Consider the following 224557-nt stretch of genomic DNA (forward strand, 5'->3'; position numbering starts at 1 on the left):
GAAAAGGAATTCGCCAAACTTGACGGATTGATGAAAACCGTTTCGCCAGATGTTGCGCGGAGGCCATTTGAAGACGGCTGGTCGATCCGCGATGTTGTAGTGCATCGGGCACATTGGATTGATTTGTTCCTTGATTGGTATCGCGACGGACAAGCGGGCGAGACCGTTTATTTCCCGGCCAAAGGATACAAATGGAACGATTTGAAGACCTATAATGCGCACGTTCTGGCGGAACGCGCGGGCGTCGATTGGGCGGCGGCCCAAGTCGAGATGAAGGCCGCACACGCGCGGTGGACGGGTTTGGTGTCGTCACTGGATGAGGTGCAGCTTTATGGCGGCCCGATGAAAGGCGCCAACAACACGTGGACCACCGGGCGCTGGGCCGAGGCGGCGGCACCGTCGCATTACCGGTCTGCGGCAAAGTTTATTCGGGCGTGTCTGCGGGCGGCTTAGAATTAGGGTCGGTGAGTTCGGTTTCCAGAAACCGCTCAAAGGCGTCCAGATTGACGGGCTCAAACTGACCAAAGCCCTGCATCCAGACCGATGCGGCGCGCAGCGCGTCTGGTTCGAGCTTGCACCATTTCACCCGCCCGCGTTTTTCCTGAGAGATCAGACCGGCATTTGCCAGTATCAGCAGATGTTTGGAAATCGCGGCGAGAGACATTTCAAACGGCTCTGCCACGTCTGTCACGGCCATATCATCCTCAAGCAGCATCGAAAGGATCGCGCGACGGGTTGGATCGGCGAGGGCGGAGAAGACTGTATCAAGAGCGTCAGTGTGGGTCACGTCCTTGGGGTAGCGGTGTGGCGTGGGGTGGTCAAGCCAATGGCGTCGTTGAAGCGAGTGCGCTAGAGATCGCGCAGGGGAGGCGCATGTATGGCGAAGGTACTGTTTATATGTGGAAAGGCGAGGATGCGCAGTCCGACGGCGGCGCAGGTCGCGGCGGAAGTGTTTGGCGTTAAGGCGGACTATGCTGGCCTGAGCAAAGACGCGGACGAGCCGATGACGCCGGAGCATCTGGAGTGGGCGGATTTGATCGTCGTGATGGAGCGGCGGCAGGTTTCACGGCTAAAAGGGCTCTTTGGGGCGGTGCCTGCGGGCAAGAAGGTGGTCAGCCTCGGGATTGCGGACAAGTACGCGTTCATGCAGCCGGAGTTGGTCGAACTGCTAGAGGCGAAATTGCCAGCGGTTCTGACCCGAGTGGGCGGCTAGTTCTTGGAACCTCGGGCGCAAGTGTGCGCAATCGAAACGAAATGCAGCGCGTCGTGATACAGCAAAAAGCGCCGTACATTGAGGTGTCGGTAGGAGGAGAGCGCGATGGCCCAAAGATCCGCAAACGCGAAACTCAACCAAATCGTTGAATATACAAAAGGGGGCGAACTTTGCCCTGACGAGGCCTATCGATGTATGCGGCGGCGAATTTACATCTGAAATTAGTGTTTTAAAACATGGAACTAACCTGCGTCGTCCTGTCCGATCAATGTCATTGACTCATACCCTTTGCCGCAATAGCACTACGCCAACGTCAGCGGAGGGATTTTGCGCGTGACCGAGCCGGGCCAAAAAGACCAAATGCAGCGTCTTGAGGAGCGGATCGAGGCGGCCAAAAAGGCCCAGGACCCCAAACCCCGCGCTGATGAGCACTATTCGGGCGCCAATCAGGCGTGGCGCATGGTGGTAGAAATGGTAGCCGGTCTTGGGATCGGTTTTGGCATCGGATATGCGCTGGATAGCGTGTTCGGGACACTCCCGATCTTCATGGTGCTGTTCACATTGTTTGGTCTTGCCGCGGGTATCAACGTGATGATGCGCACCGCGAAAGAGATCGAAGAGAAACAAGCGGCCGAGGTCGCTGAAAGAGACGAGAGGAACTGAACGTGGCAAGCGAAGCACACGGCGCGGAGAGTGGCGGTCTGGAATTCCACCCGATGGATCAGTTCATCATCAAACCTTTGTTTGGTGGCGACACAATCAATTGGTACACCCCTACAAACGTGACCCTTTGGATGGCCTTGGCCGTTGTGGCCGTCATTGCATTGATGGTTGTTGGCACGCGCCGCCGCGCAGTTGTGCCATCGCGCAGCCAGTCGATCGGCGAGCTGGCGTACGGTTTTGTCTATAAGATGGTCGAAGATGTGGCCGGCAAGGACGCGATCAAGTTCTTCCCCTACATCATGACGCTTTTCATGTTCATTGTGTTTGCCAACTTCCTTGGCCTGATCCCAATGTCCTTTACTACCACAAGCCACTTTGGTGTGACTGTGGTGCTGGCCTTGCTGGTGTTCCTGACCGTGACCGTCGTTGGTTTCGTTAAGAACGGCATGGGCTTCCTTGGTCTCTTCTGGGTCTCAAGCGCGCCACTGGCGCTGCGTCCGATCCTGGCGATCATCGAACTGATTTCCTACTTCGTTCGTCCTGTCAGCCACAGCATCCGTCTTGCGGGTAACGTGATGGCCGGTCACGCGGTGATCAAAGTGTTCGCAGGCTTCGCCGCGATCGCCGTGGTCAGCCCTGTGTCCGTGGTGGCGATCACCGCGATGTACGGTCTGGAGGTCCTTGTGGCCTTTATCCAAGCCTACGTCTTTACCATTCTGACCTGTGTGTATCTGAAAGATGCGCTGCATCCTTCGCACTAACGGTCCCAGAACTACGAACTCTATCTATTAACTTCCAATCGTAAGGAGATACACTCATGGAAGGTCAACTCGCACACATCGGCGCAGGTCTCGCAGCAATCGGTTCCGGCGCAGCCGCTATCGGTGTTGGTAACGTGGCAGGCAACTTCTTGGCTGGCGCACTGCGCAACCCATCTGCAGCTGCTGGTCAGACTGCTACTCTCTTCATCGGCATCGCGTTTGCGGAAGCACTGGGCATCTTCTCGTTCCTGGTTGCGCTTCTGCTGATGTTCGCCGTCTAAGCCTACGGAACCATCCTTACGTGCGGGTGCGGGCACCTTAGTGCCCCACCCGTAATCACACGGAAGTTCCCAGGAGGACGTCATGGCGACCACTACAACTGACGCCGCAAGCCACGCCGCAGAGGCTGCCTCTGCACCGGGCATGCCACAGCTCGACTTTTCGAACTGGGGCAACCAGATTTTCTGGCTTTTGATCACGCTGGTCGTGATCTACTTCGTCCTGTCGCGCATCGCGCTGCCGCGCATTGCCGCGGTTCTGGCTGAACGCCAGGGGACCATTACGAATGACATCGCCGCAGCTGAAGAGCTGAAGGCGAAAGCTGTAGAAGCGGAAGAGGCCTACAATCAGGCTTTGGCAGATGCGCGCGTTGAAGCGCAGAAAATTGCTGCTGAAGCGAAGGCCGAGATCCAGGCAGACCTGGACGTCGCAATACAGAAGGCTGATGCGGAAATCTCCGCCAAGGCCGCTGAATCGGAAAAGGCAATTGCCGAAATCCGTGCCGGTGCGCTGGAAAGCATCAAGGATGTTGCCGATGCAACTGCGAACGAAGTTGTCGCAGCGCTGGGTGGCAAAGCAGATGCTGCTGCCGTGACCAAAGCGGTCGCTGACCGGATGAAAGGGTAAGACCATGCGCACAACACTCGCAACCGTCACTGCCCTGATGATGGCAAGCCCTGCGTTTGCTGCCAGTGGCCCGTTCTTCTCGCTGAAGAACACCGACTTTGTCGTGACGCTGGGGTTCATCCTGTTCATCGCGGTGCTGTTTTACTTCAAAGTGCCCTCGCTTTTGGGTGGCATGCTGGACAAGCGCGCGGACGACATCAAATCCGAACTGGACGAAGCCCGCGCCTTGCGCGAAGAGGCCCAGACGGTTTTGGCGTCCTACGAGCGCAAGCAGCAGGAAGTCAAAGAGCAGGCAGCGCGCATCGTGGCGCACGCCAAGGAAGAAGCTCAGAACGCGGCTGTTCAGGCCAAGGCGGATCTTGAAGTCTCGATTGAACGTCGTTTGGCTGCAGCACAAGATCAGATCGCATCTGCGGAGGCTTCGGCCGTCAAAGAAGTGCGCGATCAGGCTGTTTCAGTGGCCATCGCGGCTGCTCGCAACGTGATTGCCGATCAGATGTCAGCGGCTGACGCCAACAAGCTGATCGAGAGCGGCATTTCCGAGGTCGACGCCAAGCTGCACTAAGCAACTGGCACATGAGACACGCAAAAGCCCGGACGGCAACGTCCGGGCTTTTTGCATTTTTGCCGTGATGTGGTCTCAAACCTGTGATTATGCTGTTGGTAACAAGACAATGAGGAGAAGCAGCAATGAAACATTCGATTGCAGCGTTGGTTTGCCTGCCGCTATTGGGCGCGTGTTCGCTGGACATGATGCGCGTCGGTACCACGCCAACGACACCCACATCGCAGGAGGTGTTTTGGGCCAAGAACCGATTGGCGGAGCAGACAAGCAACCCCGGATTGGCGCAGTTCCCTGAATTTAGAACCTATGCTCTGAGCAACGGGCATCAGCTGTATTGCGGCACGATGGTACGCGGCAACAACAGCGGTGGCCGAACCGAACCGATCCCGTTTTACCTTCGGGCGGATGGAGATAGCGTGATGGCCTTGAACTGGGTCAGCACCAGCGCCGACTTCTCCAGTAGCAAATGCAAAGAGGCCGCAAGCGGCAAGTTGAAGATCAACAAGCTGTCTGACGACTGAGACGGATCAGCGCAGCGGGTCAAACCGCGCGCTGTCCAATTTGCAATCCCGACTGACATCGCGACCGCATGGCACCGGATTGAGATCACGTGACAAACACACCCGCGCTTCCTGGATAAATCCATCCCGGCAGGTGATCGTCAACGTGTCCGGTTTCAGGTGCGGGTTGGCCTTCAGAAACGCCTGTTCCACCACCGACGCGGGCAGGCGTACGGATTGATCCAGTTTGCGAAACACCGGCGGGCGGGTCACGCGGCCGTAAGCTTCGCGTGACAAAGCGTAGTAATCCTTGGCGGACAGTCCTGAGCAGGTTCCGTGCTTTTTCCATTGGTGCCATGCCAGACCCGAGGTGCCCATGATGTCGGCCATGTCGTTAGTGAGGCTGCGCGGCGGATTGCGGTGGATGGTGCGGCAATAATCAGGCCAGCCCTGATGGTATTGCGGCCAGAGCCCATGCAGCACCCAGCCGTGGTCTTCTCCTGTGTCACATTGCGGCGAGCGCTTGGCGTCACCTTCGATGGCGCACCAGTTTGGTGACCAGCTGAGCGCCATGACATAGTAGTCAAATTCACCGGCAATATCTTCGTCGGCAAGGGCGTGCCCCGCCAGCAGGGCAGCGGTGAGGAGGCTTATCAAATGGCGCATTGGCTCTTTCCTTTTTGTCTTGAGCGCACTATATCGGCCTCAAGTTCCCCGACAACGGTAACCCGCACCAGACCAACGGTGCCGTCTGACAAAAGTCAGGCGACGGGAAACCTATATGCGGCGGATAGAGATTCGTAAGGAGTAGAAACATGGCAAAGCTGTTGCACCCCAAGGCCACCGCCGTCTGGCTGGTGGACAACACCACGATCAGCTTCAAGCAGATCGCGGATTTTGTTGGCATGCACGAATTGGAAATTCAGGGCATCGCGGATGGCGATGTGGCCACTGGCGTGAAGGGTTTTGACCCGGTTGCCAACAACCAATTGGTTCAGGAAGAGCTGACAAACGCGGAAACAAACCCGCTTTATAAGATGAAGCTGAAATTCAATGCGGCTGCCACTGGCGAAGAAAAGCGCCGCGGCCCGCGTTATACACCTTTGTCCAAACGTCAGGACCGTCCGGCGTCGATCTATTGGCTGGTGAAATTTCACCCCGAACTGAGCGACGGCCAAATTGGCAAGTTGGTTGGCACCACCAAGCCAACCATTCAGGCGATCCGCGAGCGGACCCACTGGAACATTGCCAACATTCAGCCGATTGATCCGGTGGCGTTGGGTCTGTGCAAACAGTCCGAACTGGATGCTGTTGTGCAAAAAGCCGCTGCGAAGAAGGCAGCCGATGGCGAAGTGATGACCGACGATGAGCGTCGCAAGCTGGTGAGCACGCAGACCTCTCTGGGTATGGAAGCCGAGCCGAAAATTCCAACGGCGATCGAAGGTCTGGAAACCTTCTCGCTGTCTGATGATGACAGCGAAGAGGAAGCGCCGGATGCGGATTTCTCGGATGCCGACAGCTTTTTCAACCTGCCGGAAAACGGCGAGGAAGACGAGCAGCCGCGCTAAGCCTGTCCGTCACAGCATACAAAAAAGGCCGTCCAACTGGACGGCCTTTTTTCTTGCCACAAAGCCTTTCAGATCGGCAGGTTCAGCTGGCGGTTTGTTTTGAGATGGGACAAGCGTTCCCCGGTTGTTTCTTCTGCCCTGAGGATCACGCAGGCCGCCGCGCGCGCGTCTTCGCCCGCATCATGGTGATGAAAGCTGAGGCCGAGGTGTTTTTTGAGATTGGCCAGCCCGTGCCCGCCTGCGCCTTTCAGGGCGGGCCAGGCTTGGCGGGCCACCTTAACGCTGTTTGTCCAATGTGAGGTGAGCATGGGCAGATCATAGCGTGCACAGGCGTCGGTCATGACCTTTTCGTCAAAAGTGCTGTGTTGTACGAGGCTGTGGGTGTTGAGCAGATCGAACAAGGTGGCGTAGACCGTCGGGAAGGTCGCGGCGTCGCGTACCGTATCGGCGGAAATGCCATGAAGTTCCGAGTTGAAGGCCTCAAAGGGATCTTCGGGATCGACCAGGACCGAATAGGTCTGCATGGCCCCGGTGTCGCTGACAAAACAGAGCCCGATCTGGCAAATGCTGCCAGGGGACCTGCTGGCGGTTTCGACATCCAGCGCGATGAACCGAAAAGGCCCGTCGGGGAGCGTTTGAAGATGTCCAAATCTGTTCAACGTGTTCGCCTCTGGAGCGCCTTACTTCGGTTTGGTTCGACGCCGTGGGGCAAGAGCACGCTTTAGAGCGTTTTGCGGGCGTTCAGGGCGGCGCTGATGGTGCCTTCGTCGAGATAGTCCAACTCACCGCCCACAGGCACGCCTTGGGCCAGAGAGGTTAGGCGCACGCGATCTTCGAGTTGGTCGGCGATGTAATGCGCTGTGGTTTGACCATCCACGGTGGCGTTGAGCGCCAGAATGACTTCGGTGATCTGTTCTGACGCCACGCGGTCGACCAGTTTGGGAATGGAGATGTCTTCGGGTCCGACACCTTCGAGCGCGGACAGAGTGCCGCCAAGCACGTGATAGCGGCCTTGAAAGACACCCGCACGTTCCATGGCCCACAGATCCGAGACATCTTCGACCACGCACAGCTCGCCCGTGGCGCGTTTTTCGGAGGCGCAAATGTCACAAATGTCGGTGGTGCCAACGTTGCCGCAGTTCAGGCATTCACGGGCGGAAACGGCCACGGCCTGCATGGCGTCTGCCAGCGGTGCAAGCAGAAAGCCACGTTTGCGAATAAGGTGCAGCACCGCACGTCGTGCAGAGCGGGGGCCAAGCCCGGGCAGCTTGGCCATCATCTCGATCAGCGTGTCTATGTCGGAACTGCTCATGTCTTGCGCCCTTTGCTGGGTCATCTCTGCCTAACTATAGCGAGAAGTGGCGGGGGGCGTGCAAGTTCTTTAGAACGGCAGTTTCATGTCAGCGGGCAGACCCAGCTCTGACGTGATCTTGCCCAGTTCTTCCTGAGCACGGTCCGCCGCCTTGGTCTGAGCATCTTTGATGGCAGCAAGGATCAGGTCTTCGACGACTTCCTTGTCGTCGCCGTTAAAGATCGACGGATCGATGTCGAGCGCCTTGAGCTCACCTTTGGCCGAAGCAGTTGCTTTGACCAGACCGGCGCCGCTTTCGCCAACAACCATCATGTTATGCAGCTCTTCCTGCATGTCGGTCATTTTGGCTTGCATGTCTTGGGCTTTTTTCATCATCCCGGCCATGTCGCCGAGGTTGCCGAGGCCTTTGAGCATCTGGGTCTCTCCTGAATTGTTGTTGTTGCCTAGATACGGGTCACAGGCCTTGTTTACAAGGTCGTGCCGTCATGTCGCGATCAGTCTTCCTCAAACGGATCCCATTCGTCCTCGACCTCGGGCAGAGCTTCTGCTTGCGCCTCGTTGGTGATCTCTTGGCGCGATTTGATGTCAGTGATCTTGGCCTTGGGGAAGGCGTCCAGCACGGCCTGCACCAGCGGGTGGTCCATGGCCTCGGACCGCATGGCGTTTTCGGCGGCATTGCGGATCTCGTCGACGGTGGCGGCGCCACCTTCGGAGACGATGATCACCGCCCAGCGGTTTCCGGTCCAGCGTTGCAACTGGGTGCCCAGGCGCTGCGCAAGATCCTTGGGCGCGTTTGGGGCGGGTTCAAATTCGATTCGGCCGGGCTGATAAGCTGCGAGGCGCAGGTATTTTTCGACCTGAACCCGCAGAACGCCGTCGCGGCGTGTGCGGATCAATTCGAGCACGTGTTCAAAGGTTGCGTAACGCGCCAGCGCTTGGTTGTCGGCCACCGCCAGCGCGGTCACGTTGCCGCCTTGGCCGCCGCCGCCGTTGGGCACAGCGCCGCCTTGGTAGGCGCCTTGCGTTGTCGCGCCTTCATGGCCCATCGCCGCGCCGCCGCCAGGGCCGCCGCCAGACGGTGGCATCGGCGGGCGCGGGGTGTCTTGCAGTTTGCGCACCAGCTCTTCGGGGCTGGGTAGGTCGGCCACATGGGTCAGGCGGATGATGGCCATTTCGGCGGCCATCATGGCGTTGGGAGCGGACGCAACCTCGTCCAAGGCTTTGAGCAGCATTTGCCACATGCGGGTCAGCACGCGCATGGGCAGGGTCTCAGCCATGGTCTGGCCGCGCGCCCGTTCATCAGGCGTGACCGTTGGGTCCTCAGATGCTTCGGGTGTGACTTTGACCACGGAAATCCAGTGGGTGATTTCCGCCAAATCGCGCAGCACGGCCATTGGGTCGGCGCCGTCAGCGTATTGGCTGGAGAGTTCGTTCAATGCGGCACCCGCATCGCCGCGCAGGATCATGTCAAAGAGATCAAGCACGCGGCCACGGTCAGCAAGACCCAGCATGGCGCGGACCTGATCGGCGGTGGTTTCGCCAGCACCGTGAGAAATGGCTTGGTCCAGCAGCGATGTGGCGTCGCGCGCGGAGCCTTCGGCGGCGCGGGTGATCAGCGCAAGTGCGTCATCGGCGATCTCGGCGTTTTCCGCGGTGGCAATTTTGCGCAGCAGGCCAATTTGGTCTTCGGGCTCGATGCGCCGCAAATCAAAGCGTTGGCAACGCGACAGGACCGTCACAGGCACTTTGCGGATTTCGGTGGTGGCGAAGATGAATTTCACATGCGCGGGCGGCTCTTCGAGCGTTTTGAGCAGCGCGTTGAACGCGCTGGTCGACAGCATGTGCACCTCATCGATGATGTAGATCTTGTAGCGGGCCGACGCGGCGCGGTAATGCACCGAATCGATGATCTCGCGGATGTCGTTCACACCGGTTCGAGAGGCGGCGTCCATTTCCATCACATCGACATGCCGGCCTTCCATGATTGCGACGCAATGCTCGCATTGGCCGCAAGGATCGGTGGTCGGACCGCCACCGCCATCCGGACCGATGCAATTCATGCCCTTGGCGATGATACGTGCCGTGGTGGTTTTGCCCGTGCCGCGAATGCCGGTCATGACAAAGGCCTGCGCGATGCGGTCGGCCTCAAACGCGTTCTTGAGCGTGCGCACCATGGCGGACTGCCCAACCAGATCAGCAAAGGTTTCGGGGCGGTATTTGCGCGCGAGAACCTGATAGCCTGTGTCGGGGGTGTCGGTCATAGTGAGGGCCTGTTTGGTCGGACGTGTTCGGGTCCGCCGGATTCGGAGGATCAGGCGTCAGGTTATGCGGGGCAGGGCGGCGCGTCCACCGGCAAAGCAGTTTGAGAGGCCGCATGCGCGCCGCGCGGATGGCGGTGCGCGTGTGGGGACGAGAGAAGGGGCCAAGGCATGGCGTTTGAGATTGTGGACTGGTCGCTTGGTGCCGGGACTGTTGCGTTAAGCCCGTTGCCAAACTCAGAAGCGGAGTTGGATGTTTTGCGGGCCTGGGCGCCTGAGGTGGTTGTCAGCCTGACATCTGCGGCGGAGATGGGCGTGGCTCTGGCGGGATTGCAGGGTGGCGACTGGGATTGGCGGCATTGTGAAATTGTTGATTTTGGCACGCCTGATGCTGAATTTGAGGCGGGCTGGCCGGAGATGTCGGCGCGACTCTTGCGCCGATTGCAAGCCGGAGGTCGGGTGCTGGTGCATTGTCGCGGCGGTTGTGGGCGGTCTGGTATGGTGGTTCTGGCGCTGATGGTGGCTTCGGGGGAGGCGCCGGAGGCTGCGCTTCAACGTCTGCGCGCGCGTCGACCCTGTGCGGTGGAAACCGATGCGCAGTTGGCGTGGGCCATAAGGGAAGAATTTGGGGAAAAGCATTAAGGAGCGGATTGGCAGAAACTCTCAATCTCTTGTCCGAAAAGCACAATGTAACTTTTCGGGCAACGCCCATATCCACTGTATCAGAACGACAGAGACCTTTGGAAACGGGTCGCATCCTTCTGATACGACGCCCTGATACGCGTCATAGCTATGCGTTGGCCTTGCCGACATTCCCTCCCTCCCTCCCCCAAGGCTGAGGCCGACGCATCAGCTTTTTCTTAGAAAACTCCGGATGGCCTCTGCTTGGTCAGGTTTGGCAAATTGGCGGGCGGCAACAAAAAAAGGCCGCTGCAGAGCAACGGCCTTTGTAATCATGTGGCGGGGTAACTTAGCCGCCGATTGTCTGGAGATAGGCAATCAAGTTGGCGCGGTCTGTGGCCTTGCGAAGACCCGAAAAGGACATCTTGGTGCCTGGTGCATAGCTTCTGGGGTTTGCGAAGAAACCGTCCAGTGCTTCTGCGGACCAGCTGTCAGTCACAGCAACCAAAGCGCCGGAGTAGTTAAAGCCGGCAACCGAACCGGTTGCACGGTCCACAACACCATAAAGGTGCGGGCCGGTGGCGTTGGCGCCATCTTCGAGTTTGTGACAGGCGCGGCACTTGCCAAACACTTTGGCGCCTTTGTCTACGTCCGCAGAGGCCAGAAGTTCTTCGAGGGTTGGGCCCTCTTCAACTGCGGCGTCGGTGCTTTCGCCGCCTTCTACTTCGATCACATAGGCCTGCTCTGCATGGCCATCGCCGTGGCCTTTGGGGCCGGTGTGATAAATGCTTTCAGCGGCCCAGGAGCCCAGCAGGAAGATCAGCAGAGCGCCGCAAAGCGCGCCCACTACTTTGGTCATTGTCATCGTGTCGAACATGCTACGTTTCCGTCTCGTGGCGTTTGACGCGTATCTATCCGCTTCCCCTTGAAGAACGCAAGGTATAGTTACCGCGACGAAACGCCCCTTGGGGTGGGAAATGGGAAGGAAATGTCGATGGGGACCAACAGGATCGCGTTTCAGGGAGATCTGGGCGCCTATTCGCATGAGGCCTGTCAGCAGGCGCGTCCTGATATGGAGGCCATGTCGTGTGGCACCTTTGAAGAGGTGATCGACGCTGTCAAAAGCGGTGCTGCCGACCTCGCGATGCTGCCGATTGAGAACACGACCTATGGCCGCGTGGCCGACATTCACCGCCTTTTGCCCGAGAGCGGTTTGCACATTATTGACGAAGCGTTTGTGCGTGTCCGGATCTGCCTGATGGCGGTTCCGGGTGTGGCTCTGGATGACGTGAAGTCGGTTCGGGCGCATCTTGTGTTACTGCCGCAATCGGCTGCGTTCCTGAAGGCCCACGGAATCGCGGGCATTTCGGCTGCTGACAGCGCCGGCGCGGCGCGGGAATTGGCCGAGGCCGGATTGACCGATCAAGGTGTGTTGGCGTCCGATCTTGCGGCGGAGACCTATGGGCTCAACGTTTTGGCCACCGACATCGAAGACCACGGGCACAACACGACGCGGTTTGTGATCATGTCGCGTGAGCCTGATTTGAGCCGCCGGTCTCACGGCAAGATGATGACCACGTTTGTGTTTGAAGTGCGCAACATTCCTGCCGCGCTTTATAAAGCGATGGGTGGGTTTGCGACCAATGGTGTGAACATGACCAAGCTGGAAAGCTATATGGTTGATGGATCCTTCACGGCGACCCGGTTTTATGCGGACATCGACGGCCATCCGGACGATCGCAACGTAGCACTGGCGCTGGATGAACTCAGCTACTTCACCAATCACGTAAAAATTGTGGGTGTTTACCCGTCAGCGCAGGACCGCTGAGGGCGCAACGCGGGTCGCTATGCCATGCGTGTGTAGCGGTCTTCCATGTCGCGACGCAGATTTGCCATCCGCTTGCCCAAACGGGTGTTGAGCGTGCCGCGCGCCAGTTTGAGCGATTGCAGCAGAAGTCGGGCAGAGAGCGTGTTGGCTTTGAAGCCGCTCCAGAATTGCAGGCGCGTGCGAGTGCGCGACAGGGCGACAAGTTCGACTTTGATATTAGATTCGATGCCCTGGGCCTTGCCATGCAGAGAGATTTCGTTTGGACGGTCAAACCCTGTGACCTCGAGGTCGACTTCGCGGGCCTTGCCGCGGAATTCAAAGGCGATGCGCCATTTGGCGCCAACACCGGCCCGAGACAAGGAATCCAAGCGTGACACATCGGCGCCGCGACGCAGGGCGGACCGCTCAAAAACCTCAAAATCAGTTACCATTTCAAAGACTTGTTCGATTGGTACGTCAATGTCTTCGCGTGCAGTGAATTCCATTTTGGTTGTGTCCCGACCCCAAGTGTTCGCGCCGTTACTGTCGCCTTAATCGAGCCGGTCCGCAAGCCAGTTGCGTAAAATGAAATGCGCAATTGCACCCTTTCGTGCAGGTTTAAGCACGGGATGTGCACCTGCAAAAGCTTGCAACATCTCTTCGCGGCTGACCCAAATTGCATCTTCGATTTCATTTTTGTCGATCGTGATGTCATCATTTAACGCAACACCGGCGCAGCCAAACATCAGCGAGGACGGATAAGGCCAGGGTTGGCTGGCGAGATAGGAGACGGGGCCGACGCGGATGCCGGCCTCTTCGAAGACTTCGCGGCGTACGGCGGCTTCGAGTGTTTCGCCGGGTTCAACAAAACCTGCGAGCAGAGAATACATGCCTTCGGGCCAGCCGGGGGAGCGGCCCATCAACACTCGGTTGCCGTGTGTTATCAGCATAATCACAACAGGGTCGGTGCGGGGAAAATGCGAGGTGTTGCAGGCGGGGCAGTCACGTTGCCACCCGCTTTGGACCATGCGACTTTCCTGACCGCAAGCGGCGCAGAACCGGTGGGACCGGTGCCAGCCATAGATCGCCTTGGCGGTTGCGGCGAGTTCCGCGTCGCGCGCAGTCAGGCGGGCCATCACGCCGCGCAATTCGCAAAATGCGTGGTCGCCGGGCAGGCTGGGGTGGGTTTGCACGCTGGCGTCAAAGAATTGACCCAAGCTGGCCGCGTCCACGTTGTCGGGCTTAAACGCCGAGACATCGCGGGCAAAAAGGGCGTGTCCCGCCTCGTTCAGGCCAAGCAGCACAGGGGGCACTTGAATGCCATCAAAAAGCGTGTGGTCCATTGGCAAGTGCACAAGATGTTCCTTGGCTTCCCCTCTACACAGGGGTTTGCCTCGCCAAAGGGCAATCGTTCTGCTCTCCGGGGCGGCCAGGAGAATGGCAATCGCGGCTTCGTCGCCGCGCAGCTCCGCTGCTCTGTTGAGGTCAGAGCCTCCGAATGTAACTGTTTCCGCGTGTTGCATAAATTCCTCCGCACCTGAGGCTTGCCATGTATGAAGGAAGCGGGCAATCAAAAGCGAACAGGACGCTCGGCGCCGTGCGACCTTTTGGTCATGTTGTCAGCTAAAACCCCATAAGTTGTGGATTTGAAATATAGATCGACCTATACTTGCGATAGTGCTGAGGGGCGCGCTGATAGTTGGAGCCGACAACAGGCTTTTGTTAAAAAGAGAGGATCAGTTTGCCTCGTACTTATGAAGTTGGGTCAGCACCCAAGTGCCTTAATGTGCGCTTGCTTGCCACCAGTGATGTCCACGCGCAGCTGTTGGCGTATGACTATTTCCGAGAAACGCGCACCGACGGGTCGTCATTGGCACGACTGGGGTCGCTGATTCGCGAGCTGCGCGACGGTGCTGATGCCTCGGTTCTGCTGGACAATGGCGACTTTTTGCAGGGCGGACAGATCGCCGAAGTCGACCTCGCGGACGTTTCTCAAATAGGTAACCCGGTCATCAGTGCTATGAACGCGCTAGGGTATGATGCCGTGGGCCTTGGTAACCACGAGTTTGATGTCGACGAACCGCTGTTGCGCAAGTCTCTGGCGCTGGCTGATTTTCCCGTTTTATGCGCCAACCTGATCCCCAAAGATGGCGAAGGCAGGTACGAGGGTATCTGGCAGAAACGGGTGATTGTACCCGTCCAAGCCCGTACTGAAGACGGATGTCTCGAGACAGTGAAGTTCGGCATATTCAGTGTTTTGCCGCCGCAAGTGGTAGACTGGGGCGCGGTACGACTTGCCAAAGGCGTGCGCGCTCGTGACATCGTTGCGACGGCGCGGGAGCAGGGGGCGGCCTTGCGCGCTGAAGGAGCGGACATCGTTGTCGCTTTGGCACATTCCGGGATCACCGCTGTTTCAGCCGCATATATGGCGGAGAACGCCGCGCCGGAAGTTGCTGCGCTTGACGAGGTAGATGTGATCATCGCGGGTCACATTCACGAACGATTTCCGCGTGACGGCTATCTCGACACAGCCGTAATCGACGGCAAGCGCGGAAGCTTGCATGGCAAGCCAGCTGTGATGCCCGGAGCGATGGCTGCGTTTCTAGGGAAAATTGATCTGCACCTCGTTCAGGTGGACGACAAGGCCGCAAGGGGCAGAATCTGGCGTGTCGATGGGTTTGAATGTGAAAACATCGCCGGCTGGACCCATATCGAAGATGCTGGAATCGTTGAGGTTTTACAGCCAGCGCAGCGCGCGGCCGTTAAGCGACTTGCCAAGGTCGTGGGGCATTTAGAACGGCCGGTCAGCACCTATTTTTCTATGGTGAAGGACGGTTGTGCGACGCGAATTCTGGCAGAGGCCAAGCTTGCTGCTCTGCGCGAGGAATTGTTCGGCACGCCGTATGAACATTTGCCGCTTTTGGCCTCTGTTGCGCCCACCCGATGCGGCGGGCGTGCTGGTCCGCTAAATTATGTGGACATCGCGCCGGGGCCGCTTCTGGAGCGCAGCATCGGACAGATGCAACCGTTCGCGAATTTCATCAGCCTGTTGCGTCTGAACGGCGCTGAATTGCTGGAATGGCTGGACATGGCGGCGAGTCTGTATGCCCAGATGGTGCCAAATCAACCGGACCAATGGCTTTTTGAGCGCGACACGCCTGCCTATAAACGGGAAACGGTCTATGGGGTGTCCTACGAAATCGACCTGTCAGGACCGGCTCGATATTCCCATGCCGGAGAGGTCTTGCGTCCGGGAAAGACCCGAATCCGCAACCTGACGTGGCAGGGTGAACCGGTGCGACCCACGCAAGAATTTCTGCTGGCGACAAATGATTTTAGAGCGGGCGGCGGCGGCAATTTTCCCGGTGTGAGCCCAAGCAAGGTCGTGCCGCTGCGGCCGATCCACATGCGCGATGCCTTGGTGAAATATTTGGCCGCCGGCGCTGTTTGTGCAGATCAAGCGGTCCCGTCATGGAGGTTCGCCAGACTGAGTAATGTCTCAGCCGTGTTTGAGACGGGGGCGGCCGCGATGCAATATTTTGACCTTCAGAACCTGCCGCTTACTCCCTTGGGGGCATCAGAGGACGGATTCCTGCGGTTCCGCATGGATTTGGATGATCCATATTGGCCAAGCTGAGCGCATAACTACACGGTCCTGATGGCTTGCATCCTGTTGATGAGCGCACTATATCGACGCTTGAGAGGTTGGCGCGGGCGAGCGCCTCGCCAACCCGGTCAGATCCGGAAGGAAGCAGCCGTAACGAGCCCCGCTTGGGTCGTTGTCCAGCCTCTCACCCACTTCCCCGCATATTTGCACGGCAATTGGCCCCATCCTGGGCCGCCGGTTGGGTCATCAGATTCCGATTGTTTGCCAACGCACGGCGTTTTCACGCTGAGTTGACGCAATAGGAACTTGAATGTTGCGCACCCACGCCTTTAGCTTGATGACAAAACAAATAGTGTGGATGACCGTGTCCGCTGGGGAGGCTTGAATGTCAGAAAAGACGATCAAAATTGCAGGTCCAATGTTTGACCGACGCGGCGCGATGCGCGTGATGGGTGGCGGGGCGGCTGCGATCGCGGCCGGATTGAAGGCACCAATGGCATTCGCCAGCGAGGAAGAGATCATCCGTTCGCACGGGTATTCGTTTTATGGCGATCTGAAATACCCTGCTGATTATCCACATTTCGACTACGTAAACCCCGACGCGCCCAAGGGTGGGCAAATCACCCTGAGTGCGCGCGGAACGTTTGACGGGTTCAACCGGTTTGCATGGCGCGGTAATGCGGAATCTGATTCTGGGGTTGTTGCAGAAGCGATGTTTGCGGAAATGCCCTGGGGCGGAGGCGCGCCGGCGGATTCGATCACCGACAGCTATTGTTTGATTGCGCGCGAGGTTGAGTATCCGAAAGACAAGACGTGGTGCGTGTTTCACATGCGCGATGATGTGGTGTTTCGCGATGGATCGCCTTTGAGGGCGCAAGATGCAGCCTTTACCCACAACCTATTCCTTGAGCAGGGCATTCGGTCCTACTCCCGCTCGGTAAAAGAGCGGATCTCTGGTGTGGAAGTGATCGATGATCACACGTTGCGATACACGTTTGCCGACGGGATCTCGCGCCGGTCTCTGATCGGACAGGTTGGTGGTACGCCGATTTTTTCGGAAGAGTGGTACAAACAAACAGGGGAGCGGCTTGATGAGCCGTCTATTCTTTCGCCTATGGCGTCCGGGCCGTACCAAGTGGGCGATTATGAGTTCAATCGCTTTGTGGTCTATGAACGCAACCCGAATTATTGGGGCTGGGACCATCCCGCCAACGTCGGGCGGCACAATTTTGATCGCATTCGGGTGGAGTATTTTTCGGATGCCACCGCAGAATTCGAAGCCTTCAAGGCCGGTGTGTACACATTCCGGACCGAAGGCTCGACCAAACAGTGGGCGACGGGGTACAACTTCCCGGCAATTGACCGCGGTGACGTCAAAAAAGAAGCGATCCCGCGCGGAACAGCGCCAAGCAACAGCGGTATCATTTTCAACACAATGCGTGCGCCGTTGAACAACCGGACCGTGCGCCATGCTTTGTCGTTGGCGTTCAATTTTGAATGGACCAAGGAATCGCTGCAGTTCGATTTGACCACACAACGCGACTCGTTTGTGCAAGGGCAGGACTGGGAAGCCAAAGGCGCGCCAGAGGGCGACGAATTGGCCTTCCTGCAATCGCTGGGTGACGTTGTGCCCGCCGATATGCTGACCGACGATGTGGTCATGCCGCATACGTCCAAAGCGTCGACGCCAATTGACCGGCGCAACAAGCGTGCTGCGCTGAAGCTGTTTGAAGAGGCCGGTTGGACGGTGAACGACGCGGGCCAAATGGTGGATTCAAGCGGCGCACAGATGTCGCTTGATTTTCTGGTGTTGTCCTCTTGGGACGAAACCCGACTGGCGAGCATCGACGCATTTGTCAAAACGCTGGCCAATTGGGGCGTCAAAGTCAAAGCCGACAAAGTCGACAGTGCGCAGGGTCAGCAACGCTTTTTGGATAAGGACTACGATCTGATCCACACCCGCATCCTGTCCTTCTCGACGGCGAGCACCTCGTTGCGCCAGCTGTTTGGGTCCAAAACTGCGGAAGTGTCGTCCTACAATCCTTCGGCGCTGCGCAATGACATGGTGGATGCCATCATCGACAAGGCACTTGCCGCAAAAACGCGGGCCGAAGAAATCACAGCGATGACTGCCTTGGATCGCGCTTTGCGTTATGAGCGGATCATCGTGAACGCAGGTTACGTTCCCGAAGCGTGGGTCGCGTATTACGACATGTTTGAGCGGCCGGAAAAGCTGCCGCCTTATGCGGTTGGATTGCTGGATTTCTGGTGGCTCAACCCGGAAAAAGAAGCGGCCCTGAAGGCCTCGGGCGCGTTGAGGTAACTGACTTTTGGGCGCATATATACTTCGAAGACTGTTGCTTGTGATCCCGACGTTGCTTGGGATCATGATACTCAATTTCACGTTGGTGCAATTTGTGCCGGGCGGACCTGTGGAACAGGTGATTGCCCGCGTTCAAGGCGAAGGGGATGTGTTTTCGGGCTTTGCCGGAGGCAATGAGGATGTGGGCGAGGAGACCTTTGGGTCTGACAGCGACTACTTGGGCGCCCGTGGATTGCCCAAGGAATTCATTGAGGAACTTGAGAAAGAGTTTGGTTTTGATAAGCCGCCGCTGGAGCGGTTTCTGTCCATGATGGGCAATTATATGCGGCTTGATTTTGGCGAGAGCTATTTTCGCAAAATCAGTGTGATTGATCTTGTTCTGGAAAAGATGCCCGTGTCCATAACACTGGGGCTTTGGTCGACCTTGCTGGCGTATTTGGTATCAATTCCGCTTGGCATCAAAAAGGCGGTCAAAGACGGCACGCCGTTTGACACATGGACCAGTGGCGCAATCATCGTGGGCTATGCCATTCCGGGTTTCCTGTTTGCCATCATGCTTGTCGTACTATTTGCGGGGGGCAGCTATTGGCAGATATTCCCGCTGCGAGGGCTGACCTCTGACAACTTTGAACAATTGACGCCATTGGGCAAAGCGCTGGATTACCTCTGGCACATTACGCTGCCAATTATTGCATCAACCATCGCGGCCTTTGCGACGCTGACGCTTTTGACCAAGAACAGCTTTTTGGACGAGATCAAGAAGCACTATGTGATGACCGCTCGGGCCAAGGGTTTGAGCGAAAAGCGTGTGCTTTACGGACATGTGTTCCGCAATGCGATGTTGATCGTAATCGCGGGTTTTCCTGCGGTTTTTATCGGTGTGTTCTTTGGCGGATCGGTTTTGATCGAGACGATCTTTTCGCTCGACGGCTTGGGCCGTCTTGCGTTTGAGGCCGCTGTGGCGCGGGATTATCCGGTGATCTTTGGCACGCTCTTTGTGTTTGGCTTGATTGGCCTTGTGGTCGGTATCCTGTCTGACTTGATGTACGTGCTGGTTGATCCGCGCATTGATTTTGAGAAGAGGGCAGGCTGATGGCACTTTCTCCTCTCAATCAACGGCGCTGGAGCAATTTTAAACGCAACCGCCGTGCGCTTTGGTCGTTGGTCGTTTTTTGCTTTCTGTTTGGCCTGTCTCTGTTTGCCGAGTTCCTCGCGAACGACAAACCGATTGTCGTCAGCTACCGCGGAGAAATTTTTACGCCGATCTTTAAGTTTTATCCCGAGACCACCTTTGGTGGGGATTTTAAAACTGAGGCGGTTTACAACGATCCGGTCGTGCAATGTTTGATCGCCACGGGTGGTGTTGAGGATTGCTTCGACATCCCCGAAGACATTCTGGAAGGTCTGGATGCTGGCAAATCGCCGGAAGAGTTGGAACTTGTTGAATATCAAAAAGGCTGGGCGCTTTGGCCGATCATTCCATACAGCTATGACACGCCGGTGGACCGTGCGGGCGCGGCACCTTTGCCGCCGGATAGTCAAAATTGGCTTGGAACGGACGACCGTAAGCGCGATGTGGTTGCGCGGGTGATCTACGGCTTCAGGCTGTCGATATTCTTTACGCTGATTGTGACCGTGTCCGCCAGCTTGATTGGTATTATGGCGGGTGCAGTGCAGGGTTACTTTGGTGGCTGGCTGGATCTGATCTTTCAGCGGGTGATCGAGATTTGGGGGGCCACTCCGAGCCTTTACATCATTATCATTATGTTCGCCATTTTGGGGCGAAGTTTCTGGCTGTTGGTCTTTCTCACGGTGCTGTTTGGCTGGACATCTTTGGTGGGTGTTGTGCGGGCCGAATTTTTGCGGGCACGCAATCTGGAATATGTACGCGCGGCAAAAGCTCTGGGCGTGTCCAACAGTGTGATCATGTTCCGCCACATGCTGCCTAACGCGATGGTGGCGACCGTGACAATGCTTCCGTTCATCGTCACTGGGACGATTAGCACCTTGGCAGGGCTTGACTTCCTTGGCTTTGGCCTGCCGTCCTCGGCACCAAGTCTTGGAGAGTTGACCTTGCAGGCGAAACAGAACTTGCAGGCGCCTTGGTTGGGGTTCACCGCCTTCTTCACCTTTGCGATCATGTTGTCGCTTTTGGTGTTCATATTTGAGGGCGTTCGGGATGCCTTTGACCCAAGAAAGACGTTTTCATGAGCATTCTTGAAGTCAAAGACCTGCGTGTGGCGTTTCAGCAAGATGGCGAACTGATCGAAGCTGTCAAAGGCGTTTCGTTTGCTGTGGACCGTGGTGAAACCGTGGCATTGGTGGGGGAATCCGGATCAGGCAAGTCGGTGTCGGCCTTGTCGACGGTTTCCTTGTTGCCGGGAAGTGCACGGGTTTCGGGATCCGTAACCTATGACGGTCAGGAAATGGTCGGCGCGAAAGAGAACACCTTGCGCAAGGTGCGCGGTAACGACATCAGCTTTATCTTCCAAGAGCCGATGACGTCTTTGAACCCGCTGCACACGATTGAAAAGCAACTGGGCGAGAGCCTCGCGCTGCACCAAGGGGTTGTCGGCAGCGATGCGCGCGGCCGCATTCTAGACTTGATGGAGAAGGTTGGCATTCGCGATGCGGAAAGCCGATTGAGTGCCTATCCGCATCAATTGTCTGGCGGTCAGCGACAGCGGGTTATGATCGCGATGGCGCTGGCCAACAAGCCGGATGTTTTGATCGCTGATGAGCCGACAACGGCGCTGGATGTGACCATTCAGGCGCAAATTCTTGAACTGCTGGCGGAGTTGAAGAAATCTGAAGGCATGGCGCTGTTGTTTATCACCCATGATTTGGGAATCGTGCGACGGATCGCGGACAAAGTTTGTGTGATGAAAGACGGTGAGATTGTCGAAGCGGGCCCCGTGGCCGAGATTTTCTCCAACCCAAAGCATGAATATACCCGTGCTTTGCTGAGCGCGCGGGCATCTGGCGCGCCGGAGCCGGTGGACGAGGCTGCGCCAGCAATGGCAGAGACTGATCAGTTGCGGGTCTGGTTCCCGATCCAGCAGGGTTTTTTGCGCCGCACGGTGGGGCATGTCAAAGCCGTGAACGCCGCGACGATTTCGGTTCGGGCGGGCGAAACACTTGGTATCGTTGGCGAGAGTGGGTCAGGCAAGACCACGCTGGCGTTGGCGATCATGCAGCTGATCGACAGTGAAGGTGACATCACCTTTGACGGAGATGATGTTCGGGCCTGGTCGACCAAACAATTGCGCGCACTGCGAAAAGATATGCAGATCGTGTTTCAGGATCCCTATGGCAGTTTGAGTCCGCGCATGACCTGCGAGCAGGTGATCGCCGAAGGTTTGGGCGTGCATGGCAGTCCGGACGGGCGCGCCACCCGCGCGGTGGTGGCTGATGTAATGGAAGAAGTCGGGCTCGATCCGGCGACGATGGACCGGTACCCGCACGAGTTTTCAGGGGGGCAGCGGCAGCGTATCGCCATCGCCCGCGCGATGGTCTTGCGGCCCAAACTGGTCGTATTGGATGAACCGACCTCGGCGCTGGATATGACAGTGCAGGTGCAGATTGTTGAATTGTTGCGGCGTCTGCAGCGCAAGTATGGACTTGCGTATTTGTTCATCAGTCACGACCTGCATGTAGTGCGCGCGATGAGCCACAAAATTATGGTGATGAAAGCCGGAGATGTTGTTGAAAGCGGCGAAGCAGCCGCGCTGTTTGACAACCCTCAGGCTGAATACACGCGCGAATTGCTGGCGGCAGCGCCGGTTGTTGAGGCCCCACCGGTCTGACCCAAAAAGAAAGACCGCAGCTGTGTGCCGCGGCCTGTGATGTGCGTGTGTTTCCAAAGATTAGATTGCAGCGCTGTGCTGTGCTTTGCTGTTGTCGTAGGCGTCAAACGCCCGCGCGATCATGCGGGTCAATGGGCGGGCATGATCCGGAATTGACAGGCCACTGGCGTCGATCGCCACCATATCCGGGAAGCGGGTCGCCACAGCTGAGAACAGCTGACTCAACCACGCGTAGGAGACATCGAAACGGTCGTGTATTTCCGCCCGATCAACGCGGAAGTCGCACATAAGAGCTTCAATTATGCGACCACGCACCAGGTCTTCTCCGGCAAACACATGCCCGCGTGATGTCGAGAAACTGCCGTCGCGGATTGCGCCTGTGTGAGCAGACGTGGCGGGGGCGTTTTGCGCATATCCTTGCGGAAAGCGCGCAATTGACGAGGCGCCAACAGCAAGCAGCACGTCGGCGGTGTCATCTGTGTAGCCTTGGAAATTCCGGCGCAGAGTGCCGTTGCGCTGCGCGACGGACAGACCGTCGGTCTTGGTGGCAAAGTGGTCGATGCCGATTTCGTCATAGCCGTCCCACAAGAAGAGTTTGCGCGACGTTTCATAGAGCGCGAGACGTTCTTGAGGCGTTGGCAAGGCGTCGGTCGGGATCATTTGTTGACGCTTGGCCATCCACGGTACGTGCGCGTAGCCATAGAGCGCCACGCGATCTGGTGCGAGCGACAACAGCTTTTGGACACTTTCGGTCATGCGCGCCTGCGTTTGGTGCGGCAGGCCAAACAGGATGTCGGCGTTCACGGACGCGATGTTGTGGGCGCGGATCATATCGACCGCGTCGCGGGTCACGTCATAGCTTTGGATGCGGCCAATTGTTTTCTGGATGTCGTCGTCAAAATCCTGAACACCAATCGAGGCGCGGTTCATTCCGGCGGCGGCCAGGGCAGCCATGCGCGGGGCGTCGATTTCATTTGGGTCGATCTCAACCGAGAACTCGCCGTTCGGCGCCATCGGGGCCACATCAAAGATGGCGCCTGCGAGGTCCTGCATCATGGCCGGATCCAATAGCGTCGGTGTGCCGCCGCCCCAGTGCAGGCGGGAGAAGGACACACCGTCAGGCAGGTGGGATTTCAAAAGTTTGAGTTCGGCTTTGAGCGTTTCGACATAGGCCGCGACCGGCGATAAGGTCGAGGTGCCTTGTGTGCGGCAAGCGCAGAACCAGCATAGTCGGCGGCAAAACGGCACATGCACATAAAGCGAGACTTGAGATCCGGCGGGGATTGCCTCAATCCAACTTACGTAAGTGTCTGGCGTTACGTCATTTTTAAAGTGAGGGGCTGTCGGGTAGCTTGTGTAGCGGGGCACTTTCGCGTCAAAGAGACCCAGCTTTGCCAATTGTTTTTCCTGTTCCATAAAAATAGGTATACTCAGCGCAAGGGCTAGGAAACTTTGACCCAGATCAAGAGCGAACATGAACCAGATTAATCTAACATCCGCCCAAATCCCGAGTGGGTGCCAAAACTGTGCCATCCGGCATCAGGCAGTCTGTTCGCGTTGCGAGCCAGATGAGTTGGATCGTTTGGAAGAGATCAAATATTACCGCACAGTCGAGGCTGGCCAAACCGTGGTTTGGACCGGCGATCGCATGGAATTTGTGGCCTCTGTGGTGACAGGCATCGCGTCGCTCACACAGACCATGGAAGACGGACGTACCCAAATGGTAGGTTTGCTTTTGCCCGGCGATTTCATCGGGCGGCCGGGACGCGAGTCTGCGGCCTACGACGTGGTTGCGACCACCAATCTGGTACTGTGCTGTTTCCGCAGAAAACCTTTTGAAAACATGATCGTGCAGACACCGCACATCGCCCAGAGACTGCTTGAGATGACGTTGGATGAGCTGGATGCAGCGCGCGAATGGATGCTTGTGCTGGGGCGGAAAACCGCGCGCGAAAAGATCGCGAGCCTGCTGGCGATTGTGGCACGGCGCAACGCCGCGCTGACGCTTCAGGGCACTGACGGGGAACTGCAATTTGATCTGCCGCTGACCCGTGAAGCGATGGCGGATTACCTTGGGTTGACGCTGGAGACGGTGAGTCGCCAGATATCGGCGCTGAAACGCGATGAGGTGATCTCGTTGGAGGGCAAACGGCATGTGATTGTGCCGGATTACCGACGCTTGCTGAACGAAGCGGGCGACGACTCGGACGGTGGAATGGTGATCTAGGCCACACACGCAGGTCGATTCGAAAAACGCCCGAACGCTGATGCGCCGGGCGTTTTTTGTGTCTGCATCCCGACGGTATCGCGTCGGTAAGCCGTCGGTGCGATTTTAATGTGCCATAAATACAGGCATTGTGGCTTGCTCCAGCATGTTTCGGGTCGCGCCGCCCAAAATGGCCTCGCGGAAACGGGAGTGACCATAGGCGCCCATCACGATCATATCGGCGCTTTTGTCGTTGGCGTGGCGCAACAGCACATCCGACACGCGGGGCTGTGTCTTGGACAGCACGTCGACTTCGACGTGCACGCCGTGGCGTGACAGGAACTGCGACAGCAACCCGCCCGGATCAGAGCGGTTGGGGCCGTGAACTGGTGGGTCAATGACCACCACATGCACCGCGTCAGCGGCTTTCAGGAACGGCAGCGCCGCGCGAGTGGCGACCAGCGCCTCGGCGCTTTCGTTCCAGCCGATGCACACTGTTTTGGGTGTTGTCACAGGCGCTGGCGCGTCTGGCACCATCAGCACGGGTGCCTGACCTTCAAAAAGCGCGGCCTCGATTGTGGGCTCAAGTTCGGTGCCGTGTTTGGGGCCATATGGTTTGGGCAGAATCACGAGATCTGCGAAACGGGCACGCTGTGCCACGTGGCGTCCAAGGTCGGCGATCTGGGCCACGCCCGAATCGCACGCCCATCGCAATTCGGATGCGCCGAGCACCTTTTTGCATTTCTCTTCGATGGATTCGGCCTCGGAGCGGGCGCGGTTGAGCATTTCCTGCATCATCATCGCATCCGCGCCAGCATAAAAGTATCCGTTTTGGCTGCGGTCTACCCCAAGGGCAAGGACATCCAAATGGGCGTCCTGCGACTCGGCGAGCGCCATGCCTTGGGCAAGCGGAGAGTCGGAGAAATCTGTGTCTGTCAGGACGCAGAGCAAAGATTTATAGGCCATCTTTTCGTTCCCGTGTTATTAAAAGGTGCACGTCAGAGTTAGCTTTTAAGCCGTGGACAGTTTCCCACCGCGAGCTGGCTTGTCAAATAAGGAATAGATTGTGGGCGCTTCGCCTTGACCCAGATCAAGGTAGGGTATCCGGCAGTCGGCGATTAACAGCTTAGTCTAAATCCGTTCGGACGCACAAAAAAATGAGCCGGACAAGACAAAGGGACGAAAAATGGTGAATTACTTCAAGCTAATCGTGCTTGGCCTCATCACGCTATTTGCGATGATGGCGGCCAATTTCGCACGAGATTTGGCTTATATGGTGCACGCCTGGATTATCATGGCGGTGTCATTTGGCCTGTTTATCTGGACGTTGCGTGGCATGGGACAAACGACCGTGCATCCGCAAGACGAATATATGGATGGCGTGGTCCGATATGGCGTCGTCGCTACCGCATTTTGGGGTGTTGTCGGCTTTCTTGTCGGGGTCGTCATCGCCTTTCAGCTCGCCTTTCCAGTGCTGAACTTTGAATGGGCGCAGGGGTTTGCGAACTTCGGGCGTCTAAGACCGCTGCACACGTCAGCGGTGATTTTTGCGTTTGGCGGCAATGCCTTGCTGGCCACCTCGTTTTACGTTGTGCAGCGCACCAGTGCGGCCCGGCTTTGGGGCGGCAATCTGGCGTGGTTCGTATTCTGGGGCTATCAGCTTTTCATTGTTCTGGCGGCAACCGGCTATTTGCTGGGCGGCACACAGTCCAAGGAATATGCGGAACCTGAGTGGTATGTGGACCTGTGGCTGACCGTTGTTTGGGTGGCGTATCTGGCTGTGTTCCTCGGCACGATCATCAAACGCAAAGAGCCGCACATCTATGTGGCAAACTGGTTCTATCTGTCCTTCATCGTAACCGTTGCGATGCTGCACGTGGTCAACAACCTGACCATTCCGGTGTCGATCTGGGGTTCCAAGTCGGTGATCGTCTGGGCCGGTGTGCAAGATGCGATGGTGCAGTGGTGGTATGGCCACAACGCCGTTGGCTTCTTCCTGACCGCTGGCTTCCTCGGCATGATGTATTACTTCATCCCGAAACAGGCCGAGCGTCCGGTGTTCTCATATAAACTGTCGATCATCCACTTTTGGGCTTTGATCTTCTTGTATATCTGGGCTGGACCGCACCACCTGCATTACACCGCGTTGCCAGATTGGGCGTCGACCCTTGGCATGGTGTTCTCGATCATTTTGTGGATGCCCAGCTGGGGCGGCATGATCAACGGCCTGATGACGCTTTCGGGCGCATGGGACAAGTTGCGCACCGATCCGGTCATCCGGATGATGGTGATCTCGGTTGGTTTCTACGGCATGTCGACCTTTGAGGGTCCGATGATGTCGATCCGCGCTGTGAACTCGCTGTCTCACTACACTGACTGGACAATTGGACACGTGCACTCCGGTGCGCTTGGTTGGAACGGCATGATCACCTTTGGTGCTCTGTACTTCCTGACCCCGGTTCTGTGGAAACGTGAGCGTCTTTACTCGCTGCAACTCGTGAGCTGGCACTTCTGGCTCGCCACCATCGGTATCGTGCTTTACGCAGCGTCGATGTGGGTGACCGGTATCATGGAAGGCCTGATGTGGCGTGAAGTGGATGCCAACGGCTTCCTGGTGAACTCGTTTGCTGACACCGTTGCTGCGAAGTTCCCGATGTACGTTGTGCGTGGTCTGGGTGGGGTCATGTTCCTCGCTGGGGCACTCATCATGTGCTACAACCTGTGGATGACTGTACGGAAGTCGCCGGCCAAAGAGGCCAGCCTGTCCGTCGCAGTCCCGGCTGAATAAGGAGGGCCGGAGCAATGGCAATTCTCGACAAACACAAGATCCTCGAGACCAACGCGACCCTCCTGCTGGTGTTCAGCTTTTTGGTTGTAACCATCGGTGGCATCGTGCAAATCGCGCCGCTTTTCTGGCTGGAAAACACCATCGAAGAGGTGGAGGGCATGCGTCCTTACACTCCCCTCGAGATAACCGGTCGTGAAATCTACATTCGTGAAGGGTGCTACGTCTGTCACAGTCAGATGATCCGTCCGATGCGCGACGAAGTGGAGCGCTACGGTCACTACTCACTGGCTGCGGAATCCAAGTGGGACCACCCGTTCCAGTGGGGATCCAAACGGACCGGTCCTGATCTGGCTCGTGTGGGTGGTCGTTACTCGGATGAGTGGCACGTAGATCACATGCGTAATCCGCAGAGTGTGGTGCCGGAATCGGTGATGCCCAAGTATGGCTTTCTTGAGAAAAAGAAAATCGATGGGAAATACATCGGTGATCTTTTGAACGCCAATGCGATTGTCGGTGTGCCTTACACCGAGGACATGATCGCAAGCGCGCAGGCCGACTTTGCTGCGCAGGCTGATCCGGACAGCGATTACGACGGGCTGCTTGAGCGTTACGGCGACAACGTCAATGTGCGCAACTTTGATGGCAATCCGGGTGTGAGTGAACTGGATGCGTTGATCGCATACATGCAGATGTTGGGCACGTTGGTTGATTTCTCGACCTTCACGCCGGACGCATCGCGCTAGGAGGGGAGACCATGGAAACATATTCTTTCCTCAGAGAGTTCGCTGACAGTTGGATGTTGCTGTTCTTGTTCGTGTTCTTCCTTGGAATCGTTGCTTGGGTATTCCGCCCGGGCTCGACCAAGGAATATCACGACACCGCCGACATCCCTTTCCGGCACGACGACAAACCCGCCACGGATAAGGAGGCGAGGCCATGAGCAAACCGTCAAAGAAATTCGACAATGATCCGTCCACAACAGGTCACAGCTGGGACGGCATCGAAGAATTCAACAACCCGCTGCCACGGTGGTGGCTGTGGACCTTCTATGTCTGCATCATCTGGGGCATCGGCTACACCATTGCCTACCCCGCATGGCCAGGCATCAAAGGGGCCACGGCAGGTATGTTGGGCTGGTCGACGCGCGCCAATGTGGCGGCTGACATCCAGAGCGCCGAAGACAAATTGGCGCCGATCAACGCCAAGCTGGAAGCGGCGGAATTGACCCAGATTTCGACGGATCCCGAGCTTGGGCCGTACGCGGCGTCGGCCGGGTCGGCTGTGTTCAAGACCTGGTGTGCCCAGTGTCACGGCTCTGGCGCCGCGGGTGCCAAGGGCTATCCCAACCTGTTGGACAACGACTGGCTGTGGGGCGGTGACATTGAGAACATCTATCTCACTGTGAAGCACGGCATTCGCAATGAAGAAGACGGCGATGCGCGGTATTCCCAGATGCCTGCCTTTGGTGATGACTACCTGGAAGATTCTGCCATCGACGCTGTCTCGAACTACGTGATGTCGCTGTCGGGTGAGCCGAAAGATGCGTCTGTTGTTGCAGCGGGTGCTGAGGTCTTTGCCGAAGATTGTGCGTCTTGTCACATGGAAGACGGCACAGGCGATCGGGACCAAGGGGCACCAAACCTCGCGGACGCGATCTGGCTCTATGGTGGCGACTACGACACCATCGTGGAGACAGTCACCTACAGCCGGTATGGCGTGATGCCGTCGTGGGGCAATCGCCTGAGCGAAGCGCAAGTGCGGGCCGTGTCTGCTTATGTGCACCAACTTGGTGGCGGCGAGTAACACCGCGCCTCAGGGCAAATGATTTGGGCCATCCTTCGGGGTGGCCCTTTTTGTTGGGACGGGTGCGGGGCCTGTCAAAAACTTTCGCTGCGGCCGGCAAGATTGACCGAGATCAAAGTCGCGCGCGGGAATCAGGCTTAAGCTATTGTTAAGAGGTCGCTGCGCCTAGGTCCGGCGGCTCTTGGATGCCCTGTCACAGGGCAATGGTATCGGTCTTTCCGTCCTGTTCGCGCGTTTCCTGGAAAGGCCGATACCCTATTCCTCCCACTTTTTCGGAAAAACGTCTTGCGGATTGCGCCAATTCATTCGCGCATTGTGCCAATCCGGTGGGACTTGTGCCATAGTGTGGCGTCGTATTGTCGGTCAGGGGACCATTGATGCAAAAGCAGCCACGTTATCCAATTCAGAAGATGTCGATGCAGATGTTTGATTTGTTGGGTCTGCCCACCGAGAGAATCCTCCGACGGGCGGGTATGCCGTCCGATTTCGTGCAACAGGATCCCCGCGGCATCACTGCGGCGCAGTTTTATGCGGTTTGGGACGCCATAGAAGAAGAAGCGTACGGCCGCGACATTCCGATGCGCATGGCGCGCGCGCTTGCCAAGGGACCGTTTGCGCCGGCGCTATTTGCGTTTTCCTGTAGCCCCAACATCGCTGTCGGCCTAGAGCGGTTGGCGGTGTTCAAGCCATTGGTCGCGCCGATCCGGTTGGGGATTACCCAAACCAAAACTGAGGTGAAACTGGACTTTGCCACCTCCGATCCGGCATTTGTCATGCCGGACATCATGATTGCCTTTGAGTTGGTCTACTTCCTTGAAATCTGTCGCAATTTCACGGGTGTGGACATTGTGCCTGTAGGCGTTGAGATGCCGCATTTGCGGGTGGATCAGGGCGATTATGATCGGTTTTTTGGGCGGCGTGCGGCTGATGGCGGCGGCCCCAGCCTAACCCTTTCGCGAGAAGACGCGTATCGACCGCTTATCTCGGAAAACGCCGAGCTTTGGGCCGGGTTTGAACGGGAATTGACCAAGCAGTTGGCCGAGCAAAAGCGCAACACGCCGATGGCGCTGCGGGTGCGCAACGCGCTTTTGGAGCTTTTGCCAGCGGGGCAGGCATCGGTGGACGCAGTCTGTGCGCGATTGCTGACAAGTCGTCGCAGCCTACAGCGCCATTTGAGCGCCGAAGGCGAAACGTTTCAGAACGTTTTGGATGCGACGCGGTCGGATTTGTCGATGGTCTATTTGCGGCGCGGCGACATGAGTGTCGAGGAGATCTCTTATTTGTTGGCCTATCGCGACCCGAACAGTTTTTACCGTGCGTTCCACAGTTGGACCGGATTAACACCCAGTCAGGCGCGGCTGGAGGAGGCCTGAAAAACCAAGGCCTTGCTAAAAGTTGACTCAGAGATGTGTGATTTGACACAGGTCAAAGCTACAAAGTGCTAAGATGGGCGAAATACCGCTTAGATTTCATTGCCATGAGTGAGTGATTCCGTGACCACGCCCCCCGAGCCTTCGCTGTATGCGGCCCGCGAGCCGATTTTCCCCAAACGTGTGAAAGGCAGCTTTCGGAGCCTGAAGTGGTACATCATGGCGTTCGCCTTGGGGGTCTATTACCTGATGCCGTTGTTGCGTTGGGACAGAGGCCCCAGCCTGCCGGATCAGGCGGTTTTGATCGACCTTGGAAGCCGGCGGTTTTTCTTTTTCATGATCGAGATTTGGCCGCACGAATTTTACTTCGTAGCGGGTTTGTTGATCATGGCGGGGCTTGGGTTGTTCCTGTTTACCTCGGCAGCGGGGCGGGTGTGGTGCGGCTATGCCTGCCCTCAGACGGTCTGGACCGACTTGTTTATTCTGGTGGAGCGCTGGATCGAGGGTGACCGCAACGCGCGCCTGCGTCTGCATCGCCAGAAAAAGCTCGATTTCCGCAAAGTGCGCCTGCGGGTGACCAAGTGGATTTCGTGGCTTTTGATCGGGCTCGCGACCGGCGGGGCTTGGGTGTTTTATTTTGCGGATGCGCCTACGTTGGCCGTGGATCTGGTGACCGGTCAAGCGCATCCGGCGGCCTATACCACTATGGCGATCTTGACGCTTACGACCTTTTTCTTTGGTGGTTTTGCGCGCGAACAGATTTGTATCTATGCCTGCCCGTGGCCGCGCATTCAGGCCGCGATGATGGACGAGGATACGCTGACCATCGGGTATCGCGAGTGGCGCGGGGAGCCACGCAAAGCGCGCGGCGTTGACGAGGACACTCAAGGCGATTGTATCAACTGCATGGCGTGCGTGAACGTGTGCCCTGTGGGCATCGATATTCGCGATGGACAGCAGATGGAGTGCATCACCTGCGGATTGTGCATTGATGCGTGTGACGACATCATGGACAAGATCGGCAAGCCGCGCGGGTTGGTTGATTATCTGGCTCTGTCAGATGAACCTCGGGAGCGCGATGGCGGCGCCCCGCGTCCGGCCTGGCAGCACATTCTGCGGCCCCGGACGATCCTTTACACAACGCTTTGGTCCGTGGTGGGCATCGCGCTTGTGGTGGCTTTGTTCATGCGGTCAGACATTGAGTTGACGGTGGCGCCGGTGCGTAACCCGACCTTTGTGACTCTGTCGGATGGGTCAATCCGCAATACATATGAGGTGCGCTTGCGCAACAAACATGGCGAGGACCGCCCGTTCCGGATTACAGTAAAAGGCGATTTGACCTTGCGGATTGATCTGGAAGGCACGGCATATGAGACAGTCACGGTGCCAGCGGACCAGATGCTGAACCAGCGGGTCTACGTGATCGCGCCCAAAGGCTCGGAACCGGCAGCCGGCGATTTGACGCCGTTCCGGTTCTGGATTGAGGACATCAGCAACGGAGATCGTGTACACAAGGATACGGTCTTTAACGGAAGGGGCACAAGATGAGCGAACGTAAGTTCACCGGCCGCCATGCCTTGATGATTTTTGTCGGGGCGTTTGGCATCATTATCGCGGTTAATTTGGCGCTGGCCTACAACGCGGTGGCAACGTTTCCGGGGCTGGAAGTGAAAAACTCCTATGTGGCGAGCCAAGAGTTCAACACAAAGAAAGCCGCGCAGGAGACATTGGGATGGACCGTCGACGCGCGCGCCAAAGGCGGGCTTTTGATCCTGTCGATCACCGATGCGGACGGCAAGCCGGTGCAAGTCAGCGCGCTGGATGCGGTGCTTGGTCGGGCGACCCATGTCCAAGACGATACACGTCCGGATTTTCAGTTTGATGGCACTGCTTATGTGGCGCGTGAAGAGCTGGAGCCCGGCAACTGGAACATCCGTATGAAAGCGACGGCGCTGGATGGTACGGCGTTTGAACAACGTGTGGTGCTGCGGGTTCAGAAAGGCTGAGTATGACAGCAGCGCTGCGTCCCTCGATTTCTGCCTGTCCGGCCTGTGATGCAGCCCCTGCGGCGGCGGCTTTGGCTGAGGCTGCGCCGCTGCCGGACGCACGGATTGCTTTATCGGTGCCCTCGGTGCACTGCGCGGCGTGCATTTCCACAGTAGAGACCGCGTTGGCGAAACATCCGGGCGTGAAATCGGCGCGGGTGAACCTGACGTTGAAGCGGGCTTCGGTCGAGGCGGACGCGGAAATCACCGCAGCCGATTTGACCAAAGTTCTGGAAAGCGTCGGCTATGAAGCGCATGAACTGGACGCTGGCACGCTAAGCGCAACGGAAAATGACAAAGCGGGGCGCGATTTGTTGATGCGGCTGGCGGTGGCCGGATTTGCGTCGATGAACGTGATGTTGTTGTCGATTTCGGTCTGGTCCGGGGCCGAGGCAGCGACGCGTGATTTGTTCCATTGGATTTCTGCAGCGATTGCTCTGCCCACGATCCTGTTCTCCGGCAAGCCGTTTTATGTCCATGCGTGGGCTGCGCTGAAACACAAACGTCTGAATATGGACGTGCCAATCGTGTTGGCGATTGTGTTGGCGGTGGTGACCTCGCTTTGGGAGACGTCGCTGTCGGGCGAGCACGCCTATTTTGACGCGGCTTTGGCGTTGGTATTTTTCCTTTTGGCGGGGCGGTATCTGGATCACCGTACGCGCGCGGTGGCGCGATCTGCGGCTGAAGAGTTGGCCGCGCTTGAAGTGCCGCGCGCCACACGGATTGCCGGCGGCGCCGAAGAGACCGTTCAGGTGAGCGCACTGGCCGTGGGGGATCTGGTGCTGGTGCGCCCAGGTGGGCGGATGCCCGTGGATGGAGAGATCATCGAAGGGCGCAGCGAGCTGGATCGGTCGCTGCTAACGGGCGAAACCCTGCCTGTGTTTGCGGAACCCGGCCTTGGCGTCAGCGCGGGTGAGGTCAATCTGACAGGACCGTTGGTGGTGCGCGCAACCGCCGTGGGCGAAAAGACAAGTTTGCACCGCATGGCCGATCTGGTGGCCGTAGCCGAAAGTGGGCGGTCCAACTACACCACGCTCGCCGATAAGGCGGCGAAGCTTTATGCGCCGGGGGTTCACATTCTGTCGGCGTTGAGCTTTCTGGGCTGGTATCTTTTCACCTTCGATTTGCGCACGGCGCTGAATATTGCGGCCGCGGTTTTGATCATCACGTGTCCCTGCGCACTGGGGCTTGCTGTGCCTGCCGTGACTACAGCGGCTTCGGGGCGCCTGTTTCGTAAGGGCATGTTGATCAAACATGCCACCGCGCTTGAGCGCTTGGCGCAAGTTGACACGGTGGTTTTTGACAAGACCGGAACCTTGACGGCCGGGACGCCGGAGCTGACAAATGCGGATGCGTTTTCGAAAGAGGAAATGAGCGTTGCACTGGCGTTGGCGATGGGATCCTCCCACCCGCTGAGCCAAGCGATTGCAAAGGCCGGGCAAGCGGCGGACATTCGGCCCGCGCGGCTGAGCGAAATCGAAGAGGTTCCGGGGTACGGCACACAAGGGCGGCTGGATGGCACGCTTGCGCGGCTGGGTCGGGCCAATTGGGTTGGTGCAGAGGCACGCGAGCAAACTTCGGCACATCTGCTGATCGGGGATAGCCCTGCCAAGGCGTTCCTGTTTGCGGATGCGTTGCGGGCTGGGGCCGAAGAGGCCGTGAGCGCGCTGAAGGAAAGCGGGCGCGAGGTCGTGCTGATCTCCGGTGACACGACTGGCGCTGTTGAAACGTTGGCGAACCGGTTGGGTATTGCCCGTTGGGTGGCGGAAGCCTTGCCAGAAGACAAAGCCCGTCGGGTGCAAGTGATGACAGACAATGGCCAACACGTTTTGATGGTGGGCGATGGCCTGAATGATACGGCGGCACTGGCGGCAGCGCATGTGTCGATCTCGCCTGCGTCGGCGCTGGATGCTGCTCGGGTGGCGTCCGATATCGTCTTGCTGGGAGGGGATCTGTCACCCATTCCCGATGCCCTGAGTACATCTAAATCTGCGATCAAACGTATCCGCGAAAATTTCCGTATCGCGACGGTTTATAACATCGTTGCGGTGCCGCTGGCGGTGGCCGGATTGGCGACACCGTTGATTGCTGCCTTGGCGATGTCGCTGTCGTCAATTACAGTCTCGCTGAACGCGCTGCGCTTGAGGTGATCCCATGCAGATCCTTGCTTATCTGATTCCGATATCGCTCTTTTTAGGGGGCGTGGGCCTTGTGGCCTTTGTCTATACCGTGCGTTCGGACCAATACAGCGACCCCGACGGCGACGCGCAGCGTATCCTGTCAGGGCAGTACGACGACAAACCTAAGACGTGAAATGACCGCACCGACATCCATGCGACGGCGGAGACAGTCAGAGGTGATCGCAGCTGTGGCTAATTAAGATGGACCGAGCGTGTAGCAGGTGATCTGGCGCGCTTGCAGACGTCGACAGGCGAGGTCTGCGGTTTCTTGGGTCATGCCCATAAAGTTGGCCTCAAACCCACGTGAGTTTTTGACAACTTTTCGCAGAGATCCATCCAGCGTCGACATTTCTGCCAGCGCGGTTTTCAGCAACATCTTTTCGGCGGCATAGCGGCTGCCGTAGCGGCCAACGTTAATGCCCCAATGCCGTCCGCCCGAGGTCGAGATACGGGTCACAACCTTGGGTTCAGGGGGGGCTTGTGGCGCAGGCTCAGCCTTGGCCAAAACCACGCCGGAGTCGGTTTGGGCTGCCAGCAACGCGGACTGGATATCATGCTCGATGACTTTGGCTTCGGCCACGATGGTGCCTTGATTGTCGACGGTCACAGGCGCTGTTTTCGGGGCACCAATGCTTCCGGGACGCAGCTTGGGGCGCAAGGATTTTTTGACGGCGGTGGTCACGCGAATGGTTTTCCCAACGCTTTTTGCCGACCCCGTGTAGTTGGGCATACTAGGCTTACGGAGGGCCACTGCGGTACCGGTGCGGGAGAACCCGAGATCCAAAAGCTCTTTGACGCGGGCGTTGCGGGTGGCTGTTGAACGGCCACCAAACACAGTTGCGATCACACGCTTGTTGCCTTTTTTCGCAGAGGCAACAAGGTTGAACCCGGCGGCGTTGGTGTAGCCGGTCTTGATTCCGTCAGCACCAGCATAAGCGTTCAGCAAACGGCGGTTGGTGTTATTCACGGTCGCAATGCCTGCATTAATGGAGCGGCGATTGAACAGATGGTAGTACTCTGGATAGTCGTAAAGCATGTGCCGCCCAAGCGTGGTCATGTCCCGCGCCGTGGATAGGTGTCCGGATTCGGTCAGTCCATGTGCGTTTTTAAACGTCGTGTTGGACATGCCCATTGCTTTGGCTGTGCGATTCATTCGGCGGGCAAACGCGGCCTCGGATCCCTCGATGGCCACACCAATGGCGGTGGCGGCATCATTTGCGGATTTTACCGCTGCTGCACGGATGAGATACCGTAGCGCGATCCGTTGACCAGCTTGCAGCCCAAGCTTGGAGGGCGGCTCGGCTGCGGCGTGTTTGGTGATTTTCACTTTTTTGTCGAGCGAGATCTCACCGTTCTCCACCGCCTCAAAGGCGATGTAGAGCGTCATCATTTTGGTCAAAGAAGCAGGGTGCAGACGGCTGTCGGCGTTGCGTGAGTGCAGCACCTTGCCCGAGCGGGCGTCTACGACCATCGCCGCATAAGGCGCAGCAAAAGACACCATGGGCGTCATGCACATGGTCACCACAAGTAGAAAAACACCTAGCCCTGCACGGGCCGGCCATATACGCCGAACCTTCAAGAGAACTGCCCTTTTTATCTGCCTCAAGCCGCCGGTTTTCCGGTCTGGCCAATTATTATTGACGCGACATTAACACAGGCCACGCTTTGAATAAAGTCCATGTTTCCGAAGATTTGCACGACTGACTTAAGGTATCTAAGGGGTTTTTGACGTCGCTTGGGGCGAGATTTGGGGGCTGCGTGAGGGCAGGCTACTACATATGCGATAACGGGTGGCAAATGGGCTGGTTCAACCAATTTCAGATATTAACGCAGGCAAATCACCTAGTCGTGTGAGCGCGTGAAACCGTGCGCTGTGCGTTGGCGCGTCGTCGGTCTCCAATGCCCAAGCTACGCCATGCGGAACATGCACTGCCCAGCTGCCCACGCTGATGGCTGGCACAATGTCTGAGCGCATGCTGTCACCCACCATCATCGCCCGTGCCGGCCCGTCTCCATGTCTGCAAAAGGCCTTTTGGTAGACGTCCGGCGTCTTGTGGGAGACGATTTCGACCCAGTCGAACAAGTCACCAAGGCCGGATTGTGCCAGCTTGCGTTCCTGATCGAGCAGGTCGCCTTTGGTGATCAGCAGAATTTTATGACTGGATGCCGTGGCCTCGACCACCTCGGCGGCGTCGGGGAGCAGGTCAATCGGATGGCGCAGCATGTCGCGACCGGCGGCCATGAGTTCGCTGATCACGGCGGCGGGGACTTTCTCGTCGGTGACCTCGATGGCGGTTTCGATCATCGAGAGCACAAACCCCTTCACGCCAAAACCGTAGTGGCCGACGTTGCGACGTTCTGCCTCCAGGAGGCGGCGCTCCAGATGTTCGGGGTCTGTAAAATCCCGCAAAAGATCGGCAAAATGCGCCTGCGTCAGGCGAAAGAGTCGCTCTGTGTGCCAGAGCGTATCGTCGGCATCAAATGCGATTGTACTGAGATTTTGGGCCATTGTGAGGGTCCGATGGTGCGTCGCCCCTTTTCTAGCGCGTGGATCAGTCTATATAAACACGAAACGGGAACCGCGAAACTTGCCACAGGTACAAATGTCTAAGTTCAACTTGGTGATGTCCAACGACAAGGACGATGACGGCGACGTAGGTGTCGCCGTTAAAACGCGTGCGAAAACCAAACGCCCGCCGATGTACAAAGTCCTGCTATTGAATGACGATTACACGCCAATGGAATTTGTCGTGCATATACTTGAGCGGTTCTTTGGAATGACACACGCGCAGGCGTTCGAAATAATGCTGACTGTGCACAAAAAAGGTGTGGCAGTTGTTGGCGTCTTTAGTCACGAGGTGGCTGAGACCAAAGTCACGCAGGTGATGGACTTCGCCCAGCGTCATCAGCACCCGCTGCAATGCACCATGGAAAAGGAGTGATCCGCAGGTCGGGTCACAGAAAATCATGTCCACATCCAGATTGACACTTGCTGTGCGAGAGCATGGCCTGACATTGCCGTCCGAAGGGCGGATTGCGGTTTTTGCCCCGCGCCTTGATACGGACCTCAGTGCGATGGATCGCGCCCGGGTAGAAGTCATTCAACCGCTCAAGCCGGACCATGACGGATTTGCGCAAGCGGGATTTGAGACGGTGATCGCAGAAACGGACCGTTATGGCGTTGCAGTGGTGATTTTGCCCCGCGCCAAAGCGCAGGGACGCGATCTGTTGGCCCGCGCTGCGGCCTGCGCTGATTTTGTGATTGTTGACGGACAAAAGACCGACGGGATCGAGAGTTTTCTGAAAGAATGCCGCAAGCGGGCGGATCTCAGCGGGTCGGTGTCCAAGTCGCACGGACGGATTTTCTGGTTCGAGGGCGGCGATTTTGACGATTGGCGCGCGCCAGAAACGCAGGACGCCGGCGAAGGGTTTGTGACCCGCGCCGGAGTGTTTTCCGCAGACGGCGTTGATCCGGCCTCACGGGCTCTGGCAGCGGCGTTGCCGCCAAAGTTGGGCCGGGTGGTGGCGGATCTGGGCGCGGGCTGGGGGTATCTGTCGGCGCAAATCCTGAAGCGGGACGGCGTCGAAGTGCTGCATTTGGTTGAGGCTGACCATGTTGCTTTGGACTGCGCAAGGTTGAACGTGACGGACACACGCGCGCAGTTTCATTGGGATGATGTGCGTGATTTCAAGCCGGGCAGTCGCGTCGACACGGTCGTGATGAACCCGCCGTTTCACACAAGCCGCAGGGCAGAACCCGATCTGGGTGTGCAATTCATTCGCACGGCGGCCAAGGTGTTGGCCCCGTCAGGGCATCTCTGGATGGTGGCCAACCGGCACTTGCCGTACGAGGCGGCGTTGCGGGAAAGCTTTGTTAAAGTGGATGAGGTTGCGGGCGACCGGAGCTTTAAAATCCTGCATGCGCAGAGACCATCTCGCGCTAAACGGTAATTCGGCGTAAGTTCGTGCGGAATCGCGACGGAGCTATGGGGATCGTTCATGTCATTTTCTATTGCTGGTAAGACGGCCATCATCACTGGATCGGCCAACGGCATTGGCCTTGCCATCGGCCGGCACTTTGTCGACCACGGCGCCAATGTGATGTTCGCGGATATGGATGAGAAACGCTTGATTGCGGAACTGGGTGAGCACAGTGACGAAGGCAGTGTGCGGTATTTTGCCGGCGATCTGCGCGAAAAGCTCACGATCAACAACCTGATCTCGGCCACAATAGATGCCTTTGACCAGGTGGACATTTTGATCAATGGCAGCCGGCAAGTGATTGCGTCTGAACCGCTTAATCCGGACGACACCACAGTTGATGCGATGTTGCAGCAGAACCTGATGACCTCGTTGAAGTTGTCGCAGATGGTGGCGCGGCGGATGATTAAGCAGGCTGAAGGGCGCGATGAGGGGCAGGTCGGCTCGATCGTCAACCTCAGTTCCATTGCGGCGCAACGGGCGCATCCCGATCTGTTGGGTTATTCCATTGCGACAGCTGCATTGGATCAGTTGACACGGTCGCTGGCCGTGGCGCTTGCACCGGAGCGCATTCGTGTGAATTCTGTGGCGTTTGGGTCGGTTATGTCGGCCAGCCTGAAGAACACGCTTAAGGAAAACAGTCAGTGTCGGGAAGAGATCGAGGATTGCACGCCTTTGGGCCGCATTGCGGCGCCCACCGAATTGGCGGACGCGGTCCAGTTTTTGGCCTCTGAAGGGTCGGGGTTTATGACAGGTCAGATCGTGACGCTGGATGGAGGCCGGTCGCTGGTTGATCCGGTGTCGACACCGGCGCATTGACGCGGGTGTCTCTCTGATACTGGTCTGACACGGCGGCGCCTGCTAAGCCTTTGGCAAGACCGGAGTGAGGGGCAAAATGACCGACCAAATGGAAGATGAACGCGCACAGGCGAGTGCCTGGTTTCGCAGCTTGCGTGACGAAATTGTTGCGGCTTTCGAAGGGCTTGAAAATAGCCATGCCAAAGGCCCTTTTTCGGAAACACCTGCAGGCCGGTTTGAAGTGACCGAAACAAAGCGCGCGTCCGACGATGGATCAGATGCCGGTGGCGGCCTGATGTCGGTGATGCGCGGCGGGCGTGTTTTCGAAAAAGTCGGCGTGAATGTCTCCACTGTATATGGCGAATTGGGAGAGCGGGCGCAGGCGGCGATGGCCGCGCGCAAAGGCATTCCCGGTATGAAAAATGATCCACGTTTTTGGGCGTCGGGTATCAGCCTCGTGGCGCATATGCAGAACCCGCATTGTCCGGCCGTGCACATGAACACGCGCATGTTCTGGACCCCGCATGCGTGGTGGTTCGGCGGAGGATCGGATTTGAACCCCTGTCTGGAATATGATGCCGATACCGCGCATTTCCATGGCGTCCAGCAGGCGCATTGTGACCGCCACGGTGCGGCGCATTATCCGCGCCTGAAGGCTTGGGCGGATGAGTATTTCTATATCCCGCACCGCAAACGCGCGCGCGGCGTTGGCGGAATCTTCTTGGATGATCATAATAGCGGCGACTGGGAGGCTGATTTCGCCTTCATTCAGGACATTGGCCGCGCCTTTTTGCCCGCCTTTGTCCCTCTGGTGGAAAAACGCCGTGATGCAGATTTTGGCGAGGCTGAGAAGGATGCGCAACTGGTGCATCGCGGGCTCTATGCTGAATACAACCTAGTGTATGACCGGGGCACCAAATTTGGTCTTGAGACCGGACATGATGCCAATGCTGTCCTGATGAGCCTGCCACCATTGGCGAAGTGGGTTTGAAACAAAAAAGGCGGGCTAGGGCCCGCCTTCAATGATTTTAGTTTCTGATTTAGCGCCGTTTTTTGGCCATGCGAATGTCACGGCACAATAGGCCATGCGCCAATTCAATCTCGTCATGGTCGCCGCGGATGGCGGTGATTTCAGCCGCGCTGCCGTTTAAGCGGATACGCAACGCTGCCTGACCCGCGGGCATGTCACTGCGGCGGACATAAATGCTTTTGACCTTGCTTAGATGGATGCGACGCACGGCCTTTTGGCGGTCCTGCCGGTTAAGCGCAGACACCACGACCTCGCCTTTGGTCGGGTCGAAACGGATTTCGCTGCGGTGGCCGCGTACCCCGAAATGGTAGATGGCCATGCCAACCAGTGAAAAGGCGATCGACAACAACGCTTTGGTTGAATCCGCACCACCAGCGAAGCTGATATTGGGTAGAGCCCATTGCACCAGCGCGCCCATCACGAAGGTCAGCCCAACAAAACGCAGAATTGTCTCGCTTCTGCCGGAGTGCTGGAAGCGCCCGTTGGTTTCGCTAAAGCTGTAGCCCGAGTCGACCGGGGCAGCGTTCAATGTGTTCCAGCTGTCGGCACCCAATGTGCCAAGCCGTGTCATTGCGTTCATCAGTCCATCCTCTGTTCACGCGTCGCAGTCAGAATTGCTGCGAAACATGGCCAAATCGTGATGGGATTGGTGCGGAATGAAGGTAATTAACGCCGCGGAAAGGTTAAGAGCGCCAGGCGAAGAACCCTTCACCGGCTTGGGCGAGAAGGTCGCGCGCCATCGCTTCGCCCAATTCGGCGCCGTCCTCTATGGGGGCGGTACGGTCATCGGCGATGCTTTCTGAGCCGTCTGGGCGCAGGACTTCTCCCCGCAAACGCAGGGTCGATCCATCCAACTCGGCAAGGCCCGCGATAGGCGTATCGCAAGACCCGTCCAGCGCGGCAAGGAAGGCGCGTTCTGCAGCGAGGCGCTGACCTGTCGGTGTGTCGTGCAGCGCTTCGAGAAGCGCTGCGGTGGCGCTGTCGTCGGCGCGTCGTTCGATGCCAATCGCACCCTGCGCGACAGCGGGTAGCATATCCTCGGGCTCGATTGCGGAGGCTGCGACGTGCGACATGCCAAGACGGTTCAAACCTGCCATTGCTAGGAACGTACAATCCGCGACGCCGGCAGAAAGTTTTTTCAATCTTGTCTGCACGTTACCACGAAATTCCACTGCGTTCAGGTCGGGGCGGAAATGCAATAATTGCGCACGACGGCGAAGAGACGAGGTGCCCACGGTTGCGCCTTGGGGAAGGTCGGCAAGCTTGGTTACATCAGGTGACACAAACGCATCGCGGGTGTCCTCGCGGGGCAAATAGGTGTCGAGCGAAAGTCCGTCGGGCTGCGCAACGGGCATATCCTTCATCGAGTGTACGGCAATATCAATACCGCCAACCAAAAGCGCTTCTTCGATCTCTTTGGTGAAGAGCCCCTTGCCGCCCAATTCCTTGAGCGGTTTGTCCTTGGCAATCAGCTGCGCATTGTCGCCTGAGGTAGTGATGACCACGATCTCAAACGCGTCGTCAGGCAGATCAAATGCGCCCATCAGACGGCGTCGGGTTTCATAGGCCTGAGCAAGGGCCAGCGGAGAACCTCGGGTGCCGATTTTAAGAGGCGAAGCGGGGGAAGGCTTGGGTAAAGTCATGGGAATTGATCTAATCCTGAGCGGGCGGTCTGGCAAGCGCGGATGGGGTTGAGCAGGGTTTTCCACGTGAGAGCGGACAAAAATGTGGGGTGGCGGGGACAGAGTGTCGCTGTGAAGATGTTTTGATGTGATAGGACATGCAAAAGCCTGCGATTCCTTGATACATGTCAACGAGATGCATTTTTGGCGCACATATGAGGGTGAGCATGACACAAGAAAAAACAATCCTGCGGGCGTTGGCCGGTGAAACCCTTGAAACGCCGCCGATCTGGATGATGCGCCAAGCGGGGCGGTATCTGCCGGAGTATCGGGCGACGCGGGCGCAGGCGGGCGACTTCTTGTCGTTGTGTTATAACCCGCAATTGGCGGCAGAGGTCACATTGCAGCCAATCCGGCGTTATGGCTTTGACGCGTCGATCTTGTTCGCTGATATTTTGCTTTTGCCTCAGGCGCTTGGCGCGGATCTGTGGTTTGTGACGGGCGAAGGTCCGCGGTTGTCTACGATTGAATCTCAGGCTGATTTTGACAAGCTGAATGGTGTCGGTTCCATTCATGAAACGCTCAATCCGATCTATGAAACCGTGCGAATTTTGCGCCGTGAATTGCCCAAAGAAACCACGCTGATTGGCTTTGCCGGTGCGCCTTGGACAGTGGCGACGTATATGGTGGCGGGGCGTGGCACACCGGATCAGGGGCCGGCCCACAAGCTCAAGGACGAGAACCCCGAAGTGTTCGACCAGATTATCGACCGGATCAGCGAAGGCACGGTGGATTATCTGTCTAAACAGATCGAGGCAGGCGCCGAGGTCGTGAAGCTGTTTGACAGCTGGGCGGGCTCGCTCAAGGGGGCTGATTTTGACCGCTATGCGCTTGAACCAACAAAGAAAATCATTGCCGAGCTGAAGGCACGTCATCCGGATGTTCCGGTGATTGCCTTCCCGCGTGGTGCGGGTGAGCGCTATGTCGGGTTTGGCAAGGCGACGGGTGCGGATTGTGTGGCGCTGGACGACGGTGTGACGCCTCAGTGGGCGGCCGCCAACGTGCAGGTTGATGGCTGTGTTCAGGGGAACCTGAAATCCAGCCACATGGTGACTGGTGGACAGGATCTGGTGGATGAGACCCGCAAGATTGTCGAGGCCTTTGGCAAGGGGCCGCATATCTTCAATCTGGGGCATGGCATCACGCCGGATGCCGATCCTGAGAATGTGCAATTGATGATTGATGCGGTGCGTAAGCGTTAACCACGTTTTGCGGCGTCTGTATCGCGTCGGTATTGCGACTGTTTAGCGGAGGTGCGCCCTTGGGCGCGCCTCCGTTGCGTTAAGGCAGCGCACGTTGCAGCTTATGGCATTGAGGGGGCCAGCCCCAGTCCCGCCGCTGGCGGGACACCCCCGGGATATTTGAGGCAAAAGGAAGCGTTGGGTCGGCGCTAGATCGCGTTCAGATCGCGGAGGATCTCGTCCGTATGTTCGCCGCGTTCTGGGGCGGGGGGGATGGCTGCTGTTTGCCCGTCAAAGCGCGGGGCGGGGGCGGCTTGTAGGTGTCCGTTGGGGGTTTGCCATATGTTACGGGCTGCGGTGTGCGGTGCTTCGGCAGCTTCCTTTGGGGAAAGCACGGTGGCGACGCAGGCGTCGGAGCCGTCAAAGAGCGCTTCCCAGTGGCTGCGCGGTTGGCTGAGGAAGAGGTCGGTGAGGCGGGTGGTGAGCTTGGGCCAGAGCGCCTTGTCGTGCTGGCGGGTAAACTCGGGGTCGTCTGTCAGGTCGAGTTTGGCGAGGAACGCGGCGTAGAACTGTGGCTCCAGACATTGCACGGAGAGGTAGCCGCCGTCGGCGCAGGCATAACTGCGGGACCAGTGGGGACCGTCGAGCAGAGATGCGCCGCGTTCCGTGGCGAGGCCGCCGGCCTGTTTCAGGGCCATCAGCAGGGTCATCATATGTGCGGAGCCGTCGACGATGGCGGCGTCAACAACGGTGCCTTGGCCGGTGCGTTGCGCGTTAAGGATGCCGGAGAGGATGCCGATGACGAGGTAGAGCGCGCCGCCGCCGATGTCGCCAACCAGCGTGGCGGGGGTGATCGGTGGCGAACCGGGTTCCGAGGCGTAGTGCAATGCGCCGGATTGGGCGATGTAGTTGAGGTCGTGGCCTGCGGTTTGCGCACGCGGTCCGGTTTGGCCCCAACCTGTCATGCGGCCATATACGAGGTGCGGGTTGTCTGACCGCAGGTCTTCGGGGCCGAGGCCAAGGCGTTCCATCACACCGGGGCGGAAGCCCTCGATCAGCCCATCAGCGGTGGCGATGAGCTTTTTGGCGGTCGCAAGGTCGTCGGGATCTTTGAGGTCGAGCGCAATCGAACGTTTGCCCCGGTCCAGCACGGATCGATCCGCGGTGATCGCAGCACCGCCTTTGCGGTGGATGGTGATGACGTCTGCGCCAAGGTCCGCGAGGTGCATGGCGGCGAAAGGGCCGGGGCCAAGGCCCTCGATTTCGATGATGCGTATGCCTTGGAGCATGGGAGGTGTCCTCAGTGGGGAGTGTCCCTTTCGGGATCTTGCTGCGCAAGACCCTGTCGGGCAATGGAGCGTGGCCCGGCCTGTCGGCCGAGCCAGTCAATTACAAACCGTTCAGCCCGCCGCCGACGGTGAGCACTTGGGCGGAGACATAGTTCGACTCCGGACAGCACATCAAATAGACGCCATCGGCGGCTTCTTCGGGTGTGCCGGGGCGGCCGAGAGGGATCACCGCAGCCGCGCCGGCGGCCATTTTTTTGGGGATGCCGATGCCGACTGTGTTGCCGTCGATCTCGATAGTTTTCTTTTCGTCGGTGCCTTCGGTCAGGCGGGTTTCGATGAAGCCGAAGGCCACGGCGTTCACGTTGACTTTGAGGCGGCCCCATTCTTTGGCCATGGTTTTGGTCAGACCCAGAACCGCGGATTTGGCGGAGGAATAGTTGGCCTGGCCAAAGTTGCCGCCGGTGCCTGCGATGGAGGAGATGTTGACAACCTTGCGGAAGACTTCTTGGCCTTGCTCCGCCTCTTGTTTGGCGGCGCCTTTGATAAAGCCGGAGGCCGCGCGCAGGATTCGGAAAGGCGCCTTGACGTGCACGTCCATCATGGCGTCAAACATGTCGTCGGTCATGTGGCCGATTTGAGCGTCCCACGTGTAGCCCGCGTTGTTGACGATGATGTCGATGGCGTTCCATTTTTCCACGCCTGCGCCGATGAACCGTTCGGCAAAACCGTCTTCGGTCACAGAGCCGACCACGGCGATGGCGTTGCCACCGGCGGCGGTGATTTCATCGACCACGGCTTGGGCGGGACCTTTGCTCAGATCATTGAGGACAACGTTGGCGCCTTCGGCGGCGAGTTTCAGAGCAACAGCGCGGCCGATGCCGTTGCCTGCGCCGGTGACATAGGCGGTTTTGCCGGTGAGTTTCATCAGGGTGTCCTCAGTCCAAGTCGAGCGATCGGGCGATCACTTCTTTCATGATTTCATTGGTGCCGCCGTAAATTTTCTGTACGCGGGCGTCGGTATAAAGTTCGCTGATTGGATATTCGGACATGTAGCCATAACCGCCGTGCAGTTGCAGGCATTCGTCAACGATTTCGCATTGGGTTTGCGTGCCCCACCACTTGGCCATCGCGGCCTTTTCCGGTGTCAGTTTGCCGTCGTCCAATTCCGCGAGGCATTGGTCACAAAACGCGGCCAGCAGTTCGATTTTGGTGGCGGCTTCGGCGAGTTTGAAGCGAGTGTTCTGAAAATCCATCACGCGCTGACCAAACGCTTTGCGTTCCTTCACATAGGCCAGCGTGTGCTCGAGCGCGCATTGCGACGATCCGAGCGCCATATAGCCAAGGATCAAACGTTCCCACGGAAGTTGCTTCATCAGCTGGATAAAGCCCTGGCCTTCTTCGGTGCCGATCAGATTGGTGAGCGGTACGCGTACGTCCTGGAAAGACAGCTCGGCGGTGTCGTTGCGCTTCATGCCCATTTTCTTGAGGCAGCGGCCGACCTCAAAGCCTTCGAGTCCTTCGGTTTCGACCACCACAAGCGACACGCCACGTCCCTTGGCCGAGGGGTCGGTCTTGGCAACCAGAACAATCAGATCGGCGGACCCGCCGTTGGTGATAAAGGTTTTAGAGCCGTTGATCAGGTATTCGTTGCCGTCGCGGATGGCGGTGGTTTTGACCGCTTGCAGGTCTGAGCCGGTGCCGGGTTCGGTCATGGCGATGGCGGCGACTTTGTGACCGGATGCCAGATCGGGCAGCCAGCGGGCCTTTTGTTCCTCGGTGCCAAAGGAGGTGATGTAATGCGCGGCGATGTTGTGAACGGACACGCCCCAACCGCTGTCGCCGGCTTTGGTTTGTTCAAGGAAGGTCACGGCATCGAAATGGCGCGACAGGCCGAGGCCGCCGTGTTCTTCGGGGAAGGTGGCGCCGAGAATACCAAGCTCACCGGCCTTCTTCCAAAGTGATTTCGGGATCACGCCGGCTTTGGTCCAGGCGTCTTTGTTGGGGGTGATTTCTTCGTCAAAGAAGCGTTTGACGGTGCTGGCGAAGGCTTGGTGGTCTTCTTGCATCCACATGTGGTTGGGCATGTTGGGCGTCCTTTGAATGGCGGTTAGACAGCGATGATCGCTTCGCCTTTGAGGGTTTGGGTGCCGTCGTCGATATGGGCCGCGAGTTTCAAGGTCAGCAGCGTTTCGCCGTCTTCTTCGCGGCGGTCTGTGACCTCGCCTGTGCAGTCGACAATCGCGCCCACCGGTGTGAGCGCGGTGAACCGCGTGTCGAGGTGGCGGACGTTGGCTTGGCCAGCAAAGTTGGTCACGAGGCGGCCGAGTTGCGCCATCGACAACATGCCGTGGGCAAAGACGTCGTCCATGCCAGCGTTTTTTGCGAAGTCCAGATCGATGTGGATCGGATTATGATCGCCGGACGCGCCAGCATAAAGCGCAAGCGTTTTGCGGGTGACAGGGCCGAATTTGTGATCGGGGATCATGTCGCCGATTTGGGCGTTTTGAGGTGTAATTGTCATGGTCTGTCTCCCTTAGCCCAGCCGGTGAATGATGCCGCGGGTGGCGGTTACAATCGGGCCGCGCTCGGCGTGGGTGATACGGGTGGTGACATGGGCGATCTCAAGCTTGCCGCCCTTGGGGTCGGAAAAGCCCGTGACCTCGTTTTGCACCGACACAGTGTCGCCTGCATACATCGGGCCGTGATAGTCGTAGGCCTCGGTGCCGTGTAGCAGCACGCGCAGGTCGCCGTTGATCAGCGTGAGCAGATCGGGCTGGCCTTGGCGGGCAGCTTTTTGGCCTGCGAAAGTACCCACGACCACGGCATAGGTCGCTGGAGCCAGAATATCAGGGTGGCCTGCAGCCCGAGCGGCGTCGGCGTCCAGATGTACGGGGTCTGCCTCGCCAATGGTTTCGGCAAAGAAGGCAATGGCGCCGCGTTCGAGCGTGACCTCGACGGGCGGCGTGACGTGGCCTTCAGTGGATCGGTCAAAAATTCCCATAACGTTTAAGCTGCCTGATAGAGGGTCACGACGCAGGCGCCGCCTAGACCAAGATTGTGTTGCAGGGCGGTGCGCGCGCCGTCGACTTGACGGGCGTCGGCGGTGCCGCGCAGTTGATGGGTGAGCTCATAACATTGTGCAAGACCGGTCGCGCCAAGCGGATGGCCTTTGGACAGCAGACCGCCTGAGGGGTTTGTCACATATTTGCCGCCATAGGTGTTGTCGCCATCCGCGATAAACTTCTGCGCGGTGCCTTCGGGCGTCAGGCCCAAGCCTTCGTAAGTGATGAGCTCGTTGTGCGCGAAACAGTCGTGCAATTCGACCACATCCACGTCGGCGATGTCGATGCCGGATTGGTCCTGCACCTGTTTGGCAGCCTCGGCGGTCATGTCGTAGCCGACGACCTGCATCATGTCGCGCGCCTCAAAGGTCGACGCATAGTCAGTGGTCATGGCTTGTGCTTTGATGCGCACGGTTTGGTCGATGCCGTGCTTGGCGGCGAAGCTTTCAGAGCAGAGGATCGCGGCCGCGCCACCACAGGTGGGCGGGCACGCCATGAGACGGGTCATGACGCCATCCCACATGACAGGGGCTGCCATGACCTGATCGGCGGTGATTTCCTGATTAAACAGCGCCAGCGGATTGTTGGATGCATGGCGGGAGGCCTTGGCGCGGATCTTGGCAAAATCGGTCAGCTCGGTGCCGTGCTTTTCCATATGTGACTTTCCGGCGCCGCCGAAGTAGCGCAAAGCCAAGGGAACTTGTGAATTGCCAACAAGATCGTCGCAGGCCGCATCAAAATCATCAAACGGTGTCGGGCGGTCGGTCCAGTGGCTGCCAAGCGCGCCGGGCTGCATTTGCTCAAATCCCACGGCCAGAACGCAATCTGCGATGCCGTGTTCGATCGCTTGGCGTGCCAGAAACAGCGCGGTGGAGCCGGTGGAGCAGTTGTTGTTCACATTCACAATCGGAATGCCGGTCATGCCCACGTGATAGAGCGCTTTTTGACCGCAAGTGCTGTCGCCGTAAACATAGCCTGCGTAGGCTTGCTGCACGTCGGCATAGTTCAGCCCGGCGTCTTTAAGAGCAGCGCCAATCGCGGCGGCGCCCATAGCGTCATAACTGTCGGATGCGCCAGGTTTGGCGAATTTGATCATGCCGACACCGGCAACGATGGCCTCAGTGGTCATGTAATGTCCTCCCAGATGTTGCGCGGAGTATCGGCTTGACGGGGGTATCTGGCAAATTCAATGTGGGCGCGAGGTATTCCATTTGGGAATGTATTGGAGGTGAGATGAACCTAACGAAGTTGCGCTATGTCGTGGCCGTGGACCGCCATTCTGCGATCACAGCGGCGGCGCGGGCGCTGAACGTGACGCAATCCGCCGTGACCAAGGCGGTGGCGGATGTGGAGCAGGAGGTCGGAGCGGCGTTGTTTGACCGGCACGCGCGCGGCGTGGCGGCGACGGCTGCGGGTCGGGCGTTCATTGATCGGGCGGCGCGCATTCTGGCGGACATGGATCAGCTCGTGGCGGATGTTGGCGCAGGGCGGGAGAGCCGTGAACAGGTGCTGCGCATCGGGGTGAGTTCCAGCTCGCTTGAAGGGTTGATGAGCCGCGCGATTTGGGCGCTTGTTGGCGCGCATCCCGAGGTGCGGGTGCAGATGCGTGGGGCGCCATTTGAAGCGGCGGTGCAGTTGTTTCGACAGGGGGATCTGGATGCCATTGTCGGACCAGCACGCCCTTTGATGGCGGAGGCTGGGGTGCGCTGTGATCCGCTTCCGCCCCTTGTGGCACAGTTTTATGTGCGTCGCGGGCATCCATTGGCGGGACGCTTGGTGAGTGCGCAAGAGGTGGCGGCCTACCCGTTGATTGTGCCGGAATTGCGCGGGCCTTATGCGGATCCGATCCAGCATTTGATGCAGCAAATTGATGGTGATCCGGCGCGCAGTCTACATATCATGGAGGACTTCACCATGGCAGCGGGCCTGATCGAGCGCAGCGAGGCCATTGGTGTGGTGGTGGACAGCTATGCTCGATCGCGGCAATTTCGCTCGCGGTTTGATGTGCTGGATTATGGGCTGCAAGAGCCGTTGCCGATGGCCGTTGCCTATCGCAGCAGCGGGCGACAGGATCGCGCTTTGGGTTGGTTTCGCAAGGCGGTGCAGGATTATCCGCCCACGTCCGACGCGCAGATGCCCTAGCTTTCAAGCGGCAGGGGCGAGAGGGGTCAGTGCGGATTTGGTGTCGTCCCATATCGCCGCCAGTTGATTCAAATAGTGGCGGGTGTCCGCGCAATTTTGGGCGTTGGCGCTGGCCTCGGCTTGCAGCAGCGTTTGGCGCAGTTGTGCGGCGCCGAAAACGGCCGCGCTTCCGGCGATGGTGTGCAAACGGGTGGCGATTGCGTTTAGCGCGTCGTCTTGCAACGGCGCAGTTTCGGCGATCAGGTCATCGACCTCGGAAAAGAACCGGATCAGCAGGCGGCCAAAGGTGGCGTCGCCCATACCGTCGCGGTTGGCCGCCAGTTGGGTCGTGTCGATCAGGGGCGCGCCGTTGGCATCATGCGGCGTTTGCATATCGGCCAATGCGCGCCGCATTTCTGCAAGATCGAGCGGTTTGGGCAGAAACGCATTCATGCCGGCACCAAGGAAGCGGTCACGGTCCTGCGGTTGAATGTTGGCCGAGACGGCGATGATCGGGACATTGCGGCTGGCTCCTTTGCCGCGGCGGATGGCCTGTGTGGCCTGCAGCCCATCCATGCCGGGCATGGTGATGTCCATGAGGATCAGGTCAAACTGCGATTTTGCCGCATGGTCGACACCGGTCTGCCCATCGGCAGCGGTGACCACGCTGTGGCCGTCTTTCTCCAGCAATTCGGTGGCCACTTCGCGGTTGATCGCGTTGTCTTCGACCAGCAGCACTGACATCTGCGCTGCGATGGCGTCTTCTTGTGAGGTCGCTTGCGCACTGCCCGGGGCGCGGTCCTGTTCCATCGGCAGGCGTACCCAGAATGTTGCACCTTCGCCCGGTGTTGTTTCCACCCCGATGGCGCCGCCCAGTCCCTGAACGATCCGGCGGGTGATGCCGAGACCAAGACCGGTGCCACCCGTCGCGCGGCCAAAAGAGGTGTCGGAGGTGACAAAATCGTCAAACACCGTGGCCACGTCGTCAGGCGGAAAGCCAATGCCGGTGTCGATCACGCGGAATTCTATCACAGGCGTGTCGCCCGCTTGGTCCGGTAGTTTTTCGATTTCGATTAATACGCTGCCGCCTGGGGTGAACTTGATGGCGTTGCCCAGAAGGTTAAGCAGCACTTGTTCCAGCGCAGCGCGGTCCGTGCGCCCCCACGGCATTGGCGCGCCAACCCAGCGCCAGGCCAATACGGTGCCCTGATTGCCCGCTTGCCCCGACTGGCTGTCGATCAGCTCTGACAACAGCGCGCTGAGATCCGTGCAGGCGATGTTGAATTCAAGCTTGCCCGCCTGAAAGCGGGCGACGTCGAGCACGCTGTCGACATGACGCATCAGCAGGCGGCCGGAAATGTCCATATTGCGCAAATATCGCGTTTGGTCGGTTGTCAGGTCGGTGTCGGCCAGCAGGGTCAGATTGCCGAGCACGCCGTTAAGAGGTGTGCGGATCTCATGACTCATCATCGTGAGAAACTCGGCTTTGGCCCGTTCGCTTGCAAGCGCGCGGTCGCGGGTTTCCTGCAACTCTTTTTCAGCGGCAACCCGTTTGGAGATGTCGTGCAGAAAGGCGATGAACAGCTCTTGTTGGCCGTCGTCCGCGCGGTTGATCGACAACTCGATGGGGAATATTTCGCCGTTGGCGCGTTTGGCGGTGAGGGTTACGCGGCCTTTGCCTTCGATGGTGTCGGCGTCCCGATTGCGGATGCGTTCGGCGGCGGACATGTGGGTTTGCAGCATGTGGTCAGGTGAGACCATTTCGATGATCTGACGTCCACGCACTTCTTCAAAGCTGTAGCCCAAAATGCGTTCCGCTGCTGCGTTGAATTCCAACACGCGACCCGTCAAATCTGTTACCAGAACCGCATCCAGCGACGTTGTCAGGATGGTTTGCATGCGCTGGTTTGCCTGTGCCAGCGCGATGCCGCGGGCGCGGGATTTCCGATAGATAGACAGCACGTAAATCGTCAGCGCCGCAAGCGTTGCGAACAGCAACACGGCCAGTCCTGCGAGTTGCTGTAGCATAGTCGAAATCGCCGCCCGGTTAGCATCTCCGGCAAGGGCAAAAAAGGTCAGGCCGGAGATGGACAGCGTGCGTGTCGTCTCGCGCAATTCAGCAGCGCGTTGGTCAAGCAGAGGCAGGGCCGCCACGAGATTGGCGTCTGATCCGTCGATCAGCGGCACCGTGGCTTGCAGAATGCTCCAGGTTTGGGCCAACGCGCCGGAGAATTCGGAAATCTCATCCACTTGCCGGTAAAAAGGCGACGTGCGTAGCGTGTTCACCCGGCTGTAGAGGATGTCGAAACGCAAGCGGAGACGGCTGAGGTTTTTATCTGTTTCAAACAGGGCAACCTTGATCGCGTTGTGAAAATCACTGGCCTCAACTTCGACCTGCGATAGCGACCAGCCGACGTTGTCGGAAGCTTCGGGTTTGACACCGCTGAAGTTGGAAATGACACGATATGACAGCGCCGCGGTCAAGACGATCAGAACCGTGGCAAAGATCACGAGCGGGAAGCCAACCCTGCGGGAGAAATGGTTGGGGGCGGAATTGGACAAGGGGGAGCGCAGCGACGAGATCGGAGTCGTATCAGGGGCCGAGGACGTCATGTCATCAGATCCGGAAAAGCCAAGGGCGCGCGTAAAACCATGGGCGGAAGGTTAATCGACGAGTTCAAGCCTGTCGAGTTGCCAGACGCTGCGGGAATAGACCAGAGATGTCTGGTATTCGGCAGAAGAATCGTAGGGGTAGATGATCCAAAGCGGGCCTTTGTCGCGGCGGTGCATAGGCTCGCCATTCATTTCATAGGCGAGGATCGGGGCTTTGTCCTGCAACTCTGAGACCGGCAATTCGATCGCATAGTCGTTGATGGCCAAAGCCCGCAGCGTGCTGCTCGAACTCCCCAGTTCATCGAGCAGCAACGCTAGCGGTACACCCGTGAACACATGAACCCCTTCCGTCCATATGGTCGATGTCGACACCGTTTCCGCTGGCAGTGCGCGCAGCATGTCGATGTCGAACTGAACCGTACCCTCAGCGTTCTTGGCGCCGATTTTGCCTGATACAGTCAGTATGACGCTTCCGGTAGGTGCCGCCGGAACGTCATCAGCCGCGAAGGCCGTCGTGAGTGGTAGCAGCAGGCAAAAAACGAAAGACACGGCTGTGCGAAATACAAAAGTCATGTCTTGGTGTCCTGTATGCTTACCCTGTTATTGCAGAAGTTCTGACACAACTGCACCGATCAAAGGGATAGTTACCTATCCATAAGGATAGGTTTTTCATTTTGACGTGGGGGAAACCAAGTGGGTCGCGCAACAATAAAAGGACGCCACGGGGATTTTGCTGAGTCTTTTGGCAATTGACCCAAATACCTTAGACTAGAGATTGCCTCCTGTGTCAGGTTAGGGAAACCGTGCCTTGCACACCGGCGCCTGACGTGGGCAGTTGGAAGGGGTAGATCAAAGGAAGTTCGTCGTGTTGATCCTCATCGCAGATGATCATGATTTGTTGCGAGACACGCTTGTTGCCTATGTGCAGACGGCGGGTGGCATCGACGTTCTGACTGCGCCGACTTTGGATCAGGCCATGACCCTTATTCACAACGATGGACCGTTTGATCTTGTGCTGCTGGATTACAACATGCCCGGCATGAACCGGCTGGAAGGATTGCGGCGGGTGCTGGACCTGCCGGATGGACCCCGCGTGGCATTGATTTCCGGCGAGGCGCCGCGGGCGGTGGTGCAGGAAGCCATTGACGCCGGAGCCGCCGGGTTTGTGCCGAAAACGCTACCGGCCAAGTCGTTGGTCAACGCCATCCGGTTTATGGCGGCGGGGGAGCAGTTCGTCCCGCTTGACCTTTTGGTGCCGACCGAGCATTCGGCCCACCCGATGGCGAAGCGCCTGACAAAACGTGAGTTGCAGGTTCTGGAAGGGCTAACCAATGGCAAATCCAACAAGGAAATCGCCCGAGATCTGGAGCTTTCCGAGCCGACCGTGAAGCTGCACGTGAAAAATCTGTATCGAAAAATTGGTGCCTCAAACCGGACGCAGGCCGCTCTTTTGGCGCGCGAAGCAAAGTTGTTCTGATTTTTCCCCCTATCAAAGGTTTGGGAATGGGCGGGCATACGAGTAGGGTTGGGGAAGAGAAAACCGTCGCCGGATCGAGTCGCCTGACAGCACCGGCAGCGGATCCAGTTTTTTGAACAGGAGATTTCATGCGCCGGTTTAATGCTAAATGGTTGATCGCTTTTGTTTTGGCGTTGAGCGCGGGGGCGGGCCTTGCGCAAGAAACCCAGGAAGAAAACGATACGCCCGCTGATCCTGCAATGATGCGGCTTGATCCGCGCGCGATCGAAATCGTCGAGAGCGTTGCCACGGTCCTTACGACGCAGGAGACCGTCGCGGTCAATTGGTTGGTGTCATTTGATCAGGTGATTGATGGTCGCGAAAAGCTGACCCACGTTCGCAGTGGTCGTGCAATGGTGGCGCGGCCGGACAATTATTACGCCTATGTCGAGCAAGAAGAGGGTTCGCGGGAGTTCTTTTTTGATGGCTACGGGCTGACGGTTCATTTGCCAGAGAAAAACGCCTACACGCATATGCCGTTTTTCGGCACGTTTGACGAGCTTACAGAGGCTGTGCGCGAGGAGCATTCTGAGAGCCTGCCGATCTGGAAGGTTCTGGTGCCAGATTTTGCAGATGAGTTTTTGGGAGACATTACCGCGGCAGCGTATTTGGGGGTCAAGCGGGTCGCGGGCATAGAGGTGCACCACGTGGCCATGTCCAGTTATCAAGAAGACTTGCAAATGTGGATCACCACCGATCCGGTGAACCCCGTTTTGGCAATGATTGTTGGCACAAACCCCTATGAGCAGGGGTGGCCGCAATATCGGGCCTATTTCAGCAATTGGGAATTTGCGCCGGACATCACGGAAGACAGTTTCACCTTTTATCCGGAGGACGAGGACGACCGTTTGGTGTGGCCTAAGCGCAATAACGATGTGACTGAGGGGGGGAACTGAGATGCGACGTCTGTTTGGATTTTTCTTGAGCTTTGTCATTGCTCTTACGCAAACGCCAGTGCCGTTCCTGTCAGGGTTTTCGGGGCCGGACGCAGCCTATGCACAGGCGCGCCGCGCCGGAGCGGGTGGTGGATTCAGTCGGCAGCCGACAGCACGACCAGGTGCAGCGCGGACGCGACCGGCAATACAGGCGCCAAAGGCGCGACCAGCGCCATCTATTAAACCGCGACCTTCTGCGCCAAGCACACGGCCATCGCGCCCGGCGACGCAACCATCGACACGGCCAAGCCAGCCGTCGACACGGCCAAGCCAGCCGTCGACACGGCCGAGCCAACCTTCGACACGGCCGAGCCAGCCGTCGACACGACCGAGCCAGCCGTCGACACGGCCAAGCCAGCCGTCGACACGGCCAAGTCAGCCGTCGACTCGGCCGAGCCAGCCGGGAACGCGACCGGATCGTCCGGCGACGTTGCCAAGCTTGCCGGGCAGCGGGACCAGGCCGCCAAGCACCCGGCCGCCGGGCGTTAGACCGCCGGGTGAGCGGCCTCCGGGCTCCCGTCCGCCGGGCAACCGCCCACCGGGTTCTCGGCCTCCACCCACGCAATTGCCTGAATTTGGTAAGCCGGTGCGGCCACCCAAGCCTCCCGGATGGCGCCCGCCGGGCCATCGTCCGCCCGGCTGGAGGCCGCCACATTATAACCCGCCCTACTATCGTCCGCCGCATTGGCATTGGGGCAGCTATTATTGGTACCCGAGTTGGGGGTGGTATTTCACCGCTATCGTGGCCGGTTCGACGCTTGTCTACGTGACCTCTCTTCCAGACGACAAAGAGTGCGAGAAGGTCAAAGACGGGTCCGAGACGCTCTATCTATGTGATGGTGTCCTGTATCGTCCGACGTATCATGACGACACACAGGTCTATGAGGTTGTCACACCAACCGATGAGGACGGTGCTGCTGAAGCCGAAACCATGCTTGGATTGTCGTTGACTTCGCCGATGACGCGCGGACCTGCAGTGCGGGAATTGCAGACGCTGTTGGGCGGTTATGACTATGACGTCGGCGCCGTTGATGGTGTTTTCGGACGGTCGACCGAAGCCGCGCTTTTGTGGCTGCAGTATGACTATGAACTGGAGCAGACTGGTGCAGTAGACGAGCCCACGGCGCAGTTGCTTGGCATTTTGCCGCCAGATGAAACGGAGACGCCAGCCGCTGAGGCGGCTGAAGCTGATGAAGCTGAAGGTGCGGACGCGGCAGATGCTGCGGAGGAAGATCCGGACTCCGAAGCAGAACCTGCTGATCCGGCACCTGAGGATGATGAGGGCAAAAACGTCGAAGAGTGACGGCGTTTGCCTTTGAAAACACTACGGAAGGGCGGCGGCAGAAATGCGGGCCGCCCTTTTCATTTTGATGGCGGGTGTGGCGCAGTTGCACTAGCGGTAGACACGTCCAGCGGGTAGGGTCCGCGAGCTTGGTGGGGGCCAGAGCAGGGACGATTTGAGTTTATGGGCCGATTTGCCTCCACCGTTTTGGGCGCGCTTTGCATGTGCGCCTCCTATTTTCCAGCCTCTTTGCCTGCAGTGGCCGAAGACAGTGCGACCGTGCCTGTTTCAGAGGCGCGGGAGCGACTCGGATTCGGCAATCTTTTGGTCAATGACGCGCTTGGCGACGGATACGACCGTTGGCGCAGCGGATCTTATAGCACGTCGCGCGTTTGGGGACGCGGCTGGGATGGGGCCTTGCCAGAAGAATTTGGCGATATTCTCGAGCTGCGGATCGGCGGCGAGATCATTTCACCTGCAAACCTTGTGACGCCAGCGCCGGGTGATCGCCGGTGGGCGGGGTCGCTGTTTGTCGGGTTGCACACACATTTCCAGCGCGGCGGCACAGAATTTGCCTTGGGCGGTGATCTTGTTGCGATCGGCCCGATGACGCGACTGGATCAATTGCAAGGTGCGCTGCATGACTTGGTCGGCATTGATGGGCCGTCGGATGCCGTCCGTGCGGCGCAGATCGGGGATCAGATTATCCCGCGGTTTGTGGGCGAGATCGGACGCGATTTGAAAGTGGGCGAGCGGGGCACACTGCGTCCGTTTATGGAGCTGCGCGCGGGCGACGAAACCCTGGCGCGGGCCGGATTTGATGTGACAATTGGCCAGTTCGGTCAGGGTGAACTTTTGGTGCGCGATTGGGTCACAGGGCACCGGTATCGGACCATTCGAAATCACCAAAAAAGCGTGTCTTTTGTTGCGGGTGCAGACATCGCCAAGGTCTTTGACAGCGTCTACTTGCCGAGCAGCGACGGCTATCAGCTGAGTGACGAGCGCAGCCGCGTGCGCGCGGGCATTCATGTGCGCGGTGAGGCGTATCACGTGTTCTATGGGGTAAGCTGGTTGAGCAAAGAATTTAAAGGTCAGAGCGACGATCAGTTGGTCGGTGCAATCAAGCTGGACTTTAACTTCTGAGGCTAAACGGTATCAGCCAATCACTTTTTTAAAATTCGGGCTAGGCACACCGAATCGGCTTTGTTAACTTGTCGTTAATAAAAAAACTAAATGGCAGGTTATCGGGCAATGAAAACGGGCTTTCGTGGCACGTTCGTCATCTCCTGGTCGCAAACAGAAGTAGATGGTCTTAGGGCCGCACCGGTACAAACGCTGGAAACAGGCGTGGTGTGGTCGTGGACTGGGGACGCCGTCCAAGTGGACGGCTCCGGCACGCTTTTGCGTCTCGACCATGGGGAAGAAGGGACAAATATACGAAAACGGGCGGCGCGCATGGTGCGCCGTTTGGTAGGTGCAGCTGTGACCGGGGATGGGACATCAGTTGACCTTGGACATCTTGAAGGGGACGATCCGCTCATGGAGGGCGGTTTTGTCGTCACCGACGGAACGCAAAGCTATACAGCGACAGTGATCGAGGTGCCGGGCAGTGCACCTTTGCTGATGTTTCTGGATGAACTTCCACCAAAAAGGCGTGAGCTTTGGGTGGTGCATCATTCTATGGAAGCGCTAGAGGCGCGGGCGCCGGGAACGGTGGGCGCCGGGGTGATTTGTTTCACGCCGGGCACCATGATTGCTACACCCGAGGGGCCTCGTCGCATCGAGGATCTGCGGGAAGGCGATCGCGTGCAAACCCGCGACAACGGTGCGCAGGACGTGCAGTGGATTGGCAGCCGGCGGATGACCGGTGCGCGCTTGTTTGCGATGCCCAAGCTGCGGCCTATTCGCATACGGGCGGGCGCGCTGGGCATTGATCGACCCGACGAAGAACTGCTGGTTTCACCCGATCACCGCATGTTGGTGCGCGGCGCGGCTGCACGGGCGTTGTTCAATACAAACGAGGTTTTGGTGGCGGCGCGTGATCTGGTGAACGGGTCAAGCGTGGCGGTGGATCATGCGCTGCGTGAGGTGACATATGTGCACCTCTTGTTGCCAGGACACGAGATCCTTTGGGCCAATGGCGTGGAGAGCGAGAGTTTTCATCCGGCAAACGCGGCGATGGACTCGTTGGCGGACACTGATCGTATGCGGCTTTTGGATAAGCTGCCTGAGCTGGAGATCAATCCACATAACTATGGGCCATATGCGCGGCGCAATCTCACAGCGAGCGAAGCGGCGATCTTGATGCACGACGCAGCCTAAGCAATCCGCCGAGTTAAAATTTAGAACGCCCTGATCCTTGAGATCGGGGCGTTTTCCGTTGATGGCCCGCGCACTAGGTCGGGTCGAATTTGTCGCACCGGTTACGCGGGCATACGTGCCGGAAAGAACCGAATGTCTCGCCGAGGCACTTGATCACCTTACGGCGCCGTGCGATTCTTGTCGGAAGAGGTTATTTAAACACTCATCAATTTGAGGGTCGGCTCATGAGAATTGCCATACTTTTGATTTTTGTCCTTTGCGGGATTTATGTGCAGACGCGCGGCACGCAAAGGCACGCAAAATGGCGCCGCGCCATCACGGACCACGCGAACATCTTTGGCCCGATCAACTGTTTGTTTTACGCCACCTCCAACGTGCCGACGACACCCTATGTCGATCCGGCGCTGTTTCCGGAGCTGGACGTTTTGCAAGAGCGTTGGCAAGAGATCCGCGAAGAGGCGCGGTTTCTCAACGATCAGGGCGCGATCAAGGCCTCGGACAAGCACGATGACATCGGGTTCAATTCGTTTTTCAAAACCGGCTGGACGCGGTTTTATCTGAAGTGGTACGGCAGCTCGCTGGACTCGGCCAGCAACCTGTGTCCAAAGACCACGGCGTTGGTGGAAAGCCTGCCCAGCGTTAAAGGTGCGATGTTTGCGATGCTGCCACCGGGCGCGCGGCTGGTGACGCACCGCGACCCGTTTGCCGGCTCGCTGCGCTATCACATGGGGCTGGACACGCCCAACGATGACAACTGTTTCATCGAGGTCGACGGGGAGCGCTATGCCTGGCAGGACGGCGAGGTGGTGATGTTTGATGAGACCTATCTGCACTTTGCCGAGAACCAGACCGACAAGAACCGGATTGTGCTGTTTCTGGATATCCGCCGGCCGGTAAAGTTCGGGTTTGTGAACTGGATCAACACGCTGTTTTCCAACGTTGTGATGTCGGCCTCGGCGACGGCCAATATGCCCGGCGACAAGATCGGCGGCGTGAACCGGGCCTTTGGCGGCATTCAGAAGGTGCGGATGTTTGGCAAGAAGATCAAAGCGTTCAACAAACCGCTCTATTACTTTCTGCAATACGGGCTCTATGCGCTGATCATCTGGCTGATCTTCTTTTGATGAGTGAATGACGTATGGATTTGAAAAGGGCGCGGGGGACCGCGCCTTTTTGTTGTTCGGGGTAGCTGGTTTGATGCTGCGGAGTGAAGCTTTTACGCGGCCCCGCCGGTCAAATCCTCAGCAAGCATTAGCGCGTTGCCATCGAGGTCGTAAAATGTCGCGGTTTTGACCATGCCTTCGACGACATCCGTGTCGCCATCGAATTTGACGTTGGCCTGTTCCAGCTTTTGCCGCGCGGCATCCAGATCGGCGATCCCGAAGACCGGCACGCAGTTGCCCGGCACTGGTTTTGTATGTTCGCCCAGACCGATTGTGACGCCGGGAGTGTTGGTCTGTATTTCAGACCACCCAGCCTCATCCGCATGGTAGAGCAGCTTAAATCCCAACATGTCCTCGAGCCACTTGGCGCTGGCGTGGCGGTCCTTCACAGACATGGCAATGGTAATCGTTTTATCTACTGAAATAAGTGACATGGGCTTCCCTTATGATTCAAATTATATTAACTATACTTTATGGACATTAGCCTGTTTGTCAATATCACTTCCAAAGCCTGGGCGTTGCCGATCCTTGCGCATATGCATGCGGGCATCCCCGGGCGGCAGGCGCCTCTTTTGGGGGCAACCGGCGCGGGCAGGACCGCCTTTGCGCAAAGCATGCAACATCTGATCAACATAGGCCTGGTCGAGCGAAACCCCGGCCATGGTCATCCGTTGCGTCCGGAGTTTCGCCTCACCCAATTGGGGGGGGCTGCCGCCGAACTTGCCAGTCAGATAGCCGGCGTCGCAAAAGAAGCAGATCAGGATTTGCTGCGCCGGTCGTGGACGCTTCCGGTTTTGGCGACCCTGCACAGTTCGCGTCATTTTATCGAAATCAAACGAGATCTTTCGCCGATAACGGATCGCGCCTTGTCACAGTCGTTGAAAACCATGGAGGCGCGGCAATGGGTGTGCCGTCAGGTGGACGAGTTTACGCGACCGCCGCGGTCCCGATATCTTGCGGTCAGTACCGGTGGCGCCATCAGCGAGGTCGCCGCATCGGCCGTGACGTTTGGAGCGTGAGAGGGGTTTGCCAATGGTGGCAGCGGCCGCCTTCGCAAATGCCGTTGGGCTTGCGTGCTGGATCGATCATTGGCGGCGTGGCCCGTTTCAGGGCTGATTTCGCGACTGCAGCAAACCCCGCTTGACTCCCCCGCCAACGCGCGTATAAGCGCGGCTCCATTGGTGTTGGTGGCCCTCGCAAGAGGATGCCTGTCATGTCGGCAAAATCCGGCAAGAGGACAACGCCCTTCGAAACCTAAACGAAGGAGAACAGCCGTGACTAAACGTACGTCTGCCAAGTATAAAATTGATCGCCGCATGGGCGAAAACATTTGGGGTCGCCCCAAATCCCCAGTAAACCGTCGCGAATATGGCCCCGGCCAGCACGGACAGCGCCGCAAAGGCAAACTGTCTGACTTCGGCACACAGCTGCGTGCCAAGCAGAAGCTGAAAGGCTACTACGGCGATCTGACCGAGAAACAGTTCCGTCGCATCTACGGCGAAGCCGAGCGTGTTAAAGGCGATACCGGTGAAAACCTGATCGGCCTGCTGGAGCGTCGTCTGGACGCGGTTGTGTACCGTGCCAAGTTCGTTCCAACCGTTTTCGCGGCACGTCAGTTTGTGAACCACGGCCACGTTCTGGTGAACGGTCAGCGCGTGAACATCGCATCTTACCGCGTCAAAGAAGGCGACGTGATCGAAGTTCGCGAGAAGTCCAAACAGCTGGCAGTTCTGCTGGAAGCCGTTGCTCTGCCCGAGCGCGATGTGCCTGACTACATCGATGCGGACCACTCCAAAATGAAAGCGACATTCGTGCGCGCGCCTGGCCTGTCTGATGTACCGTATCCGGTTCAGATGGAGCCAAACCTGGTGGTTGAATTCTACGCGAAGAACTAATCTTCGCCGACATACCAAAGAGTTTTGCAAAACCCGCTGCCGCCGCGCAGCGGGTTTTCTTTTTGCCGTGGGGCTTGGTCGCGTGCTTGGTGAGGAATTATCAACAATTCTATGGGTTGGGAGGCGAATTAACGAATTCTAAACCATGCAAAGTGTCAAATACGCTTGGGGATTGGGCAAGAACTGCCTGCGTTCATTTCTGACTGGAAAGGAAAGCTCGGATGGCAGTTACATTGCAACCAAACATGGTGTCGACCACCCAACAGCCGCGCGTGGTCGTTCTTACGCCCGTGCAAAGTGCTATGGTGACGGCAGCTTTGACCAAATATGGCAGCCGGGATACCGGCAAGGTCGAACAACCAGCCGCCAAAAAAGCCATGCATGAGGTGGATGCTCGAGAGGAGCAAGCGCTTAGCAACGAAGTGTCTGGTCAAGCCTATGGCGGGGCGCAGCGCGCGCTTGGATCGCAGACGCTGGATGCGTCGGTGATGACGATGATCACCTCGGCCATCGCGCGGTTTGAAAGCAGCGGCGGGAGCGATTTTGCGCAGGTGATGATGGCAGAACTTGAGGCCAACGGCGTGGACAGCACGAAGTCGTTCATCGATTTTTACGCCTGAGCGCGCTTAGGCTTGGAAACAGCCGACATGGGCCTGTCCGAATGTGGGTGCCGTCAGGTGGGGTGTGCAGCGGCAGGACCGCTGTTTTTTCCGTTTCGACAGGCAAGCGAGGCGCGATGTGAGACCAAACGTTGCCTCAAGGGCGCATATTGGCGCAATGGGGCGCTGGTGGCTTTCCAATGTGGCACCGCGCAGCTAAACACCTCTGCGTAAGTGGAGGATGTTATGTCAGTGATTTCGCCGCAGCCGGGCATTATGGATATCGACCTTTATGTTGGCGGCTCTTCGACGGTGGAAGGCGTGACCGATGTGGTCAAGCTGTCGTCCAACGAAAACCCCCTTGGATCGTCGGATGTGGTCAAAGTGGCCCACGCCAAGACCAGCCATAATTTGCATCGGTATCCGTCGACGGATCATGCCGGCCTGCGGGCCGCGATTGCGGATGTGCATGGGCTGGATGTGGAGCGTATCATTTGCGGCGTCGGCAGCGACGAGGTGTTGCAGTTTGTGACGCAAGCGTTTGCCGGCGAAGGCGATGAGATCGTGTATCCCGAGCACGGCTTTTCAATGTATCCCATTCTGGCCAAGATGGTTGGTGCCAAACCGGTTGCCGTGCCTGAGCGCGAACGCACCGTGGATGTGGATGCGATGTTGGCGGCCTGCACCAAAAAGACCAAAATCATGTTCATTGCCAATCCCGGCAACCCGACCGGTACGATGATTGGCGGCAACGAAGTGGCGCGGCTGGCGGACGGCCTGCCCAAAGGCTGCATTCTGGTGCATGACGGTGCCTATACCGAGTACGTCGAAGGCTTTGACGGCGGCGCATCACTGGTCGAATCCCGCAATAATGTGGTGATGACGCGCACTTTCTCCAAGATCTACGGGCTTGGCGGATTGCGGGTTGGGTGGGGCTATGCCCCGAAAGAGATTATCGACGTGCTCAATCGGGTGCGCCAGCCGTTCAACCTGTCCAATATCCAGATGGATGTGGCCGAGGCGGCGGTGCGCGATCAGGAATGGGTTGCGAAGTGCCGGACCGAAAATGCGCGTATGCGGGCGTGGCTTGCCGAGGCGCTTGCGGAAAACGGTGTGCCATCCGACACCTCGACCAGCAATTTTATTCTCGCACGGTTTGCGGATCAGGCCGAGGCGGAGGCTTGCGACAGTTACCTCAAAGGTGAGGGGCTGATTGTGCGGCGCGTGGCGGGCTATGGTCTGCCCAATTGCCTGCGGATCACGGTGGGTGATGAACCGGCCTGTCGTCGGGTGGCGCATGCCGTTGGGAAGTTCAAGGCCGAGTATCACGGCGGGTCCAAGTGAGCGCGCCGGTTTACGAACGGGTCGCCCTGATCGGGCTGGGGCTTATTGCATCGTCGATGTTCTGGGCCATAAAGCGCGGCGGGCTGGCTGGCGAAGTCACGGGCTTTGCGAAATCTGCGGAAAGCCGAGACACCGCGCGCCGGATCGGGCTGTGTGACACTGTTTGTGACAGTGTGGCGGAGGCCGTTGAAGGCGCTGATCTGATTGTGTTATGTGTGCCGGTGGGCGCAATGGACGCGGTTGCGGCCGAGATTGCGCCTTCGCTGAAGCCAGGCGCGACTGTTACGGATGTAGGCTCGGTCAAGCGCAGCGTGATTGACGCTGTGGCACCGCATTTGCCAGACGGTGTGCATTTTGTGCCAGCGCACCCGCTGGCCGGCACCGAACACTCCGGCCCGGAAAGCGGGTTTGCCGAGTTGTTTGACAACCGGTGGTGCCTTTTGGTGCCTGTAGAAGGCAGTGATCCGGCAGCGGTCGCGCAGTTGCGTCTGTTCTGGGAAGGCATCGGTGCCAACGTGGATGAGATGGAAGCGGACCATCATGATTTGGTGTTGGCCGTCACCAGCCATGCGCCGCACCTAATTGCCTATACGATGGTGGGCGTGGCGGATGATTTGCGCCGTGTGACCGACAGCGAAGTCATCAAATATTCCGCCGCCGGTTTCCGCGATTTTACACGGATCGCGGCGTCGGATCCGACGATGTGGCGGGACGTGTTTCTGAACAACAAAGACGCCACGCTTGAAATTCTTGGGCGCTTTACCGAAGAGCTGTTTGCGTTGCAACGTGCGATCAGAACCGGCGATGGCGACCATTTGCACGACTATTTCAGCCGCACGCGCGCCATTCGGCGGGGCATCATCGAAGCGGGGCAGGATACGGCTGCGCCGAACTTTGGCCGCGAAGGTGGCAGCCGGTGACCCTGCGCGGTGTCATAGGGCTGACCCTGGCCACGGCTTTGACTGCTTTGGGTGGCATCGCAGTCGCGAAGGCACCGAAAACCAGCCTTCGCCCCGTAACCCGCGAACATGTGTACCCAGTGGCGTTGACCGCATTGGCGCCCGAGCAGTCATTGCGACCCAAGCTACGCCCGGCGCGGATTGAACGCGTTGGCGAAAAAAGTTCCCAAGCTGCGCCGACTGCGGCGGCGGTTCCCGCGGCAAAGCCCACGTCGAAACGCGCGACGTCGAACGTGACGCAAACGGCGATGGCGTCGGGTCGTGATGCCGCGGAGAATGGAACGACGACGCAGCGCAAGCGGAACAAGCGGTTGCCCGAGGGCATGAGTTACCTGTGCAAGAGCCGCAATATCATCGGTACAGCCCATGCGCCGGTGCCGGGAAAGCTGGCTGGATGTGGTATCAAATCCGGCGCGATCAAGGTCTATCAAGTCAGTGATGTGAGCCTGAGCACGCCAGCTGTGATGACCTGTGACACGGCGTTTGCCTTGCAGCGTTGGGTGGACGAGGGCGTGGCGGATGCGGTCAAGCATTTTGGCGGCGGTGTTGCCAAGCTGAAGGTGGCGGCGGGCTACTCCTGTCGCACTCGCAACAACCGCAAAGGCGGCAAGATCAGTGAGCACGGCAAGGGCAAAGCCATTGATATTTCAGCGCTTTACACCAAGAGCGGCGAAGAAATATCGGTTCTGAACGATTGGGGCAAAGGCAGCAAGGGGCGTATGCTCAGAGAGATGCACCGGAGCGCGTGTGGGCCGTTTGGCACGGTTCTTGGCCCCAATGCGGACCGTCACCACCGTGACCATTTTCATTTCGACGTGGCGCGCCATCGCGGCGGGCCGTATTGCCGTTAACGCAGCACGAGGCGTGGGGCTGGGCCGATTGGGATCGGACCAAAGCGGGTCGCGCCGCCTTTGAAGCTCAGCGGAATGTCGATTTGCGCGCTGTTGCCTGACAGGCCAGCGACAAAAGTGAGCGCCTGTTCCAGCGTGTCCAGAACGGCGGGGGCGAAGTTGTCGCTGGCGCGGGCCACGGCGATCATGTCACGCCAGTTCACCAGACGAATTGTGATCTTGCCGGTTGGATACCCTAGATTGTCGATGCGAACCGCGCCGGCGGCGTTGAATTTCAGATCCCCCCAGACAATGTCGGCGCGTTTCAGGTCGAGCGCCGTGGGCTGCGGACGGGAGTCTTCGATCGCGGTCAGATCCCACGGGCGGGAGAAGGTCGCCTCCAGATCGGCTTGAAACACTTCAAAACTGCGCGGCAGGTCGATGTCGGAGGGCACGCGGAAGGCAGCAGGCGGCGCGAGGTCTTGGGCACGTAGGGCGAGCCGGTAAGTCGCGCTGGGCGTGTCGCTGGAATCGGCAGCGGGTTGACGGAGCAAGGCAAGGTCGATGCCTGTTGCGGTCAACTGCCAGCCCAGAGAAGAGTTCAGCGCCAGCGTGTCAACGTCGAGGTTGAAGCGTTCGACCGTCAGGTCGGCGCCGGGTTCCAGCACCAGCGACGCCTGCATTTCTTCGGTTTTAACGGCGAGCTTTTCGGTGGGCACCGCCAAGGTTTGGTCATTGGGCCAAGTCGCAATCAGGTGGTGCGGCTTGTAGGTCAGAGCAAAGACTTGAAAGAACGGAGCTTGCCAGGCCACGCCGGTGTCGGGGTCCGCCAGCGTGATGTTGGTGAAAGTTGTGTCGACGCGATAGGGGAAGCCCTTGACCGTCAGGTCGTCGTAATCCGCGGCCCAGCCGTCTGCGCGACGGTCTTCGAACCATGTGGCAAAGGCGGTGCTTGCGCCCTGAGAGCCGACAAACCACAGGCCAGTCACAGCCAGTGCGATAAGCACCAGAAGTCTTGCCATCCATTTCATCGTCCACTGGATCATTGCGCGCACCCTTTTCGCCGTCCTGTGTTTGGTGTTTAACCCGACCTCAGACAGGGAACCAGCAAAAGGCGCAATTGGCAGATGTGGGTATTTGGATACGGGTCGCTGTTGTGGAACCCCGGCTTTGAAGTCAGCGAACAGGCGGTTGGCACGTTGCACGGTTGGCACCGCAGTTTTTGCATGCGCTCAATCCATCATCGCGGCACGGATGCCCACCCCGGTTTGGTTCTGGCGCTGGACGCTGAGACGGGCGCGCATTGTCAGGGGGTGGCGTTGAAGGTGGCCGGCGGGCAGGAGGCGGCAACGCTGGAGTATCTGCGCGAGCGGGAATTGGTGAGTTCGGCTTATTTGGAAGAGACGCTTTCCGTCTCGCTGAGAGATGGGCGTGTTGTGGAGGCGGTTACCTATGTGATCGACCCGCACCATGTACAGTACTGCCATCTGCATCTGGAAGAGCAAGCGCGCATCATTTCGACCGCCGTTGGCGGGCGCGGACCCAACACGGAATATCTTTATAACACTGCCAGTCATTTGACCGAATTGGGCATAGAAGATGCGGATCTGGATTGGTTGTCGCTGCGGGTTCGGGAATTGGTGGCGAGCTGAGGCGAACACAGGTCGCCCGGCGTGAAATTTCTTGGCAGGACCGGTGCTTGCCAGTAGGGTGACGCCAGAAAAACAAGTGTCAGGACATGGGCTCATGGAGCAACCGGACCGTCAAGTCGAGCCGAAATTCAAAAGACCCGTAACCCAGATCCTTTACATGTTGGTCGTGTTGGGCGCGACAGCCGTCGGTGCGTCCTTCGCTTTGCCAAGCGTGATGGATGTTTTTCTGTCCAACATCTATCTGAACGGGTTTATTTTCGTTGTCTTTCTGATCGGCGTTTTTGCCACATTTGGGCAAGTGCTGTCGCTGACATCGTCGATCCGGTGGATCGAAGGGTTTGTCGGGTTGCGGGACAATTACGACGTGAACGCGCCACCCAAATTGCTGGCGCCCTTGGCAGCCTTGCTGCGGGAACGCGGTGCAAACGGGCAGATCAGCGCGTCGTCTACGCGGTCTATTCTGGATTCGGTGGCCACACGGATCGATGAAGGCCGAGAAATCACCCGTTATCTTGTTAATACGCTGATTTTCCTTGGTCTTTTAGGAACATTTTATGGTCTGGCAACCACGGTGCCGGCTGTGGTGGACACGATCAAAAGCCTTGGCCTGGCCGAAGGTGAGAGCAGCGCAGATGTGGTGGGACGCCTTCTGGACGGGCTGGAAAGCCAGTTGGGTGGCATGGGCACGGCCTTTGCCTCATCGCTGCTGGGCCTGACGGGGTCGCTGATTGTTGGCTTGTTGGAACTGTTTGCCGGACATGGGCAGAACCGTTTTTACCGTGAGCTGGAAGAGTGGTTGAGCTCGATCACGCGGGTCGGGTTCAGCTCGGGCGAAGGCGAGGGTGGTGACATCCACGTTCTTGGAGCGGCCTTCGAACATATGTCATCTCAGCTGGATGTGTTGCGCGAAACCATGATCGCCACGGCGCAGGAGCGCAACGAAGGTGGCGGGTCAATGAATGAATTGGCCGAGGCCATTCATCGCATGACCGACCGCATCGAAACGCAGGCACCCGCAACGCAGGCGTTGCTGCGCGTGGCTGAGGGACAGGAGCGGTTGATCCAACAGTTTGAAGCGCGCGGGGAAGAGAGCGAAGGCGGCGTGGATGCCGAAAGCCGGATGCGGTTGCGGTCCATCGATGTCCAGATGCTTCGGATTTTGGAAGAAATCAGCGCGGGACGTCAGGAAAGTATGGCCGAATTGCGCACGGACCTCGCCGCGTTGAACCGCAATTTGCGGCAACTGGGGCGCGCGCAAGACGGTGGAAAAAACAAGCCCGTTGGCAAAGTACGTCGACGCGAACCGCCAGCGGATGGCGGCGGGCAGGAGAGCTAAGCTATGGCCCTCAGTCGCCGCACGGGACAACGGTTCCAAGCTTCGATCTGGCCCGGTTTCGTGGACGCGATGACCGGGCTTTTGCTTGTGCTGATGTTTGTGCTGACGATCTTTATGATCGTGCAATTTGTGCTGAGCGAGACCATCACCGGACAGGAATCCGAATTGGATGCTTTGGAGTCCGAGGTGGCGGCGTTAGCGGATGCTTTGGGGTTGGAGCGCACACGGACAGATGAGCTTGAGGGTGAAGTCGGCGGATTGCAGGCGACGTTGAGCAACACACAGGCGGCCTTGGTGGAGCGCGATGCGTTGATCGCGTCGCTGTCATCCACAAGGGATCGCCAAGCGGCGCAGTTGGATGCGGCGCAGACGCAGATCACATCATTTGAAGCGCAAGTGGCAGCGTTGTTGGCGGATCGCGAGCAAGCGTTGGGTGACATTGCCGCGCTAGAAGGCGCGCGGGATGCGCTGTCGGATGAGCGTGATGCGTTGAACCTCGCATTGGCACAGGCGCGTGGTGAAATCGACGCACAGGTTGAAGAGGCGCGGTTGGCGGCAGCCGAGGCCGACGCGATGCAGGCGTTGATCGAAAGTTTGCGCGCGGATGTGTCTGAGGGTGAGGCGCAGATCGTGGATCTGGAGGGGCAGCTTTCAGATGAGGAACGCGCACGTCTGTTGGAGGCCGCAGCGGCCGAAGAATTGCGCAATCGTTTGGAAAATGCCGACGCGGAGTTGACCGCGATGACCTTGGCGTTGGAGCAGAAACGGCAGGAGGCAGAAGATACGCTGACGTTATTGGCTGCGGCAAAAACCGCGCAGGACGACCTTGAGATTAAACTGGCGGCGGCCTTGGTCGAAGGGCAGGATGTTGGGGCGGATCTGGCGGATACGGTGCTGAAACTTGCTGCTGTTGAGGCTGAACTCGACACACGCGGCGGCGAATTGGCGTCGGTAAAAGTGGAACTGGCTGCGGCGCTTTTGGGCGTGGAGAAAAGCAAAACAACGGTTGCGGAATTGTTGACGCAGCTTGCGGCGGCCGAGGCGGCACGGACCGGAGCGGAAGCGCAGGTTGGCCAGACTGCGAGCGATCTCGCAGTGCTGGAGGCCAGGTTGGCGGAGGCGCTGGAAGCGAAACTGGCACAGGAAACCCGGGCGAGCGATGCCGAGGCGACGCGGGACGGGTTGAAAGATGTTGTGGCCACGCTGGAAGAGCAACTTGCAGCGGCGGTGGCCGCACGTGAGGCGGCGGAAGTTGCAGTGCAGTCGGCCGAGGACAATGGCAGTTCCTTGCGTGAGCGATTGGCGACGGCTTTGGCGGCCAAGCTGGCGGCGGAAAACGCGCTTGGCGAAGGTAGCGACGTGCGCGAGCAATTGGCAGCGGCGTTGGCGGCACAGCGGGCGGCGGAATTGGCTGAGCAGAATGCGATGACCGAGGCGGAGCGACGCGACGCGCTGTTGGCGGAGGCCAACAAGGCGTTGGAGTCCGAAGAGGCCAAATCCGCGGAGAGCTTGCGCAAAGTGGAAGCGCTTAATCAGCAGATCGCGGCGTTGCGCACGCAGTTGGGCAGCCTGCAGGCGTTGCTGGATGATTATGCCGACCGCGACGTGGCCGCGAAAGTGCAGCTTGAGTCGCTTGGCTCGGACCTGAACGCGGCGCTGGCGCGGGCGGCGGCGGAAGAGCGCAAACGACGTCTGTTGGAAGAGGCGGAACGGGCGCGGCTTGAGGCGGAGAAAGCGGATCTTGAAGCGCAGACGCAGGATCTGGCGCAATACCGGTCAGAATTCTTTGGCCGGTTGCGCAGCCTGTTGGGCGCACAGGAAGGCGTGCGTATCGTTGGGGACCGGTTTGTGTTTTCGTCAGAGGTTTTGTTCCCACCGGGCGGCGCGGAGTTGTCGTTTGAAGGCGAGGCCGAGGTGGCGAAAGTCGCGGGTATTTTGTTGAACGTGATCGACGACATACCGGCAGAAATCGACTGGGTGCTGCGCGTGGACGGGCACACGGACGATGTGCCGATTACCGGCGGGGCATTTGCCGACAACTGGGAGCTCAGCCAAGCACGGGCGCTTTCTGTGGTGCGGTATTTGATCGACGCGCTTGGATTGCCGCCGGAACGGCTCGCGGCCAACGGGTTTGGGGAATTCCAGCCTGTGGATCGAGCGGATTCAGCTGAGGCGCGGGCGCGCAACCGGCGGATCGAGTTGAAGTTTACCGAGAAATAGGCGCCGTCAGTTGACCGTCAAAGATGTCATGGTCTGATCCAGAATGCGGCCTTCGCGCAGGAGCTTGATTTCTCCGGTATAGGCGCCTTTGGGCCAGCCACGTTTTGGCGTGCGCTTGCCGACCGCACGGAAATACTGGGCCTGTTGTTTTTCGAGGGTCACCGACGTCGATAGAATTTCGCCCGCAGGGCCAGTGATCGTGATGTCCAATCTGTCACCGGGGCGGCTGCCAAAGCCGAAGGCAAACACCACCATCGCGTCTGCGTCAAACCCGATTGTTGCACGCCCTGCCGCGCCGGATTTCACATCGGCGTAGTCGGGAATGCCGGTATCAAACCCCGCGCGGATCAAGCCGCCCGGAACATACTCTAACGGGTCCGTCCAAAGGGCGTTCTGGCTTTCGCCGCAGGTGTCAGCAGACCCGTTGGGCGAAAATGGATCAACAACCCTACCCTTGTGGCGCACCGAGATATGCAGATGCGGGAATTGTGTGCGCCCTGATAAGCCGACATGACCCAAGACCTGACCGGTGGCGACCACCTCGCCGGTTGTAACTTGCACGGAGCCTTGTTTGAGGTGGCAATATTGGGTTTCCCAACCGTCCCCGTGATCGATGACCAGCCCGTTTCCGCAGTCGCGCCCTTTGACATAGTCGGCGTTTTCTTTGGTCAGAAGCTGGTCGCGCATGTCGTTGCGCGTGCCTTTGACCACGCCGGGTGCAGCGGCGAGCACGTCGACACCCTGCGCCATGGCCTGCAAGGTGGGCAAGGCAAAGTCGGTGCCTTTGTGGCCGTCATAGCTGAGCGGGCCGCACGTGAAATCGATGTAACCCTTGTCTGCGGTGTGATCGACGTAGTTCTGGATGTAGCAGGTTTCGCCGACGTCACAGTCAATGGGTGTTTGCAAAACAGGCGCGCCCGCGACCGGGAAGGCCGCGAGCGCGCAAAGAGTTGTCAGCGTCAGACGCACTGTCAGTCGGCGGTCAGCAGTGGTGGCTTGTCACCAGAGATGCGACGTTTTTCAGGGCCGGAGATGTCCAGCACAAGCTTGCCATCCTTGACCTTGACCTTAACAAGCCCGCCCTTGGCGAGTTTGCCAAACAGCAGTTCCTCAGCGAGAGGCTTTTTGATGTGTTCCTGAATAACGCGGCCCAAAGGACGCGCGCCCATCTTTTCATCATAGCCCTCGTTTCCGAGCCACTCGGCAGCCTTGGGCGTCAATTCGATGGAGACGTTGCGGTCCAGAAGCTGCACCTCAAGCTGCATCACGAATTTCTCGACCACCTGCATGATGACTTCTTTTGGCAATGGCGCAAAGGAGATCACCGCGTCCAGACGGTTGCGGAATTCAGGTGAGAAGGTGCGTTCGATCGCGGCGGTGTCTTCGCCTTCGCGACGGTCGCGACCAAAGCCGATCGCGGATTTGGCCTGCTCGGCCGCCCCTGCGTTGGAGGTCATGATCAAAACCACGTTGCGGAAGTTCACTGTGCGGCCGTTGTGATCGGTCAGCTCGCCGTGGTCCATCACCTGCAACAGGATGTTGAACACATCGGGGTGGGCTTTCTCGATCTCATCGAGCAGCAGGACGCAGTGCGGATGTTGATCCACGCCGTCGGTCAAAAGGCCGCCCTGATCAAATCCAACGTAGCCGGGAGGGGCACCGATCAAGCGGGAGACCGCGTGTTTTTCCATGTACTCGGACATGTCAAAGCGCAGCAGTTCAACGCCAAGCGTGTCCGCCAGTTGTTTCGCCACCTCGGTTTTGCCCACACCGGTTGGTCCGGCGAATAGGTAGTTGCCGATGGGCTTTTCAGGCTCGCGCAGACCGGCGCGGGCCAGTTTGATCGCGGAGCTGAGCGATTCAATTGCGTTGTTTTGACCAAACACCACGCGCTTGAGCGATTTTTCCAGATCCTTGAGCACCTCGGCGTCGTCCTTGGACACGCTTTTGGGGGGGATGCGGGCAATCTTGGCAACGACGGCCTCGATCTCTTTGACGCCGATGGTCTTGCGACGCTTGGAGGCGGCCACGAGATGTTGCGCCGCGCCGGCCTCGTCGATGACGTCGATGGCTTTGTCGGGCAGTTTGCGATCGTTGATGTAGCGTGCGGCCAGTTCCACCGAGGTTTTGATCGCATCGGCGGTGTATTTCACGCCGTGGTGCGCCTCGAAGTATTCCTTGAGGCCCTTGAGGATCTTGATGGAGTCCTCGACCGTGGGCTCGTTCACGTCAATTTTCTGGAAGCGACGCGACAGGGCGCGGTCTTTCTCAAAATGCTGGCGGAATTCTTTGTAGGTGGTGGAGCCCATGGTGCGCAGTTTGCCGCCCTGCAACGCAGGTTTGAGCAGGTTGGAGGCATCCATTGCGCCGCCGGATGTGGCACCAGCGCCGATCACTGTGTGGATTTCGTCGATGAACAGAACCGAGTCAGGATGGTCTTCGAGTTCGGTCACCACCGCCTTGAGGCGCTCCTCAAAGTCGCCGCGATAGCGGGTGCCCGCAAGCAGCGCGCCCATGTCGAGCGAGAAGATTGTGGTTTTGGCCAGAACCTCGGGTGTTTCGCCCTGAACGATTTTGCGGGCGAGGCCTTCTGCGATAGCGGTTTTGCCAACGCCGGGATCGCCCACCAGAAGCGGGTTGTTCTTGCGGCGGCGGCACAGCACCTGAATGCAGCGCTCAACCTCGGAATCGCGGCCGATCAGCGGGTCAACGTCGCCTTTGCCAGCCTTGACGTTCAGGTCGACGCAGTATTTTGCCAGCGCGCTGTCTTTGGGTTCTTCTTCGGCAACGCCTTCGAAGCCAGGTGTGCTGGATTGTTCTTCATCCGCACCGGACAACGGGCGGGGTTCGCCATAGGCAGGGTTCTTGGCCACACCATGCGCAATATAGTTCACAGCATCATAGCGGGTCATATCCTGCTCTTGCAGGAAATACGCGGCGTTGGATTCGCGTTCCGCAAAGATCGCAACCAACACGTTGGCGCCGGTCACTTCGGTGCGGCCGGAGCTTTGAACATGGATGGCGGCGCGCTGGATCACCCGTTGGAAAGCGGCGGTCGGCACAGCTTCGGAGCCTTCGATGTCGGTGACCAGATTGGACAGGTCATCATCAATGAACTCGACAAGGTTTTGGCGCAACTCCTCAAGGTCGACGCTACATGCCTTGAGAACGCGCACGGCGTCGGGCTCGTCCATGAGGGCGAGGAGAAGGTGTTCGAGCGTGGCGAACTCATGCTTGCGTTGATTGGCAAGCGCGAGGGCTGCGTGAATGGTTTGTTCGAGCGAATTCGAAAATGACGGCACTGTGGTTCTGCTCCCTCCGGTGCTTGAAACTGCGAAGTCATAGGTGGCTTCGCATCCAGTATGGGGTTGTTACGTTAAAGTTTGGTCGATTGGTCGCTGTCTTCAAGGACTTTCTGCAATTTTAACCATAGAAAAAGACTGCACGCTTTCGTGAGGTGCCGAATTTTCGGGATTAAAAGCTGTCTTTGCGGCGCCGGATTTCGGCAAAAACCTCAGCGGGTGCGGCGCCTTGCATGCCCACGGCGGCTTGAACAGCAGGGTCATGACCGCGCAAAAACGGATTTGTCGCCAATTCGTCGGACAACAGCGAAGGCACGGTGGGAATATTTTTCTCGCGATCAGAGCGAATCTTGTCGATGCGCATTTTCAGCGCTGGGTTGTCCGGATCGACGGTCACCGCAAAGCGCGCGTTGGATTCGGTGTATTCGTGGCCCGAGCACACAATCGTTTCAGGCGGTAAGGCGGCGAGTTTGGTGAGGCTGTCAAACATCACGTTGGGTGGGCCTTCAAACAGGCGGCCGCAGCCGAGCGCCATCAGGCTGTCGGCCGTGAACACGGCGCCCGTCGTGGGGAAGTAAAACGCGATGTGGCCCATTGTGTGGCCCGACACATCGATGATCTGTGCCGCTTCGCCGCCGATTGTGACGCTGTCGCCTTCGCCCAAAGAGATGTCCAGCGGGGGCAGGCGGCCTGCGTCGGCGGTGGCACCAACCACTTTCGCGGGGTGTTTAGCCAACACATCCGCCAAGCCGTCGACATGGTCCCAATGATGGTGGGTCAAAAGCACATGGCTCAGGCTCCAGCCACGGTCAGAAAGGGCATCCAGAATCGGTCCGGGTTCGGGCGCGTCCACCAGTGCGGTATCGCCGCTCTTGTCGTCGTGAATCAAAAATGCGTAGTTGTCGGACAGGCACGGAATGGTCACGATCTGGAGGGGCATGGAATTTCGCCTTGTGATTGCTATGTTAGCCCTAAGATTTGCCGATTGGAGGCGCGGTTGCAATGCATCTTGATGTGCAGGATCTACGCAATTTCTATTATCGCAGCACGTTGGGTCGGGCCGCGCAAAAAGCAGTTCGCGATGAAATGTTGGAACTGTGGCCGGAAGCTGATGGGCTAACGGTGGCCGGATTTGGCTTTGCTGTGCCACTTTTGCGGCCGTATTTGTCCAGCGCGCGGCGGGTGATCGGCTTGATGCCCGCACCGCAAGGCGTGATGCCGTGGCCTGCCGGCATGCCAAATGTATCGGTGCTGTGCGAAGAAACGATGTGGCCGATCGAGACCGGGCATTTGGATCGGCTGGTGATCATGCATGGATTGGAAACCAGCGACCGGCCGTCTGATGTTTTGGTCGAAGCCAACCGCGTTCTTGGGCCCGGCGGCAAGGCGCTTTTTGTGGTGCCGCATCGCTCCGGCCTATGGTCACGCAGCGACACAACGCCGTTTGGCTATGGCCGTCCTTATTCCACAAGCCAGTTGGAAACCCAATTACGCGCCCATGGATTTATGCCCGAGCGTCACCGCGCAACCCTGTATCAGCCACCGTCACACAAACGGTTTTGGCGCAAAACGGGGCGGATGCTTGAAGGGTTAGGAAAGACGATTTCGCCGGTGATGGCGGGGGGTGTGCTGTTGGTAGAGGCCAGCAAACGGGTGCAGGCACCTTCGGGACCCGGACTGCGCGAAGCGGCCAAGAAGCCGCTGGGTGTCTTTGCCCCGGCGCCCGAGGTGTCGCCAGCTTAAAGGGTGGCGGCGGGGGGCGTCGCGGGTCAGGACCCGGGGGCGGTCCATGCGGTGGCGGCCGTGATCGTCAGACTTGCACCGCTATCGGCAAAGTTGCCGTCAAAGTCATTCCAGAGCCGCGCCACCAGAATGTCCCCGACATAGACATTGTCGACATGCGGCATGGCAGCGTCCGGATCATAAGGCTGGGCCTCGACACGGACGTCGCCTTCAAGCCCATCCGGTACCACCAGATCGAAGCTGTCACCGCTGCCGTTGAAATAGATGTTGGCTGGCGAGGTGGTGGCCATGTCTTCGTTGGTCACCACAAGGGTGTAGGTGTCGTCGCCGCCGGAGTGGAATTCGTCAACAAGCTGGCCCATGCGCATGATGTAGGTGTCGTTGCCTTCCCCACCCGAGAGCCGCAAAAAGGAGTCTCCGCTGACGGCTTCATACGCGATGAAGCTGTCGTTTCCCTGACCGCCTTCCAGAGTCACATCGCCGCGCGCGTCACTGATGATAAAGGTATCGTCGCCTTGGCCGCCATATAGGTTGGCCTCAAATGTGTCGGGGTCGCGGTCGTCATCTTGGGACAAGGTGAAGGTGTCGTTGCCATCTCCGCCAAGGACAGACGCCTGACCTTGGCTGATGGTGGCGTGGTCGTCGCCGTCGCCCATGAGCACAAAGGCAGATACGTCCGAGTGCACCGTCACCGTGTCGTTCCCATCCAGCGTGACAATCAGCCCGTCGTTTACAGGTGAAAGCGCGTCCGCGTCAGTCGAACCCAGATCGGCCAAGAGTGGATCGTCCGTCAGCGTGCCGTCGCCCTGCATTCGGGTGCTGAATTCGCCGATTTCCAACGTGTTCAGATCAATGTCGGCAAGGCCATGCAGACGGATTGTCAGGTCGACAGGATCGACGTTGTCGGATGCGCCGGGCATTGTGATGTGCAGGTCGAGAAAGCTGCCATCGTCCGCCGGCGCGGCGCTGATATCGAGCAGGTTTTCATGCCAGGGGCCAACTTCCAGATCAAAGAGGTCGAGCCGTAGGGCATCCTCTGTCGGGTCAAAGTCGGTGATTTCGATATCAAAAGGCCGGTCGGTGTCGCGGTGGCCGGGATCTTCGATAAAGAAAACATCGGAGCCGTCGCCGCCCGTCAGAGTGACCGGATCGTTGTCCGCGCTGGTGTAGTCATGCCCCACGCGGATGAGATCGTCACCGTCGCCCGCGTCGATGGATTCGCCGGCCTGAGAATAGATCGTGTCGTCCCCGGAGGTGCCGACGACGTCCGCTTCGGGCGTCGGTTCCGGATCGGGGGTGGGCGCGGGGTCTTCGCCGGTGTCGCTGTCGTCATCAATGTCGTCCGCGTCTTCGGCCATGCCGTCAAATACGGCGAAGCTGCTGGCGATGCCAAGAAAAGAGAACAGAATGATCAGGTTCATGCGACGTACTCTCTACATGTCTATAAAACGCAGACCTCAGGGATCTGGGGTGGCTTGTAATTGGCCCGTGGGCTTTTAGGCCGCAGACGCTGTCGGCAGGATTTCGAATTTCTCACTGTCCAGCGTGATGCGGTGCTCTTCGTCCAGATTGATCAGCTTCATCACCAGCGTGTCCCCGACATAGACATCGTCACGCTGCACGACGGAGCCCAGATTGGTGTCATAGCGCGGCGGAAGGTTTTCGATCCGCACCGAGTCCGCGAGATCGGCCGGCAGGGTGAGCTGGAAGCTGTCTTCAAAGTCCCACACCACGGTGGAGGGATCGGTGGTGTGCATCTGGTCGGGGTCGACGGTCATGGAATAGACATCGGAGCCGCCGAACTGATCATCGGACACGTTGATGCCTTGGGAGAAGAGATAAGTGTCGTCGCCCTCGCTGCCATCGATCCGCAGGCGGGTGTCGTCGTCACGTTCAACGCTGCGGGCGTCGATGGTGTCATCCCCGGCTCCGCCGTTGACAACCACCGAACCGCTGTCGTGGTCGATGATGATCGTGTCGTCACCGCGTGAACCGCGCAGATCGAGATTGCCGACGTCGCCTTGGACGACTTGTGGCTCGGTACTGCCGGAGGCGGGTTCTGTAGTTTCGGATGCGTCTTCGCCGGTTTCTGCTGTGGAGTCTGTGTCGGCCAGATAGATGCTGTCGGGATTCACGTCGGAAAGCCCGTCAAGGCGTACAACAAAGTCCCGCGCGGCTTCAGGGCCGAGGTCCGGGTCAAACACAGACACGCGCACATCGACGTAACTGCCATCTTCGGCGGGTTCCAAAGTGAAGTCCTGCGGTGTTTCCGTGCTTGTGCCGGGCGCGTCGCTGACAACTTCGAGTGTCAGCACATCTTCGGTGTCGTTAAAATCGGAAATAATCACATCAAATGGACGGGTGTCATCATCTCGGTGCGGGTATTCTGCAACAAAGGTGTCAGCGCCATCGCCACCAACTGCGAGAATCGGATTGTCGGACGTGTGAGACAGTCGGAGCGAGTCGTCGCCATCGGTGCCGGTTATTCGGTCATAGCCGTCGGTCGCCTGATCTTCGGCCTCATCGGTGCCGTCTGTCGCGTGTTCATAGTCTCCGGACCCCAGATCGACTGCGACTGAATCGGGCAATGCGCTGCCGTCATAGATGCCATCATCTGTTTCGGCTGCGTCGTCATCGGAGGAGTCGTCCTGCAGGTCAGCAGGCAACAACATCGGGCCGTCCTGAATTTGGTCTGCCTCGTCACCCTCGGTGGTGTCGTCGGAGGTGTCGACGTCTGCGTCGTCTCCGCCAATGATTCCGCCAAGCAAAGCGGCGGCGCCCAGCCCTAAGATGGAGAGAATGATGATCGTGCTCATGTCGTGCCTGAATTCCGGTTCCGATTTGGTATCAATTCCGGATATCGGCAATTGGTATCCAAATTGATAACGGCGGCGCTGGCATTTTCGGGGTTGGATCTGGTTTTTGCCCCGCGGGTCGCGCGGAATTTGCGGGCTTTGCGACGCGGGAATCGCGGAAAAAGGGGATTTTACGGGCATTTTTTTTCCCTAAGGTCACAGGCAAAGGGTCGCACCATAGCTAACCTATTAAAAACAAGCGATTTTGTGCGTTTTTCGATTATATCAAACGTAGTTGATAGCTGAGCAAGCCTCTGCTACACCCGCCTCGGATTTGCCGCCTTGTCATGGGCAGGGCATGAAACGTCCTCGTTTGGTGCATACAATTGTATGCTGCAGTCGAGGCCAGAAAGCGGAAGGGTGGACGTGTCCGAACCAGCTTCGATCTCCTCCGGCATTGCCGAACGCTATGCCGCCGCGGTCTTTGAGATCGCATCCGAGAACAAGGCGCTTGCCAAACTGGAAAGTGGTCTTGACGATCTCAGCGCAGTATTGGACGAAAGCGCCGACCTGCGTAACCTGATCAATTCGCCTCTGGTGAGCCGCGATGAACAGGGCAAGGCCATCGCAGCCGTTGCGAAAACCATGAAATTGCAGCCCGTGCTGGCAAACGTTCTGGGCCTGATGGCCGAGAAGCGCCGCCTGTTCGTGCTGCCTCAGCTGATTGACCAGCTGCGCGCCATGATTGCAGAAGACAAAGGCGAAGTGACCGCCGATGTGACATCTGCCAAAGCATTGACCAAAACCCAAAGCGACAAGCTGGCGAAGACGCTGGCTGCCCGTATCGGGAAAGACGTCAAGATCAACGCGACCGTCGACAAAACCCTTGTTGGCGGTCTTGTAGTTAAAGTGGGCTCGAAGATGATCGATACATCGATCCGCTCCAAGCTCTCTTCCCTCCAGAATGCAATGAAAGAGGTCGGATAATGGGTATCCAAGCAGCCGAAATCTCTGCGATCCTTAAGGAGCAGATTAAAAACTTTGGCCAGGAGGCCGAAGTGGCCGAAGTCGGCCGCGTGCTTTCCGTCGGTGACGGTATCGCGCGCGTCTACGGCCTGGACAATGTCCAAGCCGGTGAGATGGTTGAATTCCCTGGTGGTATTCAAGGCATGGCGCTGAACCTGGAAAATGACAACGTTGGTGTCGTTATCTTCGGTTCTGACCGTGACATCAAAGAAGGTGACACTGTAAAGCGCACCAACTCCATCGTGGACGTTCCGACTGGCGAGGGCCTGCTGGGTCGCGTCGTAGACGGTCTGGGCAACCCGCTGGACGGCAAGGGCCCGATCGCATCGGACACCCGTGGCGTTGCAGACGTTAAAGCGCCGGGCATTATCCCGCGTAAATCGGTTCACGAACCGATGGCAACCGGCCTGAAGTCGGTTGACGCGATGATCCCGATTGGCCGTGGCCAGCGTGAATTGATCATTGGTGACCGTCAGACCGGCAAAACTGCTGTGGCTCTGGACGCGATCCTGAACCAGAAGTCTTACAACGAAGCCGCTGGCGACGACGAAAGCAAGAAACTGTACTGCGTGTACGTTGCGATCGGTCAGAAACGTTCGACTGTTGCTCAGCTGGTGAAGAAGCTGGAAGAAACCGGCGCGATGGCCTACTCGATCGTGGTTGCCGCAACCGCATCCGAGCCTGCGCCAATGCAGTTCCTGGCACCTTACGCCGCGACCGCTATGGCCGAGTACTTCCGCGACAACGGCAAGCACGCTCTGATCATTTATGATGATCTCTCCAAGCAAGCTGTTGCGTATCGTCAGATGTCCCTGCTGCTGCGTCGTCCTCCCGGACGTGAAGCGTATCCTGGTGACGTTTTCTATCTTCACTCACGTCTGCTTGAGCGTTCGGCAAAGCTGAACGAAGATTTTGGTGCCGGCTCGCTTACTGCGTTGCCGATCATCGAAACCCAAGGTGGCGACGTTTCCGCGTTTATTCCAACCAACGTGATTTCGATCACCGACGGTCAGATCTTCCTGGAAACCGAACTTTTCTACCAAGGTATCCGCCCTGCTGTGAACACCGGTCTGTCGGTTTCGCGCGTTGGCTCCTCGGCTCAGACATCGGCGATGTCGTCGGTTGCTGGTCCGGTGAAACTGTCGCTGGCTCAGTATCGTGAAATGGCTGCGTTTGCTCAGTTTGGCTCCGACCTCGATACCGCAACTCAGCAGCTGCTGAACCGTGGTGCGCGCCTGACCGAGCTGATGAAACAGCCTCAGTACTCGCCGCTGACCAACGCTGAAATCGTCTGCGTCATCTTTGCAGGTGTGAACGGCTATCTGGACGGCATCGACGTGTCTGACGTAGGTCGCTTTGAGCAGTCCATGCTGGCGCACCTGCGCGCCAACAACGCTGACTTGCTTCAGTGGATCACCGACGAAGATCCTAAGATCAAAGGCGAGGCCGCCGACAAAGTTAAAGCCGCGCTGGACGCTTTCGCCGCTGACTTCGCATAAGGGGTTCGGACCATGCCTAGTCTGAAGGACCTAAAAAACAGGATCGAGAGTGTGAAAAACACTCGGAAGATCACAAAAGCCATGCAGATGGTTGCCGCGGCGAAACTTCGCCGCGCGCAGGAAGCTGCTGAGCAGTCGCGACCCTACACAGAACGGTTCAACGCCGTGATGGGTGGGCTGGCGGCCTCGGTTGGCGGCTCTGACTCTGCGCCGAAACTGCTGTCCGGCACCGGAAGCGATCAGACCCACCTGTTGGTGGTGATGACTGCGGAACGTGGCCTGTGCGGTGGCTTCAACGCAAACATTTCGAAGTTGGCGCGTGCGAAAGCTGCGGAACTGAAGGCTGCGGGCAAGACCGTTAAGGTGCTGACTGTTGGCAAGAAGGGCCGCGACGCGATCAAACGTGAATTGGGTGACGACTTTGTCGGCCACGTTGACCTGACTGAGGTCAAACGCGTGGGGTATGAAAATGCTCAGGACATCGCCCGCGACGTTCTTGACCGCTTTGATGCGGGCGAGTTCGACGTGGCCACGATCTTCTTCTCGGAGTTCGTGAATGTTGTGACGCAAATCCCAACCGCACAGCAAGTCATTCCAGCCGCTTTTGAAGCGGATGAGGATGGCGCAAGCACTCTGTATGACTACGAGCCCAGTGAAGAGGCCATTCTGGCTGACTTGCTGCCGCGCGGCGTCGCGACGCAGATTTTTGCAGCATTGCTGGAAAACGGCGCCTCGGAGCAAGGTGCGCGGATGTCCGCAATGGACAACGCGACCCGCAACGCGGGTGACATGATCGACAAACTGACCATCCAGTATAACCGCTCGCGTCAGGCTGTGATCACCAACGAGCTTATTGAAATCATCTCGGGCGCGGAAGCGCTCTAAGAACCGGAGACGAAACATGGCAAACGCAAAAGGCAAGGTGACCCAGATCATCGGCGCCGTTGTGGACGTGCAGTTCGACGATGCTCTGCCAGAGATCTTGAACGCACTGAACACTGAAAACAACGGTAAGAAACTGGTTCTGGAAGTAGCCCAGCACCTTGGTGAAAACACCGTTCGCACCATCGCGATGGACGCGACCGAAGGTCTCGTTCGTGGCCAGGGTGTCGAAGACACCGGTGCCCCGATCGCCGTGCCCGTTGGCACAGGCACATTGGGCCGCATCCTGAACGTGACCGGCGATCCGGTTGACGAAAAAGGTCCTGTGAAAGCGACCGAAACACGCGCCATCCACGGCGACGCGCCTGCGTTCGAAGATCAGTCCACCGCGACTGAAATTCTGACAACTGGTATTAAGGTGATCGACTTGCTCGCGCCTTACACCAAAGGTGGTAAAATTGGTCTGTTCGGCGGTGCCGGCGTTGGTAAGACCGTTTTGATCATGGAACTGATCAACAACATTGCGAAGGTGCACTCTGGTGTGTCCGTGTTCGCGGGTGTTGGTGAGCGGACCCGTGAAGGGAACGACCTGTACCACGAAATGATCGAATCCGAAGTTATCGTTCCTGACGATCTGGAGAAATCCAAGATTGCTCTGGTTTACGGTCAGATGAACGAGCCTCCCGGTGCGCGTATGCGGATCGCCCTGTCCGGCCTGACACTGGCCGAGCAGTTCCGTGATGACACGGGTTCGGACGTTCTGTTCTTCGTGGACAACATCTTCCGCTTTACACAAGCCGGTTCCGAAGTTTCGGCCCTGTTGGGTCGTATTCCTTCGGCTGTGGGTTATCAGCCAACACTGGCAACCGACATGGGTGCGATGCAGGAACGGATTACATCGACCAAATCCGGTTCGATTACATCGGTTCAGGCCGTGTACGTCCCTGCGGATGACCTTACCGACCCTGCACCTGCGACCTCGTTTGCACACTTGGATGCGACAACCGTTCTGGATCGCGCGATCTCGGAAAAAGGTATCTATCCTGCTGTGGATCCGCTGGGTTCGACCTCGCGTCTGCTGGACCCGCTGATCATTGGTGAAGAGCACTACACTGTCGCCAACGACGTTCAGCAGATCCTTCAGCGTTACAAGTCGCTGCAAGACATCATCGCCATCCTCGGCATGGACGAACTGTCCGAGGAAGACAAACTGACCGTGGCACGTGCGCGTAAGATCGAGCGTTTCTTGTCCCAGCCGTTTGACGTGGCGAAAGTCTTCACCGGTTCTGACGGTGTTCAGGTTCCACTGGAAAACACTATCGCGTCGTTCAAAGCCGTTGTGGCTGGCGAATACGACCACCTCCCCGAAGCGGCCTTCTATATGGTTGGCGGCATCGAGGAAGTGATCGCCAAAGCCGAGAAAATGGCTGCTGAAGCGGCCTAAGGAGGCCCGTAATGGCAACTGAGATGCAATTTGACCTGGTGAGCCCTGAGCGGAGCCTTGCTTCACTCCAGGCCACTTCTGTCCAAATCCCTGGCGCTGATGGTGATCTCACCGCAATGCCAGGCCACGCGCCCCTGCTGACCTCGCTGCGCCCTGGCGTTGTGCGGGTTCAGACAGCTGACGGCGAAAAAGACTTTGTTGTAACCCGCGGTTTTGCGGAAGTTGCGCCCGAGTCGATTTCGGTGATCGCTGAGTTCGCGCATGTGGGCGAAGATGTAACCAAGGCAGACCTTGAAGACGTGCTGGTTGGCGCGCGCAAGGCGGTTGAGGATGCGTCCGCTGAGGACAAAGATGCTGCGGAAAAGTTCCTGTCGGATCTCGAGCAGCTCTTGGCGAACATGGTCTGATCCCACTGTGATCGGACAAAAATAGAGGCTCCGCTCCTGTGGCGGGGCCTTTTTTCTGAGAAATGCCTTTTTTTGTTGCGAATTGGTCTGAGGTTACAGACATTAGGTTCCGGAATGAGACGACTTAGAAATCACCACATTGGCGTAGATCAGGGCGATGAGACCCTGTTTTCGGATTTTGAATCCGACGGTGACATGTGGACCGGGGATGGGCCGCGTGATCGACGCAAGCTGATTAAGTTTTCCGGCCGATTTCGCACGCCACCTACCGTGCAGGTGGCTTTGTCGCTTTGGGACATGGACGCCGAACACAATATCCGTGCCGAAGTGGTTGCCGAAGAAGTCACCAACCTTGGATTTCATTTGGTGTTTCGCACTTGGGGTGACAGTCGTGTCGCGCGTGTGCGGATGAGCTGGATGGCGATTGGTGAGTTGGCACATGCCGATGACTGGGCAATAGACGACTGATGCAAGGCTTAGCACTTTGCACAAACAAAAAGCCGCGCTGAAAAGCGCGGCTTTTGTCGTTTCACAGTGTCTTGTGATTACTTGTTAAAGAGGCCTTCGTAGCTGGCTTCCAGCGTTTCGGTCTCAAACAACGAGCTGACCGAGGTGCCGTTTGCGATGTTCAGGATCGCTTGGGCAAAAAGCGGCGCAGTCGGGATGATGCGGATATTTGGGGTTTCCAGAACCGGCTGGGTGGCTTCAATCGAGTCGGTGATGCAAAGCGATTTCATCACCGAGCCTTTGATGCGTTCAACAGCAGGACCGGAGAGTACGCCGTGGGTGATGTAGCTGTGCACCTCGGTGGCACCGTGCTCCATCAGCACTTCGGCGGCTTTACAAAGCGTACCTGCGGTGTCGCAGATGTCGTCCACGATGATACATTTCTTGCCCTCGACGTTTCCGATCACGGTCATTTCCGCGATTTCGCCAGCCTTTTCACGGCGTTTGTCGACGATCGAAAGCGGCGCACCGATGCGTTTGGCAAGCTCGCGTGCGCGGGCCACACCGCCAACGTCGGGTGAGATCACCATGACGTCGTCGAGGCAGTCCGCAAACTGGGACTGAATGTCGAGTGCGAAGATCGGCGAGGCGTAGAGGTTGTCCACCGGAATGTCGAAGAAGCCCTGAATTTGGGCTGCGTGCAGATCCATTGTCAGAACCCGTTCGATGCCGGCTTCGACCATCATGTTGGCGACCAGCTTGGCGGTGATCGGGGTGCGCGCCTTGGTGCGGCGGTCCTGACGGGCGTAGCCGAAGTAGGGGATCACGGCCGTGATGCGCGAGGCCGACGACCGACGCAGTGCGTCGGACATGATGAGCAGTTCCATCAGGTTGTCGTTAGCCGGACGTGAGGTCGATTGGATGATGAACATGTCCTCGCCGCGGACGTTTTCAAAGACCTCTACAAAGATCTCTTGGTCGTTGAAGCGTTCCACGCGGGCGTCGACCAGATCGACCGGCTTTCCCCGATGAAGCGCCATGCGGCGGGTGATGGCATTTGCCAGCGGCATGTTTGAGCTGCCGGTCATCAGTTTGGGTTCAAGAAGTGTGGCCATGATGGGGTCCCCAGAGTGGTGCAGAGTGTGGCGCAGGTGACAGATTCGTGACGTTGCCAACCGCTTAACATGGCCCTAGGGTCTCGCAAAGCATCGAGGCGCAGCGGGAGGCCCAAATGGCACATATCGACTACTATTTTGCGACAATTTCTCCATACACATACCTAGCCGGCACACGGCTGGAGGAAATCGCCGCCAAACATGGCGCGACGATCACGTACAAACCTTTGGATATCATCGCGCAGTTCGGCCGGACCGGCGGTACGCCACCCAAGGATCGGCACGCGAGCCGTCAGGAATATCGCGCGCAGGAACTGGTGCGGCAGGCTAAAAAGCTGGACATGCCCTTCAACCTCAAACCTGCGCATTGGCCGACCAATATGGCGCCGTCTTCATATGCGTTTATCGCGGCGCAAAATGCCGGTGGCGGTGATCTTGGCGCCTTGGCGCATGGCATCACGCGGGCCTGCTGGGTCGAGGAAAAGAACGTGGCAGAGGACGCGGTGATCCGTGAATGTCTTGAGGCCGCTGGCTTTGATCCGAAACTGGCTGATAGCGGTTTGCTGGAAGGCGCGGAGACCTACGCCAAGAACCTGGAAGACGCGGTTGAAGCAGGCGCGTTTGGGGCCCCTTTCTATGTCGTAGACGACGGCGCCCGTTTCTGGGGGCAGGATCGTTTGGAAGACCTGGATCTGCATCTGGCTGGCAAACTCTAAGACATGCTTTCGGGCGTTGGCAGTAAGACACACTGGCGCACGCTGGGCGAAGGCGCTCGGCCTGCGTTGGCGTTGCATTGCAACCTTGGGCATTCGGGTGCGTTCCGCGGGATTGGGGCGGAGCTCGGCGATCTTTTGACGATTCAGGCTCCGGATATGCCGGGACATGGGCGTAGCGATGCTTATCAGGCGGGCACCTTGGCCGGGCAGTACATGCTGGACGCCATTCTGGAAAATCTGGACGCTCCGGTGGATGTCATCGGTCACAGCTATGGTGGTCTGTTGGGGCTGCGGTTGGCAATTGAACGGCCGGAAATGGTGCGTTCGTTGTCGCTGTTTGAGCCTGTGACGATGTTGGCGGCCAAAGACAGAGCACCAGAAGAAGTTGCCAAGAACGACGCGCATATGTCGAAGGTCATCGCCTTGTACGCGGCGGGCGATCCGGAAGGCGCAGTGCGGATGTTTGTGGAAGAATGGGGCGATGGCACGCCTTGGGAGCAGCTGCCTGCCGAAACTCGCGCGACGTTTGCGCGGCAGGTGCCAGTTGTGGTCGCCTCGCAAAGGGACGTGCTGGAAGACATCGGTCAAGTGATGCCGCGGCTTGGCCAAGTTGCCGTGCCATGTGTGGTTATGGATGGGGCGCTGTCGCCTCCGATCATGAAACCCGCCTGTGATGGCTTGGCTGCGATGGTAAAGAACGGACGGCGGGCGACGATTGCTGGCGCTGGTCATATGGGCGCGATCACCCATGCCCGCGCCGTGGCTGCAGAAGTGCGCCAAACAATCGGCGCTGCAGCTTAGCCTTTCACGATATCCAGAAACTGGTTGATCTGATCGGTCGTGATCGACCAGTCGCAGACCAGACGCGCCTCGACCATCTCGTTTGGATCGTCGCCCTCAAGGCTGCCGGACCAGATGTGGTATTCGGCCCCAGCAGCAAACAGGCGTTTGTGTGCGGCCCGAGGCATGGCGACAAACAGCATGTTGGCTTGGGGCGGGTACACAAAGCTGACGCCGTCAATTGCCTGCAGGCCTCCTGCCAGATGCGCGGCGTTGGCGTTGGCCTGAGTCGCGGCGTTAATCCACGCATTGTCAGCCAGATACCCCTTCATCTGGGCTGACAGGAAACGGTGTTTGGAGAACAGATGCGCCCCGCGTTTGCGGCGCAGTTCAAATTCCCAAGCGTGTTTCGGGTCAAAGAAGATCACCGCCTCAACGCCGACGCAGCCATTCTTGGTGCCGCCAAAAGAGACCGCGTCCACGCCGGCCTTCCACGTCATTTCGGCCGGTGTGCAGCCTAGCGCCATCATCGCGTTGGTGAACCGCGCGCCGTCCAAATGAACCGGCAGATCGTGGGATTTGGCGACATCGCACAGCGCGGTGAGTTCGTCGAGCGTGTAGATTGTGCCGCGTTCGGTGACCTGCGTGATCGACACGGGGCCACGTTGCGGGCCATGCACGCCACGGGTTTCCTCGGCTTCGATGGCCACGCGCAATTCAGCTGCGGTCATCTTGTCATCTTGTCCCACAAGCGTGAGTTTTGCGCCGCCGGAGTAAAATTCGGGGGCGTTGCATTCGTCCTCATGGATATGCGCAACGGAAGCGCAAAACACGGTTTCCCAAGGCTTGGTCAATGTTGCCAACGCCAGCGAGTTGGCGGCAGTGCCAGTGGCCACGAGATAAACGGCAGCCTCTGGCGCCTCAAACACGTCACGGATCTGGGTGCGGACTTCGTCCATGATCGCATCCGCGCCGTAAGCCATGGCAAAGTCTTGGTTTGCCTCGGTCATGGCCTGCAAGACCTGTGGCAACGCGGGGCCGGAATTGTCGGAGGCAAAATGCATTAGAGAGGTTCCTCGATGATGTGGTCTTCCCAGTCGTCTTCGGGCGTTTCAAACTCGGATACTGTCATTTGATAAACCGACACGCCAGCCTCGTGCACGCTTTCGGCGCGGCCGGAAATCAGCGGGTGCCAGTCATATAGTGGCTTGCCTTCCCATAGCAGGCGATAGGCGCAGGTTTGCGGCATCCAGTAGGCGTGGTCGTCCAGATTTGACGGTTTGAGAACGATGCATTCGGGCACAAACTGATGGCGGATCGGGTATTGGGTGCAGCGGCAGGTTTCGTCATCCAACATACGACAGGCGACGCGGGTCAGGTGAACCTTGCCGGTGTCGGCGTCCTCAAGCTTGTTGAGGCAGCATTTACCGCAGCCATCACACAGCGCTTCCCACTCTTTCTTGGACAGGTCAGCGAGTTTTTTCTTTTCCCAAAACCGAGGTTTCAGCTTGTCGCGTTCGATAGGGTCGCGGCTCATAGTGCGGCCAGGATGTCGCGGCATTGCGCGCAATCACGGTCCATCTGAGCGATCAAAGCATCGAGGCCGTCGAACTTTTGTTCCGGGCGCAGATAGTCGACCAAAGCCACCGACAGCGTTGCGCCGTAGAGGTCGCCGGAGAAGTCAAAAAGGAAGGTTTCGATGTTGGCGGTGTTTGTTCCAAACATCGGGCGCACACCGATCGACGACGCGCCGTGATAGCTGCCTGCGTGGGGGCCGTCGAGCACGTCTACGAGCACAGCATAGACGCCGTGTTTTGGTTGGTGCAGACCATCGATGGACATGTTGGCTGTGGGGAAACCCAAATCGCGCCCACGTTGTTCGCCGCCAATCACAGGGCCGTCGATGCGGTGCCAGTGGCCAAGCATTTTGGCGGCGTCGCGGGGACGGCCATCGCTGAGGGCGGCGCGGATTGATGTGGACGACACCTGACCGTCGTCAGCTTGAACAAGTGGCGCAATGGTCACGTTAAATCCGAGGTCTTTGCCAAAGGTTTCAAGATCCTGCGCGGTTCCGGCACGTCCTTTGCCAAAGCAGAAATCAGCGCCGACGACGACATGTGTCAGGCCCAATCCATCGGCAATCACGTCGCGGGCGAACTCTTCGGGCGTGAGGCTGGAGAGCGCGGTGTTGAAGGGCAATTCGTAGAGCCGTTTGACGCCGAGTTTTTCCAGCCGGTGGGCGCGGGTTTCGGCGCTGGTGAGGCGAAATGCAGGGGCGTCGGGGGCAAAGTATTCGCGTGGATGTGGTTCAAACGTCATGATGCCCAAAGGGGCGTCCGGCGCGGCCTTGCGGGCGAGGTCGATCACTGATTGATGACCGATGTGCACGCCGTCAAAGTTGCCGATGGCAACGGAGGCGCCTTTGTCCTCGGGGGCGACGAATTTATAGTCTCGAATAATCCGCATAGGCTCGGCGTAGCGGGTTGCAAAGCGTCATGCAAGAGGTTGGATGTAACGTCAGTCCAGCTTGCGTGACGGGGCCAGCACGGTGGCCTCGCCTGCCAGAACCTTTTTGCCATCAACCGAGCAGGCGCAGTCCATGCGGACGCGACGTTTGGCCATGTCGATGTCGGTTACAGTGACCTCGGCCAAAACGGTTTCGTTTGGGCGCACGGGGGCGAGGAATTTCAGGCTTTGGCCCATGTAGATCGTGCCGTGCCCCGGAAGCTGTTCGCCGATAACAGCAGAAATTAGACCGGCGGTTAGCATGCCATGCGCGATGCGGCCGCCAAACATTGATTCTTCGGCGTACTCGTCGTCCAAATGCACGGGATTGTGGTCCGTTGAAACCGCTGCAAACATCTCGATATCCTGATCGGTCACGGTCTTACGCACATAGCGTGTCATGCCGATTTCGAGGTCTTCGATAAAGATGGTTCCGCGTGGCAAGTTGTCCAACATGGGGCCTCCGAGGCTTCGATTGCGGCCCGCAGCGAAGGGGCGCTGGTAATTTTAAGACCGTATTCGATCACGGCTGGCAACTTTATTACTTCGCAGCCGCAGAAAATCAAGCGTTTTTTGCGTCAGCGAAGTTGACCAATGGAGAACTGTGGAGAGACATTTTCCGTTTCGATATAATCACTTAAGGCGGATGGGTCCGGTTGGTGCGTCGTTTTGGTTTCTGTGGCGGCGAGGCCGCCGGTGATGAAGAGGGAATCGATGTCTTCGCCCATTGCGCCAATGATGTCGGTCTGGGGGCCGTCTCCGATGGCGAGAATGGCATTGGACGGTATCGATTTTCCCAACGCGGTCAGGCGACGGCGTGCGAGATCGTAGATCGGTGGATGAGGCTTGCCAAAGTAGAGGCTTTCGCCGCCCATTTCCGTATAGAGCCGCGCCAAAGCACCGGCGCACCATTCCCGAACTTCGCCGCGATCGACAACGATGTCGGGATTGGCGCACAGCAGCTTCATGCCCTTGGTTTTGGCATAGAGAAAATCCGCGCGGTTCACATCGGGATCGGCCATTGGATCAAACGGGCCGCAACAGACGATGCCTTCGGCCTCGGACAGAGGAACGCGCTGAATGTTCGTGGGGTTATCCAATATATCCAGTGGCTTAAAGAAGTCGGCGTCGCGTTCTGCTTCGCCCATGAAATAGACTTTTTCGCCCACGGCGCCCTGATACATGGCAGAGCGCGCGCTGTCGCCGGAAGTGGCGATGGTGTCGTAGGCGTCAGTTGGCACACCGAAGTCCAGCATCTGTTGTGCGACGCTGGCACGGGGGCGGGGTGAGTTGGTCACAAGCACTACAACGCCACCTTTGGCACGGTATTCTTGCAGCGCAGCAACGGCGTCTGGATAGGCCGTAATGCCGTTGTGTACGCAGCCCCAGAGATCGACAAACAGGGCGTCGTAACGGTCGGAAATCTCGGAAAGGGCGGAGATGATCTGGGTCATTGGGCTGTCCTGTGCGCGGGCGTTTTGCTTGGGCTGATGTATGGCAGGGGTGCGGGCGCGGTGCCAGTGGTTTTGCGCCAAAACGGCTATCTGCAACGCGTCTGTATTGCGTCGGTATCGCGGGAGTGCGGATTTCGCGAAAGTGCGGATGCCGCAGCGCAGCAGGAAATCAGTCGCGACGACGTCGGTTCAGCACACGGCGCATTAAACCGGCGATGGTTTTGAACGGCTCAATCCTGTCATAGAATTTCAGCGCGTGAATGTCGGTGCGCGAACTGCGTTGCCCCGCGAGGTTAGGTGTCGCCAGCCGGAATTCAGTGCCGGGAACCTTGGTGCGCACCATGTTGAAGGCAGCATCGAAGAACATGGAGCCCCCATCGGGGTGGCCAGAAGGACGATTGCGCACAGCAACAAGGTAGTCGTGGAACGCCTGAATTTTTTCGCGGCCCTGAATCGCCCAGAATTGCACCCCAAGCGTGCCGTCGTACCAGTTGATCAGACCGGTGTGGCCGGTGGGCGGTATTTCGGGTTCCAGATAGCCGAGAAGGGCGATGGTCCAGGGCTGCGTTTGCAGATCAGAAAGAACGGCAGCGACGGCGTCCGGCGCCACGTCCAGCAGGTGCAAGTCGTCTTCGCAAATCAGCACGCGGTCGTGGCCGTTTTCCAGCGCGTCGGCCAGCACGCGGGTTTGCGAGATCATGTTGCCGAGCGAGCCAAGGGAGGGGAACTCCCCTTTGTCGGTGGGCCGCGTGGCGGCAAAAAACGTGACGTGGTCGTTGGGAATTGCGACGCCGGTGCGAGCGAACTCCTGCGTGGTTTCGGCGCGGCGGTCAGCACGGTTGGGCAGGTTCACGATATAAACGTGATCGAACCAGTCAAAGAGGTCGGAGAAGCTCATTGGTGTTCCTGCCATTGCGTGTGTGGCCTTGTCGATAGAGGCACTGTGTGGCGATCAAATGTCAAGGATTGGGTGACGGCACGTCATCGGGATTAGAGCTTGCGCGACTCGGTAGTTCGTGTGCGAACTAAATTGAGGTAATTCGGATGCGAACAACATGAAGCGATCGCCCAAGATATTCTATTTGATGAACCGGGCTTATGCCGCGCTGGCGCGGGCAGCGGATCGGCGTACCAAGGCCGAGGCAGAGCTGTCGTTGGCACAGCATGGTGTGTTGTTTGCCCTGTCGATGAATGACGGGCTGACGGCGGGCCATCTGGCCAAGATGCTGTCGATGGGCAAACCCAGTGTCAGCGGGATGATTGACCGGATGGCGGAGCGCAACTTGGTGCGGCGCGAGAAAGACGCAACGGACCGACGCATGGTGCGGGTGTTTCTGCAAGCGCAGGGCGCGGCGGTAATCGCGCGCACCAATCCGGTGGTCAAAGAGATGAACGCGGCGTTGCTGGCGCCATTCTCGGAAGAAGAACAAGACGTGATTGGACGGTTTCTGAAACATCTGGCGGAGAACGCCGAGGATGTTTTGGCCGAGAGCGCCAAGGAGGAGAGCGAGTGATGTTGGATGGTACGGATGTTGAAGGCGTGACCTCGGAAGAGATTGTGTTTGATGCCGAAGATGGTTGGACTTTGGCGGGCAGCCTGTTTCGCGGGCCGGAGCCGAAGATGGCGATCATGATTTCGGCGGGCACTGGGTTTCCGCGGCGGTTTTATCGCCATGCGGCGGCGTGGTTTGCGGCGCAGGGTGCGGTGGTGCTGACCTATGATTTTCGCGGGATTGGTGACAGTGGTGCCGAGGATCTGGCCAACAGCGGCATCGATTACCCGCACTGGGGCCAGTTGGATATGACGGCGGCGCTTGAGCGGTTGGAAGAGGCCGCGCCGGGTTTGCCGGCAATGACCTTGGGCCATTCGATTGGCGGGCAATTTGTGGGGTTCATGAAGAACGGCGACAAAGTTGCGCGCAACGCCTTTGTGTCGGTCGGGAGTGGCCATTGGGGCGTGCATCACAAGCTGCGCATTCCGTTGGAGCTGTTTTTCTGGTGGGGCTTTGGCGCGATGGAACTGGCGCGGTTCGGGTTCGTGCGCGGCGGTGGGCTGTGGGCCGGCGAGGCGCTGCCGCCCGGTGTGTTCAAGACATGGCGCCGATGGAGCGGGCGTAGGAGCTATCTGTTGCCGGATCTGGCGTCAGGGAAATATGACCACCGGTTTGACCAGCCGCAGGCGCCGATTTGTGCATGGGTGTTTCCCGATGATGGAATCGCGACGCCGAGGGCATGTGGCGACACGTTGGGGCATTATCGGCATGCCGAAAAACACTTGGTGGTGCGCACGCCCGAAGAATTGGGCACCAAACGCGTGGGCCACGAAGGGGCGTTCCGCAAGGGGCGCGAGGCTTTGTGGGGCGAGATTTGGGAGTGGTTTGAAACGGGTGGGCTGCCCGATGGAGCAGTGAAGAAGTAGGGCGAAACTTTGAGACCTTGCCCGAACGACAGGAGGGGCTGCGCCAGCCCAAACAGGCGCAGTCCTTTGACCTCGACAAAAGCGTTTGAGCAAAAGAAAAAGCCGACCACCTTGCAGGGCCGACTTTTCTTTTTGGGTCAGATCAGGCTCAGACTTTGAGGTTTGGAATGATCTGTTTTTTGCGGCTTACAACGCCGGGCAGCACAACCGCGTCGCCCTCTGCGGTGACGTCAAAGGATTTTGCCGCAACGGATTTTACCAGATCGTTTGGCACCAAGAGCGTGCTTTCCTCGTTCAGGATGTCGACAACGAACAGCAGGACCTGATCGACGCCGTCCTCGGATGCAACCGTGGTCATGGTGTCCATCAGCGAGGCTTTGCGGTCGAGCACGGTGGCGGGCGATGTGGTTTCCAGAACAGAGACGCGGAATTTGGTGCCGTCGACTTCGTATTCTTTGGAGTCCATGCGCAGCAGTTCGGCGTCGGCAAAAGACGACACATCCGATTTCGCAGCAAACATTTCGGCGGCGTAGGACGGGATGTCGATGCCAAGATCGGCGGCCAGTTTCACACAGACGGCTTTGTCATGGTCTGTTGTCGTGGGCGAGCGGAACTCCAGCGTGTCAGACAGGATGCAGGTCAGCATGGTGCCTTTGATCCAGTCGGGCATGTCGATGTCGCCCATCAGGTCATACATGATGGTCGCGGTGCAGGCCACGGGGCGGATCGCGATGTCGATCGGGCCTTTGGTTTTCAGGCCACCCACCAGCGCGTGGTGGTCGATGATGGCGCGGATGTCTGCGTCGTTGATCGAGGCGGGCAGTTCAGCCGGGTTGTTGGTGTCGACGATGACAACCGGTGCACCGGCCTCAACATCGGAAATGATTGCAGGCTTGGGCAGGTCCCAGCGCTCAAGCAGCCATGCGGCTTCGGTGTTGGGCTCACCCAGAAGCTTGGCTTCGGCGGCGGTGCCATGAACTTCGTTCAGATACCAGGCCCAGATGATCGGGGAGCCGGTGGAATCGGTGTCGGGGGATTTGTGGCCAAAAACCTGCGTGGTCATGATGGGAGTCCTCAAAACAATACAAAAGGGCTGATTTGGGCGCGTTATAGGCGCGCGCAACCGCTTTGTCACGCAGCCATGCTGCGCTGCGACATTGCTGCGCTTTTTCGCGGATCGGTCAGCGCAGCGGCAGGCGGGTCACTGTGTAGCCTGCCGTTTCAAGTAGCCTGAGAAGGCCGGCCTCGCCCGGCATGTGCAATGCGCCAACGGCAACGAGAGAGGGGGTGGTTGCCAGCTCTGGGATCAGGCGGTTGGCCCACTGGCGGTTGCGGGTCTCAATCAGCTCGGTTTGCACCTCGGCCAGTAGGGCCGCGAGGTCGCGGGCGGTGGCGTCGTTTTTGGCGCGGGCCAGCGTCATGTGGCGACCGAGTTCCCAGATCAGTTGAATGTCTTCCTGCTCATAAAGCGAGATCATTGCAGGAAACTGGGTCGAGACGTCTTCAAAAAGGTCAAGTTCTAGCGACCAGATCATTTCCTTGAGTTGCTCGTCCAGAGGGTCGGCGGCGAGGATGGCGAGTAGGCCTTCAGTGCTGTCCAGCGAGTCCGTCGGCAAGCCCAGATCATGCGCCAGTTGTTCAACCATATGGTCGAGCCCTTTTTTGCCGGCGGCAATTTCGGCCATGGCGCAGGGCGGCATGGCGAGGGTCAGGCCGAGAAACCACGGCTGATACCGCGCTGCCATAAAGGGCGGAAATCCGCGGCTTTGCAGTTCGGACGAAATGGTTGCCCAATGGGTGTCGCCCAGTCGGTCGATCAGGCTGTCACCGGTTTCGATCAGGAAAACACCCGGATGGTCCACAAGGTGTTGCTGAAACGCGACCTGTGCCGGAGAGGTGAGCTCCAGCAGAACCTGATTGGCAGCAAACTCTCCCTCAAGCAGGGTGTCGATGGTGTCAGCGTGCATCGGGTGCGCTACGTGCAAGGTGCCGAGCAGCGTCGAGGTGACGCCGTCCTTTTCGACCTGCCAGAGCGTGCCGCTGCTGTAGGGCACTTGCGCGGCCTTGGCGCGCAAGTCGGCCTGCGTGTCGGGTGGCAGTTGTAGGAATGCGTCGGGTCCCTCGCAGGCTGCGTGCAACGTGGTGGCGGTGAGCAGGAAAGCGAGAGCAGAGAGCAGCGTGCGCATGAGTGGACCTTTGTCAGTTCGGCAGGAGGGTAGCAGGCAGAGGAGCGGGAGCAAGCGGGCGTTTGCAGCGGCGCGCAAAAACGCTAGGTGTGGGGCATGAGCGATCTGAAAGAAACCGCGCTTTATGCGCCCGTGAAGGCCTGGCTGGAAGCGCGTGAATTTGAGGTGAAGGCCGAGGTGGGCGCGGCGGATGTTGTGGCCTGTCGGGATGGCGAGGATCCGATCATCGTAGAGTTGAAGTTGCAGTTTTCACTGACGTTGTTGCAACAGGCGGTGGCGCGGCAGGCGGTCACGGATGCGGTTTATGTCGCGGTGCCGCGATGGAAGGGGCGTGTGGGCTATAAAGCGTTCAAGGCCAATGTCGGGCTGTGCCGACGGCTGGGGTTGGGTGTTCTGAGTGTGCGGCTGCAGGACGGCGCCGTCGAAGTGCACGCCGATCCGGGACCGTTTCAGCCGCGCAAATCGAAGCTCCGCAAAGCGCGGTTGCTGGCAGCGTTTTCACGGCTTGAGGGCGACCCGAACGTTGGCGGCACACGGGGCGCGCGGGTGACGGTGTACCGTCAGGACGCGATAAAATGCGCAACGTTTCTGGAAGGCAATGGGGCCAGTCGTGGACAGGATGTGGCCAAAGGCGCGGGCGTTAAGCGTGCGACGACTGTGATGCGGGACAACCACTATGGCTGGTTTGAGAAAGTTGGGACCGGTGTCTACGTGCTCAGCGAAGCCGGCGTTGCGGCTTTGGCCGAAAGGTCGGCGTAGCGCAGCGGAGGGTGCCGATGGGGGCCAGCCCCCAAACCCCCGGGATATTTGAGGCAAGAGGAAGATGAGGCAATGGGCACAGTTCTGGTTGTAAGCGCACATCCATCTGAAGGCAGCTTTACCAACGCGTGGGCCGAGGCCAGCGTGGCGGCGGCGCAGGCGGCGGGGCATGAGGTTTTGCGCTCTGACCTCTGTGCGATGGGGTTTGATGCGGTGGAGCGCGCCGCGCATTACGGTGCGTCCGGCAGCGACGCGTTCGATCCGCTCAAGGCGCAGGAGGCGGCCGGGCAGGCAGGAGACTTGCCACTGGAGGTTGCTGGCGAAGTGGCCAAGGTGCAGGCGGCGGACCGGATCATCCTGCATTTCCCGATCTGGTGGTTCGCGCCGCCAGCGGTGATCAAAGGCTGGTGTGATCGTGTTCTGGTGCAGGGCGTGTTGCACTCGGTAGATCAACGGTTCGATGCCGGGATGTGTCGCAACATGTCTGTTTTGTTTTGCGTTAGCACTGGGGCGAGCGCGGCGGAGTGCGGCCCGGACGGCAAAGAGGGCGATCTGGCTTTGCAGCTGTGGCCCTTGGCGCAGACGTTTCGCTATCTTGGCATGCAGGTGCTTGAACCCGTCGCAGTGCATGGGGTGCACGGCTATCACGAGGGCGCGGAAGAGGCGGCTTTGCAGGCCCAACTGGGGCAGCTGATTGCGGCACAGACCGATGTGATCGCGGCGTGGGATATCCAGCCGCGCATCGCGTTTAACAGCGACGGCGACTTTGACGACGCTGGGCGACTTAAACCCGGTGCGCCGAGTTATTCAGCCTTTGTGCGGCACGCGTGACCGCCTAACGGCCGGACGTCGTGATGAAACCGTCTACTATGTCCACAATCTGTGGCGCCAGTTTTGGCGTGATGATGTGGCCCATGCCCGCGATCCGGTGGAACGGACAATTGGGGATGGTGGCGGCGATTTCGGCGCCAAGCTCCACTGGAATAAGCGCATCGTCTTCGCCGTGGATGACCTGACAGGGCAATGTGACCTTTGACAGGGCAGGGCGGCGGTCTGAGGCGTCTATGACGGCGAGGACTTGGCGGTTGATGCCGTCGGCGTCCACGCCGCGGCTGTAGGCCAGTTCGGCCTCAGCGCGCACTTCGGCCTCGGTCATCGGAAAGCCCGGGCTGCCGTTGGTGGCGTGTTCTTCAATCCAGCCTGCGATGTATCTGTCTTTGCCCACAGGCCGTGACAGCAGGGCGGGCAGCATGGTGGCCGCTTGGTCAGAGCCAATCAGTGGTCGCGCGGCGGTCATGACGATGGTGGCAGAGCGCAGGCGGTCGGCGTGGTCAGTCACAAGGTACTGGGCGATGGCACCGCCCATCGAGATGCCAAAAATATGCGCGGTGTCGATGTCGAGTGCATCCATCAGACAAGTCACGTCGCGGGCCATGTCCGGCAGGGTGTAGGCGGCGGTGATCGGTTCGCCTGCGGCGGCACGGGCCAGAATGTCATCTGCGTCGCCGGGGGCGTCGGGGTGCGGGCAGCGTTGTGACAGGCCGACGTCACGGTTGTCAAAACGAACGACATAGTAGCCGCGAGCGGCGAGGCCTTCGTAAAGCTCAGATGGCCAATGAATCATTTGAGAGCCGAGGCCACGGATCAGCACAAGTGGGGTGCCATCCTTGGGGCCGTGGGTTTCGTATTCCAGTGAAATGCCGTTGGCGGTGATCTGCATGTGTCTCTCCCCGAGTTGAGGGCAGAGTATCGCTTTGGCGGAGCTTGTAAATGCGGTCGCTAAAACTGTCGGTTGGTTGACGGGAAGGTGGCGGATTGCAATTGTGCGGCCCATGTTATCACGCGCCCACAAGACCATCTTTGTGCATATTCCCAAGACCGGTGGGCAGAGCGTGGCCACGGCGTTTCTTGGCGATCTTGGCCTGAGTTGGGAAGAACGCGGCGCGTTGTTGATGCGTCGCGGCGAGGCGGGGCAGCCGGAACGGTTGGCGCATCTGTTTGCCCGCGAATATGTTGATCTGGGCTTTGTTTCGCAGGCCGAGTTTGCGGCATTTACCAAATTTGCGGTGATCCGGCATCCTTATGCGCGGATGGTGTCAGAATACATTTATCGCATGGGGGCTGTGGACTGGGTCGCGCAATATGTGCCAGCGCTGCAATCGCGGCGGTTTGAAGCCTTTTTGCAGCAGGATTTTGAAGATCCGTTGAGCGACTATGCCCGCCATTTTGCGCCGCAGGTGGATTATGTGATGGACGCCAACGGCGCCTTGTTGGTGGATCATTTGGTGGATCAGGCGGATCTGGTGGCAGGCATTGCGCCGATATTTCGCGGGATTTTTGGCCGCGAGGTGACCTTGCCACGCCGCAATATTAAACGTGAGGCTGCGGGGTTTACCGCAGAGGCGCTGACCCAGGCGCACAAGGATTTGATCTGGGCGCGGCATCGCGATGATTTTGAAGCCTTTGGCTTTGAGCGCTGAGATTGGCGCGATCTGCAATTGTTTTGTCGGCTTTTTGGACTCAGGTCATGGCCAACAAGAATTGGTAACATGGAGAGTGACATGGCGAAATCTGACCAGAAACCGGTGGAACATGGCTTTGGCGCGCGGCCGGATGCGTTCGATGTGGTTGCAGGGATCGATCTGAGCGGCAAGACGGCGGTCGTGACTGGCGGCTATAGCGGCTTGGGGCTGGAAACGGTGCGCGCTTTGGCAGGGCGCGGGGCGAAGGTTGTCGTGCCGGTGCGCACACCGGAGAAAGCCGAGGCGGCGCTAACGGGGGTTGCCGGTGATGTGGTGGCTTTGCCGATGGATCTTGCGGACATCACATCCATCGCTGGCTTTGCCGGAGAGGTGGCGGCGACGCTGCCCAAGCTGGATATATTGATCAACAACGCAGGCATTATGGCCTGTCCGATGGAACGTGTCGGGCCCGGCTGGGAAAGCCAGTTTGGCGTGTGTCACATGGGGCATTTTGCATTGACGCAGGCAATGATGGGTCTGTTGAGCGCGGCAGAGGCACCGCGGGTGGTTTCGTTGTCGTCGACCGGTCACAAGCTGTCGCCGATACGCTGGGATGATATTCAGTATGAAACGTCCGACTATGACAAATGGCAGGCTTATGGGCAGGCTAAGACCGCTAATGCACTGTTTGCCAACGCCTTGTCGCGGCGTTTGAAAGTGACCGATGGGTTGGCGTTCTCGGTGCATCCGGGCGGGATTTTCACGCTGTTGCAGCGGCATTTGCCAAAAGAAGAGATGATCGCGCTGGGCTGGCTTGGTGAAGATGGCGAGCCGTCGGAACTGGCGAAACAGGGGTTCAAGACGCCGGAACAGGGCGCGGCGACGTCCGTGTGGGCCGCGACATCGCCACTGTTGGACGGCAAGGCGGGTGTTTACTGCGAGGACTGCAATATTGCGCTGCCGACTGATCCGGACAGCCCGACAGCGCGGTATTTCGGGGTGGATGATCACGCCACAGATGATGAGGCGGCAGAGCGGCTATGGGCGGTGAGCGAGGCGTTGCTCGACGCGGCTTAGGTGGTTCGCGTTTGAAATTCGGGGGCGTGGTGATAGCGTCCCCGAATGACTTTGCGAGACATTGAATATTTCTACTCAACACATTCCGCGTTCGCGTATCTCGGAGCCAAACGGTTGGCGGAGATTTGCGAAGCGCACGATTGTCGTCTGATCCATCGTCCGTTCGCATTGTCACCTGTGGTCGAGGCTGCAGGCGGGCTGTCGTTTGCAGGGCGCACGCAGGCGCATGTGGATTATTTCTTTGGTCGCGAGATCGAGCGCTGGGCGGAATATCGCGGGGTGCCGGTGATCGCGCATCGCCCGACGTATCATGACAACGCGCTGCATCTGTCGAGCGGGATGTTGATTGCCGCAGAGCAGGCGGGGCTGGATGTGGATGCGCTGTCGTTTGCGATGTTGCAGGGGCATTGGCGTGACGACATTGATCTGGCGAACCCTGAGGATTTGGCGCGGGTGGCGCAGGCAGTGGGCGTGGATGCCGCGCCTTTGATAATGACGGCGATGACGCCGAATGTGCAGGCGGTGTTTGAGGAAAACACCCAGGAGGCGCTGGCGCGTGGAGTGTTTGGCTCACCGACTTACTTCGTGGACGGTGACATGTTTTACGGTCAGGACCATATGGAGTTGGTGGAGCGGGCTTTGATTGCGCCGTTTGCGGTGCGTGGGTTTAAAAACCCGCCGGTGGGTGGGTAGGCACCGCTGAGCGGGGAGGTGTGCGCAGAGCGCACACCCTACGATTAGCCGAACAGGTCTGGCGTGGATGGGTCGCGGGTCAAACCGTCTTTTGGCACATCAGAGGGGGCGTTTGTCAGGGCGTTCCTCAGGGCGGTCGCGAAGCGCGGCGACTGCGTTTCGATTTTCGGCAGCAAGGCAAGGGCTGCGGTCATGTCTTTGGCGGTGATTTGGGTGATCGCCTCGTCAATATCGTCGTCTCCGTAGTCTTGGCCGATCATGTCCATCAGATGCGCCAATGTACCAGCGTCGCGCGTGGCGCAGGGGGCGCAGAGGAGGTAGGTGAGCTGTGCGTCGTTCTGTGCGAGGGGGAGGGCGTTCAGGCAGGCTTCTGCTATGGCGTGTTTGTTGCCGACCCACCACTGTTCCTGTGCGGTCAACAGCGCTTGTTGGGCGCCGTCTTCAAGGCTGGGGTCGGGGTAGTAGCGGCCGTGTTCGTAGGCGCGTTCGATGCCGTGGGCCGTGCATCTGAGGATGTGGGCGAAGAAATTGAGGTTCGCGACATCCCGTGGGGCGATCTGCCAGAGAATTGGTAGGGCGGCGAAGGTGACGGGGTAGAGTGTGTCCTGATGGTGCAGCTTTTCCCAATAGAGGTCGTCGGCGAGATCTTGGTCCCAGGCTTGGGAGAGCTGTGAGAGGATGGGGGAGATGTCTTCGCGGTCGTAGGGGCCGTAGAGGTTGGGCCAGATCGGGTGGTTCAGAGGGATGGTCATAGTGGTCCTGATGGTTTTTGTGGGGAGAATGAAGAATTGGCGGGTTGGGTCAATGGGGGAAAGGCGTAGGTGGCGTCTTGGGATGGCCCGGAATAGGCCGCAGGCCCCGGGTCGCGCCCGACCCTCCCCACGGGAGGGCGCATTGCGTCGTTTAAACCGGTGCAAAGGGCAGTGAGCTTGGCGATGTCATTGCGTCACGGCATCTTTGGGAGCAGCGCCCACCCAGGGTCGGGCGCTCCCCTCAGCAAAAATCTTCCCTCTCGCCGTTGACTCCTCCTGTAACTGTGCCTACCTCTTCCGCCGTTAGCACTCGATCTTAATGAGTGCTAATCGCTCCGTTGGCCAAAGATTGGCCGGGGCGATGGGAGAAACTTTGAGTGAAGGAACCTCGAAGATGGCATTTACACCGCTGCACGATCGTGTGCTTGTTCGCCGCGTTGAAAGCGATGAGAAAACCGCTGGCGGATTGATCATCCCCGAAAGCGCAAAAGAAAAACCAGCCGAAGGCGAAATCGTATCCGTGGGCGCTGGCCTGCGTGACGATGCCGGCAAGCGCGTCGAGCTCGACGTTAAAGCAGGCGACAATGTCCTGTTCGGCAAATGGTCCGGCACCGAAGTCACCGTTGACGGTGAAGAGCTGCTGATCATGAAAGAATCCGACATCATGGGCATCATCGCCTGATCGTCTGACGACAAAAATTCCAATTAGGAGCAAACAAAATGGCAAAAGACGTCAAGTTTGATACCGATGCCCGCAATGCAATGCTGCGCGGCGTAAACGTTCTGGCCGATGCGGTCAAAGTGACCCTCGGCCCCAAAGGCCGTAACGTGGTTCTCGACAAATCGTTCGGCGCACCACGCATCACCAAAGACGGTGTATCTGTCGCCAAAGAGATCGAGCTGGAAGACAAGTTCGAGAACATGGGCGCGCAGATGGTGAAGGAAGTTGCTTCCCGCACCAACGACGAAGCAGGCGACGGCACAACAACCGCGACTGTTCTGGCACAAGCCATCGTCAAAGAAGGCCTCAAGCAGGTTGCTGCTGGTCTGAACCCAATGGATCTGAAGCGCGGCATCGACCTGGCAACTGCCAAGGTTGTTGAAGGCATCGTTTCTTCCGCTCGTGAAGTTAAAGACAGCGACGAAGTTGCTCAGGTTGGCACCATCTCCGCCAACGGCGAATCCGACATCGGCCAGCAGATCGCAGACGCGATGCAGAAAGTTGGCAACGAGGGCGTGATCACTGTTGAAGAGAACAAAGGTCTGGAAACAGAAACCGATGTTGTTGAAGGCATGCAGTTCGATCGTGGCTACCTGTCGCCATACTTTGTGACCAACGCAGACAAAATGATCGCTGATCTGGACGACTGCATGGTTCTGCTGCACGAGAAGAAGCTGTCTTCGCTGCAGTCGATGGTTCCACTGCTTGAGCAGGTGATCCAGTCGCAGAAGCCTCTGCTGATCATTGCTGAAGATGTTGAAGGCGAAGCGCTGGCAACTCTGGTTGTGAACAAACTGCGCGGCGGCCTGAAAATCGCAGCCGTCAAAGCACCTGGTTTCGGCGATCGCCGCAAAGCCATGCTGCAGGACATCGCGATCCTGACCGGTGGTCAGGTTATCTCCGAAGATCTGGGCATGAAGCTTGAGTCCGTCACTATGGACATGCTGGGCACAGCCAAGAAAATCGAAATCACCAAAGACGAAACAACCATCGTTGACGGTGCTGGCGAGAAAGCCGAGATCGAAGCACGTGTTGCTCAGATCCGCACACAGATCGAAGAAACCTCTTCTGACTACGACCGTGAGAAGCTGCAAGAGCGCGTTGCCAAACTGGCCGGCGGTGTTGCTGTTATCCGCGTTGGCGGCATGACCGAAGTGGAAGTGAAAGAGCGCAAAGATCGTGTTGACGATGCTCTGAACGCCACACGCGCTGCTGTACAAGAAGGCGTGATCGTTGGTGGTGGTGTTGCTCTGGTTCAGGCTGGCAAAGCACTTGCCGATCTGAAAGGCGCAAATGCTGATCAGGACGCTGGTATTGTCATCGTGCGTAAAGCCATCGAAGCGCCTCTGCGTCAGATTGCTGAAAACGCTGGTGTTGACGGTGCGGTTGTTGCGGGCAAGGTCCGTGAATCCTCCGACAACACATTTGGCTTCAACGCGCAGACCGAAGAATATGGCGACATGTTCGCATTCGGCGTGATCGACCCTGCCAAAGTTGCACGTACAGCTCTGGAAGATGCGGCCTCCATCGCGGGTCTGCTGATCACCACCGAAGCTATGGTTGCTGACAAGCCAGCCAAAGACGGCGGCGCAGCCGGCGGCGGCATGCCCGACATGGGCGGCATGGGCGGCATGGGCGGCATGATGTAATCACCGTTCGCTTTGCGAACGGTGATGCGACAGTGCATTGGCCGTCAGGCCAATGTCTCGACAGCCGCAGCCCAAGAGATAGAGGGTCGCCTTCGGGCGGCCCCTTTTTTGTAAGTGGTGCATGAGAGTTGCTTGAAAGCGCAAAACGCAAAGGCCGGTTTGAGCCCACTTTACCGATTTTCTGCAATGCAGCTAATGTCTGCTAACGCGGGAGAGCCAAAACTCTGCACAACTTTTTGCTGACTGCTGATGGCCTTGAACATATCGGCTCTGGAAGGGTCGGATTATGATGGTTGCGTCACCCCAACGAATTGCGGTTTAAATCCGGCAAGTAAAACGAGCAGGATGAGAGATATGTTGGAGTTCTTCTGGGGCATGGTTGGCAGCCGCCCTATCGAGTGGATCGCGGTTATATGTGGAATACTGAACGTAAGTCTGATCATCCGACGTTCGATCTGGAATTACCCGTTCGGCTTTGCCGTGGTGACGCTGTATTTTTTCATCTTCTGGGAATATCGGCTCTATAGTGATGCGCTGTTACAGGTCTATTTTTTCTTTATTCAGTTCTACGGCCTCTATGTCTGGCTAAACGGACGTGCGCGGGACGGTCGGATCATCGTGGCACCTTTGGGAACTGGCATATTCGCGTTGTATCTTGGGGGAACCGCCATTGTGTGGTTGATCGTTGCAAGTCTGATGGCAGCCTATACCGATGCAGCCGCCCCGTTCTGGGATGCGGCGGTGGCAGCGCTAAGCATAACTGCACAATTCCTATTGTCGCGAAGATACTTGCAAAGCTGGTATTTGTGGATTGCCGTTGATGTTCTGGCAATTGGCCTTTTCTACACGCGCGGACTGGAGCCGACGGCAGCACTTTACGTCGTGTTCCTAGGCCTTGCTATCACAGGATTGTTCCAGTGGCGTCGGGCCGCGATGCAGCCTCTGACGACATGAAAACACATGGCTTTCTGCTGGGGAAGTTTATGCCGCCCCATGCGGGCCATCTCTATTGTGCCGAGGTCGGGAAGGCGCGGTGTAATGTGATGACGGTGCTGGTGTGTAGCCATGACGCAGAGCCAATCGACGGATATCTAAGGGCTGAGTGGATGAGGGAATGCCTGTCGCGGCCCGGCTATCGCGTGCTGCACATGCATCGCGACATTCCGCAGGCACCAGAGGATCACCATGACTTTTGGCCTATCTGGCGCGCAGCAATTGCGGAGTTCCACCCCGAGCCCATTGATTGGGTCTTCGGCTCGGAAGGTTACGTCCACCGCCTCGCGCAGGAAGTCGATGCGCGGCCCTTTCCAGTGGACCCGGAGCGACAGGTTGTGCCGGTGTCGGCCACGGCGATCCGAGAAGATCTGACGAGCAATTGGAGCCATGTGCCAGTTCCAGTGCGGAGCTACTACCAACGCCGCCTTGTTCTGGTGGGAGCGGAAAGCACCGGCAAGACGGTATTGTCCGAAGCTTTGGCCGCACGGCTTAAAAGTGTGCCTATCCCTGAATATGGGCGTGATTACGACGCCGTCTTCCGGCATGGGCAAGATTGGGTCGCGGCAGACTTCGAGGCGATCATGGCGGGCCACAAAGCGTTGGCCGATACGATGGCGGCGCGAGGTGGACCGATTATTGTCGAGGATACGGATGCCTTGCAAACGTTGGTTTGGGCCGAGGCGTTGTTAGGCAAAGTGCATAAGCCGCTCGTAGACTGGGCACGTTCTGCAGTCGAAGGGAAGTCCTACCTTCTGCTCGACCACGCAACGCCTTGGGAAGATGACGGAACACGACATTTCGCTGATCCGGCGCGCCGAGCGTGGTTCACCGGCAGGCTGCGCTCTTGGTTGGATGAGTTGGGAGCGGAGTGGAAATGCATCGAGGGTGAGGATTGGGCCGAGCGGACGGCAGCGGCCAATTTCCATTTGGATACGTTTAGCTAGCTTCCCCAAAGCGCCGTTTGTTGAACGGTTCGCCGAAGCGGACCTCGGCGCACTTTGATCCAAGGTCCGCATAGCAGCCATTCGTCAAAGTCAGCTCCCGAAGGCAATGCAGGGCTCCCTTTTACTTCCGGAGCCTTCCGCCCGGCCCCGCCGGTCAACGCCCGACCCTCCCCTCGGGAGGGCGCTTTTTGCGATGTTTGAACAGAGTTTGTTGCGTAAGCGCCTTCTGATCTGAGCGTGCAGATTGCGGTGTCTTGATGCGCCCACCCAGGGTCGGACGCGGCCCTTGTGGCCGGACGCTGGGTCAATCCACCTTGGAAAAGCTTTGGCCCAAACGCGCCACGCCTATTTGACAGACTCGCCAAACATCCCCATGTAACCCGCACACGCATAGGAGATTTTATGGCCCGGTCACTGGAGCAATGATGAGGGGGAGGCAGAGCGGCTTCCCACCTGAACAATCGAACAGAACAAACGGCCTGCGCGCTCGCGTCAGGTACCTGTTTTTCTGCGATTATTTCTCTGTTACCATGGGCGTAAGCGGTGGCTTGGCGCCTGACCATGAAAGATCATACCGATGACACGGGACTATTCCCAATTCATGCCCTCGACGGGCACCCCGACTCCCACCACGCCAAAGCGCAGTGCGTTGGAAATCCTTGGCTGGCAGCCGTTTTTTGCAACGCAAGTTGATGTCGACACCTTATCGGCCACGCCGCCTGTGCGGGTCACCGAAGTGCATAAGTCCGGTGCCAATGTGAAAGGTGACGGATTTGACGGGTTGATCCCGCCGAGTCTGGATCTGGCGGTGGGCGACTGGCTGCTGTTTGACGAGGCGCTGCCGACGCACAGCGTGCTTTTGGAGCGCAAGAGTCTCTTTAAACGCCGCGCTGCGGGGCATGCAAAGCACTATCAGCTGATTGCGGCCAATGTGGACACGGTGTTTGTCGTGACCTCGTGCAACGCTGATTTCAATGTCGCGCGTTTGGAACGTTTCATTGCATTGGCCTTTGAAAGCGAGGTCGCGCCGGTGATTGTGCTGACAAAGGCGGATTTGTGTGAGGACACGCAGCCCTTCATCGACGAAGCACAGGCGATTTCGGATCGGGTGCCGGTGATTGCCTTGAACGCCAAAGAGGGCGATGTGGCGGGTGCGCTGTCCGATTGGAGCGCGCCGGGGCAGACAATTGCCTTTCTTGGCACATCCGGCGTTGGCAAGTCGACTTTGGTCAATGCGCTGTTTGGGCAAGAAAAGGCGGCCACCAAGGGCATCCGTGAGGATGATGCGCGCGGGCGACACACAACCACAGCGCGGCAATTGCATTTCACAGAAAACGGACTGGGTGTGTTGGACACACCGGGCATGCGCGAGTTGCAATTGGCAGATGCAGAGGCCGGTATTGCCGATCTGTTTTCAGACGTTGTCGAACTGGCGGCACAGTGCAAGTTCAACGATTGTGCCCATGAGACCGAACCGGGATGTAAGGTCCGCGCGGCCATTGAGGCTGGTACATTGGATGCAGCGCGGCTGGAGCGGTGGCGCAAGCTGGCAGCCGAGGAGCGGCACAACACCGCGACTTTGGCCGAGCGACGGGCGCAGCAAAAAGACTTTGGCAAAATGATCAAGACCGTGACCAAAGCCCACAAGGGGCGCAAAGGGCGGCGCTAGGTCGAAGTGTTGCCGCTGATCGCTGTATTGTGAAGGATCAGGCTGCTTGTCAGTCGGGGCGTCGCGTGCCACCAACTGTGCCATGAAATTACTGCTTCTGACCGCTTTGACGATGGCTGCTTTTGCGGCCAATTCCGTTTTGAATCGTGCTGGCGTCGCTGGCCAAGGCATGGACCCGCTGGCGTTCGGCGTAATTCGGTTGGCGTCCGGGGCCGCGGCTTTGGGTGCGATCGTGCTGTGGCAAAAGCGGGGCCTTACAGTTGGCGGCGCTGGCCGTGGGATCGCCGTTGTGGCTTTGCTGGCCTACATTTTCGGCTTCTCTGAGGCCTATCGGGGCTTGGATGCGGGGCTTGGCGCGTTGTTGCTGTTTGGCGTCGTGCAGGTGACGATGTTTGGCGGTGCACTGATTGCACGCGAAGAGGTGCCGGCAACGAGATGGATCGGCGCGACGGCGGCCTTGGCGGGACTAATCTGGCTGTTGTGGCCGTCAGGTGCAGTGACTGTGCCGATTGGTGCAGCGCTGGCGATGGCGGGCGCGGGGGTAGGCTGGGGCATCTATTCGCTGCAAGGGCGACGGGAGACCGACGCAACGCAGGCCACAGCTATGAATTTCATCCTTGCCGCGCCGTTGGCCTTGGCGGTGTGGCTGGCGTTGGGCTCGGAGGGCCAACTGCGTCCGGCGGGTGTGGCACTGGCGGTGGTGTCTGGTGTGCTCACGTCGGGGCTGGGCTATGCCTTGTGGTACGCAATTTTGCCGAGATTGGGCGCGGCGCGGGCTGGCGTGGCGCAGTTGAGCGTGCCGGTGATCGCGATGGCAGGCGGCATGGTGTTTTTGGCTGAGCCGGTGACCTTGCGGTTCGTCGGGGCGGCTGTGTTGGTGATCGCGGGCGTGCTGATCTCGATGCGGCGTGTTTAGCGGTCGGGTTTGATCAACAATTCCAGCGGGTCATAAAGTAGCGCCCCTCCCCAAGCCGCGTCGGGCAAACTGTCGGGTTTAAAGGCAAGCGAGGCCATTTCCGTGCGCGATACAAAGCGGCGTTCTGTGACAATGCCTTCGGGGTCGCGCCAAGTTTCAGTCAGCGTGCCCGCAACGACGGTGCAGCGGAAATAGATGTCCACTTGATGAAAGCCCAGATCAGGGTCGTGAAATTCGTTGATCAGACAGGGCGCGCCGACGTCCACAGTTAGTCCGGTTTCTTCATGCACCTCTCGGATGAGATTTTCGGGCAGGCTGCTGTGTCGATCCACACCGCCGCCGGGCGCGCACCAGAGGTCACTTTGCGAGGCCGGATAGGCATTCACCAAAAGCAGTTTTTGGTCCTGCAGGATTAATGCGCGGGCGGCGAGGCGGGGGGATGACATGGCGGGCTTTCGCAAAGGGGTGGTTATTTCCCTTTTGTAATCGCGTTGCATTGCCTATCTCAAGCATATGACACGTTTAGCACTTATACTGGCCATGGGATTTGGCCTGATGGCAGGCGCTGGCGCGGCGCGCGCGGAATGCGTGGTGCTGCTGCATGGTTTGGCGCGCACCGACAACAGTTTTGTTGTGATGCAGCTTGCGCTGGAGCGGTTGGGCTTCAAAGTGGTTCGACAAAGCTATCCGTCGACAGAGGACGTGATCGGCTCATTGGCGAAGCAAGCCTTGCCAGAGGCCGTGGCGCAGTGCGGGGACAAGGGGCTTAACATTGTGACGCATTCCATGGGCGGTATTCTGACCCGGGTCTGGCTGGCACAGCACCAGCCTGAGAACCTGCATCGCGTGGTGATGCTGGCCCCGCCCAATCAGGGATCGGAGCTGGTGGATGAGATGCGCAATCTGGAGGCCTTTCGTCTGTTGAATGGTCCGGCTGGGATGCAGCTGGCAACAGATGGGCTGCCCGCGCAATTGCCGCCAGTGAATTTTGAACTGGGCGTGATTGCTGGAGACCGGTCGATAAACCCACTGTTCTCGGCGCTGATTGAGGGGCCGGACGATGGCAAAGTCAGCGTTGATAGCACCAAGGTGGAGGGTATGGCGGATCATATTGTCTTGCCGGTGACCCACACGTTCATGATGAACAATCCGATGGTGATCACGCAGGTGCGGAATTTCCTTGTGGACGGGGCGTTTGACCACGATCTGAAATGGGGCGATGCAGAGCGGACCTTGCGCGAGTTGGAAGTGTTCATGGAGGGACAATGCACCAACGGTGTGTGTCAGGATGTGCCGGAGGGGAACGACACGTGGGACGATTTTTGGGCCCGGTTCTGGGGGGATGAAGAAGGCGTATCAATCGATGAGTGACATGCGGTTGACGGGGGCCGAGGTGCTGTGGCCTGAAGGGTTTTCCAGCGCCGCTTTGTCCGTGGCAGACGGTGTGATCGTCGCGGATGGCGGGCGCAATGTGGATTTGAGCGGGTTTCAGGTTCTGCCGGGCCTTGTCGATCTGCATGGCGACGGATTTGAGCGGCATCTGGCGCCGCGTCGCGGCGCGATGAAAGATCTGGCGCCGGGGTTGGCTGCAACAGACGCGGAACTGGCGGCAAATGGTGTGACCACGGCTGTTCTGGCCCAGTTCTGGAGCTGGGAAGGCGGGATGCGCGGACCGGCGTTTGCACAGCGGTTTCTGGGCGCGCTTGAGACGGCCGAAGGACTGTTGACGGATATGGTTGTCCAGTTGCGGCTGGAGACGCATATGCTGGAGGATTATGCGGCATTCGAGGCCGCCGTGGCGGCGCATCATGTGCCCTATGTGGTTTTCAACGATCACCTGCCGCATTCAGCCCTGGCCAAGGGCAAGAAGCCGCCGCGTTTGACAGGACAAGCGTTGAAAGCCGGGCGAAATCCTGAGGCACATGAGGCGATGCTCAAGGAGATGCATGCACGCACGGTCGAGGTTCCGGCGGCGGTGGGTGCTTTGGCTGCGCGGTTGGCAGCCAAGGGCGTGCGGCTGGGCAGTCATGATGACGCGACAGTGGAAACGCGGGCCGATTGGCGTGTTCGCGGCGCGGCGATATCGGAGTTCCCTGAGACATTTGAAGCTGCGGAGGCGGCGCGGGGTGGCGGTGATGCGATTGTGCTTGGCGCGCCAAATGTGGTGCGTGGTAATTCACACAAAGGTAACGTCAGTGCCGCTGATCTTGTCGCGGCGGGGCTTTGTGATGCTTTGGCCTCAGATTATCATTATCCGGCCCTGAAACAGGCGGTCTTTCGGCTGGTGGCCGATGGTCTGGTGTCCTTTGAGGCCGGTTGGGCGTTGGTGTCGGCGGGACCTGCTTCGGTGATGGGGCTGACGGATCGTGGCACGTTAGAGGTTGGCAAGCGGGCGGATTTGGTGATTCTGGAGCCTGAAACAGGCCGCGTGGGGGCAACAATTGTGGGTGGTCGCGTCAGTTTTATGGCTGGCGAAGTTGCGGAGCGGTTCATGGCGGGGACGGAAATTTGAAGCAAGATCCTGAAAGTTTTTTACGCGACTTGTTTGCGCGTGCGGTGGCTGTGGCGGACCCGATGGCGGCTTTGCCCGAAGTATTGCCCGCCAAACCCGAGGGGCGGGTTGTGGTCGTGGGCGCCGGTAAGGCCAGCGCCCGAATGGCGGAGGCCTTGGAAAGCGCTTGGGGACCGTGTGAGGGTTTGGTGATCACGCGCTATGGCTATGAGCGGCCTTGCGTTGGTATCCGCATTGCCTCGGCTGCGCATCCGGTGCCGGATGCGGCTGGCGAGACCGCGACGCTGAAGATGCTGGATCTGCTGCGTGGGCTTGGGGCGGATGACACGGTGATCTGTCTGATTTCGGGGGGGGCATCGTCCCTGCTGACCGCGCCGGTGCCGGGGATGACACTTGAAGACCTCAAGCAGGTGAACGCGGATTTGCTGGCGTCGGGTGCGCCGATTTCGGCGATGAACGCGTTGCGCAAACATCTGTGTCAGGCCAAAGGCGGGCAGTTGGCGGCGGCGGCCTATCCGGCCAAAGTCGTGAGCTATTTGATTTCCGATGTGCCCGGCGATGATCCGGGCATGATCGGATCTGGCCCCACGGTGGCAGAGCCGGAGACACTGGACGCGGCTTTGACGACGCTGGCAGCATTTGACGTGACATTGCCGCCCCATGTGGAAGAGGCAGCACGCGCGCATGGGGGGGTCGTGACGCCCGACGACATGCGCTTGTCCACCACGCAAAACATCCTGTTTGCTTCGCCGCGTCAGTCATTGGCGGCGGCGCAAGAGATGGCGGAGGCCGCGGGCGTGCCGGTCGAAATCCTTGGGGATGCGTTGGAAGGCGAAGCGCGCGACGTGGCGCAGTTGCAGGCTTCGTTGGCGATTGCCAAGATGCAAGCCGCAAAGGGCCCGCTGGTGATTTTGTCTGGCGGAGAGTTGACCGTCACGCGACGCGGCGACGGAGTTGGCGGGCCAAACGCCGAGTTCGCGTTGGCGCTGGCGGTTGCTCTAGAAGGCGCTAAGGGCGTTTATGCGCTCGCCTGTGACACGGACGGCGTTGATGGTGCTGCCGAGGTGGCGGGCGCAGTGGTAGGCCCCGAGACGCTGGCAATTGCACAAGCGAAAGGCGTGGACGCGGAGCAGTCCCTTGCGAGCAACGATGCGCACAGCTTTTTCGAGAAGATCAATGCGCAGGTGGTGACCGGGCCAACGCTAACGAATGTGAACGACTTTCGAGCGATTTTTGTCGTGTAAGCGGTGGTCAGAGCGCACCGCGATTGGCATGACAATGCGCCGCCATCGCAGCGCAGTTTGGGTATTTTTGGCCAGAAAGAAGCCGGATCAGGCGGTTTTTTGTGTGATCCGGTTTACATGCCCCATTTTGCGGCCCGGCTTGGTGTCGGCTTTGCCGTAAAGGTGCACGGCAGCGGCGGGTTCGGCCAGTAGATCGGGCAGGCGGTCCATATCATCACCTATCAGGTTTTCCATGACCACGTTGTTCACACGCTGGCCGTCGCCCAAAGGCAGGCCAGCGACGGCGCGAATGTGTTGCTCGAACTGGTCGATGGTGCAGCCGTTTTGCGTCCAATGGCCCGAATTGTGCACGCGCGGTGCGATTTCATTCACGATCAGGCCCTTTGGCGTCACGAACAGTTCGACGCCCATAACGCCCACATAGTTCAGCGCATTCAGGATCTTGCCAGCCAGCAAAACAGCATCCATGCGTTGGCTGCCGGACATGCGAGCAGGCACGGTTGTGGTGGCGAGGATGCCGTCTTTGTGCACGTTTTCGCCGGGGTCAAAGCAGGAGACCTGTCCGTCAACCGACCGGGCGGCAATCACGGAAATTTCGTGAGAGAAGTCGACGAAACCTTCGAGAAGCGCAGGGGCACCGGCCATATCTGCGAGCGCTTGGGCCGCGTCGTCAGCGGCTTTCAGGCGCGCTTGGCCTTTGCCGTCATAGCCGAAGCGGCGGGTTTTCAGAATCGCAGGGACGCCCACCTCAGCCACGGCGGCGGTCATGCTGTCGGCGTCATCCACTGTGGCAAAAGGTGCCGTTGTCAGGCCAAGATCGCGCAGAAAGGTCTTTTCTGTCAGGCGGTCCTGAGACACCCGCAATGCGTCGCGGTTGGGGTGGATCGGACGCAGGGCTTCGAGGATGTCGAGCGCCTCTGTGGGGATGTTTTCGAATTCGTAGGTGATGACGTCAACGGTGGCCGCAAAGGCGCGCAAGGCGTTGGCATCGTCGTAGCCCGCAGTTGTCACCTGATCGGCGACGTGACCAGCGGGCGGGTTGGCGCCGGGTTCAAAGATGTGCGTTCTATACCCCAGGCGGGAGGCGGCCACGGAAAGCATGCGGCCAAGCTGGCCGCCGCCGAGAACGCCGATGGTGGCGTTGGGCGCGAGCGGTTTAGTCATCTTGGGGCTCATCAGGAATAGAGGCGGACAGTGCATCGCGCCACGCCTCCAAGCGGGCGGCGAGTTCGGCATCTTGCAACGCAAGGATGCCGGCAGCCATGAGGCCTGCGTTTGCGGCTCCGGCGGCACCGATGGCCATGGTGGCAACCGGGAAGCCTCTGGGCATCTGCACGATGGAATAGAGGCTGTCGACGCCTGAAAGGGCGCGGGTCTGCACGGGCACGCCGATCACTGGAACGCGGGTTTTAGAGGCCATCATGCCGGGCAGGTGGGCTGCGCCACCGGCGCCCGCGATGATGACTTGCAGGCCGCGACCGGCGGCCTCTTTGCCGTAGGTCCAAAGGCGGTCCGGCGTGCGGTGTGCGGAGACGATTTTATTCTCGTAGGTGATGCCAAGCTCTTCGAGGAGGATGGCGGCCTCTTTCATGGTGGGCCAGTCCGATTGGCTGCCCATGATGATGCCGACCTGTGGTGTGTCCGTCATGTCCGGTTCCCGCGTGTGAAATCCCAAGAATTATGGGCGGTTTATATCGGGTTTGGCGGGTTCTGCAATGCAGCGGCCGCGTCAGGCGATAATGTCTGGCGTCAGGCGGTCTTCGATGCGTGAAATGATGTCTTTCAGCCGCAGTTTCTGCTTTTTCAAACGCTGGATTGTCAGCTGTTCGCCTGTGCCGCGATCAACCAGCGCGTGGATGGCATCGTCGAGGTCACGGTGTTCCTGCTTGAAGACCTCAAGCTCAACCCGCAGCACGTCATCGGTTTTCATCGACAGATCGCCGGAGTCGCTCATCCTGGGCATCCTTGTTCTTGATTTGGTACAAACATAGTCGCTCGCGCGCCATGTGCAAAGCGCCAGAAGCGCGCGGGTGGCATTTGTATGCCGATGGCCGCTGGGTCTTGCTTTGCCTGGTGCGCAGCCCCATATTATTGGTTGCGCCGGTTGCCAGAAAGGGATGGGCGCGTGACTGTCGCTTTGCACAAGGACGTGTCGATGAGCAAACATACTTTGGGGGCTTACCCCCACATGCTGGGGTTTGAACAACTCGAGCGGCTTTTGGAACGCACCGCCAAGACGGGCAACGAAGGCTATCCTCCGTTCAATATCGAACAGACTTCGGATTTTTCGTATCGCATCACGCTGGCTGTGGCCGGTTTTGCCGAAGATGATCTGAGCATCACTGTGGAAGATCGCCAATTGGTGATCCGAGGTCGGCAAAGCGATGACAGTGAGGGGCGTGTGTTCCTGCACCGCGGCATCGCAGCACGTCAGTTTCAACGCAGCTTTGTGTTGGCGGACGGTGTCGATGTGGGTGAAGCGGCGATGGAAAACGGCCTCCTACATGTCGATCTGACACGGGCCAAGCCCGAGACAGTGGTGCAAACAATCCAGATAAAGAAGGGGTAGAGCAGTGTATGACGCATATGAATTTGAAACAGACGAGTTTGCCGGCCATGTGGCTGACCGGATTGTGTATGTCCGCCCAGTAGAACTCGCGGATCTGCCCGAAGAGGTTCAGGAGCAGGTTGAAGACGGCGAAACGCTTTATGCGGTGCATGACGCCGATGGCGAACGACTGGCGTTGGTGAAAGACCGAAAGCTGGCGTTTATGCTGGCGCGCGATCACGATTACTCGCCGGTGGCGGTGCATTAGCGCTGTCAAATCGGCTGAGATGGGAGCCCATTGCGAGGGATCGCGGTGGGTTTTGTTTTTTTGAGTGGGCTGGTATGCGGACGTTGCTGCTGTTCGCCAAATCTGAACCAGTGGCAGTTCCCAGCCCAAAGCAGACATGACGTTCCGACACCAAGGGCGGATTGCAGACATTCGCTGCAATTGCAAGATACACTCTCGCAATTAAAGAAAGCAGCCATCCAGCCCGTCTTTTCGAGCGCCAAGCATTCAATGAATGCACTCTAAACTCACCTTATGATTACAATCACTCAGGCGGCTCATAAGGATCGGGCGCGCCTGTGGGAATTGGAGGGAACTCTTTAAGCGAAGCCACATGCTTCTCGAGCTGAGGCAGTGCAGCCTTGGGGACCCAAGTATGAGGGAATAGGACGTTGTCCAGTTCTTGTGGATCATTCATCAAGTTGTAGACGCGCGGCATCGTGTACTTCCTTAGCGTACCATTCCAACCGGTCTGCTCGTTAAAGTGCAGCTTCCAGTTACGCCACTTCACGCCGAAGACGTCGTTGCCCATGTATACTATGAATCCTTCCCGACCAGACTCGTCCTGGTCGCCCACGAAAAAACTGGACATATCGACACCGTCTATGACGCGATCTGTCGGTATTTTGCCGCCTGCGACGCTGGCGAGCGTCGGCAAAAGATCCATGGCATGCACAATTTCGTCACTCACGCGGCCTCGTTCGATCTGATCTGGCCAGCGCACTGCAAAGGGGACGCGCAGTGCACCTTCGTATCCTGTAAATAGGGTTGAACGCCATGGTCCGGCTGTTCCGTGAATGGCCGTTTCGACCGTCAACGATGTCTCACCGGGACTTAATGCTTCGGGGCCATTGTCAGCCGTGAAGATGACAATCGTATTATCCGCAACGCCAAGGTCGTCCAAGGTGGCGGTTAACTCCCCGACATAGCTGTCGATCTGCATCAGCAAATCCCCCCAAGGGCCATTTCCAGATTTACCAACGAATTCAGGGTGTGGCATCGTCGGAAAATGGGTTGCAGTGTACGGAAGATAGACAAAGAACGGTTTGTCTTCACCCGCTTGTTTGGTCATGAAATCAATTGCCCGATCAGTCAGATCGCGGTCAATGAGTGGCCTGTATTCCAATGTGTATGGTTTCACTTTTTCTGGAGCACTGCCTTTCACACCTTTCAGGACATAAGTCGGCTCCACTCCACTGCCTTCAAATTCAGCCAACGATGTATAAACAGCTTCGTCAGTCGAATTTGGCACGCCGTACCATTCGTCAAACCCTTGGTCAGTCGGAAAACGCCCTTCGGTGCGACCTAGATGCCACTTGCCATACATTCCTGTTGCGTAACCCGCATCAGCCAGCATTTCTGCCATTGTGACTTCCCACTGCACCAGTCCGTATGTCCCTTCGCCCAACGGGACCACGCCATTTCCACTGCGGATTGCATAGCGGCCTGTCATTATTGCCGAGCGCGAAGGTGTGCATTGGACTTCGACGTTGAAGTTGGTCAGTCGAAGACCTTCTGCAGCGAGTTGATCCAATTCGGGCGTAGCTGCACCACGAATGATCCCGCCACCGTTAAAACCCGGTTCTCCCCAACCGAAGTTGTCCATGAAGATCAAAAGAATATTGGGCTTCTCCTGCGCCAATGCCGGTTGACCAGTGGTCAAGAGAGGCACGAAGAGTAAGGCTGCGGCTAAAAGACTTTTCATGTTGTTCTCCTTAAATGACGAGGCCGTGGGTTGTTGCAATGTCAACTATCCGTGTGCTCAAAACTGAATGCTGAAGGGTAGAGTAGCATAGTCGCCTGACAAGCTGTTTTTGGAATGAACATCGTAACCCACCTAGCGGACAGGTCGATGCTACTGCCCGCTGATTTTGGAATCCATGAAATCGCAGGTGTCTGACATCAGCGTGATTGTCTCGCACTCGCTCAGTGAAACACCAACGCCAGTGTCTTCTTCAATTTCTAGTTCACCTCGGTGATCAATCCTATCTGGCTCACCGGTTCGCTGGCACGCATGAACGGAGAGCATGGATGAGCGGCGGATGCACAGAATTTGGCGGGCCGCATTCAAGGAAAATCTCCCGTCTTGATTGGAGGAAACCTAAATGCGTTTGCCGCGCGGATTAACAGTAATTTTAAAGAGTGAACGTCGGTACATTGCTTTTGAGCTGCTGCGAACAAAACTAGCCCAGAGCATCTCTCAAATCGTCGGAGGTAATCTGAAACGCCTTTCCAAATCCACCGTTCAAAAGGCCACCATTTACGGTGAAACGAACAAATGAGAAGTCTGGAAAATCGATGTATAGTTTTGATTTTGGGTGAGTGGCTAGATAATGGGCCCTCAAACTGTCATGCGCCGGCATTCCTGTGTGAATGAAGCCGGCATCACAATGTAATGTCATACGCGGATGCGTGAGGGGGTCTCCTTTTGGGCCGGGTTCGCCGAGCAATAGCGAGCATCTTTGGTCTGCCTCCAAAGCGGAAAAATGGGTAGCAAGCCGGGAAATCAGGCTCACGGGCATCCCGTGTAGGGTCGTGCCAATGGCAACTCTGGTCACCGAGGGCGCACCGGTTCGGGGATCCAAGACCGCCAAGGCCCCGTAGGTTGCGTCGCGCAAAAGGCCGCGCGCCAAATTTCTGGCGTCGTCATCGGTGGGGCGGATCGGATCTTTTTGAGTCATCTGGCGAACCTTTGAATTGTCGGGTGGATGGGTGTCGTCGGATCAAGCTGGATGGCCTGAGAATACTGCGGCGAGCCTGACCCGCCGCAGTGAGTTTGTTAAGGGTCCGATGCCTCTAAAAGGTCTTGGCCAAGGAGAGTTTGAACGTTCGGCCCGGTGCGGGGCGAGTGGCCAGATGCGGTGTGTAGTCGGCGTCAAACATGTTTTCCACGCCCATGCGCACCTCAAGTCCATTCCAACCAGACGCTTGAGGACGATAGGTGGCGCGAAGGTTGTTGACCAAATTTGAGGCGCTAGGTGAGGTGCTGCGGCTCATTTTCGCGTTTGCCACCACTTCCCAGCTGAGATCCCATTCGCGCCCCCAGCGCTTGCCCAGAGTTAGGCGCAGTTGGTCAGCCGGAATTTGTTCCCAATCCCCGCCGGTACCTGCCGCGTCGGAATGATATTCGCCGCGCTGTAGGTTCAAGTTTACATCCGAATAGAACCCGTTGTCGTGAGAATAGCGCGCCTCAAGTTCCAGACCATGCATGTCTACAGTGTCGATTGGATCAAAGCCTCCGGGCACATTGTAGGACGTGATGTTCCAGATGTCGGTCTTGTAAACCGTGGCCTTAAAAGCAACGGCATCCTGATCGTTGAAGATCCCAGTGTTGGAATAACCGACGCCAAGTTCATAGTTCCGGGCCTTTTCACTTTGCGTCATGAAAAGTGGATTTCCGAGATCGTCAATCACAGGCATGCTTTCGGTATATCCTGCACTGCCAAAGACCGACCATCCGCTGGCAAACTTGTATTGGGCCGACACGCCGCCCATTAGCGCAGAGTTGTCATAAGATGGGTCAAGCAGGTCGTTTGGGGACACGGTCTGATCTTCAAACCGCATGCCTGGCGTGATTGTCAAACCATTGCCAAAATCGATTTCGTCCACAATGAAAACCGCGAGCCGTTCGTCTGTTCCGCCCGGAGCCGAGGACGCATCTAGCCGCTTGCGCTGGCTCAGCTCGACACCAAACCGCATGTCGTGGCTGGCGCGGCCTGTGGTGAACATCGCGTTGTTTTTGAGCAGAAGCTTGCTTGTCTCATAGCGGTGATCGGCATTGACCAGTGGTTCCAGAAACGGCCAGCTTGAGGTGCCTTCCAGTGGGGAGGAGCCAGCAACATAGCTTTGGTCAATCTTTTGATCAGCATAGCTGAACTGCACTTGCAGATCGATCAGATCGTTGTGGACAGGGTTATAGCCATACGTAAGCACACCCGCCGTATTTTCGATGTCGCGATCGACGTTGCCAAAGGAATCTGCGGTTGTGCCAAAGCTGTCATAGGGCACATCGCGCTCTTGAACAGAAGAGTTGCTGAGACTGAATTCCAGACGATGCGCGCGGTCGTCGCCAAAGTGTCCGCGCATTTTCAAAGCATAGGAGGGCAGTGCAAACTCGGAGTTTCCGATCACTGCTCCTGATCCGTCTTTCTGATTGTTTTGAGTGCTGTAGGTCACGTTGCCCAAAACTTCGAAATTCTCGGTGGGTTGCCACGCGAGGATCGAAGAGCTGGAGATCCCATCGCCATTGCTGTTGGCTTGCAGGGTTTGGCGGAAGCGAAACCCGACTTCGCCGCCCGTGAAATCGGCCGCGTCTTTGGTTTCCAACAACAGAACGCCGCCAATGGCGCCAGACCCATATTCAAAGGACCCGCCAAGGCCCCGCAGAACAGTCACCTCTTTATAAAGCTGCGGGTCAGTGAACAGTTGCGTGCTGATGCGGTATAGTTCTTCGGACCCAACTGTGGCCCCGTCGACTTGGATGAGAACTTTCTGGTCGCTGCCGTATGTTCCGTTTGCACCAAACCCTCGGATGTTTATCCCTGAACCTTGTGGCGTTGCGCCGTTGATCAGCGTCACGCCCGGGACACTGTCAACCAACTCGCCAATTGTGGTGGCTTGTCGGTCGTCCATTTCTTCCTGTTCTATAACAGTCACAGACGTTGCGGTTTCCGTTTTGATGTCACGCTTGGAGCGCTTGAGCTCGATTTCGTCCAACAACAAAACGCCATCCACATAGTCGTTTGACGGTCCGTCTTGCGCCAACGCTGGTGTTGCCGAAATGAGGGCCGCGCTACACAGCAGCACGGCCTTGCGAGAGATGCAGGCACGCATAGGTGTCCCCTTCCAATTGATTATTCCTTGGGCTGGCTTGGGGCGCTGGCGTGGAGCTTTTTGATTTGATTCCCGAAGTTTCCATCGAGCGTCTTGCGTTCGATATTAAACATGAGTATTTCTGTCAACATTGTGATTCACCCTCGGATCACGGGCGCCAGCCAAACGCGACAAATCGGTCGCACGCCAGACTGCCCTTCCAAAAAACAGAACAACAGGAGCGCACCATGGCAGTGGCGACCGCTATTTCTTCGCGTGACATTCGTGAAGCCAGACAAGAACATGACAAACTGCGTGAGCGCGATCTCGCGGACAAACTGGGTATTTCAGAAGCCGAACTTGTGGCTGCGCATGTCGGCCACGGCGTGACGCGGATCTCTGCAGACTTGGATCCGTTGTTTTCTGCATTCGAACGACTGGGCGAGGTCATGGCGCTGACCCGAAATCCGTCGTGTGTGATTGAAAAGGTTGGTCAATACGCCAATTACACCTCAGGAGCACACGCCTCTTTGGTGGTTAATGACGCGATTGACTTGCGCATGTTTCCTCGCATTTGGACACATGCATTCGCCGTGGAAAAACAATCAGATCGCGGCCTGAAACGCTCCATTCAGGTGTTTGATGCGGCAGGCGACGCAGTGCACAAAGTGCATTTGCGCGAAACCTCGATCATCGAGGAATGGGCACCTGTTGTTGATGAGCTGAAGATCAGTGATCAGGTTGATACTTTGACTGTCGAACCGCGCGAGCCGGTTGAAGGCCCAAAAGGTGATCCTGCGAAAACTGAGACCTTGCGGGCTGAGTGGGACAAGCTGACCGATACGCACCAGTTCATGCAGTTGACCCGCAAATTGAAGATGAACCGGCTTGGCGCATATCGTCTTGCCGGCACGCCGCACGCCCGCAAGCTCGCGCCAAAGGTTGTTGAGGCCTTACTGCACCGAGCGTCGGAAAAGGAAGTTCCGATCATGATTTTTGTCGGCAACCGTGGCTGCATAGAAATCCACACAGGCCCTGTAAGCCGCATTGTCGACATGGGCCCGTGGATCAACGTGCTGGACAAAGACCATGATTTGCATCTGCGCAAGGATCACATTGCTGAGGTCTACGCGGTGACAAAGAATACACGGCGCGGGCCTGCGATTTCTATCGAGGCTTTCGGCGCGGATGGGGCTTTGATCACGCAGTTCTTCGGGGTGTTGCGTGAAGAAGATGCCGGTGCGAGCTGGAATGCATTAGTAGCGGAGCTTGAGGGCGAATTCTCCGAGGTGACGGCATGATCTGCCGGCGCCCGCGTGCCACATCGTCAGCGATCGTGGCGGCCGCGCTGACCTTGTCATTTGGAACGGCCCCAATGGCTGAAGAAATACCGCAGAGGATCGTCGCAGTTGGTGGCGCCGTCACGGAAATTGTTTATGCGCTCGGCGAAGAAGGCCGGCTTGTGGCCCGCGATACCACGTCGAACCATCCGCCCGCGGCACTGGACTTGCCAGACGTAGGCTATATCCGCGCTTTGTCGGCGGAGGGCGTGCTTTCGGTCAATCCAGACATGATCTTGAGTGAGACCGGTGCAGGCCCGATCGAGACCATCGAATTGCTTCGCGAAGCATCGGTTCCAGTGGTCGAGGTAAGCGATGGCTTTAGCCGAGACGCTATCGGCGAAAAAGTTATGTCGGTGGCTGCAGTATTGGGTGTGCCAGAAAAAGGCGCGGCATTGGCCGCAAAGGTGGATGCCGAGATCGCCGCCGCGATGACCAAGATTGACGCGACACACCGTCCCAAGGTTTTGTTTGTTCTTTCCACCGCAGGTGGGCGCGTCATGGCGGGCGGGCAGAATACCAGCGCGGATGCGATCATCACCCTTGCTGGTGGGCAAAACGCGGCTGTTGGGTTTGAAGGTTTCAAACCGATCACCGACGAGGCCATTGTGACAAGTGGTGCTGAAGTCATCTTGATGATGGATCGAGGCGGTGATCATGACGCCTCACTGGCCGATCTTAAGGCGCACCCATCGCTGGGCCAGACGCCAGCGGCGCAGAAGGGCGCGTTGGTACGCATAGATGGTATGCTTCTTCTCGGGTTTTCTGTGCGCACGGGCCAGGCGATTTCTGATCTCGCGGCTGCACTTGCGAGAGTTGCAAGCTGATGGCGATGGCAGCGGATGTGCCAAGAGGCGTCGCGCTGGCGGGGGATCGGTCTCATCAAGCCAACCGGCTGACCAGTGCGCTTTTGGTGGTCCTTTTTGCCGCCGTGCTTGCATCGCTGGCAATTGGGGCCTCGGGGACTTCTCTGTGGACGACACTGTGGGATTTTTTGCGCGGCGAAGATTTAAGCTTAAGGGACCGTGTGGTACTTTGGGATATTCGCCTGCCGCGCACCTTGATGGGCGCGCTGGTCGGTGCCGCGTTGGCCGTATCTGGTGCCATCATGCAGGGGTTGTTTCGCAACCCGTTGGCGGACCCTGGCTTGATTGGGGTCAGCGCGGGTGCCGGTTTTGGCGCGATTGTCGCCATCGTTCTGGGCGGGCTGTTGCCTTTGGCTTTGCAGGATGTCTTGGGATACTACCTCGTACCCTTTGCGGCCTTTTTGGGAAGTTGGGCCAGCACAATAATCCTTTATCGGGTGTCCACACGCAAAGGTCACACGTCTGTCGCGACAATGCTTCTGGCTGGCATCGCGCTTGGCGCGTTGACGGGCGCGATTTCGGGACTTTTGGTTTACATCGCGGATGACGCACAGCTGCGCACCCTGACATTTTGGGGAATGGGCTCAATCGCCGGGGCGACCTGGTCCAAGCTTTTTACAGCGGCGCCGCTGATGATCGTCGCCTTTATTGCAGCGCCCTTTGTAGCGAAGGGTCTCAATGGACTTGCGCTCGGCGAGGCCGCTGCGAGCCACATGGGGATCGCGGTTCAGCGCACCAAGAACACCGCGATTTTGGCCGTCGCCGCCGCAGTAGGATCAGCCGTCGCGGTCAGCGGAGGCATCGGGTTTGTCGGGATCGTGGTGCCGCATCTGCTTCGATTGGCGGTAGGGCCGGACCACCGCTACCTGCTGCGAAACTCCGCCTTGCTTGGCGCCGCACTGTTGTTGGTGGCTGACATCATCAGTCGCGTGGTCATCGCGCCGGCTGAACTGCCGATCGGGATTATCATGGCGGTGATCGGTGGGCCATTCTTCCTTTGGATATTGCTGCGTCGTCGCGGTATTTTGGACATGTAATCGATGCTTAGAGCAGAAAACATCACCGTTCACTTTGGTCCGCGCACCGTGCTGCACGACGTGTCGTTTGACGCCAAGCCCGGCGCATTGACAGCCATCGTTGGACCAAATGGGTCGGGTAAAACAACGCTCCTGAAAGCCATAACCGGTGAGGCATCTCACGACGGTCAGGTTATGTTGAATGGCCAGAATGCTGGCTCGGCCAAGCCATGGGAGTTGGCCGCAATTCGAGGCGTCCTGCCTCAGACCACGCCGCTCGCCTTCCCTTTTACGGTATCTGAGGTCGTCCGGCTGGGACTGATTTCTGGTGTGACTGCCGACCAAGCCGAAATTATCCCCGCTGCCCTTTCTCGTGTTGGACTGGCGGACTATGGCGCGCGGTTTTATCAGGAACTTTCAGGTGGGGAGCAGCAACGCGTGCAACTGGCTCGGGTCTTGGCGCAAGTCTGGGAACCAATATCAGAGGTGGGTCCGCGTTGGTTGTTTCTTGATGAACCTGTGTCCGCTTTGGACATCGCACATCAGCTGCAAGTGATGCAAATCGCGCGCGACTTTGCCGATGCCGGAGGCGGTGTTGTGGCCGTCATGCACGACCTGAACCTAACGGCCATGTTTGCCGATCAAATCGCCTTGATCAGCGACGGTCGGATTATTGCCCAGTCCACACCCGATGAAATCCTCACCAACGACCTGCTAAGCCGCGCCTACAATTGCGCGGTACAGGTCAACACGCCGCCGTCCAGCGGCACATACATTCTGCCGCATATGGCCTCGATGGGAGTACATTGACATGCATCTTCAAGAACGGTGGGCCGAAGCGCTTTCATTTCTGCAACAAGGTGGCCCAGCAATCTGGGCGATTGCCGCGCTGTCGGTGATCACTGGTGTGCTTATCCTTTGGAAAATATGGCGACTGGTGTTGATGGGGGCTTGGGCGGGGCGCACTACGGAGCATGCCGTGTTGCTCTGGTGCCAAGGTGATCGAAACGGCGCGCAAACTGTGCTTACTGGGCGCCGATCGCTCAGGGCTGTGGTTGCGGCCGCGACAATGACCGTCACCGCGGAGAACAGGCTTTCTTCGGCACAACAACGCGAAGAGATAGAACGGGTAGCGCGCCGCAAATTGGGTGACGCCCGCGTCGGACTGCGCGCACTTGAATTGATCGCCACCATCGCGCCGCTGTTGGGTCTTCTGGGCACGGTTCTTGGTATGATCGCGGCGTTTCAAACGTTGCAGGAAGCGGGATCGCGCGCTGATCCCGCGGACCTTGCTGGCGGAATCTGGGAGGCCCTTTTAACCACGGCGGCAGGCATGGCTGTGGCCATTCCGGCCTCGGTTGCGCTGACGTGGTTTGAATCTGTTGTTCAACGTGCGCAGGAAGACATGGAGGACGCTGCTACCCGAATTCAAACCAGCGCCCCGAACACCCAAGAAGTTCCGCTGGCGGCAGAATAGATGCAGTTCGCACCCGCCCCATCGCGACGCAAGCCAAGCCTCACGCCGATGATAGACGTCGTGTTCTTGTTGTTGGTGTTCTTCATGCTTGCCTCGCGGTTCGGGCAGGATATGGAAATCAAGCTGCCACTCGCCGCCGCTTCGGATCGCCCCTACCAAGGTCCGCCTCGGCTTGTCGAAGTGCGACCTGATGATTTGAGCTTGAATGGAAGCCTCACGCGGGTGGAGGATCTGCTCGCGGATCTAGGTGCGATGATGTTGTCCCATAGCGACACAATCGTGGTGCGCGCCCGTGACGGCGCGGATCTGCAACGCGTTGTCGATGTCATGGGGCGTCTGGCGGACGCCGGATATGAAACGCTGGTGTTGGTGGAGTAAAAATCGTGCAATTTCAGGCATCTCCCAAACGCCCAGCGCGCGAAAGCGTCATTCCGATGATTAACGTGGTTTTTCTGTTGTTGGTGTTCTTTTTGATGACCGCACAGATCACTCCGCCCGAGCCATTTGAAGTGGACCCTCCGCTCGCCAATGCGGAAACGCCCGCGGAAGGGAAAGCCATCCTATTTGTCACGGCCAATGGCGAGATGGCCTTTGAAGACGCTCGCGGAGAGGACGCCGTGTTGTTGGCTTTGCAGGGCTATCCTGAAGAAACGCCGTTGATGCTTCGGGCTGACAAGGGAGTGGGAGCAGAAAAAATCGCGGCGCTGCTGCCTAAACTGGCGGCGGCTGGCGTGCGAAGCCTGAAACTTGTGTCGGCCTCCCGATGAAAACGCTTCAGACATCCTCAGAAGTATTAATGATTGGCGGTTTGGTGGTCGCGGTGCATCTGGCGTTTGTGTCACCGCAGTTGGAGAGCGGCTTGGAGAGTGCAGGTGCAGCGGGCGCGGACATTTTGCAGGTCATGGCGTCAACTGCCAGCATTGCGACGTTGGTCGAAAATTGGGACAGCCCGCCGGAGATCGCTGAGGTGGCTGAAATGCCGACGGCTATGTCAACCGCCTCGCAAATGTCGCCCACCGCTTTGGTTGCCGTTTCCGATCCCGACTTCCCAGCCCCATCTCAAGCGATCAGCCTGACGGTCGGCGCCGCCGATGCGCCTCCCTTGCCTGTTGCGCCTTCCGCAGAGCCACCGAAAGTTTCGCTTCAATCGCCAATCGCGCCTTCCGTTCAGAAACCTCCCAATGCGCCTGCCTTGTTTCCAAAAACAATCCCGCCGCAAGTTGCTCACCCTCCGAAAGCGCCAGCTGTCCCTAAGCCACCGGCGGAGCCGGTCTCACCATCACAAGCGAAGCCCGTCACGCCCCCAAAGTCTGCAGATGAGGCCAAACCAAAGCCTGCCTCACAAAGCGCAATTCAAGTTCAGTCACGCCGGGCTTCTGGTGCCGGGGGAGACACTGCAAAGGGCAACAACGGAAGCGACGACACAGCCACAATTTCAAAGGCAAAACACAAGAGGTTGGCTGTTAAATGGGGGCAACAAATACGCAACCGCGTTGCCCGCCACGCCCCCAAAGGCGTTGGCAAGGGGCGAGCGATCGTTGGCTTCACGGTGGCGGCCAACGGGAAGGTGTCCGCAATCAAATTGCTCAAATCTTCAGGCAACGCGCGGATTGATCAAGCCGCATTAAAATCGGTGCGATTGGCCGGAAACATGCCACGGGCTCCGAGAGGATTGGAGGTGTCTTCAATTCCGATGGCCGTGCCGATTTTTTCAAGCAAGTAAAACGGTTGGTCAATGGGCGATCAAAGAGCGTTTTCTTTAGCCGATAAAGTTCCGCGCGAAATAGTACGCCCGATTTGCGGAAGGGCCGTTCCTGCTTTGGGCTGGGAGCCGCCGTTAGACGCCGCTCGCAGAACAAGCGCAATCGGTTTGAGATTGAGTGATGAGAGAACCAATCGAATATCGCGTTTGTGCGCAAGTATTCAAACCAACTTGGCCGTTATGGCCTTGAGGGGAAATTCGCGGTTTAATCGAAACGCTTGCAACGAGACAAAGTTTCTAAGGCTTTTTTCTTTGTTGGGTATGTTGTGGGGTAAGCCATTACTTTCGAAATTTTAAACGAAAAAAACAAAGGGTAATGGCGGAGAAGGTGTCCGCCTATATTTTCCCGCAGAATTTTCAAAAGTAATATAAAAAAACGTACGATTTTTGTTCATACCACAAAAAATACCACTTCATGCAAACGATCAAAGCCTCGCCGACTAGATGGCCCCACCGCCCCAAGAAAGGCTCCCAGGAACGGAATACCCGTCCCTCCCGACCATAGGGGCAGCGAGAAGGGGCAGCGATTCTGCGGAAACCCGCAAAACCCTGTGCTGATATCAAAGCCGAGACTTTCGGAGACATGCCCGCTTCTTTGTTGGCCGCGCAAGCAACAACAGTGGATGAGCACGCCAAATTACCACAGCTTAACGCGTTTGGTCAGTAAGATGTTGGTGCCACTCCACCTGGGCCATCAGGAGTGTCAGGATCTCCAATCGGCGGATCCGTGACAACCGCCACAGGTACCGGGCCCAACAGCCCGACAATCAGCGGAATGCATTGATCGTCCGGATCTGTCTCCAACAGACTCTCGAGTTCTCGCTGCAGTTCTTCTTTGGAACCGAGGTCTCGGTAGTACGCGCAGCGCAATTCAAGATCTTCCGCCTCTTGAGCCAAAGCCGATGGATCAAGACCCGCTTGAATAAAAATCATTGAAAGCGCAGAGACTACACCAACACTTTTCCGTTTCATAATCTCACCCCACCCAGCCGTTAAGTCTTTGCATCATAATAATAATAACACAATCAACATACGGAATGTTTTGATCTGTGTCAAAATTCCGCCATTCACCTGCCCTTTTTTGGACACAATGTTTGAACCACCACCGCCAGTCAGGCGGCAGGTTTAGGCGCCTGCTTCCGACGAAAGACTCTCCTTCCGCGCGTGGACGATGGGAAGGAGGAATTCTATTGTTGCTGCGATTTAACAGTCTAGCTGCAAGCGGCATCCCGGGGTGAAAGCGCGGTTTGCCGATCCGGCGTGGAAAATTGGCAATCTTCTCGAACCACATGAACTGCTCCAAGCACAAAACCTAAACGCAATACCTAGTGCATCGTTCCCTGCCTGCGATCCGGGGCCACGGGACAGCGACCCATTTGGAGTCGAATTTTATAAAACGTACGTAGCAACGCGCCTCCAAGACCGTCTGGACCACAAAAAACAACCCTGAAGTGACTTCTACAATTTGCAAATTGCCACTGACTTACCCAACGCTGCAATGCCAAATCGCGTCTCAAGGACCCCAAAAATTTTTTTCGAAAGATCCGGCACGAAGCGATTAATTTCGAGGCAAAGATGCTCCAACCCATCGTACCTAAAGCCATTTTCTGTGTGGAAATTCGCCGATTCGCCAAGACCGCACATGCGAAATATGTGATCCGTTGAATCACGCACAGGTCATCGAGATAGATTGTGGGCGCAGGTACCTTTGGTTCTGACAAGCGGCGCTCGTGAGCCCGCGCGAGCCAAACCAATCATCACATCTTGCGCGCCGAAGGTTTGCTCGCCCGCCAATGGGCTGCCAATACGCGAGGCAGTAACTATGCGGAGGGGGGGCGGAGCCCTGCCTATCGCTTCGGGATATCGCCTTTTGGCGAAACCGCTGCAAGAAGACGCGGCTTTAGAACTTCTCGCTGGGAACAGGTCGGGAGGTACTGCGATGCATATTCATATTTCATGTGAATGAGATTTTTCCCCAATCCACCATTTCGAGCGATCCAGTGCGCAACCCACGCCGGATAGGACTTCAGCATGTAATCGGTTCCCCAAGCGTTCATCTCTTGGCTGGCGCCATAAGCTCGGTGGAATGAGAAGGATGCGCCACGCGCGATACACGTCTGCTCCGCTGGCAGGCCCAGAAACAGTGTGCAAGCCGACTGGCATTTGCCCTGAAACTTCACTCTCGAGTTTGCGTGTTTTACGCGCGATACCCTCTGCGCGTACTTCACCACGTCTCCGCCACGATCGTGCGAAATCACAATGACATTGGAACGCTTAGGTTCCGCAGCATCGGTGGTGGAGGCCCAAGCACAACCAACGAGTGCGACCGCAAAGATCGCGACATTCAAGTTGCCTGTGCGCCCCCAAGATACCTTGGGAAACTTCATTTTCTGCTCGCTTTCTTGCCCCTATACGCTCTCTTCGTGCGCTTGGATGATTTTTAAGGCGACACTAGCCGCTCCAAGCCAAGAAGGAGTTTCTTTTTGCTCATTCTTTCTGGCAAAAATTGGACCCCCGCTTGGCAGAAACAGTTTGTTCGCAAAGCCTGAACAATGAAGTTACCAAAACTGGATTTCGGAACAAGGCGTCACTTGCGCCAAGTTGCGCAAACGGTTTTCACGCCTCAAATTAGGAAAAAGATTCTTCGCTCTCGGCTGAACACGAAACAATTGCCCAGGTTTCCCGGTGTTCAGCACGCTTCAAGAACATCTCCAAACCGCGCCAGACCTTGTTGGGATTGACCACCGACCGAAGAACCGGTGTTGATGTTCAGGAGTGCTTTCCGGTTACGGATGCCATGTCTTGATAGAATGCCATTGACACGGTGCACCAAAAATCCGCTCCAGCTCCTGCGCGGAAGGCATTCGGCGCGCGCGTGGGTCAAACTGGACGCCCTTAGTCGCTGTGTCTACGCACAGCGCCGTCACCTTCTCAACGTCAAGGCCAGACAACCCATCGATTTCAAATCGCGCCAGATAGGGATCGCAAAGCACAACCGACTCCGCTTCAACTTTTTCGAAAGCGCTTACGAGCTCAATTTTAAAGGTGTCGACCAGATCTTCGATGATCGGATGCATGCCACGATCCAATTCCCTCTCGAAATCCGGCCAATCCATAATCCCGATGCCTTTTCCGCTTCGTACAGCGGCGTTCACAACTTCCACCACCTCTTCTATTTGCGGCGCATTGGCTGAAAAGTCGGCGACAAATATCGAACGATAGGCAACGCGCGGCACGCGGATTGGCAGCATAATTCTCGGCGCCGGAAACACGCGTTTTCTAGAAGTTGTGAAGTTTGGAGCTTCGGATTGGCTCAGTTTCGACCGCCAGCGAAGATAATTCCTTCGATAATCCAACCGAACACCGTGATAGATTGTCTTCACATGTGTTGCCTGTGCACGCGTTAAGGCCTCCGGACGCTCCAGACTCAATGAGAGAGGCACTTTCGAAAATATCGTGGTGATCTTGTCTTTGCCAAACAGAGCTTCGAACCGGCGCAGCAATTCCATGTCAGCCCCGATCCTGACACGGTCCCAATGTCCAATTTGATCGATTGCCTCGCGACGCAACATCAAAGAAGAATGGTTGGTGGTAAACAGCGTTGACATCGGCCGCCAGTTACTTAGCGCATAGAGATCCGGATCCACTCTCCCCCAAACAGTCACAGCGCCCGCAGAATTGCTGCGTACAAGTAAGTGCCGCATCTGGAGTTCTATTTTTTCAGGATGGGACCAATCGTCTGCATCATGCACAGTTATGAACGCACCTGTTGCACGCCGGAGGCCGGCATTTCTCGCAACATAAGCTCCCCTGTTGTTCTTTCCGCGTAGCAACTTTATTCGCCGGTCGGTGCGCGCGATCTCCTTCACAATCTCGCAAGTCTGATCAGTGCTGGCATCGTCGGAGACAATGATTTCCAGGTTCTTCCAGGTCTGGCCTTGTAGGCTGCGCAACGCCACTGGAAGGGTTTCTTCACCGTTGTAGACCGGAATAATAACCGAGACCTTGGGTTGAACCTCTGGATCGATCGCCGCGCCTTTTGACTGCGATCCTTGGATATTGAAGAACGACAACGGCTTCTTCGGATCGAGGAGTTTCAGCGTTTCAAGCCCATTGTCAGAATAGACTTTGTTAATCCACGATAAACGTTCTCCGTCCGCCCGCCGCCGTGTCATTCCCTTTTGCCCGAAAAAGCTATTTGCCACGACAAACGTCAGGCTCGGATCACCCATTCTTTCAACCAAACTGTTTAAAGCTATCTCCCTTGCCTCTTCATTCCGGCCCGCGCGTATCAGGCAATCGGCCTCCAGAAGAGCATAGTCCTTTCTCTTGGCTCGTCGCTCTGGGCTGATCTGCTCCAAAGCCTCCAGAGCGTCATCTGAGCGCCCTAGGCCGCTAAACCATCTTGCCTGCTTCCAACTAGCGCTCTCACGGTCTCGATCGCGCGCGTCAGGGTCATTTGCCAGCTTTTTAAGCTTCGCAAGTGCAAGAGACGAATAACCGCCCCACAACCGATTTTCCAATTCGCTCGGTGTCCAGTCTTGCCGCGTGTCTTCAACCGCGGCATTCGCAATTGCGTTTGCCTCTTTTCGCACACGCGTCACAACATTGTTGGGTGCGCTTACGCTGACTTCCCGAAGTCCCAGCGACAACATCCAGAACGGTGGCACAACGTCTTCAGGATGGAACATCGGCTTGCGCAAGCATTTCATCGCAAGTCCCACACTATCGGTACCTCCGAAACGCGCATTGGCCCCTAGAGTCAACGGCAACATTCTGTCCAGATGAAACTTCCTGTCCTGCCTATAAGGCCAAGTGCCGCCGTCAAATCTCGAAAGCATCCAATTGGAGGCCATCGCCAAGCCAACTCCGTCCTCCGTCTGATACCCCCAAAGATCATCGCCAACAGAAAGAGCCAGATTTGCCAGATGCATCCATGTTTGCAAATTTATGGCGCAGAAATTGGCGCTCTGGACTTTTTTCATCTCCCGCAGCTGTTGGCCATGCACACCGAATTGAGACCCAATTCTGTATCGGCAGCGCAACAGGACGTCCGCAAGCCTCTTTGCGTCATCAACGTAAAGAGCAATGGCGGCAACCTGTAGGTCGTAGCTGGTGCCTTGATAGTCGCCCAATCGACTCGCCTTGCGCCCTTGCTCGCTGTCAACCAGCCAATCCAGATACGCGGTAAGCCACTCCCGGAGAACAGCACCTTCTGCCTTTGTCAGCGCTCCCGACCGCAGAAGCAATCGAACCGCATCAAGAAAGAAGTAGAAATCTCTTGTGTCGATCAAGCCGCGGGCAGATCCATTCTCAGGATCGTTCTTCGGGTTAAACTGTGCGAATTCCAAATGTGGTGACATAGCCGTTTCGGGATTGAGGAACCACCGGCGTACCAATTTTGCAGCTTGAGTATCATAACGATTTTGTCCGCTAGCGCATCCGGCAAGCGCCAAGACCGTTGTGTCATCAAATACGCGCTGCAACCTCGTGCGATCGTATTGCGCGCTTTCGTCGGAGTATAGCTCGGAGTCAGGTGAACGATGCCCTTCCCGCCACTCTCCGGGCAACCCGTTTTGAGTGCGTTTGTCGGGCCACCAAAAGGCAGCCGGGTTGAAATAATCTTGCTTGTCTCCGGACGGTGGTTCTGTGGCTTTGTCCAATACCGAATGCGTTCCACGTTCTAGCGCCAACTCCGCTTCTTGCAGCAATCGGTCATAAACCAGCGCCATATTTGACTCGGCTGGCGCTCTGGACAAAGCACCCAGGCTTTCCGCCGCATAGATCGTCAATTGTTCTGGTTGCATCGCGCTGGCCAATGCCTGTTGATCTAAGCCATCCAACAAATCGATTAGACCTTCCGAGCGCGCTATGGCCCGATTGACACTTTTGGTAAGCGGCGCCTCTTCACCTTCTTCTTGCCCCGACGCCAGCCTCGCGACTCGACCAGCCTCGCCAAATGCCCCTGCATCCTCGCTGCGCTTTGATCTGGGGAGGTCCCAGACATCGTCAGCCCAACTGTCCCAAACCCCGGGAACCCCCAATCGCCACAACAGGTCAACCTTGGGTCGGCGGCCATATGGCAACTTTTCGTCAAACAAAACGCTGGAATCACTTCGAAAAATGATTTGAGGCTCTTCTTCCGGTTCAGGGATCTCTCCCCCCTCAATAAGAGGCTGATTGTCCGACACTCGCACCATCGGAACGACGAAATACTTCAGATAGGGCGTTTCTTGGATGGCCGATCGAACTTCGTCCCATGCTTGCTGTGTGAGAAAACAGTTTCCGTCCCATGGCAAAACCCATTTTGCCTCGTCGCGCCCCATGTCCAGCGCAACATTTCGCGCCCCGTTGTTGTTCACCGCATAGAGTATTTTTTCGGTTCTGATATGAGCTTGGGCACGCAGTTGGTCATAATGCGTCATCTCGTCAAACTGGTCGCGGAGCATGAAATCTGGGCGCGGAAAACCGCTCAGCTTCCACTCCGCACGGCGGTACTCGTCCAACTCAAAAGGGATAACCACATAGGATTGCCCGTGCTCATCCAAAAGATCGGTGATTGCTCGTTGTTGCGCAGGGTCGACAACACGGTTTACGATCCAGCTTTTCTTGCAGTCCTCAAAAATCGGTTCATTTTCTAGGAGGAACCGTAGGTTTAGCACCGACTGCCCGGATTTGTGCCGAGGCGGCAAGTCGTTCCCAATGATCCGGCAAAGCGCAAACGTATCAGGTTTTTCCTGTAGACCTTTGCTATAGTACTCGGCTCTCAGAGCCGCAAAATCTGTCACAGCTTGAGGCTTCGGTTTCGGCTTTGGCAATCTCGGGCTGTAGACGCGGGACGCGCCCGGCTGGATCCGGAGCAACTCGTCATAAACGTCTTCAAGCCTGCCTCTCAGGAAAGAGGGCACACCCAAGTCCAGAAAGCTCGCCGCGTGCCACTTGCTTCGTAACAGGTGAAACCTTTCAACAAACAACGACACCTGATCGTCGCCGCAATAAATTTCGGGCGGGAAATACTCGAAGTTGTAACCTGAGTGCCGAAACGCCGTATGCTGTCCACAATCTGTTAGAAAAACGGGCCGGTAGCGTGGTTCGGTTTCCTGCCAATCCCTAATCTGGTCAACGATTTTCTCCAACCGGTCTTCGGAAACTCCAAAAGCCGCCACCATCAGAGTTACGCCTTTCGGCCCCGCGGACAGCCCCTGAAAATAGCCAGAGCCAGGCAGCATGCCGACGCCCGGCATGCTCGCAACCGGCCAACTGCTCTTCTGCGCTTCAGTCAGTCTGCGCAGGTGAAGATCGTCTGCCGGCCGCCGCTCAGCTTTCCAAAACCCGCCTATGATATCTTTCTTGTGCGACAATCCAATAAGCCGCTCATAGACACGAACGGAATTTGCGCGAAGCTTAGAAGCGGCAAGAGCGGCGCCATCGTTTCGCAGCACTCCCGAAAATTTCGACTTTTTGCCCTTCGTCATGAAACCCTCATCAACTGAGAAATGGCTTTTGCCGCAGAGGCGGCTCCGTTTTCATCAATTAAATCAAGACAATTTTGCCTGATAACTTGCCGAACAGCCTCATTCGACAGGGCTTCGCACAAGGCAGGAAGCTGGAACAGTTCGTCCTCTGCAAGATTGAACCCTGCTTGTTTGTCCTGAGCAAACTCTGCGCGGGACCATTGATCGTCCAACTGCGGGTTACGGTTGGCAAGGAAAATTGTGGGAAGGGCAAACCTCAGCACCTCATGGTACGTGTTATATCCGGCCGCCGAGACCGAGAAGTCGAAAGCATTCAAAAAGCGGCTGATCGGAAACCCTCGAAGAACCCGTGCACCTGGCCAGACCGGCATCCTGACCAACCCGTTTTCCCATTCGGCTACAACAATCTGTAAAGCCTCGAGTTTAGACAACTCCTTGACGACTTTATCCGCCAGTCCAAGGACATCCCTATTTGCACCAGCGCCAAGCTGGACAAGCACGGCTGCCTTTTCTTGGTTTAATCCCAACTCATCCCGCGCCTCGTGCCTTGGCAAAGCTTCGGAGCTGTCCAGCAAAGTGATCGGCGGCACCTCCAAAACTTCTGCGCGCCGAGATGCCAGAACCCCATTCTGCCGTTCCCGAGCGGCTTCGCTTGGTTCGATAATGAGATTCATGAAGCGCGTGTTGTCGATAAAAGGTGTAACCTTCTTCCCAAGCATGCCGCGCCGCACCCATACGAGTTTGCACCCGACCCTGGCACCGACCGCCTGAATTAACCCGTCGCTCGGATGGTTGCCATCAAACACCACGGCGCTTACCTGATAGCGTTCAACAAGCTCTCTCAGTTGATACCCGAACCATTTGTCCCAGGTCTGGTAGGCTTCGCCGGTATCTGACTGGGACGGGATATACTCGGCAGCATACCCGCTCGCCTCAATGATCGGGGCGGCCTGCGCAAGGGTCGCAAAGACGGGCTCCACCTTCGCATCCATTCGACGCGCAATCGCCAACAACCGAGTGACATGTCCCAATCCCACTCCATTGGACGGTACAAACAACACCCGCGGTTTTTTGGGATGGCGGGTACGCGCTCTGCTCGCCACCTTGGAAGGTGGCCCCGCAAGCTTCTGAATCCTGCCGCTCAAAACATCTTTCGAAAACTGGAAACCGGCCTGCCGTTTCGCCTCCTGGCAAAAAGCTTTCAAAGCGTCGGTATCTGCAAACCAATTCCGAATTTCCGCTTTCAAAACATCAGCAGAGCAATAAATGGCACCAGGTCCGAAATGCGGCTTAAACCGTGGTGGCAAAAAAACCGGCTTGCCCGACGCCATCGCCGCGGCAATCACCGCCTCGGGCAGTTCAGGCGCCCGTGCGCTTGGGAAATACGCAATTGCGTCGACCAAATCGACGAAACGTTCACCTGAGATCGTGTCAAACTTTAGGCCGGTCCAACTTTTTCTCTGTGACACGGCGGCCCGTAATTGATCGGGAGGATAGCCAACAAAAAGGAACTCCACTTCGTTTCGGAACCCGTAGGTCTCAAAAAGCTTTTTCTTGGTCGGCCACTGGCTTTCTCCAGGCGCACTGAACCGTCCGACAACCAATCGCCGATCTGGCAACTCGCGCTTGCCCAATGGGTCAACAGCGCTGGCGACCGAACGCCAATCCTCTGCCTCTATGCGCAGTGGGAGATTTTGCTTTACGACTGCTTCTCGCACCCATCTGTTGGTAGGTGCCAATACAATCTCTTCAATGCCTTTTTCGTGAAGACTCCATGTGCTCAGATCAGCATAATCAGGAAGGCTATCCACAATCAGAATAACCCGCCGCGCTGTGAGATTTTCAAAACCGGCAAACTGCCGGTCAATTTGCGTTGGAGAAAAAACCAGCACAACATTCGCATCAACCGCAGCATCACTTACTACGATTTCTGCAAGCCCCAGATTAACACAATGCTGAATATCCGGAGACGCCGCTCCCAGCGACTTGCCATTTTTAACGTGGCGGATAGCCACCCGATAGCCCATCTCATGATAGCATTCGATCTCGCGCCGGATTCTCAATCCTGTGTCGCTCCTTCGAGCCACATCGGCAACGACGAGAATGTCACAAGAGATTTGCAGTGCCCCTGACAGTTCAAAAGTCGTTTTCGTCATTCGAATAAGGCGCTTCGCATTCACAACCGCCCGTTTTTGTTGTTTCACTTCAAAGTGAACCACAGTTTCGGCTATCCGCAAAGAACCTTTTTCCAAAGCTACCAATGGCGCCTAAGCCAAAGACACAGAACTCATTGTAGACTGACGTTACACACCCGCGAGCCGACTTCTGCTCAATTCTTGAAACCCCGCTTCAGGAACCTATTGCTTCAACCGTGACACGCGCGCTCCAGTGAAATGCACACGATCTGTCGGCAGAGGCAGCCCGGTTCTTCCAGGTCTTAACAACCCGAACTTCGGAAAAACATTCGCTCCCTCCCGAACCAACACGCCGGTCGTCAACTCATGTTTTCCACCAACATAGATAGACACCGATTGTTTTGCAGACGTGTCGAGATCAACCGCAACTTCGACCCATTTGGTCTCAAAGTCCTTGCGGCCCCAAGTGCCAAGCCGAAAAGCCTCCGGCTTGGAGGGACGCTTCAAGACCAATGCGTACAAGTCACCAAGTTCGTCCAAAACAAGCCGCACAAAGGGAGCGCACCGGCATGTCTTAGAGTCCCATTGGTGGATCGTAAAAAAGGTAGTCTGATCCGCCGACGCGAACTTTGGGTCAAAATGGACAAACGTAGAAAAGAGATAGCGTCCTCCAAGTTGCTGGCTAATGCCTGAGACTTCGACCCGTTCCAAATAGGGCGCAGGTGGAGAATAGGACGACTTCGGTTTGTCATCACCGCCGCATTTTCCGATGTCGGCATCTTTGAGAGTAAACGTGCGTCGTCCGAAAAAGTTCCGAACTGAATTGTTCGCAGGCGGCCAGCAGCCCCCCTTTGCAAATACGATCTTCGCCGCCCCTTTCACTTGTACCGAAGCGGTTTCAACGCGTGGCATTTCTGCCAGGCCAACGCTGGCAAAGCAGAGATATAACAATGTTGCCAGAATGTATTTCATTCTAACCTCCGCCTAACATTAATGGGGCGAAATTCGGCTCGGTCAACCCACTATGCTGCCGAGACCACAGGCTGTGCGCCATCCCTGTATTCCTGTTGGCGACTTACCCTGAACAAGTGTAGAGACCATCGTTCCGATGGAATTCAAACCAATTGCGCGCTGGGCCTCCCCTTTTTGAAGTGATCCACCCTTTTTGCCACGACAGTGTCTGACGTCAGCGCCTCTGGAGCCAAATAGCGCGATTTGAAAAGGGCGAGTTTTTGACTCATCGTAACCACCGGGTAGCGGACGATAAGAAAGACGGCCAAGAGCTCAGAAGAGAAAAACGTCTGGAAAACAAGGCGCCCTCCAACGGTCTTCAGCGGTGCCCTTCGCCTCTGAAGACCCCTCTAAAAGAAAAGGCCTCGACACTAAGAGAGAGCCACGCCTCGGTTAAGTTTGAAATTGCATCGTTACAAAAGACTGCGATCCCCATTTTAGCGTCTGAAGGCGGAAGCATGAACGGAGACGAAATACTGCAAACTTCGAGTTCGGTGAGAAAGGTGCATGGCCCTCTCTTGCCTTCGAAAATGAAGCTGACAGGCCAAAGCCTTTTGGACTGAGATTTCGACCGGCAGGTCGCGGAAATCCAAGCCCGCGTCGCCATTCTAAACCGCTACACCACCCTCGACACTCCGTCGAAGAGCCCGCAGGATGAGTCCACCTAGAGAAAGGGGAAGTGCGGGGGCCAAGCCTTTTGTACAACAAAGCTCACTCAACCCCAAAATTTCGCTACAGCCCTTATCAATGACCGGGTGTCTCACGCCGTGTCGCAGCGATCACAGACTGTGCTCCACGAAAAAGGGTGAATTTTGCAGAGCGCACTTACTGCCCATTGTCGACCTTGTGAAAATCTCGCCGAATGGCGGCTCGCAGCCCAAAGCAGCCACTATCAGACAAGAACGGCAGGCATTGCCGCAAGTGCAAACAGCTTACCACGATTTCCCGAAAGCTGACCTTCAAGCGGAAAAACCAGTTTCAGAGCCGAAAGGCAGGTCAGAGTTCATTTTGACAGATGCTGCAACTCGCGCGAGGTGGGGAAACACTGACGGCGGACACGGATTCTGCTGAGGACGCCCCAGAGGGGCCGCTCTCGATGGGCGCTTATCACACATCACCTAATTAGTAATCTTTTGAGCATAGTGCTGTGTAGCTGTAAGACTGTCCTGCACCCATTCTTCCGAACCAGACCTGCCCGTCGTCTCCAATGAAGCGCGACACGGTTGAGCCGAAAAGCCCTGCCGACAAACGAGGTGAGGCCACGATGAGCGATTTCAAACACGCCAAACTGGGCTGATCCAGACTGGGCGAGCTTCTTAGCATGAAGCCAGAAGATCTTCACCAAACCAAACTTACATTTCGCTCTTCTGGAGGTGGGTAGCGTTCCTTAGCTCAGAAAGTGCCATCTAAATATCTTCGTTCGATCGTCACAGGGACGCGCATGGTTTCGCTTCAAGCCACGCCAGCACAAAAAACTTACCGGACTTGTTCTGTCATATGACTGATCTTGCTCCTGCGTTCGAAAATGCGACTGCCCAGTCGCGGCGGCGAAAACGTTTTTGGGACAGGCATTCATTGCCCGTTTCATTTCCGACGTTAGGTGACAAGGTATCCACCGTCGATTGGGAGCACCGTTCCGGTTACAAACTTGGACATCGGCGAAGACAGGAAAACGACCCCGCCAGCAATGTCTTCCGGTGTGCCCCAGCGATTTAGAGGCGTTCGGTCCAGAATGGCCTTGCTTCGAATCTCGTCTGATTGAAGCGCAAAAGTCAGCGGCGTCGCAATCCAACCCGGAGCAACGGCGTTCACTCGGATGCCATCAGGGGCGTAGGCGATAGCGAGTGATTTGGTCAATTGCGAGATCCCGCCTTTGGATGCGGAATAAGCAGGGACCAATCCGCCGCCAAAAAACGACAACATCGACGCCATGTTGACGATGGTGCCGTTCGACGCTTTCAAATGATCGCGCGCGGCAGCGCAAACGCGCATTGTTCCCGTCAGGTTGATATCCACAACATCGGCGAAAACCTCTGGTTGGTGCTCGTCACTGCGCCGAATGACGCCCGCGCAATTCACCACATGATCGAGACGTTCAAACGACCCGATCAAATCCGTTACCTGCGTGTCGTCGCGCACATCCAACTGCTGCACATCGAATGCGGCGTGATTGCTTTGTGCGGCTTGCACTTCGCTTTGCGTCGCCCCCGTGACTGTTACATGCGCACCAGCCTCGGCGAACGCTGTCGCGATCCCCTCACCGATGCCTGAGGTGGCACCTGTTACAATAACATTTGCGCCGTCAAAGCATTTATCTGACCAGATCATATGAGCACCTTAACGAATGAATTGATCAACATAATCGGCGCCAAGGCCCACGGCCTCATAATGCTTGCGGCAAAGATCGATCTTGGTGAAGACATCCTCATATCCGATGCCTTTGCCCCACGGATCGACGTAGTACATTACGCCCTGTACCTGAAAAAGGGTGATCATTTCTTCGACATCGTCAGGGACGATCAGCGTGTGCGTCTCGCCGGGAGGTTCAAACACAAACCCACCTTCGCGCGCTTCCCAGTCATGCTCGAGATAGTGCCAACGGCCCTTGAGAACCCAGCCGTGGACGGCTTGCGGGTGGCGGTGGCGCGACAGGACGCCGGACTTGCGAACGCGCAGAAGGTTCATCCAATAGCCTTGGCTACGGTTGAGAATGAGCGGCCGAAAAGAGACGTTCTCGGCTTGCGGAACCCAAACGCGTTCATCTTCAGGAATGCCATCAGGGATGACGATATCGGGCAGACATTCGGCCGGATTGTCGTACTGATAGGGCATCCGTGGGTCTGTTTGTGTGTCTTCGATTGGCATGTGTTTTCTTTCTTTTTGAAGGGCAACCTGCGTGATGGCAGGCGCATTGATATGTGTTCATTTTCACAAAGGATGGGGGGCGATAAGACGTCAGCGGGCTGTCACGCCCAGCCGATAGATACGGTCGGCAGTCCCCAAGAATAGATCGTTTTGCTCGTCAGCCGAGAGGTCGGACACCGCCGCCTCATAGGCAGCGTAGTAGGCGTCAAAGCTGTTGTAGACCTTGTCGACGGGGAAATTGCTGGCGAACATCGTGCGGTTCGGGCCAAAGATTTCGACGATATTGCGGACCATCGCCCCCATGGATTGCTGCGTCCAGTTCCAGTCGGTTTGACCCAAACCCGACGCCTTGATCGTGACGTTCTCGTGCGCGGCGAGCGTGCGCAGACCTGCACGCCAGTAGGCGAGCCCCTCGGCGCTGCGATCATGCGGCATGGCCCCATGCTCCAAGACGATTTGGGTCTCGGGGAAAGCCGCGGCCAAATCTGCCGCGTCGGCAAGCTGATGCGGGTAAATCAGCAGATCAAAGACCAATCCGAGCCCTTCAAGCCGCCCAAAGCCCTCACGCCACTGTGCATCGCGCATGAGATCGCCGCGGTCAATAAAGCTGTAGGTCGGGTTCTCGTGGTTGCACAGAATTTGGCGCACGCCCTTGACCCGGTCGCCATAGGCGAGATGCTGATCCAGCATGTCTTGGACGTCGGGCGCCTCAAGCGGCGCATAGACGACGAGAGCTTCGGGGCCGCCGAATTCATCGGCCACTTTGGTCAGCCACTCGGTTTCCTCCAACGGAACAGAGCGATCAAAATGCGCCTCGACATGCACCGATGCGCGCAGGTTGTAGCCCTTCGTGTCCTCGCGGTAATCGCTCAGAAGGTAGTCCTTCGAAATGCTCTCGATATCGCCGTAAACACCGCGCGGCATAGGTTTTCGCAACCAATGATACTTGTCTTTTTCCAAGGACCAGATGTGGTGATGTGGGTCGATGATATCCCGTTTTGTCATGTTCAGATCCTTTCGGTGGAATTGGTCGCGCGCGGCCAAAGGAGGTGAATTAGCCGCGGAAAGCGTGCGGCTCGAACGCGGCCCACGCGCTGCTGGGTAAGGGCTGGGCCAGATCGTTTATGTTGCCGTGAAGCTTTTCGACAGTATCAACGCCGAGAAGCATGCTCGACACCTCCGGCGCCTGAATCGGGAACTGCAATGCCGCTTGAATAAGGCTATGGCCGTGCGATTTTGCGATGTCTTGCATGGCCCCAACACGCGATTTGATGTCCGCACTGGCGAGTTGATAGTCGAAATGCGCGCCAGCCGTCGGCCCCGTCGCCAAGATGCCGGAATTGAAGATCCCGCCAGCGATAATCGCCACATCGCGCGCACCACATTGCGCCACGAGATCCGCACCTGTGTGGTCGAGCAAGGAGTAGCGGCCGGCCAATAGGATACAGTCCAAATCCGCACGCGCCATGACGTCGTGGCAGACGGCAACCTCATTGACCCCGATGCCCCACGCTTTGATCGCGCCGCTTGAACGCAGACTGTCCAGCGCGCGAAAGCCGCCGCCTTCAAGTTGGGCCATATAGTGGGCGTTCATCTCCGGCGAATGCGCAAACTGGCCGATGTCATGCACATAGGCCACATCGATTTTCGTCAACCCCAGACGCGCATAGCTGTCCTCAATCGAGCGCATAATCCCATCATAAGTGTAGTCGAATTCCGCCCCGAACTTCAGCGCGTTGACAAAATCCGCGATCTCCGGCGTGGGGCCTGAGTTAGGCTTGAGCAATCTCCCAACTTTGGTAGACAACACCCATTCATCAGCGCTCTTGCCTTGCAAGAAATCCCCGACCCGGCGCTCCGCCAAGCCGTAGCCATAAAAGGGTGCCGTATCAAAATATCGAATACCGTATTGCCAGGCGGCTTCCAGAACCTGCATGGCCCGTTCACGCGGGCTTTCGACATAGAGGCCCCCCAACGGGCCGGTACCCAGACCAATTTGCGACAGCTTAAGGCGGTCGTTTGCAATGGTGTTGAACTTCATCTGACTGCTCCCTAACTCGCTTTTGCGCGCCGCAATTCGTCCTCGGTGTGGTGGATATGCTCCATCACCGATTGGCTCATTGTCTTGTAATCACCGGTATTTTTGACGTCACCTTTGATGACGAACTCGTCCATCACCAAAATGCGGTCTGCGAGCGAAATCATTTCTGGCAAGTCACTGGTGATCAACAACACCGCTGTTCCATCATTGGCGAGCTCGTGCAAAAGCTCGTGCAAATAGGCCTTGCTTTTGACGTCGATGCCAACAGTCGGCTCATCCACAATCAAAACTTTCACGCCAGCCGCAAGCCATTTGGCCATGGCGATTTTTTGTTGGTTGCCACCAGAGAGATTTCCAACGGTCTGGTTCAGCGAAGGCGTTTTGACTGCGAGTTTTTCCAAGAACGGAACTGTCCTCTTCTTGACACTTGCGCCTGTCAACCAGCCCAGTCGATTTGCGGACTTGCGCCAAATCGTGATGCCGGCGTTCTCTAAAACCGAATGCTCTAAGATCAGTCCTTCGTCCTTGCGGTTCTCGCTGACGTAGCCAATTCTATGCCCATGCAGCGCGTCCGTCGGATTGTCGATCTCGACAGTTTGACCGTCGCGGAGAACCTCACCCTCGGTGATCGCCGCCGCGCCCATGATCGCTTTGGCGAGCTCTGTGCGCCCTGCGCCAACAAGCCCGTACAGGCCGACGATCTCGTGGCGTTTGACCTCCAGATTGATGCCTTTGTGGCCTAGCGACGTCGACACATCTTTAAGTTCCAAAGCGACCGATTGCTCGCCCGATCGACCGTGGCGCGGCTTTGCGTCATTTTGTTCGCGCCCAATCATCAGGCGGATCAAGTCTTGCCGCTCAAGGTTGTCCATCGCGATGTTTTCACCCGCGTTCACACCGTCACGCAGCACGCTGACCGTGTCGCAAATCTCTTTCACCTCTTCTAGTTTGTGGCTTACAAACAGCATGCTCACCCCATCATCACGCAGACGGTGCAGCACATCGAACAGCGCCTTGGATTCCATCGGCGTGAGCGAAGCCGTCGGCTCGTCGAGCAACAAAACGCGCGTCTGCTGCGAGAGCGCCTTTGCAATCTCGACCATTTGCATCTGGGCGACGCTGAGCCGTGAGACCTGTGTTGCGGGCTCGACATCAAGGCCAAGCATATCAAGCCACGGCTCCGCTTGTTCATTAAGGGCGGCATAGTCAATAGGAGCAATCGTGCGATCGGCGAGCTGACTGAGCGCCATATTCTCGGCAACCGAGAAACGCGGGATCAGATTGCGCTCTTGGTGAACAACCCCCACACCTGCGGCGATTGCGTCATGCGGACGGGTGAAATTCACCGGTTCGGCGCCCGCGAACAATTGGCCTTCGTCGGGGCGATATACGCCCGTGATCAGTTTAATGAGCGTGGATTTTCCCGCGCCGTTTTCGCCTAACAGTGCATGGATGGACCCCCCGCGCATCTGCATGGAGACACCTTGTAAGGCCTTCACACCTGGGAAGAATTTGCTCACCGAGCGCGTTTCGAATGCAATTTTGGACATAGTCTACTCCTGCCCCGCGCGCTGCATGCGCAACTCGCGCCATTGGTTGACACTGACCGCTGCCAAGATCATCAGACCCAGCACCACTTGCACGAAAAACGGGTCGATGTGGAACAAAACGAGCGCCTGCGTGATCTGGGCCACGATAAGAACCCCGAACACGGTTGCCACCGTGCTGACATGCCCGCCAGCAAGGATCGCCCCGCCGATGATCGGCGCCGCAAAGGACATGATGAGCCAATCATCGCCGATTGTCGGCTGGCCAAGCTGCAAACGCGCGACCAGTAAAACACCGGCACAGGCCGCCAGAAATCCCGAAATTGCGTGTGCAATAACAACTGTCTTGGCGGTGGAAATACCTGAAAGTTCGGCCGAATGGGCATTGCCGCCAACCGCAAGAAGCCAACGACCGACGGGCAAACGATTGAAGAACACCACCAACAGAACCACGATCAGGGCCGCGGGCACAAAGATGATGGGGAACGGCCCGAAGAGTGTCGCGTTGCCAAAGTGTTTGACCGCGTCTGGGATTTCATAGAACGGCTGGGCTTGTGTGATAGCCAGATTGAGACCTTTGAAAATCGACAAGGTCGCGAGTGTTATCACAAAGGCAGAAATCCCTGTCAGCCCGATGAGCAGCCCGTTGAGAAAACCGCCTGCCAAGCCGACGCCAAGCGCCAAAGCGCCTGCGACAATCGGAGGAAGCCCAAAGACTTCCATCAAACCAGCGAAGATCACAGCAGCCAAACCGCCCAAAGCGCCGACGGAGAGGTTCATCTGGCCAATCGCGATGATCACCATCTGGGACAGGGCAATCAAGACGTTGATGGACACCGCCTCGAGAAGCACCTGAATGTTAAACGTGGAGAGGAACGCCGGATTAAACAGGCTGATTAACACTCCAAGCGACACCGCGACGATCATGGGGGTCGCCCAATCACTTTGCGAAATTAAACGAGCCATCACTGTGCTCTCCTTTCAAGAAACTTCCGCCGCGCAAGGTCGAGAAGTACGGCAAGCAACAGCGTCGCGCCGAGGGTGGCTTGAAGCCAGAAATCACCGATCTGCATCAGCAACAAACCATTGCTGAGGACCGTGACGAGTACAGCGCCCAAAAACGCGCCAACCACAGAAATTTTTCCGCCCGTCAAAACCGCGCCACCGAGCACGGGCCCGAGGAAGGCGATGAGCAGCCAGTCTTGGCCCTGTTGGCCCGCCATCGACGGAATAGCCGCGCCATTTCGGGCGACCAACAAGAGAGCGGCAATCGCGGCCAAACCGCCGGAAATCGCATGGGCCAGCACAATCATCCGGCCGACGCGAACACCCGAGAGCATGGCAGCCTGGGGCTTGGCACCTGCGGCCAGCATTTCTTTTCCGACGCGTGTGAAATTATACAAAACGATGAGGGCCACTGCGACGACCAAGGTGGGTCCCAAAGTTGCCGACAGGCCCATGACTTTCATGCGGCCAAAGCTGACAAAGGACGCGGGGATGCCGCGATAGGTCTGGGCTTGTGTCAAGAAGATCATGATCCCAAAGAACAGGCTCATGGTCGCCAAGGTGACAATGAAACTATGGAGCCGTGTTTTCACTTCGATCATGCCGTTGATGGCACCCAAAGCGGCCCCTGTGGCAATTGCGGCGACAAGCGCATAGGGCCAAGGCAGGCCGATTTCTTGCAACAACCATCCGCAAACCATTGCGGAGCAAACGCCAATTGCCCCCACAGCCAAGCTCAACCCGCCCGTCGCGATCACTGCCATCATGGAGAACCCGATCATGACGTTGATCGCGGCTGCGCGGCTCATGGAATTGAGATTGAAGGAGGACAGGAAACCGGACGACACGGAGTAAAACAACGCACCGAACACAACGATCAGCAGGAGTAAGCCAAACTCGTTTGTTAGCAACAGCCGCATCAACTCGGGCCCCCGAACCGGTTTTCGAGCATCAGAAGTTACAAGGGACATTTGATTATCCTAATCTTCGGTCTGGACCGACCGTGTGAAAAAGCGTCTGCTTATTCGTCCACATTGCACGCAAAAGGGCGGACACCAAAGCGCCCGCCCTAATCGATCATCAGTTACAGCTCAGGAAGTCTGCTTCGACTTTGCGGATCAGCTCTTCGGTCATCGCGCGATCAACATCGGCACGCGTGTCGACATTGCTGGCATCAACATAGGGCGCACCGGAATCGATGAACCGTTCCGTCAGCGGATGGCTCGTGAAGGGCGCATCGGCGCTGACTTCACAACCGTTCAAGAGCTTGTCGGCTGCAAAGGCTGCCACATAGGCTTGGCCGTAGGGGTTTTGCAACATCGAGCCGACGACGAAACCATCGCGGATGGCGTTCATCACCACTTCGTCGTGGTCAATCGCAACCATCTTGATCCGCTTATCGCCGATACGACGCATGGCGTTCGACGCCACAACCGCTGGAACCCATGCCGTGGTGATCACACCGTCGATCTCGGAGCCGTGGGCCGCGAGATATGCGCCGATTTTCTCTTCGGCGGGCTCTGGCGCATCGATATCGGCAATGACTTGCACGATTTCGACACCGGCTTCCGCCGCAGCCTTGGCCACACCGTCGATGCGCAATTGGGTGTTTGGCTCAACCAACCAGCCCGTGAAATGCGCGATTTTTCTGGTGCCGGGGCCCATGGCTTCGATCAGGTGTTTTGTGCCTGTGTAGGCCGACGCGCCGGCATCGGATGCCAAGCAGAACGACACATCAGAGGGATCATTCACGCAAGCAGATACAGCGATGACAGGTGCGCCTGTTCCCACCAATTCGTTCAACGTCGGAACGCTGCCAACCGGATCTCCGGGGTGAATTGCGAAGGCGTTGTACCCTTGCGTGACGAGGCTTTCGAGGAGGTCGTTTTGCAGGTTAAGCTCCCATTTTTGCGGGAATTTGTAGTCAGCCGCGCCGAGATTGAAGTCCTCTTTCGCGGCGATCGAAGCCGGCTCCCAATCCGCAAAGAACGGGTGTGGGCCGCCCGGGACATGGGCAACTTTGGTCTCGGCTTGTGCGCCAAGTGCCACAACGGTGAGCGTAGCGGCTCCCGTCAAAAGTGTTGTAATGCGTTTCATGTTTTCTCCTCCAAGATATGGCTATTTCTTTTCACCGGCAAAGCCACAAAAATGCGCGGTGTCTCCGTTTATCGGGGTTGCTCCTAGGTCTGCGCGTATTGCACGCGCAGGGATTTCCCCAATTTATTGGTTTTGATGAGTGCGTCTTTCAGGCGCTGTTCCGTCAGCGCAGGCGTCATGTTTGCCGCATATTTATGTGCGAGGGTGGCCACAACCATTCGCTCGAGGTCTGCGGGCGCCATCTCGCCCTCGTACCCCAGATCCGCGAATGACGTCGGCAAATTCGTATAGGCGAGAATGGCCGTCAGCTTATCTAATGCCTCTTGCGGACGCTCCTCGATCACAGTTTGAACCAGCGCCCCGAAGGCAACCATTTCCCCATGCAGGTTTTTGCCCATGCTCGGAATCGCCGTGATCCCGCGGATCAAGGCATGGGCCAAGGACAAGCCGCCACTTTCAAACCCAAGCCCGCTGAGCAGAACCGTCGCCTCGACAAGCTTCTCGACCTCAGGGGTAATCTTGCGGATTTTCACGTCGTCATAGGCACTTTGAGCATGTTTCAAAATCGCGTCGTAGCATTGATCCGCGAGCATAATTGCGGTTGCCGAAGGCGACGTGCCAAAAAAGTTCACGCCACCCGATGCCGCGCATTGATGCGCTTCCAAGCTTTTGCTGATGGCGTCGCCGATCCCTGCCGCAAAGAAGCGCACGGGGGCTTTCACGATGATTTCCGTGTCCACCAAGATCGCGGTGGGATTGAGCTTTAGGAAGTCGATTTGGATCGGCGTTCTATTCCGATCGTTGATCACAATCAACCGGCTCGTCGGTGCGTCGTTGGACGCGACTGTCGGCGCGATTACGACCGGCACGTCCAAACTCGCTGCGGCAGCTTTGGCGGCGTCAACGGCCTTGCCGCCACCGAGGCCGACCACGACATCGGGCGAATATCCGGCGACTTGCTGATTGCATTGCGCCACTGTGTCGAAATTGATTTCACCTGGGAATATGACCACGCTTGCCGGATGCTCCGCGCGTTCTAAACTGTCGAGCAAGCTCGGCAAGGCAACTTTCCGCACCGTGTCGTCGCAAAGCACAACCGGGCGTTTGAAGCCAAGCTCACTGAGCAACGGGCCTGCTTGGCTCAGCGCGCCTGGCCCTTGAATGTATCGTGAGGGAAACCCCATCGTCTTAAGCATCAGACGGCACCTTCCGTTTGATCAGATGCCTGACCGTTATCGCCTGCGTCAGGTGCCAAGAGCGCCTGATCGAAAGCAGGGACGATCCGAATGTCCCGGCGCACGCTGCCGCCGAGTTTTTCGAGCGCCGCCAGATAGGCAGGGCTTTCATAGAGCGCGAGGGCTTGATCCAAGGAATCCCATTCCAGCAGCGTCACACGCGCCTGCAGTCCAGCCTCGTAGGTTGCAACGGGCTCTCCTCGCGATAGATACTGCGCGCCGGCGGCAACAACAGCGGGGGCTGCAAGCGCCGCATAGGCCTGCAAAGCCGCTTCGTCGTGGACCTCGTCGTAAAACGCGATGGTGTAAATCTTGCCAGTCAAAGTCATTCTCCTACCCCAGCCGCACCCTGAAATTGCTTTCCGGATTCGGCGATCACCCAATCGTTAATGCCCATTTGTGGCCTTTGTCAACAATGTCCAATAAAAATATTTACCCCACTCACTCCGATGCCCGCCCACGTCCGAAAGGTTGTGATTTCGCATCAAACACAATATAGAATCCAAGGCGTTAACCTTTGAGTGGATGCGGTGTGGTTGTGGAACAGAGCCAAAATCTAGAAGAAAAAACCTACACACTTTTGAGGCAAGCCATTGAAAAAGGGAGGTTAAATCCCGGGCGCGTCATTGTAGAGTCCTCAGTGGCAAAACTGATCGGGGCGAGCCGAACACCGGTCAAAGCTGCGATTGCTCAGCTACAGTCCGAAGGACGCCTCACCCGGTTTTCGGGTCGCGGGTTCATCGTTCAAACCTCAGATGACGAGGTCGACCGACGCCCGATTACCGCCGAGACCTTAGGTTTGGCATCTGATGAAGCGGGTGCATTCAAGGTGCGGTCGTCGGAAGTACTCTATGATGAAGTCGAGTCCGAACTGGTGCGCTGCGCCATTCGCGGGCGATTGCGGATAAACGAATCCGATGCGGCTGCACATTACGGCGTCGGGCGAACTGTAATGCACGAAGTGCTACTACAAGCGCAGTCAAACGGGTTGGTGGTTCGCGATGGCAGCTCTCGTTGGCACACGGTTGCGCTTGATGAAAAACGCATTACCGCGCTCTACCAATTGCGTATGCTTTTAGAGCCCGAGGCGCTGGCCCTAACCACAGGCGAAATTGCGCCCCAGACGCTGGATCAATTTGCTGTCCGCCTGACCGAAGCCGCAGAATCTTACCCCAATGTCAGTCCCGCGGATCTGTACAAAATGGAAGAAGAGCTGCACATTGATTGTGTAACGGCTTGCCCCAATCAAGAGATTTCGGAATCCCTCAAACGCACCAACTGCTTGCATTTGGCGAGCCGTTACGTCTTGGGCAACGAGGTCGATCTGCCAGAATCCGAACCGTTCTTCGAAGAACACCTGAATGTCATTTCCTCCATGCAAGCCAAAGATTTTGACGTCGTCAAAAAGGAAGCACTGCACCACCTAAAAACCGCGCTTCCCAAAGTGATCGCACGTGTTCAATCCGCAAAAATGGCGCTGGAACCCTTAAATTTGCCATTTGTTACCGACCTCAACTCCGCGTCAACTTAACGATTTTCCTTTTGTAACGACGACACTGTCAAAAATCGCCGCGGCGCCTGCAGCAAAGCGCACATGCAGCCGTCCGAGCGGGAAGCATCGAGGTCACTCCTGTCCGCACAGGCGATAACTGCCTCTAAGCACGCCGCACTTCTCATCAACGACCGCTTCTCACGCGGCATCGCGGCGATCGTGAGCTGTGCTCCCAGGCCGAAAGGCGGACTTTGCAAAGGTCGCAATCTGCGCAGAGCTGCCGCTTGTGCTTTGAGCAGCATCCGTCAATTTGGGCTCAGAGCGGTCATTCGAAGAGCCGTTGAACTGGGAACCGCTACTCTAGTTCCAGCGCAACCACGCCTTCGGACCAGCCATCCACATTGCACCGCGACCGCACATAAACCGTGGTGACGCCCTCCAGCACCGTGACGCCCGACTGAGACCGCGTGAACGGTTGCTCGTTGACGTGTGGATGCGCCAGCACGCGGGTGGTCAGCACGGTGCCGTCGGCCAATTCAACGCGCCAGCCGTCGGCATAGTGGTCCCAGCCGGTGTCGGGGTGCAATAGCGTCACATCAAAGCGCCATGTGCCGCCCTGCTGATTGGCGCGGGCGTCGGTGATCTGCGGGGCATCGGCGTGTACCGAAACGGTCGCCAGTAAGTACAGGCTTAGGGCAATGAAATGTTTCATGTTTTGAGTGTGCCACAGCGGGGGAATATTGCGAACACATTGTGATAACGGTTTTGTCATGCCTTTATTATCAACCACTTAAGTGAAATTCGCCGGTGGGCAGCATTGAGCGATTGATCTGAAACTGGAGGGGGCGCGTAGCTTTTGCATGTTCACAAGAGGAGATAGACATGCAGCGACGTAGCTTTATTGGAATGGTAACCGGACTTGCCTTGGCAGCGACCAGTTTTGGAGCCGCAATGGCGGGAAGTCAGTCCAAAATGGACATTGTGGACACCGCAGTAGGCGCTGGAAGTTTTGGAACTTTGGTCGCGGCGGTTCAGGCAGCAGGGCTGGTTGATACTTTGAAGGGCGAAGGTCCGTTTACTGTTTTTGCTCCAACCGATGAGGCCTTCGCGGCCCTGCCGGACGGTACCGTCGAGATGCTTTTGATGCCGGAAAACAAAGACAAACTGGTGGCGATTTTGACCTACCACGTGGTGTCCGGCAAAGTCATGGCTGCAGACATCGCAGGCAAGAAGGCGATGGTGCCGACGGTTCAGGGCAGCGAAATTTCTGTCGATGCCGTGCAAGCGGTGATGATCAACGACGCGACTGTCGTGGCGGCCGACGTGGCGGCGTCCAACGGCGTCATTCATGTAATCGACAAAGTTTTGATCCCGCAAGGTTGATCCATAAGGCCATAAAAAAAGGCGCGGTCGATACCGCGCCTTTTTTCATTTTGGGGATCTGGCCTTAGCCGGAGATCAGACCCATGCTTTCCAGCTTCAGGATCACCTGATGCGCACAGTTGTCGACGTCGACGTTTTCGGTTTCGACAGACAGTTCAGGGTTCGCAGGCACATCATAGGGGTCGGAGATGCCGGTGAATTCCTTGATTTTGCCTTCGCGCGCCAGCTTGTAGAGGCCTTTGCGGTCGCGACGCTCACATTCCTCGATTGAGGTGGCGACGTGCACTTCGACAAAGGCGCCAAAGGCTTCGATGTCTTCACGTACCGCGCGGCGGGTGGTGGCGTAAGGCGCGATTGGCGCACAGATGGCAATACCGCCGTTCTTGGTGATCTCGGACGCAACATAGCCGATGCGGCGGATGTTGAGATCGCGGTGCTCTTTGGAGAAGCCCAGCTCGGAGCTGAGGTTTTTACGCACAATGTCACCATCCAGAAGCGTGACCGGACGGCCGCCCATTTCCATCAGCTTGACCATCAGAGCGTTCGCAATGGTGGATTTGCCGGAACCGGAGAAGCCGGTGAAGAACACAGTGAAGCCCTGCTTGGAGCGTGGCGGCTTGGTTTTGCGCAGCTCTTTGACAACTTCGGGGAAAGAGAACCATTCAGGGATCTCAAGACCTTCGGCCAGACGGCGACGCAGTTCGGTGCCGGAGATGTTCAGGATGGTGACGTCGTCTTTGTCCTGAATTTCGTCCATTGGCTCATACTGGGCGCGTTCTTGCACCCAAACCATGTGTTTGAAGTCGACCATTGTGATGCCGATTTCTTCCTCATGGGTGCGGAACAGGTCCTGCGCGTCGTAAGGGCCGTAGAAGTCTTCGCCAGCAGAGTTTTTGCCGGGGCCGGCGTGGTCGCGGCCAACGATGAAGTGGGTGCAGCCGTGGTTGGCGCGGATCAAACCGTGCCATACAGCCTCGCGTGGGCCAGCCATACGCATGGCGAGGTTCAGGAGCGACATGGAGGTGGTGGACTGTGGGTATTTGTCCAACACGGCCTCGTAGCAGCGCACACGGGTGAAGTGGTCTACATCGCCCGGCTTGGTCATGCCCACAACAGGGTGGATCAACAGGTTGGCCTGAGCTTCTTTGGCGGCGCGGAACGTCAATTCCTGGTGCGCGCGGTGCAGCGGGTTGCGGGTTTGGAACGCAACCACCTTGCGCCAGCCCATTTTGCGGAAATAGGCGCGCAGCTCGTTTGGTGTGTCGCGACGGGCGCGGAAGTCATAGTGCACGGGCTGTTGGATGCCGGTTACCGGGCCGCCGAGGTACACTTTGCCAGCGTGGTTGTGCAGGTAGTTGACCGCAGGGTGGGCGTCGTCGTCCGCACCGAAGACTTTTTCGGCTTCGCGGACTTTGTTTGGCACCCAGTTGTCGGTGACGGTCATGGTCGCAAGGATCACGCCTTCTTGGTCGCGCAGGGCGATGTCCTGACCGGCCTCAAGGCTGGCGGCGAAGTCTTCGGACACATCCAGATTGATCGGCATTGGCCAGAGAGCGCCGCTCTCCAGACGCATGTTCTCGATCACGCCGTCGTAGTCTGCTTCGGTCAAAAAGCCTTTGAGCGGGTTGAAGCCGCCGTTCATCAGCAGTTCGAGGTCACAGATCTGGCGCGGGGTCAAATCCCAGCTGACCAGTTCGCCAGCTTCGATTTTGAGTTTCTGCGCGCTTTCATACGACACATACAGCTCTGGGATTGGTGCAAGGTTGTTTTGCATTGGATGAGTCCTGTGTTTGATTGGGGAGAGCCCGCTCGCGGTGCCGGTAAGCTCCGCGTGAAGGGCGTTGTATTCTGCAAGTTTGCGGTCAAGGAATTGGTCGGTGAGCCGCATTTTTTCCGCGGCTCCACGGGCGGTCAGCGTATAGGCAAATCGCTGACGTTTGTCTGGGCCGGCACGGTCGCTGATCGAAATATGACCAGCGTCAGCAGCGGCGCGGAGTTGTCCGTTCAAAAGGCCGAGGGAGATGCCAAGCGCCGCCGCGGTCGCACGCTGGCTGGCACCGGGGGCGGTGTCCAGTTGGCGCAGAAGTCGGAAGAGCATGTCTTCTTCGTCCGGGGTGGGAGTGGCAACAGGGTCGGTCATCAACGAAACTCAAAGTGTGTTCACACGTGAACGCAATACACGAAAAATCTCGTTTGGGAAGCTTTTTCTGCGACTGCATAACGTTCTTGCGCGCAGTGCAACACTGCGAACAAAGGGTTAAGCGTCTGAATTCACCGGATTCACGGGTTTTGGCTGCAAAAGCTGCGACAGTTTGGCCGCCTTGGTGACTGGCAGTGCGGCCATGGGATCGGCGACACCGCGCAAATCCAACTCGACAAAGCTGAGATGGCCGGTGTCGTGGCCGGCGGTCTTGAGCAGCTCCTCGGAAATCAGGGCCTCAACCGCCAATTCTTTGGTTTTGCCTTCGAGGCGGGAGGTGGCATTCACCGTGTCGCCGATGATTGTGCGAGGCGCGTTGTCGGCGGCGCCGATTTCGCCCATCACCAGAGTGCCAAGGTGCAGCCCTATGCCGATGGCGACGGGCGGGGCTTTTTCGGCCTTGAGCGTCTGGTTGAAAGTGGCGAGCGCTGCGCCAATTCCAGCCGCCGCATCCAGTGCCGCCTGGGCAGAGTCGGCTTCGTTGCCCTGCTCAAAAACCGCCAGCAGGCCGTCGCCCAGATATTTGTCCACAGTGCCGCCTGCACCAGTGATCGACGGGACAATGGCATCAAAGAAACGGTTAAGCAAAAACACCACATCGTAGGGCAGCTGTCCGGTGGTGCGCGCGGTAAAGCTGCGCATGTCGAGAAACAGGATCGCCATGCGCCGTTCCTCGCCAAGGCTTTGGTGCGCGCGGGCGCGACGTCCGTCAGAGCGGAACACCTGGAGCACCGTGGCGGGTTCGGTTGGGCGCAACTGACAGGCTAAACGGGCGTTGGGAGGCGCGTTCACGGCCGCAAGACTTGCGGCTTCTTCGGGGGAGGGCGGGTGCAAGAGGTCGGCGCCGTCTTCGATGATAACGCGACACGTGGTGCAGCGCCCGCGCCCGCCACAAAGGGCCATGTGGTCCACGCCGTTCGCGCGAGACATTTCAAGGAGAGTCATGCCGCGCTGGCCCTTGATTTCCGGGCCGGACACATAGCGGATCGGCACAGCGCCTCTGCGGATCACATAGCGGCGTGTCAGGTGGGTGATGAGTGTCAGGGCAACAATCGCCGCAAAAATCAGCAAGTTGCGGTTGGTGGTCTCTAATAGGACGCCGAATTGCTCGGGGGACAACCAGTTGTAACGCTCGGCCAGTGCTGGAAATGTTTCGGGATCGCTCAGCAACGCTTTTTGCGCGCGGCCCTGAATCATGAAACCGGTGAGCGCCCACGCCGGGATCAGAGTGGCAAGGCTGATCAGGATGGGCAAAAATTTGCGCCACCAACCCTGCGTGCGCAGCCAGAAATGCAGCCCCATACAGCCGTGGGTCCAAGTGATGAGAAGCAGAAGCGCCTGATTCCATCCGCTGGCGCTGTCCCAAATCAATCCGACGAGATAGCCCATCCGGTCGTTCAGGCCAAAAAAATCGTTGGCCATGCGGGTGTGAACGATATGGGCGGTCAGAAACAGCGGTATCAGGATGCCAAGGATGATCTGAAACGCCTCCCAAGTTGGCATTTTCAGAGTGCGCCGTCGGGCGAGGCGATAAAGCGCCAACCCCATGTGCGTGAAGAGCGCGCCATACAGTAGAGTGGTGCCAAGCACCGAGCGATGCACCGCTTGTCGGATGTCCTGAAACGACTCCATGATTTCAAGCGAGAAGATACCCAGCCCGATATTGAGGAAGTGAAAGAACACGTAGGTGAACAGGACCAATCCGGAGAAGATTCGCGCGCGTGTGCGCCAGTTGCCTTTCCAAAGAGAGGAGCCGCCTGATTTTGCCAATGTTTTGTCCTGTCGCCTTTGGCCTAAAGAGTGGCGGCGCAAAGAGGGTGGGTCAAGGCGCGTATCATTGTGCTCGTTTGCGCAGAACCACGGGCAGTCCACCTTTTGGTTGAGGAATTGGCACGCGGATCCAGTCGATGGGGGCGTCACTTGCGTGCTCGATACGATAGGTTTTCAGGAGCGCTGCGAGGAAGATTTTCACCTGCATGGTGGCGAAGTGCAAACCGATGCACTTGTGCGCACCACCGCCAAACGGTGCCCATGCATATTTGTGCGTGCGGTCCTCTTGGCGGTCCGGCCCAAAGCGGTCGGGGTCAAACTTTTCGGGTTCGGTCCAGTATTCAGGCGACATCATCACGGTGCCGGGCGAGGCAGAGACCCATGTGCCAGCAGGGATTATATGCCCCTGCCATTCAAAATCGCGCACAGCACGGCGGGGGATCAAGGGCACAGGTGGCAAAAGGCGCAGAGCTTCCTTAAAAACAAGATCTGTGGCCTGCAAAGAGGCCAGTCCCGCGTCGTCAATTGGACCGTCAGGCAGAGCATCTACTTCAGAGATGATGCGGTCCTGCCAGTCGGAATAGGTCGCCAGCGCCCAAGCTACTTTGGTTAGGGCGGAGGCGGTGGTGTCATGCGCGGCCATCATCAGGAAGTTGAAATGGTCGACGAGGTCTTCAGCATCCCAGCTGTTGCCGTCCTCATCCGCAGCCAGCACCATCTGAGAGAAAAAGTCGTCACCTGGGGCGGCACGCCGTTCGGGTATCATCTTTGCAAAATTCTGTGTCAACGTGGCACGAGCGGCCATGCCGCGGGCCATTTTGGTGAATGGTACAGGTTTGCGGATCACAGACGTTGCTGCGGCGACTTCGGCGCGGAAGGCGTTGGACAGCAGATCCGCGCGCGGGTCATCCAGATCAAGGCCCATGAACACAGCCGCGCCCATGCGCAGGGTCATGTCTTTGATCGCAGGAAAAAATTTGAATGGCTGGTCAGCCTGCCAATCGGTCAGGAGCGTGGTGGTCGCGGTTTCCAGACGGGCGCGGTAGGCGTCCATGACAGGTTTGCGAAAGGCCGCCTGCATAATGCGGCGGTGCGCACGGTGGTCGTCAAAATCGCGCAACATCAAACCGCCGGGGAACAGCCTGTGCAGCATGTCCCAGCCCTCGTAGGAGGAGAAGAGTTTTTGCGTGTCCCCAAGGATGAACTCAAGCGCATCCGCGTTGCCAAGTGAGACCCGCCACTGCCCCAGCACTTTGACTTTGTAGACCGGACCGTAGGTTTGCGCTGCGCCCATATGCAAACCGATCGGGTCGCGCAAAAGGTCAAGCGTGTGGCCGACCACCGGCGTCAGCGGCGGGTGGGGGATGTCGTCTAAGCTGAGCGGCTTGGCGGGTGTGACAGGCAAGGTTTGCTCCGGATGATGTACGGGAACGCTACGGCTTTGGCACCTGTTATGGCAACCGGCAGTTGCGCCGGTTGCTGTGTTTTTCTGATCGTGTCAGGCGTTATTCCTGTCCGGCGATAAATTTTTCTGCATCCAGCGCAGCCATGCAACCCATGCCTGCGGAGGTCACCGCCTGACGGTAAATGTGATCGGTCAAATCGCCTGCAGCAAACACGCCTGGAATGGATGTGCGGGTGGAGCCGGGCTCGACGTTGACATAGCCGCCGTTGTGCAGCTCCAGCTGGTCCGCAACCAGTTCGGACGCGGGCGCGTGGCCGATGGCAATAAAGACGCCAGCGGCTGGCACTTCGGTGATTTCGCCGGTTTTTGTGTGTTTGACCTTCACGCCAGTCACGCCTTTGGGCATGTCGGTGCCGACAACTTCTTCGAGTTCGTGGAACCAGAGGGTCTCGATTTTCTCGTGTTTGAACAAGCGGTCCTGCAGGATCTTCTCCGCGCGCAGCTCATCGCGGCGGTGGATCAGCGTCACCTTGGACGCAAAGTTCGTCAGGAACAGCGCTTCCTCAACAGCGGTGTTGCCGCCGCCGACAACCACGATTTCCTGACCGCGGTAAAAGAAGCCGTCACAAGTGGCGCAAGCGGATACGCCGAATCCCTTGAAGGCTTCTTCGCTGTCTAGACCAAGCCATTTGGCGCGGGCGCCGGTGCACAGGATTACGGCGTCAGCTGTGTAAAGCGTGCCGCTGTCGCCTTTGGCCTTGAAGGGACGCTCGGACAGATCGAGGTCAGTGATGATGTCGCCGACGATTTCGCAGCCCATGGCGCGGGCGTGCTCTTCCATCTTGATCATCAGGTCGGGGCCTTGGACCTCGACAAACGAAGGATAGTTTTCGACTTCTGTGGTGGTGGTCAACTGGCCGCCCGGCTCAAGACCCTGCACCAGAACAGGTTCCAACATGGCGCGGCTGGCATAAACGCCTGCGGTGTAACCTGCGGGGCCGGAGCCGATGATCAGAACCTTGGTGTGTTTCGTGTCGGCCATGAGGCACCTTTTTGAAATGTGTTTGCGAGTCCGATAGCGGATATAGCTGCCCGTTGCCTATAGGAAAAGACCTTGGGTGGTTTCCGGAACACACGGTCTCGCGATTTGCCTTTCGGCGGGACATTGCAAAAGGATATTGCGCAAGCGCGAAACATTATTGCGCGTTAGCGCGGCGGTGATATAAGAACCGCAAACTCAAGGGAGTGACGTTTTCACATGGCTGGACACCGGCTCGATCCGATTGATCGCAAAATTCTCGCAGAATTGCAGGCCGACGGCCGGATGACAAACGTGGAACTCGCCAAGCGAGTCGGCATTTCGGCGCCGCCATGTCTGCGCCGGGTACGTACCTTGGAAGAAGCTGGATTTATCCGTGGCTATCATGCCGATGTGGACAGCCGAGAGCTGGGCTTTGAGGTGCAGGTATTTGCTATGGTCGGTTTGGTCAGCCAAGCCGAAGCGGACCTGAGCGCGTTTGAAGAACGGTGCCGCAACTGGCCTTTGGTTCGTGAGTGTCACATGCTGAATGGCGAGGTGGATTTTATCCTCAAGTGTGTTGCGCCTGACCTGAGCACGTTTCAGACCTTTCTGACCGAGGACCTGACCAGCGCGGACAACGTGGCCAGCGTGAAAACGTCTTTGGTTATCCGTGGTGCCAAAGATGCACCCGGCGTGCCGTTTGAGGTGCTTGAAGAACGGTTGAGCCGGGACGCATAGAAGCGCAATCGCACGCTTCCTTTTCCCCGACCCTAAAACAAAAGAAGCCGCCCACAGAGGGCGGCTCTTTTACGAAATGTCTCGGGTCGCCGAAGCTTAGGCTGCTTTGGCAAGGCCTTCGGCGGTGCGCTTGGCGATGAACGCTGCGCGGCGTGCGCCGCGGGCCCATGGCATGGCGGGTGCGTCTGCTTTGGATGCGGCTACGACCGATTTGATAAAGCGTTGGTTTTTCATGTCTGCTCTCCGTGGCTGTCGACCCTTCTTGTGGGGCCGGTTTGTTTCCGTGTTGAGAACAATTTCGCCTCCGATTGGGGCGGAGATGGGGCAAGATTGGTCAGATTTAAGGAAAATACCAAACCAAATTTTAGGCAATCTGTCTCAATTGTGGCGGTGAGCGTGGTGAATGCCTGAATTTACAGGCGGATCACGGAAATCAGGCGGCCATAATCCGCTTCGCCGGCGTGTGTCGTTCTGCGGTAGGAATAGAACCGGTCGGCATCAGCGTAGGTACAATGACGTGTCCATTCCGCGGCGCCGATTCCAGCTGAGCGCAGGCGGTGGAGCCCGTAGCTGGGCAAATCAAAATGCATCCGGTCCCCTTCGCCTTGGGCGAAAAAGCGACTGTTATCGGGGGTATTCGCGATGAAGGCGTCCAGAAACTCTGGGCCGACCTCATAGGCGGCTTGTGAAATGGAGGGGCCGATCACAGCTCTGGTGTCGGCGCGGGAGGCCCCCAGTGCTTCCATGGCGTCCAGTGTTGCCTCCAGCACGCCATCCAATGCGCCGCGCCAGCCTGCGTGGGCCGCGCCCACCACACCAGCATCGGTGTCAGCAAACAGCACGGGTTGGCAATCAGCGGTCAGAACCGCAAGCGCAAGGCCCGGCGTGGCCGTGACAACTGCGTCCGCCTTGGGGCGTGTGCCGTTTTGTGGCTCGGTGATGGTCAATACGTCGGCGGAGTGCACCTGATATGGGTGGGCCATATGCGTGAGAGGCACGTCCATGGCCTCGGCCACACGGGAGCGGTTGATAGTCACGATTTCGGATTGGTCCGAACTGCCCATACCGCAGTTCAGCCCGGCAAACACCCCGGAGGACGCTCCGCCGCGACGCGTGAAAAACCCGTGACGCACGGGGCCAAGCAAGTCGGACGTGAGAATTTCCAGTGTCATGTGATGCATCCGGGCGGAGGGGGGGCGCCTTTGGGAAAGAGCGCAAGAACCTTGAACAGGTTTCCCATTTCCTGTGGATGCGTCAAGCGCCGATGCGCTGCGATATGTGATTTCAGCGCTTCGCCGCTAAGACGGGACGCCAATGTTTGGGCGCGCTGGGTGATGCCAAGGTGTTCGAGGAACACACCTTGCGGTGTCAGGGGCGCATGGGCACAGGGTGCTGCTTTGGCGAGAGCTTCGAAATCCACATGGGCCGTTAAATCGGCGGTGCCGGGTGTTGCGAGCGGATCGGCAGGTGCATGGTTTTGCAAGGCTTGCAGCGTGTCACCAAGCGAGGTCCAGCCACCGTAGTCAATCAACAGCGCTGCTCCGCCATGGGTTTCTATCGATGCCCCAGCGTGATCGCATACCGCCCGCGCTGGGGCGCAGGTTTCGACGATCTGGTCGGGCACCGTATCCGCGAGGCGGTGTTCAAGATCCGGTTGTGGCAACTCAGGACCTAAGCCAAATGTCAGTGCGCCATCCCGAGAGGTGATCAGGCGTTCATGCCACCCGGTGTCCGCACGCAGGAATTGACGGATCGGCAAAGCGTCAAAAAACTCGTTGGCTACAAGGAATAGAGGTTGGGCAGGCAGGGTGTCGATGTTGGTGTGCCATGTGGCGTCGTCGACCAGCGCCTGCTGTTTGGCGCGCAAAGTGGGCGAGGCTTCGACCAGATGAACTTTTGCGGCGGCGTGAAAGCCGGGAACCTGGCGGGTGGCGCGCAGGATGTCGGCCATCAGAGTGCCGCGACCGGGACCGAGTTCCGCCAGCGTGAAGGGCGAAGGGGCGCCCTGATCGAGCCAGGCTTGCGCCAGCGCAAGGCCAATAAGTTCGCCAAACATCTGCGAAATCTCAGGCGCCGTGGTGAAATCGCCGGCAGCACCCAAGGGGTCGCGTGTGGTGTAGTAGCCGTGCTCGGGATGCAGCAGCGCTTCGGTCATGAAATCAGCGACCGTCATCGGTCCGTGCGCCTCGATCCGGGCCAGCAGGTGTGGTGTCAGGTCGCTCACGCCGGTTTGGCCCGCACGATCAGAAACGCCCCAAGTAGGATCATCGGCAGGGACAGCAGCTGGCCCATGGTGAGACCATAGTTGCCTAGTTGCAGAGCAAGGCCAAGCGGGTTGCCTTCGGTCACAAAATGCGCGTCGGGCTGGCGGTAGAATTCAACGATGAAGCGCGCGAGACCGTAACCCGCAAAGAATGTGCCGGTGAGAAGGCCGGGGGTTTTGAAACCGTTGCGGCGCCACGCCAGCCAAAGCAGGAGGGCGCCAAGGATCAAGCCTTCCATCAAGGCCTCATAGAGTTGCGAGGGATGGCGCGCGCAGAGACCAAGCAGCTGGCCGCAGTCCTGCGCCGCGTGGCCGGGGAAAACCACGCCCCACGCAACGTCGGTTTGGCGGCCCCAGAGTTCGGCATTGATGAAATTGGCGATGCGACCCAGCAGTAGGCCAGGCCAGATGCCCAGCACCATTGCGTCCGCCACGCGCAGTTTGTTGAGTTTGTGAGCGCTGGTGTAGATCCACGCTGCGATTACCACACCCAGCATACCGCCATGAAACGCCATGCCCCCTTGCCAGATTTGCAGGATTTCTCCGGGGTTGGCGGCGTAATACGTCGGTTTGTAAAACAGCACATAGCCAAGCCGGCCGCCAAGAATTACGCCGAGAATAACCCATGTGAGCAGGTCTTCGATCTGGCGCGGATTGATTGGGGCCTCGTCATCTGGCCACAAGCGCTGGGCGCGCACGGCGGCCACAACGATGCGCCAGCCAACAAGAATGCCGACGATATAGGCCAGTGCGTACCAGCGCAGGGCAAACTCCATGCCAAAGGCTGAAATCGAGAATATCTCTGGCGAGATATCGGGGAAGAAAATGGATGCGCGCATGGGACCTCACCTGTTGAGGCATAAGTGGGCGCGCAGGGCGGGCAAAGTCAAGGTGGGCAAACGATCTTGTGTCGCCGTCCAACCCGCCCCATATAGGGGACAGCCAAAAGCGGAGAGATCAATGCAGACCCGTAACAAGTTTATGGACGACATGTCCCAGCTGATGACCAATGCAATGGGCGTGGCCCAAGGCGCAAAGGACGAAGCGGAAAACGCGATGAAATCGATGATGGACCGCTGGCTCGCGGACCGTGATTTTGTCACCCGTGAAGAATTTGACGCTGTGCGCGGCATGGCGCAAAAGGCACGCGAAGAAAACGAGGCGCTCAAGGCGCGCATCGAGGCGCTTGAAAACAAGTAAGTGCTTTTGATCAGGCGCGTTTCGCCTGATACCTTGCGACACATAGACAGGGCCGCGCTTGCGGCCTAGTCTCCTTTAGCGAGAAGGAGACGTCATGTCGGATCGCAAGACGCAGCCCCCACGCACCACATTCAAAACCCGTGGCTTGACCAAGGTCTATGGGGAAGGCGCGGCCGCTGTTCACGCGTTGCGCGGAGTGGATCTGGAAGTTCCTGAGGGTGAAATCGTTGTGTTGTTGGGGCCGTCGGGGTCCGGCAAATCGACGCTTTTGAATATCCTTGGCGGCTTGGATCGGGCAAGCGACGGCGAGGCCTTTTTCCAAGACCAGAACCTGAGTGAGATGAGCGATCGCGCATTGACGTTGTATCGACGCGACCACGTTGGGTTTGTCTTTCAATTTTACAATCTGATGCCGTCGTTGACCGCGTTTGAAAACGTCGAGCTGGTCACCGAAATTGCCGAGAACCCGATGGAGGCGGACCGCGCCTTGCAGTTGGTGGGGCTTGGGGAGCGGGTGAACCACTTTCCGGCGCAAATGTCGGGTGGGGAGCAACAACGTGTGGCGATCGCGCGCGCAGTCGCCAAGAATCCGACAGTGCTGTTTTGCGATGAACCTACGGGCGCGCTGGATAGTGCGACGGGCCGTGCCGTGCTGCATGTGATCAACGACATTAACCGAGAGCTGGGCGCAACCGTGATGATTGTGACCCACGCGGCGGCGACAGCGCAGATGGCCCATCGGGTCATTCATTTTGCGGACGGCGCCATCCGGTCGGTGACAGAAAACGATTCCCGAGTTAGTCCCGACGAGATCGCGTGGTGATCTGATGCGGGCGCTTGATCGGAAACTTTTGCGGGATATGTGGCGCATCAAGGGGCAGGCGGGGGCGATTGCCGTCGTGGTTGCTGTCGGTGTTCTGTTGCAGGTGATGATGTCGGGGATGATCTCCTCGCTCGAAGAAACGCGGGCCACATACTATGAGCGCTACCGGCTGGCAGATGTGTTTGCACCGGTTACCCGCGCACCGCAAAAGATGCTGTCGAGGCTTGCCGACATTCCCGGTGTGGCTGCAGTGGAAGGCCGTGTTCAGGGCGGGGCGCTGGTGGATATTGCGGGGCAGGACTTGCCGGTGCGGGCGCAAGTCATGAGCCTGCCGGAGTGGCGAGATCCCTGGCTGAACGATGTGTATCTGTCCGAAGGGCAGCGGCCGCGGATCGGGCGCACGGACGAGGTGCTTTTGCTGCGCAGTTTTGCGCAGGCGCATGATCTGGCGTTGGGAGACGTTTTGTCGGCGACGCTTTATGGCAGCAAGCGCACGTTCCGCATTGTGGGGATCGCGCAATCGCCGGAATTCCTGTTCACCACCGCCCCCGGAGAGCTGGTGCCTGACGATGCGCGCTTTGCTGTGCTGTGGTTGAACGCCGAAGCGTTGGAGGCGGCGTTTGATCTGAAAGGCGCCTTTAATGAAGCGCTGTTGTCGCTGGAGCGCGGCACGGACGTCGCGCCGGTTCTGGCCGCTGTGGATGCGCTGTTGGATCGTTACGGCGGGCTGGGGGCATATGCGCTTGAGGATCAAGTCAGCAATCGGTTTCTGAGTGAGGAAATCAAGGGATTGAAGGCGACGTCCAAAGCGGTGCCGCCCATATTCATGGGGGTTGCGGCGTTTCTGTTGTACATCGTCGTGAGCCGAATGGTCAGCGCAGAACGCGAGCAGATCGGCTTGATCAAGGCGTTTGGCTATACTGACACAGAGGTTTCGCTGCACTACTTCAAACTGGTGGTGAGTATTGCGCTTGCCGGTGCGGCGCTTGGCTGTTTGGGCGGGGTCTGGGCGGGGCGCGCGTTGGCGGGGCTTTATCAAGCGCTGTATCATTTGCCGTTTCTGGTGTTCCGCGTTGACCCGTCGAGTTTCGCATCGGGCGTGCTGATTTCGGTTTTGGCAGCGGTTGTTGGTGGCGTGTCGGTCTTGCGGCAGGTGTTTGCCCTGACGCCGGCTGTGGCGATGCGCCCGCCAGCGCCTGCGGATTATTCTAAGTCAGGGGCGCTCACTGCGTCGCTCAAGACTTGGCTGGATCAGCCAAGCCGCATGGTGCTGCGGCGGGTTTTGCGCAATCCGGGGCGGATCTTTGGCGCGGTGATTGGTATTGCGGCGGGGATGGGGCTGAGTTCGGCGCAAATGTCGGTGATGTCTGGATTTAACGACGTGCTGGACACGACCTATGGTGTGATTGACCGCTCTGACGTTGCGGTGACGTTTTTTGAGCAAATGCCAGATAAGGCAGCGTTTGATTTGGCGCATTTGCCCGGTGTCATCGAGGTGGAGCCGATACGAGCCGTGGGGGCTGTTCTGCGCAATGGCACCGAAAGCTATCGCGGATCAGTGACGGGGCTTGTGGAAAACGCGCGACTGAATCGCGCCGTGGATGCGGATCATGTCGATATTGCAATGCCTGACAGCGGCATTGTGTTGGCAAAATCGCTGGCGGATACGCTGGGAATTGGCGCTGGCGATACGGTGTCGGTGGAAGTTTTGGAAGGACGGCGGCCGATCTTGGAGTTGCGTGTTGCGCGGATTGCCGAGACTTTGATGGGCGCGCCGGCCTTTATGCATATTAAGGTTCTCAACCGCGCTTTGGGAGAACCAGGGCGGATTTCGGGCGCCTATATGCGGGTTGATGCAGGCGCATATCCGGCGCTGTTTGCGGCGTTGAAAGATGTACCGAGTGTTGCCGGCGTGACCCGCAAAAACGATGCCCGCGCGGCGATGAAAAAGCTTATGGACGAAGGTGCGGGCACCATGCGCTATGTCATGGCGCTTATTGCGGGCGTGATTACCTTTGGCATTGTTTATAACAGTGCGCGCATCAGTTTTGGCGAGCAATCCCGAGACCTTGCCAGCTTGCGGGTCATGGGGTTCACCCAGGGCGAGGCCGCCTTTATTTTGCTTGGGGAGTTGGCAATCGTGGTCTTGCTGGCGCTGCCGATCGGCGTGCTTTTGGGGTATGGGTTGTCCTATCTGGTGGCAGCCGGGTTTAGCACCGATCTGTACCAGATTCCGACGGGGTTCCGCCCCGATGCCTTTGGCGTTGCGGGATTGGCGGTGGTCGCAGCGGCGCTTATCAGCGGATGGCTGGTGAAGCGGGAAATCGAGCGGGTTGACCTTGTGGCGACCCTGAAGACGAGAGAGTGAGCGGGATGGCAAAAAAGAGGCAATCGCGGCGAGTTTTGACGGTGGCCGCGGCTTTGGTGATCGCGGTGGCGCTCGGGGCGGCGTTCTGGCCCAAACCGATGCCGGTGGATCTGGGCGAGGTAACGCGCGGCCCGTTGGTGGTCACGGTTGACGAGGAAGCCCGCACGCAGGTGCGCGACCCCTATGTTGTGTCCACACCGATCGCAGGTCGACTGATGCGCGTGGCGTTGGAGCCTGGCGATTTTGTCGAGGCGGGAAAAACCGTCGTGGCGCAGATGTTGCCAACCAATCCCGCGGCACTTGATATCCGAACACGCGAACAAGCAAACGCCGCCATTGCCGCCGCCGAGGCCGCGTTACGAGTGGCCGAGGCAGACGTAAACAAGGCCATGGCGGATCGTGATTTGGCAGAAGAAGACGTCAAACGCGCCCGTGCTTTGTTCAAGCAGGACACCATTTCAAAGGCGGCATTGGATCGCGCGGAGGGCACGTGGCGATCGGTGCAAGCCATCGTGGATACCGCGCGCGCCGCAATTTCGATGCGGGTTGCGGACCTTAACAACGCAAAGGCGCGGTTGATCGGATTTGATGATCAGGGGCTGTATCAAGCCTCTCCGGGATCAGACAGCAAACCGATCTCTTTGCCCTCACCAATCACGGGACGTGTGCTGCGAGTCATCCAAAGAAGTGAAACCACGCTTGGGGCTGGGGCGCCCATTCTGGAGGTCGGAGACACTGCAAGCGATCTGGAAGTAGTGGTTGAACTGCTGTCCACGGATGCGGTGCGGGTGGATGTTGGAAATCAGGTTATCATCACCAATTGGGGCGGGATCGGTGATCTTGCAGGCGAAGTCGAGCGGATTGACCCCTGGGGGTTCACCAAGCACTCCGCGTTGGGCGTTGAAGAACAGAGGGTCAATGCCGTGATCCAGTTCACCAGCGATCCGGAGCAATGGCGCACGCTTGGCCATGGCTTTCGGGTGGAGACCCGGATCGTGGTTTGGGAAGCAGAGAATGCGGTGATCGCGCCATCCAGCGCGTTGTTTCGGCAAAACGGTCGCTGGATGGTTTTTGTCGCTCAAGCTGATGGCGTGGCTGTGTTGCGTGAAGTGAAAGCTGGCCGCAACAACGGGTTGCACGCGCAAATTTTGGAGGGGCTTGAGGTCGGTGAAAACGTGGTGCTTTACCCCTCAGCAGGGCTGACCGATGGCGCAAAGATTGTGCAACGCGCGGCAAACTAATCCTGTCGGATGGGTACCGTAGGGTTTGCGACGTTGACATTCGCGCCCGCCATAATGGCCGTGGGCAGCCGCGGGAGAGCTGTCAATTCATAGGCGATCAGCGAAGAATTTGGTCTCGCGCGGGGCTGGCGGGCGAGGGGGCAGGTCACGCCTGCGTCTTGTGCTGAATTCAGTTTAATCCACAACTTATTGCGTTATCCACAGATATTTTGCTTTACAGAGGGCGGCCACCGCACCACGATATGTTGTAAGAGCCGTGGCAATCGCCACAGGGTCTAGAGCAGGCACCAAGCGCTAGGGGCGCTGCCAATCCCTAAGCGCAACAGCAAAAACGAGGTGGCGCTATGGCATTGTCCGAGCAGTTTTTTGAAGAAGACCTCCATCCTATCGACATCGTTGAACACATCGCGACACACTACGATTGGAATTTTGATCGTATCGCGGATGACCAGATCGCAATGGCCGTAGAAGGCCAGTGGAAGACCTATTCGATTACGCTGGCGTGGTCGGCGTATGATGAAACGCTTCGCCTTGTGTGCTCCTTTGAAAATGAGCCGCCAGAAGAGAAGCTGCCGCAGCTTTACGAAGCGCTTAACGCTGTGAATGACGAGTGCTGGGCGGGTGCTTTCACATACTGGCAAAAGCAACAATTGATGATCTATCGCTACGGCCTGGTGTTGACCGGCGGGCAGGTGGCAAGCCCCGAGCAGATCGACACGTTGATCCGTCTGGCGGTCGAAGCTTGCGAGCGGTTTTACCCTGCATTCCAGCTGGTGGTCTGGGGAGACCGCAAGGTTGAGGACGCGATGCAGGTAGCCATTGCAGAGGCCTACGGGCGGGCGTAACACTTTCCCCCAAACGAGATTGAGGGGAAATTTCATGGATATGAACGAGGTGGCAGCGAACGGGCTGGTCTTGCTGGGATGCGGCAAGATGGGGTCGGCGATGTTGCAGGGTTGGCTCGCAGATGGATTGCCCGCAACGTCTGTGTGGGTGCAGGACCCGTTTCCCAACGATTTCGTCAAAGGCGCTGGCGTTCATGTAAACACTGACCTGCCGAAATCACCGGCGATTGTTCTGATTGCTGTAAAGCCGCAGATGATGGCGGATGCTTTGCCCGCACTGGCAGCAATGGGCAATGGCGAGACATTGTTTGTGTCGGTGGCCGCTGGCATTTCGATCGCAACGTATGAGGACATGTTGGGGGCTCAGACGCCAATCGTGCGCGCGATGCCGAACACTCCGGCGGCGGTTGGCAAAGGAATTTCCGCGATTATTGGCAACACACACGCAGGGGCCGCAGGCCTGGACGCGGCCGAAGGTTTGCTGCGCGCTGTGGGTCAAGTTGTGCGGCTGGAGCGCGAGACCCAGATCGACGCAGTTACAGGTGTCAGCGGTTCCGGCCCGGCGTATGTCTTTCATTTGATTGAGACTTTGGCGGCAGCTGGCGAGGCGCAAGGGTTGCCGGCGGAGTTGTCGATGGCGTTGGCTAAAGCCACGGTTGCGGGCGCTGGAGCCTTGGCTGAGGCGGCAGATGAGACACCGGAGCAGTTGCGGATCAATGTGACGAGCCCGAATGGCACAACCCAAGCAGGGCTTGAAGAATTGATGGACCCTGCGGATGGCTTGCCACCTTTGATGTTGCGCACCGTAGGTGCCGCAACGCTGCGCAGTCAGGAATTGTCCAATGGCTGAGATCGATTTTGACGCGTTTTTGAAGGTCGATATCCGTGTGGGGACGGTGACCCGTGCTGAGCCCTATCCCGAAGCGCGCAAACCTGCGATCAAGCTGTGGGTGGATTTCGGCGGCGACATTGGTGAGCGTAAAAGCTCGGCCCAGATCACCAAACACTATGAGCCAGAGCAATTGATCGGCAAACAGGTGATGGCAGTGGTGAATTTCCCGCCGCGCCAGATTGGCAAGTTCATGAGCGAAATTCTGGTGCTTGGTTTGCCGGATGCGGATGGGGAAATTGTACTAATTGGACCTGATAAAGATGTGCCCGCTGGAGGGCGAATGCATTGAAAAAGCTATATATTACACGCCCTTTGCCAGAACAGGTGGAAGAAGCGGCGAGAAAAGAATTTGATGTGGTTTTGCGGCGCAACAATAGCCCGCTCAGTCAGAGTGACATGCGTCATGCGCTGCGCGAATATGATGTGATCCTGCCAACGCTGGGCGATATGTTTGACGCGCAGGTTTTTGCGGACGTGCCCGCGCCACGCTGTAAGCTGTTGGCCAATTTTGGTGTAGGTTTCAACCACATAGACGTTGCGGCGGCACGTGCTGCGGGGGTTGAGGTGACCAACACGCCGGGGGCGGTGACTGACGCGACGGCGGACATTGCGATAACGCTGATGCTGATGAGTGCGCGGCGTGCGGCCGAAGGCGAGCGTTTGGTGCGGTCGGGCAAGTGGAGCGGGTGGCATCCGACGCAAATGCTGGGCATGCATCTGTCGCGCAAGACCGTGGCGATTGCGGGCATGGGGCGTATTGGTCAAGCCATTGCGCAGCGGTGCTTTTTTGGATTCGGGATGAAGGTACTTTATTGGAATCGCTCGAAAAAGCCGATGGAGTTCGAAGCTGAGCGGGTCGAGGATCTGAGTGAAATGGCGGCCGTGGCCGACGTTGTTGTGGCGGCGGTTCCAGGCGGGCCGGAGACACGCCATCTGTTTGATGCGGACGTGTTCAACGCCATGCAACCGCATGCGCATTTCATCAACATCTCGCGCGGTGAAGTGGTTGATGAACAGGCACTTATTGCGGCACTGCAGGACAAGGTCATTGGCGGTGCGGGGCTGGATGTCTATGAGTTTGAACCCCAAGTGCCGGACGCTTTGAAGGCGTTGGACACTGTCACTCTGTTGCCGCATCTGGGCACGGCCACGCTTGAGGTGCGCACCCAAATGGGGATGATGGCAATCGACAATTTGCGGGCGTTTGCGCGCGGTGAGACACCGCCCAACAGGGTGTAGAACCGCAGTCTGTATCGCGTCGGTATTGCGACTGTATCGCGACAGTGTCAGCCGAGCGGTTGATCGCCCATCGCATCGCGCCAATGACGGCGGCACAGAGACACGTAGGTTTCGTTGCCGCCGATCTGAACCTGCGCCCCTTCGCGCAGGGCATTGCCGTTTTCGTCCTGGCGCACGACCATCGTGGCTTTCTTCCCGCAGTGACAAATGGTGCGGACTTCGCGCATTTCATCAGAGAGCGCCAGAAGCGCGGCTGATCCGGGGAAAAGGTGCCCCTGAAAGTCAACGCGCAGGCCGTAGCACATCACCGGCACCTTGAGATCATCAACTGCGCGGGCCAATTGCCAGACCTGATCCTGCGTGAGGAATTGCGCCTCGTCGATAAAGACGCAGGCAAAGTTCTCTTTGCCGGATTGCTGGCGAATGCGTTCAAAAAGATCGGTTGTGCCGTCAAACGTATCCGCGTCCTCGGAAATGCCGATGCGCGAGGCGATTTTGCCCGCGCCGGCGCGCTTGTCGAATTGCGCGGTCAACAAATAGGTCGACATGCCGCGTTCACGATAGTTGTGGGCGGCTTGCAACAGCACCGTCGATTTGCCGGCGTTCATGGTGGAGTAGTGAAAATAGAGCTTGGCCAAAACGCACCTTTTGCTTGGGCTGTGATCGATTGGGCGTGAGGTTCCCAGAGTTCCATCAGTCCTAGCGCTGCGGGATGCGAAAATCCACAGGTGTCGTTTGGTTAGACCCGCCATTAAACGACGCTGAGCAATTGGTAGGGCAACCTAGCAAATTTTTCGGCAAAGATCTCGTTGACGATGTCGAGTGCTCTTGCACGGTTTGTTGTGGGTTGGGTTGAGCGTGGGATGGAGGGCTGCCAACAAAACGGGGCGGAAATAAAAACCAATTTCCGCCCCGCCCCAGCACTGAGGGTGCACTTTCCGTCCCGTAAAGGCTTTGACCTTTGGGGATGGATGAGACGGTCCGTGCGGCCGGGTGGGCTGCGGGGCACCGATGGACAGATCGTTACGTGCCTAAGTCAGCCCCTTTGCTGTGAACTTTTCAACTCGTCACTCCGGATATGTGCATCCGGTCTTTTTCAAATGACAAATTCCGGTTAAGTCTTTAATGGGAAAAGACTTGGCAAATTCCCCCAAAACAGGGGCGCCGGAAAACGGAGCGCGCGTGATGAGTGTTGTAGGCAGCTATCTCAAGAAACACACCGAGGCCTTGGTCAAGGACGTTGGTATTGAGGCAGCATGTGAGTTGAGCGGTAAATCCAAGGCCACGTTGGGGCGGTATTATTCCTCTCATGACGAGCATCAGGACCGCTTTATGCCGATTGACGCGGTGGCCGCGCTTGAGGAAGCGGCGTCTTATCCGCATGTGACCTCGGCCTTGGCCGAGCTGAAAGGCAGCACGCTCAACCATGATCAACGCCGCCGTAACTCCGACGATACCGGCGGTGTTAACGCAGATGTGATCGCGTTGAGCCAGCGGTTTGCGGTGTTGATGGCGGAATACGGCCAATCCATCGAAGACGGCATCATCACGGTGACCGAAGCCAAGCGGCTGTTGCGGGAGACCGTGGCGCTGCAACAAGTGCTGGTCGATATGAAGTTGCACCTTGAGGAGGAAACGGTCTGAGCACGCCGCCGCGATCTGAACGGCGACCGCTGTTTCAGGCGGAACGTCTTACGCCGGAGCTTTTGCACCAGTTTCTGGTGGATCTGGAATCCACCAACAGTTCGGCCGAAGTCTGGGCCCTGATCGTGTCCGTGGGGCGGGATTTGAACCTGCCGTTTGTGGATTTTGTGACGGCCGACAATTACGCGGATTGGAAGCGTACGTTGTTTGTGCGCACGTCTTATGATTCCAGCTGGTTGAATGATCTGAATGCGGATCCGGACGTGGTCAAATGGTCCTATTTCCGGACGCATGCGATACACCACCTGACACCTTTGGCCACCGGGGTGGAGTTTATCGACGACTATATGCACATTCCGGAAGCGCGCCATGAAGTGCTGAAGGAGGCCGCGCGCCGCGGAATTCGGGCCGGGTTTTCGATTCCGTTGCGCACACACGCGCCGCCGCAGGCATCGATGATTACGTTTTCCGGCGATCATTCCAAACGCGAGATGCGGCGCATTATCCAGACCCATGGTTGGGTATTGAATGCGGTCGCCATGATGGGGTTTCAACGCTATCTGGCGCATTTCTCGGCGGAATTTGTGGACCGCAACCGGATATCGGAAAAGCAGCGTGAGCTTCTGGAGATGATTGGTGCGGGGCTGCAGGACAAAGTGATTGCCGAGCGGCTTGGCGTTACGGTCTCGGCGGTGCGGCAGCGTATGAATAATATTCTGGCGAAAACCGGCTTGGCCAATCGTGCTGATCTGGCGGCCTTGGCAATGAGCGTCGGGTTGGTGCCCGATCCGCTAAGCCGGTCCAGCGCGCGCGATCCGGTTGTGCTGGTGGAGATGGGCGTCGCGCCTCAGGGCAAAGGGCGGTTTCGGCGTCGGGATCCGCAAGATCACTGAGTGCAGATGCGCATCACGGGGTGCCAAAAATAAGGGTGTCCCGGCAAAGCCGAGACACCCTCACGTCATAAAAAGACATACAGGAACATATGCACGGGTGTGCAATAGACAACGCTTCGTACGGGACTGCACAAAGCAGAAGGGGGTCATGGAGCAATTCCAGAACCTGCCTGAGGTCACAGGCTGCCTGGGGAAGCAGCACGGCGCGACAACAGCACCTTCCTAGGATTATGCTATCGCAGGAATGTAAACATGTCTGTCACAGCCGAGCGCAAAATTGCGTCTCTCTGGCTGATAATTTTGGCTGTAATTAGCAGTTTGACTGTAAATAATGACAGTTATTGGGCCGAAGATGTTATTGAAAACCGACTCACCATAACATGCGTACAGGCGCGCTTGGCGCGGCCTTAGTGGCGACGCACCAGCACCGACCCAACGGAGTATCCCGCGCCAAAGGAGCAGATCATGCCGTACTCGCCGGGCTGCAAATCATCGGAGAATTTCGAAAACGCGATGATAGATCCGGCCGACGATGTGTTGGCGTAGTCTTGCAGGATGTTGGGCTGCTCACCGGTTTCGGGGGTGCGGCCCATCACCTTTTTGCCAATGAAGTCGTTCATCGACTTGTTGGCCTGGTGCAGCCAGAGACGGCGCACATCGGAGACGCCTTCGGCCTCAAGATGGCTCAGCATGTGGGCCGAGACCATCGGCACAACCTCTTTGAACACTTTGCGCCCGTTCTGCATGAATTGCATGTCGCGCCGGTCGTCAACGCCATCGGGGCGCGAGCGGCGCAGAAAGCCGAGGTTGTTACGGATGTTGTTGGAGAATTTTGTGGCGCAGCGGGTCGAGATGATTTCGAAGTAGTCGCCCTTGGCGTCCTCGCTGCGCTCGATCACGGTGGCTGTCGCGACGTCGCCAAAGATGAAGTGGCAATCACGGTCGCGCCATTCCAAATGGCCCGAGCAGATTTCAGGGTTCACAACAATGGCGCGGCGCACGGAACCGGAGCGCACCATATCGGCGGCGGCCTGAATGCCGAAGGTAGCAGAAGAGCAGGCGACGTTCATGTCAAAGGCAAAGCCCTGCGCGCCCAGGTCTTGTTGAATTTCGATAGCGACGGCGGGGTAGGCGCGCTCCATGTTGGAGGCGGCGCAGATCACCAAGTCGATGTCAGAGCCTTCGAGACCAGCCTGCGTCAGCGCTTTTGTGCAAGCGTCCACAGCCATCTCGGTCATGACACCGGGTTCATCGTCGCCGCGTTGGCGCAACAGAGGGTGCATGACGTCGGGATCCAGCACGCCGGATTTGTCCAGCACGTGGCGCTGCTCAATGCCTGACGCTTTGAAGATGAATTCGCTTGAGGAATGCGGGACTGGGTCCATGTCGCCCGCGGCAATCGCGTCTGCGTTTTGCGCGTTCATCTTGTCGGCATAGGCGTTGAAGCTTTCGACCAGTTCGTCGTTGGTAATGACTTGATCGGGCGTAAAGACACCGGAACCGGTGATGGCAGGCTGGAACATGGATCACTCTTGCTGTTCTTGTGGCGCGCAGCTAGCACCCAAACTCCCCTGAAGGTCAAGAGTTTACTCAAGGTCAGTCCGGGGCGGCAAGTCCGCGCCGGTTCGCGCGAACGGATCAATCAGTTGCGTATTAAGCTTCCGAACAGGCGGCCAAGCAGGCCGGGTCGGCGGTCGTTGCTGTCTGCCTTCACTGCGGCCACAGGTGTCAGGGCTTGCTGCTCTGCAGTGGCGCCCTCGGTGGCAAATTGCAGACGGTGCAGTTCGGCGTAGACGCCGCCACGGTCCAGCAACTCTTTGTGCGAGCCTTCGTCCACGACTTCGCCTTTGTCCATTACCACAATCTTGTCGGCCTCGCGCACAGTCGACAGGCGGTGGGCGATGACCAATGTGGTGCGGCCTTTAGAAAGTCGGTCCAAAGCCTTTTGCACAACGGTTTCGGATTTGGTGTCGAGTGCGGATGTTGCCTCGTCCAGCAACAGGATCGGTGTATCGCGCAGCAGTGCGCGGGCGATCACGACGCGTTGTCGTTGCCCGCCAGACAGGTTGGAGCCGCGCGGGCCGACTTCGGTGTCCAGGCCATTGGCCAGTTTGGGCAGAAAGTCAGAAACATGCGCGGCGTCGAGCACGGATTTCAGGTCCTCATCGGAGACATCTTCGCGTCCGAGCAGAATGTTTTCGCGTACGGTTTCATCAAACAGCAGCGCCTCTTGGGAGACCACAGAGAACATATTGCGCAGGCTGTGCAGGGTCAGGTAGTGGTTGTTTACATTCTGGATCGTGATTTTGCCGGATTGCGGATCCACGAGGCGCGTGAGCACGTTGAAAATCGTGGATTTACCGGCACCGGATGCACCGACGATCGCTGTTGTCTTGCCGGCCTCGGCGGTGAAGCTCGTGCCCTGAAGCACGGGCGTTCCACCATAGGCCAGTTTGACGTCTGAGAGCGTGATCTCAGGCACGCCTTCGGGTGTTGGCTTTGGTTTGGCAGGGTCGGCGATTGTTGGCTTAAGATCCATCAATTCCTTGAGGCGTTCGATTGCGGCGGCAGCGACCTGCCACAGGCCGGTAATGCCGGCAAGTCGGCGCAAAGGTTCAAACATCATGCCGACCGCTGTGAAGAAGGCCATAAACTCGCCAACAGTCTTCTCGCCAGACACGATTTCGGAGCCACCATAAAGCAGCACGCAGAACACGCCGAGGCCAGCGGTGAGATCAACCATGCCCGAAATCGAGGATGTGCCTGCCGTGGCTTTGACCTGCGCTTTGACCAATGCCTTGGTATCGCGCCGGAACCGATCCGCCTGGTATTTTTCGAGGCGGTTGAGCTTGGTTGGCACGATGCCGTGGAAAATTTCGTCAAGACGGGTGGAGATATCCGCACCAAGATCGCGGGCCTCGCGCGCACGGCGGCGCACGAAACGCTGAGCGCCCAAGGCGGGTAGCACCAGAATCGGCGTGCCGACGAAGGCCACCAGTGTCCAAAGCCAGTCGATGCTTAGCGCAACGCCAATCAGGGAAATCAGCGCGATCATGTCACGGCCCGCGCCAGTGATGAAGGCAGCCCAAACGCCGTTGATGGATTGCACGTCAGCCTGCACACGTTGGATCAGGTGACCCGGCGGGTGGGTTTGGTGAAAGGCGTTGTCTTGCACCATAAGATTGCCGACCAGACCAATGCGCAGGTCGGCGCCGGATTTTTGCGACACGAAGGCCAGCAGAATTTTGTGCAACACGCTGGTCACGCCACGCAGCACAAAAATACCGCCAAAGATCAGGCTGACAGACAGAAGCGCGCCGGTGTCGCCGCTGGCGAATGCCGTGTCAAACATCGGCTTCATCATGTAGCTAAAGGCGCCAAGAGAGCCGCCTTCGAGCGCCATGAGGATTGCCGCGACAAGCAGGAACCACTTGTATTTTGTGAGGTATCCGGTCCAAAGCCAGCGCATCAGCGGCAGGGCTTTGGTCTCAGGGAGGGCCTGTTGCGTGTCCACAGTCGGGGCCTTTGATAGTGTCCGTTGTCGCCCGTTTATCGTGCAGGCCGCGATGAGGCCAGAACAAAGTCATGGTGTGCGGATTGACGCTGCTGCCTTTGGGCGTAGTGTCAGCTTGCTACGGATCAGGAGACTTACACAATGACGCTTGCCAACGGTCAGACCTATCTTGCCATTCCCGGCCCTTCTGTGATGCCGGAGGCGGTGTTGCGCGCCATGCATCGCAGCGCCCCCAATATCTATGAAGGTGAGCTGATTGACATGACCTATGGCCTGTTGCCGGACCTCAAAATGGTGGCAGGCACGGCCCACGATGTGGCGATCTACCTTGGCAACGGCCATGCGGCGTGGGAGGCGGCTTTGGCCAACGTGATTGCGCCGGGCGACAAGGTGTTGGTGCCAGCCGCTGGTCGGTTTGGCCACGGCTGGGGAGAAATGGCAACGGGGCTGGGCGCAGATACTGAAGTGATCGATTTTGGCCGCAGCAGTCCGATTGATCCGGCACGGGTTGCGGAGCGTTTGGCGGCGGACAAGGACCACAGCATCAAAGCAGTGCTGGCAGTACATGTGGACACGTCAAGTTCCGCCAAATCCGACATTGCGGCCTTGCGGGCGGCGATGGATGCGGTGGGGCATCCGGCTTTGTTGATGGCGGACTGTATCGCCTCGCTGGGCTGTGACCGGTTCGAGATGGACGCTTGGGGCGTCGATGTGATGGTGGCGGCCAGCCAGAAAGGGTTGATGGTGCCGCCGGGGATGGCCTTTGTATTTTTCAACGAAAAGGCGGCGGGCGTGCGCTCGGAGATGGCGCGGGTGAGCCGGTATTGGGACTGGCAGCCGCGCGCCAATCCGGAGCTTTATTACGAGTTGTTTTGCGGCACTGCGCCGACGCATCACCTTTATGGGCTGAGGGTGGCACTTGATATGATCAAGGCCGAAGGCCTTGAGGCGGTCTGGGCGCGGCATGAGACATTGGCGCGGATGATTTGGGCTGCAGGTGACGCTTGGGCCACCGGTGGGCCGTTTGCGTTGAACATGCCCGACGTTGCGGCGCGCAGTCACGCGGTGACAGCGCTGCGGATTGGCAAGGAAAACGGCACGAGATTGCGGCGGTGGTGTCAGGATCAGGCGGGGCTGACGCTGGGCATTGGGCTTGGCATGAGCACTGAGGAGGATCCCAAGGGTGACGGGTTTTTCCGGTTCGGCCATATGGGGCATGTGAACGCGCAGATGATCCTTGGGCTGTTGGCGACGGTACAGACCGGCATGCAGGTCCTCGACATCCCGTATGGCGCGGGCGCGCTGGAAGCGGCGGCGGATGTGATTGCGGCGGGCTAGCGGCGGGCGAGGCGATTGATGCCCTGATTCAGGAGCCAGCCTGTCAACAGCACCCAGCCAAAACCGAAAAAGGCCCAAATGGCGGCGAAAATCCACAAGAGGTTTACCAAACCGAGCACAAGGCAGGTGGTGGTATAATTCTCGACGGGTTGGACCGGTCTGGACATGGCGCACTCCTTGGTAAGGAGTGTAGCGTGGAATTCAGATCGCGCGATGCCACATTTTTGTGAGCGCGCGTTCGGGGCTCAAGCCGCAGCCAGCTGCTTAGTCCAGCTCGGCCAAAACCTCTTCCAATGCCTCGTCAAACAGGGCCAGCGCGTCGGCTGGACCACAGCTGAGCCGGATGCAGCGGTTTTGCGGCGCCACAAAGGGCATGCGCACAAAGACGCCCCGCGCAACCAGACCATCCAGAATGGCTTTGGCATAGGCGCCGTCGCGACCGCAGTCGATGGCGACAAAATTGGTGGCCGAAGGCAGCGCCTTGAGGCCGTATTTCTCGGAGATGCCCGCAATGGTATCGCGTGCCTCGGCCACTTTGGCTTGCGTTTGCGCCAGCCAGTCGGCGTCTTGCAGCGCCGCCAAGGCACCGGCCTGCGCGGCGCGGTTCAGGCCGAAGTGGTTGCGGATTTTCTCAAAGGCGCGGATGAAGTGTGCCTCTCCGAGCGCATAACCTATGCGCGCGCCGGCCATGCCGTAGCCTTTGGAAAACGTGCGCATGCGGATCACGCGGTCGTCGTTTATGTCAACCGGTACAGCGGTGCCTTCTGGCGCGAGCTCGATATAAGCTTCGTCAATCAACAGCACGCAGCCGTCGGGGATGTTGTCCAACTGCGCGACGATGTCGGCGCCGGTGGACCAGCTGCCCATCGGGTTGTCGGGATTGGCATAGTACACCAGTTTGGCGTCGACCTCGGCGGCTTTGGCCAAGAGAGCTGGCAGGTCTTCGGCGTCATCACGATATGGCACGGTGTGCAGCGTGCCGCCGAAACCGGCGACGTGGTAGTTGAACGTTGGATAGGCGCCTTGAGAGGTGACGACGTTGTCGCCCTCCTCAACCAACAGGCGGACCAGATAGCCAAGCAGCCCATCGATGCCTTCGCCCACCACGATGTTTTGCGGCGTGACGTCGTGAAACTCGGCGAGTGCGTGGCGCAGGTCGTAGCTTTCGGGATCGGCATACATCCAGATATCGGACGCCGCTTTCGTCATCGCCTCAATCGCTTTGGGCGAAGGACCAAAGATGTTTTCATTCGCACCCAAACGGGCAGCAAAGGGGCGCGACATCGCGCGTTCCTGTGCCTCGGGGCCAACAAAGGGCACGGTGGCGGGCAAGGACAGGGCGAGTTTTGTGTATCGAGGTGTGCTCATGACCGTTAAGTGCCGCAACGGCGGTCGTCGGGCAAGATAAAATGCCCTCACGTCAGGGTGGATTTCCTTGAGGCGGTGGCGAGAGTAGGCTGCAACAAACCTGATCTTAGGAGGAGGCTGCCCATGGCCCGCGTATCAATCGAAGTCGAAAACCACATCGCTCGTGTCACCCTGACCCGTGGCGACAAGATGAACGCGCTCGACCCGGCGATGCTTGAGGCTATTGCCGAAGCGGGTGAAAGCCTGATGGAGCGTGACGATGTGCGCGTTGTGGTGTTGTCGGGCGAAGGCGCATCGTTCTGTGCCGGTCTGGACGTGATGAGCTTTGGCGCGATGGCGGGCGGCAGTCCCGAAGATCTTTTGATGCCGCGCACCCATGGCAACGCGAACCTGTTCCAACAGGTGCCGCTGGTGTGGCGCAAGCTTCCGATGCCAGTGATCGTTGCTCTGCAAGGTGTGGCCTATGGCGGCGGGTTCCAAATCGCGTTGGGCGCGGATGTGCGGTTCGCGGCGCCGGGCACCAAGTTTTCGATTATGGAGATGAAGTGGGGCATAGTGCCGGACATGGGCGGCATGGCCTTGTTGCCGCATCTGACGCGGTCCGATGTGATCCGCCGCCTCACGTATACAGCGCAATCGTTTGTGGCAGAACAGGCGCTGGAGTGGGGGTTGGTGAGCGAGATCGTGGACGATCCGTTGGCGGCTGCCATGGAATTGGCCGAAGAGATCGCAGGCAAGAGTCCGTCAGCCATTCGCGCCGCCAAGGCGTTGATCGGATTTGCCGAGGACAACATGGATGATCCCGACGCTGTTTTGCTGGAGGAAAGCCGTTTGCAAGCGACCCTGATTGGCAAGGCACATCAAATGGAAGTCATTGCGGCCAATATGCAAAAACGTCCGGCCAAGTTTGACTAAAGACACTCAAAGAAATGCGCACCAAGCGTCGTATGGGCGTGGGTGCGGTTCATAAGCCGAGGCCGTCAGCAGAAATGCGACGGCCTTTTTCCTTTGAAAGGTAGCGCTGGGCCTTACCGTAGGGAGAGGCGGGCTTGAGTGGGTTACTTCATGAAGTTCAAATAAGCTTCACGTTCGATGTTGTAGGCCAACTCCAGTTTGGTGATCTCTGCCATCAGGGACTCTTTCGCCTTGGGGTCGATTTCTCGTGAGAGACGACTGCGGGCGGCTTCGATTTGCTCTTTGAGCGGAGCTGGTGATTTGGGCACACCGATGCCAGCCTTAATAGTTTGGCTGACCGACGCGCCGCCGCCTGGGATTACATATGTCCTCCGCAACGGTTTGCCCGCGCCGGAGAGGTTATTAAGCTGACCCTCAGCTTGCGCTTTGAGGATCTGCCGTTCGATGAGTGCGTTCATGGAGTTTGTCATGCCAATGAGTTAGGAGCGAAACGCGTGGCTTTCAAAGGCCTTAGCATCCGTTCGGCAAGATTTTGCACGGGCCTTTGGCAGGACTTTGAAACCGTTTGGTGCAGGTGGATTGGGGCGGTGTTTTTGATGGCGATATCCCTCGGAAAGATCATGGATTTTGGGATTTTGAGACACAAGAGAGAGGTGTCGCGCGGTGCATATCAGCGCAATTAATTAACTGAAAAATTACAATTTTTCGCAACAAATTTGCTTGCGCCGCCCTTTATGTCTGCAAAGTTTGGAATTGCGGCCATGGACGATCTTCGCGCGGAGATTCCTCTGGATCTTACAACTGTGACATTGTGCCCATGTGCCCAAATCCGCCGATGATGGGCGCAAATTTTCTCATGTTGTTTGCATGCCTGACAAGGCGCGTATCGTGCGCTGAAAGGTTCAAAATCTGACAGGTTGTTGGGGCGGTTGGTGGAATTACTTCAAAAAATTCCTGTATGCTTCGCGCTCGACATTGTATTCCAATTCTAGCAGCGAAACCTTCGTCATCAGCGCCTTTTTCTCGGCAGGATCAGATGTTTTCTTAAGCTCCTCGCGGGCTTTATCCAAACGTTCCTTGAGGGTGAATTGCCGCGGCTTTACGCCTGCGCTGGCCATCATTGCATGGCCAACCGATGCCACAGATGTCTGTAACCCCGAATGCTTGTCGAGTGGTTTTCCCGCGCCGGACAGATTGTCCAGCTTTCCTTGAAGCTGGGCTTGCCGGATCTGGCGTTCGATGAGTGCGTCAAAAGAAGGTGCCATACCAAATGATATGGTATGGCACGCGTTTTTTGCAACTTTTCCTAGTCTAGCTCAGCGAGTTTGTTCAGAGCGGCCTGAATTTTGGCCTCTTCTTCTTCGCGCGCGGCGAGGTTTGCGCGGGCTTCGACCACCACTTCATCCGGCGCGGAGGCGACGAATTTCGGGTTGTTGAGACGACCGCGCAGCCCACCAAGTTCCTTAGCGAGTTTGCCGAGGCCTTTTTCAAGGCGGGCTTTCTCGGCATCGATGTCGATGATGTCGGCCAGCGGCAGACCCAAGGTGGCGCCGTCCACGGCGACTGTGGCCGTGCCTTTGGGGAAAGCGTCGACTTCGGTCATGGACACCACGCGGGCGATCTTGAAGATCAGCGCTTCGTTGCTCTTGAGCGCCGCGCGGTTCTGGTCGGTGATGTCGTTGACGACCACGTCGATTTTGGCGCCGGCGTTTACGCCCATCTGGGCGCGCACCGAGCGGATCTGATCGATCACCGAAATGACCCAGTTCATCTCGCGGTCGGCATCGGCGTTGACGAAATCTGCCGCCGTGTAGGTCGGCCAATCGGCGTGCACCAGCATCTTTTCACGATCGCCCAACTCGCCCCACAGCTCTTCGGTGATGAAGGGCATGATGGGGTGCAGCATGATCAGACATTGATCGATCACCCAGCGCATAGTGGCTTTGGTTTCGGCCACAGCGGCGGCGTCTTCCGCGCCAAACAACGGCTTGGAGAATTCCACATACCAGTCGCAGACCTTGCCCCAGACAAAGGCATAAAGCCCGTTGGCGGCGTCGTTGAAGCGGAAGCTTTCGAGTGCGGCGTCGACCTCTTCGCGAACTTTGGCGGTTTCGCCGATGATCCAGAGGTTGGCGGTTTGTGTCAGTTGCTCGCCGGACCACGCGGTCACGTCGTCTTCAAACACGCCGTTCATTTCGGCAAACCGCGCGGCGTTCCAAAGCTTGGTGCCGAAATTGCGGTAGCCCGCGATGCGCTGCATGTCGAGTTTGAGAACGCCACCCAAAGCCGCCATGGCGGCCGAGGAGAAGCGCAGCGCGTCGGCGCCGTATTCGTCGATGATCTCCAGCGGGTCCATGACGTTGCCGGTGGATTTGGACATCTTCTTGCCTTTGGCATCGCGCACGAGGCCATGCAGGTAAACGGTGTCGAACGGGATTTGATCCACGACGGCCAACTGCATCATCATCATGCGGGCAACCCAGAAGAACAGGATGTCCTGACCGGTGACCAGCGTGGAGGTCGGGAAGTATTTTTCCAACTCCGGCGTATTGTCGGGCCAGCCGAGGGTGCCGATGGGCCAGAGGCCGGAGGAGAACCAAGTGTCGAGCACGTCGGGGTCGCGGGTTAGCGCGATCGGGTCCGACTTGTAAGCGGCTGCGATGATTGCATTGGTCGCGTCATCGCGTTCCGCGTACTGCTCCTCAGAATCGTGATATCGACTCTGATAGTGATCGCGCGCAAGTTCGACGGCCTCTGCCTCTGTTACGGCGCAAAAATGCGTGCCGTCTGGCCCATACCAAACCGGAATCTGGTGACCCCACCACAGCTGGCGCGAGATGCACCAGGGCTCGATGTTTTCCAGCCAGTGGTAGTAGGTTTTCTCACCCGACTCCGGCAGGATTTTCACGGTGCCGTCGCGCACAGCATCGAGCGCGGGGCCGACGATTTTGTCGGTTTCCACAAACCATTGATCGGTCAGCATCGGCTCGATGACCACTTTGGAGCGGTCACCAAAGGGCTGCATGACGGGTTTGTTTTCCACGTAAGGCACGGTCTGCGTGACCTCGGACGTGTTGCCGTCCTCATCCTTGACCGTCGTGGTCTCGGTGGTCATCACCGCGAGGCCTTCGTCGGTGATTTGCTGAACCACCAGTTTGCGCGCCTCAAAGCGGTCCAGACCACGGATGTCTTCAGGCACGAGGTTCACGGCGTCGGCTTCTGGAACGCTCAGTGTCTTCTCACCCTTGGCCACAGCCATGGCGATGGTCGCGGCAGCATCATAGCTGTCGCCATCCGCCCGCATCGCGCCTTTGGTGTCCATCAGGCGGTACATCGGGATGCCGCCGCGCTTGGCGACCTGGTAGTCGTTGAAGTCATGCGCGCCGGTGATCTTCACCGCGCCGGAGCCGAAGTCTTTGTCGGGGTAGTCGTCGGTGATGATCGGGATCAGGCGGCGGTGCTCTTTGGGGCCGACCGGAATTTCGCAGAGTTTGCCCACGATGGGCGCATAACGTTCGTCCGAGGGGTGCACAGCAACTGCGCCATCACCAAGCATCGTCTCGGGACGCGTTGTAGCGATGGAGATATAGTCGCGGGTTTCGCGCAGTGTCTCGTTTCCGTCTTCGTCTTTCTCGACATATTCATAGGTCGCCCCGCCCGCGAGCGGGTATTTGAAGTGCCACATGTGACCGGCGACTTCGATGTTTTCTACTTCGAGGTCAGAGATCGCAGTTTCAAAATGCGGGTCCCAGTTTACGAGGCGTTTGCCGCGATAGATGAGACCTTTGTTGTACATCTCGACAAAGACCTTGAGCACGGCGTCGTGGAAGTTGCCGCCAGCCACGTCAGCAGGCGCGCCGGGCGCGCCGGACATGGTGAAAGCTTCGCGGTCCCAATCACAGGACGCGCCAAGGCGCTTAAGCTGGTTGATGATGGTGCCGCCGCTTTCGGCTTTCCAGTCCCAGACTTTTTCAAGGAATTTTTCGCGGCCCAATTCGGCACGGGACGGCTGCCCGGTCTCGGCCAGCTTGCGCTCGACAACCATTTGGGTGGCGATCCCCGCGTGGTCGGTGCCCGGCTGCCAAAGGGTGTCAAAGCCCTGCATGCGTTTCCAGCGCATCAGGATGTCCTGAAGCGTGTTGTTAAACGCGTGACCGATGTGCAGAACGCCAGTGACATTCGGCGGCGGGATCATGATGCAATAGGTGGACGCACCTGGTTTGGCATTCGCGCCTGCGGTGAAGCAGCCTGCTTTTTCCCAAGCGTTATAAAGCCGGCCTTCGGCCTCGGCTGCGTTGAAGGTTTTTTCCATCGCCATCGGTCTTGATCCCTTTATCCGGTCGCGCCTGTCTCTAGCGAAAGCAGAGCCAAAGGGGAAGCGCGAAGGGCGGGGTTTGAGAGCAAGATTGTTGAGGTGGAGCTTCACGAGCAGTGATGAGCTTGTTTGAGGGCGCGGCGCAGTGGGTATTTTGGCCGGCGCCTCATGCGCGGTCGTTGCGACGGCGGGTGGGTCGAAAGTAGGGAATCCATATCTTGAGCCACCGGCACCTCATGCTAAGTTTCGCCAATTGTTAAAGACTTTTGAGACTTGGAATTGAGGGGCGTGATGGCCACAAATAGCCGGCGCGGGCCGAGCAAAGCGGATCGTGTGCGGCATGAAGCGCGTAAGGAGCAGCGCAACAACACTTTTGTGGGGTGTGTGCTTTTGATCGTTGCTGCGTTGCTCGCAATTGGCGTGAGCTTTCTGAACAACGAAGCGAGGAGGCTCGATGCCAATGGTGTGGCAACCGTTGGCACGGTGATCTCGGTGAACAGCGGTGTGAAGTCACAAGGGACAGAAGACGAGTATTTCCTTGAGGTCGGATTTTCCTTTCCGTTGGAAAGTGGCGAGGTGTTCTTCAACGACAAGCGGATCACCAGCGAGACGTCAGTGATTCAAAACCCGTTTGGCGCGCAAGGGGATCAGTTTAACATCCGCTACCTGCGCGACAGGCCGGCAGTTTATGAACTGGGCGCGGGGAGGTTCAGCGATCAAGCGCGCGTGTATTTTTGGCTGGCGGTATGTTGTGGGCTTGTGGGCGCCGGGATGGCGGGTTTGGCGCAGTGGCGCATACGCCAATTGGACAAGGAGAGCACGGCATGACGGAGCCACGTGAACCGACATGGGTCCGCTATTACTCTTGGCAGCTGCGATCCATGGAAGAGCTGACAAAAGCGACGCGGGCAGATTGGCGGCAAGCTGCAGCGGATGGGGCTGTGGTGTGTTTTTGGGCCCTTGCCCTTATTGTGGCGATGGTCTTGTTGATCTGGGGCTGGGACGTGGGGCCAAACGGGTCACGGACGGAGCCGCTGTCGGGGTGGTGGTCCATTCTGGGTGGCGGTCTTGCAGTGATGGGGCTGTCAGGGTTGGCGTTGTGGCGCTACGGGCGTTTGGCGAGCGCGCGGTATGAGCGGCGACAAGAATTGAGGGCCGTGAAAACACGCGGCAAAGCCAAGAAAAAAGCAGGCTGACATTTGGTCGTTCGCTTTAACCGCCTGCGGCGTCAGATGCCGCGTCAGGCGCGGGAAGCGGCAACTTTTGCGTCCGTAAGCGGGGCGCGGACGCCGGTCTGGATCACTGTTGGATCATAAGCCTGCCGGTCAAAGACCTCTCGTACCATGGGGGCAAAGAATTCGATGGGCTTGGTGACATAGTCTGGGTCGAAACTGGCCTGATCCCAACGTTCACAGAAGGTTTCGTTGTCGTCGAAATAGGGATGGCCGCGGTGGCGTTCGCGTTTGTTTTGGTCAAAGCCGTCAAGGTGTTGGCCGTAGTAGACCATTTGGAAATCGCCGTGGGTTTGCACAACCCAAGTGCATTGCTCGCGCACAAAGGGTTTCAGAATGGTGGCGGCGTATTCGTCGTGATTGTAAGGCGCATAGATGTCGCCGATGTCGTGCAGCAACGCCGCGACCACCCAGTCGATGTCGGCACCGTCATTCCACGCTCGGGTGGCGGATTGCAACGAATGGCCCAAGCGGGTGATCTGGTATCCCGACAGGCTTTCATCCAGCTCCACCAGCGCCTTGAGCAGGCGGTCAGCAGTGTGCCGCGTGTGGTCGATTTCCAGCGCGTTGAGGAATTCGTATTCGTCTTTGGTGCCGTCTTTCATCTGTGTGAAGTCGACGCGGTCCATTTTTGGCGTGTCCGTCATCCGTAGAGCCCTTTTTTGTCTTTGCTGCCTTTCATCAGGGAGGCTGCCTGAGCTTTCCTGATTTCCTCGTAGAGGTCCAGTGTGGCCGGCGCAAAAAGGTCTTTGGGCGGCGCGAGGTGAATGAAGTTGCCGATGCGATCCACGCCGCGCACCAGCATGGCGTAGTCTTTGTCCGCCACTTCCTGCGCGATTTCGGGTTTGATGTAGCGGATGACAAAGCCGATGCGGCGGTCGTCAGACTGATTTGGACCGGAGCCATGTATCGTCAGGCCGTGGTGCAGGGACATCTGTCCTGCCTGCAGTTCAATGGCGGTTTTGTCTTCGGGGGCGATATCCACAACGACTTCTTGACCGCGCGATAGCAAGTTGTCCTCGCCGTGGGTGTCGGTATGCGGCAGGATCGGGTTCTTGTGGCTGGCATGCACAAAATCCATGCAGCCGGAGGCAACAGTGGCAGGCGAAAGAGCGATCCATGCTGTGACCAGACCGTCCACGGCATCAAGCCCCCAATAGGTCAGATCCTGATGCATCGAAACGAAGGATTTGGTGTTGGGTTCCTTGATGAAGAACTCGGCGCTCCAGACCAGAATATTGGGGCCCAGCACACCCTCGACAATGTCCAAAACGCGTGGATCAGCGGCAAGGCGGGCGGCCATGGGCATGACCACGTAGGAATTCACGCGCTTGTAGCTGTTGATCGGCAAGGGCAGGCCGGCATCGAGCCAGTCGCGTTCGATGGTTTCGATTTCGGCACGCCAGCGGGCGGCCTCGTCAGACGACATGATGTCCAGGGGGTAAAGGTAGCCATCTTCCCAATATTGGGATTGCTGTGCTGCAGATAGAGTGGCGGGCATGGGCGTGGTCCTGAGTGATTGACAAGTTGGAGCCTATGGCAATGGCGCGGGATTGCAGCATGATGGTTCTGGACGGACAGGCTAAGTTTTACTTATGCTCGCGTCATGAAGAGCCGTATCCCATCGCTGAACTGGCTGCGCGTTTTTGAGGCCGCTGCACGGACCGAGAGTTTCGCGCGGGCGGCGGAGCAGTTGCACATGTCGCCCGCTGCCGTGAGCCAACAGGTCAAAAGCCTTGAGGAGCGGTTGGGTGCGCCGTTGTTTGTGCGCAAGGCCCATGCGGTGACGTTGACAGAGGCAGGACGTGCCTATTTAGCGCCGGTCCAGCAATCGTTGATGACGCTGGAGGAAGCCACCGAAGGCTTGTTTGGCCGCACACGGGAGCAGGCGCTGTATCTCAATTGCGTGTTGATTTTCGCGCACGGGATTTTGGCGCAGGGTCTGTCAGAGTTCGAGATAGACAATCCGGGGCTGTCAGTGGTGATGAACACCGGAAATTCGGCGGTGGATTTTCATCAGGGGTTCGTTGATCTGAAGATCATCTTTGGCAATCCACATGCCTACGGCGCGGAAAGCGACCGGATTATGGGGGAATGGCTTTATCCGGTGGCGATGCCGGATGTCGCGGCACAGATCACCCAGCCTGCGGATCTCTTGGATTGGCCGCTGATTGAGGTTGGCACCCATCGCAGCGGTTGGCGGCAGGTGCTGGAAGAGGTCAAGGTCATGCCTGGTGCTGCGCGGATGGTGTTTGCTGACAGCACGGTGATGGCGATGGCGATGGCGCGGGCAGGACGGGGCATTGCGTTAGCGCGTGCGCCTGCCAGCGATGCCGAAATGGAAGGCGCAGGACTGGTGCCGTGCCTTGCGGGGCTGCGAGTTCGGGGCAGTCAGGCCTATCATCTGGTTTACGACGATCTGCGGGCATTGCGCCCGCCGGCGCGCAAATTTCGCGACTGGTTGTTGGCATGGGGTGCCGCGCAAGGTTGGGATTAGGCGGCCCGTGTTGGACCATTGCAGCGCGGAGTTGAGCCATCAGGCGCGGAGACGGTCCAATCGCGTGGAGAGGTGGATCAGGCTTTCCGAGCTTTTGACGCCCTGCGCTTCGCCGATGCGGTCCAGGGTGTCGTCCAGTTCCGAGGTGCTGTCAGCGGCCAATTGCACAATCAGATCCACGCGGCCTGAGCAGGTATGGACGGTTTCCACCGCCGGCAACGATTTCAGCTTTTGCAGCACTGCGGGCCCCGCACGCAACTCGATCGACAAAAGCGCTGTGGCGCGGATGCGGGGACGGGCGACGTCACCCAATCGTAACGTGTAGGCGGCAATCGCGCCCGTGTTTTCCAATCGGTCCAGGCGGGCCTGCACAGTGGTGCGCGCGAGGTTGAGTTTGCGCGCCAAAGTGGCCACGGGCGCGCGGGCGTTCTCTGACAGCAGCGAGAGCAGTTTTTGGTCTGTTTCGTCAAGTTGCATGAGTGCTTCGTCGATTCGTTTGAATTTTTCGACTGTTTAGCAGTATCGACGCGTGAAATCGACAGACGAGCCGCCCAGTCTGAAAAGAAAACGAAGAGGCAGGGTATGCGCAATCAACCGGCTTTGTGGCCGTCACCGAACTGGCATTTGCCAAAGTTTAAACCGGACGCGCCGGTTTTGTATTTTGCACCCGAAGTGTTGCAGGCCACGGCGAAACGATTTCTGGATGGGTTTGACGGTCTGGTCACCTATGCGGTTAAGGCCAACGATCACGAAGCGGTTCTGCACAATCTGGTGAACGCCGGCATTGCTGCGTTTGACGTGGCCTCACCAATGGAAATGGCGCGGGTACGGCGGGCGAAGGCGGATGCGGTGCTGCATTATCATAACCCTGTCCGGTCACGGGCGGAGATTGCCGAAGCGGTGGGGCATGGCATTGCCAGTTGGTCGGTGGATTGCGCGAGCGAGTTGGCAAAGTTGGCCGATGTGCCGCGTCACGACACCGAGATTGCGGTGCGGCTGCGGTTGCCCGTGGCGGGAGCCGCCTATGATTTTGGCGAGAAATTTGGTGCCGATCCGGCGGCGGCGGTTGGGCTTTTGCAGGCGGCGCATAACATGGGGTTTGCGACGTCGATCACATTTCATCCCGGCACCCAGTGTGCCGACCCGGAGGCCTGGGCGGTTTATGTCGGTGTCGCTGCGGATGTGGCGCGACAAGCCGGCGTGCGGCTGAAGCGGTTGAACGTCGGCGGCGGGTTTGCAGCGCATCGCAGCGGTGCAGCGCCTGATATTGAAGCGGTTTTTCAGCGTATCACCGAGGAGGTGCAGACGGTTTTTGACAAAGACGCACCCGGTCTGGTCTGTGAACCGGGGCGCGCGATGGTTGCAGAGGCCTTTACGCTGGCGTTGCGGGTGAAAGCGGTCAGAGGCGGGGCGGTGTTTCTGAATGACGGCGCCTATGGGGCGTTGACCGAGTTGCGCGATATCGGCCTGCCGGATCGGGTGCAGGTGTTGCGATCAGACGGGGCAAATGTCGATGGAGACCTGGTGCCGTATGTGGTGTTCGGGCCGACGTGTGACAGCCTTGACCGGTTGCCGGATTTGATGCCTTTGCCGACAGAGATCTCGGAAGAAGACTATGTTTTGATCCGCGCAATGGGGGCCTATTCCGCGTCGATTTCCACAGGTTTCAACGGCTATGGCAGGCAAGAGATTGTAACTGTCGCAACGTTGTGAAGCGCAACACCACTGGACACCGCAAATGTGGGCGCTACTGTCCCTCACGTCACACGTGCGCGGAGAGTCAGCCATGGAAAAATTCGGGAAAAGCCAACCGGTCAAACGGTTCGAAGACACACGGTTCCTGACCGGTGCGGGGCAATATGTGGATGACATTGCGCCGGAGGGGGCTTTGCACGCGTATTTCCTGCGTTCGCCAGTGGCGCATGCAGAGATTACAGAGCTCGATGTAAGCGACGCGCGCGAAGCAGACGGTGTGGCTGTGGTGCTGACGCAAGAAGACTTGCTGGCGGCCGGTATGGACGCAACGCTGGAGGGCACACAGGTGCAAAACCGCGATGGGTCCAAAGGGGCAGGGCCTGCGCGGCCTTTGCTGGCGACGGGGCGTGTGCGTTATGTTGGTGAGCCGTTGGCGGTGATTGTGGCCGAGACTATGGATCAGGCGCGCGATGCGGCCGAGATGATCATGTTTGACTACGACGATCTGGACGCCCACATCGCGCTGTCGCGCGGAGGTGCGCCTTTGCACGCAGAAGCGCCGGAAAACCTCGCATTCGATTGGGGTTTGGGCGATGAGGCCGCAACTGAGGCCGCGTTTCAGGCGGCCACACATGTGGTCAGCCTTGAAGTGGGCGACAACCGCGTGATCGTCAACGCAATGGAGCCGCGCGGCGCCTTTGCCGAATGGGGCGAGGACGGCCGTGTGCACGTGGCGATCAACGGTCAGGGTGTTTGGGGGCCGAAAGCGCAGATCGCGCGTATGCTGGCGATTGATCCCGAACAGGTGAAAGTCACCAACCCCGACACGGGTGGCGGCTTTGGCATGAAAGCGATGATGTACAACGAGCCTGGCGTGATTGCTCAGGCGGCCAAGGTTATCGGAAAGCCGGTGCGCTGGATTGCGGACCGTACGGAATCGATGTTGTCGGACAACGCGGGACGGGATCTGACCTCGACCGTGGAAATGGCGTTTGATGAAACCCTCAAAGCCACGGCCTATCGCGTGCTGAGCGTCGCCAATATGGGCGCTTATAACTCGCAATTCGCGCAGGCCATTCAAACACAGCTGTTCAGCCGTGTTTTGATGGGCGTGTACGATGTGCAGACCACATGGTTGCAGGTGGACGGGGTTTATACCAACTCGACGCCCGTGGATGCCTATCGCGGTGCGGGGCGCCCCGAGGCGATTTACGCGCTGGAACGTCTGATGGACCGCGCGGCGCGGGAATTGGGCGTGTCGGGCTCCGAGCTGCGACGACGCAATTTCATTCCTAAGGCGGCGTTCCCGTATAAAACCACAACGGATGAGACCTATGACGTGGGTGATTTTGATCGGGTGCTGGATCGTGCTGAGGCGTTTGCCGATCTGAGTGGGTTCGGCGCACGCAAGGCGGCGTCTGAGGCGGCGGGCAAGCTGCGCGGCGTCGGGTTGTGTTATTACATCGAAAGTATTCTGGGCGATCCGAGCGAAAGCGCACGGGTGGAATTCAACGAGGATGGCACCGCGTCGATTTTTGTGGGTACGCAGTCCAACGGGCAGGGCCACGAGACGGTTTATGCGCAGTTTTTGAGCGATCAGACCGGCATTCCGGTGGATTTGATTGAGGTTGTGCAGGGCGACAGTGACCGCATCAAACAAGGTGGCGGCACTGGCGGATCACGCTCTGTCACCGTGCAGAACACCGCGACACTGGCGACAGTGTCCACGATGATCACCGCTTTCACACAATATCTCGCGGATAAGATGGGTGTGAATGAGGCTGACGTTTCTTTTGATGACGAACAGTTCCGCGCCGAGGGGTCTAACCTGCACCCGACGATGCTTGAGGCCGCTGAAATGGCGCGGGCGGACGGGCGCGAAGATTTGTTGGTGCATGAAGAACGCACAACGCTTCCGGCGCGCAGTTTCCCCAACGGGGCGCATTTTGCAGAGATAGAAATTGATCCCGAGACTGGTCAGGTCACGATGGATCGTTACAACGTCGTGGATGATTTCGGCAACCTTATTAATCCGATGCTTGCCGAGGGTCAGGTGCATGGCGGGGTCGCGCAGGGCGCAGGTCAGGCCTTGATGGAGCATGTGGTGTTTGATGAGGACGGTCAGTTGTTGACCGCAACCTTTATGGATTACGCGATGCCACGCGCCAGCGATATGCCGATGATCGGCTTTACCACCGAGGCCGTGCCGTCGACAGCGAACATCATGGGCATGAAAGGCTGTGGCGAAGCGGGCACCGTGGGGGCAATGGCGGCCGTGGCCAACGCCGTGCAGGACGCGCTGTGGGATCGCGGAGTGCGTCAGGCTGACATGCCGTTTACCCCGCTGCGGGTCTGGGAAATGCTGCGCGAAGCCGCGCCTGATGCTGCATAAACGCCTGTGGGATTGGCTGCGCGGGGGCACTCGCGCAGACCATTCCAAAGTCACCGCGCGTCGCGGGGCGGTCACCCATATCCTTATTCTGGACGGCACTTTGTCGAGCTTGCGCACTGGTGAGGAAACCAACGCTGGGCTGACCTATCGCATTTTGCAAAAGATGGGGCCCGAAGTATCGCTGTATTATGAGGCGGGGGTACAATGGCCCGGCTGGCGGCAGACGCTGGACGTGATGATGGGGCGTGGGATCAACCGGCAAATCCGGCGGGCTTATGGCTATCTGGCGAGCCGCTATCGTCCCGGTGATCGCATATTCCTGATGGGATATTCGCGGGGCGCTTTTGCCGTTCGGTCGTTGGCAGGTGTGATTGACCGCGTCGGGTTGTTGCGGGCGGAATGCGCGACAGAGCGCAACATCCGCACCGCGTATCGCCACTATGAATTGACGCCGGACAGCGACGTGGTTGGTACCTTTGCCGAGGCGCATTGCCATGAAAACGTTGCGATTGAGATGATCGGTGTCTGGGACACGGTCAAGGCGCTGGGCGCGCGATTGCCGCTTTTGTGGCGGCTTACGGAGAAGCGGCACGCGTTTCACAACCACCACCTGAGCCCCGTCGTGCGCCATGGATTTCAGGCGCTGGCGCTGGACGAAACGCGGTCAGTGTTCGCGCCGGAGATGTGGGAATGCCCCGACATGTGGGACGGGCGGGTGGAACAGGTCTGGTTTCGCGGCGCGCATGGCGACGTGGGCGGGCAGCTTCACGGGTTTGCGGCGGCACGTCCCTTGGGGAATATCTCGCTTGTCTGGATGCTGGAGCGGCTGGAAAGCTGTGATGTGGCTTTGCCTGTCGGGTGGCAGGAGCGGATCGTGTGCGACGCAGAAGTGCCAATGTTGGGCACCTGGCGGCGTTGGGGTAAGTTTTTCTGGATCCGTAAACGCCGGATTGCCGGACGGGATCGCAGCGAAAGTTTACATGAAAGTGCGAAACCCTTTGTGGCGGCGGGCGATGTAAAAGCGCGGGTTGTGGGCGACTTGCGCTAAGACGGCGTTTGAGGCGCGCCCCCAGCGACTGACGGCTAGTCTTTCCACTCGACAAATTCGTCCAGCTCGGCGCGATCGGTGCGGAACTGGTTGATGTCGGCCTGATCATCCGGATAGCCAAACGAAATAGCCGCCAGCACTTTGCGATCGTCAGGGATGGCGAATTGCGCGCGCACGGCGTCGGAGAACAACGACAATGCGGCCTGAGGTACGGTGCCAAGGCCTTGGGCCTGCGCGGAGAGGCAGAAGGCGGTGATAAAGCCGCCGCAATCCAGCACACCGTACGGGCCGAGTTCTTCGGGGCAGGTGATCACCGCCACGTGGGGGGCGCCAAACAGCGTGTAGTTTTCCCGCATTTGTGCAGCGCGGCCCTCGCGGTCACCACGTCCGATGCCGACAGCTTCGTATAGCTGCATGCCGCAGGTACGGCGGCGTTGCAGGTGGGCGCCGGTATACGTCGACGGAAAAGGATAATCAGGCGCGGGTTTACCAGCGTCAAAGGCGCTTGCCATGGTGTCGCGGAAGGCGTCGGTTTGCGCACCGGAGGCCACAATCACTTTCCACGGTTGGGCGTTGCACCAACTGGGCGCGCGGCCAGCGTCACGCAGAACTTGTTCGATCACATCGCGGGGGACCGGATCCTTGCGGAAGGCACGACAGGAAAATCGGCTGTTGAGAAGCTCTTGAAGGGCGGAATGCGGGGTCATCGGGTCGTCCCAAGTCTTTTATTGGTTTTGGGCGATGATATAGCCAATTGCAGCGGCGGCAAGCAATCCGAGCGTGACGGCGATCGCAATCTTGATCGCGGAATAGGGTCTTTCGCCCTGAACACGTCCGGTTTGTCCATTGACCACAAAGCGATAGGTCTTGCCGCGGTATTTGTACGCAGCCATCCAAACCGGCAAAAGAATGTGCTTGAAAGTCACGTCATTCACGGCTGTGGAGATGTGGTGAATGCGCTGTCGGTCGCCGCCGATGTCAAAGGCCACGTCGCGGCGGATTACGGCGTCCATATGGGCGCGGGCTTCGTCATAGCCGTCTTGAAGCTCGACGCTGTAGCCCTCGGCCTGAAACCCTGCGAGGAATTCAGGCGAGTAGGGTTCCAGCTTGGACAGGTCCCATGGTTGCAATGCGTCTGTGTAGCGTTTTGGAAGCGCCCGTGAGGCCAGCACCAGCACGTCGTCAAACCAGCGTTTGACGCGGCCCGAGGCGGGGCGCCAGCGGACTTTCTGTACTTGGCGTTGCTCGGGTTTGCCGTCACGCATCACGGTTTCGGTGACGTAGTAGACGGTACCACGCTCGCCTTGATAGCGGGATTTGGTGTCTGCGTCATAGGTCCAGTAAGGCACGTAGACGCCGTTCATCTTGCGCCCTTTGCGGGCGTAGGCGGCCAGACCGTTGGGGGCAAACCAGAGCTTGCCAAGCCATGTGTTCATGGCGTCATGGGCGGTGCGTTCCGCAAGCTGGAACGGGAGCACGGCGCGCGGTTTAATCTGGCGATGCGTGCCGGTGTCGACGACTACAGGCGTGGCGCAGAACGGACATTCGGTGGCGTGGGTGTCGCCCTCAAACACCACATGCGCGGCGCAGTTTGGACAAGAGCTCGCGCGGGTTTCGACAATCTCGGCAGCGGGCAGTTGCTCGGCCAGTGCCGCCTTGAAATCAAGCTCGGCAATCGCGGTGTCACGGTCGCCTTGCTCCGTCGGTTCCTCATGGCCGCAATGATCGCAGACCAATTTGGCCTGTTTGGGCGCAAAACGGTAATCCGCGCCACAGTTGGGGCAAGGGAAACGGGTGGTTTCTTGGGGCACAGGGGGCGGTAAGTCTGTCACTTTTTTGGCCTTAAATCCCCGGAGGTGGTGGTGGCAAAATCGTGAAGAGCTGGGCCAGTTCGGCCACGTCTTCGGCGTGTTTCCAGCCGTCTTGGCCTGCGGTCCAAACATGGGTTTCGCGGGTAATTTCACCGGCGGTTGCCATGCGACCCAGAGCGGCCTTGGAGAATGGGCCTTTGGTGGCGCCGTTCTCTGCAATGTGCCAGACGTGCTCGAGCGGAGGCGGCGGAGGCGGTGCTGCGGCGGCTTGCGGAGCAGGAGCCGCGGCGGGGGCGGCGCCCCACGGGCCCACTTGGGGCTGCGCATTTTGCGCAGCCATCTGTTGGGCCATCGCCATGCCCATTCCCATGCCAAGACCCGCGCCCATGCCAGAGTTGGGCGTCTGTGCAGCGGCGGTCATAGCTTCGGCTGCGGAAAACTGTGTGTAGGCGCCAAGGTCACCGACGATGCCCATTGATGTGCGCTTGTCCATCGCTGCCTCAACAGCAGGCGGAAGCGAGATGTTTTCGATGTAAAGCTCGGGGATCGAGAGGCCGTATTCAGCCAATGTGCCTGAGATTTCAGCCGCGACCAGCTTGCCCAAATCGGCGGTGTTAGCGGCCATGTCCAGCACTGGAATGCCCGAGGACGCAATCACGCGGGAGAATTCCTGTACGATGATATTGCGGATCTGATAGCTGATCTCGTCCATGGTGAATTCGCCGTCGGTGCCGACGATTTCGGTCAGGAAGCGTGCAGGGTCGACAACACGGATCGCATAGGTGCCATAGGCGCGCAGGCGCACGGGGCCAAATTCTGGGTCACGCGCCATGATCGGGTTTTTGGTGCCCCATTTCAGATCGGCAAAGCGCGTGGTGTTGACGTAGTAGATCTCGGATTTGAACGGGCTTTTGAAGCCGTGATCCCAGTGCTGCAACGTGGTCATTACCGGCATGTTGTTGGTTTCCAACATATAAAGACCGGGGGTGAACACGTCGGCCAGTTGGCCTTCGTGCACAAACACGGCAGCCTGACCTTCGCGGACCGTCAGCTTGGCACCGTATTTGATTTCGTGGCCTTCACGCTCGAACCGCCAAACAAGCGTGTCGCGGGTGTCGTCTACCCAGTGGATGACGTCGATGAATTCACCGGTGAGAAAGTCGAAGATACCCATGTGGCGGTTCCTTTCGAAGAAAAATCAGTAAACGCGGCCCGTCTGTTCACGGGCCAAGATGTAAATGATGGGGCGGGCTTCGTCCACGGTCATGCCCGCGGTGAGGCGGGGATCATAAAGCATGTTCAGAAGCATTTCGTCATGTGTGGTGAGCAGCGCAAATTCGTCGTCGTCGTTGAAAATCGACGGGCGGGCCTTCTGGTAATCGTTGGGCAGGCCGAGGCCTTGGGCGATTTCTTCGTGCAGGCAGGACTTGCGCAAAAGGTCAGGCTGTTCGGCGCGGATGAGCGCCACGGCGGTGTCATAATGATGCCCGGGCTCGGAGGTGGAGAAGGTGGTTACGAAACACAAGAAGTCGCGCGGGATGTTCAGGAACAGATTGCGAGTCGACGGAGACGCGTTGGGCAGAAGCGTGTCGATGCGGGCGGCCAATGTGTCGCGGTCATCCTGGCCCATCACCAGCACATGAAAATTCGCCCGCGTGGCGTTTTGCGAAATTCTGTGGCCGGTTGCCGTCGCAAGGCGCGGCACCAGCGCGTCCAGTGCTGCACGGTCCTTGGCAATCATGTCCGCAGTTGCCGACGGGCCAAATTCGAGGCTGATGCGTACGGGGCGGTTCCACCGGCGCAGATCAGAGGCCTGCCCTTTTTGGCTGATGCCGCTGTTGCGGGCGTATTCCTCAAAAAAGGCGATGTTTTCAAAATTGCGCGCCAGCATGTCGGGCGTAAAGGGCGTGTCCGGTCCACCGCCATCAACCCGCAGCAAGCCGCGGGCCTGATGATCCTGTTGCAGATGCACATAGTAGTTGCGCAGCGATTGGCTGGCTTCGGATACCGTCGGTTTGGCCGCGACAGTTGGCGCGGTGCCTGTGCCTCTGGCCGTGTCGATGGTGTCGCAGGCGGCCAGAGCGGCCGCCAACGACAGGGTCAAAGCTATGCGACGGGCTGCCTTCACGCGCCGGGCACGGCGGTCGCGGCAGAGTCGCCCAGACCGGTTTTGCGGGCTTTGGCGGATGCCAGCGTGTCGCGCAGTTCGGCTTCCATCTTTTTCATGTCCTCCTCGGCGGCGGCGCGCTTGGCTTTGCCGTCATCCGCGATTTGAAGCGACTCGTTGATGGTGGCGATGAGGTCGGCGTTGGCCTGTTTCACGGCTTCGATGTCAAACACACCGCGTTCCATTTCCTCGCGCACAACCTTGTTGGTTTCGCGCAGGTTTTTGGCGTTGGCGGTCAACAGCTCGTTGGTCAAATCGTTGGCGTCGCGCACGGCGGCAGCTGCTTCGGCCGAACGCTGAATGGTCACAGCCTGCGCCAGTTGGGTTTCCCAAAGCGGCACGGTGTTGACCAGTGTCGAGTTGATCTTGGTGACCAGCGACTTGTCGTTTTCTTGCACGAGTCGAATGGACGGCAGCGATTGCATGGTGACCTGACGGGTCAGTTTGAGGTCGTGCACGCGGCGTTCCAGATCGTCACGCGCAGCGCGCAGATCCCGCAGTTCCTGCGCCTTCATGACCTGAGCGTTTTCATCCGCAGCCTGCACTTCGGCTTCTTTGGCTGGAATGGTTTCAGTATCAAGCTCGGCGATTTTGGCCTCACCCGCAGCGATATAGAGCGCCAGTTCGTCATAAAACGCGAGGGTTTTATCATAGAGCACATCGAGCGACTTGATGTCTTTGAGCAGCGTGTGTTCGTGGCCCAACAGATTGTCGGTGACCTTGTCGATCTGATCCTGCACTTCCTCAAAACGAGCGGTGAACTGGGCAAACGGCGCGGCGCGACCCAGCAGTTTTTCCCAGAACGAGCGCTTGCGGCGCACGTCGAGTTCGGAGACCGAGAAGCCACGGATCGTGGTGACAATGTCGCGCAGGCTGTCACCGGCGGGGCCGACGTCTTTGTTGCGCACGTCCTGCAGCATGGCTTGCGAGATGGTTTGCAATTCCGACTGCGCGGCGGAGCCAAATGACACGATCGAGTTGGTGTTGGACATGTCCAGTTCGGCCATGCGCTTGGTGATCTCGGCAGAGACCGGCGCATCCGCTTCTGCCAGAGCCACAATTGCAGTGGCTTCGGTTGGCTCGGGCAGGATCACGGCGGAAACCTGTTCGACTTCGGCCAGCGCGGCCTCGGCTTTTTGGCGGGTGGTGTCAGACATAGTGGTCCCTCTCCTGTGGAGTTTTGACGTCAGTTGTGGTGCACGCCTTCGCGGGCAAGCCGCTCGCGCAGCACGTCGATTTCAATGTTCAGATCGCCCTTGTCATCCAGAAGCAGCTTTTGGTTGCGGGCGGCAAAGTTTTCTTCGAGATCATCCAGCAATTCTTCGTATTCGATGCGGGCCTCGGGGTTGCGGGTACGGCTGTAAAGGTCGGCAAACTTGACTGTCGCGTCCTTGGCGCCCAGCAAATAGACGCCCAGATAGCGTCGCGCCGACGATAAATCGCGCGGGTCGTTCTCCACCGTGCGAAACAGGGCGCGGGCAGCTTGTTGGAACTGTGCAACGCGGCCCTCTAGCGCGCGGTCGCCGGAGCGTTTGATGGCGTCTTCCATGGCGCGAAGGTGCTCTTCGGCATCTTCTACGGCGCGGGCGACGCGGTCGGTTTGATGAAGGTTCACACCCTCCATGCCCTTGTCGCGCAGCGGGTCAGGGCCAAAGGCAAAAAGATGTAAGCAAAACCCGACAACGGCAAAGATCGCCGCCTCGACCAGCCCGTGACCGGCGAAGCCAGCCAGTGCAAGGCCGCCACCGGTCAACACCGCGCCCAGAATTTTTCGGGGCAAGGCCGGGCGCCGGGCAACTTTGCGGGTGTCATAGGCGTCGTGCGCTTCTTGGCCGGAGCGCGTCAGCCATGCGGCCAGCAACAGAACACCCAAAGCGCCGAGGTATTGCGCCATGACGACAGGCTCAGATGTGAACGCCTTCCAGATCAGCGGCAGTGGCGCGATAAACAGCAGGTTTACCCGTCCTCCGGCCCGGGAACGGCGTGCGTTCTGAAAGGCTTCCGTCTGAGGGGTTGATCCCCCGGATTGCCCATCGGGGCTGAATTTTCCACCAAATTTCTGAGCCATCATGCGCCTCCGGTCACCGTCACATAAAGGATCAGGATGACAAGAAGAACAAAGGATAGTTTTTGCAATCCGCTTTCAGACATGACTGTTTGGCCCCTCTAACCCGCTTTGAAATCTAGGAACTCTGCCGCTCCGTGGCTAGGGGGAAGATTCCTGACCACGCCGCAGGACGGGCTGAGACAGAGTGCCCAGCCCGCCAGAGCCTGATCAGTGAGTGCCGCCGTCCTGTTCGGCAGCGCGTTCCGCAGACAGCTTGCGGGCGTAGCCCGATTGCAGGATTTCCACGATAAACAGCACGGCCACCGAGAAGTAGAAGGTGGTCTTGGACATCGGGATAACTTCGTAGCCGAAGAATTTGAGCGCCAACGCCGGATCATGCATGGCGTGGGCTGCCGCCTGACCGGCTTCGCCCAAAAGCACCACACCGACGATCAGCAGGATAAAGAGGCCCAGCACTTCGTACATGCGGTTTTTCTTGAGGAACTCGGTCACCCCGTCCGCCAAAAGCAGCATGGCCGCGCCTGAAAGCAAAATAGCCGTGGCCAAAATTGGGAAGACGTCGGTGATGGCGAGCGCGGAAAGCACTGAGTCAAAGGAGAAAATCAGGTTCATGGCGACGATCAGCAGCACAACTTGAACCGCAGATTTGCGGCCCTTGTGGTTGACGTCGGTGCCCAGATGCTCAAGCGAGAGCATGTGGCTGATCTCCTTGACGGCCGTATACATCAGGAAGATGCCGCCAACGATAAAGATCACTGTGGCAAAGTTCATGCCGCCCTCGATTATGCCGCCTTCAGCAAAGACCACAAACGGCTCGGCCATGGCGTCGATCAGTTGGATCATAGTGAACAGAAGAACCACCCGCAGGGCCACAGCAATGATGATGCCCCAAAAGCGCACGGATTTTTGCTGCGCGGCGGGCGCACGTTGGCTTTCGATCGAGATATACAGAAGGTTGTCGAACCCAAGCACCGCCTGCAAAAAGCAGAGCATCAGCAAATCGGTGAGGTTTCCCAAGGTTAGAAGGTCGGCCATCGCGCGTGTCCCCGTTGGTTTTTATGCGTTTTTTGGCTCAATACCGCATGACGAGTGACAAACAAATGAAATTCGTACCGCCAAATTCCCCCCGCCCTTGTACATGCTGACAGATAACGGGGTGGGCGACAGCCTGCTGTCGCAGGGGCAAGGCCCCTTTAGGCTCAAAGCGGTGCGTTGAGCCCTACCAAAAGAAACACGTGCAGAGATTATTTCCGACGGCGTGTTGGCGTGCGGCGCGTTTCAGGTGGTACGGCGCCGTCCAAGCCGAGCTGATCGCGCACCACGCGGCGGCGCAGCTCCTCGACCGCGCCGGCCTTGAGGTTGCCTAGCTGGAAAGGTCCATAGCTGACGCGGATCAACCGGTTCACGGACAGGCCGATGGCCTCCATGGCGCGGCGGATTTCGCGGTTTTTGCCCTCGCGCAAACCCACGGACACCCATGCGTTTGCGCCTTGTTGGCGGTCCAGCGTTAGCTCCATAGGTTGGAATTTTTCGCCGTCCACCACGATACCCTTTCGCAACGGAGCAAAGGTGTCCTCGGTGGGGCGACCGTTAACGCGCACGCGGTATTTGCGCAGCCATCCGGTTTCCGGCAGCTCAAGCTTGCGTTTGACACCGCCATCATTGGTCAACAGCAGAAGACCTTCGGAGTTGATGTCGAGCCGACCCACCGTCATTACGCGCGGCAGTTCGGGGGGCAATTTGTCAAAGATCGTTGTGCGGCCTTTTTCGTCGCTGTTTGTGGTCACCAGTCCAAGAGGCTTGTGGTAGAGCCAGATGCGTTCGGGCTCGGGTTCGGCAATGGGTTTGCCATCCACCAGGATGCGGGCCTTGTCGGTCACGTTCAGCGCGGGGCTGTCGATCACCTTGCCATTCACGCTGACACGACCTGCGCCAATCATACGCTCGGCCTCGCGGCGCGAGGCCACGCCGGCGCGGGCAAGAACTTTGGCAATGCGGTCGCCCTCGGGCGTGGCGCCAGCTGGTGTGGCCGGCGCTTTGTGCGCAGTTTTCTGAGGCCGCGCCGATGAGCGTGAGGCGGGCTTGGAGGACGGGCCGGGCTTTGTGGGTTTGCGGTTCATTTGGTTCCTCTAGCGGCATTTGAGGGATTGCGAAAGGGGGCGCGAGCAGGCATCACCTAGCCCCATGACGTTCAAGAGCCATATGGCGCAGGCTTTGGCCGAGGCGCGCAAAGCCGCCACACGGGGCGAGGTGCCGGTGGGCGCCGTGATTGTGTCCCCTGACGGCGCAGTGGTTGCGGCGGCGGGCAACCGCACGCGCGAGTTGAGCGATCCGACAGCGCATGCCGAAGTTCTGGCGATCCGCGCCGCCTGTGCCGAATTGGGCAGCGAGCGGCTACCGGGGCACGACTTATACGTGACGCTGGAGCCCTGTCCGATGTGTGCCAGCGCGATCAGCCAGGCGCGGATTGCGCGGGTATACTATGGCGCGTCCGATCCCAAATCCGGCGGTGTCGCACAGGGGCCACGCGTGTTTTCCCATCCGCAAAGCCATCATGTGCCCGAGGTTTACGACGGCATCGCCGCTGACGAGGCTGAGGCGATGCTTAAGGCTTTCTTTGCTGCCAAACGTCCCTAGACCGCGGCGATTTCAATGGCTTGCATCAACTGTGGCTCGACCACATCCACGCCCGGCAATCCGTCGATCAGATCCTGCGCGGACTGTTCCAGTATCGGGAATGTGCCGTAGTGGCACGGGATCACCGTTTTGAAGCTGAAATAACGTTTGGCGGCATAGGCGGCGCCGCGCATGTCCATGGTGAAATGCCCGCCCGCAGAGAGGATGCCAATGTCGGGTTTGTAGTAATCGGCCATCCAATCCATGTCGGCCATGATGTCGGTGTCGCCGGACAGATAAACAGTGTGACCTTCGGCCTGCAGCATAAAGCCGACTTCGGTGCCGCCGGTGCGGGGACCGGTGTCGGTGCCAAAAGTGGAGCTATGGGACGCTGGCACCATCGACAGTTTGACAGTCTCGCTCAAAGCCACTGTGCCGCCCTTGTTAAACCCAACAGTTTCAATGCCTTCGTGCTCTGACCAATAGCCCATCAGATCATATTGCCCCACCACCGGAATGTTCAATTTACGCGCGAGAGGTAGCATGTCGGCGACGTGATCAAAATGCGCGTGCGTTAGGATCAGATGTGTGGCGCCAGCAGTCGCGGTGTCGTGTTGATCTTCAGGCAATACCGGATTGCCGGTCAGCCATGGGTCGAGCAACAGCACAAGATCGCCGGTTTCGATTCGAAAAGAGCCGTGGCCCATCCAGATAATTTTCATGCTGTGTCTCCTGATGCTTTGAGGCAAGACTAACACGGGCGGAAAAGATGGGAAGAGAACATGCAGTGGACGCAGTATATTGACGCCTATTGCGAGCGGTCAGGGCCGGAGTATTGGGCCGAGCCGGTGAACGCGGTGACGAATGCGGCCTTTTTGATTGCGGCGCTGATTATGTGGCGGCGGGTGCAGGGACCGAGGATGGGATTGGCGCAGGCGCTCTGCGTCATTCTCGGGTTGATTGGAGTGGGCAGCTATCTGTTTCACACCCATGCGGTGGTCTGGGCCGCGGTGGCGGATACAACGCCGATTGCCGCTTATGTTTTGCTCTACATTTTTGCGGCCAACCGCGACTTCCGGGGCATGTCCGGCCTTTGGGCTTTTGTCGCGACGCTGCTGTTTTTCCCCTTTGCTTATGTCTTGATGCCTATGTTTGAGGCGCTCCCCGTTTTGGGTGTTTCTGCTGCGTATCTGCCGGTTCCGGCGATGATTGCGCTTTACGCAATCGCCCTTCGCAAGCGCTTGCCCAGGGTGTCCACAGGACTGGCCATTGGCGTGGTGATCCTGATGGTATCGCTGACGATGCGGTCAGTTGATGCGCGTGTTTGCACGACGCTTCCGCTTGGTACGCATTTCTTGTGGCACATCCTGAATGCCGTCATGCTGGGGTGGATGATCGAGGTATACCGGCGTCACGTGGAGGCTCAGCAAGGCTGAGCCGGGCCCAACAGGAGGGTGCGTGGCGCAGCCGGGTGCCGGACAGGCGGGAGCATTTGGTGTGATGCCGGCGCGACAAAGAGCGACAGGGCCATGGATGGGGTTTTCGCGCGAACCAAAAGAGCTTAGGAAGTCAGTATGACTTGGAATGTGCCCAATATGCTGTCGGTTCTGCGGCTTGCCGCTGCGCCGATGATCGCCGTGATGTTTTTATACTTCACAAGGCCTTACGCCGACTGGTTTGCGCTTTGTCTTTTCTTGATCGCCTCTGTCACCGATTGGTTTGACGGGTATTTGGCGCGACTATGGAAGCAGGAAACCCGACTTGGCGCGATGATCGACCCGATTGCCGACAAGGCGATGGTGGTGATCGCGTTGATGGTCATTGTGGGCTACTCGTCGATGTCACCCTGGCTGGTGCTTCCGGCGACTTTGATCCTGTTCCGCGAAGTGTTTGTCAGCGGATTACGCGAATTTCTGGGCGATGTCGCCGGCACGTTGAAAGTCACCAAACTGGCAAAATGGAAGACCGCGACACAAATGGTGGCGATTGCCATTCTGTTCGGGCAGGGCGTGTTTGAACACTATCTCGGTATGTCGGCATGGGGCATGGATCAGGCGATGGTCGATCAGGTGATGACCGGTGCCGTTGAGGACACGCAAGGGCTGTTGTGGAAACACGCGGGCATGGTCTGGACCGGATGGATCGGGTTGGTGTTGCTGTGGGTCGCGGCGGCGCTAACAGCGATCACCGGGTATGACTATTTCCGCAAAGCTTTGCCGCATCTGAAGGATTGAGCACGATGGATGTTTTGTATTTTGCATGGGTGCGCGAGCGGATCGGTGTTCCGAAGGAAGTCGTTGAAACACAAGCAAAAACCGTGACTGATCTGGTTGAGGAATTGCGCGGGCGCGAAGAGCGTTACGCTGCCGCGTTTGCGGATTTGAGCGCGCTGCGGGTGGCAGTAGATCAGGAGCTGACCGAGTTTGACGCCTCACTTGAGGGCGCACGGGAAGTGGCGTTTTTCCCGCCGATGACTGGCGGCTAAAGAGGGTTTCCGTCATGAAAATCGCAGTTCAGTCTGAGCCGTTTGATCTGGGTGCCGAGGCCAGCGCCTTTGCCAGCGGGCATCGCGACATGGGGGCAATTGTGACCTTTACCGGTGTCGTGCGGGATCTAGCACGGGGCGATTTGGACCGGATGGTAATCGAACACTACCCCGGCATGACGCTGAAAGCGTTGGAAAAAATCGCGAATGAGGCGCGGGATCGTTGGAGCCTTGGGGATGTTTTGGTCATTCACCGCTATGGTGATCTGGCACCGGGTGAGATGATCATGATGGTTGCGACGGCCTCACCGCATCGCAAGGACGCCTTTGAGGCGGCGGAGTTTTTGATGGACTACCTCAAATCCCGCGCGCCGTTCTGGAAGAAAGAAATCACCTCTGACGGGGCCGATTGGGTTGCCGCGAAAGATGAAGACGAAGACGCGTTGAACCGCTGGTGATCGGCGTCAGGCGAATCCCGCGTTAACTTTCTGAAATTGCAAGAAAACGCCTGTCTGTATCGCGGCTGCAAAACGTCGGTATCGCGTCGGTGCGAATTTCGCCGGGCGACATTGTTCACGCAACGGTCGGTGCTCTATTTTTTCACCGGCAACCAGAACCGGCTTTCGGTGGGCCGCGGCGCATTGGTCATTGTTGGATCGGCGGCAGAATATAAAACGATTGCCCGCGACTGGTGACGTTTTCCAGAGGCACGAATCCGACGCCACGGTGGGCGGCGGGCAAACGGCTGTCGACTGAATTGTCACGATTGTCTCCAAGGACAAAGATATGACCTTCGGGCACGGTGTAGAGGCCAGTGTTGTCGACCCGTGTATTGCCGACATTCAAAACAGCCTGTTGTGTCCCGTCGGGTAGGGTTTCGAGAAACTGGTCCTTTTCGCACCAGTCGGAAATTGCCACGGGAGCGTTCGCACACCTTGGCAAAGTGTCAAATGAGCCCCGTCTCATCATGATTTCGCGGAACGGCGGCAAAGCTGCCATTCCGGCGCTCTCGCCGTTTATGAGAACACGACCCTCTTTCATCTGGATCGTTTCTCCGGGGAGGCCAATGACACGTGCAATCCAGGACTCAGGCTGTTGCGGGTGTTTGAAAACGATGACCTCGCCGCGCTCGACGTGTTGGGATTTTACCGCGATCACGTAGTCGCCCACGAGCAAGTTCGGCGTCATACTGCCAGAGGCGATAGAGAAAGGTTCCCAGAAGGCGCGGCTAATGCAAAGTGCCAGGAATAGGGTCAACACCCCTTGTCCAAGCCGATGTGTGAAGTGGGTGGGCCATGCTTGTTGCGGCAGGGTTGCGGCGCGCAAGAAGCCGATCACAGGCAATACGAGGATCCAAAGCCCAAAGAGGCAAAGAAGGGACCAATATCCGTTTCGGCCTGCGTCATGCAACCGGCGAACGCAGAGCGGCCACAGAGTAAGTTGCGCAAATGCGACCGTGGTCAGGGCGATCTATTTGGGCCAGTTCAGATATGTTTGAACAAAGAGGAACGTGAAAGTGAGCGCCAGAATGCTGAGGCTGGCGATCCAAAAAGGCTTACGCGACAGGGTGCCGCTCCACTTGAAGGGAGAGAAATGCAAAGTATGTCAGCCTGTTGAAGCGTAGGAGGTGCCGCAACTGTCACCGAGTTTGAGTTTGAATACAACTTTTAAGAGTGTGTGCTCAGCCTGCGTTCATGCGCTCGACGTGGGCGCGCAATTCCTCTGCATCGGTGCGGGCATCGCGCAGGCCATCCATCGCGGCGCGCAGCTCGGCTTCGGTCTGGGTCAGCTGATTGGTCAGCTCGGCCTCGCGCTGTTGCAGGTAGGTGATCGCCTGATCACGGGTCTCTTCGGCTTCGTGCAACTCTTGGCTCATGCGCTCAAGTTGATCCACGTCAGCTTGTGCGACGCGGGTGAAACGGTGCACCAGCCAATTGGCAAACCACCCCATTGAGAAAGCCACAAACAGGATGACGGCTGTTGTCAGGATGAAGTCAATTCTGGTCATTGGTCGTCTCCTCGCCCGCGGCGTCTGGGTCCGCTGTTTCGGCGTTGTCTGCGTCTGCCTCACTGTCGGTGTCGGCTTCTTGGGCCTCGGAGTCAACGGCTTCGCCATCAGTTTCCGGAGTTGTTTGCGCTTGGGCATCGGAGGTATCGGCCGTCTCCGGTTCTGATGTGGCGGTGTCAGACGCGTCGGTTTCTGCGTCGGCCTCAGCCTCGCCTTCGGTCTGTTCCTCGGTCTCAGGCATGACTTGCACAAATTCGATCCGGCGGTTGGCGTCGCGGCCTTCTTGCGTCTCGTTGTCGGCGATGGGTTTGCTTTCCCCATATCCGACGGCGACAAACCCTTTGGTCAGGATGCGGCGGTCTTGCAGCGCGGTCAGAACGGATTGGGCGCGGGTTTGGCTGAGCGCCTGGTTCATCGACTCGCGCCCCTGGCTGTCGGTGTGGCCTTGGATTTCCAATTGCAGGTCAGGGCAGTCGGCGATCTTGATCGCGATGGAGTCCAGCACGTCGGCGGCAGACGCGTCCAGCGTGCCCGAGCCGGGTTCAAACACAATTTTGTTTTCCTTGGCGAAGGCCTGAATATCGGCGATGCATTCTTCGACAGTGGGCAGGGCGGCGAGCGGGTCAAGTTCCTCGACATAAAGCACATCAATCGAGAAGTGGTCTGTGGAGGAAAGCTTGTCCGCGAGGATTTGGGCAATGCGGGCGTTGGCCTCAAGATCGCCGGTGCGGCCGGTTATGGCCAGCGATTCCGGTGTTACCATCAGCGAGCCGTTGTGCAGTTGCGCCAGTGCATCCAGACCGGCCATCACCCGGAACGGCCAGCTTTGCGGCAAGGTGTCGTCAAGGCGGGCTGCCATGTAAACCTGTTCGCTGCCAAAGCGGGCGTGGGCATAGCTTTCAGTTGTGGTGCGGGAGATTTCGTTGGAGAGGCGACCGCGCAGTTGAACCAACCCTTCGGGGCTGAGGGTGGCGTTGAATTCCGGTGTGGTGCCCTCGGCCAAGGCCTCGGGAGTGGCGGGCAGGGTCGCGCTGAGCGCAAATACGTCTGGCAGTGCGCTTTCCACTTCGCCGACGACCTTGTCAAACAACGCCGGATCGGTGCCTTGCGCGGCGATAAGGGTGATGTCGGCATCCGAGAAGGTCACAGAGCCTTGGCCCAATTCGGCCAGACCTGTGATCGCGGTTTCCACGGCGTCGGCCCAAGTCGGCGAGGGCACGCCCAAGCCGATCGTACAAATGGAGCGTCCCGGGCTGAGGCCTGCGTCGCGAGCAGACTTGAGGATCATGGTGCGGGCGCGGTCGGTGTCTGCCGAGCAGGCATCAAACCGTGCTCCGGCCTCGTCGATCAGAAACCGAAGGGTGAACGGCGTGATCACGGGGCGTGGCGCCGAGATGTTGAGGTTCACATCAACAGTCGCCGGCGCAGTGCGCACCAATTTCGCGGACAGCTGTTGGCGGTCTTCGGGGCTGTTGGCCATGGCGGTGATGCTGACTTGTCCGGCCTCCACGGAAATCTTGGAGCGGGGCAGGTCGCGCAGGGCCTCGATAGCGTAGCCGAGGCTTTGATCCCAAGCCACAGGAGCGTCATAAGCGGCTGTTTCCAGCAGATCAGTGACGTCGCGGGTGCCAACCAGTTTGCTGATGTCGCGCAGGATGGCGGCACGGTCGCTGCTTTGGGGCACCAGACCAATCAGGGAAATGCCAGAATCGTTGCGCAGAATTTCAACCGAAAAGCGGGGCGGGGCGATATCGGCGGTGGCGACCACTTGCATATTGTCGATCACCCGCGCTGCATCAACGATGCGACCGGCGGCGGTCATGGCGCGAAACCGTGCGGCTTCCGTCGGCGCGGTGCCAGCAAGGAAGACGTTCAGGCCTTCGGCATGCACATCGGCCCAGTCTTGCCCGTCAAGGGACAGTTCGCGTTTGACGGCCTCTCGGGAGCTGTCTTCGATTAGATCAGCGGAGAGGCTTGCGGCCACAACAGAGAGCAACGCCGCAGTGGCGAAGGTGGCGCAGACGATAAGGAGGGAAGAGAGTCGCATTCGTGCCGGCAGTCATGAAAGGTTGCAGAGTGATACGCCGAGACGCGCGCGCTTGCAATCACAGGAACAGGGCAATTGAAAAAAACGCAACGGCGAGGAGCCCGGTGTCGCGATTGGACCGGAACAGCATCAGGAGCCGGTCAGGGTCTTCGGTTCTGAGCATCCGAAGTTGCCATTGCATGTGCCAGCCCATGACCACAGGGCCGATAAGGGCGACAACAAGTGCAAGCGGCGTGGCAGCGATGCCGGCCATGATGACCGCGATACCAATAAGAGAGACGGTGGCGATCAAAAAGAATTGAAGCCATTGCGGGGTTTTCTCGGCAAACAGGCGTGCGGTGGATTTCACGCCGATCAAAGCGTCGTCATCGGTGTCCTGATGGGCATAAATGGTGTCGTAGAACAGGGTCCATGCGATGCCGCCAAGATAGAGCACAACCGCAGGTGCCTGAAGCTGACCGGTGTGGGCCGTCCATGCCAGAAGCGCCCCCCAGTTAAACGCAATGCCCAAAAAGACCTGCGGCCACCAGGTGAAGCGCTTGGCGAACGGATAGACCGCAACTGGCGCAAGCGAGACGATGCCAAGAACGATGGCTTGGGTGTTGAAGCTGAGCAGGATGGCCAGCGCGATGAGAGCCTGAAGGCCCATCCAGACGGCAGCCTGTTTGGCGCTGACTTGGCCTGAAGGGATCGGGCGGGAGCGTGTGCGTTCAACCTTGGCGTCATAGTCGCGGTCGGTGATGTCGTTCCATGTGCAGCCTGCGCCGCGCATCAAAAAGGCGCCAAGCGCGCAGCCCACCGCGATCCAGAGGTCATGCCAGCTGGCGGTGCCGTCGGACAGCATGGCCAATGCGAGGCCCATCCAGCAGGGCAGCAGCAACAGCCACGTCCCAATCGGGCGGTCCGCGCGTGAAAGGCGCAGGTAGGGGCGGGAGAAGGCGGGCGCGAGGTGGTCCACCCAATTGCCTTTGACGGCGTCGGAAACCTGACCTTGGGGCTCTGGCGTTGTGGGCGTGTCGGCCATATGTAGGATTCCATGAAACAGGCAAAAGTCAGATTGTATGTAGAGCAGGGGCTGGGGGAAGGGCAAACCATTCCTCTCGCGCGCGATCAGGCGCATTACCTGTTTGGTGTGATGCGCATGGCGGTGGGCGATCCGGTGCTGCTGTTTAATGGCCGCGATGGCGAGTGGCGCTGTGAGGTGGCTGTTGCTGGCAAGCGCGGCGGTGAGTTGGTGTGTCGTGAACAGACCAAACCGTTGCAGATGCCGCCGGATTTGTGGCTGCTGTTTGCGCCGATCAAGAAAGCGCGCACGGATTTCATCGTGGAAAAGGCCGCCGAGATGGGGGCCGCGAAGATTGTACCGGTGCAGACCGAGTTCACCAATTCCGAGCGCATCCGGCAGGACCGTTTGCAAGCCCATGCGGTTGAGGCGGCGGAGCAGTGTGGCGGGACGTATGTGCCTGAGGTTGCAGAGCTTACCAAGCTTGAGCGGCTGTTGGCGGAGTGGCCCGAGGGGCGGCAGCTGATGTTTTGTGATGAGGCGGAGGTGGGCGCGGCCAAGCGGCTGGCGGCATCCTCTGCGAAACAATGGGCGATCCTGATCGGGCCGGAAGGTGGATTTTCTGAGGCGGAACGAGCGAAGCTGAAAGTGTTGCCGTTTGCCCATGTCGTCAGCCTCGGGCCGCGCATATTGCGGGCGGATACGGCGGCGGTGGCAGCGATGACGATGTGGCAGAAGGCATTAGGGGATTGGGGATGAGTTTCATACGTCCGGAGGCGCGGGTCGCAATTGTCAAATGGCGCGAAGTTTTGGTTGGGCTGGTGGTGCTATTGCTTGGTCTGTGGTGGGCCAGCGGTGGCGGCATTTTGCGCTGGATCGGTTTTGCGGTGTTAATCGCGGGGATTGCGCTGATTGTCAGTGGTATTCAGCGGGCGCGGTTCCGGCGTGGCACGGGTGGGCCGGGCGTGGTGCAGGTGGTCGAGGGCGAGGTCGCCTATTTCGGGCCGCTCAATGGCGGCAGTGTGGCTGTGCGGGCCTTGAGCCGTCTGGTGCTGGATGGGCGGTCCAATCCTGCGGTTTGGGCGCTGTATCAGCCCGGTCGTCCGCAGCTTCACATCCCTGTGAACGCTGAAGGTGGCGAGGCTTTGTTTGACGCTTTCGCCAGTCTGCCGGGGTTAAAAACCGAACAAATGTTGGCCAGATTGCAGGACGTGAAAGCAGAGCCGGTTCTGATCTGGGCGAAGGATGATCGGCGATTGAGCTAACTGTGCATCAGAGCACATTGACAGTCTCGCCAAATCGGCTCACGACTGATTGTCACGACATTTTTTGCAGCGGAGCGAGCGCATGTCCATTCCCCAGTCCGGCGGCGGCCCGATTGAGCATCACGACCAGTTGGCAGAGTATTTGTCCTCGGGCTGCAAGCCCAAGGATGAGTGGCGTATTGGCACCGAGCACGAGAAGTTCGGCTATTGCAAAGAGACGCTGCAACCGTTGCCGTATGAAGGCGAGCGGTCGATTTTGGCTGTGCTGCAAGGGCTGCGCGACGGGCATGGCTGGGCGCCGCTGGAAGAAGGCGGCAAGCTGATCGGGCTGGAAAAAGACGGCGCCAATGTGAGCCTTGAGCCGGGGGGGCAGCTGGAGCTTTCGGGCGCACCTTTGGAGACCATTCACCAGACCTGTGACGAGGTGAACGAGCACCTGCAGGATGTGAAGGACATTGCCGACAAGATTGGCGTTGGTTTCATCGGCCTTGGCGCAGCGCCGGAATGGTCTCATGAACAGATGCCGGTGATGCCCAAGGGGCGGTATCGGTTGATGACCGATTACATGGATCGCGTCGGCACGATGGGCAAAGTGATGATGTATCGGACCTGCACGGTGCAGGTGAACCTCGATTTCGCGTCCGAGCCTGACATGGTTCAAAAGCTGCGGGTGGCGCTGGCGTTGCAGCCGGTGGCCAATGCGCTGTTTGCCAACTCGCCGTTTCTGGACGGCAAGCCCAATGGCATGAAATCCACGCGCGGGCTGGTGTGGCGGCATCTGGATGATGCGCGCACGGGCATGTTGCCGTTTGTGTTTGAAGAGGGCTTTGGCTTTGAGCGTTGGGTGCAATACGCGCTCGATGTGCCGATGTATTTTGTCTATCGCGACGGCAAATACATCGACGCGCTGGGCATGAGTTTCCGCGATTTCCTGAAGGGTGAACTGCCGGCGTTGCCAGGTGAAATGCCTACCCTGAGCGATTGGGCGGATCATTTGACCACGGCCTTCCCCGAAGCGCGGATCAAGAAATACATGGAGATGCGTGGCGCAGACGGAGGACCTTGGCGGCGGCTTTGCGCGTTGCCGGCCTTCTGGGTTGGTCTGATGTATGACCAATCCTCGCTTGATGCCGCTTGGGATCTGGCGAAAGGCTGGGACGCGGAGACGCGCGAGGCCTTGCGCGTGGCGGCCAGCGAAGATGGCCTGCAGGCCGAAGTGAACGGCATCAAGATGCACGATCTGGCGCGTGATGTGGTGGCGATTTCCGAAGCAGGTCTGAAGGCGCGGGCGCGGCCCGGTGCGGGTGGTCTGGTGCCGGATGAGACGCATTTCCTCAATGCGCTGAAGGACAGTGTTGAGAGTGGCAAAGTGCCGGCGGATGAATTGCTGGAGCGCTATCACGGCGACTGGAATGGCGATCTGAGCAAGATTTACGGCGAATACAGCTATTGATGTGGCGCAGTTTGCACACACGCGGATAGGTAGTGGCGCTTGTTCGCGTTCCGCGCTGTCTTTGTCGGCTTAAACGATAGCCTAGGTTTAGGAATCGTTGGATTTAAGGCGCAAGTGGGCCGAGCATGGTGGGGGAGTACGCCCCTATATTAATTGTAGAATCTAAAGCCCTTATCTCCGCTTGAAACTTGGCGATGAACTTCGTAGTTCGTTTTCAGTAAAGCCGCGCACGTTGGTGTCGTTGCCTTAACTGAATTTCAGAGGCTCTTTTGACGACGACAAGGTTGCAATCATGAGGCGAGCAGCGGTGATAGGTGCTGGATTGACTGGGACGGTCACAGCCCTTTGTCTGTCTGACGCAGGCGTTCATGTGGACCTCTACGAAAGAAATGCTTCGCCGCTTCTCGGGGCGAGCGGCGTGAACGAGGGCAAAATCCATCTTGGCTATGTTTATGCCATGGATCAAAGCCTAAAGACGGCCAAAACGATGTTGCGAGGTGCGGCGTGTTTTCGAACTATCCTCGAACGCTGGGTCGGTTCAGCCGTATTTGAAAACCACACATCATCGTCATTCTCCTATGCGGTGCCTTTTTCAAGCATGTTGGATTTGGATTCGATTCGTGCGCATTTTGCACGAGTTTCCATGCTGTCTCAGAATCTTGGCCCACACGCGATGCTGGCCCGCGAAACCGAAGCGCGAGAGCAATCTGGTCGGGAACTGGAATGCGCCTTTGATCCGGAGCACGTAGCGGCCAGTTTCAAAACCAACGAGATCGCGATTGACCCTTGGGCCTTGCGACTTGCGCTCTTGTCTGCGGTGAAAGACTCAAAGAACATCACTGCACGTTATTCGACTGAAATTTCATCCATCCATGAAGACGGCACGGGTTACCTTGTTGCAGGCAAGGATGCTCAGGGAATGGTTTCTGAGAGCTACAATGCCGTTGTGAACGCAACATGGCATCAACGCCTCAAACTAGATGCCACATTTGGGATCAAGAGGTCGCAAGACGCGATTCATCGTTACAAATGCGGTCTGCGTTCGACCGATCCATCGGTTGCCAAAGGTCTGCCATCGACCACCTTTATTGTAGGCGAATACGGCGACACAGTCGCATACGGCGACAATGCTTTTGTTTCTTGGTATCCAGCCGGGCTCATCTCACAGGAAGTCGGTCTAAGCCCGGCGATTGACGATATCCTGCTTAGCTCGACACGACGGGCCGACTTGATCGAGTCGACACTGTACAATTTGCAAAAACTGTTGCCGGGTGCTTCGGGTTCACTTTCAGCAAAGCCTGAAAGCTGGGAGATTGTTGGCGGCTACATTTCTGCTTGGGGGAAAACCGGTATTAATCACGCAGATAGCAAATTGCACGATCGCTACGAGGTTGGTGTGCACAGTGACGGTGGTTATCACTCCATCGATACGGGCAAATTCACTTTGGCCCCGCTGTTCGCAACTGAAGTGGCTTCCCGGATCCTTGAATAGCGCTGGAGGCTAATTTGCTGACCGTTTGTATACCTGCCTATCGCGCTTCGGACTTTATTGCGGAAACTGTGAAATCCGTATTGTCTCAAACATTTACTGATTTTAACGTCAAAATTGCAATTGATCCTCCTGACGATGACAGCCCTGACGGAACGTACGAAGCGCTCGAACCATTCCTGAGTGATCCGCGCATTCGGGTTTCAACAAATTCTGTCCGATTGGGATGGGCGGAGAACATAGACGCGCTGATTAAGTCTGTGGAAACCGAGTTCTATGTAATCCTGCCGCATGACGATCTTTGGCTGCCTAATTATTTGGAAACGCTTTTCCCTTTGGTTTGCGAAAACGCCGAAGCTTCGGTCGCTTATGCTGACCTAACCATGCTCGCGACCCCCCATCTTCCCAAAAGGGAAGTGGTTTTGCCGAGGAACGAGAGCCGGGGTCTACATTTGTTGAGATTCCACCTCCAAAACGCTCACGCGATGCCCTGGCGCGGAGTAACCCGTCGCTCCACAATTGCTACGACTGGAGGTTTTCCTTCCGACAACTATCTAGGCTTTGCTGTTGAGTGCGAATATGCGCTTGGTCTTCTTCATGCAGGTCGGGCGATTCACGTTCCAGAAACTCTGTATCAAAAACGCCTGTTCCGGAACGGGCGGGTCTCCGCGTCTAAAGAACGGCGCAAATTGCAGTCTGTGGAGCGGCGGTTTCAAGCTTGGGAACGGCACAAAGACGAAATGCTAAAACGCAGTGAACAGATGATTGTCGACCAAGATTTGGAACATGATATTGCGCTGCTGTGCCGAAGTGCGGCGTATGGCGCGATGGTCTCGAGGAGGTTCTCGATGGTTCGTCGTGGTTTGCTTTCAGGCGAGCCAGAGATACTTCAGAACGTGATTAAGGAATGCGGGCGTCTCGCGCATCCAATGGCTCCAGATGTGGTCGAAAAACTACAGCTCTTGATCGCCAAGTAGCTCGAGATTGGGCGCGCCTCTAAGTGGGCAATGGCGCGCAAATTTGCGCTATCAGAATTTCTTTCCGCAGATGCCTAAATAGCGGTTTGCGTAGCTTTGCGAAACGCGCTTGCCGCGCAAAGCAGACGGTCGGCACAGTGCTCAATTATATCTCCAAACAGAGGTCCTGATTTCGCCTGACCACTGGAAAACGCCCATCGCACATGGTGTCCACTCTAACGTTTGGCGGGGGACCAGAAATGTGAGCGCCGTCTTGGGTATTAGCTCTTTTGCCCGATCTTCGGCTCTGTGCCCGCGCGCATGCGGCGGATGTTGTCGCGGTGGCGCCAGAAGACGATGAGGGTCAGCGCAACGCCCAGCAGGAACGCGCTGTCGTGCCCAAGGACCACCATCCAGATGGTGGATATGCCAGCCGCAAACAGCGCTGCGAATGACGAGATGCGCGACATCGCAGCACCCAGTAGCCATGACAGGCAACATGCGAGGCCGACAGGCCATGCCAGCGCCAGCATCAGGCCAAGGAAAGTGGCGACGCCCTTGCCGCCTTTGAATTTGAGCCAGACAGGGTAGCAATGGCCGATGAAGGCCATGAGACCGGCAAGCTGTGCCGCGTCTTCGCCCGCAAGCGCGCGGGCCAGCAGCACGGCAACCGCGCCTTTGCCGCCATCCAGAAGCAGCGTCAGAACTGCGGCCTTTTTGGAGCCGGTGCGCAAGACGTTTGTCGCGCCGATATTGCCCGACCCGATGTCACGCAGATTGCCCAGCCCCATGACACGCGCAAGAACCATGCCAAAGGGGATCGACCCCATCAGATATCCGAGCACCGCCCAAAGCAGCAGGACGGTGGGGGTCGATTCTATGACGGGCATTTAGTCTCTCCGGTAGACGGCCTTTCCGGCCACATAAGTGGCGAGCACCTTACCCTGCATCTTGGCGCCGTCAAACGGCGTGTTCTTGGATTTGGACTGCAATTTGAAGCGATCCAGAATGAACGGTGCGTCAGGGTCAAACAAAACGAAATCCGCAGGCGCGTCTTGTTCGATGCGCCCCGATGTGAGGCCGAGGCGGTTGGCAGGGTTGAGCGCCATCGCCTTGAAGAGTTGCGGCAGGGTCAGATCGCCATTTTGATAAAGCTGCATCGCGGCCGGAAGCAGGGTTTCCAGCGCAACTGCACCAGAGGCGGCTTCTTCAAACGGCAGGCGTTTGGATTCTTCGTCCTGTGGTGTGTGCATCGAGCAGATGATGTCGATCAAACCGGATTTCACAGCCTCAACAAGCGCAAGGCGATCGGTTTCGGCGCGCAGGGGCGGTTTGATTTTGAAGAAAGTGCGGTAATCCGCAACGTCGAGCTCGTTCAGAGTCAGGTGGTGGATCGAAGTGCCAGCGGTGACGTCAAAGCCGTTTTTCTTGGCGCGTTCCAGCGCGGGCAGGGCGCGGGCGGCGGTGATCTGGTCGGCGTGGTATTTCACACCGGTCATTTCGACCAGTGCCAGATCGCGGTCCAAACCCATGCGCTCGGCCATTGGCGATACGGCAGGCAGGCCACGCAGGGCGGCGAATTTCGACGCGTTGGCAGCGGCGCCTGCGGAGAGAATGGGGTCTTGCGGGTGGCTCATGACCAGAGCGCCGTTGGCGCGGGCGTATGTCATGGCGCGGCTGAGCACCTTGTTGTTGGTAACGACGTGGTCGCAATCGGTGAAGGCAATGGCGCCGGCATCCATGAGAAAGCCGATCTCGGTCATCTCTTTGCCTTCGCGACCCTTGGTCAGCGCGGCCATTGGCACGACGTTGACGGGCGCGGCTTCGTTGGCGCGGCGCTCGACGAATTCCAGCACTTCGGGCGTGTCGATGGCGGGCAGTGTGTCGGGGCGGGTGACCATGGTGGTCACGCCACCTGCGGCAGCGGCCAGACCGGCGGTCTTGTAGCTTTCTTTGTGGCGCTCGCCGGGCTCACAAACTTTGACGCCGATGTCGACGATGCCCGGCGCGAGGCATTTGCCGCCGCAATCGATGGTGTCTTCTGCGGTTTCGCTGGCGTCGCCGTCGCCGAAGGCGGCAATCACGCCGTCGCGCACGAGCACCCAGCCGGGGGCGTCGCTGTCGCGGGCGGGGTCGATCAGGCGGGCGTTGGTGAAGAGTGTGGTCATGCGGGCTCTCCTTGTAAGGCGCGTGTGTGTTGGGGAAATAGGGCGATGGTCAAAGGTGGGCGGCTCATCGCGAGCCTCCAGCCTTGGCGGATTGGATGGCGGCGATGGTGGCCTCAGGGTCGGCCTGAAACTTGATCAGGTGTTTGTCACCTGAGTGAGTGACGATCTGCACAACCGAGCCCATTTTGTTAAGCTTGTCGATCGTGTCCAGACGAATGGATTTGGTTCCGGGGCCGAGGACGCGTTGGTTTGTAAGGTCCCAGCGCACGGCGAGTTCTTCGCTCATGAGATAGGCCGTGCGCACGCCTATGGCGGCAAGGCCACCCACGGCGCCGGTCCAGACGTGCGGATTGCCCATCGCCCAAAGCGCGATCATGCCAAAAGACATTGCGCCAGCGGCCAACCAAGCAGAGGCACGAATATAGGTCATGCGGTCAGCGGTGAAGCTTTGTGAGACGGTTTCGCCGCCGGCCAGAGTCGAGGTGGGGGCCATGCGGGCGGTGTCTTTGGTGCTCATGCTGTGGCCTCCTGTTTTTTGTAAGCGGTCACGGCGGCGTCAATTTTCTGTGCTACGTCGCGGCGGTCTTGCAAGTAGGGCATCATCATTGCGCCATGTGGTTGAAGGCGCAGGCGCACCGACCACCACATCCAGCTTTTGGCTGTGTCGCAGTCGGCGAGGGACATGGTCGCAGGTTCAGCTTCATCGGATGTATTCAGAAACAGAATGCGCCAGTTGGTCAGCACCCAATGGTCGTCGCGTCGCTGACGCCATTCGAAAACATCGTCAAACACAAACGCGTAAAAAACAGCCCCAAACAGTAGGCTTAGCGGCCACGCGAAAAGAGCACGATACTCGGTGAACGACACAAGGATCGGGTTGACGCAGGCCGCGGTGAGGATCGACACAAAAGCCAATTTGCGTAGAAAGACCGACAAGGCAGGTCGCCAGACTGCGATCAGTCGCTCGTCAGGGTGCAGGCGGATGTCGTCGGGCAGCGCGTCGGTCTGGCTCATGGGGCGTCCCCCCAGAGATAGAGCAGGCCCAGTGCCAATGCGGCGGCGGGCAGCGCAAGGATGGCCAAAAGCACGGTTTTGTAGGGATTGGCGCGGCGGGCGGGCGTGCTCGGCGGTGTCAGCGGCGCACCTTTCGCGGCTGCGCTTGGCAGCGGGTCATACCGCGCGCGGGTGCCTTCTTCCTTGTAGGTGCCAAGCCAGCGCAGCGGGCGGCGCGGCGACAGGGTCTGTTCCGTACGTCCGAAAGCTGAGGACAGCACCACAAGAACCCAGCCGCGTTGGGTTGACAGGCGGTTGCCATCTTCGCGCACGTCAGTTTCGGAAATGCCCAGACCCTGCACCATATAGCCGGGCAGGCCGAGGCCTTCGAGATCGCGCACGTTGAAGAGTTCGATATAGTCCTCGTCCAGCTCGTAAGCCCCAAGCGCGCTGAGCAGTGGCCAATCGATCACCTCGCCGTCGGCATCACTGACAGTTTCTCGGAAGGCGTCGATGTCCTCAGATGGCAGGTCGACGGCAAAGAGCCGCACCAGCCCGTGTTCTGAGGCAGAGACCCGCATACGATCAGCCTCCGATCCAGACGAAGAGTCCGACGAAGACAAACATGAGGACGAGGGCCACGGTTGCGACGCGGCCGCTCATTTTCGGGTCCTTGGGATCTTCCACCCTCAGACCTCGACCGGTTGGTTCGCGGCGGCCTCGGCGCGGCGCGCGCGCAGATTTTGCGCCAGAAGGTCCATCGCGGCGGCGCGCACCGCCACACCCATTTCGACCTGCTCCTGAATGACCGAGCGGGTCGGGTGGTCGGCGATCTCGCTGTCGATCTCGACTCCGCGGTTCATCGGGCCGGGGTGCATGATGATGGCGTCGTCTTTGGCATTGGCGAGTTTGGCCGCATCAAGACCGTAACGGTGATAATATTCCCGCTCTGACGGGATAAAACCGCCGTCCATGCGCTCTTTCTGGATGCGCAGCATCATCACGACGTCGACATCCTTGAGGCCTTCTTCCATATCCTCATAGATTTCCGCGCCGAATTCCTTGAAACTGGAGGGCACCAGTGTCGGCGGGCCGATCAGCCGCACGCGGTTTTCCATCTTGTTCAGAAGGATCAGATTGGAGCGGGCGACGCGGGAGTGGGCAATATCGCCGCAGATCGCCACGTTCAGGCGGTGAATGCGCCCCTTTTCGCGGCGGATGGTCAGCGCATCCAAGAGCGCCTGTGTCGGGTGTTCGTGGCGACCGTCGCCGGCGTTGAGCACCGCACAATTCACTTTCTGCGCCAGCAGGTCCACCGCGCCAGAATGTGGGTGGCGTACCACCAACAGATCGGGGTGCATGGCGTTGAGCGTGGTGGCGGTGTCGATCAGAGTTTCCCCCTTTTTGATCGAGCTGGCCTGCATGGCCATGTTCATGACATCCGCCCCGAGGCGCTTGCCAGCGATCTCAAAGCTCGCCTGTGTGCGGGTGGAGTTCTCGAAGAACATGTTGATCTGGGTCATGCCGGCGAGCACGTCTGAATGCTTGTGCGCCGTACGGGCTTGGTCGGCGTATGTGTCGGCCAAGTCGAGAATAGTGGTAATTTCGTCGGGCCGCAGGGGCTCGATCCCCAGAAGATGGTTGTGGCCAAAGGTCATTGGGGCTCTCCTTCTGTCTCGATCGGGACGCTTATATGTAGCTCATAAATGCGGGGCAAGCGCGGCTTATATGACTTGAGACAAACCTAACTTGAAATTCGTGAAAATCGGCAGGGAATCGCCGGTTTTTTGCCGGTCTTTCACCAGCTTGGCGGAACGGGTAGGGTCAGCGCATGGAATCGGCATTGGATTATTACGCGGCAGAGGCGCTTTTGGCCTGGCAAGTGGAGCTGGGCGCGACAGAAGCGATTCTGGATGCGCCGGTGAACCGCTATGAAACCCCCAAAGAAGCGCCCAAGGCCAAGGTGGCCGCACCTGTTGCCGCGGCGCAGTCTGCGCCTGTCAAACAGGTTGAGGTGGACGCGGTTGCCGAGGCCAGAAAAGCCGTAAAAGGCGTTTCCGATCTGGATGGTTTGCAGAGTGCGTTGACGGCGTTTGAGCTTTGCGAGCTGAAACGCGGCGCGCGCAATCTGGTGTTTGCGGATGGCAATCCTGCGGCCCGGGTGATGATCATTGGCGAAGCCCCTGGCCGCGACGAGGACCGCGAAGGTAAGCCGTTTGTGGGTCCTGCCGGAGATCTGCTTGATCGGATGTTCGGAGCGATCGACATGGGCCGCGATGTGCCGCTGTCCAAGGATGCGATCTACATCACCAATGTTTTGCCGTGGCGCCCGCCCCAGAACCGCGATCCAAAGCCCGCCGAAATCGCCATGCTGCGTCCGTTTTTGGAACGGCACGTAGAGATCGTTGCGCCAGATGTGATTGTGGTGATGGGAAATATCGCCTGTGAGGCCGTTCTGGACCGGCGCGGGATCACACGGATGCGCGGCGAATGGGCCGAGGCTTTTGGCAAGCCGGTGATGCCGATGTTTCACCCGGCATATTTACTGCGCCAGCCCCTTGCCAAGCGCGAGGCTTGGGCGGATTTGCTGAGTTTGAAGGCCAGGCTGGAGGACACCGCGTGAGCAAACCCGTGAAGGTTTTGGCGTTTTCCGATCTGCACCGAGCGGCGCCTGCGGCGCGAAAACTGGTTGAGATGAGCCGCGACGCCGACGTGGTGATCGCGGCAGGGGATTTTACCAATCACCGCAAAGATCTGGCGGGTGCGATGGCGTTGCTGGACGGTTTGAGAACGCCAGTGGTGATGGTGCCGGGCAACAACGAAAGCGAAGACGAGTTGCGCGCGACCGCCCCTGAAGGTGCCATTGTGCTGCACGGCCAAGGGGCCGAGGTGGCGGGGCTGCGGTTCTTCGGGCTGGGTTACGCCGTGCCGGTCACGCCGTTCAAGGACTGGTCCTGTGATCTGACCGAGGCACAAGGCGCTGAGATGTTGGCCGAGTGCGGGGACGTGGACGTGTTGATTTCGCACTCACCGCCCAAGGGCGTTGTCGATGTAACCTCGCAGGGCCTGTCGTTGGGGTCGACGTCGGTTCTGGACACGATTGAGCGGCTGCAGCCACCGTTGGTGGTGTGCGGACATATTCATGATTGTTGGGGGCAAAGCGCGATGGTTGGCGCAAGTCGCGTGGTGAACCTTGGGCCGGTTGGCATGTGGTTTGAGATTGAGCCAAAAGGATAAGGCGGCATGAGCAGGATTGACGAGAGCAAAGAGTTTATCCCAGTGCGGATTGCGGTTTTGACGGTGAGTGATACGCGGTCTCTGGCCGAAGACCGGTCCGGGGACACGCTGGTGGCGCGGCTGGAAGCGGCGGGTCACACGCTCGCGGATCGCAAGATTGTTCAGGATGAGCGCGATGTGATTGCCGATCAACTGCGCGAATGGTGCGCATCTGATGCGGTGGACGTGATCATCTCGACCGGTGGCACGGGTCTGACGGGGCGCGATGTGACCGTTGAGGCGCACCGCGACGTCTATGAAAAAGAAATCGAAGCCTTTGGCACCGTGTTCACCATGGTCAGCATGCAAAAGATCGGCACCAGTGCCGTGCAAAGCCGGGCCACCGGCGGCGTGGCGTTGGGCACCTATCTGTTTGCGTTGCCGGGCAGCACGGGGGCCTGCAAAGACGCTTGGGACGAAATTTTGAAGTGGCAGCTCGACTACCGTCACAAGCCCTGCAACTTTGTAGAGATCATGCCACGGCTTGACGAACACATGCGGCGCAAGTGAGCACGGCGACGGGCCGCAGTATTTTGCAACTTTTTTCGACGGATTGCGCGGGCAGCTGCGTATCACCCTAAGTTGCCTTGGCATTTGACCGTGTCAGGCGCATCATACGGACTGAGCATCGCAAGGGGAGACGACGCCAGATGCGGTTTTTACGACAGAGCCTAACTGGGCTATTCCTGTTGTCTCTGACAGCGGGGCTTTTGTTATATGCGGGCAACTTGGTGCGTGGCGCGGTGGAAGACCGCTTGTCGCGTGACAACGCCGGCCCGCCCGCCCGCGAACGGGTGTTTTCAGTAAATGTTGTCGAGGCGGCGCTGAGCAGCGAGGCGCCGGAATTGGTGGCGTTTGGTGAAGTGCTGTCGCGGCGGTCTTTGGAAATCCGCGCGTCGGCGTCCGGATCGATTGTGCAACTGGCAGAGAATTTCGAAGAAGGTGCGCGGGTGAATGCGGGGGAACTGTTGGTGCAGGTCGACCCGAGCCGCGCCCGCTTTGCGCTTGAGCGGCTGTCCAATGATTTGCTGGATGCCGAGGCGGAAGACCGTGATGCGGTGCGCACGCTGACCTTGGCGCAGGATGAGCTGGCGGCGGCAGAGGCCCAGCTGGCATTGCGCCAGAAAGCGTTTGACCGACAGCAAGATTTGCAAGCGCGCGGCGTTGGCACGGCATCGGCGGTGGAAACCGCCGAGTTGGCTTTGTCGTCCGCGCGGCAGTCCGTATTGGGCAACAGGCGGGCCTTGGCGCAAGCTGAGGCAAGGATTGATCAGGCGGAGACGCGGATGAACCGCAACCGCATTGCCTTTGCCGAGGCTGAAAACGATTTGGACGACACCATCATCCGTGCGGATTTCACGGGCACCTTGTCAAACGTGTCCGCGGTCGAGGGCGGTCTGGTGTCGATGAACGAGCGGCTTGCAACATTGATTGACCCGTTGTCGCTGGAAGTCGCCTTTCGGGTGTCCACACCACAATATGTCCGGCTTTTGGATGAGACAGACCAGTTGCATCAATCCGAGGTGACGGTGTCGCTGGACGTGATGGGCACGGATTTGCAGGCAACCGGCGTGATCACCCGCGATGCGGCGGCGGTGGGAGAAGGACAGACCGGACGGGTTCTGTATGCGCGTTTGGACGGGGCACGCGGTTTGAAACCGGGCGATTTTGTCACCGTGCGCGTAAAAGAGCCGGCGCTGGATCGCGTGGTGCGGCTTCCGGCGATGGCGCTTGATGCAGCAGGCACCGTGCTGGTTGTTGGTGATGAGGACCGGTTGCAGTCCATTCAGGTCAATCTGGTGCGCCGTCAAGGCGACGAGGTTCTTGTCCGCGGCCGCGAACTTGAAGGGCAAAAGGTTGTCACGCGGCGCACACCTCTGTTGGGGGCAGGCATCAAAGTGAAGCCGATAGATGCGGCCAGTCCGATGCCAGCGCAAGCCGAGACGGTTGAACTGAGCGACGAAGAACGTCTGAAGTTTGTGACGGCCATCGAGGCCAATGACCGCATTCCGGGCGACGTCAAAAAGCGCATGCTGAAGGCGCTTGACCAACCGCAGGTGCCTGCGCGGATGGTCGAGCGGTTGCGCGCCCGGATGGGGGGCTAACGGATGCGGGAGATCGGAGCGCGCGCCGGTGGCATCCTGAGCTATTTCACCCGTCACGCGACGGCTGCAAACCTGTTGCTGGTGGTGCTTATCCTGGCGGGAATTGCTGCTGTGCCCCGCATGCGGGCGCAGTTTTTTCCGGATGTCATTGTTGAGACCGTCACGGTTTCGGTGAGATGGGATGGCGCGGGCGCGGAAGACGTTGATGCCGCCATTGTGCAGGTGATGGAGCCGGCGTTGCTGGCGGTGGAAGGCGTTGAAAGCACGGCGTCACGATCCACCGAAGGGTCCGCCCGGATCACGCTGGATTTTGAGCCCGGCTGGGATATGGCGCGTGCCACGGATGAGGTGCAGGTCGCTGTGGACACGGTGACGACCTTGCCGGAAGAGGCGGACGATCCGGTTGTGCGGCGCGGGGCTTGGCGGGATCGGGTCACGGATGTGGTGATCACCGGACCCGTTGGGATCGATCAGATCGCGCGATTTGCCGATGAATTTGTCGTGCGTCTGTTTGCCGAGGGTGTCACTCGTACAACTATTCGCGGGCTTGCCGAGCGCGAAACCGTGGTTGAAGTGTCTTCGGTGGACCTGATCACCCATGACATCACGTTGGCCCAGATTGCCGACGCCATCGCCCAAGAGGTCAACGCAGATCCCGCAGGCGATGTCACCGGCGCCGCGGCAAGGGTGCGCACCGGCGTGGAAAAGCGCGCGCCTGACGAGATTGCGGCCATTGCGCTGCGCTCCAACCCTGATGGCACAAAGCTGACGGTGGACGACGTGGCCACGATCCGCGTGGACGGTGTGGATCGCAACCGCAGCTATTACGTGGGCGAAGATCCGGCGATTTCTATTCGGGTGGATCGCACCAGTTCCGGTGACGCCATCACCATGCAAACCAAGGTCGAAGAGGCCGCCGCCGAGCTGCAGTCGACCTTGCCGCAAGGTGTTGAATTGCAGCTGATACGCACCCGCGCCGAGGCCATAACCGGCCGCTTGAACATTCTGGTGGACAATGGCGCGATGGGGTTGGTCCTTGTGGTGGTGCTGCTGTTTTTGTTTTTGAACGCACGCACGGCGTTCTGGGTGGCGGCGGGCATTCCGACCGCAATGCTGGCCGCTGTGGCGTTGATGTATCTGGCGGGGTTGACGATCAATATGATCTCGCTGTTTGGCCTGATCATTACGCTCGGCATTGTGGTGGACGACGCCATCGTGGTCGGCGAGCACGCTGACGCGCGCTCGCGGCGATTGAACGAACCACCGTTGGTGGCGGCGGAAAATGCTGCGCAACGCATGGCGATGCCGGTGTTTTCTTCTACCTTGACCACGATCATCGCGTTTTTTGGCCTGACTGTGATTTCCGGCAGGTTTGGTGAATTGATTGCCGACATTCCGTTTACGGTTGTCGTTGTCCTCGCTGCGTCGCTGGTGGAATGTTTTCTGATCCTGCCACACCATATGGCACACGCTTTGAAACACACCGCCAAGGAGCATTGGTACGACGTGCCCAGCCGTATCGTGAATCGCGGGTTCCGTTGGGTGCGAGACACGCTGTTCCGCCCATTTATCCGATTTGTGGTCTGGGCGAGGTATCCGGTGGTTGCGTTGGCCATTGTGGTTTTGGCCGCGCAGGCGGCGCTGTTTATCAATGGGGACGTCAAATGGCGGTTCTTCAACGCGCCAGAGCGTGGCTCGGTGACCGGCAATTTCGCGATGTTGCCCACGGCCACGCGTGAAGACAGTCTGCAAATGATGCGCGAAATGCAGCGCGCCACCGAAGAGTTGGGGCGCGAATACGAAGAGCGACACGGGCGCAACCCGCTGGACTATGTGATCGCGGAGATCGGCGGCAACGCGGGGCGGACTTTGCCGGGGGCGGAATCGCTTGATCCGGACCTTTTGGGATCCATTTCGATCGAGCTGATTGATGCCGACCTGCGCCCCTATTCGAGCTTTGCCTTTGTCGGAGAACTGCAAGATCGTGTTGCGCGTCACCCGCTTGCGGAAACCGTGAGTTTTCGCGGTTGGCGGTCGGGCCCAGGCGGAGATTCGTTGGATGTAGAGTTTTTTGGCGCCGGCAGCGACACGCTCAAGGCCGCAAGCGAAGCGTTGAAGACAGCGTTGATTGATTTTGCCGAAGTCTCGGCCGTGGAAGACAATCTGAGTTATGACAAAGAAGAGATTATTCTAGATTTGACGCCACAGGGTCGAGCGCTTGGGTTCAATATCGATGCGTTGGGCCGCGTTCTGCGCCACCGCTTGAACGGCATTGAAGCAGCGACCTTTCCGGATGGACCGCGCAGCGCGGCGATCCGGGTGGAATTGCCGGAAGGCGAATTGACGGCGGATTTCCTCGAAGGCTCGCTGATGCGCACACCGCAGGGGGCCTATGTGCCGCTGGCGGATGTGGTGACGGTGCAAAGCCGAACAGGGTTTTCAACGGTGCGCCGAGAGAACGGCGTGCGGTTGATCAATGTCACCGGCGACATATCCGAAGACGATCCCGCGCGGGCAGAATTCATCATGGCGCAACTGCGCGACGATATCCTGCCAACGATTGCCAGCGAAACGCAGATCGAATGGCGCCTGTCGGGGTTGGCTGAGCAGGAGGATGATTTTCTCAACGATGCGCGCACGGCGTTGATCCTGTGTCTGGCGGGGATTTACCTTGTGCTGGCATGGGTATTCTCTAGCTGGACAAGACCGGCGGTGGTCATGGCGATCATTCCATTCGGGCTGGTGGGCACCATTTACGGGCATCACATGCACGATGTGCCACTGAGCATGTTTACGGTGGTGGGCCTGTTGGGCATGACCGGCATCATCATCAACGACTCGATTGTTCTGGTCACCACGATTGATGATTACGCCCAGGATCGCGGACTTGTACCCTCGATCATTGATGGCGCGGCAGACCGTTTGAGGCCCGTGTTCCTGACCACCGCGACCACGGTTTTGGGGCTTGCACCACTTCTGTTTGAACGCTCTCAGCAGGCGCAGTTTCTCAAACCAACGGTGATCACGCTGGTCTATGGTTTGGGATTTGGCATGGTGCTGGTGTTGCTGGTGGTGCCGGCGTTGCTTGCAATGCAGTCCGACATCGGGCGACAGGTGACTGCGGTGCGACGCGGTCTACAGGCTCCGGGGTTGCGGGGGATCGTGACCACAGCAGGTGTGGCCGTGGCTGGCTGGCTGGTGGCGACACTGGGCTGGATGGTGGTCTTTGGCGAGGTCTTGCCCGCGCTTGTGAATGTGGTGCCGGTTCTGGCCACAGTCAGCGGGCCGTTTGCGGCGCTGGGTGTATTTGTGGCGGGGGCCTTTGCGGTGACAGCGCTGGCATTCGCGTTTGGCGCGCTTGGCATTGCGTTGCGCCGTCGATCCGCCTCAGCCTGAGCAGCCGCGAATGTCGACGGCGTGCGCCGCACCCAAAACGGTAAACCGCAGGCCGGAACGGTCCAGAATGAACGGCGTTTCGTCCACATGCATCATCTCGGTTTCCGCAATCAGCGTGTTGCCTTGACGTGTTGTGGTCGCTTCGGCCACCCAGATATGGGGATCACCGGCCTCGATCACGGCCACTTCGCGGCCGCCCGCATGCGGCATTTGGATTGTCGCCCGAAGGCGCAGCCCGTCCGCGGTTGGGCTGACACGGCAGGTCACCGTGCCGACATGTGCGTCTTTTTGTGACAATGGCTGGTCATTCAAAGCGGCAGCGATGCGGCCGTCAGGTTTGCCAACGGGTGGCAATTCGGCCTTGATCCGCAGCGTTTGAGGCACGCAGATGTCGCGGCAAACGCCAATCTCCAACTGGGCTTTCAGCGTCATTGTCTTACCGGGATTTTGCGGGGCAATCTTCACGGGCAGAATGACTTCCTGACTATAGCCGACAGACCGCATGCCGTTCTGGTCGAAGACTTCAGGCGTCGGCCAGCTGAGCTCAACGTCATCCATATTGCGGGAGCCGCGCCACGTGATGCGCGGCGGGATGCCTGCGTCACCGGGCGCGCGCCAGTAGGTTTTCCAGCCTGGATTGAGCGAGATCTTGAGAGCCGCGGTGTGGGTGCCATCCGCGTTGCGCCAACCCTGCAAAACCTCAGCTTGCACAACCTGATCATAGGATTGTGCCAGCGATTGCGTGGCCATGAAACAAAGGGAAACGGCGGTCATGA

At 58.2% G+C, this 224557-nt stretch carries 222 protein-coding genes, 1 other RNA gene and 1 pseudogene (2 of these 224 only partly in view); 119 read left to right on the forward strand and 105 right to left on the reverse strand.

Annotated elements, in window-relative coordinates; all coding sequences use genetic code 11:
• Nucleotides 1-453, forward strand: partial view of a ClbS/DfsB family four-helix bundle protein gene (locus PG871_RS04660; protein ID WP_270726571.1) — the 3' portion only. Its footprint begins 42 nt before the window's first position; 453 of the gene's 495 nt are visible here — the last part of the coding sequence; the start codon falls outside the window, past its left edge; it ends in the stop codon at nucleotides 451-453.
• Here PG871_RS04660 and PG871_RS04665 read toward each other — a convergent pair.
• Nucleotides 425-787, reverse strand: a complete 363-nt coding sequence (locus PG871_RS04665; RefSeq protein ID WP_270726573.1) for an ArsR/SmtB family transcription factor — start codon at nucleotides 785-787, stop codon at nucleotides 425-427. The genes PG871_RS04660 and PG871_RS04665 overlap by 29 nt on opposite strands.
• Nucleotides 788-913: 126 nt before the next feature.
• Between PG871_RS04665 and PG871_RS04670 the strand changes: the two genes are divergently transcribed.
• From PG871_RS04670 to PG871_RS04700, 7 genes are all read left to right on the forward strand, one after another.
• On the forward strand, nucleotides 914-1213 hold the full coding sequence (locus tag PG871_RS04670) for a phosphotyrosine protein phosphatase (protein ID WP_270726576.1): 300 nt from the start codon (nucleotides 914-916) through the stop codon (nucleotides 1211-1213).
• 333 nt (nucleotides 1214-1546) lie between these two features.
• On the forward strand, nucleotides 1547-1876 hold the full coding sequence (locus tag PG871_RS04675; RefSeq protein ID WP_054001007.1) for an AtpZ/AtpI family protein: 330 nt from the start codon (nucleotides 1547-1549) through the stop codon (nucleotides 1874-1876).
• 2 nt (nucleotides 1877-1878) lie between these two features.
• The gene (locus PG871_RS04680; RefSeq protein WP_270726579.1) at nucleotides 1879-2637 is read left to right on the forward strand and encodes a F0F1 ATP synthase subunit A; all 759 of its coding nucleotides are present in this window, start codon (nucleotides 1879-1881) and stop codon (nucleotides 2635-2637) included.
• A gap of 56 nt (nucleotides 2638-2693) precedes the next feature.
• Complete coding sequence (locus PG871_RS04685) at nucleotides 2694-2918, forward strand: F0F1 ATP synthase subunit C (RefSeq protein ID WP_054001005.1); 225 nt, start codon at nucleotides 2694-2696, stop codon at nucleotides 2916-2918.
• Between the two features lie 82 nt (nucleotides 2919-3000).
• Nucleotides 3001-3543, forward strand: coding sequence for a F0F1 ATP synthase subunit B' (locus tag PG871_RS04690; protein WP_270726584.1), 543 nt, complete (start codon nucleotides 3001-3003; stop codon nucleotides 3541-3543).
• 4 nt (nucleotides 3544-3547) lie between these two features.
• Nucleotides 3548-4108, forward strand: a complete 561-nt coding sequence (locus tag PG871_RS04695; protein WP_270726586.1) for a F0F1 ATP synthase subunit B — start codon at nucleotides 3548-3550, stop codon at nucleotides 4106-4108.
• A gap of 125 nt (nucleotides 4109-4233) precedes the next feature.
• Complete coding sequence (locus tag PG871_RS04700) at nucleotides 4234-4629, forward strand: hypothetical protein (protein ID WP_270726589.1); 396 nt, start codon at nucleotides 4234-4236, stop codon at nucleotides 4627-4629.
• Nucleotides 4630-4635: 6 nt separating this feature from the next.
• Here PG871_RS04700 and PG871_RS04705 read toward each other — a convergent pair whose 3' ends face one another.
• Nucleotides 4636-5274, reverse strand: coding sequence for a ribonuclease T2 (locus tag PG871_RS04705; protein ID WP_270726591.1), 639 nt, complete (start codon nucleotides 5272-5274; stop codon nucleotides 4636-4638).
• Between the two features lie 149 nt (nucleotides 5275-5423).
• Here PG871_RS04705 and PG871_RS04710 point away from each other — a divergent pair, with 149 nt between their 5' ends.
• The gene (locus tag PG871_RS04710; RefSeq protein WP_270726594.1) at nucleotides 5424-6176 is read left to right on the forward strand and encodes a DUF1013 domain-containing protein; all 753 of its coding nucleotides are present in this window, start codon (nucleotides 5424-5426) and stop codon (nucleotides 6174-6176) included.
• A gap of 68 nt (nucleotides 6177-6244) precedes the next feature.
• Here PG871_RS04710 and PG871_RS04715 read toward each other — a convergent pair whose 3' ends face one another.
• The 4 genes from PG871_RS04715 to PG871_RS04730 all read right to left on the reverse strand — a co-directional run bounded on the left by PG871_RS04715 (nucleotide 6245) and on the right by PG871_RS04730 (nucleotide 9749).
• Nucleotides 6245-6835 carry a 3'-5' exonuclease gene (locus tag PG871_RS04715; RefSeq protein ID WP_270726596.1) on the reverse strand — a complete coding sequence of 197 codons (591 nt, stop codon included), beginning with the start codon at nucleotides 6833-6835 and terminating at the stop codon, nucleotides 6245-6247.
• Between the two features lie 62 nt (nucleotides 6836-6897).
• On the reverse strand, nucleotides 6898-7488 hold the full coding sequence (gene recR / locus PG871_RS04720; RefSeq protein WP_270726598.1) for a recombination mediator RecR: 591 nt from the start codon (nucleotides 7486-7488) through the stop codon (nucleotides 6898-6900).
• A gap of 69 nt (nucleotides 7489-7557) precedes the next feature.
• On the reverse strand, nucleotides 7558-7902 hold the full coding sequence (locus PG871_RS04725) for a YbaB/EbfC family nucleoid-associated protein (RefSeq protein WP_270726600.1): 345 nt from the start codon (nucleotides 7900-7902) through the stop codon (nucleotides 7558-7560).
• 80 nt (nucleotides 7903-7982) lie between these two features.
• The gene (locus tag PG871_RS04730; protein ID WP_443020465.1) at nucleotides 7983-9749 is read right to left on the reverse strand and encodes a DNA polymerase III subunit gamma/tau; all 1767 of its coding nucleotides are present in this window, start codon (nucleotides 9747-9749) and stop codon (nucleotides 7983-7985) included.
• 168 nt (nucleotides 9750-9917) lie between these two features.
• Here PG871_RS04730 and PG871_RS04735 point away from each other — a divergent pair, with 168 nt between their 5' ends.
• Nucleotides 9918-10388 carry a protein-tyrosine phosphatase family protein gene (locus PG871_RS04735; protein WP_270726603.1) on the forward strand — a complete coding sequence of 157 codons (471 nt, stop codon included), beginning with the start codon at nucleotides 9918-9920 and terminating at the stop codon, nucleotides 10386-10388.
• 328 nt (nucleotides 10389-10716) lie between these two features.
• Here PG871_RS04735 and PG871_RS04740 read toward each other — a convergent pair whose 3' ends face one another.
• On the reverse strand, nucleotides 10717-11244 hold the full coding sequence (locus PG871_RS04740; RefSeq protein WP_270726604.1) for a c-type cytochrome: 528 nt from the start codon (nucleotides 11242-11244) through the stop codon (nucleotides 10717-10719).
• Between the two features lie 117 nt (nucleotides 11245-11361).
• Here PG871_RS04740 and PG871_RS04745 point away from each other — a divergent pair, with 117 nt between their 5' ends.
• Nucleotides 11362-12195 (forward strand): prephenate dehydratase, encoded by an 834-nt coding sequence (locus PG871_RS04745; protein ID WP_270726607.1) that lies wholly within the window; start codon nucleotides 11362-11364, stop codon nucleotides 12193-12195.
• A 17-nt stretch (nucleotides 12196-12212) separates the two neighbouring features.
• Here PG871_RS04745 and PG871_RS04750 read toward each other — a convergent pair whose 3' ends face one another.
• Together PG871_RS04750 and nudC are read right to left on the reverse strand one after the other, a co-directional pair.
• Nucleotides 12213-12680: an SRPBCC family protein gene (locus tag PG871_RS04750; protein WP_270726609.1), complete on the reverse strand. Its 468-nt coding sequence runs from the start codon at nucleotides 12678-12680 to the stop codon at nucleotides 12213-12215.
• 45 nt (nucleotides 12681-12725) lie between these two features.
• Nucleotides 12726-13697 (reverse strand): NAD(+) diphosphatase, encoded by a 972-nt coding sequence (nudC, locus tag PG871_RS04755; protein WP_270726610.1) that lies wholly within the window; start codon nucleotides 13695-13697, stop codon nucleotides 12726-12728.
• Nucleotides 13698-13960: 263 nt separating this feature from the next.
• Here nudC and PG871_RS04760 point away from each other — a divergent pair, with 263 nt between their 5' ends.
• From PG871_RS04760 to PG871_RS04785, 6 genes are all read left to right on the forward strand, one after another.
• Nucleotides 13961-15811, forward strand: a complete 1851-nt coding sequence (locus PG871_RS04760) for a 5'-nucleotidase C-terminal domain-containing protein (RefSeq protein ID WP_270726612.1) — start codon at nucleotides 13961-13963, stop codon at nucleotides 15809-15811.
• A 62-nt stretch (nucleotides 15812-15873) separates the two neighbouring features.
• Nucleotides 15874-15970: signal recognition particle sRNA small type (gene ffs, locus PG871_RS04765), an RNA gene on the forward strand.
• A 196-nt stretch (nucleotides 15971-16166) separates the two neighbouring features.
• Nucleotides 16167-18104 (forward strand): extracellular solute-binding protein, encoded by a 1938-nt coding sequence (locus PG871_RS04770; protein ID WP_270726614.1) that lies wholly within the window; start codon nucleotides 16167-16169, stop codon nucleotides 18102-18104.
• A gap of 7 nt (nucleotides 18105-18111) precedes the next feature.
• Nucleotides 18112-19197 (forward strand): microcin C ABC transporter permease YejB, encoded by a 1086-nt coding sequence (locus PG871_RS04775; RefSeq protein WP_270726615.1) that lies wholly within the window; start codon nucleotides 18112-18114, stop codon nucleotides 19195-19197.
• Nucleotides 19197-20315: an ABC transporter permease gene (locus PG871_RS04780; protein ID WP_270726617.1), complete on the forward strand. Its 1119-nt coding sequence runs from the start codon at nucleotides 19197-19199 to the stop codon at nucleotides 20313-20315. Before PG871_RS04775 ends, PG871_RS04780 begins: the two co-directional genes overlap by 1 nt.
• Nucleotides 20312-21910 carry an ABC transporter ATP-binding protein gene (locus PG871_RS04785; protein WP_270726619.1) on the forward strand — a complete coding sequence of 533 codons (1599 nt, stop codon included), beginning with the start codon at nucleotides 20312-20314 and terminating at the stop codon, nucleotides 21908-21910. Before PG871_RS04780 ends, PG871_RS04785 begins: the two co-directional genes overlap by 4 nt.
• Nucleotides 21911-21970: 60 nt before the next feature.
• Here PG871_RS04785 and hemN read toward each other — a convergent pair whose 3' ends face one another.
• Nucleotides 21971-23326 carry an oxygen-independent coproporphyrinogen III oxidase gene (hemN, locus tag PG871_RS04790; RefSeq protein WP_270726621.1) on the reverse strand — a complete coding sequence of 452 codons (1356 nt, stop codon included), beginning with the start codon at nucleotides 23324-23326 and terminating at the stop codon, nucleotides 21971-21973.
• Between the two features lie 58 nt (nucleotides 23327-23384).
• On the opposite strand from hemN, the gene fnrL reads away from it, so the two are divergent.
• Entirely contained in the window at nucleotides 23385-24137 is a 753-nt protein-coding gene (fnrL, locus tag PG871_RS04795) for a transcriptional regulator FnrL (RefSeq protein WP_270726624.1), read from the forward strand.
• Nucleotides 24138-24242: 105 nt separating this feature from the next.
• On the opposite strand, the gene PG871_RS04800 is transcribed toward fnrL, so the two are convergent.
• Nucleotides 24243-25082 carry a universal stress protein gene (locus tag PG871_RS04800; RefSeq protein ID WP_270726627.1) on the reverse strand — a complete coding sequence of 280 codons (840 nt, stop codon included), beginning with the start codon at nucleotides 25080-25082 and terminating at the stop codon, nucleotides 24243-24245.
• 220 nt (nucleotides 25083-25302) lie between these two features.
• Here PG871_RS04800 and ccoN point away from each other — a divergent pair, with 220 nt between their 5' ends.
• The 9 genes from ccoN to ccoS all read left to right on the forward strand — a co-directional run bounded on the left by ccoN (nucleotide 25303) and on the right by ccoS (nucleotide 34435).
• A complete protein-coding gene (gene ccoN / locus PG871_RS04805; protein ID WP_270726630.1) occupies nucleotides 25303-26904 on the forward strand; it encodes a cytochrome-c oxidase, cbb3-type subunit I in 1602 nt (533 codons plus the stop codon).
• 14 nt (nucleotides 26905-26918) lie between these two features.
• On the forward strand, nucleotides 26919-27647 hold the full coding sequence (gene ccoO, locus PG871_RS04810; RefSeq protein WP_270726633.1) for a cytochrome-c oxidase, cbb3-type subunit II: 729 nt from the start codon (nucleotides 26919-26921) through the stop codon (nucleotides 27645-27647).
• Nucleotides 27648-27658: 11 nt separating this feature from the next.
• Nucleotides 27659-27844 carry a cbb3-type cytochrome c oxidase subunit 3 gene (locus PG871_RS04815; RefSeq protein ID WP_270726635.1) on the forward strand — a complete coding sequence of 62 codons (186 nt, stop codon included), beginning with the start codon at nucleotides 27659-27661 and terminating at the stop codon, nucleotides 27842-27844.
• Nucleotides 27841-28707 carry a cytochrome-c oxidase, cbb3-type subunit III gene (gene ccoP, locus PG871_RS04820; protein ID WP_270726637.1) on the forward strand — a complete coding sequence of 289 codons (867 nt, stop codon included), beginning with the start codon at nucleotides 27841-27843 and terminating at the stop codon, nucleotides 28705-28707. The genes PG871_RS04815 and ccoP overlap by 4 nt, the downstream gene beginning before the upstream one ends.
• A gap of 377 nt (nucleotides 28708-29084) precedes the next feature.
• Nucleotides 29085-30080, forward strand: a complete 996-nt coding sequence (locus PG871_RS04825; RefSeq protein ID WP_270726640.1) for an AraC family transcriptional regulator — start codon at nucleotides 29085-29087, stop codon at nucleotides 30078-30080.
• A gap of 108 nt (nucleotides 30081-30188) precedes the next feature.
• Complete coding sequence (ccoG, locus tag PG871_RS04830) at nucleotides 30189-31625, forward strand: cytochrome c oxidase accessory protein CcoG (RefSeq protein ID WP_270726643.1); 1437 nt, start codon at nucleotides 30189-30191, stop codon at nucleotides 31623-31625.
• Nucleotides 31622-32083, forward strand: a complete 462-nt coding sequence (locus tag PG871_RS04835; protein ID WP_270726645.1) for a FixH family protein — start codon at nucleotides 31622-31624, stop codon at nucleotides 32081-32083. Before ccoG ends, PG871_RS04835 begins: the two co-directional genes overlap by 4 nt.
• A gap of 2 nt (nucleotides 32084-32085) precedes the next feature.
• Complete coding sequence (locus PG871_RS04840; RefSeq protein WP_270726647.1) at nucleotides 32086-34272, forward strand: heavy metal translocating P-type ATPase; 2187 nt, start codon at nucleotides 32086-32088, stop codon at nucleotides 34270-34272.
• Between the two features lie 4 nt (nucleotides 34273-34276).
• A complete protein-coding gene (gene ccoS / locus PG871_RS04845) occupies nucleotides 34277-34435 on the forward strand; it encodes a cbb3-type cytochrome oxidase assembly protein CcoS (RefSeq protein WP_054003383.1) in 159 nt (52 codons plus the stop codon).
• 63 nt (nucleotides 34436-34498) lie between these two features.
• On the opposite strand, the gene PG871_RS04850 is transcribed toward ccoS, so the two are convergent.
• Both PG871_RS04850 and PG871_RS04855 read right to left on the reverse strand, forming a co-directional pair.
• Complete coding sequence (locus PG871_RS04850; protein WP_443020466.1) at nucleotides 34499-35881, reverse strand: D-alanyl-D-alanine carboxypeptidase family protein; 1383 nt, start codon at nucleotides 35879-35881, stop codon at nucleotides 34499-34501.
• 228 nt (nucleotides 35882-36109) lie between these two features.
• Nucleotides 36110-36811, reverse strand: a complete 702-nt coding sequence (locus PG871_RS04855) for an HAD family hydrolase (protein WP_270726658.1) — start codon at nucleotides 36809-36811, stop codon at nucleotides 36110-36112.
• 94 nt (nucleotides 36812-36905) lie between these two features.
• On the opposite strand from PG871_RS04855, the gene clpS reads away from it, so the two are divergent.
• The 4 genes from clpS (at nucleotide 36906) to hemF (ending at nucleotide 40072) form a co-directional block, all read left to right on the forward strand.
• Nucleotides 36906-37244 carry an ATP-dependent Clp protease adapter ClpS gene (gene clpS, locus PG871_RS04860; RefSeq protein ID WP_054003380.1) on the forward strand — a complete coding sequence of 113 codons (339 nt, stop codon included), beginning with the start codon at nucleotides 36906-36908 and terminating at the stop codon, nucleotides 37242-37244.
• Nucleotides 37245-37269: 25 nt separating this feature from the next.
• A complete protein-coding gene (locus PG871_RS04865) occupies nucleotides 37270-38253 on the forward strand; it encodes a class I SAM-dependent methyltransferase (RefSeq protein ID WP_270726663.1) in 984 nt (327 codons plus the stop codon).
• A 48-nt stretch (nucleotides 38254-38301) separates the two neighbouring features.
• Nucleotides 38302-39102, forward strand: a complete 801-nt coding sequence (locus tag PG871_RS04870) for an SDR family NAD(P)-dependent oxidoreductase (RefSeq protein WP_270726665.1) — start codon at nucleotides 38302-38304, stop codon at nucleotides 39100-39102.
• Nucleotides 39103-39178: 76 nt separating this feature from the next.
• Complete coding sequence (gene hemF / locus PG871_RS04875; protein WP_270726667.1) at nucleotides 39179-40072, forward strand: oxygen-dependent coproporphyrinogen oxidase; 894 nt, start codon at nucleotides 39179-39181, stop codon at nucleotides 40070-40072.
• A gap of 49 nt (nucleotides 40073-40121) precedes the next feature.
• Here the strand turns inward: hemF and PG871_RS04880 are convergent, their stop codons facing one another.
• Together PG871_RS04880 and hemC are read right to left on the reverse strand one after the other, a co-directional pair.
• Nucleotides 40122-40691: a hypothetical protein gene (locus tag PG871_RS04880; protein ID WP_270726669.1), complete on the reverse strand. Its 570-nt coding sequence runs from the start codon at nucleotides 40689-40691 to the stop codon at nucleotides 40122-40124.
• Nucleotides 40692-40794: 103 nt separating this feature from the next.
• Complete coding sequence (gene hemC, locus PG871_RS04885; RefSeq protein WP_270726671.1) at nucleotides 40795-41754, reverse strand: hydroxymethylbilane synthase; 960 nt, start codon at nucleotides 41752-41754, stop codon at nucleotides 40795-40797.
• Between the two features lie 206 nt (nucleotides 41755-41960).
• Between hemC and hemE the strand changes: the two genes are divergently transcribed.
• Nucleotides 41961-42995 carry a uroporphyrinogen decarboxylase gene (hemE, locus tag PG871_RS04890; RefSeq protein ID WP_270726673.1) on the forward strand — a complete coding sequence of 345 codons (1035 nt, stop codon included), beginning with the start codon at nucleotides 41961-41963 and terminating at the stop codon, nucleotides 42993-42995.
• Between the two features lie 188 nt (nucleotides 42996-43183).
• Here hemE and PG871_RS04895 read toward each other — a convergent pair whose 3' ends face one another.
• From PG871_RS04895 to PG871_RS04920, 6 genes are all read right to left on the reverse strand, one after another.
• Nucleotides 43184-44263, reverse strand: a complete 1080-nt coding sequence (locus tag PG871_RS04895) for a CaiB/BaiF CoA transferase family protein (protein ID WP_270726675.1) — start codon at nucleotides 44261-44263, stop codon at nucleotides 43184-43186.
• Between the two features lie 100 nt (nucleotides 44264-44363).
• The gene (locus PG871_RS04900; protein ID WP_270726677.1) at nucleotides 44364-45188 is read right to left on the reverse strand and encodes an SDR family NAD(P)-dependent oxidoreductase; all 825 of its coding nucleotides are present in this window, start codon (nucleotides 45186-45188) and stop codon (nucleotides 44364-44366) included.
• Between the two features lie 10 nt (nucleotides 45189-45198).
• Nucleotides 45199-46347 (reverse strand): acyl-CoA dehydrogenase family protein, encoded by a 1149-nt coding sequence (locus tag PG871_RS04905; RefSeq protein WP_270726680.1) that lies wholly within the window; start codon nucleotides 46345-46347, stop codon nucleotides 45199-45201.
• Nucleotides 46348-46370: 23 nt separating this feature from the next.
• On the reverse strand, nucleotides 46371-46784 hold the full coding sequence (locus PG871_RS04910) for a MaoC family dehydratase (protein WP_270726682.1): 414 nt from the start codon (nucleotides 46782-46784) through the stop codon (nucleotides 46371-46373).
• Between the two features lie 12 nt (nucleotides 46785-46796).
• On the reverse strand, nucleotides 46797-47264 hold the full coding sequence (locus PG871_RS04915; RefSeq protein WP_270726685.1) for an FAS1-like dehydratase domain-containing protein: 468 nt from the start codon (nucleotides 47262-47264) through the stop codon (nucleotides 46797-46799).
• Nucleotides 47265-47269: 5 nt separating this feature from the next.
• Complete coding sequence (locus PG871_RS04920) at nucleotides 47270-48454, reverse strand: lipid-transfer protein (protein ID WP_270726687.1); 1185 nt, start codon at nucleotides 48452-48454, stop codon at nucleotides 47270-47272.
• 104 nt (nucleotides 48455-48558) lie between these two features.
• Between PG871_RS04920 and PG871_RS04925 the strand changes: the two genes are divergently transcribed.
• Nucleotides 48559-49467 (forward strand): LysR family transcriptional regulator, encoded by a 909-nt coding sequence (locus tag PG871_RS04925; protein WP_270726689.1) that lies wholly within the window; start codon nucleotides 48559-48561, stop codon nucleotides 49465-49467.
• Between the two features lie 3 nt (nucleotides 49468-49470).
• Here the strand turns inward: PG871_RS04925 and PG871_RS04930 are convergent, their stop codons facing one another.
• Both PG871_RS04930 and PG871_RS04935 read right to left on the reverse strand, forming a co-directional pair.
• Nucleotides 49471-52059 carry a PAS domain-containing hybrid sensor histidine kinase/response regulator gene (locus PG871_RS04930; RefSeq protein WP_270726691.1) on the reverse strand — a complete coding sequence of 863 codons (2589 nt, stop codon included), beginning with the start codon at nucleotides 52057-52059 and terminating at the stop codon, nucleotides 49471-49473.
• A gap of 51 nt (nucleotides 52060-52110) precedes the next feature.
• Nucleotides 52111-52632, reverse strand: coding sequence for a molybdopterin-dependent oxidoreductase (locus tag PG871_RS04935; RefSeq protein ID WP_270726693.1), 522 nt, complete (start codon nucleotides 52630-52632; stop codon nucleotides 52111-52113).
• A 292-nt stretch (nucleotides 52633-52924) separates the two neighbouring features.
• On the opposite strand from PG871_RS04935, the gene PG871_RS04940 reads away from it, so the two are divergent.
• Together PG871_RS04940 and PG871_RS04945 are read left to right on the forward strand one after the other, a co-directional pair.
• Nucleotides 52925-53536, forward strand: coding sequence for a LuxR C-terminal-related transcriptional regulator (locus tag PG871_RS04940; RefSeq protein ID WP_270726695.1), 612 nt, complete (start codon nucleotides 52925-52927; stop codon nucleotides 53534-53536).
• 128 nt (nucleotides 53537-53664) lie between these two features.
• A complete protein-coding gene (locus PG871_RS04945; protein ID WP_270726697.1) occupies nucleotides 53665-54471 on the forward strand; it encodes a DUF2092 domain-containing protein in 807 nt (268 codons plus the stop codon).
• A 218-nt stretch (nucleotides 54472-54689) separates the two neighbouring features.
• On the opposite strand, the gene PG871_RS04950 is transcribed toward PG871_RS04945, so the two are convergent.
• Nucleotides 54690-54878, reverse strand: a complete 189-nt coding sequence (locus tag PG871_RS04950; RefSeq protein WP_270726700.1) for a hypothetical protein — start codon at nucleotides 54876-54878, stop codon at nucleotides 54690-54692.
• A gap of 398 nt (nucleotides 54879-55276) precedes the next feature.
• Here PG871_RS04950 and PG871_RS04955 point away from each other — a divergent pair, with 398 nt between their 5' ends.
• The 4 genes from PG871_RS04955 (at nucleotide 55277) to PG871_RS04970 (ending at nucleotide 59238) form a co-directional block, all read left to right on the forward strand.
• Nucleotides 55277-55813 (forward strand): peptidoglycan-binding domain-containing protein, encoded by a 537-nt coding sequence (locus PG871_RS04955; RefSeq protein WP_270726702.1) that lies wholly within the window; start codon nucleotides 55277-55279, stop codon nucleotides 55811-55813.
• A gap of 162 nt (nucleotides 55814-55975) precedes the next feature.
• Nucleotides 55976-56935, forward strand: a complete 960-nt coding sequence (locus PG871_RS04960; protein WP_270726705.1) for a lipid A-modifier LpxR family protein — start codon at nucleotides 55976-55978, stop codon at nucleotides 56933-56935.
• Nucleotides 56936-57043: 108 nt separating this feature from the next.
• Complete coding sequence (locus PG871_RS04965) at nucleotides 57044-58114, forward strand: Hint domain-containing protein (RefSeq protein WP_270726708.1); 1071 nt, start codon at nucleotides 57044-57046, stop codon at nucleotides 58112-58114.
• Between the two features lie 224 nt (nucleotides 58115-58338).
• Complete coding sequence (locus PG871_RS04970; protein WP_270726710.1) at nucleotides 58339-59238, forward strand: aspartyl/asparaginyl beta-hydroxylase domain-containing protein; 900 nt, start codon at nucleotides 58339-58341, stop codon at nucleotides 59236-59238.
• A 92-nt stretch (nucleotides 59239-59330) separates the two neighbouring features.
• Here the strand turns inward: PG871_RS04970 and PG871_RS04975 are convergent, their stop codons facing one another.
• Nucleotides 59331-59711 carry a VOC family protein gene (locus tag PG871_RS04975; protein ID WP_270726712.1) on the reverse strand — a complete coding sequence of 127 codons (381 nt, stop codon included), beginning with the start codon at nucleotides 59709-59711 and terminating at the stop codon, nucleotides 59331-59333.
• A gap of 180 nt (nucleotides 59712-59891) precedes the next feature.
• Here PG871_RS04975 and PG871_RS04980 point away from each other — a divergent pair, with 180 nt between their 5' ends.
• The 6 genes from PG871_RS04980 (at nucleotide 59892) to PG871_RS05005 (ending at nucleotide 64925) form a co-directional block, all read left to right on the forward strand.
• A complete protein-coding gene (locus PG871_RS04980; RefSeq protein WP_333559658.1) occupies nucleotides 59892-60296 on the forward strand; it encodes a winged helix-turn-helix transcriptional regulator in 405 nt (134 codons plus the stop codon).
• Nucleotides 60297-60551: 255 nt separating this feature from the next.
• Nucleotides 60552-61172 carry a 30S ribosomal protein S4 gene (gene rpsD / locus PG871_RS04985; protein WP_270726716.1) on the forward strand — a complete coding sequence of 207 codons (621 nt, stop codon included), beginning with the start codon at nucleotides 60552-60554 and terminating at the stop codon, nucleotides 61170-61172.
• A gap of 221 nt (nucleotides 61173-61393) precedes the next feature.
• Complete coding sequence (locus PG871_RS04990; protein WP_270726719.1) at nucleotides 61394-61792, forward strand: hypothetical protein; 399 nt, start codon at nucleotides 61394-61396, stop codon at nucleotides 61790-61792.
• Between the two features lie 225 nt (nucleotides 61793-62017).
• Nucleotides 62018-63115 carry a histidinol-phosphate transaminase gene (gene hisC, locus PG871_RS04995; protein WP_270726722.1) on the forward strand — a complete coding sequence of 366 codons (1098 nt, stop codon included), beginning with the start codon at nucleotides 62018-62020 and terminating at the stop codon, nucleotides 63113-63115.
• Nucleotides 63112-64035 (forward strand): prephenate/arogenate dehydrogenase family protein, encoded by a 924-nt coding sequence (locus PG871_RS05000; RefSeq protein WP_270726724.1) that lies wholly within the window; start codon nucleotides 63112-63114, stop codon nucleotides 64033-64035. The genes hisC and PG871_RS05000 overlap by 4 nt, the downstream gene beginning before the upstream one ends.
• Nucleotides 64032-64925: an extensin-like domain-containing protein gene (locus PG871_RS05005; RefSeq protein ID WP_270726726.1), complete on the forward strand. Its 894-nt coding sequence runs from the start codon at nucleotides 64032-64034 to the stop codon at nucleotides 64923-64925. The genes PG871_RS05000 and PG871_RS05005 overlap by 4 nt, the downstream gene beginning before the upstream one ends.
• On the opposite strand, the gene PG871_RS05010 is transcribed toward PG871_RS05005, so the two are convergent.
• Nucleotides 64922-65950 carry a DUF2125 domain-containing protein gene (locus tag PG871_RS05010; RefSeq protein ID WP_270726729.1) on the reverse strand — a complete coding sequence of 343 codons (1029 nt, stop codon included), beginning with the start codon at nucleotides 65948-65950 and terminating at the stop codon, nucleotides 64922-64924. The two genes, PG871_RS05005 and PG871_RS05010, sit on opposite strands and share 4 nt — an antisense overlap.
• Nucleotides 65951-66031: 81 nt before the next feature.
• Here PG871_RS05010 and PG871_RS05015 point away from each other — a divergent pair, with 81 nt between their 5' ends.
• The 3 genes from PG871_RS05015 to PG871_RS05025 all read left to right on the forward strand — a co-directional run bounded on the left by PG871_RS05015 (nucleotide 66032) and on the right by PG871_RS05025 (nucleotide 70112).
• Complete coding sequence (locus PG871_RS05015; RefSeq protein ID WP_270726732.1) at nucleotides 66032-66556, forward strand: gamma-glutamylcyclotransferase; 525 nt, start codon at nucleotides 66032-66034, stop codon at nucleotides 66554-66556.
• Between the two features lie 94 nt (nucleotides 66557-66650).
• Nucleotides 66651-67892: a biopolymer transporter ExbB gene (locus PG871_RS05020; RefSeq protein WP_270726734.1), complete on the forward strand. Its 1242-nt coding sequence runs from the start codon at nucleotides 66651-66653 to the stop codon at nucleotides 67890-67892.
• Nucleotides 67893-67895: 3 nt separating this feature from the next.
• Nucleotides 67896-70112 (forward strand): peptidoglycan -binding protein, encoded by a 2217-nt coding sequence (locus PG871_RS05025; RefSeq protein ID WP_270726736.1) that lies wholly within the window; start codon nucleotides 67896-67898, stop codon nucleotides 70110-70112.
• Nucleotides 70113-70118: 6 nt separating this feature from the next.
• Here PG871_RS05025 and PG871_RS05030 read toward each other — a convergent pair whose 3' ends face one another.
• The 3 genes from PG871_RS05030 to gloB all read right to left on the reverse strand — a co-directional run bounded on the left by PG871_RS05030 (nucleotide 70119) and on the right by gloB (nucleotide 74354).
• Nucleotides 70119-71081 carry a M23 family metallopeptidase gene (locus PG871_RS05030; RefSeq protein WP_270726738.1) on the reverse strand — a complete coding sequence of 321 codons (963 nt, stop codon included), beginning with the start codon at nucleotides 71079-71081 and terminating at the stop codon, nucleotides 70119-70121.
• Nucleotides 71082-71083: 2 nt separating this feature from the next.
• Nucleotides 71084-73414 (reverse strand): ATP-dependent Clp protease ATP-binding subunit ClpA, encoded by a 2331-nt coding sequence (clpA, locus tag PG871_RS05035; RefSeq protein WP_270726740.1) that lies wholly within the window; start codon nucleotides 73412-73414, stop codon nucleotides 71084-71086.
• A 172-nt stretch (nucleotides 73415-73586) separates the two neighbouring features.
• Entirely contained in the window at nucleotides 73587-74354 is a 768-nt protein-coding gene (gene gloB / locus PG871_RS05040) for a hydroxyacylglutathione hydrolase (RefSeq protein WP_270726743.1), read from the reverse strand.
• Between the two features lie 62 nt (nucleotides 74355-74416).
• Here gloB and PG871_RS05045 point away from each other — a divergent pair, with 62 nt between their 5' ends.
• Nucleotides 74417-75157, forward strand: a complete 741-nt coding sequence (locus PG871_RS05045) for a class I SAM-dependent methyltransferase (RefSeq protein WP_270726744.1) — start codon at nucleotides 74417-74419, stop codon at nucleotides 75155-75157.
• A gap of 26 nt (nucleotides 75158-75183) precedes the next feature.
• Here the strand turns inward: PG871_RS05045 and PG871_RS05050 are convergent, their stop codons facing one another.
• Together PG871_RS05050 and PG871_RS05055 are read right to left on the reverse strand one after the other, a co-directional pair.
• Complete coding sequence (locus PG871_RS05050; protein ID WP_270726747.1) at nucleotides 75184-76578, reverse strand: hypothetical protein; 1395 nt, start codon at nucleotides 76576-76578, stop codon at nucleotides 75184-75186.
• A 75-nt stretch (nucleotides 76579-76653) separates the two neighbouring features.
• On the reverse strand, nucleotides 76654-77973 hold the full coding sequence (locus tag PG871_RS05055) for a hypothetical protein (protein WP_270726748.1): 1320 nt from the start codon (nucleotides 77971-77973) through the stop codon (nucleotides 76654-76656).
• Nucleotides 77974-78378: 405 nt separating this feature from the next.
• Here PG871_RS05055 and PG871_RS05060 point away from each other — a divergent pair, with 405 nt between their 5' ends.
• The 6 genes from PG871_RS05060 (at nucleotide 78379) to PG871_RS05085 (ending at nucleotide 83678) form a co-directional block, all read left to right on the forward strand.
• Entirely contained in the window at nucleotides 78379-78939 is a 561-nt protein-coding gene (locus PG871_RS05060; protein ID WP_270726750.1) for a F0F1 ATP synthase subunit delta, read from the forward strand.
• A complete protein-coding gene (gene atpA, locus PG871_RS05065; RefSeq protein WP_270726752.1) occupies nucleotides 78939-80477 on the forward strand; it encodes a F0F1 ATP synthase subunit alpha in 1539 nt (512 codons plus the stop codon). The genes PG871_RS05060 and atpA overlap by 1 nt, the downstream gene beginning before the upstream one ends.
• Before the next feature lie 12 nt (nucleotides 80478-80489).
• The gene (locus PG871_RS05070; RefSeq protein ID WP_270726755.1) at nucleotides 80490-81362 is read left to right on the forward strand and encodes a F0F1 ATP synthase subunit gamma; all 873 of its coding nucleotides are present in this window, start codon (nucleotides 80490-80492) and stop codon (nucleotides 81360-81362) included.
• Nucleotides 81363-81378: 16 nt separating this feature from the next.
• Nucleotides 81379-82803: a F0F1 ATP synthase subunit beta gene (atpD, locus tag PG871_RS05075; protein WP_270726758.1), complete on the forward strand. Its 1425-nt coding sequence runs from the start codon at nucleotides 81379-81381 to the stop codon at nucleotides 82801-82803.
• Between the two features lie 11 nt (nucleotides 82804-82814).
• Complete coding sequence (locus tag PG871_RS05080; RefSeq protein WP_270726760.1) at nucleotides 82815-83210, forward strand: F0F1 ATP synthase subunit epsilon; 396 nt, start codon at nucleotides 82815-82817, stop codon at nucleotides 83208-83210.
• 114 nt (nucleotides 83211-83324) lie between these two features.
• Complete coding sequence (locus PG871_RS05085) at nucleotides 83325-83678, forward strand: H-type lectin domain-containing protein (protein ID WP_270726762.1); 354 nt, start codon at nucleotides 83325-83327, stop codon at nucleotides 83676-83678.
• 77 nt (nucleotides 83679-83755) lie between these two features.
• Here the strand turns inward: PG871_RS05085 and PG871_RS05090 are convergent, their stop codons facing one another.
• Nucleotides 83756-84772, reverse strand: a complete 1017-nt coding sequence (locus PG871_RS05090) for a ribose-phosphate pyrophosphokinase (RefSeq protein WP_270726765.1) — start codon at nucleotides 84770-84772, stop codon at nucleotides 83756-83758.
• Between the two features lie 116 nt (nucleotides 84773-84888).
• On the opposite strand from PG871_RS05090, the gene PG871_RS05095 reads away from it, so the two are divergent.
• Both PG871_RS05095 and PG871_RS05100 read left to right on the forward strand, forming a co-directional pair.
• The gene (locus PG871_RS05095) at nucleotides 84889-85488 is read left to right on the forward strand and encodes a 2-hydroxychromene-2-carboxylate isomerase (RefSeq protein WP_270726768.1); all 600 of its coding nucleotides are present in this window, start codon (nucleotides 84889-84891) and stop codon (nucleotides 85486-85488) included.
• A 3-nt stretch (nucleotides 85489-85491) separates the two neighbouring features.
• A complete protein-coding gene (locus PG871_RS05100) occupies nucleotides 85492-86289 on the forward strand; it encodes an alpha/beta fold hydrolase (RefSeq protein WP_270726771.1) in 798 nt (265 codons plus the stop codon).
• Here the strand turns inward: PG871_RS05100 and PG871_RS05105 are convergent.
• The 6 genes from PG871_RS05105 to PG871_RS05130 all read right to left on the reverse strand — a co-directional run bounded on the left by PG871_RS05105 (nucleotide 86286) and on the right by PG871_RS05130 (nucleotide 91125).
• Nucleotides 86286-87332 carry a threonine aldolase family protein gene (locus PG871_RS05105; RefSeq protein ID WP_270726774.1) on the reverse strand — a complete coding sequence of 349 codons (1047 nt, stop codon included), beginning with the start codon at nucleotides 87330-87332 and terminating at the stop codon, nucleotides 86286-86288. The genes PG871_RS05100 and PG871_RS05105 overlap by 4 nt on opposite strands.
• Nucleotides 87332-87805, reverse strand: a complete 474-nt coding sequence (locus PG871_RS05110; RefSeq protein ID WP_270726777.1) for a YcgN family cysteine cluster protein — start codon at nucleotides 87803-87805, stop codon at nucleotides 87332-87334. The genes PG871_RS05105 and PG871_RS05110 overlap by 1 nt, the downstream gene beginning before the upstream one ends.
• On the reverse strand, nucleotides 87802-88734 hold the full coding sequence (locus tag PG871_RS05115; protein WP_270726780.1) for a bifunctional riboflavin kinase/FAD synthetase: 933 nt from the start codon (nucleotides 88732-88734) through the stop codon (nucleotides 87802-87804). The genes PG871_RS05110 and PG871_RS05115 overlap by 4 nt, the downstream gene beginning before the upstream one ends.
• Nucleotides 88735-88785: 51 nt before the next feature.
• Nucleotides 88786-89229, reverse strand: coding sequence for a MaoC family dehydratase (locus PG871_RS05120; RefSeq protein WP_270726783.1), 444 nt, complete (start codon nucleotides 89227-89229; stop codon nucleotides 88786-88788).
• 122 nt (nucleotides 89230-89351) lie between these two features.
• The gene (locus PG871_RS05125; RefSeq protein WP_270726785.1) at nucleotides 89352-90227 is read right to left on the reverse strand and encodes a TIGR01459 family HAD-type hydrolase; all 876 of its coding nucleotides are present in this window, start codon (nucleotides 90225-90227) and stop codon (nucleotides 89352-89354) included.
• A gap of 169 nt (nucleotides 90228-90396) precedes the next feature.
• Nucleotides 90397-91125: a hypothetical protein gene (locus PG871_RS05130; RefSeq protein ID WP_270726788.1), complete on the reverse strand. Its 729-nt coding sequence runs from the start codon at nucleotides 91123-91125 to the stop codon at nucleotides 90397-90399.
• 157 nt (nucleotides 91126-91282) lie between these two features.
• On the opposite strand from PG871_RS05130, the gene PG871_RS05135 reads away from it, so the two are divergent.
• Nucleotides 91283-91741, forward strand: coding sequence for a MarR family winged helix-turn-helix transcriptional regulator (locus tag PG871_RS05135; protein WP_270726790.1), 459 nt, complete (start codon nucleotides 91283-91285; stop codon nucleotides 91739-91741).
• Complete coding sequence (locus PG871_RS05140; RefSeq protein ID WP_270726792.1) at nucleotides 91741-92646, forward strand: alpha/beta hydrolase family protein; 906 nt, start codon at nucleotides 91741-91743, stop codon at nucleotides 92644-92646. Before PG871_RS05135 ends, PG871_RS05140 begins: the two co-directional genes overlap by 1 nt.
• A gap of 148 nt (nucleotides 92647-92794) precedes the next feature.
• Here the strand turns inward: PG871_RS05140 and PG871_RS05145 are convergent, their stop codons facing one another.
• The gene (locus tag PG871_RS05145; protein ID WP_270726794.1) at nucleotides 92795-93709 is read right to left on the reverse strand and encodes a manganese-dependent inorganic pyrophosphatase; all 915 of its coding nucleotides are present in this window, start codon (nucleotides 93707-93709) and stop codon (nucleotides 92795-92797) included.
• 118 nt (nucleotides 93710-93827) lie between these two features.
• The gene (locus PG871_RS05150) at nucleotides 93828-94832 is read right to left on the reverse strand and encodes a TraB/GumN family protein (RefSeq protein WP_270726797.1); all 1005 of its coding nucleotides are present in this window, start codon (nucleotides 94830-94832) and stop codon (nucleotides 93828-93830) included.
• A 96-nt stretch (nucleotides 94833-94928) separates the two neighbouring features.
• On the opposite strand from PG871_RS05150, the gene PG871_RS05155 reads away from it, so the two are divergent.
• Both PG871_RS05155 and PG871_RS05160 read left to right on the forward strand, forming a co-directional pair.
• Nucleotides 94929-95591 (forward strand): DUF2161 domain-containing phosphodiesterase, encoded by a 663-nt coding sequence (locus PG871_RS05155; RefSeq protein WP_270726799.1) that lies wholly within the window; start codon nucleotides 94929-94931, stop codon nucleotides 95589-95591.
• A gap of 72 nt (nucleotides 95592-95663) precedes the next feature.
• Nucleotides 95664-96422, forward strand: a complete 759-nt coding sequence (locus PG871_RS05160) for an NAD(P)H-dependent oxidoreductase (RefSeq protein ID WP_270726802.1) — start codon at nucleotides 95664-95666, stop codon at nucleotides 96420-96422.
• 4 nt (nucleotides 96423-96426) lie between these two features.
• On the opposite strand, the gene PG871_RS05165 is transcribed toward PG871_RS05160, so the two are convergent.
• The gene (locus PG871_RS05165; RefSeq protein WP_270726804.1) at nucleotides 96427-97311 is read right to left on the reverse strand and encodes an alpha/beta fold hydrolase; all 885 of its coding nucleotides are present in this window, start codon (nucleotides 97309-97311) and stop codon (nucleotides 96427-96429) included.
• Between the two features lie 112 nt (nucleotides 97312-97423).
• Between PG871_RS05165 and PG871_RS05170 the strand changes: the two genes are divergently transcribed.
• From PG871_RS05170 to PG871_RS05180, 3 genes are all read left to right on the forward strand, one after another.
• Entirely contained in the window at nucleotides 97424-98071 is a 648-nt protein-coding gene (locus PG871_RS05170) for a sulfotransferase family 2 domain-containing protein (protein ID WP_270726807.1), read from the forward strand.
• A gap of 81 nt (nucleotides 98072-98152) precedes the next feature.
• Nucleotides 98153-99130: an oxidoreductase gene (locus PG871_RS05175; RefSeq protein ID WP_270726810.1), complete on the forward strand. Its 978-nt coding sequence runs from the start codon at nucleotides 98153-98155 to the stop codon at nucleotides 99128-99130.
• A 45-nt stretch (nucleotides 99131-99175) separates the two neighbouring features.
• Nucleotides 99176-99823, forward strand: a complete 648-nt coding sequence (locus tag PG871_RS05180; RefSeq protein WP_270726812.1) for a 2-hydroxychromene-2-carboxylate isomerase — start codon at nucleotides 99176-99178, stop codon at nucleotides 99821-99823.
• Nucleotides 99824-99867: 44 nt separating this feature from the next.
• Here the strand turns inward: PG871_RS05180 and PG871_RS05185 are convergent, their stop codons facing one another.
• Entirely contained in the window at nucleotides 99868-100575 is a 708-nt protein-coding gene (locus PG871_RS05185) for a hypothetical protein (protein WP_270726814.1), read from the reverse strand.
• Nucleotides 100576-100969: 394 nt separating this feature from the next.
• Here PG871_RS05185 and PG871_RS05190 point away from each other — a divergent pair, with 394 nt between their 5' ends.
• The 6 genes from PG871_RS05190 (at nucleotide 100970) to PG871_RS05215 (ending at nucleotide 107470) form a co-directional block, all read left to right on the forward strand.
• The gene (locus PG871_RS05190) at nucleotides 100970-101257 is read left to right on the forward strand and encodes a co-chaperone GroES (RefSeq protein WP_270726817.1); all 288 of its coding nucleotides are present in this window, start codon (nucleotides 100970-100972) and stop codon (nucleotides 101255-101257) included.
• Nucleotides 101258-101295: 38 nt separating this feature from the next.
• Nucleotides 101296-102945: a chaperonin GroEL gene (gene groL, locus PG871_RS05195; RefSeq protein ID WP_270726819.1), complete on the forward strand. Its 1650-nt coding sequence runs from the start codon at nucleotides 101296-101298 to the stop codon at nucleotides 102943-102945.
• A gap of 345 nt (nucleotides 102946-103290) precedes the next feature.
• On the forward strand, nucleotides 103291-103899 hold the full coding sequence (pnuC, locus tag PG871_RS05200; protein ID WP_270726822.1) for a nicotinamide riboside transporter PnuC: 609 nt from the start codon (nucleotides 103291-103293) through the stop codon (nucleotides 103897-103899).
• Nucleotides 103863-104885: an AAA family ATPase gene (locus PG871_RS05205; RefSeq protein WP_270726824.1), complete on the forward strand. Its 1023-nt coding sequence runs from the start codon at nucleotides 103863-103865 to the stop codon at nucleotides 104883-104885. Before pnuC ends, PG871_RS05205 begins: the two co-directional genes overlap by 37 nt.
• Before the next feature lie 577 nt (nucleotides 104886-105462).
• On the forward strand, nucleotides 105463-106554 hold the full coding sequence (gene rsgA / locus PG871_RS05210; protein WP_270726826.1) for a ribosome small subunit-dependent GTPase A: 1092 nt from the start codon (nucleotides 105463-105465) through the stop codon (nucleotides 106552-106554).
• A gap of 82 nt (nucleotides 106555-106636) precedes the next feature.
• A complete protein-coding gene (locus PG871_RS05215) occupies nucleotides 106637-107470 on the forward strand; it encodes a DMT family transporter (RefSeq protein WP_270726827.1) in 834 nt (277 codons plus the stop codon).
• Here PG871_RS05215 and PG871_RS05220 read toward each other — a convergent pair.
• On the reverse strand, nucleotides 107467-107916 hold the full coding sequence (locus PG871_RS05220) for an NUDIX domain-containing protein (protein ID WP_270726829.1): 450 nt from the start codon (nucleotides 107914-107916) through the stop codon (nucleotides 107467-107469). The two genes, PG871_RS05215 and PG871_RS05220, sit on opposite strands and share 4 nt — an antisense overlap.
• Nucleotides 107917-107983: 67 nt before the next feature.
• Here PG871_RS05220 and PG871_RS05225 point away from each other — a divergent pair, with 67 nt between their 5' ends.
• Genes PG871_RS05225 through PG871_RS05235 form a run of 3 tightly spaced genes read left to right on the forward strand, consistent with a single transcriptional unit; the run spans nucleotide 107984 to nucleotide 111226 of the window.
• On the forward strand, nucleotides 107984-108841 hold the full coding sequence (locus PG871_RS05225) for an alpha/beta fold hydrolase (RefSeq protein WP_270726832.1): 858 nt from the start codon (nucleotides 107984-107986) through the stop codon (nucleotides 108839-108841).
• Complete coding sequence (locus tag PG871_RS05230) at nucleotides 108834-109982, forward strand: alpha-D-ribose 1-methylphosphonate 5-triphosphate diphosphatase (protein WP_270726834.1); 1149 nt, start codon at nucleotides 108834-108836, stop codon at nucleotides 109980-109982. The genes PG871_RS05225 and PG871_RS05230 overlap by 8 nt, the downstream gene beginning before the upstream one ends.
• Nucleotides 109979-111226: a glycerate kinase type-2 family protein gene (locus PG871_RS05235; protein WP_270726837.1), complete on the forward strand. Its 1248-nt coding sequence runs from the start codon at nucleotides 109979-109981 to the stop codon at nucleotides 111224-111226. Before PG871_RS05230 ends, PG871_RS05235 begins: the two co-directional genes overlap by 4 nt.
• Nucleotides 111227-111313: 87 nt before the next feature.
• Here the strand turns inward: PG871_RS05235 and PG871_RS05240 are convergent, their stop codons facing one another.
• The 3 genes from PG871_RS05240 to PG871_RS05250 all read right to left on the reverse strand — a co-directional run bounded on the left by PG871_RS05240 (nucleotide 111314) and on the right by PG871_RS05250 (nucleotide 113180).
• Nucleotides 111314-112390 carry a 5-(carboxyamino)imidazole ribonucleotide synthase gene (locus PG871_RS05240; RefSeq protein ID WP_270726840.1) on the reverse strand — a complete coding sequence of 359 codons (1077 nt, stop codon included), beginning with the start codon at nucleotides 112388-112390 and terminating at the stop codon, nucleotides 111314-111316.
• The gene (gene purE, locus PG871_RS05245) at nucleotides 112383-112874 is read right to left on the reverse strand and encodes a 5-(carboxyamino)imidazole ribonucleotide mutase (protein ID WP_270726841.1); all 492 of its coding nucleotides are present in this window, start codon (nucleotides 112872-112874) and stop codon (nucleotides 112383-112385) included. Before purE ends, PG871_RS05240 begins: the two co-directional genes overlap by 8 nt.
• 81 nt (nucleotides 112875-112955) lie before the next feature.
• Nucleotides 112956-113180 carry a YdcH family protein gene (locus PG871_RS05250; protein ID WP_270726844.1) on the reverse strand — a complete coding sequence of 75 codons (225 nt, stop codon included), beginning with the start codon at nucleotides 113178-113180 and terminating at the stop codon, nucleotides 112956-112958.
• A 201-nt stretch (nucleotides 113181-113381) separates the two neighbouring features.
• Between PG871_RS05250 and PG871_RS05255 the strand changes: the two genes are divergently transcribed.
• Together PG871_RS05255 and PG871_RS05260 are read left to right on the forward strand one after the other, a co-directional pair.
• A complete protein-coding gene (locus PG871_RS05255; protein ID WP_270726846.1) occupies nucleotides 113382-113795 on the forward strand; it encodes an Hsp20 family protein in 414 nt (137 codons plus the stop codon).
• Between the two features lie 4 nt (nucleotides 113796-113799).
• The gene (locus PG871_RS05260) at nucleotides 113800-114042 is read left to right on the forward strand and encodes a DUF1150 family protein (protein ID WP_270726848.1); all 243 of its coding nucleotides are present in this window, start codon (nucleotides 113800-113802) and stop codon (nucleotides 114040-114042) included.
• Between the two features lie 283 nt (nucleotides 114043-114325).
• On the opposite strand, the gene PG871_RS05265 is transcribed toward PG871_RS05260, so the two are convergent.
• From PG871_RS05265 to PG871_RS05275, 3 genes are all read right to left on the reverse strand, one after another.
• Nucleotides 114326-115765 carry an arylsulfatase gene (locus PG871_RS05265; protein ID WP_270726851.1) on the reverse strand — a complete coding sequence of 480 codons (1440 nt, stop codon included), beginning with the start codon at nucleotides 115763-115765 and terminating at the stop codon, nucleotides 114326-114328.
• A 478-nt stretch (nucleotides 115766-116243) separates the two neighbouring features.
• The gene (locus PG871_RS05270) at nucleotides 116244-116741 is read right to left on the reverse strand and encodes a pyridoxamine 5-phosphate oxidase (protein ID WP_270726854.1); all 498 of its coding nucleotides are present in this window, start codon (nucleotides 116739-116741) and stop codon (nucleotides 116244-116246) included.
• 115 nt (nucleotides 116742-116856) lie between these two features.
• Nucleotides 116857-118893 (reverse strand): TonB-dependent receptor domain-containing protein, encoded by a 2037-nt coding sequence (locus PG871_RS05275; RefSeq protein WP_270726857.1) that lies wholly within the window; start codon nucleotides 118891-118893, stop codon nucleotides 116857-116859.
• A gap of 227 nt (nucleotides 118894-119120) precedes the next feature.
• Between PG871_RS05275 and PG871_RS05280 the strand changes: the two genes are divergently transcribed.
• The 8 genes from PG871_RS05280 to PG871_RS05315 all read left to right on the forward strand — a co-directional run bounded on the left by PG871_RS05280 (nucleotide 119121) and on the right by PG871_RS05315 (nucleotide 125294).
• Nucleotides 119121-120173, forward strand: a complete 1053-nt coding sequence (locus PG871_RS05280) for a hemin-degrading factor (RefSeq protein ID WP_270726860.1) — start codon at nucleotides 119121-119123, stop codon at nucleotides 120171-120173.
• A gap of 74 nt (nucleotides 120174-120247) precedes the next feature.
• A complete protein-coding gene (locus tag PG871_RS05285) occupies nucleotides 120248-121039 on the forward strand; it encodes a heme/hemin ABC transporter substrate-binding protein (RefSeq protein ID WP_270726862.1) in 792 nt (263 codons plus the stop codon).
• 5 nt (nucleotides 121040-121044) lie between these two features.
• Entirely contained in the window at nucleotides 121045-122115 is a 1071-nt protein-coding gene (locus tag PG871_RS05290) for a FecCD family ABC transporter permease (protein WP_270728718.1), read from the forward strand.
• 3 nt (nucleotides 122116-122118) lie between these two features.
• Nucleotides 122119-122904 (forward strand): heme ABC transporter ATP-binding protein, encoded by a 786-nt coding sequence (locus PG871_RS05295; RefSeq protein WP_270726864.1) that lies wholly within the window; start codon nucleotides 122119-122121, stop codon nucleotides 122902-122904.
• 1 nt (nucleotide 122905) lies between these two features.
• Complete coding sequence (locus PG871_RS05300; protein ID WP_270726867.1) at nucleotides 122906-123571, forward strand: MotA/TolQ/ExbB proton channel family protein; 666 nt, start codon at nucleotides 122906-122908, stop codon at nucleotides 123569-123571.
• The gene (locus PG871_RS05305; protein WP_270726869.1) at nucleotides 123572-123949 is read left to right on the forward strand and encodes an ExbD/TolR family protein; all 378 of its coding nucleotides are present in this window, start codon (nucleotides 123572-123574) and stop codon (nucleotides 123947-123949) included.
• A 5-nt stretch (nucleotides 123950-123954) separates the two neighbouring features.
• Nucleotides 123955-124338: a biopolymer transporter ExbD gene (locus PG871_RS05310; RefSeq protein ID WP_270726871.1), complete on the forward strand. Its 384-nt coding sequence runs from the start codon at nucleotides 123955-123957 to the stop codon at nucleotides 124336-124338.
• The gene (locus PG871_RS05315) at nucleotides 124335-125294 is read left to right on the forward strand and encodes an energy transducer TonB family protein (RefSeq protein ID WP_270726874.1); all 960 of its coding nucleotides are present in this window, start codon (nucleotides 124335-124337) and stop codon (nucleotides 125292-125294) included. Before PG871_RS05310 ends, PG871_RS05315 begins: the two co-directional genes overlap by 4 nt.
• 699 nt (nucleotides 125295-125993) lie before the next feature.
• On the opposite strand, the gene PG871_RS05320 is transcribed toward PG871_RS05315, so the two are convergent.
• From PG871_RS05320 to PG871_RS05390, 15 genes are all read right to left on the reverse strand, one after another.
• The gene (locus PG871_RS05320) at nucleotides 125994-126266 is read right to left on the reverse strand and encodes a hypothetical protein (protein ID WP_270726877.1); all 273 of its coding nucleotides are present in this window, start codon (nucleotides 126264-126266) and stop codon (nucleotides 125994-125996) included.
• A gap of 914 nt (nucleotides 126267-127180) precedes the next feature.
• Nucleotides 127181-127720, reverse strand: coding sequence for a hypothetical protein (locus PG871_RS05325; protein WP_270726879.1), 540 nt, complete (start codon nucleotides 127718-127720; stop codon nucleotides 127181-127183).
• Nucleotides 127721-128119: 399 nt separating this feature from the next.
• Nucleotides 128120-132808 carry an alginate lyase family protein gene (locus PG871_RS05330; RefSeq protein WP_270726881.1) on the reverse strand — a complete coding sequence of 1563 codons (4689 nt, stop codon included), beginning with the start codon at nucleotides 132806-132808 and terminating at the stop codon, nucleotides 128120-128122.
• Nucleotides 132805-135027: a glycosyltransferase gene (locus tag PG871_RS05335; RefSeq protein WP_270726884.1), complete on the reverse strand. Its 2223-nt coding sequence runs from the start codon at nucleotides 135025-135027 to the stop codon at nucleotides 132805-132807. The genes PG871_RS05330 and PG871_RS05335 overlap by 4 nt, the downstream gene beginning before the upstream one ends.
• Nucleotides 135028-135165: 138 nt before the next feature.
• Nucleotides 135166-135915 carry a hypothetical protein gene (locus PG871_RS05340; protein WP_270726886.1) on the reverse strand — a complete coding sequence of 250 codons (750 nt, stop codon included), beginning with the start codon at nucleotides 135913-135915 and terminating at the stop codon, nucleotides 135166-135168.
• Nucleotides 135916-137550: 1635 nt separating this feature from the next.
• Complete coding sequence (locus PG871_RS05345; RefSeq protein ID WP_270726888.1) at nucleotides 137551-138282, reverse strand: SDR family NAD(P)-dependent oxidoreductase; 732 nt, start codon at nucleotides 138280-138282, stop codon at nucleotides 137551-137553.
• A gap of 9 nt (nucleotides 138283-138291) precedes the next feature.
• Nucleotides 138292-138819, reverse strand: coding sequence for a 2,4'-dihydroxyacetophenone dioxygenase family protein (locus tag PG871_RS05350; protein ID WP_443020467.1), 528 nt, complete (start codon nucleotides 138817-138819; stop codon nucleotides 138292-138294).
• A gap of 90 nt (nucleotides 138820-138909) precedes the next feature.
• Nucleotides 138910-139824 (reverse strand): amidohydrolase family protein, encoded by a 915-nt coding sequence (locus tag PG871_RS05355; RefSeq protein WP_270726891.1) that lies wholly within the window; start codon nucleotides 139822-139824, stop codon nucleotides 138910-138912.
• A 49-nt stretch (nucleotides 139825-139873) separates the two neighbouring features.
• Nucleotides 139874-140860: an aldo/keto reductase gene (locus PG871_RS05360; RefSeq protein WP_270726893.1), complete on the reverse strand. Its 987-nt coding sequence runs from the start codon at nucleotides 140858-140860 to the stop codon at nucleotides 139874-139876.
• Nucleotides 140861-140871: 11 nt separating this feature from the next.
• Nucleotides 140872-142410 carry a sugar ABC transporter ATP-binding protein gene (locus PG871_RS05365; protein WP_270726895.1) on the reverse strand — a complete coding sequence of 513 codons (1539 nt, stop codon included), beginning with the start codon at nucleotides 142408-142410 and terminating at the stop codon, nucleotides 140872-140874.
• A gap of 3 nt (nucleotides 142411-142413) precedes the next feature.
• Nucleotides 142414-143373 (reverse strand): ABC transporter permease, encoded by a 960-nt coding sequence (locus PG871_RS05370; RefSeq protein WP_270726898.1) that lies wholly within the window; start codon nucleotides 143371-143373, stop codon nucleotides 142414-142416.
• On the reverse strand, nucleotides 143373-144383 hold the full coding sequence (locus PG871_RS05375; RefSeq protein ID WP_270726901.1) for an ABC transporter permease: 1011 nt from the start codon (nucleotides 144381-144383) through the stop codon (nucleotides 143373-143375). The genes PG871_RS05370 and PG871_RS05375 overlap by 1 nt, the downstream gene beginning before the upstream one ends.
• Nucleotides 144384-144492: 109 nt before the next feature.
• On the reverse strand, nucleotides 144493-145509 hold the full coding sequence (locus tag PG871_RS05380; protein ID WP_270726903.1) for a sugar ABC transporter substrate-binding protein: 1017 nt from the start codon (nucleotides 145507-145509) through the stop codon (nucleotides 144493-144495).
• Between the two features lie 83 nt (nucleotides 145510-145592).
• On the reverse strand, nucleotides 145593-146705 hold the full coding sequence (locus tag PG871_RS05385; RefSeq protein ID WP_270726906.1) for a glycerol dehydrogenase: 1113 nt from the start codon (nucleotides 146703-146705) through the stop codon (nucleotides 145593-145595).
• Nucleotides 146705-147073: a DUF1330 domain-containing protein gene (locus PG871_RS05390; RefSeq protein WP_270726908.1), complete on the reverse strand. Its 369-nt coding sequence runs from the start codon at nucleotides 147071-147073 to the stop codon at nucleotides 146705-146707. The genes PG871_RS05385 and PG871_RS05390 overlap by 1 nt, the downstream gene beginning before the upstream one ends.
• Before the next feature lie 209 nt (nucleotides 147074-147282).
• Between PG871_RS05390 and PG871_RS05395 the strand changes: the two genes are divergently transcribed.
• Entirely contained in the window at nucleotides 147283-148275 is a 993-nt protein-coding gene (locus tag PG871_RS05395) for a GntR family transcriptional regulator (protein WP_270728720.1), read from the forward strand.
• A 316-nt stretch (nucleotides 148276-148591) separates the two neighbouring features.
• Here the strand turns inward: PG871_RS05395 and PG871_RS05400 are convergent, their stop codons facing one another.
• Nucleotides 148592-148948, reverse strand: a complete 357-nt coding sequence (locus PG871_RS05400; RefSeq protein WP_270726910.1) for a hypothetical protein — start codon at nucleotides 148946-148948, stop codon at nucleotides 148592-148594.
• 170 nt (nucleotides 148949-149118) lie between these two features.
• Here PG871_RS05400 and PG871_RS05405 point away from each other — a divergent pair, with 170 nt between their 5' ends.
• Entirely contained in the window at nucleotides 149119-149619 is a 501-nt protein-coding gene (locus PG871_RS05405; protein ID WP_270726913.1) for a fasciclin domain-containing protein, read from the forward strand.
• Between the two features lie 64 nt (nucleotides 149620-149683).
• Here PG871_RS05405 and PG871_RS05410 read toward each other — a convergent pair whose 3' ends face one another.
• The 4 genes from PG871_RS05410 to trxB all read right to left on the reverse strand — a co-directional run bounded on the left by PG871_RS05410 (nucleotide 149684) and on the right by trxB (nucleotide 156036).
• Nucleotides 149684-151759, reverse strand: coding sequence for a bifunctional sulfate adenylyltransferase/adenylylsulfate kinase (locus tag PG871_RS05410; protein WP_270726914.1), 2076 nt, complete (start codon nucleotides 151757-151759; stop codon nucleotides 149684-149686).
• Between the two features lie 117 nt (nucleotides 151760-151876).
• Entirely contained in the window at nucleotides 151877-153589 is a 1713-nt protein-coding gene (locus tag PG871_RS05415; protein WP_270726916.1) for an adenylate/guanylate cyclase domain-containing protein, read from the reverse strand.
• A gap of 64 nt (nucleotides 153590-153653) precedes the next feature.
• Nucleotides 153654-154994 (reverse strand): cytochrome P450, encoded by a 1341-nt coding sequence (locus PG871_RS05420; RefSeq protein WP_270726917.1) that lies wholly within the window; start codon nucleotides 154992-154994, stop codon nucleotides 153654-153656.
• A 100-nt stretch (nucleotides 154995-155094) separates the two neighbouring features.
• Nucleotides 155095-156036 (reverse strand): thioredoxin-disulfide reductase, encoded by a 942-nt coding sequence (trxB, locus tag PG871_RS05425; RefSeq protein WP_270726919.1) that lies wholly within the window; start codon nucleotides 156034-156036, stop codon nucleotides 155095-155097.
• A gap of 216 nt (nucleotides 156037-156252) precedes the next feature.
• On the opposite strand from trxB, the gene PG871_RS05430 reads away from it, so the two are divergent.
• Nucleotides 156253-156753 (forward strand): Lrp/AsnC family transcriptional regulator, encoded by a 501-nt coding sequence (locus PG871_RS05430; RefSeq protein ID WP_270726922.1) that lies wholly within the window; start codon nucleotides 156253-156255, stop codon nucleotides 156751-156753.
• A gap of 96 nt (nucleotides 156754-156849) precedes the next feature.
• Here the strand turns inward: PG871_RS05430 and PG871_RS05435 are convergent, their stop codons facing one another.
• From PG871_RS05435 to lgt, 4 genes are all read right to left on the reverse strand, one after another.
• A complete protein-coding gene (locus PG871_RS05435) occupies nucleotides 156850-156987 on the reverse strand; it encodes a hypothetical protein (RefSeq protein ID WP_270726925.1) in 138 nt (45 codons plus the stop codon).
• A 179-nt stretch (nucleotides 156988-157166) separates the two neighbouring features.
• Nucleotides 157167-157925, reverse strand: a complete 759-nt coding sequence (gene pgeF / locus PG871_RS05440) for a peptidoglycan editing factor PgeF (RefSeq protein ID WP_270726927.1) — start codon at nucleotides 157923-157925, stop codon at nucleotides 157167-157169.
• On the reverse strand, nucleotides 157922-158926 hold the full coding sequence (locus tag PG871_RS05445) for a class I SAM-dependent methyltransferase (protein ID WP_270728722.1): 1005 nt from the start codon (nucleotides 158924-158926) through the stop codon (nucleotides 157922-157924). The genes pgeF and PG871_RS05445 overlap by 4 nt, the downstream gene beginning before the upstream one ends.
• Before the next feature lie 47 nt (nucleotides 158927-158973).
• On the reverse strand, nucleotides 158974-159855 hold the full coding sequence (gene lgt, locus PG871_RS05450; RefSeq protein ID WP_270726929.1) for a prolipoprotein diacylglyceryl transferase: 882 nt from the start codon (nucleotides 159853-159855) through the stop codon (nucleotides 158974-158976).
• A 121-nt stretch (nucleotides 159856-159976) separates the two neighbouring features.
• Between lgt and PG871_RS05455 the strand changes: the two genes are divergently transcribed.
• The 8 genes from PG871_RS05455 (at nucleotide 159977) to PG871_RS05490 (ending at nucleotide 167624) form a co-directional block, all read left to right on the forward strand.
• Complete coding sequence (locus PG871_RS05455; protein ID WP_054003296.1) at nucleotides 159977-160216, forward strand: accessory factor UbiK family protein; 240 nt, start codon at nucleotides 159977-159979, stop codon at nucleotides 160214-160216.
• Between the two features lie 94 nt (nucleotides 160217-160310).
• Entirely contained in the window at nucleotides 160311-161039 is a 729-nt protein-coding gene (locus tag PG871_RS05460; protein WP_270726932.1) for an ABC transporter ATP-binding protein, read from the forward strand.
• A 37-nt stretch (nucleotides 161040-161076) separates the two neighbouring features.
• Nucleotides 161077-163407, forward strand: a complete 2331-nt coding sequence (locus PG871_RS05465) for an ABC transporter permease (protein ID WP_270726934.1) — start codon at nucleotides 161077-161079, stop codon at nucleotides 163405-163407.
• A gap of 5 nt (nucleotides 163408-163412) precedes the next feature.
• Nucleotides 163413-164648: an efflux RND transporter periplasmic adaptor subunit gene (locus PG871_RS05470; RefSeq protein ID WP_270726935.1), complete on the forward strand. Its 1236-nt coding sequence runs from the start codon at nucleotides 163413-163415 to the stop codon at nucleotides 164646-164648.
• A 344-nt stretch (nucleotides 164649-164992) separates the two neighbouring features.
• Nucleotides 164993-165493 carry a YbjN domain-containing protein gene (locus PG871_RS05475; RefSeq protein ID WP_270726937.1) on the forward strand — a complete coding sequence of 167 codons (501 nt, stop codon included), beginning with the start codon at nucleotides 164993-164995 and terminating at the stop codon, nucleotides 165491-165493.
• Between the two features lie 34 nt (nucleotides 165494-165527).
• The gene (gene proC / locus PG871_RS05480) at nucleotides 165528-166343 is read left to right on the forward strand and encodes a pyrroline-5-carboxylate reductase (protein WP_270726939.1); all 816 of its coding nucleotides are present in this window, start codon (nucleotides 165528-165530) and stop codon (nucleotides 166341-166343) included.
• Complete coding sequence (locus PG871_RS05485) at nucleotides 166336-166674, forward strand: tRNA-binding protein (protein WP_054003290.1); 339 nt, start codon at nucleotides 166336-166338, stop codon at nucleotides 166672-166674. Before proC ends, PG871_RS05485 begins: the two co-directional genes overlap by 8 nt.
• Nucleotides 166671-167624: a 2-hydroxyacid dehydrogenase gene (locus PG871_RS05490; protein WP_270726941.1), complete on the forward strand. Its 954-nt coding sequence runs from the start codon at nucleotides 166671-166673 to the stop codon at nucleotides 167622-167624. Before PG871_RS05485 ends, PG871_RS05490 begins: the two co-directional genes overlap by 4 nt.
• Nucleotides 167625-167671: 47 nt before the next feature.
• On the opposite strand, the gene PG871_RS05495 is transcribed toward PG871_RS05490, so the two are convergent.
• Nucleotides 167672-168262 carry a thymidine kinase gene (locus PG871_RS05495; protein ID WP_270726942.1) on the reverse strand — a complete coding sequence of 197 codons (591 nt, stop codon included), beginning with the start codon at nucleotides 168260-168262 and terminating at the stop codon, nucleotides 167672-167674.
• 547 nt (nucleotides 168263-168809) lie between these two features.
• Here PG871_RS05495 and PG871_RS05500 point away from each other — a divergent pair.
• Nucleotides 168810-169268 (forward strand): hypothetical protein, encoded by a 459-nt coding sequence (locus PG871_RS05500; protein ID WP_270726945.1) that lies wholly within the window; start codon nucleotides 168810-168812, stop codon nucleotides 169266-169268.
• 77 nt (nucleotides 169269-169345) lie between these two features.
• Complete coding sequence (locus tag PG871_RS05505; RefSeq protein WP_270726947.1) at nucleotides 169346-170161, forward strand: helix-turn-helix transcriptional regulator; 816 nt, start codon at nucleotides 169346-169348, stop codon at nucleotides 170159-170161.
• A gap of 407 nt (nucleotides 170162-170568) precedes the next feature.
• On the opposite strand, the gene PG871_RS05510 is transcribed toward PG871_RS05505, so the two are convergent.
• Nucleotides 170569-171684, reverse strand: a complete 1116-nt coding sequence (locus tag PG871_RS05510) for a beta-ketoacyl-ACP synthase III (protein WP_270726949.1) — start codon at nucleotides 171682-171684, stop codon at nucleotides 170569-170571.
• A 119-nt stretch (nucleotides 171685-171803) separates the two neighbouring features.
• Nucleotides 171804-173630: an ABC transporter ATP-binding protein gene (locus PG871_RS05515; RefSeq protein ID WP_270728724.1), complete on the reverse strand. Its 1827-nt coding sequence runs from the start codon at nucleotides 173628-173630 to the stop codon at nucleotides 171804-171806.
• Between the two features lie 186 nt (nucleotides 173631-173816).
• Between PG871_RS05515 and PG871_RS05520 the strand changes: the two genes are divergently transcribed.
• Nucleotides 173817-175013, forward strand: coding sequence for a pyridoxal-phosphate-dependent aminotransferase family protein (locus PG871_RS05520; RefSeq protein WP_270726951.1), 1197 nt, complete (start codon nucleotides 173817-173819; stop codon nucleotides 175011-175013).
• Here PG871_RS05520 and PG871_RS05525 read toward each other — a convergent pair.
• Both PG871_RS05525 and PG871_RS05530 read right to left on the reverse strand, forming a co-directional pair.
• Nucleotides 175010-175180 carry a hypothetical protein gene (locus tag PG871_RS05525; RefSeq protein ID WP_270726953.1) on the reverse strand — a complete coding sequence of 57 codons (171 nt, stop codon included), beginning with the start codon at nucleotides 175178-175180 and terminating at the stop codon, nucleotides 175010-175012. The genes PG871_RS05520 and PG871_RS05525 overlap by 4 nt on opposite strands.
• Nucleotides 175181-175277: 97 nt before the next feature.
• Nucleotides 175278-176381, reverse strand: a complete 1104-nt coding sequence (locus PG871_RS05530) for a pyridoxal phosphate-dependent aminotransferase (RefSeq protein WP_270726955.1) — start codon at nucleotides 176379-176381, stop codon at nucleotides 175278-175280.
• Between the two features lie 123 nt (nucleotides 176382-176504).
• Here PG871_RS05530 and PG871_RS05535 point away from each other — a divergent pair, with 123 nt between their 5' ends.
• Complete coding sequence (locus PG871_RS05535) at nucleotides 176505-177296, forward strand: crotonase/enoyl-CoA hydratase family protein (RefSeq protein WP_270726957.1); 792 nt, start codon at nucleotides 176505-176507, stop codon at nucleotides 177294-177296.
• A 143-nt stretch (nucleotides 177297-177439) separates the two neighbouring features.
• Here the strand turns inward: PG871_RS05535 and PG871_RS05540 are convergent, their stop codons facing one another.
• The 3 genes from PG871_RS05540 to PG871_RS05550 form a co-directional block, all read right to left on the reverse strand.
• Nucleotides 177440-177766, reverse strand: coding sequence for a DnaJ family domain-containing protein (locus PG871_RS05540; RefSeq protein WP_270726960.1), 327 nt, complete (start codon nucleotides 177764-177766; stop codon nucleotides 177440-177442).
• Between the two features lie 468 nt (nucleotides 177767-178234).
• Nucleotides 178235-178561: a DnaJ family domain-containing protein gene (locus PG871_RS05545; RefSeq protein ID WP_270726962.1), complete on the reverse strand. Its 327-nt coding sequence runs from the start codon at nucleotides 178559-178561 to the stop codon at nucleotides 178235-178237.
• Nucleotides 178562-178602: 41 nt separating this feature from the next.
• Nucleotides 178603-181614: a valine--tRNA ligase gene (locus tag PG871_RS05550; RefSeq protein ID WP_270726964.1), complete on the reverse strand. Its 3012-nt coding sequence runs from the start codon at nucleotides 181612-181614 to the stop codon at nucleotides 178603-178605.
• A gap of 288 nt (nucleotides 181615-181902) precedes the next feature.
• Here PG871_RS05550 and PG871_RS05555 point away from each other — a divergent pair, with 288 nt between their 5' ends.
• Both PG871_RS05555 and PG871_RS05560 read left to right on the forward strand, forming a co-directional pair.
• Entirely contained in the window at nucleotides 181903-182439 is a 537-nt protein-coding gene (locus PG871_RS05555; protein WP_270726966.1) for a DUF3592 domain-containing protein, read from the forward strand.
• Nucleotides 182436-182807 (forward strand): hypothetical protein, encoded by a 372-nt coding sequence (locus PG871_RS05560; protein ID WP_270726968.1) that lies wholly within the window; start codon nucleotides 182436-182438, stop codon nucleotides 182805-182807. Before PG871_RS05555 ends, PG871_RS05560 begins: the two co-directional genes overlap by 4 nt.
• A gap of 44 nt (nucleotides 182808-182851) precedes the next feature.
• Here the strand turns inward: PG871_RS05560 and PG871_RS05565 are convergent, their stop codons facing one another.
• Nucleotides 182852-183472: an HD domain-containing protein gene (locus PG871_RS05565; protein WP_270728725.1), complete on the reverse strand. Its 621-nt coding sequence runs from the start codon at nucleotides 183470-183472 to the stop codon at nucleotides 182852-182854.
• Nucleotides 183473-183486: 14 nt separating this feature from the next.
• A complete protein-coding gene (locus tag PG871_RS05570) occupies nucleotides 183487-184344 on the reverse strand; it encodes a phytanoyl-CoA dioxygenase family protein (RefSeq protein WP_270726970.1) in 858 nt (285 codons plus the stop codon).
• A 105-nt stretch (nucleotides 184345-184449) separates the two neighbouring features.
• On the opposite strand from PG871_RS05570, the gene PG871_RS05575 reads away from it, so the two are divergent.
• Nucleotides 184450-185340 carry a LysR family transcriptional regulator gene (locus PG871_RS05575; RefSeq protein ID WP_270726972.1) on the forward strand — a complete coding sequence of 297 codons (891 nt, stop codon included), beginning with the start codon at nucleotides 184450-184452 and terminating at the stop codon, nucleotides 185338-185340.
• A 39-nt stretch (nucleotides 185341-185379) separates the two neighbouring features.
• Here PG871_RS05575 and PG871_RS05580 read toward each other — a convergent pair whose 3' ends face one another.
• On the reverse strand, nucleotides 185380-185817 hold the full coding sequence (locus PG871_RS05580; protein ID WP_270726974.1) for an Lrp/AsnC family transcriptional regulator: 438 nt from the start codon (nucleotides 185815-185817) through the stop codon (nucleotides 185380-185382).
• A gap of 105 nt (nucleotides 185818-185922) precedes the next feature.
• Here PG871_RS05580 and PG871_RS05585 point away from each other — a divergent pair, with 105 nt between their 5' ends.
• The 3 genes from PG871_RS05585 (at nucleotide 185923) to PG871_RS05595 (ending at nucleotide 190475) form a co-directional block, all read left to right on the forward strand.
• Nucleotides 185923-187053: a type III PLP-dependent enzyme gene (locus PG871_RS05585; RefSeq protein WP_270726977.1), complete on the forward strand. Its 1131-nt coding sequence runs from the start codon at nucleotides 185923-185925 to the stop codon at nucleotides 187051-187053.
• Nucleotides 187054-187126: 73 nt separating this feature from the next.
• Nucleotides 187127-189427 (forward strand): xanthine dehydrogenase family protein molybdopterin-binding subunit, encoded by a 2301-nt coding sequence (locus tag PG871_RS05590; RefSeq protein ID WP_270726980.1) that lies wholly within the window; start codon nucleotides 187127-187129, stop codon nucleotides 189425-189427.
• Nucleotides 189417-190475, forward strand: a complete 1059-nt coding sequence (locus PG871_RS05595; protein ID WP_270726982.1) for a DUF2235 domain-containing protein — start codon at nucleotides 189417-189419, stop codon at nucleotides 190473-190475. The genes PG871_RS05590 and PG871_RS05595 overlap by 11 nt, the downstream gene beginning before the upstream one ends.
• Nucleotides 190476-190510: 35 nt before the next feature.
• Here PG871_RS05595 and PG871_RS05600 read toward each other — a convergent pair whose 3' ends face one another.
• From PG871_RS05600 to PG871_RS05635, 8 genes are all read right to left on the reverse strand, one after another.
• Nucleotides 190511-191182 (reverse strand): nitroreductase, encoded by a 672-nt coding sequence (locus PG871_RS05600; protein ID WP_270726985.1) that lies wholly within the window; start codon nucleotides 191180-191182, stop codon nucleotides 190511-190513.
• An 18-nt stretch (nucleotides 191183-191200) separates the two neighbouring features.
• Nucleotides 191201-192307 carry a primosomal protein N' (replication factor Y) - superfamily II helicase gene (locus PG871_RS05605; RefSeq protein ID WP_270726988.1) on the reverse strand — a complete coding sequence of 369 codons (1107 nt, stop codon included), beginning with the start codon at nucleotides 192305-192307 and terminating at the stop codon, nucleotides 191201-191203.
• A gap of 10 nt (nucleotides 192308-192317) precedes the next feature.
• Nucleotides 192318-193460, reverse strand: a complete 1143-nt coding sequence (locus tag PG871_RS05610) for an SPFH domain-containing protein (protein ID WP_270726991.1) — start codon at nucleotides 193458-193460, stop codon at nucleotides 192318-192320.
• A 24-nt stretch (nucleotides 193461-193484) separates the two neighbouring features.
• A complete protein-coding gene (locus PG871_RS05615) occupies nucleotides 193485-194414 on the reverse strand; it encodes a DUF2927 domain-containing protein (RefSeq protein ID WP_270726993.1) in 930 nt (309 codons plus the stop codon).
• Nucleotides 194411-195610, reverse strand: a complete 1200-nt coding sequence (locus PG871_RS05620) for a toxic anion resistance protein (RefSeq protein ID WP_270726995.1) — start codon at nucleotides 195608-195610, stop codon at nucleotides 194411-194413. The genes PG871_RS05615 and PG871_RS05620 overlap by 4 nt, the downstream gene beginning before the upstream one ends.
• A gap of 29 nt (nucleotides 195611-195639) precedes the next feature.
• The gene (locus tag PG871_RS05625; RefSeq protein ID WP_270726998.1) at nucleotides 195640-196521 is read right to left on the reverse strand and encodes a 5-bromo-4-chloroindolyl phosphate hydrolysis family protein; all 882 of its coding nucleotides are present in this window, start codon (nucleotides 196519-196521) and stop codon (nucleotides 195640-195642) included.
• Nucleotides 196522-196728: 207 nt separating this feature from the next.
• Nucleotides 196729-197556: a TerC family protein gene (locus tag PG871_RS05630; RefSeq protein WP_270727001.1), complete on the reverse strand. Its 828-nt coding sequence runs from the start codon at nucleotides 197554-197556 to the stop codon at nucleotides 196729-196731.
• 209 nt (nucleotides 197557-197765) lie between these two features.
• Nucleotides 197766-198641, reverse strand: a complete 876-nt coding sequence (locus PG871_RS05635; RefSeq protein ID WP_270727004.1) for a pseudouridine synthase — start codon at nucleotides 198639-198641, stop codon at nucleotides 197766-197768.
• A 64-nt stretch (nucleotides 198642-198705) separates the two neighbouring features.
• On the opposite strand from PG871_RS05635, the gene PG871_RS05640 reads away from it, so the two are divergent.
• Nucleotides 198706-199158: a nucleoside deaminase gene (locus PG871_RS05640; protein WP_270727008.1), complete on the forward strand. Its 453-nt coding sequence runs from the start codon at nucleotides 198706-198708 to the stop codon at nucleotides 199156-199158.
• Here the strand turns inward: PG871_RS05640 and PG871_RS05645 are convergent.
• Entirely contained in the window at nucleotides 199155-199859 is a 705-nt protein-coding gene (locus PG871_RS05645; protein ID WP_270727011.1) for a metal-dependent hydrolase, read from the reverse strand. The two genes, PG871_RS05640 and PG871_RS05645, sit on opposite strands and share 4 nt — an antisense overlap.
• A gap of 60 nt (nucleotides 199860-199919) precedes the next feature.
• Here PG871_RS05645 and PG871_RS05650 point away from each other — a divergent pair, with 60 nt between their 5' ends.
• From PG871_RS05650 to PG871_RS05665, 4 genes are all read left to right on the forward strand, one after another.
• Entirely contained in the window at nucleotides 199920-200573 is a 654-nt protein-coding gene (locus tag PG871_RS05650) for a ceramidase domain-containing protein (RefSeq protein WP_270727013.1), read from the forward strand.
• A gap of 138 nt (nucleotides 200574-200711) precedes the next feature.
• On the forward strand, nucleotides 200712-201371 hold the full coding sequence (pgsA, locus tag PG871_RS05655; RefSeq protein WP_270727015.1) for a CDP-diacylglycerol--glycerol-3-phosphate 3-phosphatidyltransferase: 660 nt from the start codon (nucleotides 200712-200714) through the stop codon (nucleotides 201369-201371).
• 5 nt (nucleotides 201372-201376) lie between these two features.
• The gene (gene moaD, locus PG871_RS05660) at nucleotides 201377-201622 is read left to right on the forward strand and encodes a molybdopterin converting factor subunit 1 (protein ID WP_054003261.1); all 246 of its coding nucleotides are present in this window, start codon (nucleotides 201377-201379) and stop codon (nucleotides 201620-201622) included.
• Between the two features lie 14 nt (nucleotides 201623-201636).
• Nucleotides 201637-202080, forward strand: coding sequence for a molybdenum cofactor biosynthesis protein MoaE (locus PG871_RS05665; protein ID WP_270727020.1), 444 nt, complete (start codon nucleotides 201637-201639; stop codon nucleotides 202078-202080).
• 187 nt (nucleotides 202081-202267) lie between these two features.
• Here the strand turns inward: PG871_RS05665 and lepB are convergent, their stop codons facing one another.
• From lepB to ubiA, 5 genes and pseudogenes are all read right to left on the reverse strand, one after another.
• Nucleotides 202268-202879: a signal peptidase I gene (gene lepB / locus PG871_RS05670; protein WP_270727022.1), complete on the reverse strand. Its 612-nt coding sequence runs from the start codon at nucleotides 202877-202879 to the stop codon at nucleotides 202268-202270.
• A gap of 78 nt (nucleotides 202880-202957) precedes the next feature.
• A pseudogene (locus PG871_RS20320) lies at nucleotides 202958-203092 on the reverse strand (DUF805 domain-containing protein); the annotation flags it as partial.
• 211 nt (nucleotides 203093-203303) lie between these two features.
• Entirely contained in the window at nucleotides 203304-203630 is a 327-nt protein-coding gene (locus PG871_RS05675; RefSeq protein WP_270727024.1) for a hypothetical protein, read from the reverse strand.
• Nucleotides 203617-205677: an OmpA family protein gene (locus PG871_RS05680; RefSeq protein WP_270727026.1), complete on the reverse strand. Its 2061-nt coding sequence runs from the start codon at nucleotides 205675-205677 to the stop codon at nucleotides 203617-203619. The genes PG871_RS05675 and PG871_RS05680 overlap by 14 nt, the downstream gene beginning before the upstream one ends.
• A gap of 58 nt (nucleotides 205678-205735) precedes the next feature.
• Nucleotides 205736-206701, reverse strand: a complete 966-nt coding sequence (gene ubiA, locus PG871_RS05685) for a 4-hydroxybenzoate octaprenyltransferase (RefSeq protein ID WP_270727028.1) — start codon at nucleotides 206699-206701, stop codon at nucleotides 205736-205738.
• A 12-nt stretch (nucleotides 206702-206713) separates the two neighbouring features.
• Between ubiA and PG871_RS05690 the strand changes: the two genes are divergently transcribed.
• From PG871_RS05690 to PG871_RS05710, 5 genes are all read left to right on the forward strand, one after another.
• A complete protein-coding gene (locus PG871_RS05690; protein ID WP_270727031.1) occupies nucleotides 206714-207439 on the forward strand; it encodes a 16S rRNA (uracil(1498)-N(3))-methyltransferase in 726 nt (241 codons plus the stop codon).
• Entirely contained in the window at nucleotides 207436-207945 is a 510-nt protein-coding gene (locus PG871_RS05695; protein ID WP_270727034.1) for a hypothetical protein, read from the forward strand. The genes PG871_RS05690 and PG871_RS05695 overlap by 4 nt, the downstream gene beginning before the upstream one ends.
• A gap of 82 nt (nucleotides 207946-208027) precedes the next feature.
• A complete protein-coding gene (locus PG871_RS05700) occupies nucleotides 208028-209398 on the forward strand; it encodes a glutamate--cysteine ligase (RefSeq protein ID WP_270727036.1) in 1371 nt (456 codons plus the stop codon).
• 292 nt (nucleotides 209399-209690) lie between these two features.
• Nucleotides 209691-210890: an FAD-dependent oxidoreductase gene (locus PG871_RS05705; RefSeq protein ID WP_270727037.1), complete on the forward strand. Its 1200-nt coding sequence runs from the start codon at nucleotides 209691-209693 to the stop codon at nucleotides 210888-210890.
• Between the two features lie 14 nt (nucleotides 210891-210904).
• Nucleotides 210905-211864 (forward strand): glycosyltransferase family 2 protein, encoded by a 960-nt coding sequence (locus PG871_RS05710; protein WP_270727039.1) that lies wholly within the window; start codon nucleotides 210905-210907, stop codon nucleotides 211862-211864.
• Between the two features lie 260 nt (nucleotides 211865-212124).
• Here the strand turns inward: PG871_RS05710 and plsY are convergent, their stop codons facing one another.
• The 6 genes from plsY to PG871_RS05740 form a co-directional block, all read right to left on the reverse strand.
• Nucleotides 212125-212733: a glycerol-3-phosphate 1-O-acyltransferase PlsY gene (gene plsY, locus PG871_RS05715; RefSeq protein ID WP_270727042.1), complete on the reverse strand. Its 609-nt coding sequence runs from the start codon at nucleotides 212731-212733 to the stop codon at nucleotides 212125-212127.
• The gene (pyrC, locus tag PG871_RS05720) at nucleotides 212734-214011 is read right to left on the reverse strand and encodes a dihydroorotase (RefSeq protein WP_270727045.1); all 1278 of its coding nucleotides are present in this window, start codon (nucleotides 214009-214011) and stop codon (nucleotides 212734-212736) included. It lies immediately after the preceding gene.
• Nucleotides 214012-214075: 64 nt separating this feature from the next.
• Complete coding sequence (locus PG871_RS05725) at nucleotides 214076-214528, reverse strand: hypothetical protein (RefSeq protein WP_270727049.1); 453 nt, start codon at nucleotides 214526-214528, stop codon at nucleotides 214076-214078.
• Entirely contained in the window at nucleotides 214525-215025 is a 501-nt protein-coding gene (locus tag PG871_RS05730) for a hypothetical protein (protein WP_270727052.1), read from the reverse strand. The genes PG871_RS05725 and PG871_RS05730 overlap by 4 nt, the downstream gene beginning before the upstream one ends.
• On the reverse strand, nucleotides 215022-215585 hold the full coding sequence (locus PG871_RS05735; RefSeq protein WP_270727054.1) for a hypothetical protein: 564 nt from the start codon (nucleotides 215583-215585) through the stop codon (nucleotides 215022-215024). The genes PG871_RS05730 and PG871_RS05735 overlap by 4 nt, the downstream gene beginning before the upstream one ends.
• A gap of 108 nt (nucleotides 215586-215693) precedes the next feature.
• The gene (locus PG871_RS05740) at nucleotides 215694-216662 is read right to left on the reverse strand and encodes an aspartate carbamoyltransferase catalytic subunit (RefSeq protein WP_270727057.1); all 969 of its coding nucleotides are present in this window, start codon (nucleotides 216660-216662) and stop codon (nucleotides 215694-215696) included.
• A gap of 173 nt (nucleotides 216663-216835) precedes the next feature.
• On the opposite strand from PG871_RS05740, the gene PG871_RS05745 reads away from it, so the two are divergent.
• From PG871_RS05745 to PG871_RS05765, 5 genes are all read left to right on the forward strand, one after another.
• Entirely contained in the window at nucleotides 216836-217627 is a 792-nt protein-coding gene (locus PG871_RS05745; protein WP_270727060.1) for a uracil-DNA glycosylase, read from the forward strand.
• The gene (locus PG871_RS05750) at nucleotides 217624-218241 is read left to right on the forward strand and encodes a metallophosphoesterase family protein (RefSeq protein WP_333559659.1); all 618 of its coding nucleotides are present in this window, start codon (nucleotides 217624-217626) and stop codon (nucleotides 218239-218241) included. Before PG871_RS05745 ends, PG871_RS05750 begins: the two co-directional genes overlap by 4 nt.
• 6 nt (nucleotides 218242-218247) lie before the next feature.
• Nucleotides 218248-218790, forward strand: a complete 543-nt coding sequence (gene moaB / locus PG871_RS05755) for a molybdenum cofactor biosynthesis protein B (RefSeq protein WP_270727063.1) — start codon at nucleotides 218248-218250, stop codon at nucleotides 218788-218790.
• Nucleotides 218791-218930: 140 nt separating this feature from the next.
• Nucleotides 218931-220385: an efflux RND transporter periplasmic adaptor subunit gene (locus PG871_RS05760; protein ID WP_270727064.1), complete on the forward strand. Its 1455-nt coding sequence runs from the start codon at nucleotides 218931-218933 to the stop codon at nucleotides 220383-220385.
• A gap of 3 nt (nucleotides 220386-220388) precedes the next feature.
• A complete protein-coding gene (locus PG871_RS05765; RefSeq protein ID WP_270727067.1) occupies nucleotides 220389-223781 on the forward strand; it encodes an efflux RND transporter permease subunit in 3393 nt (1130 codons plus the stop codon).
• Here the strand turns inward: PG871_RS05765 and PG871_RS05770 are convergent.
• Nucleotides 223773-224557, reverse strand: partial view of a protein-disulfide reductase DsbD domain-containing protein gene (locus tag PG871_RS05770; protein WP_270727070.1) — the 3' portion only. 16 nt of this gene lie beyond the right edge of the window; only the last 785 of its 801 coding nucleotides appear in the window; its start codon lies beyond the right edge, outside the window — the gene reads right to left on this strand; its stop codon occupies nucleotides 223773-223775. The two genes, PG871_RS05765 and PG871_RS05770, sit on opposite strands and share 9 nt — an antisense overlap.

It is taken from the genome of Shimia sp. Alg240-R146, assembly GCF_947331465.1.
In the GTDB taxonomy this organism is placed as follows: domain Bacteria; phylum Pseudomonadota; class Alphaproteobacteria; order Rhodobacterales; family Rhodobacteraceae; genus Shimia.

Bases quoted from the DNA above. Each gene is read 5' to 3' on its own strand.
- PG871_RS04670 (WP_270726576.1), top strand. From the start codon at position 914: ATGCGCAGTCCGACGGCGGCGCAGGTCGCGGCGGAAGTGTTTGGCGTT.
- PG871_RS04685 (WP_054001005.1), top strand. From the start codon at position 2,694: ATGGAAGGTCAACTCGCACACATCGGCGCAGGTCTCGCAGCAATCGGT.
- PG871_RS04690 (WP_270726584.1), top strand. From the start codon at position 3,001: ATGGCGACCACTACAACTGACGCCGCAAGCCACGCCGCAGAGGCTGCC.
- PG871_RS04695 (WP_270726586.1), top strand. From the start codon at position 3,548: ATGCGCACAACACTCGCAACCGTCACTGCCCTGATGATGGCAAGCCCT.
- PG871_RS04700 (WP_270726589.1), top strand. From the start codon at position 4,234: ATGAAACATTCGATTGCAGCGTTGGTTTGCCTGCCGCTATTGGGCGCG.
- PG871_RS04705 (WP_270726591.1), bottom strand. From the start codon at position 5,274: ATGCGCCATTTGATAAGCCTCCTCACCGCTGCCCTGCTGGCGGGGCAC.
- PG871_RS04710 (WP_270726594.1), top strand. From the start codon at position 5,424: ATGGCAAAGCTGTTGCACCCCAAGGCCACCGCCGTCTGGCTGGTGGAC.
- recR (WP_270726598.1), bottom strand. From the start codon at position 7,488: ATGAGCAGTTCCGACATAGACACGCTGATCGAGATGATGGCCAAGCTG.
- PG871_RS04725 (WP_270726600.1), bottom strand. From the start codon at position 7,902: ATGCTCAAAGGCCTCGGCAACCTCGGCGACATGGCCGGGATGATGAAA.
- PG871_RS04730 (WP_443020465.1), bottom strand. From the start codon at position 9,749: ATGACCGACACCCCCGACACAGGCTATCAGGTTCTCGCGCGCAAATAC.
- PG871_RS04735 (WP_270726603.1), top strand. From the start codon at position 9,918: ATGGCGTTTGAGATTGTGGACTGGTCGCTTGGTGCCGGGACTGTTGCG.
- PG871_RS04740 (WP_270726604.1), bottom strand. From the start codon at position 11,244: ATGTTCGACACGATGACAATGACCAAAGTAGTGGGCGCGCTTTGCGGC.
- PG871_RS04745 (WP_270726607.1), top strand. From the start codon at position 11,362: ATGGGGACCAACAGGATCGCGTTTCAGGGAGATCTGGGCGCCTATTCG.
- PG871_RS04750 (WP_270726609.1), bottom strand. From the start codon at position 12,680: ATGGAATTCACTGCACGCGAAGACATTGACGTACCAATCGAACAAGTC.
- nudC (WP_270726610.1), bottom strand. From the start codon at position 13,697: ATGCAACACGCGGAAACAGTTACATTCGGAGGCTCTGACCTCAACAGA.
- PG871_RS04770 (WP_270726614.1), top strand. From the start codon at position 16,167: ATGTCAGAAAAGACGATCAAAATTGCAGGTCCAATGTTTGACCGACGC.
- PG871_RS04780 (WP_270726617.1), top strand. From the start codon at position 19,197: ATGGCACTTTCTCCTCTCAATCAACGGCGCTGGAGCAATTTTAAACGC.
- PG871_RS04785 (WP_270726619.1), top strand. From the start codon at position 20,312: ATGAGCATTCTTGAAGTCAAAGACCTGCGTGTGGCGTTTCAGCAAGAT.
- hemN (WP_270726621.1), bottom strand. From the start codon at position 23,326: ATGGAACAGGAAAAACAATTGGCAAAGCTGGGTCTCTTTGACGCGAAA.
- fnrL (WP_270726624.1), top strand. From the start codon at position 23,385: ATGAACCAGATTAATCTAACATCCGCCCAAATCCCGAGTGGGTGCCAA.
- PG871_RS04800 (WP_270726627.1), bottom strand. From the start codon at position 25,082: ATGGCCTATAAATCTTTGCTCTGCGTCCTGACAGACACAGATTTCTCC.
- ccoN (WP_270726630.1), top strand. From the start codon at position 25,303: ATGGTGAATTACTTCAAGCTAATCGTGCTTGGCCTCATCACGCTATTT.
- ccoO (WP_270726633.1), top strand. From the start codon at position 26,919: ATGGCAATTCTCGACAAACACAAGATCCTCGAGACCAACGCGACCCTC.
- PG871_RS04815 (WP_270726635.1), top strand. From the start codon at position 27,659: ATGGAAACATATTCTTTCCTCAGAGAGTTCGCTGACAGTTGGATGTTG.
- ccoP (WP_270726637.1), top strand. From the start codon at position 27,841: ATGAGCAAACCGTCAAAGAAATTCGACAATGATCCGTCCACAACAGGT.
- PG871_RS04825 (WP_270726640.1), top strand. From the start codon at position 29,085: ATGCAAAAGCAGCCACGTTATCCAATTCAGAAGATGTCGATGCAGATG.
- PG871_RS04835 (WP_270726645.1), top strand. From the start codon at position 31,622: ATGAGCGAACGTAAGTTCACCGGCCGCCATGCCTTGATGATTTTTGTC.
- PG871_RS04840 (WP_270726647.1), top strand. From the start codon at position 32,086: ATGACAGCAGCGCTGCGTCCCTCGATTTCTGCCTGTCCGGCCTGTGAT.
- ccoS (WP_054003383.1), top strand. From the start codon at position 34,277: ATGCAGATCCTTGCTTATCTGATTCCGATATCGCTCTTTTTAGGGGGC.
- PG871_RS04855 (WP_270726658.1), bottom strand. From the start codon at position 36,811: ATGGCCCAAAATCTCAGTACAATCGCATTTGATGCCGACGATACGCTC.
- clpS (WP_054003380.1), top strand. From the start codon at position 36,906: ATGTCTAAGTTCAACTTGGTGATGTCCAACGACAAGGACGATGACGGC.
- PG871_RS04865 (WP_270726663.1), top strand. From the start codon at position 37,270: ATGTCCACATCCAGATTGACACTTGCTGTGCGAGAGCATGGCCTGACA.
- PG871_RS04870 (WP_270726665.1), top strand. From the start codon at position 38,302: ATGTCATTTTCTATTGCTGGTAAGACGGCCATCATCACTGGATCGGCC.
- hemF (WP_270726667.1), top strand. From the start codon at position 39,179: ATGACCGACCAAATGGAAGATGAACGCGCACAGGCGAGTGCCTGGTTT.
- PG871_RS04880 (WP_270726669.1), bottom strand. From the start codon at position 40,691: ATGAACGCAATGACACGGCTTGGCACATTGGGTGCCGACAGCTGGAAC.
- hemC (WP_270726671.1), bottom strand. From the start codon at position 41,754: ATGACTTTACCCAAGCCTTCCCCCGCTTCGCCTCTTAAAATCGGCACC.
- hemE (WP_270726673.1), top strand. From the start codon at position 41,961: ATGACACAAGAAAAAACAATCCTGCGGGCGTTGGCCGGTGAAACCCTT.
- PG871_RS04895 (WP_270726675.1), bottom strand. From the start codon at position 44,263: ATGCTCCAAGGCATACGCATCATCGAAATCGAGGGCCTTGGCCCCGGC.
- PG871_RS04900 (WP_270726677.1), bottom strand. From the start codon at position 45,188: ATGAAACTCACCGGCAAAACCGCCTATGTCACCGGCGCAGGCAACGGC.
- PG871_RS04905 (WP_270726680.1), bottom strand. From the start codon at position 46,347: ATGCCCAACCACATGTGGATGCAAGAAGACCACCAAGCCTTCGCCAGC.
- PG871_RS04910 (WP_270726682.1), bottom strand. From the start codon at position 46,784: ATGACAATTACACCTCAAAACGCCCAAATCGGCGACATGATCCCCGAT.
- PG871_RS04915 (WP_270726685.1), bottom strand. From the start codon at position 47,264: ATGGGAATTTTTGACCGATCCACTGAAGGCCACGTCACGCCGCCCGTC.
- PG871_RS04920 (WP_270726687.1), bottom strand. From the start codon at position 48,454: ATGACCACTGAGGCCATCGTTGCCGGTGTCGGCATGATCAAATTCGCC.
- PG871_RS04925 (WP_270726689.1), top strand. From the start codon at position 48,559: ATGAACCTAACGAAGTTGCGCTATGTCGTGGCCGTGGACCGCCATTCT.
- PG871_RS04930 (WP_270726691.1), bottom strand. From the start codon at position 52,059: ATGACGTCCTCGGCCCCTGATACGACTCCGATCTCGTCGCTGCGCTCC.
- PG871_RS04935 (WP_270726693.1), bottom strand. From the start codon at position 52,632: ATGACTTTTGTATTTCGCACAGCCGTGTCTTTCGTTTTTTGCCTGCTG.
- PG871_RS04945 (WP_270726697.1), top strand. From the start codon at position 53,665: ATGCGCCGGTTTAATGCTAAATGGTTGATCGCTTTTGTTTTGGCGTTG.
- PG871_RS04960 (WP_270726705.1), top strand. From the start codon at position 55,976: ATGGGCCGATTTGCCTCCACCGTTTTGGGCGCGCTTTGCATGTGCGCC.
- PG871_RS04965 (WP_270726708.1), top strand. From the start codon at position 57,044: ATGAAAACGGGCTTTCGTGGCACGTTCGTCATCTCCTGGTCGCAAACA.
- PG871_RS04970 (WP_270726710.1), top strand. From the start codon at position 58,339: ATGAGAATTGCCATACTTTTGATTTTTGTCCTTTGCGGGATTTATGTG.
- PG871_RS04975 (WP_270726712.1), bottom strand. From the start codon at position 59,711: ATGTCACTTATTTCAGTAGATAAAACGATTACCATTGCCATGTCTGTG.
- PG871_RS04980 (WP_333559658.1), top strand. From the start codon at position 59,892: ATGCAACATCTGATCAACATAGGCCTGGTCGAGCGAAACCCCGGCCAT.
- PG871_RS04990 (WP_270726719.1), top strand. From the start codon at position 61,394: ATGGCAGTTACATTGCAACCAAACATGGTGTCGACCACCCAACAGCCG.
- hisC (WP_270726722.1), top strand. From the start codon at position 62,018: ATGTCAGTGATTTCGCCGCAGCCGGGCATTATGGATATCGACCTTTAT.
- PG871_RS05010 (WP_270726729.1), bottom strand. From the start codon at position 65,950: ATGATCCAGTGGACGATGAAATGGATGGCAAGACTTCTGGTGCTTATC.
- PG871_RS05015 (WP_270726732.1), top strand. From the start codon at position 66,032: ATGTGGGTATTTGGATACGGGTCGCTGTTGTGGAACCCCGGCTTTGAA.
- PG871_RS05020 (WP_270726734.1), top strand. From the start codon at position 66,651: ATGGAGCAACCGGACCGTCAAGTCGAGCCGAAATTCAAAAGACCCGTA.
- PG871_RS05025 (WP_270726736.1), top strand. From the start codon at position 67,896: ATGGCCCTCAGTCGCCGCACGGGACAACGGTTCCAAGCTTCGATCTGG.
- gloB (WP_270726743.1), bottom strand. From the start codon at position 74,354: ATGCCCCTCCAGATCGTGACCATTCCGTGCCTGTCCGACAACTACGCA.
- PG871_RS05045 (WP_270726744.1), top strand. From the start codon at position 74,417: ATGCATCTTGATGTGCAGGATCTACGCAATTTCTATTATCGCAGCACG.
- PG871_RS05050 (WP_270726747.1), bottom strand. From the start codon at position 76,578: ATGAACCTGATCATTCTGTTCTCTTTTCTTGGCATCGCCAGCAGCTTC.
- PG871_RS05055 (WP_270726748.1), bottom strand. From the start codon at position 77,973: ATGAGCACGATCATCATTCTCTCCATCTTAGGGCTGGGCGCCGCCGCT.
- atpA (WP_270726752.1), top strand. From the start codon at position 78,939: ATGGGTATCCAAGCAGCCGAAATCTCTGCGATCCTTAAGGAGCAGATT.
- PG871_RS05070 (WP_270726755.1), top strand. From the start codon at position 80,490: ATGCCTAGTCTGAAGGACCTAAAAAACAGGATCGAGAGTGTGAAAAAC.
- atpD (WP_270726758.1), top strand. From the start codon at position 81,379: ATGGCAAACGCAAAAGGCAAGGTGACCCAGATCATCGGCGCCGTTGTG.
- PG871_RS05080 (WP_270726760.1), top strand. From the start codon at position 82,815: ATGGCAACTGAGATGCAATTTGACCTGGTGAGCCCTGAGCGGAGCCTT.
- PG871_RS05085 (WP_270726762.1), top strand. From the start codon at position 83,325: ATGAGACGACTTAGAAATCACCACATTGGCGTAGATCAGGGCGATGAG.
- PG871_RS05090 (WP_270726765.1), bottom strand. From the start codon at position 84,772: ATGGCCACACTTCTTGAACCCAAACTGATGACCGGCAGCTCAAACATG.
- PG871_RS05095 (WP_270726768.1), top strand. From the start codon at position 84,889: ATGGCACATATCGACTACTATTTTGCGACAATTTCTCCATACACATAC.
- PG871_RS05100 (WP_270726771.1), top strand. From the start codon at position 85,492: ATGCTTTCGGGCGTTGGCAGTAAGACACACTGGCGCACGCTGGGCGAA.
- PG871_RS05105 (WP_270726774.1), bottom strand. From the start codon at position 87,332: ATGCATTTTGCCTCCGACAATTCCGGCCCCGCGTTGCCACAGGTCTTG.
- PG871_RS05110 (WP_270726777.1), bottom strand. From the start codon at position 87,805: ATGAGCCGCGACCCTATCGAACGCGACAAGCTGAAACCTCGGTTTTGG.
- PG871_RS05115 (WP_270726780.1), bottom strand. From the start codon at position 88,734: ATGCGGATTATTCGAGACTATAAATTCGTCGCCCCCGAGGACAAAGGC.
- PG871_RS05120 (WP_270726783.1), bottom strand. From the start codon at position 89,229: ATGTTGGACAACTTGCCACGCGGAACCATCTTTATCGAAGACCTCGAA.
- PG871_RS05125 (WP_270726785.1), bottom strand. From the start codon at position 90,227: ATGACCCAGATCATCTCCGCCCTTTCCGAGATTTCCGACCGTTACGAC.
- PG871_RS05130 (WP_270726788.1), bottom strand. From the start codon at position 91,125: ATGAGCTTCTCCGACCTCTTTGACTGGTTCGATCACGTTTATATCGTG.
- PG871_RS05135 (WP_270726790.1), top strand. From the start codon at position 91,283: ATGAAGCGATCGCCCAAGATATTCTATTTGATGAACCGGGCTTATGCC.
- PG871_RS05140 (WP_270726792.1), top strand. From the start codon at position 91,741: ATGTTGGATGGTACGGATGTTGAAGGCGTGACCTCGGAAGAGATTGTG.
- PG871_RS05145 (WP_270726794.1), bottom strand. From the start codon at position 93,709: ATGACCACGCAGGTTTTTGGCCACAAATCCCCCGACACCGATTCCACC.
- PG871_RS05150 (WP_270726797.1), bottom strand. From the start codon at position 94,832: ATGCGCACGCTGCTCTCTGCTCTCGCTTTCCTGCTCACCGCCACCACG.
- PG871_RS05155 (WP_270726799.1), top strand. From the start codon at position 94,929: ATGAGCGATCTGAAAGAAACCGCGCTTTATGCGCCCGTGAAGGCCTGG.
- PG871_RS05160 (WP_270726802.1), top strand. From the start codon at position 95,664: ATGGGCACAGTTCTGGTTGTAAGCGCACATCCATCTGAAGGCAGCTTT.
- PG871_RS05165 (WP_270726804.1), bottom strand. From the start codon at position 97,311: ATGCAGATCACCGCCAACGGCATTTCACTGGAATACGAAACCCACGGC.
- PG871_RS05170 (WP_270726807.1), top strand. From the start codon at position 97,424: ATGTTATCACGCGCCCACAAGACCATCTTTGTGCATATTCCCAAGACC.
- PG871_RS05175 (WP_270726810.1), top strand. From the start codon at position 98,153: ATGGCGAAATCTGACCAGAAACCGGTGGAACATGGCTTTGGCGCGCGG.
- PG871_RS05180 (WP_270726812.1), top strand. From the start codon at position 99,176: ATGACTTTGCGAGACATTGAATATTTCTACTCAACACATTCCGCGTTC.
- PG871_RS05185 (WP_270726814.1), bottom strand. From the start codon at position 100,575: ATGACCATCCCTCTGAACCACCCGATCTGGCCCAACCTCTACGGCCCC.
- PG871_RS05190 (WP_270726817.1), top strand. From the start codon at position 100,970: ATGGCATTTACACCGCTGCACGATCGTGTGCTTGTTCGCCGCGTTGAA.
- groL (WP_270726819.1), top strand. From the start codon at position 101,296: ATGGCAAAAGACGTCAAGTTTGATACCGATGCCCGCAATGCAATGCTG.
- pnuC (WP_270726822.1), top strand. From the start codon at position 103,291: ATGAGAGATATGTTGGAGTTCTTCTGGGGCATGGTTGGCAGCCGCCCT.
- rsgA (WP_270726826.1), top strand. From the start codon at position 105,463: ATGACACGGGACTATTCCCAATTCATGCCCTCGACGGGCACCCCGACT.
- PG871_RS05215 (WP_270726827.1), top strand. From the start codon at position 106,637: ATGAAATTACTGCTTCTGACCGCTTTGACGATGGCTGCTTTTGCGGCC.
- PG871_RS05220 (WP_270726829.1), bottom strand. From the start codon at position 107,916: ATGTCATCCCCCCGCCTCGCCGCCCGCGCATTAATCCTGCAGGACCAA.
- PG871_RS05225 (WP_270726832.1), top strand. From the start codon at position 107,984: ATGACACGTTTAGCACTTATACTGGCCATGGGATTTGGCCTGATGGCA.
- PG871_RS05230 (WP_270726834.1), top strand. From the start codon at position 108,834: ATGAGTGACATGCGGTTGACGGGGGCCGAGGTGCTGTGGCCTGAAGGG.
- PG871_RS05240 (WP_270726840.1), bottom strand. From the start codon at position 112,390: ATGACTAAACCGCTCGCGCCCAACGCCACCATCGGCGTTCTCGGCGGC.
- purE (WP_270726841.1), bottom strand. From the start codon at position 112,874: ATGACGGACACACCACAGGTCGGCATCATCATGGGCAGCCAATCGGAC.
- PG871_RS05250 (WP_270726844.1), bottom strand. From the start codon at position 113,180: ATGAGCGACTCCGGCGATCTGTCGATGAAAACCGATGACGTGCTGCGG.
- PG871_RS05255 (WP_270726846.1), top strand. From the start codon at position 113,382: ATGAGCAAACATACTTTGGGGGCTTACCCCCACATGCTGGGGTTTGAA.
- PG871_RS05265 (WP_270726851.1), bottom strand. From the start codon at position 115,765: ATGAAAAGTCTTTTAGCCGCAGCCTTACTCTTCGTGCCTCTCTTGACC.
- PG871_RS05270 (WP_270726854.1), bottom strand. From the start codon at position 116,741: ATGACTCAAAAAGATCCGATCCGCCCCACCGATGACGACGCCAGAAAT.
- PG871_RS05275 (WP_270726857.1), bottom strand. From the start codon at position 118,893: ATGCGTGCCTGCATCTCTCGCAAGGCCGTGCTGCTGTGTAGCGCGGCC.
- PG871_RS05280 (WP_270726860.1), top strand. From the start codon at position 119,121: ATGGCAGTGGCGACCGCTATTTCTTCGCGTGACATTCGTGAAGCCAGA.
- PG871_RS05285 (WP_270726862.1), top strand. From the start codon at position 120,248: ATGGCTGAAGAAATACCGCAGAGGATCGTCGCAGTTGGTGGCGCCGTC.
- PG871_RS05290 (WP_270728718.1), top strand. From the start codon at position 121,045: ATGGCAGCGGATGTGCCAAGAGGCGTCGCGCTGGCGGGGGATCGGTCT.
- PG871_RS05295 (WP_270726864.1), top strand. From the start codon at position 122,119: ATGCTTAGAGCAGAAAACATCACCGTTCACTTTGGTCCGCGCACCGTG.
- PG871_RS05300 (WP_270726867.1), top strand. From the start codon at position 122,906: ATGCATCTTCAAGAACGGTGGGCCGAAGCGCTTTCATTTCTGCAACAA.
- PG871_RS05305 (WP_270726869.1), top strand. From the start codon at position 123,572: ATGCAGTTCGCACCCGCCCCATCGCGACGCAAGCCAAGCCTCACGCCG.
- PG871_RS05315 (WP_270726874.1), top strand. From the start codon at position 124,335: ATGAAAACGCTTCAGACATCCTCAGAAGTATTAATGATTGGCGGTTTG.
- PG871_RS05320 (WP_270726877.1), bottom strand. From the start codon at position 126,266: ATGATTTTTATTCAAGCGGGTCTTGATCCATCGGCTTTGGCTCAAGAG.
- PG871_RS05325 (WP_270726879.1), bottom strand. From the start codon at position 127,720: ATGAAGTTTCCCAAGGTATCTTGGGGGCGCACAGGCAACTTGAATGTC.
- PG871_RS05330 (WP_270726881.1), bottom strand. From the start codon at position 132,808: ATGACGAAGGGCAAAAAGTCGAAATTTTCGGGAGTGCTGCGAAACGAT.
- PG871_RS05340 (WP_270726886.1), bottom strand. From the start codon at position 135,915: ATGAAATACATTCTGGCAACATTGTTATATCTCTGCTTTGCCAGCGTT.
- PG871_RS05345 (WP_270726888.1), bottom strand. From the start codon at position 138,282: ATGATCTGGTCAGATAAATGCTTTGACGGCGCAAATGTTATTGTAACA.
- PG871_RS05350 (WP_443020467.1), bottom strand. From the start codon at position 138,819: ATGCCAATCGAAGACACACAAACAGACCCACGGATGCCCTATCAGTAC.
- PG871_RS05355 (WP_270726891.1), bottom strand. From the start codon at position 139,824: ATGACAAAACGGGATATCATCGACCCACATCACCACATCTGGTCCTTG.
- PG871_RS05360 (WP_270726893.1), bottom strand. From the start codon at position 140,860: ATGAAGTTCAACACCATTGCAAACGACCGCCTTAAGCTGTCGCAAATT.
- PG871_RS05365 (WP_270726895.1), bottom strand. From the start codon at position 142,410: ATGTCCAAAATTGCATTCGAAACGCGCTCGGTGAGCAAATTCTTCCCA.
- PG871_RS05370 (WP_270726898.1), bottom strand. From the start codon at position 143,373: ATGGCTCGTTTAATTTCGCAAAGTGATTGGGCGACCCCCATGATCGTC.
- PG871_RS05375 (WP_270726901.1), bottom strand. From the start codon at position 144,383: ATGTCCCTTGTAACTTCTGATGCTCGAAAACCGGTTCGGGGGCCCGAG.
- PG871_RS05380 (WP_270726903.1), bottom strand. From the start codon at position 145,509: ATGAAACGCATTACAACACTTTTGACGGGAGCCGCTACGCTCACCGTT.
- PG871_RS05385 (WP_270726906.1), bottom strand. From the start codon at position 146,705: ATGCTTAAGACGATGGGGTTTCCCTCACGATACATTCAAGGGCCAGGC.
- PG871_RS05390 (WP_270726908.1), bottom strand. From the start codon at position 147,073: ATGACTTTGACTGGCAAGATTTACACCATCGCGTTTTACGACGAGGTC.
- PG871_RS05400 (WP_270726910.1), bottom strand. From the start codon at position 148,948: ATGAAACATTTCATTGCCCTAAGCCTGTACTTACTGGCGACCGTTTCG.
- PG871_RS05405 (WP_270726913.1), top strand. From the start codon at position 149,119: ATGCAGCGACGTAGCTTTATTGGAATGGTAACCGGACTTGCCTTGGCA.
- PG871_RS05410 (WP_270726914.1), bottom strand. From the start codon at position 151,759: ATGACCGACCCTGTTGCCACTCCCACCCCGGACGAAGAAGACATGCTC.
- trxB (WP_270726919.1), bottom strand. From the start codon at position 156,036: ATGGCCGACACGAAACACACCAAGGTTCTGATCATCGGCTCCGGCCCC.
- PG871_RS05430 (WP_270726922.1), top strand. From the start codon at position 156,253: ATGGCTGGACACCGGCTCGATCCGATTGATCGCAAAATTCTCGCAGAA.
- PG871_RS05435 (WP_270726925.1), bottom strand. From the start codon at position 156,987: ATGAAAAACCAACGCTTTATCAAATCGGTCGTAGCCGCATCCAAAGCA.
- pgeF (WP_270726927.1), bottom strand. From the start codon at position 157,925: ATGACACTGGAAATTCTCACGTCCGACTTGCTTGGCCCCGTGCGTCAC.
- PG871_RS05445 (WP_270728722.1), bottom strand. From the start codon at position 158,926: ATGACGGTCGCTGATTTCATGACCGAAGCGCTGCTGCATCCCGAGCAC.
- lgt (WP_270726929.1), bottom strand. From the start codon at position 159,855: ATGCGCGCATCCATTTTCTTCCCCGATATCTCGCCAGAGATATTCTCG.
- PG871_RS05455 (WP_054003296.1), top strand. From the start codon at position 159,977: ATGCAGACCCGTAACAAGTTTATGGACGACATGTCCCAGCTGATGACC.
- PG871_RS05460 (WP_270726932.1), top strand. From the start codon at position 160,311: ATGTCGGATCGCAAGACGCAGCCCCCACGCACCACATTCAAAACCCGT.
- PG871_RS05465 (WP_270726934.1), top strand. From the start codon at position 161,077: ATGTGGCGCATCAAGGGGCAGGCGGGGGCGATTGCCGTCGTGGTTGCT.
- PG871_RS05470 (WP_270726935.1), top strand. From the start codon at position 163,413: ATGGCAAAAAAGAGGCAATCGCGGCGAGTTTTGACGGTGGCCGCGGCT.
- PG871_RS05475 (WP_270726937.1), top strand. From the start codon at position 164,993: ATGGCATTGTCCGAGCAGTTTTTTGAAGAAGACCTCCATCCTATCGAC.
- proC (WP_270726939.1), top strand. From the start codon at position 165,528: ATGGATATGAACGAGGTGGCAGCGAACGGGCTGGTCTTGCTGGGATGC.
- PG871_RS05485 (WP_054003290.1), top strand. From the start codon at position 166,336: ATGGCTGAGATCGATTTTGACGCGTTTTTGAAGGTCGATATCCGTGTG.
- PG871_RS05500 (WP_270726945.1), top strand. From the start codon at position 168,810: ATGAGTGTTGTAGGCAGCTATCTCAAGAAACACACCGAGGCCTTGGTC.
- PG871_RS05510 (WP_270726949.1), bottom strand. From the start codon at position 171,684: ATGTTCCAGCCTGCCATCACCGGTTCCGGTGTCTTTACGCCCGATCAA.
- PG871_RS05515 (WP_270728724.1), bottom strand. From the start codon at position 173,630: ATGCGCTGGCTTTGGACCGGATACCTCACAAAATACAAGTGGTTCCTG.
- PG871_RS05520 (WP_270726951.1), top strand. From the start codon at position 173,817: ATGACGCTTGCCAACGGTCAGACCTATCTTGCCATTCCCGGCCCTTCT.
- PG871_RS05525 (WP_270726953.1), bottom strand. From the start codon at position 175,180: ATGTCCAGACCGGTCCAACCCGTCGAGAATTATACCACCACCTGCCTT.
- PG871_RS05530 (WP_270726955.1), bottom strand. From the start codon at position 176,381: ATGAGCACACCTCGATACACAAAACTCGCCCTGTCCTTGCCCGCCACC.
- PG871_RS05535 (WP_270726957.1), top strand. From the start codon at position 176,505: ATGGCCCGCGTATCAATCGAAGTCGAAAACCACATCGCTCGTGTCACC.
- PG871_RS05540 (WP_270726960.1), bottom strand. From the start codon at position 177,766: ATGACAAACTCCATGAACGCACTCATCGAACGGCAGATCCTCAAAGCG.
- PG871_RS05545 (WP_270726962.1), bottom strand. From the start codon at position 178,561: ATGGCACCTTCTTTTGACGCACTCATCGAACGCCAGATCCGGCAAGCC.
- PG871_RS05550 (WP_270726964.1), bottom strand. From the start codon at position 181,614: ATGGCGATGGAAAAAACCTTCAACGCAGCCGAGGCCGAAGGCCGGCTT.
- PG871_RS05555 (WP_270726966.1), top strand. From the start codon at position 181,903: ATGGCCACAAATAGCCGGCGCGGGCCGAGCAAAGCGGATCGTGTGCGG.
- PG871_RS05560 (WP_270726968.1), top strand. From the start codon at position 182,436: ATGACGGAGCCACGTGAACCGACATGGGTCCGCTATTACTCTTGGCAG.
- PG871_RS05565 (WP_270728725.1), bottom strand. From the start codon at position 183,472: ATGGACCGCGTCGACTTCACACAGATGAAAGACGGCACCAAAGACGAA.
- PG871_RS05570 (WP_270726970.1), bottom strand. From the start codon at position 184,344: ATGCCCGCCACTCTATCTGCAGCACAGCAATCCCAATATTGGGAAGAT.
- PG871_RS05575 (WP_270726972.1), top strand. From the start codon at position 184,450: ATGAAGAGCCGTATCCCATCGCTGAACTGGCTGCGCGTTTTTGAGGCC.
- PG871_RS05580 (WP_270726974.1), bottom strand. From the start codon at position 185,817: ATGCAACTTGACGAAACAGACCAAAAACTGCTCTCGCTGCTGTCAGAG.
- PG871_RS05585 (WP_270726977.1), top strand. From the start codon at position 185,923: ATGCGCAATCAACCGGCTTTGTGGCCGTCACCGAACTGGCATTTGCCA.
- PG871_RS05590 (WP_270726980.1), top strand. From the start codon at position 187,127: ATGGAAAAATTCGGGAAAAGCCAACCGGTCAAACGGTTCGAAGACACA.
- PG871_RS05595 (WP_270726982.1), top strand. From the start codon at position 189,417: ATGCTGCATAAACGCCTGTGGGATTGGCTGCGCGGGGGCACTCGCGCA.
- PG871_RS05600 (WP_270726985.1), bottom strand. From the start codon at position 191,182: ATGACCCCGCATTCCGCCCTTCAAGAGCTTCTCAACAGCCGATTTTCC.
- PG871_RS05610 (WP_270726991.1), bottom strand. From the start codon at position 193,460: ATGGGTATCTTCGACTTTCTCACCGGTGAATTCATCGACGTCATCCAC.
- PG871_RS05620 (WP_270726995.1), bottom strand. From the start codon at position 195,610: ATGTCTGACACCACCCGCCAAAAAGCCGAGGCCGCGCTGGCCGAAGTC.
- PG871_RS05625 (WP_270726998.1), bottom strand. From the start codon at position 196,521: ATGGCTCAGAAATTTGGTGGAAAATTCAGCCCCGATGGGCAATCCGGG.
- PG871_RS05630 (WP_270727001.1), bottom strand. From the start codon at position 197,556: ATGGCCGACCTTCTAACCTTGGGAAACCTCACCGATTTGCTGATGCTC.
- PG871_RS05635 (WP_270727004.1), bottom strand. From the start codon at position 198,641: ATGAACCGCAAACCCACAAAGCCCGGCCCGTCCTCCAAGCCCGCCTCA.
- PG871_RS05640 (WP_270727008.1), top strand. From the start codon at position 198,706: ATGACGTTCAAGAGCCATATGGCGCAGGCTTTGGCCGAGGCGCGCAAA.
- PG871_RS05645 (WP_270727011.1), bottom strand. From the start codon at position 199,859: ATGAAAATTATCTGGATGGGCCACGGCTCTTTTCGAATCGAAACCGGC.
- PG871_RS05650 (WP_270727013.1), top strand. From the start codon at position 199,920: ATGCAGTGGACGCAGTATATTGACGCCTATTGCGAGCGGTCAGGGCCG.
- pgsA (WP_270727015.1), top strand. From the start codon at position 200,712: ATGACTTGGAATGTGCCCAATATGCTGTCGGTTCTGCGGCTTGCCGCT.
- moaD (WP_054003261.1), top strand. From the start codon at position 201,377: ATGGATGTTTTGTATTTTGCATGGGTGCGCGAGCGGATCGGTGTTCCG.
- PG871_RS05665 (WP_270727020.1), top strand. From the start codon at position 201,637: ATGAAAATCGCAGTTCAGTCTGAGCCGTTTGATCTGGGTGCCGAGGCC.
- PG871_RS05675 (WP_270727024.1), bottom strand. From the start codon at position 203,630: ATGACCAGAATTGACTTCATCCTGACAACAGCCGTCATCCTGTTTGTG.
- PG871_RS05680 (WP_270727026.1), bottom strand. From the start codon at position 205,677: ATGCGACTCTCTTCCCTCCTTATCGTCTGCGCCACCTTCGCCACTGCG.
- ubiA (WP_270727028.1), bottom strand. From the start codon at position 206,701: ATGGCCGACACGCCCACAACGCCAGAGCCCCAAGGTCAGGTTTCCGAC.
- PG871_RS05690 (WP_270727031.1), top strand. From the start codon at position 206,714: ATGAAACAGGCAAAAGTCAGATTGTATGTAGAGCAGGGGCTGGGGGAA.
- PG871_RS05695 (WP_270727034.1), top strand. From the start codon at position 207,436: ATGAGTTTCATACGTCCGGAGGCGCGGGTCGCAATTGTCAAATGGCGC.
- PG871_RS05700 (WP_270727036.1), top strand. From the start codon at position 208,028: ATGTCCATTCCCCAGTCCGGCGGCGGCCCGATTGAGCATCACGACCAG.
- PG871_RS05705 (WP_270727037.1), top strand. From the start codon at position 209,691: ATGAGGCGAGCAGCGGTGATAGGTGCTGGATTGACTGGGACGGTCACA.
- plsY (WP_270727042.1), bottom strand. From the start codon at position 212,733: ATGCCCGTCATAGAATCGACCCCCACCGTCCTGCTGCTTTGGGCGGTG.
- pyrC (WP_270727045.1), bottom strand. From the start codon at position 214,011: ATGACCACACTCTTCACCAACGCCCGCCTGATCGACCCCGCCCGCGAC.
- PG871_RS05725 (WP_270727049.1), bottom strand. From the start codon at position 214,528: ATGAGCACCAAAGACACCGCCCGCATGGCCCCCACCTCGACTCTGGCC.
- PG871_RS05730 (WP_270727052.1), bottom strand. From the start codon at position 215,025: ATGAGCCAGACCGACGCGCTGCCCGACGACATCCGCCTGCACCCTGAC.
- PG871_RS05735 (WP_270727054.1), bottom strand. From the start codon at position 215,585: ATGCGGGTCTCTGCCTCAGAACACGGGCTGGTGCGGCTCTTTGCCGTC.
- PG871_RS05740 (WP_270727057.1), bottom strand. From the start codon at position 216,662: ATGACCTTTGGCCACAACCATCTTCTGGGGATCGAGCCCCTGCGGCCC.
- PG871_RS05745 (WP_270727060.1), top strand. From the start codon at position 216,836: ATGGAATCGGCATTGGATTATTACGCGGCAGAGGCGCTTTTGGCCTGG.
- moaB (WP_270727063.1), top strand. From the start codon at position 218,248: ATGAGCAGGATTGACGAGAGCAAAGAGTTTATCCCAGTGCGGATTGCG.
- PG871_RS05760 (WP_270727064.1), top strand. From the start codon at position 218,931: ATGCGGTTTTTACGACAGAGCCTAACTGGGCTATTCCTGTTGTCTCTG.
- PG871_RS05765 (WP_270727067.1), top strand. From the start codon at position 220,389: ATGCGGGAGATCGGAGCGCGCGCCGGTGGCATCCTGAGCTATTTCACC.